At 50.0% G+C, this 184832-nt stretch carries 155 protein-coding genes, 3 tRNA genes and 5 pseudogenes (1 of these 163 only partly in view); 107 read left to right on the top strand and 56 right to left on the bottom strand.

Annotated features, from left to right (window positions below):
- Positions 1-1099, top strand: a pseudogene (locus tag ACJHYW_RS04760) (RNA-guided endonuclease InsQ/TnpB family protein); the annotation flags it as partial.
- Positions 1100-1138: 39 nt separating this feature from the next.
- On the opposite strand, the gene ACJHYW_RS04755 reads toward ACJHYW_RS04760, so the two are convergent.
- Entirely contained in the window at positions 1139-1531 is a 393-nt protein-coding gene (locus ACJHYW_RS04755) for a MerR family transcriptional regulator (RefSeq protein WP_000826502.1), read from the bottom strand.
- A gap of 1 nt (position 1532) precedes the next feature.
- On the bottom strand, positions 1533-1892 hold the full coding sequence (locus ACJHYW_RS04750) for a YfeC-like transcriptional regulator (RefSeq protein ID WP_000472028.1): 360 nt from the start codon (positions 1890-1892) through the stop codon (positions 1533-1535).
- 220 nt (positions 1893-2112) lie between these two features.
- Here ACJHYW_RS04750 and ACJHYW_RS04745 point away from each other — a divergent pair.
- The 3 genes from ACJHYW_RS04745 (at position 2113) to ACJHYW_RS04735 (ending at position 4700) form a co-directional block, all read left to right on the top strand.
- Positions 2113-2188, top strand: a tRNA-Ala gene (locus ACJHYW_RS04745).
- Positions 2189-2227: 39 nt separating this feature from the next.
- Positions 2228-2303: transfer RNA gene (locus tag ACJHYW_RS04740), tRNA-Ala, on the top strand.
- A gap of 207 nt (positions 2304-2510) precedes the next feature.
- Positions 2511-4700 (top strand): sensor domain-containing phosphodiesterase, encoded by a 2190-nt coding sequence (locus ACJHYW_RS04735; RefSeq protein ID WP_001296277.1) that lies wholly within the window; start codon positions 2511-2513, stop codon positions 4698-4700.
- 48 nt (positions 4701-4748) lie between these two features.
- Here the strand turns inward: ACJHYW_RS04735 and nupC are convergent, their stop codons facing one another.
- Positions 4749-5951, bottom strand: a complete 1203-nt coding sequence (nupC, locus tag ACJHYW_RS04730; protein WP_000376337.1) for a nucleoside permease NupC — start codon at positions 5949-5951, stop codon at positions 4749-4751.
- Between the two features lie 335 nt (positions 5952-6286).
- Here nupC and ACJHYW_RS04725 point away from each other — a divergent pair, with 335 nt between their 5' ends.
- Positions 6287-7525: an Nramp family divalent metal transporter gene (locus tag ACJHYW_RS04725; protein WP_000186369.1), complete on the top strand. Its 1239-nt coding sequence runs from the start codon at positions 6287-6289 to the stop codon at positions 7523-7525.
- Positions 7526-7665: 140 nt separating this feature from the next.
- On the opposite strand, the gene ypeC is transcribed toward ACJHYW_RS04725, so the two are convergent.
- The gene (ypeC, locus tag ACJHYW_RS04720) at positions 7666-7992 is read right to left on the bottom strand and encodes a DUF2502 domain-containing protein YpeC (RefSeq protein WP_000490072.1); all 327 of its coding nucleotides are present in this window, start codon (positions 7990-7992) and stop codon (positions 7666-7668) included.
- A gap of 114 nt (positions 7993-8106) precedes the next feature.
- Positions 8107-9363: an ion channel protein gene (locus tag ACJHYW_RS04715; RefSeq protein ID WP_000903115.1), complete on the bottom strand. Its 1257-nt coding sequence runs from the start codon at positions 9361-9363 to the stop codon at positions 8107-8109.
- Between the two features lie 203 nt (positions 9364-9566).
- Between ACJHYW_RS04715 and glk the strand changes: the two genes are divergently transcribed.
- The 6 genes from glk (at position 9567) to ptsP (ending at position 17003) form a co-directional block, all read left to right on the top strand.
- A complete protein-coding gene (glk, locus tag ACJHYW_RS04710) occupies positions 9567-10532 on the top strand; it encodes a glucokinase (protein ID WP_000170355.1) in 966 nt (321 codons plus the stop codon).
- A 218-nt stretch (positions 10533-10750) separates the two neighbouring features.
- Positions 10751-11077, top strand: coding sequence for a PTS fructose transporter subunit IIB (locus ACJHYW_RS04705; RefSeq protein WP_000038456.1), 327 nt, complete (start codon positions 10751-10753; stop codon positions 11075-11077).
- 21 nt (positions 11078-11098) lie between these two features.
- A complete protein-coding gene (locus tag ACJHYW_RS04700) occupies positions 11099-12346 on the top strand; it encodes a PTS fructose transporter subunit IIC (protein WP_000985322.1) in 1248 nt (415 codons plus the stop codon).
- 14 nt (positions 12347-12360) lie between these two features.
- A complete protein-coding gene (gene ypdF, locus ACJHYW_RS04695; protein ID WP_000174031.1) occupies positions 12361-13446 on the top strand; it encodes an aminopeptidase in 1086 nt (361 codons plus the stop codon).
- The gene (ypdE, locus tag ACJHYW_RS04690; protein ID WP_000366062.1) at positions 13446-14483 is read left to right on the top strand and encodes an aminopeptidase; all 1038 of its coding nucleotides are present in this window, start codon (positions 13446-13448) and stop codon (positions 14481-14483) included. The genes ypdF and ypdE overlap by 1 nt, the downstream gene beginning before the upstream one ends.
- A gap of 24 nt (positions 14484-14507) precedes the next feature.
- Positions 14508-17003 (top strand): phosphoenolpyruvate--protein phosphotransferase, encoded by a 2496-nt coding sequence (gene ptsP, locus ACJHYW_RS04685; protein WP_000955948.1) that lies wholly within the window; start codon positions 14508-14510, stop codon positions 17001-17003.
- Positions 17004-17005: 2 nt separating this feature from the next.
- Here the strand turns inward: ptsP and ACJHYW_RS04680 are convergent, their stop codons facing one another.
- Genes ACJHYW_RS04680 through ypdA form a run of 3 tightly spaced genes read right to left on the bottom strand, consistent with a single transcriptional unit; the run spans position 17006 to position 20322 of the window.
- The gene (locus tag ACJHYW_RS04680; protein ID WP_000646838.1) at positions 17006-17863 is read right to left on the bottom strand and encodes an AraC family transcriptional regulator; all 858 of its coding nucleotides are present in this window, start codon (positions 17861-17863) and stop codon (positions 17006-17008) included.
- 12 nt (positions 17864-17875) lie between these two features.
- Positions 17876-18610, bottom strand: a complete 735-nt coding sequence (gene ypdB, locus ACJHYW_RS04675) for a two-component system response regulator YpdB (RefSeq protein ID WP_001295458.1) — start codon at positions 18608-18610, stop codon at positions 17876-17878.
- Positions 18611-18624: 14 nt separating this feature from the next.
- On the bottom strand, positions 18625-20322 hold the full coding sequence (gene ypdA, locus ACJHYW_RS04670) for a two-component system sensor histidine kinase YpdA (RefSeq protein ID WP_000544367.1): 1698 nt from the start codon (positions 20320-20322) through the stop codon (positions 18625-18627).
- Between the two features lie 376 nt (positions 20323-20698).
- Between ypdA and alaC the strand changes: the two genes are divergently transcribed.
- Positions 20699-21937, top strand: a complete 1239-nt coding sequence (gene alaC / locus ACJHYW_RS04665; RefSeq protein ID WP_410233343.1) for an alanine transaminase — start codon at positions 20699-20701, stop codon at positions 21935-21937.
- 64 nt (positions 21938-22001) lie between these two features.
- On the opposite strand, the gene ypdK is transcribed toward alaC, so the two are convergent.
- Together ypdK and lpxP are read right to left on the bottom strand one after the other, a co-directional pair.
- Positions 22002-22073, bottom strand: a complete 72-nt coding sequence (gene ypdK / locus ACJHYW_RS04660) for a membrane protein YpdK (RefSeq protein WP_010723117.1) — start codon at positions 22071-22073, stop codon at positions 22002-22004.
- Between the two features lie 355 nt (positions 22074-22428).
- Complete coding sequence (gene lpxP, locus ACJHYW_RS04655; RefSeq protein ID WP_000484016.1) at positions 22429-23349, bottom strand: kdo(2)-lipid IV(A) palmitoleoyltransferase; 921 nt, start codon at positions 23347-23349, stop codon at positions 22429-22431.
- A gap of 352 nt (positions 23350-23701) precedes the next feature.
- Here lpxP and ACJHYW_RS04650 point away from each other — a divergent pair, with 352 nt between their 5' ends.
- Entirely contained in the window at positions 23702-23944 is a 243-nt protein-coding gene (locus ACJHYW_RS04650) for a YfdY family protein (protein ID WP_000639883.1), read from the top strand.
- Positions 23945-24020: 76 nt separating this feature from the next.
- On the opposite strand, the gene ypdI is transcribed toward ACJHYW_RS04650, so the two are convergent.
- A complete protein-coding gene (gene ypdI / locus ACJHYW_RS04645; RefSeq protein ID WP_000867662.1) occupies positions 24021-24296 on the bottom strand; it encodes a colanic acid biosynthesis lipoprotein YpdI in 276 nt (91 codons plus the stop codon).
- 295 nt (positions 24297-24591) lie between these two features.
- Between ypdI and ACJHYW_RS04640 the strand changes: the two genes are divergently transcribed.
- The 5 genes from ACJHYW_RS04640 (at position 24592) to yfdE (ending at position 30966) form a co-directional block, all read left to right on the top strand.
- Positions 24592-25224 (top strand): YfdX family protein, encoded by a 633-nt coding sequence (locus tag ACJHYW_RS04640; RefSeq protein WP_000825614.1) that lies wholly within the window; start codon positions 24592-24594, stop codon positions 25222-25224.
- Positions 25225-25735: 511 nt separating this feature from the next.
- Positions 25736-26986, top strand: coding sequence for a formyl-CoA transferase (frc, locus tag ACJHYW_RS04635; RefSeq protein ID WP_000106759.1), 1251 nt, complete (start codon positions 25736-25738; stop codon positions 26984-26986).
- A 53-nt stretch (positions 26987-27039) separates the two neighbouring features.
- A complete protein-coding gene (gene oxc / locus ACJHYW_RS04630) occupies positions 27040-28734 on the top strand; it encodes an oxalyl-CoA decarboxylase (protein WP_001283480.1) in 1695 nt (564 codons plus the stop codon).
- Positions 28735-28802: 68 nt separating this feature from the next.
- Positions 28803-29747: a transporter YfdV gene (gene yfdV, locus ACJHYW_RS04625; protein WP_000955028.1), complete on the top strand. Its 945-nt coding sequence runs from the start codon at positions 28803-28805 to the stop codon at positions 29745-29747.
- A gap of 73 nt (positions 29748-29820) precedes the next feature.
- Positions 29821-30966: a CoA:oxalate CoA-transferase gene (yfdE, locus tag ACJHYW_RS04620; RefSeq protein ID WP_000183691.1), complete on the top strand. Its 1146-nt coding sequence runs from the start codon at positions 29821-29823 to the stop codon at positions 30964-30966.
- A 55-nt stretch (positions 30967-31021) separates the two neighbouring features.
- Here yfdE and evgS read toward each other — a convergent pair whose 3' ends face one another.
- Positions 31022-34615, bottom strand: coding sequence for an acid-sensing system histidine kinase EvgS (gene evgS / locus ACJHYW_RS04615; RefSeq protein WP_072275257.1), 3594 nt, complete (start codon positions 34613-34615; stop codon positions 31022-31024).
- 4 nt (positions 34616-34619) lie between these two features.
- Positions 34620-35234 (bottom strand): acid-sensing system DNA-binding response regulator EvgA, encoded by a 615-nt coding sequence (evgA, locus tag ACJHYW_RS04610; RefSeq protein WP_000991370.1) that lies wholly within the window; start codon positions 35232-35234, stop codon positions 34620-34622.
- A gap of 415 nt (positions 35235-35649) precedes the next feature.
- Between evgA and emrK the strand changes: the two genes are divergently transcribed.
- Together emrK and emrY are read left to right on the top strand one after the other, a co-directional pair.
- On the top strand, positions 35650-36813 hold the full coding sequence (emrK, locus tag ACJHYW_RS04605; protein WP_000435155.1) for a multidrug efflux MFS transporter periplasmic adaptor subunit EmrK: 1164 nt from the start codon (positions 35650-35652) through the stop codon (positions 36811-36813).
- Positions 36813-38351, top strand: coding sequence for a multidrug efflux MFS transporter permease subunit EmrY (gene emrY / locus ACJHYW_RS04600; protein WP_061092605.1), 1539 nt, complete (start codon positions 36813-36815; stop codon positions 38349-38351). Before emrK ends, emrY begins: the two co-directional genes overlap by 1 nt.
- Positions 38352-38455: 104 nt before the next feature.
- On the opposite strand, the gene dsdA is transcribed toward emrY, so the two are convergent.
- Together dsdA and dsdX are read right to left on the bottom strand one after the other, a co-directional pair.
- Positions 38456-39787, bottom strand: coding sequence for a D-serine ammonia-lyase (gene dsdA, locus ACJHYW_RS04595; protein WP_000426400.1), 1332 nt, complete (start codon positions 39785-39787; stop codon positions 38456-38458).
- Between the two features lie 17 nt (positions 39788-39804).
- Positions 39805-41142: a D-serine transporter DsdX gene (gene dsdX, locus ACJHYW_RS04590; protein ID WP_000556036.1), complete on the bottom strand. Its 1338-nt coding sequence runs from the start codon at positions 41140-41142 to the stop codon at positions 39805-39807.
- A gap of 217 nt (positions 41143-41359) precedes the next feature.
- Here dsdX and dsdC point away from each other — a divergent pair, with 217 nt between their 5' ends.
- Positions 41360-42307, top strand: coding sequence for a DNA-binding transcriptional regulator DsdC (dsdC, locus tag ACJHYW_RS04585; RefSeq protein ID WP_001361861.1), 948 nt, complete (start codon positions 41360-41362; stop codon positions 42305-42307).
- 394 nt (positions 42308-42701) lie between these two features.
- Here dsdC and ipuB read toward each other — a convergent pair whose 3' ends face one another.
- Positions 42702-43271 carry a tyrosine-type DNA invertase IpuB gene (ipuB, locus tag ACJHYW_RS04580; protein WP_001224627.1) on the bottom strand — a complete coding sequence of 190 codons (570 nt, stop codon included), beginning with the start codon at positions 43269-43271 and terminating at the stop codon, positions 42702-42704.
- Between the two features lie 748 nt (positions 43272-44019).
- Between ipuB and ipuA the strand changes: the two genes are divergently transcribed.
- The 4 genes from ipuA to ACJHYW_RS04560 all read left to right on the top strand — a co-directional run bounded on the left by ipuA (position 44020) and on the right by ACJHYW_RS04560 (position 54109).
- Positions 44020-44649, top strand: a complete 630-nt coding sequence (gene ipuA, locus ACJHYW_RS04575) for a tyrosine-type DNA invertase IpuA (RefSeq protein WP_001181154.1) — start codon at positions 44020-44022, stop codon at positions 44647-44649.
- Positions 44650-44966: 317 nt separating this feature from the next.
- Positions 44967-45587, top strand: a complete 621-nt coding sequence (locus ACJHYW_RS04570; RefSeq protein ID WP_410233342.1) for a helix-turn-helix transcriptional regulator — start codon at positions 44967-44969, stop codon at positions 45585-45587.
- Between the two features lie 24 nt (positions 45588-45611).
- Positions 45612-53531, top strand: a complete 7920-nt coding sequence (locus ACJHYW_RS04565; RefSeq protein ID WP_001361862.1) for a phase-variable autotransporter adhesin UpaE — start codon at positions 45612-45614, stop codon at positions 53529-53531.
- Between the two features lie 47 nt (positions 53532-53578).
- Positions 53579-54109: a hypothetical protein gene (locus ACJHYW_RS04560; protein WP_000100042.1), complete on the top strand. Its 531-nt coding sequence runs from the start codon at positions 53579-53581 to the stop codon at positions 54107-54109.
- A 437-nt stretch (positions 54110-54546) separates the two neighbouring features.
- Here ACJHYW_RS04560 and ACJHYW_RS04555 read toward each other — a convergent pair.
- Together ACJHYW_RS04555 and ACJHYW_RS04550 are read right to left on the bottom strand one after the other, a co-directional pair.
- A tRNA-Arg gene (locus ACJHYW_RS04555) sits at positions 54547-54621 on the bottom strand.
- 75 nt (positions 54622-54696) lie between these two features.
- The gene (locus tag ACJHYW_RS04550) at positions 54697-55629 is read right to left on the bottom strand and encodes a formate/nitrite transporter family protein (protein ID WP_000368135.1); all 933 of its coding nucleotides are present in this window, start codon (positions 55627-55629) and stop codon (positions 54697-54699) included.
- Between the two features lie 293 nt (positions 55630-55922).
- Between ACJHYW_RS04550 and mlaA the strand changes: the two genes are divergently transcribed.
- Positions 55923-56678, top strand: coding sequence for a phospholipid-binding lipoprotein MlaA (gene mlaA / locus ACJHYW_RS04545; RefSeq protein ID WP_000776768.1), 756 nt, complete (start codon positions 55923-55925; stop codon positions 56676-56678).
- A gap of 178 nt (positions 56679-56856) precedes the next feature.
- On the opposite strand, the gene ACJHYW_RS04540 is transcribed toward mlaA, so the two are convergent.
- Entirely contained in the window at positions 56857-58104 is a 1248-nt protein-coding gene (locus ACJHYW_RS04540) for a hypothetical protein (protein WP_000937809.1), read from the bottom strand.
- 366 nt (positions 58105-58470) lie between these two features.
- Positions 58471-59811, bottom strand: coding sequence for a long-chain fatty acid transporter FadL (gene fadL / locus ACJHYW_RS04535; protein WP_001361541.1), 1341 nt, complete (start codon positions 59809-59811; stop codon positions 58471-58473).
- Positions 59812-60182: 371 nt separating this feature from the next.
- Here fadL and ACJHYW_RS04530 point away from each other — a divergent pair, with 371 nt between their 5' ends.
- The 11 genes from ACJHYW_RS04530 (at position 60183) to ACJHYW_RS04480 (ending at position 71789) form a co-directional block, all read left to right on the top strand.
- Complete coding sequence (locus tag ACJHYW_RS04530) at positions 60183-60467, top strand: YfcZ/YiiS family protein (RefSeq protein WP_001296261.1); 285 nt, start codon at positions 60183-60185, stop codon at positions 60465-60467.
- Between the two features lie 180 nt (positions 60468-60647).
- On the top strand, positions 60648-61958 hold the full coding sequence (gene fadI, locus ACJHYW_RS04525) for an acetyl-CoA C-acyltransferase FadI (protein WP_000531925.1): 1311 nt from the start codon (positions 60648-60650) through the stop codon (positions 61956-61958).
- On the top strand, positions 61958-64102 hold the full coding sequence (gene fadJ / locus ACJHYW_RS04520; RefSeq protein ID WP_061092606.1) for a fatty acid oxidation complex subunit alpha FadJ: 2145 nt from the start codon (positions 61958-61960) through the stop codon (positions 64100-64102). Before fadI ends, fadJ begins: the two co-directional genes overlap by 1 nt.
- A 202-nt stretch (positions 64103-64304) precedes the next feature.
- Positions 64305-64790, top strand: coding sequence for a phosphohistidine phosphatase SixA (sixA, locus tag ACJHYW_RS04515; protein ID WP_001195818.1), 486 nt, complete (start codon positions 64305-64307; stop codon positions 64788-64790).
- 567 nt (positions 64791-65357) lie between these two features.
- Positions 65358-65924, top strand: a complete 567-nt coding sequence (locus ACJHYW_RS04510; protein WP_061092607.1) for a fimbrial protein — start codon at positions 65358-65360, stop codon at positions 65922-65924.
- A gap of 80 nt (positions 65925-66004) precedes the next feature.
- Positions 66005-68653, top strand: a complete 2649-nt coding sequence (locus ACJHYW_RS04505; RefSeq protein WP_061092608.1) for a fimbrial biogenesis outer membrane usher protein — start codon at positions 66005-66007, stop codon at positions 68651-68653.
- A 19-nt stretch (positions 68654-68672) separates the two neighbouring features.
- On the top strand, positions 68673-69425 hold the full coding sequence (locus ACJHYW_RS04500) for a fimbria/pilus periplasmic chaperone (protein ID WP_032171682.1): 753 nt from the start codon (positions 68673-68675) through the stop codon (positions 69423-69425).
- 16 nt (positions 69426-69441) lie between these two features.
- A complete protein-coding gene (locus tag ACJHYW_RS04495) occupies positions 69442-69945 on the top strand; it encodes a fimbrial protein (RefSeq protein WP_061092609.1) in 504 nt (167 codons plus the stop codon).
- The gene (locus ACJHYW_RS04490; RefSeq protein WP_061092610.1) at positions 69942-70421 is read left to right on the top strand and encodes a fimbrial protein; all 480 of its coding nucleotides are present in this window, start codon (positions 69942-69944) and stop codon (positions 70419-70421) included. The genes ACJHYW_RS04495 and ACJHYW_RS04490 overlap by 4 nt, the downstream gene beginning before the upstream one ends.
- Positions 70418-70948 carry a fimbrial protein gene (locus ACJHYW_RS04485; RefSeq protein WP_061092611.1) on the top strand — a complete coding sequence of 177 codons (531 nt, stop codon included), beginning with the start codon at positions 70418-70420 and terminating at the stop codon, positions 70946-70948. The genes ACJHYW_RS04490 and ACJHYW_RS04485 overlap by 4 nt, the downstream gene beginning before the upstream one ends.
- Before the next feature lies 1 nt (position 70949).
- Positions 70950-71789 carry a StfH/YfcO family fimbrial adhesin gene (locus ACJHYW_RS04480; RefSeq protein ID WP_061092612.1) on the top strand — a complete coding sequence of 280 codons (840 nt, stop codon included), beginning with the start codon at positions 70950-70952 and terminating at the stop codon, positions 71787-71789.
- Positions 71790-71837: 48 nt separating this feature from the next.
- On the opposite strand, the gene ACJHYW_RS04475 is transcribed toward ACJHYW_RS04480, so the two are convergent.
- From ACJHYW_RS04475 to smrB, 3 genes are all read right to left on the bottom strand, one after another.
- Positions 71838-72461 (bottom strand): hypothetical protein, encoded by a 624-nt coding sequence (locus tag ACJHYW_RS04475; RefSeq protein ID WP_001188163.1) that lies wholly within the window; start codon positions 72459-72461, stop codon positions 71838-71840.
- On the bottom strand, positions 72427-73641 hold the full coding sequence (locus tag ACJHYW_RS04470; RefSeq protein ID WP_061092613.1) for an AAA family ATPase: 1215 nt from the start codon (positions 73639-73641) through the stop codon (positions 72427-72429). The genes ACJHYW_RS04475 and ACJHYW_RS04470 overlap by 35 nt, the downstream gene beginning before the upstream one ends.
- 85 nt (positions 73642-73726) lie before the next feature.
- Positions 73727-74278: an endonuclease SmrB gene (gene smrB, locus ACJHYW_RS04465; RefSeq protein WP_000730805.1), complete on the bottom strand. Its 552-nt coding sequence runs from the start codon at positions 74276-74278 to the stop codon at positions 73727-73729.
- Between the two features lie 165 nt (positions 74279-74443).
- Here smrB and prmB point away from each other — a divergent pair, with 165 nt between their 5' ends.
- The 6 genes from prmB to ACJHYW_RS04435 are packed head-to-tail and all read left to right on the top strand — an operon-like array spanning position 74444 to position 78993.
- Entirely contained in the window at positions 74444-75376 is a 933-nt protein-coding gene (gene prmB / locus ACJHYW_RS04460) for a 50S ribosomal protein L3 N(5)-glutamine methyltransferase (protein WP_001309606.1), read from the top strand.
- A gap of 34 nt (positions 75377-75410) precedes the next feature.
- On the top strand, positions 75411-76496 hold the full coding sequence (aroC, locus tag ACJHYW_RS04455) for a chorismate synthase (RefSeq protein ID WP_001297933.1): 1086 nt from the start codon (positions 75411-75413) through the stop codon (positions 76494-76496).
- Positions 76497-76499: 3 nt separating this feature from the next.
- The gene (mepA, locus tag ACJHYW_RS04450; RefSeq protein ID WP_001043802.1) at positions 76500-77324 is read left to right on the top strand and encodes a penicillin-insensitive murein endopeptidase; all 825 of its coding nucleotides are present in this window, start codon (positions 76500-76502) and stop codon (positions 77322-77324) included.
- Entirely contained in the window at positions 77324-78133 is an 810-nt protein-coding gene (locus ACJHYW_RS04445) for a sulfite exporter TauE/SafE family protein (RefSeq protein ID WP_000447366.1), read from the top strand. The genes mepA and ACJHYW_RS04445 overlap by 1 nt, the downstream gene beginning before the upstream one ends.
- On the top strand, positions 78133-78681 hold the full coding sequence (epmC, locus tag ACJHYW_RS04440) for an elongation factor P hydroxylase (RefSeq protein WP_061092614.1): 549 nt from the start codon (positions 78133-78135) through the stop codon (positions 78679-78681). The genes ACJHYW_RS04445 and epmC overlap by 1 nt, the downstream gene beginning before the upstream one ends.
- 33 nt (positions 78682-78714) lie before the next feature.
- Positions 78715-78993, top strand: coding sequence for a YfcL family protein (locus tag ACJHYW_RS04435; RefSeq protein WP_000559761.1), 279 nt, complete (start codon positions 78715-78717; stop codon positions 78991-78993).
- Between the two features lie 55 nt (positions 78994-79048).
- On the opposite strand, the gene mnmC is transcribed toward ACJHYW_RS04435, so the two are convergent.
- Positions 79049-81055, bottom strand: coding sequence for a bifunctional tRNA (5-methylaminomethyl-2-thiouridine)(34)-methyltransferase MnmD/FAD-dependent 5-carboxymethylaminomethyl-2-thiouridine(34) oxidoreductase MnmC (gene mnmC, locus ACJHYW_RS04430; RefSeq protein ID WP_061092615.1), 2007 nt, complete (start codon positions 81053-81055; stop codon positions 79049-79051).
- Between the two features lie 158 nt (positions 81056-81213).
- Here mnmC and fabB point away from each other — a divergent pair, with 158 nt between their 5' ends.
- Both fabB and ACJHYW_RS04420 read left to right on the top strand, forming a co-directional pair.
- The gene (gene fabB, locus ACJHYW_RS04425) at positions 81214-82434 is read left to right on the top strand and encodes a beta-ketoacyl-ACP synthase I (protein WP_000817178.1); all 1221 of its coding nucleotides are present in this window, start codon (positions 81214-81216) and stop codon (positions 82432-82434) included.
- A gap of 284 nt (positions 82435-82718) precedes the next feature.
- Complete coding sequence (locus ACJHYW_RS04420) at positions 82719-83897, top strand: arabinose transporter (RefSeq protein ID WP_000127789.1); 1179 nt, start codon at positions 82719-82721, stop codon at positions 83895-83897.
- Here ACJHYW_RS04420 and flk read toward each other — a convergent pair.
- Positions 83894-84889 carry a flagella biosynthesis regulator Flk gene (gene flk / locus ACJHYW_RS04415; RefSeq protein ID WP_061092616.1) on the bottom strand — a complete coding sequence of 332 codons (996 nt, stop codon included), beginning with the start codon at positions 84887-84889 and terminating at the stop codon, positions 83894-83896. The genes ACJHYW_RS04420 and flk overlap by 4 nt on opposite strands.
- 98 nt (positions 84890-84987) lie before the next feature.
- Between flk and pdxB the strand changes: the two genes are divergently transcribed.
- From pdxB to nhaC, 18 genes are all read left to right on the top strand, one after another.
- Positions 84988-86124 (top strand): 4-phosphoerythronate dehydrogenase PdxB, encoded by a 1137-nt coding sequence (gene pdxB / locus ACJHYW_RS04410; RefSeq protein ID WP_061092617.1) that lies wholly within the window; start codon positions 84988-84990, stop codon positions 86122-86124.
- Between the two features lie 65 nt (positions 86125-86189).
- On the top strand, positions 86190-87203 hold the full coding sequence (locus tag ACJHYW_RS04405; protein ID WP_001289165.1) for an aspartate-semialdehyde dehydrogenase: 1014 nt from the start codon (positions 86190-86192) through the stop codon (positions 87201-87203).
- Positions 87203-88015, top strand: coding sequence for a tRNA pseudouridine(38-40) synthase TruA (gene truA, locus ACJHYW_RS04400; protein WP_001283590.1), 813 nt, complete (start codon positions 87203-87205; stop codon positions 88013-88015). The genes ACJHYW_RS04405 and truA overlap by 1 nt, the downstream gene beginning before the upstream one ends.
- Before the next feature lie 82 nt (positions 88016-88097).
- Complete coding sequence (locus ACJHYW_RS04395) at positions 88098-88757, top strand: DedA family protein (protein WP_000364327.1); 660 nt, start codon at positions 88098-88100, stop codon at positions 88755-88757.
- A gap of 155 nt (positions 88758-88912) precedes the next feature.
- Entirely contained in the window at positions 88913-89827 is a 915-nt protein-coding gene (accD, locus tag ACJHYW_RS04390; protein ID WP_000118404.1) for an acetyl-CoA carboxylase, carboxyltransferase subunit beta, read from the top strand.
- Between the two features lie 69 nt (positions 89828-89896).
- On the top strand, positions 89897-91165 hold the full coding sequence (folC, locus tag ACJHYW_RS04385; RefSeq protein ID WP_000584582.1) for a bifunctional tetrahydrofolate synthase/dihydrofolate synthase: 1269 nt from the start codon (positions 89897-89899) through the stop codon (positions 91163-91165).
- A complete protein-coding gene (dedD, locus tag ACJHYW_RS04380) occupies positions 91155-91817 on the top strand; it encodes a cell division protein DedD (protein WP_000146992.1) in 663 nt (220 codons plus the stop codon). Before folC ends, dedD begins: the two co-directional genes overlap by 11 nt.
- Before the next feature lie 329 nt (positions 91818-92146).
- Positions 92147-92635 (top strand): colicin V production protein, encoded by a 489-nt coding sequence (gene cvpA, locus ACJHYW_RS04375; RefSeq protein ID WP_000262113.1) that lies wholly within the window; start codon positions 92147-92149, stop codon positions 92633-92635.
- Positions 92636-92671: 36 nt separating this feature from the next.
- Positions 92672-94189, top strand: a complete 1518-nt coding sequence (gene purF, locus ACJHYW_RS04370; RefSeq protein ID WP_000334221.1) for an amidophosphoribosyltransferase — start codon at positions 92672-92674, stop codon at positions 94187-94189.
- Positions 94190-94283: 94 nt separating this feature from the next.
- On the top strand, positions 94284-94853 hold the full coding sequence (ubiX, locus tag ACJHYW_RS04365; RefSeq protein WP_000825691.1) for a flavin prenyltransferase UbiX: 570 nt from the start codon (positions 94284-94286) through the stop codon (positions 94851-94853).
- A 265-nt stretch (positions 94854-95118) separates the two neighbouring features.
- Positions 95119-95901 (top strand): lysine/arginine/ornithine ABC transporter substrate-binding protein ArgT, encoded by a 783-nt coding sequence (gene argT / locus ACJHYW_RS04360; RefSeq protein ID WP_000748259.1) that lies wholly within the window; start codon positions 95119-95121, stop codon positions 95899-95901.
- A gap of 220 nt (positions 95902-96121) precedes the next feature.
- Positions 96122-96904, top strand: coding sequence for a histidine ABC transporter substrate-binding protein HisJ (gene hisJ / locus ACJHYW_RS04355; RefSeq protein WP_000737621.1), 783 nt, complete (start codon positions 96122-96124; stop codon positions 96902-96904).
- An 89-nt stretch (positions 96905-96993) separates the two neighbouring features.
- Complete coding sequence (gene hisQ, locus ACJHYW_RS04350; protein ID WP_000965518.1) at positions 96994-97680, top strand: histidine ABC transporter permease HisQ; 687 nt, start codon at positions 96994-96996, stop codon at positions 97678-97680.
- The gene (locus tag ACJHYW_RS04345) at positions 97677-98393 is read left to right on the top strand and encodes an ABC transporter permease (RefSeq protein ID WP_000569958.1); all 717 of its coding nucleotides are present in this window, start codon (positions 97677-97679) and stop codon (positions 98391-98393) included. The genes hisQ and ACJHYW_RS04345 overlap by 4 nt, the downstream gene beginning before the upstream one ends.
- 7 nt (positions 98394-98400) lie before the next feature.
- Complete coding sequence (hisP, locus tag ACJHYW_RS04340; protein ID WP_001293612.1) at positions 98401-99174, top strand: histidine ABC transporter ATP-binding protein HisP; 774 nt, start codon at positions 98401-98403, stop codon at positions 99172-99174.
- A gap of 196 nt (positions 99175-99370) precedes the next feature.
- The gene (locus ACJHYW_RS04335; RefSeq protein WP_000156125.1) at positions 99371-100273 is read left to right on the top strand and encodes an Rpn family recombination-promoting nuclease/putative transposase; all 903 of its coding nucleotides are present in this window, start codon (positions 99371-99373) and stop codon (positions 100271-100273) included.
- 306 nt (positions 100274-100579) lie between these two features.
- The gene (locus tag ACJHYW_RS04330) at positions 100580-101797 is read left to right on the top strand and encodes a trans-sulfuration enzyme family protein (protein WP_001089884.1); all 1218 of its coding nucleotides are present in this window, start codon (positions 100580-100582) and stop codon (positions 101795-101797) included.
- Entirely contained in the window at positions 101794-103233 is a 1440-nt protein-coding gene (gene nhaC, locus ACJHYW_RS04325) for a Na+/H+ antiporter NhaC (RefSeq protein WP_000154656.1), read from the top strand. Before ACJHYW_RS04330 ends, nhaC begins: the two co-directional genes overlap by 4 nt.
- 60 nt (positions 103234-103293) lie before the next feature.
- On the opposite strand, the gene ACJHYW_RS04320 is transcribed toward nhaC, so the two are convergent.
- Genes ACJHYW_RS04320 through yfcG form a run of 3 tightly spaced genes read right to left on the bottom strand, consistent with a single transcriptional unit; the run spans position 103294 to position 105274 of the window.
- A complete protein-coding gene (locus ACJHYW_RS04320; RefSeq protein ID WP_000706594.1) occupies positions 103294-104187 on the bottom strand; it encodes a TIGR01777 family oxidoreductase in 894 nt (297 codons plus the stop codon).
- Between the two features lie 20 nt (positions 104188-104207).
- Positions 104208-104570 (bottom strand): dihydroneopterin triphosphate 2'-epimerase, encoded by a 363-nt coding sequence (gene folX, locus ACJHYW_RS04315; protein WP_000068457.1) that lies wholly within the window; start codon positions 104568-104570, stop codon positions 104208-104210.
- A gap of 56 nt (positions 104571-104626) precedes the next feature.
- A complete protein-coding gene (gene yfcG, locus ACJHYW_RS04310) occupies positions 104627-105274 on the bottom strand; it encodes a GSH-dependent disulfide bond oxidoreductase (RefSeq protein ID WP_000566498.1) in 648 nt (215 codons plus the stop codon).
- Positions 105275-105409: 135 nt separating this feature from the next.
- Here yfcG and yfcF point away from each other — a divergent pair, with 135 nt between their 5' ends.
- From yfcF to yfcD, 3 genes are read left to right on the top strand one after another with little or no spacing between them, the layout of a single operon-like run.
- Positions 105410-106054, top strand: coding sequence for a glutathione transferase (gene yfcF, locus ACJHYW_RS04305; RefSeq protein WP_000042441.1), 645 nt, complete (start codon positions 105410-105412; stop codon positions 106052-106054).
- Between the two features lie 55 nt (positions 106055-106109).
- Positions 106110-106661 carry a phosphodiesterase gene (yfcE, locus tag ACJHYW_RS04300; protein ID WP_000772452.1) on the top strand — a complete coding sequence of 184 codons (552 nt, stop codon included), beginning with the start codon at positions 106110-106112 and terminating at the stop codon, positions 106659-106661.
- A gap of 57 nt (positions 106662-106718) precedes the next feature.
- Positions 106719-107261, top strand: coding sequence for an NUDIX hydrolase YfcD (yfcD, locus tag ACJHYW_RS04295; protein WP_000437935.1), 543 nt, complete (start codon positions 106719-106721; stop codon positions 107259-107261).
- Between the two features lie 32 nt (positions 107262-107293).
- On the opposite strand, the gene yfcC is transcribed toward yfcD, so the two are convergent.
- The 3 genes from yfcC to ackA form a co-directional block, all read right to left on the bottom strand.
- A complete protein-coding gene (gene yfcC / locus ACJHYW_RS04290) occupies positions 107294-108814 on the bottom strand; it encodes a putative basic amino acid antiporter YfcC (protein WP_001274493.1) in 1521 nt (506 codons plus the stop codon).
- Between the two features lie 189 nt (positions 108815-109003).
- On the bottom strand, positions 109004-111148 hold the full coding sequence (pta, locus tag ACJHYW_RS04285; protein WP_000086732.1) for a phosphate acetyltransferase: 2145 nt from the start codon (positions 111146-111148) through the stop codon (positions 109004-109006).
- Positions 111149-111222: 74 nt separating this feature from the next.
- Entirely contained in the window at positions 111223-112425 is a 1203-nt protein-coding gene (gene ackA / locus ACJHYW_RS04280; protein WP_000095707.1) for an acetate kinase, read from the bottom strand.
- Between the two features lie 337 nt (positions 112426-112762).
- On the opposite strand from ackA, the gene yfbV reads away from it, so the two are divergent.
- The 4 genes from yfbV to ACJHYW_RS04260 all read left to right on the top strand — a co-directional run bounded on the left by yfbV (position 112763) and on the right by ACJHYW_RS04260 (position 116375).
- Positions 112763-113218 (top strand): terminus macrodomain insulation protein YfbV, encoded by a 456-nt coding sequence (yfbV, locus tag ACJHYW_RS04275; protein ID WP_000106627.1) that lies wholly within the window; start codon positions 112763-112765, stop codon positions 113216-113218.
- 82 nt (positions 113219-113300) lie between these two features.
- Complete coding sequence (locus ACJHYW_RS04270) at positions 113301-113795, top strand: YfbU family protein (RefSeq protein ID WP_000426124.1); 495 nt, start codon at positions 113301-113303, stop codon at positions 113793-113795.
- A gap of 10 nt (positions 113796-113805) precedes the next feature.
- Positions 113806-114456 (top strand): hexitol phosphatase HxpA, encoded by a 651-nt coding sequence (hxpA, locus tag ACJHYW_RS04265; RefSeq protein ID WP_001203401.1) that lies wholly within the window; start codon positions 113806-113808, stop codon positions 114454-114456.
- A gap of 86 nt (positions 114457-114542) precedes the next feature.
- Positions 114543-116375, top strand: a complete 1833-nt coding sequence (locus ACJHYW_RS04260; RefSeq protein WP_001012889.1) for an SLC13 family permease — start codon at positions 114543-114545, stop codon at positions 116373-116375.
- A 58-nt stretch (positions 116376-116433) separates the two neighbouring features.
- On the opposite strand, the gene yfbR is transcribed toward ACJHYW_RS04260, so the two are convergent.
- Complete coding sequence (gene yfbR / locus ACJHYW_RS04255; RefSeq protein WP_000813851.1) at positions 116434-117033, bottom strand: 5'-deoxynucleotidase; 600 nt, start codon at positions 117031-117033, stop codon at positions 116434-116436.
- A gap of 83 nt (positions 117034-117116) precedes the next feature.
- The gene (alaA, locus tag ACJHYW_RS04250; protein WP_000074527.1) at positions 117117-118334 is read right to left on the bottom strand and encodes an alanine transaminase AlaA; all 1218 of its coding nucleotides are present in this window, start codon (positions 118332-118334) and stop codon (positions 117117-117119) included.
- Positions 118335-119253: 919 nt separating this feature from the next.
- Between alaA and lrhA the strand changes: the two genes are divergently transcribed.
- From lrhA to nuoN, 14 genes are all read left to right on the top strand, one after another.
- Complete coding sequence (gene lrhA / locus ACJHYW_RS04245; protein WP_000622290.1) at positions 119254-120192, top strand: transcriptional regulator LrhA; 939 nt, start codon at positions 119254-119256, stop codon at positions 120190-120192.
- Positions 120193-120821: 629 nt separating this feature from the next.
- Positions 120822-121265, top strand: a complete 444-nt coding sequence (gene nuoA / locus ACJHYW_RS04240; protein WP_000062997.1) for an NADH-quinone oxidoreductase subunit NuoA — start codon at positions 120822-120824, stop codon at positions 121263-121265.
- Between the two features lie 15 nt (positions 121266-121280).
- The gene (gene nuoB, locus ACJHYW_RS04235; RefSeq protein ID WP_000386733.1) at positions 121281-121943 is read left to right on the top strand and encodes an NADH-quinone oxidoreductase subunit NuoB; all 663 of its coding nucleotides are present in this window, start codon (positions 121281-121283) and stop codon (positions 121941-121943) included.
- Between the two features lie 93 nt (positions 121944-122036).
- On the top strand, positions 122037-123839 hold the full coding sequence (gene nuoC / locus ACJHYW_RS04230) for an NADH-quinone oxidoreductase subunit C/D (protein WP_000247878.1): 1803 nt from the start codon (positions 122037-122039) through the stop codon (positions 123837-123839).
- A 2-nt stretch (positions 123840-123841) separates the two neighbouring features.
- Positions 123842-124342, top strand: a complete 501-nt coding sequence (gene nuoE, locus ACJHYW_RS04225) for an NADH-quinone oxidoreductase subunit NuoE (protein WP_000545042.1) — start codon at positions 123842-123844, stop codon at positions 124340-124342.
- A complete protein-coding gene (gene nuoF, locus ACJHYW_RS04220) occupies positions 124339-125676 on the top strand; it encodes an NADH-quinone oxidoreductase subunit NuoF (protein WP_000789500.1) in 1338 nt (445 codons plus the stop codon). Before nuoE ends, nuoF begins: the two co-directional genes overlap by 4 nt.
- Positions 125677-125728: 52 nt before the next feature.
- Positions 125729-128455, top strand: coding sequence for an NADH-quinone oxidoreductase subunit NuoG (nuoG, locus tag ACJHYW_RS04215; protein ID WP_001296257.1), 2727 nt, complete (start codon positions 125729-125731; stop codon positions 128453-128455).
- Entirely contained in the window at positions 128452-129429 is a 978-nt protein-coding gene (gene nuoH / locus ACJHYW_RS04210; protein ID WP_000118507.1) for an NADH-quinone oxidoreductase subunit NuoH, read from the top strand. The genes nuoG and nuoH overlap by 4 nt, the downstream gene beginning before the upstream one ends.
- Positions 129430-129443: 14 nt before the next feature.
- Positions 129444-129986, top strand: a complete 543-nt coding sequence (gene nuoI, locus ACJHYW_RS04205) for an NADH-quinone oxidoreductase subunit NuoI (RefSeq protein ID WP_000172749.1) — start codon at positions 129444-129446, stop codon at positions 129984-129986.
- Between the two features lie 11 nt (positions 129987-129997).
- Complete coding sequence (nuoJ, locus tag ACJHYW_RS04200) at positions 129998-130552, top strand: NADH-quinone oxidoreductase subunit J (RefSeq protein ID WP_000393511.1); 555 nt, start codon at positions 129998-130000, stop codon at positions 130550-130552.
- Complete coding sequence (gene nuoK, locus ACJHYW_RS04195) at positions 130549-130851, top strand: NADH-quinone oxidoreductase subunit NuoK (protein WP_000612644.1); 303 nt, start codon at positions 130549-130551, stop codon at positions 130849-130851. Before nuoJ ends, nuoK begins: the two co-directional genes overlap by 4 nt.
- On the top strand, positions 130848-132689 hold the full coding sequence (nuoL, locus tag ACJHYW_RS04190) for an NADH-quinone oxidoreductase subunit L (protein ID WP_001056618.1): 1842 nt from the start codon (positions 130848-130850) through the stop codon (positions 132687-132689). Before nuoK ends, nuoL begins: the two co-directional genes overlap by 4 nt.
- A 165-nt stretch (positions 132690-132854) precedes the next feature.
- Complete coding sequence (gene nuoM, locus ACJHYW_RS04185; protein ID WP_000926437.1) at positions 132855-134384, top strand: NADH-quinone oxidoreductase subunit M; 1530 nt, start codon at positions 132855-132857, stop codon at positions 134382-134384.
- 6 nt (positions 134385-134390) lie between these two features.
- Complete coding sequence (gene nuoN, locus ACJHYW_RS04180) at positions 134391-135848, top strand: NADH-quinone oxidoreductase subunit NuoN (protein WP_000156701.1); 1458 nt, start codon at positions 134391-134393, stop codon at positions 135846-135848.
- 66 nt (positions 135849-135914) lie between these two features.
- On the opposite strand, the gene ACJHYW_RS04175 is transcribed toward nuoN, so the two are convergent.
- The 4 genes and pseudogenes from ACJHYW_RS04175 to rbn all read right to left on the bottom strand — a co-directional run bounded on the left by ACJHYW_RS04175 (position 135915) and on the right by rbn (position 139871).
- The gene (locus tag ACJHYW_RS04175) at positions 135915-136418 is read right to left on the bottom strand and encodes a YfbM family protein (protein ID WP_000525376.1); all 504 of its coding nucleotides are present in this window, start codon (positions 136416-136418) and stop codon (positions 135915-135917) included.
- A 101-nt stretch (positions 136419-136519) separates the two neighbouring features.
- Positions 136520-137138 (bottom strand): annotated as a pseudogene (locus tag ACJHYW_RS04170) (hypothetical protein).
- A 415-nt stretch (positions 137139-137553) separates the two neighbouring features.
- Positions 137554-138763: pseudogene (gene elaD / locus ACJHYW_RS04165) on the bottom strand (deubiquitinase ElaD).
- A gap of 190 nt (positions 138764-138953) precedes the next feature.
- The gene (rbn, locus tag ACJHYW_RS04160; RefSeq protein WP_001361549.1) at positions 138954-139871 is read right to left on the bottom strand and encodes a ribonuclease BN; all 918 of its coding nucleotides are present in this window, start codon (positions 139869-139871) and stop codon (positions 138954-138956) included.
- Positions 139872-139935: 64 nt separating this feature from the next.
- Here rbn and ACJHYW_RS04155 point away from each other — a divergent pair, with 64 nt between their 5' ends.
- The 9 genes from ACJHYW_RS04155 (at position 139936) to pmrD (ending at position 148207) form a co-directional block, all read left to right on the top strand.
- Positions 139936-140397: a GNAT family N-acetyltransferase gene (locus ACJHYW_RS04155; protein WP_000574098.1), complete on the top strand. Its 462-nt coding sequence runs from the start codon at positions 139936-139938 to the stop codon at positions 140395-140397.
- 54 nt (positions 140398-140451) lie between these two features.
- Positions 140452-140757 carry a stress response protein ElaB gene (elaB, locus tag ACJHYW_RS04150; RefSeq protein WP_000070621.1) on the top strand — a complete coding sequence of 102 codons (306 nt, stop codon included), beginning with the start codon at positions 140452-140454 and terminating at the stop codon, positions 140755-140757.
- A 78-nt stretch (positions 140758-140835) separates the two neighbouring features.
- A complete protein-coding gene (menF, locus tag ACJHYW_RS04145; RefSeq protein ID WP_001191433.1) occupies positions 140836-142131 on the top strand; it encodes an isochorismate synthase MenF in 1296 nt (431 codons plus the stop codon).
- Positions 142132-142219: 88 nt separating this feature from the next.
- Entirely contained in the window at positions 142220-143890 is a 1671-nt protein-coding gene (menD, locus tag ACJHYW_RS04140) for a 2-succinyl-5-enolpyruvyl-6-hydroxy-3-cyclohexene-1-carboxylic-acid synthase (protein ID WP_001329868.1), read from the top strand.
- On the top strand, positions 143887-144645 hold the full coding sequence (menH, locus tag ACJHYW_RS04135; RefSeq protein WP_000600533.1) for a 2-succinyl-6-hydroxy-2,4-cyclohexadiene-1-carboxylate synthase: 759 nt from the start codon (positions 143887-143889) through the stop codon (positions 144643-144645). Before menD ends, menH begins: the two co-directional genes overlap by 4 nt.
- A 14-nt stretch (positions 144646-144659) precedes the next feature.
- Positions 144660-145517, top strand: coding sequence for a 1,4-dihydroxy-2-naphthoyl-CoA synthase (menB, locus tag ACJHYW_RS04130; protein ID WP_000639996.1), 858 nt, complete (start codon positions 144660-144662; stop codon positions 145515-145517).
- A complete protein-coding gene (gene menC / locus ACJHYW_RS04125; protein ID WP_001255616.1) occupies positions 145517-146479 on the top strand; it encodes an o-succinylbenzoate synthase in 963 nt (320 codons plus the stop codon). The genes menB and menC overlap by 1 nt, the downstream gene beginning before the upstream one ends.
- Positions 146476-147831 (top strand): o-succinylbenzoate--CoA ligase, encoded by a 1356-nt coding sequence (gene menE, locus ACJHYW_RS04120; RefSeq protein WP_000577584.1) that lies wholly within the window; start codon positions 146476-146478, stop codon positions 147829-147831. Before menC ends, menE begins: the two co-directional genes overlap by 4 nt.
- Positions 147832-147940: 109 nt before the next feature.
- The gene (gene pmrD / locus ACJHYW_RS04115; protein ID WP_001295285.1) at positions 147941-148207 is read left to right on the top strand and encodes a signal transduction protein PmrD; all 267 of its coding nucleotides are present in this window, start codon (positions 147941-147943) and stop codon (positions 148205-148207) included.
- Here pmrD and arnF read toward each other — a convergent pair.
- The 7 genes from arnF to arnB are packed head-to-tail and all read right to left on the bottom strand — an operon-like array spanning position 148201 to position 155551.
- Positions 148201-148587, bottom strand: a complete 387-nt coding sequence (gene arnF / locus ACJHYW_RS04110; RefSeq protein ID WP_000523864.1) for a 4-amino-4-deoxy-L-arabinose-phosphoundecaprenol flippase subunit ArnF — start codon at positions 148585-148587, stop codon at positions 148201-148203. The genes pmrD and arnF overlap by 7 nt on opposite strands.
- On the bottom strand, positions 148587-148922 hold the full coding sequence (gene arnE / locus ACJHYW_RS04105; RefSeq protein ID WP_000638031.1) for a 4-amino-4-deoxy-L-arabinose-phosphoundecaprenol flippase subunit ArnE: 336 nt from the start codon (positions 148920-148922) through the stop codon (positions 148587-148589). Before arnE ends, arnF begins: the two co-directional genes overlap by 1 nt.
- Positions 148919-150571: a lipid IV(A) 4-amino-4-deoxy-L-arabinosyltransferase gene (arnT, locus tag ACJHYW_RS04100; RefSeq protein ID WP_000844075.1), complete on the bottom strand. Its 1653-nt coding sequence runs from the start codon at positions 150569-150571 to the stop codon at positions 148919-148921. Before arnT ends, arnE begins: the two co-directional genes overlap by 4 nt.
- A complete protein-coding gene (arnD, locus tag ACJHYW_RS04095) occupies positions 150571-151461 on the bottom strand; it encodes a 4-deoxy-4-formamido-L-arabinose-phosphoundecaprenol deformylase (protein WP_000169740.1) in 891 nt (296 codons plus the stop codon). Before arnD ends, arnT begins: the two co-directional genes overlap by 1 nt.
- Complete coding sequence (gene arnA, locus ACJHYW_RS04090; protein WP_000860297.1) at positions 151458-153440, bottom strand: bifunctional UDP-4-amino-4-deoxy-L-arabinose formyltransferase/UDP-glucuronic acid oxidase ArnA; 1983 nt, start codon at positions 153438-153440, stop codon at positions 151458-151460. Before arnA ends, arnD begins: the two co-directional genes overlap by 4 nt.
- The gene (arnC, locus tag ACJHYW_RS04085; protein ID WP_000461641.1) at positions 153440-154408 is read right to left on the bottom strand and encodes an undecaprenyl-phosphate 4-deoxy-4-formamido-L-arabinose transferase; all 969 of its coding nucleotides are present in this window, start codon (positions 154406-154408) and stop codon (positions 153440-153442) included. The genes arnA and arnC overlap by 1 nt, the downstream gene beginning before the upstream one ends.
- Before the next feature lie 3 nt (positions 154409-154411).
- Positions 154412-155551, bottom strand: coding sequence for a UDP-4-amino-4-deoxy-L-arabinose aminotransferase (arnB, locus tag ACJHYW_RS04080; protein WP_023908921.1), 1140 nt, complete (start codon positions 155549-155551; stop codon positions 154412-154414).
- Between the two features lie 307 nt (positions 155552-155858).
- Here arnB and ais point away from each other — a divergent pair, with 307 nt between their 5' ends.
- Entirely contained in the window at positions 155859-156461 is a 603-nt protein-coding gene (gene ais / locus ACJHYW_RS04075) for a lipopolysaccharide core heptose(II)-phosphate phosphatase Ais (RefSeq protein ID WP_001306469.1), read from the top strand.
- A gap of 38 nt (positions 156462-156499) precedes the next feature.
- Here the strand turns inward: ais and nudI are convergent, their stop codons facing one another.
- Complete coding sequence (gene nudI, locus ACJHYW_RS04070) at positions 156500-156925, bottom strand: nucleoside triphosphatase NudI (protein WP_061092618.1); 426 nt, start codon at positions 156923-156925, stop codon at positions 156500-156502.
- A gap of 277 nt (positions 156926-157202) precedes the next feature.
- Here nudI and ACJHYW_RS04065 point away from each other — a divergent pair, with 277 nt between their 5' ends.
- From ACJHYW_RS04065 to yfaU, 6 genes are all read left to right on the top strand, one after another.
- Positions 157203-157745 carry a YfaZ family outer membrane protein gene (locus ACJHYW_RS04065; protein ID WP_000717009.1) on the top strand — a complete coding sequence of 181 codons (543 nt, stop codon included), beginning with the start codon at positions 157203-157205 and terminating at the stop codon, positions 157743-157745.
- Positions 157746-157844: 99 nt separating this feature from the next.
- Positions 157845-159047, top strand: a complete 1203-nt coding sequence (locus tag ACJHYW_RS04060; protein ID WP_061092619.1) for a nicotinamide mononucleotide deamidase-related protein YfaY — start codon at positions 157845-157847, stop codon at positions 159045-159047.
- A 219-nt stretch (positions 159048-159266) separates the two neighbouring features.
- Entirely contained in the window at positions 159267-160049 is a 783-nt protein-coding gene (locus ACJHYW_RS04055; RefSeq protein ID WP_000894183.1) for an IclR family transcriptional regulator, read from the top strand.
- A gap of 14 nt (positions 160050-160063) precedes the next feature.
- The gene (gene rhmD / locus ACJHYW_RS04050; protein ID WP_001361551.1) at positions 160064-161269 is read left to right on the top strand and encodes an L-rhamnonate dehydratase; all 1206 of its coding nucleotides are present in this window, start codon (positions 160064-160066) and stop codon (positions 161267-161269) included.
- Positions 161270-161325: 56 nt separating this feature from the next.
- Positions 161326-162615, top strand: coding sequence for an MFS transporter (locus ACJHYW_RS04045; protein ID WP_001350322.1), 1290 nt, complete (start codon positions 161326-161328; stop codon positions 162613-162615).
- A 16-nt stretch (positions 162616-162631) separates the two neighbouring features.
- Complete coding sequence (yfaU, locus tag ACJHYW_RS04040; protein WP_061092620.1) at positions 162632-163435, top strand: 2-keto-3-deoxy-L-rhamnonate aldolase; 804 nt, start codon at positions 162632-162634, stop codon at positions 163433-163435.
- Between the two features lie 40 nt (positions 163436-163475).
- On the opposite strand, the pseudogene ACJHYW_RS04035 reads toward yfaU, so the two are convergent.
- The 5 genes and pseudogenes from ACJHYW_RS04035 to glpA all read right to left on the bottom strand — a co-directional run.
- Positions 163476-163673 (bottom strand): annotated as a pseudogene (locus tag ACJHYW_RS04035) (hypothetical protein); the annotation flags it as partial.
- Positions 163674-164633 carry an ISNCY family transposase gene (locus ACJHYW_RS04030; RefSeq protein ID WP_061092621.1) on the bottom strand — a complete coding sequence of 320 codons (960 nt, stop codon included), beginning with the start codon at positions 164631-164633 and terminating at the stop codon, positions 163674-163676.
- Between the two features lie 192 nt (positions 164634-164825).
- Positions 164826-166016, bottom strand: coding sequence for an anaerobic glycerol-3-phosphate dehydrogenase subunit GlpC (glpC, locus tag ACJHYW_RS04025; protein WP_001000381.1), 1191 nt, complete (start codon positions 166014-166016; stop codon positions 164826-164828).
- Positions 166013-167272, bottom strand: a complete 1260-nt coding sequence (glpB, locus tag ACJHYW_RS04020; protein WP_001209943.1) for a glycerol-3-phosphate dehydrogenase subunit GlpB — start codon at positions 167270-167272, stop codon at positions 166013-166015. Before glpB ends, glpC begins: the two co-directional genes overlap by 4 nt.
- Positions 167262-168890: an anaerobic glycerol-3-phosphate dehydrogenase subunit A gene (glpA, locus tag ACJHYW_RS04015; RefSeq protein WP_001559488.1), complete on the bottom strand. Its 1629-nt coding sequence runs from the start codon at positions 168888-168890 to the stop codon at positions 167262-167264. Before glpA ends, glpB begins: the two co-directional genes overlap by 11 nt.
- Before the next feature lie 272 nt (positions 168891-169162).
- Between glpA and glpT the strand changes: the two genes are divergently transcribed.
- Positions 169163-170521: a glycerol-3-phosphate transporter gene (glpT, locus tag ACJHYW_RS04010; protein ID WP_000948724.1), complete on the top strand. Its 1359-nt coding sequence runs from the start codon at positions 169163-169165 to the stop codon at positions 170519-170521.
- A gap of 4 nt (positions 170522-170525) precedes the next feature.
- The gene (glpQ, locus tag ACJHYW_RS04005) at positions 170526-171602 is read left to right on the top strand and encodes a glycerophosphodiester phosphodiesterase (protein WP_000779074.1); all 1077 of its coding nucleotides are present in this window, start codon (positions 170526-170528) and stop codon (positions 171600-171602) included.
- Between the two features lie 19 nt (positions 171603-171621).
- Here the strand turns inward: glpQ and ACJHYW_RS04000 are convergent, their stop codons facing one another.
- Positions 171622-172521 (bottom strand): LysR family transcriptional regulator, encoded by a 900-nt coding sequence (locus tag ACJHYW_RS04000; RefSeq protein WP_000176733.1) that lies wholly within the window; start codon positions 172519-172521, stop codon positions 171622-171624.
- Positions 172522-172672: 151 nt separating this feature from the next.
- Here ACJHYW_RS04000 and ACJHYW_RS03995 point away from each other — a divergent pair, with 151 nt between their 5' ends.
- Positions 172673-173863 carry an MFS transporter gene (locus ACJHYW_RS03995; RefSeq protein WP_000660220.1) on the top strand — a complete coding sequence of 397 codons (1191 nt, stop codon included), beginning with the start codon at positions 172673-172675 and terminating at the stop codon, positions 173861-173863.
- 80 nt (positions 173864-173943) lie between these two features.
- The gene (inaA, locus tag ACJHYW_RS03990; protein WP_000301031.1) at positions 173944-174594 is read left to right on the top strand and encodes a lipopolysaccharide kinase InaA; all 651 of its coding nucleotides are present in this window, start codon (positions 173944-173946) and stop codon (positions 174592-174594) included.
- 53 nt (positions 174595-174647) lie between these two features.
- Here inaA and yfaE read toward each other — a convergent pair whose 3' ends face one another.
- The 3 genes from yfaE to nrdA all read right to left on the bottom strand — a co-directional run bounded on the left by yfaE (position 174648) and on the right by nrdA (position 178463).
- A complete protein-coding gene (yfaE, locus tag ACJHYW_RS03985; RefSeq protein ID WP_000135040.1) occupies positions 174648-174902 on the bottom strand; it encodes a ferredoxin-like diferric-tyrosyl radical cofactor maintenance protein YfaE in 255 nt (84 codons plus the stop codon).
- Positions 174902-176032, bottom strand: coding sequence for a class Ia ribonucleoside-diphosphate reductase subunit beta (gene nrdB / locus ACJHYW_RS03980; RefSeq protein WP_000332036.1), 1131 nt, complete (start codon positions 176030-176032; stop codon positions 174902-174904). Before nrdB ends, yfaE begins: the two co-directional genes overlap by 1 nt.
- Before the next feature lie 145 nt (positions 176033-176177).
- Positions 176178-178463: a class 1a ribonucleoside-diphosphate reductase subunit alpha gene (gene nrdA, locus ACJHYW_RS03975; RefSeq protein WP_001075170.1), complete on the bottom strand. Its 2286-nt coding sequence runs from the start codon at positions 178461-178463 to the stop codon at positions 176178-176180.
- A 127-nt stretch (positions 178464-178590) separates the two neighbouring features.
- Between nrdA and ypaB the strand changes: the two genes are divergently transcribed.
- Both ypaB and yfaL read left to right on the top strand, forming a co-directional pair.
- On the top strand, positions 178591-178734 hold the full coding sequence (ypaB, locus tag ACJHYW_RS03970; protein ID WP_001300064.1) for a protein YpaB: 144 nt from the start codon (positions 178591-178593) through the stop codon (positions 178732-178734).
- A gap of 424 nt (positions 178735-179158) precedes the next feature.
- A complete protein-coding gene (gene yfaL, locus ACJHYW_RS03965; protein ID WP_001220091.1) occupies positions 179159-182923 on the top strand; it encodes an AIDA-I family autotransporter adhesin YfaL/EhaC in 3765 nt (1254 codons plus the stop codon).
- 60 nt (positions 182924-182983) lie between these two features.
- Here yfaL and ubiG read toward each other — a convergent pair whose 3' ends face one another.
- Both ubiG and ACJHYW_RS03955 read right to left on the bottom strand, forming a co-directional pair.
- On the bottom strand, positions 182984-183706 hold the full coding sequence (gene ubiG / locus ACJHYW_RS03960) for a bifunctional 2-polyprenyl-6-hydroxyphenol methylase/3-demethylubiquinol 3-O-methyltransferase UbiG (protein WP_001091059.1): 723 nt from the start codon (positions 183704-183706) through the stop codon (positions 182984-182986).
- Positions 183707-183783: 77 nt separating this feature from the next.
- Positions 183784-184526: pseudogene (locus tag ACJHYW_RS03955) on the bottom strand (GntR family transcriptional regulator).
- A gap of 193 nt (positions 184527-184719) precedes the next feature.
- On the opposite strand from ACJHYW_RS03955, the gene ACJHYW_RS03950 reads away from it, so the two are divergent.
- On the top strand, positions 184720-184832 hold the 5' portion of the coding sequence (locus tag ACJHYW_RS03950) for an MFS transporter (RefSeq protein ID WP_000098090.1). It continues 1216 nt past the right edge of the window; the window shows 113 of its 1329 coding nt (coding positions 1-113); it begins with the start codon at positions 184720-184722; its stop codon lies off the right edge, out of view.

Raw genomic sequence — 184832 nt, 5'->3', positions numbered from 1 at the left:
GCTTCAGAATGAGAATCATGAGGCCGGTAATAAATACATCCCTTACGGGAAAATGGCTTCCTGGCTGGTTGAGTGGAAAAACGCCACTGGAACGCAATGGCTTAAAGATTCTCCCTCACAGCCATTGCAACAGTCACTGAAAGACCTTGAGCGGGCTTACAAAAACTTCTTCCAGAAGCGGGCTGCTTTTCCCCGATTCAAAAAGCGGTGACAGAATGATGCATTCCGCTATCCGCAGGGCGTTAAGCCCGCTCAGGAAAACAGCCGTATTTTTCTGCCAAAACTTGGCTGGATGCGCTACCGGAATAGCCGTCAGGTCACGGGTGTTGTGAAAAATATCACGGTCAGCCAGTCCTGTGGTAAGTGGCACATCAGTATTCAGACAGAAAGTGAAGCATCAACTCCGGTTCACCCTTCAGCATCAATGATCGGGCTGGATGCTGGCGTGGGTAAACTCGCCACGCTGTCAGATGGCACAGTCTTTGAGCCTGTAAACAGTTTTCAGAAAAACCAGAAGACGCTGGCGAGACTTCAGTGACAGTTAAGCCGCAAGGTCAAATTCAGCAATAACTGGCAGAAGCAGAAACGCAAAATACAGCGACTGCATTCCCGTATCGCAAATATCCGCAGGGACTACCTTCACAAAGTCACAACGACCGTCAGCAAAAACCACGCAATGATAGTCATTGAGGATTTGAAGGTCAGCAACATGTCAAAGTCAGCAGCGGGTACGGTCAGCCAGCCGGGGCGCAATGTCCGGGCAAAATCAGGTTTAAACCGTTCGATACTGGATCAGGGCTGGTATGAAATGCGCCGCCAGCTTGAGTACAAGCAGCTCTGGCGTGGCGGTCAGGTGCTTGCTGTTCCGCCAGCGTACACAAGCCAGCGTTGCGCGTGCTGTGGTCATACAGCGAAAGAAAATCGCCTGTCACAAAGTAAATTCAGATTCCAGGTATGTGGATATACAGCGAACGCCGATGTAAACGGCGCTCGTAACATTTTAGCGGCGGGGCACGCCGTTCTTGCCTGTGGAGAGATGGTGCAGTCAGGCCGCCCGTTGAAGCAGGAACCCACCGAAATGATTCAGGCGACAGCCTGAACGTAGCAGGGATCCTCGTCCTTCAGGGCGTGGAGGATGTCAAGCTGATTCATCTATGTCGAGACGAGCAAGGAAATTACGAATTCCTTCGCGTGACAAAAATTGCGCAACTTTTTCCCGCTCACTGTGAGTCATGTTGTCTATTGCGCTGATGATTTGCCGATAAGCAGGAGTGCGAATCCCCGGTGCGTATTCGGCAAGGGGTTCTTCGGCTTCCAGAAGCATCGGCGTGTTATGGAAGGCTGGCGTGTTCTGAATAAACTCGCAAACTTGCGTATCGACCAGAATAAGTCTGGCACGACCGCCTTTCACGCCGGGAAATTTTTCCGTTTTCCAGCCTTTTTCTCTGATCCAACGGTTAACAGTTTGTTTAGCCACACCGAGGCATTCAGCCAGTTCTTCGGTGGTCATTTTATTGCGTAATCTTTTCATATTATTTGCTATCGCGAATCCCTAAGCGTTGTAATAATCCGATAATCCCTTCCCGCAGAAGCAAGGATGTAAACTGTTTTTGTTCAACTGGCGTCATCTCTTTCGCCAGTGTCACCAGCAACACTTCAAGCGGCGCATCACCAGACAGGGCAGGCGTTTCTCCCTGACTTTCCGGACGTTCAGCATTGCGAATATATTCACGAACCTGTTCATTGACGTGAACCAGTCGGGCTTTGCCACCCTGGACGCCTGGTTTTGGTGACGTTGTCCAGCCTTCCTTGCGTACCCATTTATTAATGGTCTGGCGGCTATAGCCGGTCAGTCTGGCAAGTTCATCTGGCGTCATCCTCTCCTTGAACATAACAATTCCCTGAATGTATGTGGGTCTATTAGTAGTTCATTTTATAACACCACTTTACAGGAAACCGTGACATGAATAACTACTGAATGCGAGCGGTTTTCCAAAATTGTTCATTTGCCTGATTTTTCAGCGATTGAAACTACACGTTGCAATTTGCCGTTGACACATTCGGGCGGAATTCATATGATGCCGCCCGTCAACTCGACAAGCTTTACGTGACGGGGCTATAGCTCAGCTGGGAGAGCGCTTGCATGGCATGCAAGAGGTCAGCGGTTCGATCCCGCTTAGCTCCACCAAATTTTGCACCCAGCAAAATTTGTACGTAAACGCATCGTGGGGCTATAGCTCAGCTGGGAGAGCGCTTGCATGGCATGCAAGAGGTCAGCGGTTCGATCCCGCTTAGCTCCACCAAATTTCAAACCCTCGCTGTAAAGCGGGGGTTTTTTGTCTCTGCTTTTTGCCGCTTTTGTAATACAGTCTACGTCCGGGTTAGCGGCGCCTGGTGAAAGCATCATTGGATGAAAAATCGGCAACAGGCTGACCCCTGTTTGCTTCGCGATGCGAATAAACTTATTATTTGTGTGCCTGAAAACCCCGATCAGTGAGAGTAGTTTACTCATGTTTGTGGAGCATAACCTGATAAAAAATATCAAGATATTCACACTAGCGTTTACGCTCACCGTGGTACTTATTCAGCTATCCCGTTTAATTTCGCCACTTGCTGTTATCCATTCCAATTATATCTTTCTGGCGTGGATGCCACTGTGCGTAATGCTGTCAATCTTGTTTATCTTTGGCTGGCGTGGTGTCGTTCCCATTTTATGCGGGATGTTTTGCACCAATCTGTGGAACCTTCATCTCACTTTTTTACAGACCGCCGTCATGATCGGCAGCCAGGCGTTTGCAGTCCTGTGTGCCTGTGCAATATTACGCTGGCAATTGGGGACGCGTTGGCGTTATGGATTGACCAGCCGATACGTCTGGCAACGTCTGTTCTGGCTTGGTTTGGTGGCGCCGATTGGCATCAAATGCAGCATGTATCTTGTGGGAAATTTCTTTGATTTTCCGCTAAAGATATCTACCTTTTTCGGCGATGCGGATGCCATTTTCACGGTCGTTGATTTGCTAAGCCTTTTCACCGCAGTGCTGATTTACAACATGCTTTTTTACTATCTCACCCGCATGATTGTAAGTCCCCACTTTGCACAGATATTGTGGCGTAGGGATATCGCTCCGTCGTTGAGCAAAGAGAAACGCGCATTTACCTTAAGCTGGCTGGCAGCTCTTAGCGTGCTGCTACTTCTGATGTGCACACCGTATGAAAATGACTTTATTGCCGGTTACCTGGTACCTGTTTTCTTTATCATCTTTACCCTCGGTGTCGGTAAGCTTCGCTATCCGTTTTTAAATCTCACCTGGGCTGTTTCAACGCTTTGCCTTCTGAATTATAACCAGAACTTTTTGCAAGGGGTACTAACCGAATATTCGCTGGCATTTATTCTCGCAGTACTGATTTCCTTTAGTGTTTGCCTGCTCTATATGGTGCGTATTTATCATCGTAGTGAATGGCTTAACCGCCGCTGGCATTTGCAGGCGCTGACCGATCCGTTAACGCTCCTACCCAACTTTCGTGCGTTAGAACAAGCGCCGGAGCAAGAGGCGGGCAAGAGTTTTTGCTGCCTGCGCATTGATAATCTTGAGTTTATGAGTCGTCATTACGGCTTAATGATGCGCGTTCACTGTATCCGATCAATTTACCGTACGCTGCTGCCGCTGATGCAGGAAAACGAAAAGTTGTATCAATTGCCGGGGAGTGAACTGCTATTAGTACTGAGCGGGCCGGAAACGGAAGGGCGACTCCAGCATATGGTTAACATCCTGAATAGTCGGCAAATTCACTGGAACAATACCGGGCTGGATATGGGCTATGGTGCTGCCTGGGGGCATTTTGATGGAAATCAGGAAACCCTGCAACCCTTGTTGGGGCAGTTAAGCTGGCTGGCGGAGCAATCCTGCGCACATCATCATGTGCTGGCGCTGGATAGCAGAGAGGAGATGGTTTCCGGGCAAACCACTAAACAGGTGCTATTGCTGAATACCATTCGCACGGCGTTAGATCAGGGTGATTTGCTGCTCTACGCCCAGCCAATTCGCAACAAAGAGGGTGAAGGTTATGATGAGATCCTCGCGCGACTGAAGTATGACGGCGGCATTATGACCCCGGATAAGTTTCTGCCCCTTATTGCTCAGTTTAACCTTAGCGCGCGTTTTGATTTGCAAGTGCTGGAATCCTTGTTGAAATGGCTGGCAACACACCCTTGCGACAAAAAAGGTCCACGATTTTCAGTCAATTTAATGCCGCTCACGCTGCTGCAAAAGAATATTGCCGGGCGGATTATTCGTCTGTTTAAGCGTTATTACATCTCCCCGCAGGCGGTCATTCTTGAGATCACCGAGGAGCAGGCGTTTTCTAACGCAGAAAGCAGCATGTACAACATCGAGCAACTGCATAAGTTTGGTTTCCGGATTGCGATTGATGACTTTGGCACCGGCTATGCCAACTACGAACGGTTAAAACGTTTGCAGGCTGATATCATCAAAATTGATGGCGTCTTTGTGAAAGATATCGTCACGAATACGCTGGATGCGATGATTGTGAGATCAATTACCGATCTGGCGAAAGCGAAGTCATTGAGTGTGGTCGCGGAGTTTGTCGAGACGCAACAGCAGCAGGCGCTATTGCATAAGCTCGGGGTGCAATATCTGCAAGGGTATTTGATTGGTCGCCCGCAGCCATTAGCTGATTAACAGGCGTAAAAAACCGGGGAATTATCCCCGGCTTTTTTATGTATGGTCTTACAGCACCAGTGCTGCGATTGACGCAGACAGCACACTCACCAGGGTAGAGCCGTAAACCAGTTTCAGACCGAAGCGAGAAACCACGTTACCTTGCTCTTCATTCAGGCCTTTAACTGCACCTGCGATAATCCCGATTGATGAGAAGTTAGCGAAGGAAACCAGGAACACAGAGATGATGCCTTCAGCACGCGGAGAGAGCGTGGAAGCAATTTTCTGCAGATCCATCATCGCAACGAACTCGTTGGAAACCAGTTTGGTCGCCATGATACTGCCCACTTGCAGTGCTTCACTGGAAGGAACACCCATCACCCATGCAATCGGATAGAAGATGTAGCCCAGGATGCCCTGGAAGGAGATGCTGTAGCCAAACCAGCCAGTCACGGTAGCAAACAGTGCGTTCAGCGCGGCGATCAGGGCGATAAAGCCGATCAGCATTGCGGCAACGATAATGGCAACTTTGAAACCTGCCAGAATGTATTCACCCAGCATTTCGAAGAAGCTCTGACCTTCGTGCAGGTTGGACATCTGAATATTTTCTTCACTGGCATCAACACGGTAAGGGTTGATCAGCGACAGCACGATAAAGGTGCTGAACATGTTCAGTACCAGCGCCGCAACGACGTATTTCGGCTCCAGCATGGTCATGTATGCACCAACGATGGACATCGACACGGTGGACATCGCCGTAGCTGCCATGGTGTACATACGATTGCGGGAGATTTTGCCGAGGATATCTTTATAGGCAATAAAGTTTTCAGACTGACCCAGAATCAGAGAGCTGACGGCGTTAAAGGATTCCAGTTTGCCCATACCGTTGACTTTGGAGAGCAGGAAACCAATTGCGCGGATAATCACTGGCAACACGCGAATGTGCTGGAGAATACCGATCAGTGCAGAAATAAAGACGATTGGGCACAGCACTTTCAGGAAGAAGAATGCCAGGCCTTGATCATTCATGCTACCAAAGACGAAGTTAGTCCCTTCGTTGGCAAATCCGAGCAGTTTTTCGAACATTTCGGAGAAGCCTTTCACGAAGCCTAAACCAACGTCGGAGTTCAGGAAGAACCACGCCAGTAACACTTCGATAACAAGCAGTTGAATAACATAACGGATACGAATTTTTTTGCGGTCGCTGCTTACCAGCAGTGCGAGAATCGCAACAACGGCAAGTGCCAGTACAAAATGAAGGACGCGGTCCATATTTGCTCCAAATATGAGGCAGGTTAAATTTCCGTGCACATTCTATGTAACATGGTTAAGGAAAACGAGATCTGACACACACTATAATGACGTCCTGTGACAAGCTTCAAAAATAGTGAGCTGTCATACATTTCTGCTATGTTGTGTATGGAAGCTGAAAGTTATGTAAATGTGCTAACATTAAACATAATCACAACATTCAAGTCATCAATCTTTTCGTCATCATAATTCTGGTCTATCAAAGAAATCATCACAATCCACTTAAATGAATTTGATAATCATTCTCGCTTGACATAGCATGAAACATAGCAAAGGCTATGTTTTAGAGGCACAAGATGACTAACTATCGCGTTGAGAGTAGCAGCGGACGGGCGGCGCGCAAGATGAGGCTCGCATTAATGGGACCTGCGTTCATTGCGGCGATTGGTTATATCGATCCTGGTAACTTTGCGACCAATATTCAGGCCGGGGCCAGCTTCGGCTATCAGCTACTGTGGGTTGTCGTTTGGGCCAACCTGATGGCGATGCTGATTCAGATACTGTCTGCCAAACTGGGGATTGCCACCGGTAAAAACCTGGCGGAGCAGATTCGCGATCACTATCCGCGTCCCGTAGTGTGGTTCTATTGGGTTCAGGCAGAAATCATTGCGATGGCAACCGACCTGGCAGAATTTATTGGTGCGGCGATCGGTTTTAAACTCATTCTGGGTGTTTCGCTGTTGCAGGGCGCGGTGCTGACGGGGATCGCGACTTTCCTGATTTTAATGCTGCAACGTCGAGGGCAAAAACCGCTGGAGAAAGTAATTGGCGGGTTACTGCTGTTTGTTGCTGCGGCTTACATTGTCGAGTTGATTTTCTCCCAGCCTAACCTGGCGCAACTGGGTAAAGGAATGGTAATCCCGAGTTTACCCACCTCGGAGGCAGTCTTCCTGGCGGCAGGTGTGTTGGGGGCGACGATTATGCCGCATGTGATTTATTTGCACTCTTCGCTCACTCAGCATTTACATGGCGGTTCGCGTCAACAACGTTATTCCGCCACCAAATGGGATGTGGCTATCGCCATGACGATTGCCGGTTTTGTCAATCTGGCGATGATGGCTACAGCTGCGGCGGCGTTCCACTTTTCCGGTCATACTGGTGTTGCCGATCTTGATGAGGCTTATCTGACGCTGCAACCGCTGTTAAGCCATGCTGCGGCAACGGTCTTTGGATTAAGCCTGGTTGCTGCCGGACTGTCTTCAACGGTGGTGGGGACGCTGGCGGGGCAGGTAGTGATGCAGGGCTTCATTCGCTTTCATATCCCGCTGTGGGTGCGTCGTACAGTCACCATGCTGCCGTCATTTATCGTCATTCTGATGGGATTAGATCCGACACGGATTCTGGTTATGAGTCAGGTGCTGTTAAGTTTTGGTATCGCCCTGGCGCTGGTTCCACTGTTGATTTTCACCAGTGACAGCAAGTTGATGGGCGATCTGGTGAACAGTAAACGCGTAAAACAGACAGGCTGGGTGATTGTGGTGCTGGTCGTGGCGCTGAATATCTGGTTACTGGTAGGAACGGCACTTGGATTGTAGTTGAATGAGCGTCGCATTTGGCACCATTGGCGGATGCGGCGTAAATGCTTTATCCGCCCTACGCGTTAAAGAGCTGGTTTGTAGGCCTGATAAGACGCGCTAGCGTCGCATCAGGCATTGTGCTCCATTGGCAAATGTGTTTAATGGCGATGCCCATGTCCGCGGCCTTTTCCGCGATGATCATCACGATCGCGCCAGCCTTCACGATAGCCACGCTCATAGGCTTTACGCTTATCCCAGCCACGGTGGTAGCCATTATCATGACGCCACCAGCGGTTCTTACGCCATTCATAATTGCGATGCCAGTAGTCACGGTCGCGCCAGTGACCACCGTCCCAGTAATTACCGTAATGATCGCGATCGCCAATTTGTAATTTGATTGATGGCAGTAGGGTGATTTCACCTGCGTTTGCCGCAAGCGGGGTAAATGCCATCAGGGCGGCCGCCAGAAACAGTGACCTGAACATTGTTATTCTCCTTCACGATCGAAGCCGTCAGCGGCCTGTTAACGCAATATTACGGGGAGGTAAAGCCCCGTATCATCGCCATAACTCTTAAATCATAAAGGAGAGCATTTTTTGCTAAACGTTATCGTGGGGTGGCTGTTGCTTCGGACGATTGACCATCATCATCGGCTTACCTGCTAATAACAGCCATGCCGGAAGCATGACGATACAGAGCAGCGGTAGCAATGTGGTATTGGGTACAACGACTGCCGCCATAAAAAGACTTAACCAGCCATCGCGTGTTACCACCAGCACGATGCCGAGAATAGCGCAGGAAACGGTTATTGCCGCTGGAACGGCGGGAACGTGCTCATGCAGCATCAACCCTAATGCCACCCCGACAAACACTGCCGGGAATATTCGCCCACCGCGAAAGCCACTGGCGGCAGCAACGACCAGGGCGGCAAGTTTAATCACCGCCAGCAAAAAGTAATCGCTGGTGCTGAAAGCCTGATTTGCCACCATCTGCTGCATCTCATCCAGCCCTTTAAACAGCGAAACTGGTCCACCCATTACCCCCAGAATACCGAGAATAAATCCGCCAATACCCAGCACGAGCACCGGATTTTTCATTTGATGCATCATCGCGTGCAACCGTGGTAAGCACCATACGGCGACCATCCCTGCTGCGATGGCAATCGCCGCCACAATTGCACCGCTGAGAATATCGGTCATCTCCATCTGCCCATAATGCGCAATGGGCAGTGAAAAATGAGGATGGAAAAACAATCCGGTGGTTAGCGCACCAGCCGCCGCCGCCATTAACGGCGCAAAGAGACGATCCCATAGTGGGACTTCACTACTGCCATTTAAGGTTTGCGAAAATATCAACGCCGCCGCAACAGGTGTGCCAAACAGCGCGCCGATAGTTCCAGCAGAGGCTAAAATAGTCCACTCCATCCGGTTGACGCGCGGTAACAGACGAGCACCTATCGCAACCGCAAGGGCGATATTGACGGTCATGATCGGATGTTCCGGCCCCAGGCTGACGCCGCCAGCAAGACCGAGAATTAATGCTACGATAAGTCCTGGTAGCGCAGAGGGCGGAACCGGTGCGCCGATCAGCGGTTCACAGGCGGGGTCTGGTCCAGCATGCCCCTGGCTGAAACGGATAACCAACCCCACCGCAATACCTGTTAGCGTTAATATGGCGATGATCCAGAAAGGTGAATCCTGGGCTATCCCCAGAGTTCCCGGCAGTCGTAGCCAGAGCAAATTCTGTAATACCGAGGCGATTTTCATCACCACAATCAGAATAAGACTGGACGCAATCCCAATTGCCACGGCGGGGAGCGATAATAACAACATGGTTCTGGCTCGCGGATGGAGCATGTTCTATTCCTTATGCGGGGTCAGATACTTAGTTTGCCCAGCTTGCAAAAAGGCATCGCTGCAATTGGTGCTGAAACGATAAAGTAATTGTGTGACCCAGATCGATATTTACAGGGAGCCTGCCTTTCCGGCGTTGTTGTTATGCCCCCAGGTATTTACAGTGTGAGAAAGAATTATTTTGACTTTAGCGGAGCAGTTGAAGAATGACAAAGTATGCATTAGTCGGTGATGTGGGCGGCACCAACGCACGTCTTGCTCTGTGTGATATTGCCAGTGGTGAAATCTCGCAGGCTAAGACCTATTCAGGGCTTGATTACCCCAGCCTCGAAGCGGTCATTCGCGTTTATCTTGAAGAACATAAGGTCGAGGTGAAAGACGGCTGTATTGCCATCGCTTGCCCAATTACCGGTGACTGGGTGGCAATGACCAACCATACCTGGGCGTTCTCAATTGCCGAAATGAAAAAGAATCTCGGTTTTAGCCATCTGGAAATTATCAACGATTTTACCGCTGTATCGATGGCGATCCCGATGCTGAAAAAAGAGCATCTGATTCAGTTTGGTGGCGCAGAACCGGTAGAAGGTAAACCTATTGCGGTTTACGGTGCCGGAACGGGGCTAGGGGTTGCGCATCTGGTCCATGTCGATAAGCGTTGGGTAAGCTTGCCAGGCGAAGGCGGTCACGTTGATTTTGCGCCGAATAGTGAAGAAGAGGGCATTATCCTCGAAATACTGCGTGCAGAAATTGGTCATGTTTCGGCAGAGCGCGTGCTTTCTGGCCCTGGGCTGGTGAATTTGTATCGCGCAATTGTGAAAGCCGACAACCGCCTGCCAGAAAATCTCAAGCCAAAAGATATTACCGAACGCGCGCTGGCTGACAGTTGCACCGATTGCCGTCGCGCGTTGTCGCTGTTTTGCGTCATTATGGGCCGTTTTGGCGGCAATCTGGCGCTCAATCTCGGGACATTTGGCGGCGTGTTTATTGCGGGTGGTATCGTGCCGCGCTTCCTTGAGTTCTTCAAAGCCTCTGGTTTCCGTGCCGCATTTGAAGATAAAGGGCGCTTTAAAGAATATGTCCATGATATTCCGGTGTATCTCATCGTCCATGACAATCCGGGCCTTCTTGGTTCCGGTGCACATTTACGCCAGACCTTAGGTCACATTCTCTAAATCCTTCCTGTTATATCGGGAGGTAACTCTCCCGATAATCTTTTAAATCATACAGTTAATTCAATTTTCCTTTGTGTCCCCTCACAAGGCCGACCTGCGTCACACTTCCGTACAGCGGGATTAATTCTCCAGTAAATGCATTATTTGTCTGGTAACGGCGATTTGTTTTGCACGTTCATAATTTCACTCGTCAACTATCACTGAACGAGGAATTAACGATGAGTAAGAAACTGATTGCTTTATGTGCCTGCCCGATGGGTCTGGCTCACACCTTTATGGCAGCCCAGGCGCTGGAAGAAGCGGCGGTGGAAGCAGGCTATGAAGTGAAAATTGAAACTCAGGGCGCGGACGGCATCCAGAATCGCCTGACCGCGCAGGATATCGCCGAAGCGACCATCATCATCCACTCCGTGGCGGTTACCCCGGAAGATAACGAACGTTTCGAATCACGCGACGTTTATGAAATCACTTTGCAGGACGCAATTAAAAACGCTGCGGGCATCATCAAAGAAATCGAAGAGATGATTGCCTCTGAACAACAGTAATATTCGACAGGGATAATTGTTATGGCCATTAAAAAACGCAGTGCAACCGTTGTGCCTGGCGCATCCGGTGCGGCAGCGGCAGTTAAGAATCCGCAGGCCTCTAAAAGCAGCTTCTGGGGTGAACTCCCGCAGCATGTGATGTCAGGGATTTCACGCATGGTGCCGACCTTAATTATGGGCGGTGTGATCCTCGCTTTCAGCCAGCTGATTGCTTATAGCTGGCTTAAAATTCCTGCTGATATCGGCATCATGGATGCTCTTAATAGCGGGAAATTCTCCGGTTTCGACCTCTCCTTACTGAAATTTGCCTGGTTATCGCAGTCCTTCGGCGGCGTGTTGTTTGGTTTTGCCATTCCGATGTTTGCTGCATTTGTGGCTAACTCTATCGGTGGCAAACTGGCGTTCCCGGCTGGTTTTATCGGCGGGTTGATGTCTACCCAGCCGACGCAACTGCTGAACTTCGATCCCAGCACGATGCAATGGGCGACCTCTTCGCCGGTGCCGTCCACCTTCATTGGTGCCCTGATTATTTCTATCGTTGCTGGTTACCTTGTGAAGTGGATGAACCAGAAAATCCAGTTACCGGATTTCCTGTTAGCGTTCAAAACCACATTTTTGCTACCGATTCTTTCCGCCATTTTTGTCATGCTGGCGATGTACTACGTCATCACCCCCTTTGGTGGCTGGATCAACGGCGGTATCCGTACCGTGCTGACTGCCGCAGGTGAGAAGGGCGCGCTGATGTACGCGATGGGGATCGCCGCGGCGACAGCAATCGACCTTGGTGGCCCGATCAACAAAGCAGCTGGTTTCGTTGCCTTCAGCTTTACCACTGACCACGTATTACCGGTTACCGCGCGTTCCATCGCTATTGTTATTCCGCCGATTGGTCTGGGTCTGGCGACCATTATCGACCGCCGTTTAACCGGCAAACGTCTGTTCAGTGCTCAGCTTTATCCGCAGGGTAAAACCGCCATGTTCCTGGCGTTTATGGGGATCAGTGAAGGTGCGATTCCGTTTGCACTGGAAAGTCCCATCACCGCCATTCCGTCCTATATGGTTGGCGCGATTGTCGGCTCAACCGCTGCAGTCTGGCTGGGCGCAGTGCAATGGTTCCCGGAATCCGCTATCTGGGCATGGCCACTGGTCACTAACCTGGGCGTCTATATGGCGGGGATCGCGCTGGGAGCAGTCATTACTGCGCTGATGGTGGTGTTCCTGCGTCTGATGATGTTCCGCAAAGGCAAATTGTTAATCGATAGCCTGTAAGAAGGACAATCCTGATGACATTACTCGTTTCGCTGCGCGACTGGCTTAAGGCGCAACAACTGGATGCAGTGCTTCTCTCCTCACGGCAGAACAAACAGCCGCATCTGGGGATCTCCACCGGATCAGGCTATGTGCTGATTAGCCGTGAAAGTGCGCACATTCTGGTGGACTCGCGCTATTACGCGGATGTCGAAGCCCGCACGCAAGGTTACCAGCTGCATTTGCTTGACGCGACGCACAAGCTTACAACCATCGCCAGGCAAATCATTGCCGATGAGCAGTTGCAAACGCTCGGTTTTGAGGGCCAGCAGGTGAGTTGGGAAACCGCGCACCGCTGGCAGTCTGAACTCAATGCGAAACTGGTTAGCGCCACGCCGGATGTGCTGCGGCAAATCAAAACGCCAGAGGAGGTGGAGAAAATCCGCCTCGCCTGTGGGATTGCCGATCGCGGTGCTGAGCATATTCGCCGCTTTATTCAGGCGGGGATGAGCGAGCGCGAGATAGCCGCTGAACTGGAGTGGTTTATGCGCCAGCAGGGCGCAGAAAAAGCCTCTTTCGATACCATTGTCGCCAGCGGCTGGCGTGGGGCGCTGCCGCACGGCAAAGCCAGCGACAAGATTGTTGCAGCGGGCGAGTTTGTCACTCTTGATTTTGGTGCGCTGTATCAGGGGTACTGCTCTGATATGACGCGCACCTTGCTGGTGAATGGCGAAGGGGTAAGTGCCGAATCTCACCCGCTGTTTAACGTCTATCAGATTGTTTTGCAGGCACAGCTCGCGGCAATCTCCGCGATTCGCCCCGGCGTGCGCTGCCAGCAGGTTGACGACGCCGCGCGCCGGGTTATTACCGAGGCAGGTTTTAGCGACTATTTTTGTCATAACACCGGTCATGCTATCGGCATTGAAGTCCATGAAGATCCGCGTTTTTCACCGCGGGACACCACGACGCTACAGCCAGGCATGTTACTGACCGTGGAGCCGGGGATTTATTTGCCAGGGCAAGGGGGCGTGCGCATCGAAGATGTTGTGCTGGTCACCCCGCAAGGCGCAGAAGTGCTCTACGCCATGCCGAAAACAGTGTTGCTCACGGGAGAGGCATAATGGATTTATCGTTATTAAAAGCGTTGAGCGAGGCAGATGCGATCGCCTCCTCGGAACAGGAAGTACGGCAGATCCTGCTGGAAGAAGCGGATCGCCTGCAAAAAGAAGTGCGATTTGACGGCCTGGGATCGGTGCTGATCCGCCTCAATGAATCGACAGGTCCGAAGGTGATGATCTGTGCGCATATGGACGAAGTGGGATTTATGGTGCGCAGCATCTCCCGCGAAGGGGCGATCGATGTGTTGCCGGTTGGCAATGTACGCATGGCTGCCCGCCAGCTTCAGTCGGTGCGTATCACTACCCGTGAAGAGTGCAAAATTCCAGGCCTGCTTGACGGCGACCGGCAGGGGAATGACGTCAGCACCATGCGCGTGGACATTGGCGCGCGCTCGTGTGACGAAGTGATGCAGGCGGGAATTCGTCCAGGCGATCGCGTCACCTTTGATACCACTTTTCAGGTTCTCCCTCACCAGCGGGTAATGGGGAAAGCCTTTGATGACCGCCTCGGTTGCTATCTGCTGGTGACGTTACTGCGTGAGCTGCACGACGCCGAACTGCCTGCGGAAGTGTGGCTGGTGGCAAGTTCCAGCGAAGAGGTGGGATTACGCGGCGGGCAAACTGCCACCCGCGCGGTGTCGCCGGATGTCGCCATTGTGCTTGATACCGCCTGCTGGGCGAAAAACTTTGATTATGGCGCGGCTAACCATCGCCAGATTGGTAACGGGCCGATGCTGGTGTTAAGCGACAAGTCGCTGATTGCGCCGCCAAAACTTACCGCGTGGATTGAAACCGTGGCGGCAGAAATTGGCGTGCCGTTGCAGGCCGATATGTTCAGCAACGGCGGAACGGACGGCGGGGCGGTGCATTTAACCGGCACTGGCGTACCCACAGTGGTGATGGGGCCAGCAACCCGCCACGGACATTGCGCCGCATCGATTGCCGACTGCCGCGACATTTTGCAGATGCAGCAGCTTTTATCTGCCCTTATTCAACGTCTTACCCGTGAGACGGTTGTTCAACTGACGGATTTCAGATGATCTCCTGATTAACCCGGAGCGGTTATGTTAACGATTCAATTTCTCTGTCCTTTGCCAAACGGTCTGCATGCTCGTCCGGCGTGGGAACTTAAAGAGCAGTGCAGCCAGTGGCAAAGTGAAGTCACCTTTATTAATCATCGCCAGAACGCCAGGGCTGATGCCAAAAGCTCGCTGGCGCTGATTGGCACCGGCACCCTATTTAATGACAGTTGCAGCCTGAACATTAGCGGCAGCGATGAAGAGCAGGCGCGACGCGTGCTGGAAGAGTACATCCAGGTGCGCTTTATCGACAGTGACAGCGTCCAGCCGACGCAGGCAGAACTGACGGCGCATCCGCTGCCGCGTTCATTAAGCCGTCTGAATCCTGATTTACTGTACGGCAATGTGCTGGCAAGCGGCGTCGGCGTGGGTACACTGACCCTGTTACAAAGCGACAGCCTCGACAGTTATCGGGCAATCCCCGCCAGTGCGCAAGATTCCACCCGGCTGGAGTACAGCCTGGCAACGCTTGCCGAGCAACTGAACCAGCAGCTGCGTGAGCGTGACGGCGAAAGCAAAACTATCCTCAGCGCCCATTTGTCGCTGATTCAGGATGATGAATTTGCAGGCAATATCCGTCACCTGATGGCAGAACAGCATCAGGGACTGGGGGCGGCGATCATCAGCAATATGGAGCAGGTTTGCGCCAAACTATCTGCTTCTACCAGCGATTATCTGCGCGAGCGGGTCAGCGACATTCGCGATATCAGCGAACAGTTGCTGCATATCACCTGGCCGGAACTGAAGCCGCGCAACAATCTGGTGCTTGAAAAACCGACCATTCTGGTGGCTGAAGATTTAACCCCAAGCCAGTTTTTGAGCCTCGATTTAAAAAATCTTGCGGGCATGATTCTGGAGAAAACCGGGCGCACCTCGCATACTCTGATTCTGGCCCGTGCCTCGGCGATCCCGGTTCTTAGCGGCTTGCCGCTGGATGCGATCGCGCGCTATGCCGGGCAACCGGCAGTGCTTGACGCCCAGTGCGGCGTGCTGGCGATTAACCCGAATGACGCGGTGAGCGGTTATTATCAGGTCGCGCAGACGCTGGCGGATAAACGCCAAAAACAACAGGCGCAGGCCGCCGCGCAGCTGGCCTATTCCCGTGATAACAAGCGTATTGATATTGCGGCGAATATCGGCACCGCTCTGGAAGCGCCAGGCGCGTTTGCCAACGGCGCGGAAGGTGTCGGGCTGTTTCGTACCGAAATGCTCTATATGGATCGCGACAGCGCGCCGGACGAGCAGGAGCAATTTGAAGCCTACCAGCAGGTGCTACTGGCGGCGGGCGACAAGCCGATTATCTTCCGCACGATGGACATCGGCGGCGATAAAAGCATTCCTTATCTGAATATTCCCCAGGAAGAGAACCCGTTCCTCGGCTATCGCGCGGTACGTATTTACCCGGAATTTGCTGGCCTGTTTCGCACTCAACTGCGGGCCATTTTGCGCGCCGCCAGTTTCGGCAACGCCCAGTTGATGATCCCGATGGTTCACAGCCTCGATCAGATCTTATGGGTGAAGGGCGAGATCCAAAAAGCGATCGTTGAGCTTAAGCGCGATGGCCTGCGTCATGCAGAGACGATTACGCTGGGTATCATGGTGGAAGTGCCGTCGGTGTGCTACATCATCGATCACTTCTGCGATGAGGTCGATTTCTTCAGTATCGGCTCCAACGATATGACCCAGTATCTGTATGCGGTCGATCGTAATAACCCGCGCGTATCGCCGCTGTATAACCCGATTACGCCATCGTTCCTGCGCATGTTGCAGCAGATTGTTACCACTGCTCATCAGCGGGGTAAATGGGTAGGTATTTGCGGTGAACTGGGCGGTGAAAGTCGTTATCTGCCGCTACTGCTTGGGCTGGGCCTGGACGAGCTGAGTATGAGTAGCCCGCGCATTCCGGCGGTGAAAAGCCAGCTTCGTCAACTGGATAGCGAGGCGTGTCGGGAACTGGCGCGTCAGGCATGTGAATGCCGCAGCGCGCAGGAGATTGAAGCGTTACTCACCGCCTTTACGCCGGAAGAAGACGTTCGCCCACTGCTGGCGCTGGAGAATATCTTTGTTGATCAGGACCTTAGTAATAAAGAGCAGGCGATCCAGTTCCTGTGCGGCAACCTTGGTGTGAACGGGCGTACTGAACATCCGTTTGAGCTGGAAGAAGATGTCTGGCAGCGGGAAGAGATTGTTACTACTGGCGTTGGTTTTGGCGTGGCGATCCCGCACACCAAATCTCAGTGGATCCGTCATTCCAGTATCAGCATTGCCCGGCTGGTGAAACCGGTTGACTGGCAGTCAGAAATGGGCGAAGTCGAACTGGTGATCATGCTGACACTGGGCGCTAACGAAGGGATGAATCATGTGAAAGTCTTCTCGCAGCTGGCGCGCAAACTGGTGAATAAAAACTTCCGCCAGTCGCTGTTCGCCGCGCAAGATGCACAAAGTATTCTGACGCTGCTGGAAACGGAATTAACCTTCTGACGTTAGCCCTGAAAACGGGCGCTGTACTCTCCCGGCGTCAGGCCAAACTGACGCCGGAAGACGCGACAAAAATAGTCGCTGTCCGGAAAGCCGCAACGCTGCGCCACTTCATGAATCGACAGATGATATTTCTGCAAAATCATCCTCGCCTTCGCCATTCGCACCCAACGCACATATTCGATAAAACGCATTGTTCCATGCTGCGCAAACAGTTTTGACAGATGATTGGGCGTGATATTAAAAAACTGCGCCACGCTCTCACGGGTGAGCGGCTGGGCATAATTATCCTGAACCCAGTTACAAATGCTGTGATAGAGAAAATCGCCGCGCGGCTGCGAATTGCCCGGCGGCATATTCACCACGTTACGGCAAAGATGCAGCAAACTTAACACCAGTGGCTGAATGATATTCTGCTCCAGCGGCGAACGGCTAAGATGGGTGAGGGCGGTAAGTATCGCTTCACCTTCACCGCGTTGCAGGCTGGGAAGCTGGATCTGGCGGGCAGGATGCAACAACGACGTGGTGCGGCTATCGTAAAACGATAACCCAAGCCAGGTCGGTGCGAACACCAGGCTTAACAGCATCACCGGTTTGTTGTTGATCGGTAAATTAGCCGCGCGCGCTGGAATAAACAGCATTTCTCCTTCCACCATTCGCTGCTGCTTTGCTTCCAGCAGGTTGCCGTATTCGCCGCGCAGCACGATATCCAGACGGGGAAAATCAATACATAAACTGCCCACCGGCAACGAGGCAGGCTGGCTGGCAAACCAGACGCGCCCCAGTAGTTGCGGGTTAAGCACCAGGCCGCTGAACAGATCGGCGAAAAATTGTTGATCGGCGGGCAAGCCTGGTGCTTTCATGAAAGTTCCCGATTAAAGATGCATTAACTGTCGGAATTCTTTAACTTTGCTGCGGCTGACCGGCACTTCAAAATCCAGATCTTTCAGCCGCAGAATATAGGTGTTATTAAACCACGGTTCGATCTCGCGGATTTTGTTCAGATTGACACAAAATGAGCGATGGCAGCGGAAAAAATGCGACGGCGGCAACTTGCTGCAAAACTCGGTAATGTTCATCGGCATTACGTAGGATTCACGCCGCGTATAGACAAAGGTCATTTTCTCGTGCGCTTCGGCGTAATAGATATCGTTAATGGGCGTGACGATGATTCGCTCATCTTTCACCAGATTAATGGTGTCATTCTCACGCGTTACCGTCGCGGCAGGCGTACTGCTGGTCTGCTGTTGTTGCCAGGCTGCTTCCAGTTTTTGCAGCATCCCGGTAATGCGTGACTCCTGATACGGTTTGAGAATGTAGTCAAACGCCTCCAGTTCAAACGCTTCTACCGCATGTTCTTTCCACGCGGTGATAAACACAATAAACGGTTTATGGGCGAACTGGCTGATGTTTTGTGCCAGCAACACACCATCCAGCGACGGAATATTGATATCCAGAAAAATGGCGTCGACGCGGTTATGCTGCAAAAACTTCAACACGTCCAGACCGTCGTCAAAGGTGCCGACAATCTCCATCTGGCTGTGCTCTTTAATTAGCCAGCTCAGTTCCTGTTGTGCCAGGAATTCGTCTTCAACAATGATGACTTTCACAATATCACTCCGGCTCAAAGCAATAACGTAGCCTGTGAGGCGACTGGGGTGCGTTGGTTAGGAATGTAAAACGCAATTTCCGTTCCTGGTTCCAGGCGGCGGATATGCAGCCCCTCGCCATACAATAACTTCACGCGATGATGGACATTCAGCAGGCCAATTTTATTGCCCGGCATTTCATTCGCTTCGACCCGCTCAATCACCTTTGGATCGATGCCGTGCCCGGTATCTCGCACCGCAATACGTACCCGATTACCGCACTCTGCAACGCTGATGGTGACAACGCCTTTACCTTTGCAAGGCTGGATACCGTGGACAATGGCGTTTTCCACCAACGGCTGGATCAGCAGGCTGGGAATGTAGCAATTCACCTCTTCATCAATATCATAGATAACCGTCAGCTTGTCGCCAAAGCGGGCCTGCTCAATGGCAATATAGTCTTTAATTTGATATAGCTCTTTTTTGATATCGATTTGCTCATCGTCTTTTAATTCAATGTTATAGCGCAGATAACGCGACAGATTAAAGATCAGCTGGCGAGCAGTATCCGGATTCAGACGGATTGACGATGAAATAGCGTTCAGAGCGTTAAACAGAAAATGGGGATTAATTTTGCTTTGCAGGGCGCGAAGCTCTGCCTTATTTGCCATTTCACGTAACTGCTCGGCACGCGAAACCTCCAGTTGCGTGGAGATGATTTGTGACAGACCGACCGCCATTTCCTGTAATGACGAGGTTATCTGATGCGCGTGGCAGTAGTAAATTTTCAGCGTTCCGGTCACAACGCCTTTCTCCCACAATGGGATCACCAGCATGGAATGAATCTCTGGTGTGCGGTGGGCTTCATCATTGTTTTTAATGATGATTTTTCCATAATTCATCGCCTGACGGGTAGTCGGGCTAATGAAGTCATCGCCATTCTGATAGTTATGTTCACCCACGCCAACGTAGGCCAGCACATGATCGGTATTAGTAATCGCCACCGCATCGGCGTGAATGTCATCGCGGATAATTTCGCAGACTTTGCGTAATGACTCGCTATTGACATGGCGAAACAGCGGCAGCGTTTTGTTGGCGATATCCAGCGCCAGCTTGGCCTGCCGCGCGGCGCTGGCCTCTTTTTCGCCCTCAACGCTTTGCACCAGAAGCACAATAAAGCCGATACAGACGCTACCGAGGATCATTGGAATGCCGATTTTAGAGACGATATCGATCCCCAACGCGGTAGTTGGTGCCCAGACAATCACCAGAATCATGGTCAACGTTTCACACAACATGCCGCCGAGAATACCGACGCGCCAGCGCTGTGCTTTGGGGATTTTCAGGTTGATCCAGCCCGATATACAACCCGCCAGAATGCTGGTGATAAAGCAGGGGATCGCCGTCACGCCGCCGATATCAATTAAATACCGGTGAATACCCGCAATCACGCCGGTAATGATGCCCACCCACGGGCCAAACAGAATCCCGCCTGACATCACCGCGATAATACGTACGTTCACCAGCGAACCTTCTACGGGTACGCCGGACCAGGTGCTGAACAGGGCGAACAGCGAGAAAATGGCGGTAACGGCGAGCAGCTCTTTCGGTGAGTGTGCCGACTTGTGCAACAGTTCGCGAAACAGGCGGATACGGATGAGAAAAAACAGGCAGATAAGCATTAACGCTGCCCGATCGAAGACCGCCAGCAGCATGTTGAATATTTCGTGCACGGGTGACTCTGAATAAGGATTAAACCTCTATGATAGGTAACCTGAAGGCTGATGACCAGCAGGCCGTTTTTGAGGAAAAACCACAATTTTAAAAGGGGATTGAAGGATAAATGGTGTATTAGCAATGCATCTCTTGATAATGCACATCTGCTTGGTAAATTTATTGAAATTATAATGTTAATAAAATGAGTGGTAATTTTCTTGTTAGCGCAGATAAATTTCCTGTTTTTGAAGTGGAGTTCCTCATTTAAAGCCATTGATAAAAATGTTCTAAAACGCTGGACAGACAGAAATTAATCAGGCTATTTTCAAAACAGCCACCATCGTGGCAGCGTCGCTCGGACGGTCCGGGCGCTAACGTTAATCTGAGGACATTATGGCTGACACTCGCCCTGAACGTCGCTTTACGCGTGTTGATCGTCTCCCGCCCTACGTTTTTAACATTACCGCTGAACTGAAAATGGCTGCGCGTCGGCGCGGCGAAGATATTATCGATTTCAGTATGGGTAACCCGGACGGTGCGACTCCGCCGCATATCGTCGAAAAATTATGTACGGTGGCCCAGCGCCCGGACACGCATGGTTACTCCACTTCACGCGGCATTCCGCGGTTACGTCGCGCCATTTCCCGCTGGTATCAGGATCGCTACGACGTTGAAATCGACCCGGAATCAGAAGCCATCGTCACTATTGGTTCGAAAGAGGGCCTGGCGCATCTGATGTTGGCGACGCTGGATCACGGTGACACAGTGCTGGTGCCGAATCCAAGTTACCCCATTCATATTTACGGCGCGGTGATTGCCGGGGCGCAGGTACGCTCAGTGCCGCTGGTGGAAGGTGTCGATTTCTTCAACGAACTGGAACGCGCCATTCGCGAAAGTTATCCGAAACCGAAGATGATGATCCTCGGCTTCCCGTCGAACCCAACCGCGCAATGCGTGGAACTGGAATTCTTTGAGAAGGTTGTGGCGCTGGCGAAACGCTACGATGTGCTGGTGGTCCACGACCTGGCCTATGCCGATATCGTCTACGATGGCTGGAAAGCGCCGTCAATCATGCAGGTGCCAGGTGCACGCGATGTGGCGGTCGAGTTCTTTACGCTGTCGAAAAGCTACAACATGGCGGGCTGGCGTATCGGCTTTATGGTCGGTAACAAAACGCTGGTCAGCGCGTTGGCACGTATTAAAAGCTATCACGATTACGGCACCTTTACGCCGTTGCAGGTGGCAGCGATTGCGGCGCTGGAGGGCGATCAACAGTGCGTGCGCGACATTGCTGAACAGTACAAACGCCGCCGTGATGTACTGGTAAAAGGGTTGCATGAAGCGGGCTGGATGGTCGAAATGCCGAAGGCTTCGATGTATGTCTGGGCGAAAATCCCGGAACCGTATGCTGCCATGGGCTCACTGGAATTTGCCAAGAAACTGCTTAACGAAGCGAAGGTCTGTGTCTCGCCGGGGATCGGCTTTGGCGACTACGGCGACACGCATGTTCGCTTTGCGCTGATTGAAAACCGCGATCGTATTCGCCAGGCGATTCGTGGAATTAAAGCGATGTTCCGTGCCGACGGTTTACTACCCGCCAGCAGCAAACATATTCACGAAAACGCGGAATAAACACCATCGCCAGAAATGCAAACAGGAGCCAGATGGCTCCTGTTTTTCATTGCACAGTTTGCTTTTAGATCATCAGGGCAAAAGTACCGGCCCAAACGATGACCATAAAAGAAATGCCCATAAAGAAATATTTCACTTTACATCTCTCCGCGTAATTACTGTTACGCCTGAATGACTTCATTACACCTGATACAGTGAGTTGACACCGGGCAAAACGACCTTAAAAGTCCTGTATTTTACCGTGGGCATCACCCCAGAATTCTGAGCTAAACTGCTCCAGACGGCGCTAATGTACGCCTAAAACTGAAACGAGACAAGAGGCATTTTCTTATTTACTTTTAGTAACTTACAGGTGTCTCATATCGGCGACAGTTTAATTTCTGACGGTAATAATTAGAGATTCAGCGAAGGAAAAAACCTTAAGAAAAAAGCCATAAAAACCATGAGGTTATTATGGCTGATTTGAGGAGGGAAAGAGTAAGAGCCGTTTGTTAAATGTATAGCGACGATTCTCCCACCGGGCGCGTTTTAAAGCGACGGTGGATCCATAGGTACTGCTCCGGTGCGCGCATGATCTCTTTTTCGATAATCTTGTTCATATAGGCAGCGGCTTGATTTTCATCTGCCGGGTAGCCTTCCATCTCTGGGGTGATGTACAAACGATATCCGCTGTAATCCGCTTTTCTTACCATCGTTACGGTTAACATGGCTGCGCCAGAGAGACGTGAAAGGACATACGTACCATTGGTTGTGGCAACATTTTCCACCGCAAAGAACGGCGCGAAGGAGCTGCCTTTACGACCATAATCCTGATCGGGAGCAAACCATACCGCTTCACCTTTCTTCAGTGCACCGACAATGCCGCGCAGATTATTTCTGCCGATCATCGCTTTGTTAGAGCGCATGCGACCACGGGTCTGCACCCATTCCATCAGCTGATTATTATGTGGACGATAGGTGGCCATCATTGGCTGACAAAGTCCCATCACGCGGCCGCCCAGTTCCAGCGACATAAAATGGACGCCGACAACCATTACGCCGCGATTTTGCATTTGTGCGCGTTTAAGGTTATCCAGCCCTTCCACATCAAACCATTTACGTACGCGACTGTCGGGCCAGAACCATGCCATGCCGGTTTCTACCAGCGCCATGCCGAGTGAACGAAAGTTTTCGGCAATCATCTTCTCGCGTTCTTCCGCAGAATGCTGCGGGAAGCAAAGTTCCAGGTTTTTACGGGCGATAGATTCACGACGTTTCAGGAATGGTCGCGCCATTGTGCCGATACGCGTGCCGAGAAAGCAGAGAACAGGATAAGGAAGCTGTACCCAAAGCCAGAGTACACCAAGCCCAAACCACGTGAGCCAGTAGCGAGGATGCAGAAACTCGCGTGAAAATTTGCATTTTGGAAACATAGTTACCTTCTGTAGATACGAATTGTTGTATCGCAGAAGATTCCATGTCGACAGCGGTACACTCAATTGATTAGGCCATCATGTACGACAATGGTTCCTGTAAAGAGTGTAAAGACTAGTCAGGACATAACCACGAGGAGCATGAATGCGGTGGCTCTACTTTATCACTGGCTGACTGCTTTCAGCTACTGATTATTAATCGTGCAAAGTAAAAAGTTTTCCGCACGCAATAGCGTTGCATTTAACGTGCTGTTTTCATTGATGCTTAGCAAAAATTGCCAGAGGTTAAGGATTGTCTTACTATTAAAGTGACTGAAGTTACAGGTTTTTTAGCGCGGCAGGAGGTTGAGCTATGATTTATTTATGGATGTTTCTCGCCCTGTGTATTGTCTGCGTAAGCGGATACATCGGTCAGGTCCTGAACGTGGTCTCGGCGGTCTCTTCTTTCTTCGGCATGGTGATCCTCGCTGCACTCATTTACTACTTCACCATGTGGTTAACTGGCGGTAATGAACTAGTGACGGGGATATTTATGTTTCTTGCCCCGGCTTGTGGCTTGATGATTCGCTTTATGGTGGGATATGGCAGGCGGTAGTGGGTCAGGATGGTTCATTTGGGCAGGTGTTCACATCAGCATCAGACATGATTGTTCACCTGCCGTGTGACAGACGCTATCGCACAGGATGGATAAGATAATTCGCCTTTGTCGGAAAAGGGGGCAGAATTTCTTCTGTGAGGTTTAATGGTGGCGCATCTTCTCTCATTTTTAACAAAATCGCCTGTGATGGCTGAAATTTTGTAGAATGAGTTGTCGTCATCATTGACGTTTTTTCTGTCTCTTTATAGCTCGCCTCACTACCACCACCAGAAATAGAAAATGCAAAAACATTGCATGCCATAATAGAGACCAATAAAAATAAGCTAAAAAGCATTAAGTTTACTTTCATAGAAAGTTATCCTGAAAATGGTTCACTGAAAACCTACGACGTTATTGCTGTATTTACATATAATTAATCAGTATTTACATCGATATAATAAATGACATCTCTTTTTGGTATATAAGAATAATTCTCTGTGACAGGAAGCATATTCCTACAACTGTAAGACTAAATGCCGCTTTGCGATAATAACTACAGTTGTAAGATAACCCTTTCAAAATGTCCGTTGCTCTCTGATTTCTCATTTCATGCTCACCCAATATGATGGCGGCGTTTTCTAAAACTGTTAAAGAATGAGGTAAGTATGAAACGTTTAATTATGGCTACGATGGTCACAGCAGTTCTGGCATCTTCAACTGTATGGGCTGCTGATAATGCACCGGTAGCGGCACAACAGCAAACTCAGCAAGTTCAGCAACCCCAAAAAACGGCAGCAGCAGAGCGTATCTCTGAACAAGGTTTATATGCGATGCGTGACGTGCAGGTAGCGCGCCTGGCTCTGTTTCATGGCGATCCGGAAAAGGCAAAAGAACTGACCAATGAAGCTTCCGCTTTGCTGTCTGATGATAGTACCGAATGGGCAAAGTTCGCAAAGCCAGGTAAAAAGACCAATGTCAATGATGACCAATATATTGTCATTAATGCATCTGTCGGAATTTCTGAGAGTTATGTAGCGACACCCGAAAAAGAAGCCGCGATAAAAATTGCCAACGAAAAAATGGCGAAAGGGGATAAAAAGGGCGCAATGGAAGAGCTTCGCCTGGCCGGTGTTGGTGTAATGGAAAACCAATATCTGATGCCGCTTAAACAGACTCGTAATGCACTTGCTGATGCGCAGAAACTGCTTGATAAAAAGCAATACTACGAGGCAAACCTGGCGCTTAAAGGTGCGGAAGATGGAATCATCGTCGATAGCGAAGCACTGTTTGTGAACTAAAGCTGACAGGCAATATATTGAGGTAAAGGATTTTACTCCCTCCAGCCGACAATTTTTTATGGCCACAATACGACAGGTTGTGGCCATAAAATTATTTGGCGCTCGCGGTTCTATAAACTCGAATTTTATCTTCCTCAAAGTAAACCGCAATAATCCCGTGTTATCACAAATCATTTATTATGTTATGTTTTATGGTACGCTTTAAAAAGCGTAATCATACCCTTACTTGTAAATCACTGGCGCTTCTTACAGTTGTAAGAATAACATCACAAATGTCGCGGCTCTCTCTGATTACCGCGAGCCAATATTTATCATATTCTTCTTTTCGTCCTCACTACTTACCATGCAGAAAGGAATTGGAAGTAGCGATGAAATGATTTTCAGTACTTGATACAGGAATTTAAAAATATCGAGTGCAGCTACGACGATATTTTGCGGATTATTTATAGAGGCGTTATGTCTTAAATAAACGCTAAATTAACACATATTTAATTAACTAATAGGTATTGCTATGTCAACTCCACTTCAAGGAATTAAAGTTCTCGATTTCACCGGTGTGCAATCTGGCCCATCTTGTACTCAAATGCTGGCCTGGTTTGGCGCTGACGTCATTAAAATTGAACGTCCCGGCGTTGGTGACGTAACGCGTCACCAGCTGCGAGATATTCCTGATATCGATGCGCTTTACTTCACCATGCTTAACAGTAACAAACGTTCTATTGAATTAAATACCAAAACAGCGGAAGGCAAAGAGGTAATGGAAAAGCTGATCCGCGAAGCTGATATCTTAGTCGAGAACTTTCATCCTGGGGCCATTGATCACATGGGCTTCACCTGGGAGCATATTCAAGAAATCAATCCACGTCTGATTTTTGGTTCGATCAAAGGGTTTGATGAGTGTTCGCCTTATGTGAATGTAAAAGCCTATGAAAACGTTGCTCAGGCAGCGGGTGGCGCGGCATCCACTACGGGTTTTTGGGACGGTCCGCCGCTGGTAAGCGCTGCAGCGTTGGGTGACAGCAACACCGGAATGCATTTACTGATCGGTTTACTTGCTGCTTTGCTGCATCGCGAAAAAACGGGGCGTGGGCAACGAGTCACCATGTCAATGCAGGATGCCGTATTGAACCTTTGCCGCGTGAAATTACGCGACCAGCAGCGTCTCGATAAATTGGGTTATCTGGAAGAATATCCGCAGTATCCGAATGGCACATTTGGTGATGCAGTTCCCCGCGGAGGTAATGCGGGGGGGGGCGGTCAGCCTGGCTGGATCCTGAAATGTAAAGGCTGGGAAACCGATCCTAACGCCTATATTTATTTCACTATTCAGGAGCAAAACTGGGAAAACACCTGTAAAGCTATCGGCAAACCAGAATGGATTACCGATCCGGCATACAGTACAGCTCATGCCCGACAGCCACATATTTTCGATATTTTTGCTGAAATCGAAAAATACACTGTCACTATTGATAAACATGAAGCTGTGGCCTATTTGACTCAGTTTGATATTCCTTGTGCACCGGTTTTAAGTATGAAAGAAATTTCACTTGATCCCTCTTTGCGCCAAAGTGGCAGTGTTGTCGAAGTGGAACAACCGTTGCGTGGAAAATATCTGACAGTTGGTTGTCCAATGAAATTCTCTGCCTTTACGCCGGATATTAAAGCTGCGCCGCTATTAGGTGAACATACCGCTGCTGTATTGCAGGAGCTGGGTTATAGCGACGATGAAATTGCTGCAATGAAGCAAAACCACGCCATCTGATATTAACGGGGGCTTCTGGCTCCCAATTTATAAAAATTTCGAGGTTATTAATCATGTCAGATCAACTTCAAATGACAGATGGTATGCATATCATCGTTGAAGCATTAAAACAGAATAATATTGACACTATTTATGGTGTTGTAGGTATTCCTGTTACGGATATGGCGCGCCATGCCCAGGCGGAAGGCATTCGTTATATTGGTTTTCGTCATGAGCAGTCGGCAGGCTATGCCGCTGCAGCAAGCGGTTTTCTTACCCAAAAACCAGGGATCTGCCTGACAGTGTCTGCGCCAGGATTCCTCAATGGTTTGACCGCATTGGCCAACGCAACGGTAAATGGTTTTCCGATGATCATGATTAGCGGCTCCAGCGACCGCGCGATCGTCGACCTACAGCAAGGTGATTATGAAGAGCTGGACCAAATGAATGCGGCAAAACCGTATGCCAAAGCAGCATTCCGCGTTAATCAGCCGCAGGATCTTGGCATTGCATTGGCACGCGCTATCCGGGTCTCAGTATCGGGTCGCCCTGGCGGAGTTTATCTTGATTTGCCAGCAAATGTCCTGGCCGCGACGATGGAAAAAGACGAAGCGTTAACCACGATTGTAAAAGTTGAAAATCCGTCGCCAGCATTATTGCCATGCCCGAAGTCAGTCGCTAGCGCAATTTCGCTTTTAGCAAAAGCTGAACGACCATTAGTTATCCTTGGCAAAGGCGCGGCGTATTCACAAGCTGATGAACAGCTTCGTGAATTTATTGAAAGTGCCCAGATTCCATTCCTGCCAATGTCTATGGCGAAAGGGATCCTGGAAGATACACATCCACTTTCTGCGGCAACTGCGCGTTCGTTTGCCCTGGCAAATGCTGACGTTGTCATGCTTGTTGGTGCACGACTGAATTGGTTACTGGCACACGGTAAAAAAGGATGGGCGGCAGATACACAGTTTATTCAACTGGATATTGAACCGCAGGAAATTGACAGCAACCGCCCCATTGCTGTGCCAGTCGTTGGCGATATTGCATCCAGTATGCAAGGTATGCTGGCAGAACTGAAACAAAACACATTTACGACTCCACTGGTATGGCGCGATATTTTAAATATCCACAAGCAGCAAAATGCACAAAAAATGCATGAAAAATTAAGTACAGATACTCAACCATTAAATTACTTTAATGCATTAAGTGCTGTGCGCGATGTATTGCGCGAGAACCAGGATATTTATTTAGTTAATGAAGGTGCAAATACCCTGGATAATGCACGAAATATTATTGATATGTATAAACCACGTCGTCGTCTGGATTGTGGCACCTGGGGTGTCATGGGCATCGGTATGGGCTATGCCATCGGTGCTAGCGTGACCTCTGGTTCTCCGGTTGTCGCCATTGAAGGTGATAGTGCTTTTGGTTTCAGTGGGATGGAGATTGAAACGATTTGTCGATATAACCTGCCGGTGACGATCGTTATTTTTAATAATGGCGGCATCTACAGAGGAGACGGTGTTGATCTCAGTGGCGCTGGTGCACCATCACCAACAGATCTGTTGCACCATGCAAGGTATGACAAATTAATGGATGCGTTTCGTGGCGTTGGCTATAACGTCACCACGACAGATGAACTTCGTCATGCTTTAACCACCGGTATTCAGTCGCGCAAACCGACCATTATTAATGTGGTCATCGACCCTGCAGCAGGAACTGAAAGTGGCCATATTACCAAACTTAACCCAAAACAAGTCGCTGGTAATTAAATACTGACATCGTCTCCTCTTGCCAACTCATTATCGATGGTGAGGGGACCCTTATCGGAAATACTATTATGCTAACATTTTTTATTGGCGATTTATTGCCTATTATCGTAATCATGCTGTTGGGTTATTTTAGCGGCAGACGAGAAACTTTTTCAGAAGATCAAGCCCGGGCATTTAATAAACTGGTATTAAACTACGCTCTTCCTGCGGCCCTATTTGTTTCTATTACCCGGGCAAACAGGGAAATGATTTTTGCGGACACTCGCCTGACCCTTGTATCACTTGTGGTTATTGTCGGATGTTTCTTTTTCTCCTGGTTTGGTTGCTACAAATTTTTTAAACGTACCCATGCAGAAGCAGCAGTATGTGCATTAATTGCAGGCTCACCTACCATCGGATTCCTGGGGTTTGCAGTTCTCGATCCTATTTATGGTGATTCCGTATCAACAGGTTTAGTGGTAGCAATTATTTCTATTATTGTTAACGCAATTACTATTCCTATTGGTCTGTATTTGCTGAATCCTTCCTCAGGAGCGGATGGTAAGAAGAATAGTAATCTGAGCGCATTAATTTCTGCGGCAAAGGAGCCAGTAGTATGGGCACCTGTTCTGGCAACGATCCTGGTGTTGGTTGGGGTAAAAATTCCGGCAGCATGGGACCCAACCTTTAATCTGATTGCGAAGGCTAACTCAGGGGTAGCGGTGTTCGCTGCGGGGTTGACTCTGGCTGCACATAAATTCGAGTTCAGTGCCGAAATTGCTTATAACACCTTCCTGAAGCTGATTCTGATGCCACTGGCGCTGCTTCTCGTGGGTATGGCATGTCATTTGAACAGCGAACATTTGCAGATGATGGTACTGGCAGGCGCATTACCGCCGGCATTCTCCGGAATCATTATTGCCAGTCGGTTTAATGTCTACACCCGCACTGGTACAGCGTCATTGGCTGTGAGCGTACTGGGTTTTGTCGTCACGGCTCCCTTGTGGATTTATGTCAGTCGACTGGTTTCATAATTAATCATGTTATTGATTTTACATAAATGCCGAAGTGCCTTTTCACCTTCGGCTTTTTTCAAGGCATAAGCAAATGACAAATAATGAAAGCAAAGGGCCGTTTGAAGGCTTATTAGTTATCGATATGACACATGTCCTTAATGGACCTTTCGGAACTCAACTTCTTTGTAATATGGGCGCAAGGGTAATTAAAGTTGAGCCGCCGGGCCATGGTGATGATACCCGCACATTTGGTCCCTATGTGGATGGACAGTCACTCTATTACAGTTTTATTAATCATGGCAAAGAGAGTGTGGTTCTTGATTTAAAGAATGATCACGATAAAAGTATATTTATAAATATGCTTAAACAAGCTGATGTATTAGCTGAGAATTTTCGCCCAGGTACAATGGAAAAACTGGGGTTTTCATGGGAAAGGTTACAAGAAATCAACCCGCGCCTTATATATGCTTCATCGTCAGGTTTCGGACATACCGGTCCGCTAAAAGATGCTCCTGCCTACGATACCATCATTCAGGCAATGAGCGGGATAATGATGGAAACAGGATACCCTGATGCTCCGCCAGTGCGCGTTGGTACCTCTCTTGCGGATCTATGTGGTGGTGTTTATTTATTCAGCGGAATAGTGAGTGCACTTTATGGCCGCGAAAAGAGCCAGAGAGGTGCGCATGTCGATATAGCGATGTTTGATGCCACGCTGAGTTTTCTGGAGCATGGACTGATGGCATATATCGCGACTGGGAAGTCACCACAACGCCTGGGAAATCGCCATCCCTACATGGCACCTTTTGATGTTTTTGATACTCAGGATAAGCCGATTACAATTTGTTGTGGTAATGACAAGCTTTTTTCTGCGTTATGCCAGGCACTGGAGCTTACAGAACTGGTTAATGATCCCCGATTTAGCAGCAATATTTTACGCGTACAAAACCAGGCTATTCTTAAACAATATATTGAGCGAACGTTAAAAACGCAGGCAGCTGAAGTTTGGTTAGCCAGAATACATGAAGTTGGTGTACCCGTCGCGCCGTTATTAAGTGTGGCTGAGGCCATTAATTTGCCACAAACTCAGGCGAGAAATATGTTGATTGAAGCCGGAGGAATAATGATGCCAGGTAATCCGATAAAAATCAGCGGCTGCGCGGACCCGCATGTTATGCCGGGAGCGGCAACGCTCGACCAGCATGGGGAACAAATTCGCCAGGAGTTCTCATCATAAATGTAAGATGTGCTGGTAAATAGCTCCCACATTAGAACATTGTGGGAGCCGCAATTTAGTCATTTTTCTGACAGAAAACAGCAATCTCCTGGTCCAGCTCTGCAATGTGTTCTTTTACAGAGTTCAGCAACTGAAGAATTTCAGGCTTACTGTCATCTGAAACAGGTGTTATTTCTAACTGATGGCTAATATTAATCAACTTTTGCAAATTCAGGATGTTAGCCGCACCGTGGATGCGATGAATACACTGATAGAAAGTTCTGTTATCGCCAGCTTCTAGTGCATGAAACGCAGCGGGTAGATCTTTATGCGTTTCATGCTGGAAAGTCATGAGAATCTCCTGCATCAGTTGTAGATCGTTCGCCGTATTATTTTTCAGGGCCTCGATATCAAGGTGGCGATACTGAGGTGCAATATGCGCAACCTGGTGTAACTGACTTAAATGTGTTTTCAGTACATCCAGAGTCAACGGTTTGAACAAACATAAGTTCATGCCGCAATTTAACCCTTTTTCACGTTCGTTAGCCTGTGCGTTGGCTGTAAGCCCCCAGATGGGTAAGGAAGAATTTTGCTCACGGAGTTTGCGAGTCAACTCAAAACCATCCATATTCGGCATATTTACGTCAGTAATAAGCAGATCATAATGTTGCATACTGATTTTGTGTAGCGCTTGCACACCATCAGTGGCTTCATCAACATCATATCCTAATAGATTTAGCTGGCGTTTGAGTAATAGCCTGTTGGTCGGATGATCATCCGCGATTAATATGCTCAACTTTTCAGGTAGTGTGATAGGTTGTTCTGCTTTTGTCTCTATAGCCGCCACTTGTTGGGTAATTTCTACCGGGATTGTGATCGTAAATATCGTTCCTATGCCTGGATGACTTTCTAATGACAAATCGCCCTGCATGTTTTTTATTAATTCTTTGCAGATCATTAAGCCTAAACCAGAACCTGTTTGCTGACGACCTGCACTTGTTTGGCTATAGCGTTTAAACAGTTGTTGTTGTTCTTCCTGCGATAATCCACTTCCAGAATCCATAATCGTCATTTTGATAACAGCGTGGTTGTCATCAATGTGACCCAGGGAGGTCGTAATTTTTACTGCTCCCTCGGTAGTAAATTTGAGAGCATTACTCAGTAAATTAGATAAGACCTGCTTAAACGCCTGAGGGTCGATCTTAACCAGGTAGCGTTCAGGAAACGTACTGCTGCAACTTAATGCGATGGATTTGCTTGCAGCAATCGCACCGAAAGAGTGACAAGTGTTCTGGACTAAAGTAGGGATATCGACCCATTGTGGTTGAAGTTGATAGTTACCCGACTCAATTTTGTCGACATCAAGGATTTCACCAATTAAGCCGAGGAGTGATTGTCCGGTGGCGTAGGCAAGTGAAATCGCCTCCACCCGTTGCTCCTTGCTAAGACCAGAACCCGACAGAAGTTCCAGGAAGCCCATAATGGAGCTTATTGGTGTTCTTATTTCGTGACTCATTGTTGCCAGAAACTGACTTTTTGCGACAGTTGCATTGATCGCTTTATTTCTCTCTACTTCGAGTGCATGAATTAAATCACGCGTCTCGGTAATATCTTGCCAACCACAAATATAAACAGCATGTTCGCTTGCTGGCAGATTGCATAATGTATGCCAGTGATTAATGCATCTTTTCTCGATGCCATTATCAATTTCAAATACCTGTGTGTATATTGTTCGATTTTCTTTCGTTTCTGCTGTGACTTCATGCGCATTAGAAAAAACATCTTTAAAGGGTGAGTCACTGTTTTCTAATGGTAACATTGCATTTTTGTAGTAATCCGCAGTGAAATAATGTTCAAAAGCACTATTATGACTAATGACATTACCTTGCCAGTTTACAACATAAGTTGGATTCGGTAAGGAATCCGAGAGTGCTTTTCGGAATGATATTTGGTTTTCTAAATCACCCTGAATGACTTTACGACGACGAACTGAGCGTAACAGGTAGAATCCCCATAAAAGGCTACTGCCAACTAATAAAACGGATAATGTCGTGACAATATAAAATTGCTCGCTATAGAGGTCCCATGTGTCAATGGTCACATTGGGCATTTTAATCCATTTTTCCGTCAGGCGCAGAACTTCGCTTGGGGGAATTGCATTCAGTGCTTTATTAATAATATCCTTAAGTTCCGGTTCTCCGCGAGGAAAAGCGAACGAAAGTGATGCATTCTGAACGCCGGGAATAAGAAAATGATAAAGTTCATTAGGATAGTAATGGTCGATCATGTAACGCGAATTTAACTGTGTCGCGACCAGAGCATCAAGTTCACCTTCCTTGACCTTGTGAAATGCAGCGCTGGCGTTATCGACTTTTATCCACTCTACCTCCGGATACATCTCTTTTAATTGCGAATGAAGCTCATAATAATATGGAATGGCAACTTTCATTCCTTTTTTTAATGTTTGTTCACTGTCAGGCGCTTTTTGCATGACAAAAACGTAAGGCGTTGTTATGAAGGCTTCAGCAAATGAAACATTATTTTCTCGATCTTCACTATAAATAGCGGCGGGCAATATATCCCATCCACCGGGGTTAAGCTGTGTCCCAGCATGAATATTGTGTGAAACGGTGATCGGAGAAAAATTTAAACCTGTTTGCAAGGTAATAATATTAAGAATATCACCCATCACGCCCCGAACTGAGCCAGTTTCATCTGTCATAGAATAGGGTGGCGAGTAAGGATTTTCCAGCACCTTTAAATCGGGATGCTGCTTAATCCACTGTTTTTCATGTTCAGTGAGTTCTAATGGTTTGTTCAGAAAGGCCAGGTTTCCTGTATCAAGCCAATTTTGTGATACTTCATAGCGAACTTCATTTGTTAAAGCATCAACAAATCGATTGAGTACTTCATTAAGAACGATTGAATCTTTTCTGGTTAATAAAAAGTTATATTGACGCGGTGAGTTATAATACTTCACTACATTTAAGGAGTGAGTAAAATAACGGGAAATCATACTGCTGGTAATGATGTTACTACCAATAAAGTAATCATTCTGTCCGGCTGAGACGGATGCTAATGCCTGATATAAATTTGTAAAAGAGATAATTGTTGCTTTTGGAAATGATTGATGAATTACCTCGTCTGGGGGATAATTTGCTACTCGAGCAATATTTACTGGTTTTGATGAGGTAAGCGGTCGCATTGAATCGTGAAGGGTAGTGACCAACGCAGGAAAGGTAATTATCAGAGGATTAGTTGCAGCAATGTCATCATTAAGAGGCGGCGAAGCAACTAAATGTGATAACACTATATCAACTTCACCGTCTTCCAGCGCGTCCATTGCTTTTTGATGATCTGCGTATTCCCGGAGTGTTAATTTGATATTTAACGCTCTTTTTAAAAGATTTAAATAATCAGCATTAATACCACGAATCCGTTGCTGCGAATCGGTATGCAACAACGTAGCTGTTTGGGACTTGTGTACTGCAATCACAAGATTTTTTTTGCTCGCGAGCCAACGTAATTCCTTGTTGCTCAGACGTAGTGGATCAAGTGTGACACGGTTGTTACTACTGATGCCACGATATTCGATGTAATCTCCGTCTGCGAAACTTATGGTCGACCAAAGACCACAACAGAGAAGAAAAATATAGGGTAAAAACTTCATGTGGTTAGCCGATTTTGTTACGTTGTGCGAATGTGTAAAGATCCATCAGTGATTTGCATTCTAATTTTTCCATCAAGCGACTTTTATACGTGCTGACAGTTTTGTTGCTGATGAACATTTTTTCAGCAATGTCATTATTATCCTTGCCATCAAGAATATACCGCATGACACTAATTTCTTGTTTCGATAAGGAGTCGAGTTTTTGCTGGTCGGACGTTAAACTTCCAACAAACCGGTTGAGAGAGAAGGGGAAATAGCAGTAGCCATTTTTTGCAGCTTCAATAGCCGCAATGATATTGTTCATGCCTTCTTTTTTACTCACGAAACCATTAGCGCCAGCATCAGCACAATGTTTCCCGTAAAAATGGTCATTTTTAGCGGAGACGATAATAATAATTCCGCTATATTGACGCTTCCTCAGCGTTTCTAACACCTGGATACCGTTAACTCCGGGGATATCGACATCAATGATGACGATATCAGGCTTAAGTGTTTCCACCCGCTGAACGGCGCTTCCGCCTTCAGTCAACTCTGCTAAGATTTCAATATCGTTTTTGATCAATAAATTACGAATTGCTGCGATAGCAAGAGGATGGTCATCAATAATTATTGCGTTCATAGATTATTCCCTTTGCAATGAAGCATTTCCCTTCTCCCTGTAGTAATACAGACATAAGGCATCATCTCATTTTCTCAATAAAAATAAGAAAATTTGAGCTTCCTTTAAGATAATTCGACAAGTATACCATATAAATAGTCGGCATAAATAAAATGTCAACAATAAAATCAGGGATGATACCGATGATTTATAGTTTCACATTAGCACTATAAGTCTTCTCACTAATCCTACAGGCGTAAGAATTGTATTGCAAAAGCTACGGTTTAGTCCTCTGTTGTTTCTTTTGCACCTCATTTAAATTAGGCCTCCAACGTTCCTGGGATAATGTGCAACACATGCACTGTGTTTGATATGAAGAATGAATACTCTTTTCATTCAATTCATAAATTTCATCTATGCGAAATGAGAGATAATAGTGGAACAGATTAATTCAAATAAAAAACATTCTGACAGAAGAAAATATTTTGCTTTGTTAGCGGTGGTTTTATTTATTGCGTTTTCAGGTGCCTATGCCTATTGGTCAATGGAATTAGAAGACATGATTAGTACAGATGACGCCTATGTCACGGGGAATGCAGATCCAATTTCTGCACAAGTTTCAGGCAGCGTCACTGTCGTTAATCATAAAGATACGAACTACGTTCGACAGGGTGACATTTTAGTCTCACTGGATAAGACTGATGCCACTATCGCACTCAATAAAGCTAAAAATAATCTGGCCAATATTGTTCGGCAAACGAATAAACTGTACTTACAGGATAAACAATACAGTGCCGAAGTCGCTTCAGCACGTATTCAGTATCAACAATCTTTAGAAGATTATAACCGTCGTGTACCTTTGGCGAAGCAGGGGGTTATTTCAAAAGAAACGCTGGAGCATACCAAAGATACGTTAATAAGTAGCAAAGCGGCATTGAATGCCGCTATCCAGGCTTATAAAGCGAATAAAGCTTTGGTAATGAACACACCATTAAACCGTCAGCCACAAGTCGTTGAAGCGGCGGATGCAACCAAAGAAGCCTGGTTAGCGCTTAAACGTACGGATATTAAGAGTCCTGTTACCGGCTATATTGCCCAGAGAAGCGTTCAGGTCGGCGAAACAGTGAGCCCCGGACAATCGTTAATGGCTGTCGTACCGGCACATCAAATGTGGGTTAATGCCAACTTTAAAGAAACACAACTCACGGATGTACGGATTGGTCAACCGGTCAATATTATCAGCGATCTTTATGGTGAAAATGTTGTGTTTCATGGTCGGGTGACAGGGATCAATATGGGAACCGGCAATGCGTTCTCCTTATTACCTGCACAAAATGCGACAGGGAACTGGATCAAAATCGTTCAGCGTGTCCCGGTTGAAGTTTCTCTTGATCCAAAAGAACTCATGGAACATCCCTTGCGCATTGGTTTATCGATGACTGCAACTATTGATACCAGGAACGAAGACATTGCCGAGATGCCCGATCTGGCTTCAACCGTGACGTCCATGCCTGCTTATACCAGTAAGGCTTTAGTTATCGATACCAGTCCGATAGAAAAAGAAATTAGCAACATTATTTCGCATAATGGACAACTTTAATGGCAATCACTAAATCAACTCCGGCACCATTAACCGGTGGGACGTTATGGTGCGTCACTATTGCATTGTCATTAGCGACGTTTATGCAAATGTTGGATTCCACTATTTCTAACGTCGCAATACCGACAATATCTGGCTTTCTGGGAGCATCAACAGACGAAGGCACCTGGGTTATCACTTCGTTTGGCGTAGCAAATGCCATTGCGATCCCTGTTACCGGCAGGCTGGCACAAAGAATAGGCGAATTAAGGTTATTTTTACTTTCAGTCACTTTTTTTTCGCTGTCTTCCTTAATGTGTAGTTTATCGACCAATCTTGATGTGCTGATATTTTTTAGAGTCGTTCAGGGATTAATGGCGGGGCCGTTAATTCCACTGTCACAGAGTTTATTATTAAGGAATTATCCACCAGAAAAAAGAACATTTGCTCTGGCATTATGGTCTATGACCGTGATTATCGCGCCGATATGTGGGCCGATATTGGGCGGTTATATTTGTGATAACTTTAGCTGGGGTTGGATATTTTTAATCAATGTCCCTATGGGGATTATCGTCCTGACATTATGCTTAACCTTACTTAAAGGAAGAGAAACCGAGACTTCACCGGTCAAAATGAATCTACCAGGACTGACCCTGTTAGTGCTCGGTGTTGGTGGCTTGCAAATTATGCTTGATAAAGGGCGCGATCTGGATTGGTTCAACTCGAGTACAATAATAATACTAACAGTAGTATCAGTTATTTCTCTGATCTCTTTAGTCATTTGGGAGTCGACCTCAGAGAACCCGATTCTTGATCTCAGTTTGTTTAAGTCCCGTAATTTCACCATTGGTATTGTGAGTATCACATGCGCGTATTTATTTTACTCTGGAGCGATCGTCCTTATGCCGCAGTTAATCCAGGAAACGATGGGGTATAATGCGATATGGGCCGGGCTTGCTTATGCGCCCATCGGTATCATGCCGCTATTAATATCACCTTTGATAGGACGTTATGGCAACAAAATAGATATGCGGTTGTTGGTGACATTTAGTTTTTTGATGTATGCGGTTTGCTATTACTGGCGTTCTGTGACATTTATGCCAACGATTGATTTTACAGGCATCATTTTGCCACAGTTTTTTCAGGGATTCGCCGTTGCCTGTTTCTTTTTACCCTTAACAACGATTTCGTTTTCAGGCTTGCCAGATAATAAATTTGCCAATGCCTCGAGTATGAGTAATTTTTTTCGCACCTTGTCAGGATCAGTTGGTACGTCGTTGACAATGACGCTGTGGGGACGCCGAGAATCATTACACCATAGTCAGTTGACAGCAACCATCGATCAATTTAACCCCGTGTTTAATTCATCGTCACAAATTATGGATAAATACTATGGTTCGCTTTCAGGAGTTCTTAATGAAATTAATAATGAAATAACCCAGCAGTCACTTTCTATTTCTGCAAATGAGATTTTCCGTATGGCGGCTATTGCTTTTATCTTACTTACGGTTTTGGTTTGGTTTGCGAAACCGCCGTTTACAGCGAAAGGCGTTGGGTGATGGTAAAAGCAAGGGGTTATAGCGGGTAAGACCGGGGATCTTAAGTCTGCGCCATCGGCAGCATCGCTCACCCAGGGAAAGGATGGCGATGCTGCGTTGAAACGTTATGAACGGCCTTTTGCCAGATATTGCTCCATCTCTTCTTCCGGCACCATTCCACCTCCCGTCGCCCACACCAGATGAGTGGCATTATGCAGTTGTTCTGCGCTGAAACCGTGCATCTGTTGGTAACTTACTGATGCGCACACGCGCTGAGGCCCGGCCATACCCGCCAGTGCCGAAGGTTCAAGACGAATACCTTCTTCCTGCGCCAGCCAGCCAAGCATGTCATACATGGTTTGATCGCTAAGGGTATAGAAGCCATCCAGCAGACGCTCCATCGCCCGCCCGACAAAGCCTGATGCGCGACCAACGGCAAGGCCATCCGCTGCGGTAAGGTTGTCGATACCAATATCCTGAACAGAAATCTGATCGTGTAATCCTGTATGGACGCCTAACAACATACAAGGGGAGTGCGTTGGTTCGGCAAAAAAGCAGTGAACATGATCGCCAAACGCCAGTTTAAGTCCGAATGCGACGCCACCAGGACCACCGCCAACACCACACGGCAGATAGACAAACAGAGGGTTATCAGCATCGACAATACGACCTTGCTCGGCAAATTGCGCTTTAAGACGCTGGCCAGCGACGGAATACCCAAGGAACAACGTGCGGGAATTCTCGTCATCAATAAAGAAACAGTTCGGGTCAGACTGCGCTGCTTTACGTCCTTCCTCGACGGCAACACCATAATCTTGCTCATATTCCACGACCGTAACGCCATGGCTGCGCAGTTTCGCTTTTTTCCATGCCCGGGCATCAGCAGACATATGCACTGTCACCTTAAAGCCAATGCGGGCGCTCATTATGCCGATTGATAACCCCAGATTTCCGGTTGAGCCCACAGCAATGCTGTATTGACTAAAGAACTGTTTAAACTCCGGGGAAAGCAGTTTGCTGTAGTCATCTTCAAGCGTCAGCAACCCCGCTTCCAGAGCCAGTTTTTCTGCATGTGCCAGGACTTCATAAATCCCGCCGCGTGCTTTTATGGAGCCGGAAATGGGCAAATGGCTATCTTTTTTCAGTAGCAGTTGCCCGCTGAACGGTTGTTGATATTCCTTTTCCAGCCGTTTTTGCATAGCCGGAATGGCAACCAGTTCTGATTCAATAATCCCCCCAGTAGCAGCAGTTTCAGGAAATGCTTTTGCCAGATAGGGTGCAAAACGGGATAAGCGCGCATGGGCGTCCTGAACATCCTGTTCGGTCAGGCCAACATAAGGTAAACCTTCAGCCAATGAGGTCGTGCCAGGATTAAACCAGGTGGTTTCTTGAAGAGCAACCAGATCCTCTACCAACGGATACTGGGCGATGAGCGAATTCATTTTAGCGTTTTCCATAGTACGTCTCTTTGCGCTTAGATGATAAATGACAGCAGGAATGTGCCCGCCAGAGCGACGACCGAAGCGATAAATGTCGCGGTCGTATAGTATTTAAATGTTTCATTGAGCGTAGCGCCGCAATATTGCTTCACCAGCCAGAAAAGCGAGTCCGTAACGATCGTGCAGCCAATCGCACCTGAACCGATAGCAATCGCAATAATTTCCGGGCTGATGTCGGGATACAGCGGCAGCATGGGTGCAACAATTGCCGTTGCCCCCATCATTGCCACCGTAGCGGAGCCCACTGCAGCATGCAGAATAAGTGCCACCAACCAGGCCAGAAGAATCGGGTGCATATGCATATTGGAGAGAATAACTGCCAGCGTATCAGCGAGACTGCTGCTTTTTAAAATGGCGTTGAATGCGCCTCCGGCCCCGATAATCAGCAAAATATTAGCAATAGAACCGAAGCCATTTTCCGTATGTGTGAGCATTGTCCCCATGCTCATATGCTGGCGTATACCCAACACATAATAGGCGACAAACACGGCGATAAACATGGCAGTAATAGGGTTGCCAATAAACTCAAGCAAGGTATACAAACCACTCTCACGCGCCATATTCAATTCGGCAATCGTTTTAACCAACATCAGCGCAATGGGTAGCAGTATGGTGAATAACGTTGCGCCTAATGACGGTAGTGTTTTTTCATCGCGAACTTTGAGATCGGCAAACTCTGTGGGTACAGGTTTAAAGGGCAGTCGTTGACCCAGAAATTTAAGGAAAAGTGGGCCACCGATCAGTGATGCCATCAGCCCAACCAGCAAACCGTAGACGATCACCGAACCGATATCTGCGCCCAGCTTATTGGCAACATATAAAGCAGCCGGATGTGGGGGAACCACGCAATGCACTGCCATCAATGCGGTACACAGCGGAATGGCCAGCTTTAACAATGAGGTATTGGTTTTTTTGGCAATTGAAAAAGCCAGAGGAATCAATAGCACGACGCCCACTTCAACAAACAGCGTGATGCCGCAAATCAGGCCAACCAGCACCATAATGACATCAGCTGAAAGCCAGCGACAGCGTTGAAGTGTCAGACCAATTCTTTCTGCGGCCCCGGATACTTCCATCATTTTTCCCAGTATCGTGCCCAGGCCGATAACCGCAGCAAGGAACCCCAGCGTTCCGCCAATTCCACTTTCAATAGCATTTACCATATCCAGTGGTCCCATACCCATCATCGTTCCCACGAAGAAGCTGGCCAGCAACAGCGCCAGAAACGGGTGGAATTTGAACTTCACGATGGTCAGTACAATTAACACGATGCTGATAAGCAGCGTGCTCACAACCCAGATTTGAGAGTGCATATCTCACCTTCCCCTGTGATTAACCTGATGATATTGGACAAAAAAACAACGCAGGCTGACAAACGATAAAATTTGCCTTTCACATGAGCTAAATTGCATCAAGGGAGTGATTTACATCTAAAAATGAAGGTGAATTGAGATATGGTTCACTTTAGCTCACCTTACAGCTGAAATTTTGCCGCTATTTTTTTACACTTAAGAGAAAAATGAGGTGATTATGGAACCCCTTCGTGAAATAAGAAATCGACTGCTTAACGGCTGGCAACTATCAAAACTGCATACTTTTGAAGTGGCAGCCAGGCATCAGTCCTTCGCCCTTGCGGCAGAGGAATTGTCGCTGAGCCCCAGTGCGGTAAGTCACCGTATCAATCAGCTGGAAGAAGAATTAGGTATTCAGTTGTTTGTTCGTTCCCATCGCAAAGTGGAATTAACGCACGAGGGGAAACGCGTTTATTGGGCGCTAAAATCGTCGCTGGATACCCTGAACCAGGAAATTCTTGATATCAAAAATCAGGAATTATCGGGAACGTTAACGCTGTATTCCCGGCCCTCTATCGCCCAATGCTGGTTGGTGCCCGCATTAGGTGACTTTACACGCCGATATCCGTCTATTTCGCTCACCGTGCTCACTGGTAATGACAATGTCAATTTGCAACGTGCCGGAATCGATTTGGCGATCTACTTTGATGATGCGCCGTCAGCGCAATTGGCTCATCACTTTCTGATGGATGAAGAAATCTTGCCTGTATGTAGCCCGGAATACGCTCAAAGACATGCTTTAACCAACCAGGTAATTAACCTGCGCCACTGTACGTTGCTCCATGACAGACAGGCATGGAGCAACGACTCCGGTACGGATGAATGGCATAGTTGGGCGCAACATTATGCGGTTAATTTGCCGACATCTTCTGGGATTGGCTTTGATCGTTCTGATTTAGCTGTTATCGCTGCGATGAATCATATTGGGGTAGCGATGGGAAGAAAACGCCTGGTACAAAAAAGGCTTGCCAGTGGTGAGCTCGTCGCGCCGTTTGGCGATATGACGGTGAAATGCCATCAGCATTATTACATCACCACATTACCAGGCAGGCAGTGGCCAAAAATTGAGGCATTTATTACTTGGTTAAGAGAACAGGTAAGTCAATATGAATGTTATACCTTATAATACATTAAATCATCTGGTTCCTAAATAACCTTATTATGCACTGTAAGTGTATGTTGGCTTTATAAATTGCAATTTTTATATGGGAATTGTTTTGTCAATAGTTACGAAAAGGATAAATAAAATAACCACATCTTCTTGGCGTCGAATATTGGAGAGCGATAATTTATAGTAAACTAGATTACCAGAGAAAAGATAAGTGGCAATATATTTGCTGGTGGCATTTTTATTAAATATTATATGTGTTGGTTTGTGACTTTAAAAAAATTAATTTTTAATAAAAAGGTGATTTATTTCTCATTTTGATTAATATTGAGGATCCATTATGATTATCAGTTGTATGTCATAAAAATGAGGGGCTAAAAGCCTCAATGAATTGAGGCCTTTAGAACAGGGGTTATATCTTCTTTATATCTAACACATCACTCTCCCATACTCGTTTAAATCTTGCTGCATTACTGGCTGTATATAATACCGTATGATGTATATTTCTGTGCCCTAAATAATCTTGTATTAGTCTGGTGTCTAACCCTTGATTAGCTAAAGCATACCCACAACCATGCCTAAGCATGTGAGGATGAATATTAATATTCATATTGTGACTATATTTCTTACACATCTTATACACATATTGTCTCGAGATTTTATTTCCTTGACAAGAAAGAAATAAAGAGTCTTCAAAAGGTTTTTTTACTATGTTATCACGTAGTGCTAGCCATTTTTTTAATAACAGAACAGTTTCTTTTTGCAGGGGATGTACTGTGGATAATCCATTTTTTAAACGCTTGATATATATTGCTGACTCTGAAAAGTCAATGTCGCTAATCTTTAGTGCAATAAGCTCGCTTACCCTAAGACCATGTACATATGCCATTTGTAACATGGCTTTATCTCTAATTTCATTTTTTGAACCGTTGATGGCTTCAAAAAATAACAACCATTCACTATGAGTAATAAATTTGCGCATAATATTATCGGTTATACTAATTAAGTTAAAAAATAAACTATAAATACCAGAGCCTGGTATTATTGCTTGTTTTTTATAAGCAAATAATGAGCTGGGGTTTAAATTATGCCACTAAATGGATATTCATCAATACCCCGCCAGAGAGATAGTTGCCCAGCGGGCATAGATCATTGTTAGTCAACCAATGAGCATAAATAAGCACAAGGAGGTGTGTATTGCGAATAGTAATTCAATGACATGCTGGTGGTTTTTTTGTGGTGAAAATATTTGTACCTTTTTGTTTACGGATGAAAAATAAACAGTCATATTATTTTGGTCAATTGTTGTGTTAGTTTTAACACTCGGTGATGTTTTTTGTTATAGTGCATTAAATTTTAAATAAAAAAATTCATACATTCATGGATGTAATATATACAAGATACAATGTTAATTTTAGATAAAATATTAATTGCATTGGATACTTTTTAAATATGCCGATGTTGAGCTTAATTTTATGAGGGAATGCTATTTCGGGTTGTAGGACTTTTTTATAATCATCTTATAGGGCTCTTTATATTTACAGGAGGGTTTTGAACGATAGTTACATAACGAAGGTTGTTTATATGCGTTTACAAGCGATTAATTAGATTAGGTGAATTTTAATAAATTAATCTATAATCATACAGCAACTATATGAATTATATTATTGACTAAATGTAATTCTTTCATCATAGTTGACATGGTTATTTTATATAAATAGAGGTGATTTATGCAAAACAGAAAATTTTTAACGCATCATGAAATTAATTTACTACTTCAATCTGTAAGACAAAAGAGTTGCTCTTCACGCGATGTTTGCATGATTTTATTGGCTTATTTTCATGGTCTGCGTGTTAGTGAGCTCTTATCTCTGCAGTTGTCAGATTTAGAACTAACTACAGAAAAAATATATATTCAACGGATAAAAAATGGATTCAGTACAGTCCATCCACTTCAAAAGGAAGAGGTGATTGCAATAACAAACTGGCTGAATGAAAGGAATTCATTAAATGTTAAACATTTCAATGATAACCCGTGGTTATTTGTTTCCCGAACAGGAAAACCATTATCGAGACAACGATTTTATAACATAGTTTCTGCTGCGGGTAAAAATGCAGGTTTAAATATTAAAGTTCATCCACATATGTTACGCCATGCATGTGGTTATTCACTAGCAGATAATGGTGTGGATACCCGTCTTATTCAGGACTATCTCGGGCATCGTAATATCAGGCATACGGTAATTTATACTGCTTCTAATTCAATGAGATTTGAAAAAATGTGGGGGAGAGGTGACGCAAAAAAGCAACATTTTGACCCAAAATGTAAACCCAATCTTTGTTTAGAAATTCTCGTATAGAAAAACATTTTTTTCTATAAAAAACATTAAATTTACTGATTTAGATCAATGTGTGACGTCAATCTACACATAAAGAGGTAGGTTTGTCTTCTTTTTAATCTTTGGCGTATAAAGCCAAAATGTAAATAATAATCAAAATTATATTCTGAATTAAAATAAATACGCAGGTTTTTTACCTGCGTTTTGTGCTATTTATAGTTAATTAAATTGATGTTGTCAAAATGGGTCATTTTGTAAACCTGTGCCTCAAGGTTTGTCTCCCCCCGGTGTGCAAAGCAAAAGGAAATTGGGAAAGGGGATAACAGGAAATTGATTGCATGGTTTTGATTACGACGACAAAAAATATTTTTATAATTCAAGCAATTAATAGTATGCGTTGGCGGGGTTTTTCGTACGTGAAAGTCATCGCTGTGGACGACTATTCTTCTCTGATTCGTGATTTTGGCACATCTTGCTTTCGGGATGAGCAATCGTTGTTGTTACCTGTATTCCCTGATAATGATTCTACTACCTGTATACGCTCACTGTATTTCATTCACCAATGGCTAAAAAGCCAGCCTGTCAATATTCCGTGCCTGGCATGGGGGGATAATGGTGTAGTTAGTAATAAAGGCATACCTTCCATACCGTGGAAATTAACAGCAGAGCAATTTTGTTTCTATATAGATAAATTTATCAATGGCTGGAGGTGCAAAAAAAATATTCGCGCGAGTCATAAAGTTTCTTTTTTAGAACGACAATTATCCCCGAGGGAGAAAAGTATCTTTATATATACCAAGGAAGGAAAAGATATTGCATGGATCTCTAACACCTTGGGTATATCCAGTAAGACTGTGTGGACGCATCGTCGTAGAGCTATGGATAAACTCGGGGTAAAACGTTTACATCAATTTATAAATATTCCGCGTTCCCTTATTAGTGAAAATATTCAATTATAATGTACGTTCAAGAGTATTAGTGTTATGAATAAGATATATAAAGTCATTTGGAACCATACAACCCAAAAATGGGATGTTGTTTCAGAATTGACGAGTTGTAGAAAAAAATGTAAATCAACTCGCTTAGGAATTGCTTTATCAGCAATGGTTCTGGGGGGCGCTATTGCAATTAATTGCAATAACGCAATGGCAGATGTCATATTGTCACCAGACTGGCGTCCGGGTACGAATAACTCGGGTGTTGGGGCTGCAACAGTAAGTGGTAAAACCGAATACATCACTGGTCCAAATGTCGTCCAGTCTGGTGGGTCAGGTCTTATCTGGATGACTGTAGAACAGGCAATTTTAAATGGTTACACCACTGGAGATAATTTATCCGGATTGATTTACGTCAATACCGGAGAAAAAACAAAAACCATTACAGTGAAGGATGAGGCTACTGGCGCTTCTCAAACACTTCAAGTGTTTGATACTGACTCTTTCTCACAACGCGATGCGGGGACTGGGGGAAATGAAACCATTCCTGGTTTTAGTGGCACTGCAGATTTTTTCAATGCGACACGTTTTGTAACAGCCAATAATGGCGGTACGGCTATTTTGGATGTGGGTTCACCAGCAATCGGTAATTTTTTTAAAAATACACAGCTTGCTGTAGCTGATGGAGAAGGTTCCTCTGTTGTATGGAACTCGGTCAATGATTTTTATTTTCAGCCTGGTGCAACCATGCAGGGGGGCGGCGTTACTCAAAAAATCATTGACTCAATGAAATATGCTGGAACAATTACTGATTGGGCGGGAAAAACACACCATATTAACTCTCTTGATGATTTAAAGCAATATAATCAATATTTGATAAAGTCACTAGAGGACAAAACGCTTTCTTATAAGCAGTATGATGCTGAATTTAATAAGGCCCTTATTGTCACCAAGCATAATTACAATGTGGATATGACCGCTGGGGGACGTATAGACTCAACTCCTTACAAAGAAAATGTAGGGCTGCTTGCTGTTCTCCATGCAACCAATAACGCACGAGCAATATTAGGTAAAACGGGTAAATTAACTGGAGTTCTTCCTGCCTATGGGAATGGAGGAGGGATCGTTGCAACTAATGGTGGGACCGGTGTTAATGAAGGGGTCATTGATGCCATTGGTACTGAAATGATTGCCTATCAAGACAGTACCATTGTTAACGATGGTACACTTTTTGTTTGGGATAATAATGATAAATATGCTCTCCAGGCAGAGGGGATGGTTGCCGGTAGTAATGGTTCTTCAGCCATTAATAATGGTGTTATTAATATTCGCCCATTTAAAAATGCTTTCGCTCCAGAGGGGATTAACACCGCAATTGTTGTTAGTAATGGGGGCATGGCAACAAATAAAGGCACAATAAATATTACTGCCGATGCATCAACTAATGATAATAATGGCAAAACACGAGGTGTAAATGTTGGAGCTGGAGGCTCTTTTATTAACTCGGCCTTCGGGAGCATCAATGTAGGTATTGCGGAGGATAAAACTGCGACTCATTCGGCTGTGGGTTCTGTTGCGATTGAAGTACAAAATGGTGCAAACAAAGTCGTTAATGAAGGTACTATTTTTTTGGGCAGGGGGGCTCAGGGGAACTACGGAGTCCTGGCAAAGGATGCCGGGAGTGTTGATGTGGTAAATAAAGGGACTATCACTATTGACGGTTATGACAGTGATGCACCTGCACTGAATGTTGGCATGCTGGCAAATAATAGCTCCGGGATGAAAAACTCCGGGATTATCAATGTTAATGGTCTGAACAGTACCGGGCTACAGGTAATAAATGCAGGGCAATTAAATTCTGACGGTACGATAAATGTTGGCGGCGAGGGTATCAGTAGTGGTTTCCGTAACTATGGTGCCTGGGTGGAAGGTGCCGGAAGCAATGTTAATGTATCCGGAAAAATCAGTCTTGCCGGTACGGGGGCTGTGGGGGTTTTTGCCAAAGATGGCGGCAGTCTGACCCTGTCAGGCAATGGCGCAGTGCTATTTGGCAGCAGCGATCAGATAGGCTTTTATGTCTATGGAAAGGACTCTGCCATTCATAATACCGGAAGCGGTGTTATGGATGTGTCCACTGAAAACTCAACATTATTCCGTATTGCCAGCGGTGCGACATTCCAGGGAACTGCAGATGCTTCTTCTGCACTTACGGCGTCTGGTAAGAACTCTTATGCACTTATTGCCACGGGGAAATCGGATGGCGGTGTGGCCTCGACAGTAACGTCTGGAGGAATGACCATCAACCTGACGGGTGAGGGGGCTACAGCGACTTTAATTGAAGGGGGAGCGCAGGGCACAATTGAAAGTAATGCCATTATCAATATGGATAATGCCAGTGCGATAGCCGGTATTGCGGATGGCAATGGCTATGATATTTCCGGCAACCTCATTAATCCGAAGGACAAGACCACACTATTAACGGCGGGGGCTCAGTTAAGTTCCACCCAGGATAAAGTGACCGGGTATATCGCCCGTAATGGGGCCACTCTAAATAATACCGGTAATATCATCTTTACCGGAAAGAATACAGTGGGCGTCCGGGTTGAGGAAGGCGCTGTTGGAACCAACAGCGGAAATATTACCGTACAGGATGGCGGTGTGGGATTAATTGCCAGTGCGGTGCAGGAAACCACGACAATTAATAACTCGGGAAATCTCGTTCTCAAGGGGGGAGATAATGCTAACCGTACAACGGGTATAAAAGCATCTGGTACAACAACAACGGTTAATATGACCGCGGGTACTATATCTTTGCAGGGACAGGGGGCGATTGGCGTTGAGGCCAGCAATAAAGGGACTGTTAACCTTGATGGCTCGGCAGTACCGAACTTTGCTGCTGACGGCTCTGGTATTACCGATCAGATTGCTTTTCGTATTATCGGAGATGGTGCAACCATTAAGACGAATATTGCACCGGGAACTCTGCTGGATGCCAGTGGGGAACGTTCTGTACTTTTCCGTATTGAAGATGGGGCAAAACAGGCCGGCTCTCTGCTGATGAAAACCTCCGGGACAGGCAGCCGTGGTATCTGGGCCACAGGGAAAGGGAGCAATGTCCTGGCTGAGGCTGGCAGTGATTTCCAGATCCTGGGCGCTCAGGCTCAGGGATTATATGTAACTGGTGGTGCGACAGCGACGCTGAAACAGGGGGCATCAGTTAACCTTGTAGGGGATGGCGCTGTTGTCGCGGAAGTTGACGGAAATGAATACGCTCTGGATGGCAGTATTACACAAACGAATACTGGCTCGGTTATTACCAATGAGGCAGATATCTCTTCGCCGCTGAATAATGCCAAGGGCTTTATTACGCGTAATCAGGGACTGTTGATTAACAGCGGCAACATTGATTTCACTGCCGGTACCGATAATATCGGCGTCTGGGTTGATAACGGCCGCTTTGAAAATACAGGAAGCCGTATTGCGGTCAATGGTGTTGCTTTATTTGTTGAAGGCGCACAGTCTCAGATTACCAGCACGGGAGGGGATATCGTCGCTGTGGACGGTGAGGCTGCCATTAAGCTGGGGGCGGGCGCGTCACTGAACCTGGCAGGGAGTGGCCTGGGAACGATCGAAGGTCAGAAAAATGCGCATGGCATCCTGCTGGATACAGGGGCTGTGGGGCTGGTTATTGATGGTGCGAAAATCAATGTTAATGCTGCAGGTGCGGTCGGTCACGGGATTGAGAACCGTGCAGAAATTGAAGGTATCCAGTTAACCAATACGACTGAAATTAATGTGGCTGATGGCATTGGTGTGCGAACTTCTGCTTCTCTGGCGAAGACCAACAGCGGCACTATTAATGTAGACGGCAGTGGAATTGCACTGGCGTTCCAGAAAGCTGACGGAAGTGAAACCGATAATAACCTGGATATGTCTGACTCCGGCGGATTAGTCATTAATCTGAAAGGCACGGGCGGCACGGGTATTTTCGCCAACACTAAAGATGGTGCTGTCGTGAAGAGTGGTGCAAGTGTCAATGTTACACAGGCCGATGGCGGTTCCGCTCTGGTGGTTAACAATGCGGCCAGTGAAGTGGTTCAGAGCGGTAATCTCATTTCTGCTTCTCTGAATCATGCCGTGGTGGATGCTTCAAAAGCACAGTCCTTTACCAATAAAGGTCAGATTAAAGCTGCGTCCGCCACCGGGACTGCAATGGCGTTTGATGACGCAGTGAATACCACCGTACTGAATGACAGCGGCGCTAAAATTCAGGGCATTGTGGCCCTGAATGGGGGGGATAATTCATTTACCAATAAAGGCAGTATTACCGGAACCGTCAGTGCAAAAGAGGGTAACAATACATTTTTATTTGATGATGGCAGCATACTGACAGGAGAAGTGACTGCAGGAAATGGCAATAACAATGTAACGCTCAATGGTAAGGCTCATGTTGATAAGGTTACTGCCGGTACCGGGAAGAACACCTTCACCATTAAAGGCGAAGGGGCAACCTGGAACCTGCTGGATGGCGGGCAGGGAGATTCTGATTCCCTGATTTTTGATAACGCCATTCATACGCTGGATTCTGCTGTAAAACTACGGAATTTTGAACATGTCGGGCTGAAGAACAGTTCGCTTGTCACTCTGAAGGAAGCTCTTGTGCTGACCGATGGTGGGACCGGCCCGGGTTCCGTCGATATTGAAACGGGCAGCGAACTGACCATTATTCCTGCAGTTGCAGGCAACTTTACCTTTGATCCACTGTTAACAGGCACAGGAACACTGTCTGCCCGTCTTGATGCCGACACATCTGCTTTTGAATTCAGCCATAACGTCGGGGATCAATTTGCCGGAACTCTGAAGCTGGGTACCAGTAGCTTTGCTCTGGAAGGGCTGAATACGAGCGGGTTAACCCATGCAATGCTGATGTCTGAAACCGGGAATATCACAACGGTTGGCTCCGGTGTTCAGCAGATTGGCGGTCTTGGGTTCAATGGCGGAACGCTGATTTTTGGTTCCGTTATGCCGGGCGATACCATTGCCAGCAACAGTATTGAAACCTCTGCTGCAGGTACGCTGGATATCCGGGGGAAAGGCACAATTCAGGTCACCATGCCAGATGAAGTGATTAATGATATTCCGGCTGTTGATACCCGTAAGAATTTGCTGGAGCAGGATGATGCGCAGACCCTGGTCACACTGGTGAATGCAGCGGGTACCGTCACCGGTACTGGCGGGCAACTGCAACTGGTGGATGAAAACGGGCAGGCTATTTCCCACAGTCAGACGTTTGATGTCACTCAGGGCGGTGAAGTTGTAGCTCAGGGAAATTATGACTATAAGCTGCTGGGAAGCTCCGACGGTGTTAAAGGTGACGGACTGTACATAGGCTATGGGCTGAAGTCGCTGGATTTACAGGGAACCGGTGATAAAGCGCTGGTGCTGACACCGAGAGCGAATGCCCAGGGACTGCAGACAGATCTTGGCGCACAGTTAACGGGGGCAGGGGATCTGGCCATCGAAGCTGCGGGGCAGGTTGTCACACTGTCTAACGGCGGTAATAACTACACCGGGGATACGCTGGTGCGCAGCGGCACATTACAGATGGCAAATGATAATGTACTTGGCGCAACAGGTAATCTGAACGTCGCCAGCAATGCCGTCTTCAGAACAAACGGATACAGCCAGACTGTCGGTGCACTGCAGACAGAAACGGGAGCGCACATTCAGCTTGATAGCGGTAGTGTACTAACGGTCAGCGGCACGCAGCGTCAGCCGGGGGATGATAATGGTGGCATCATTGAAAACAATGTGCTGACCGGAGACGGTACGCTGGCTGTCACGGGCAGCAATCTGACGGTACATGGCACCAATATCGGGTTTACCGGTAATGCCAGCCTTACCCAGGGGGCGCTGGTTGAAATGAACGGCGCACAGGGGCTGGGAAGCCAGGGCTCCATCAGCTTTGAAAGCCTTAATGATCGCCTGGCGATTGATATCGCCGACGGTAGCGGAGTCAGCAGTAACCTGAGTAAATCGCTTTCCGGAAAAGGTTCAGTGGGCATACTGAACACCACTGATCTGACACTTTCCGGAGATAACCGTAATTTCAGCGGTGAATTCCGTGTGCAGAAAGATGCTGCTCTGCGGGCTTCAGATGAAAAACACCTGGGCACCGGGCTGATTGACAGTGATGGTGTCACCTGGCTTACCGCCAGTGGAAACTGGTTACTGAAGAATGATATTACTGGCTCCGGCGCTCTGGTGAAACAGGGGGCGGGTAATCTGATCATTAATCATGAGCTGACTTATACCGGTGATACCACGGTTGAGAATGGCGTTCTGATTGTCGGTGATGATTCAGTCACCCGTGCCGCTGGTGCGACGTTGTCAGGCTCCAAAAACATTCATGTTCTTAATGGCGGCACACTGAGTGGGCTGGGGACCGTTTCGGGTCAGGTTAATAACCAGGGAACACTGGCATCACTAAATGCTCTCTCAGGTTATGAAACGGCAGAGGCGGGCAATTTTACCGTTGGCTCACTGACCAATACTGGCGTCATTCGTCTGGCCGGTGGTAAGACAGGAAATACCCTGACCGTAAATGGCGATTACACTGGTGGCGGTACGTTAATTATCAATACCGTGCTGGGGGATGATACTTCTGCCACTGACAAACTGATTGTCACGGGTAACACCTCCGGTGATACCGGCGTGGTGGTGAATAATGTCCGGGGCCAGGGGGCTCAGACCGCTGACGGCATTGAGATTGTGCATGTCGGTGGGCAATCTGACGGTAACTTCAGACTGCAGAACCGTGCGGTGGCAGGGGCATGGGAATATTTCCTGCATAAAGGTAATGCGGGTGGTACTGACGGTAACTGGTATCTGCGTTCTGAATTGCCGCCAGAACCACAACCGCAGCCGCAGCCACAACCGCAGCCACAGCCACACCCACACCCCACGCCGGATAAACCTGTACAGAAGGTCTATCGTCCGGAAGCGGGCTCTTATATTGCGAACATAGCGGCAGCCAACACGCTGTTCAACATCAGAATGCACGATCGTGAGGGGGAAACTTACTATACCGATGTGTTTACTGGTGAGAAGAAAGCAACAAGTATGTGGATGCGTCATATCGGCGGTCATAATCGCTGGAAGGACAGCAGTTCACAGCTGAATACGCAAAGTAACCGTTATGTTGTGCAACTGGGTGGCAGCATTGCGCAATGGACTGACGGTCAGGACCGTCTGCAACTGGGGATTATGGCCGGTTATGGAAATGAGAAGAGTTCCACGACATCCTCGCTTTCGGGATATAAATCTAAAGGTGCGATCAATGGATACAGCACCGGTTTATACGGAACGTGGCAGCAGAATGACGGTAATGACAACGGGGCTTATGTCGATACCTGGATCCAGTACGGATGGTTTAATAATACCGTTAATGGTGAAAAACTGGCTGCGGAGTCCTGGAAATCCCGTGGATTTACCGGTTCAGTGGAAGCGGGTTATACCTTTAAAGCCGGCGAATTTACCGGTAGCCAGGGTAGTCACTATGACTGGTATATTCAGCCGCAGTCCCAGATCACGTGGATGAATGTAAGAGCCAGTGAGCATACGGAGAAGAATGGCACGAAAGTTCAGCTCAGCGGAGACGGTAATATCCAGAGTCGTCTGGGCGTCAGAACTTACCTGAAAGGTAAGAGTGCGTCTGATGATAATAAGGCGCATCAGTTCGAGCCATTTGTGGAAGTTAACTGGATCCATAATACACGGAGCTGGGGTGTCAAAATGGATAATACGGCACTCAGTCAGGACGGAGCTACAAATATTGCTGAAGTCAAAACGGGTGTTCAGGGTAAATTGTCAGATAACCTGAATGTCTGGGGCAATGTTGGTGTTCAGGCTGGCGATAAAGGGTACAGTGATGCCCAGGCAATGCTGGGTATTAAATATATATTCTAATCACACAGTGGCAGGAGGGGACCTCCTGCCACCTCAGGGTTGTCATAATGAGTTCTGTAATGAAATTTTCTGTTGTTAATGCAGTAGTGCTGCTGTTGCTGATTGTACTTACTGGTGTTTTTTATATGAAAAAGTCAAAAGAAATTGCAGTTGTTAATATCGATGCTATTTATAATCAGTCTGCCGCCGGAGACATGGCCAGAAAACATCTGAATGAGGTTAAGAGTATTCTTGAAAAAGGATATGAGGATGCGCAAAAAGTATTCGCAGATAACGCGAATAAAGAGGCGCTGCTTCTTGATGCCAGACAAAAACTGGAACGACAATATGTTATTGAGGAAAATAGCGCAAAAATGGTGTTATCCCGTGCGATAGATAATGCTATAGGCACATGGAGAAAAGACAATCCTAAAAATATTGCCGTATTGTCTTCAGGTGTTGTGCTTGCGCATAACGAGTCAGCTGATATCACCAAAGAAGTCATGACTCTGGTTGAAAAAGAAAATCTGGTTTTTAATAAATTACCCAAAGTGGAAGTGCACAATAAGAATGAAGAGAAACCAGAACAAAGTAAGTAATCACTAGATTCTGACGATTTCCAGAAGGGAGATTCAGCAGGCCAGCATCTGTAATCATTCAGATTTGCTGGCTTGCTGCTAAATATGGTTGCTGAGAAAAATAGCAGGCCAGTAATTTATTCAGATTACTGAATATAATAATTTTTCAGGAACGGTTATGCTGAAGGTAGTATGTTTAATCGACACAATTATTTGCTGTGTCTAATATGAGGTGACATTTTTATGATCACTGACCAGCAAGACTGACCCGTATTGATTAGCCTGATTATTGGCAACTTATTGGGGTAGTCATTTTGACATCGAATGGGGGAGGTTTCCAGTTAAGTTCACGAATGCATGATGATTTGCGTTCACATATCGAAGTACTGGTTGACTATACTAAGGATTTTAAGATAACTCACTGATTGTAAGTGGGTTATTGCGAGGGGGATGATAAATGGTGTCCCCTGCAGGAATCGAACCTGCAATTAGCCCTTAGGAGGGGCTCGTTATATCCATTTAACTAAGAGGACAATGCCGCATGAGTATACCCGCTAATGGACTGCGGGGTAAGTACACTGCCGCGCGATTGCTTAAACCCTCGCCATTTATGCCGGGTTTTTATCATTTTTCTTAATGTTTTCCGCACGTTCTGCTTTTTGGCGTGCTTCTGCTTTGCGCTTGTTGCTCATGTCGTTACGAATCTGTGCATGACTCATTAACGCGAAGATAAAGGTGCCGCCGCAGATGTTCCCCGCTAAAGTAGGTAGTGCGAAGGGCCAGATGAAATCGCTCCAGTGCAGCGTACCGTTAAACACCAGATAGAGGATTTCAACAGAACCGACAACGATGTGAGTGGTGTCACCCAGGGCAATAAGCCAGGTCATCAATATAATCACCACAATCTTTGCCGCACCCGCTGAAGGAAACATCCATACCATAGTGGCGATCAGCCAGCCGGAAATGATCGCGTTGGCAAACATCTCGCTGGGGGTGTTCTTCATCACATCCATGCCGATTTTGACAAATGCATCGCGAGTTTCTTCATTAAAGATAGGCATATATTCAAATGCCCACGCCGCAATACCTGTCCCGAGAATATTACCCAGCAGCACGACGCCCCATAACCGCATAAGTAAGCCAACGTTGCTCATTGTCGGTTTTTGCATGACGGGTAGTACCGCAGTCACGGTGTTTTCGGTAAATAATTGCTGGCGGGCCATAATGACGATAATAAAACCAAAGGTATAACCGAGATTCTCCAGCAAGAAGCTGCCCGGCACACCTTCCAGTTCGACATGAAATATCCCTTTTGCCAGTAATGAAGCGCCCATCGACAGACCCGCCGCAATGGCTGACCACAGTAGTGCCATTGCGTCGCGTTCCAGCTCTTTTTCACCATCCTGGCGGATATGCTCATGAATTGCCATCGCCCGGGAGGGGAGTCGATCTTCATCTATTTCTATTTTTTTGCCGCGCTCTTTTTCTTCGCTCTCAACTTCAATTTCGTCGCTGTGTTGATCAATTTTGTCGTTGTCCATGGTCTCTTCTCTTGAATTAGCACGTATAGCTAAAGCGTAGCGGCTTTTTTGCTCGCAACTGGCGGGAGTTACTCTGAAAATGTAGAAAAGGCCGCGTTTGCCTTTTTCTGTTTCTATAGAATCAAGTAGCCTACAGGGCGGCGATTACCAGGCTATGATCAAATCAGCAAATCAGGGCGTCTGGACATCAGTTGACGTGCTGTTACAATCGCCCACACCTAAACAGGCGGATACGGTATCGTTCCGTCATGGATGGCAAACTGCATAAGCCATAAAAAAACAGGGAGACATTTATGAAGCTTCGCCTGTCGGCGCTTGCTCTGGGAACTACGCTTCTGGTGGGGTGTGCGAGTTCCGGTACAGATCAGCAAGGGCGTTCTGACCCGTTAGAAGGGTTCAACCGCACCATGTACAACTTCAACTTCAATGTATTAGACCCGTATATTGTTCGACCGGTCGCTGTCGCCTGGCGTGATTATGTTCCGCAACCGGCGCGTAACGGTTTGAGCAACTTTACTGGCAACCTTGAAGAACCTGCGGTGATGGTTAACTACTTCTTGCAGGGCGACCCTTATCAGGGGATGGTCCACTTTACCCGCTTTTTCCTGAACACCATTTTGGGGATGGGCGGCTTTATTGATGTTGCAGGGATGGCGAACCCGAAACTGCAACGGACTGAACCTCACCGCTTCGGTAGTACGCTTGGTCATTATGGTGTGGGTTATGGGCCATACGTTCAGTTACCGTTCTACGGTAGCTTCACGCTGCGTGATGACGGTGGTGATATGGCGGATGGTCTTTACCCGGTTCTTTCCTGGCTGACCTGGCCGATGTCTGTGGGTAAATGGACGCTTGAAGGGATAGAAACTCGTGCGCAGTTGTTGGATTCCGATGGTCTGCTGCGTCAGTCGTCCGACCCATACATTATGGTGCGCGAAGCGTACTTCCAGCGTCATGATTTCATCGCTAATGGCGGCGAACTCAAACCGCAGGAAAATCCGAACGCGCAAGCGATTCAGGATGATTTAAAAGATATCGATTCTGAATAAGAAACAAATAAAAAAGGTGAGTCACAAAACTCACCTTTTTTGTTGTTATCCCTCAATTACCCCAAGTAAAAGAAGATAAACCGACAATGACCTGGACATAATTATGTAAAAATACTGATGTTCGTCATTGTCTGTTTCCGATATTCAGACGTTGAAAAATCAAAAAAACTGGACAATTTTAATTATCATCAAAATTAACACCCAATGCAGATAGTTGATTAATTTCATTTTGATATTTAGCCTGGCGATTTTGAAGCCTTTTTTCAACTTTATCTTCGATTTCCTTAAAGTGGTCATATTTATTTTGAGAACGGTCAACTTCGTTATCGACTAAAGTAGAAATTATTTCTTTTACATTATCGCGTCTAAATTTTGCATCGTCCACTTGAAAATTATATCTTATTGCTCGACCTAAACGTTTAAAAACTTCGTTTGGCTCTCCCAGTCTTTCCCCGTTGAGCTCGTTTACAACCTGATGATCGGAACCTGTTGCAAATGATTCTGCCATGATAGCTTTACTGCTTTCAAACCACGCTGAAGCATTCCTGGCTTTTTCACTACAATATTGGGTGAGACTATCACCATTAATACGAATTCCTCTTTGAATGTGGTAGTCGTCCTGATCATAGTAACCGAGAGATAAGTAATCATTTCCGTTTTTATTTTTAATTACAATAGCGAGAGAATCGCCTTTTTTATCTTTACCGTACCAGGTAAATAAGTCCGTTGGTTCGCTTTTCCCATTCTCATCAAATTCCGTTATCGTATGTCTGAGTTTTTGTGATATCTTATCGAAGATAAAACCAGGATCTCCATCATATATTTCTTTTAATGCGCTGAAGATCATTTCCTTGTTATTGATATCATGAGTATTCTCTACTACATTTTCATGGATGATGGTTTGGCCGACTTTTTTGTTTTCATCGTTCGTAGGTGATTTTATTGGTTCTTGATTATAGATACCACTAGTAATATCGGCTGTATCATTGGAGTCAATAGCACCCTCATTACCACTAACAACGATACTACCATCAGTAAAGTCAGCATTATTTATATCATCATGAGTCTTCTCAACTATGTTGTCATTAATGATAGCACGGACGAGTTCTTTGTCTTTATAGCTCGCAAGTAATTTTATTGTTTCTTGGTTATCGATACCAATAGTAATATAGTCTGTATCATTGGAGCCAATATCAATATAAGTAACTGAGGAATTATTAATATTAAATCTATCAGGATTGTCGTTTCCTCGTATGGCGTTTTTTATAAGCGCAAGTAGATGTTTAACACAGGTGCTTATTCCTTGCTTACCATTAAAAAGGTTTTTGAGCTCTTGTACTAATATATTAACTTCATCATTGTTATTTTCATTGATGGATTCTGTGTAAGCTGCGCTGGTATTGTTGATTGAAATAGATGGTAGCATGATTTTATTCCATGTTGATTGATTTGTTACAAATATATATTACCTAATAAAATAGACTATCAAAAAACGCTCATTTATTTAGACCCTATCTTTAATTTGAGTGTATGAGCGCACAATAGCCAGGGTGGTTTGAGTATCCTGGAAATTCAGAAAAGTAAACTCTTTGAGAAAGACGAGCAGAACGCCTGAAAATAAGCCTTTCCCTTCAGGTTTGTCTGTGGATACCACTTAATGATTTGAAAGGGCAAGCTACCATCAGGCTGTTTGCAAAACTCAGGAGGCAAGCAATGAGGAAACAACTTTCGTTGAAGTGTGGGAGTTAAAGTCACCTGCATAGCAGGTGACTTTATCCAGGCGAACGCGTTATCAGAACGCGTAGTTAAAGTTAGTACCGAACAGCCAGGCTTTACCTTCAGACTCGAACTGGTATGGGCCTTCGTTAATTTTCACGCTCTGACCGTGCATATAAGAAACACCAACATCGACTGAAGCATCTTTATTAAATGCGTAAGTCGTACCTGCACTCAGCCAGAAACGGTCCTGGTCCGGAATGGAGATAGAACGATTCTGTGCCGGAACTGGGCTGTCATCAAAGGCGATACCGGTACGGAAGGTCCAGTTATCATCGTAGTAATAAGTGGTTCCCAACGCGATGCGGTAAGCATCTTTAAAGCCTTCATGTTTCTGGAACAGCGTGTCGCCACTCGTTGAGGTCGCTTTCAGTTGCTGGAACTGACTCCAGCTGGTGTAAGCCAGGCTATAGTGAATTGCCCACTGCGGATCAACACGGTTATAACCCGACACTTCCCACATTTCAGGCAGGTTCAGCGTCAGATAACCCGACTGCGTTGCGCCACCTGTCGCGGTAGGAATTGGCAAACCGTAGTTATTAAAAGCCGGGTTAAGATCGCTGCTGTAGTTACCCTTGAAGTCAATTTTCACTTCAGAGCGGTAGGTCAATGCGTAGCGGTTGTTTTTATCCAGTTCGTACAGGATCCCGGCGTTCCAGCCAAAGCCCCACTGGTTACCGTTCAGGTGAGCGATTTTGGTATTACTGTCGATGCCGTTGGCGGTAGCTGCTAATGCTTGCCCCTGAGGAGTCTGCCTGGCAGGAGATTGCATAATCTGACCAGCAACCAGCTGCCCCAGATCGCCTGCGAAACGTTCAATTTTCGCGCGAGCGTAGACGGCGTTGAAACCAAGACCAAAGCTCCATGCATTATTTAAGCGATACGCACCGCTTAAGTTCAGGTTCATGGTTTCAAGGTCGGTTGTACCCCCGACAGAGCCGCCTGCATAAGTATCGTTAAACTCTGTTGCCAGGCCATAGTTAGAGGTAATAGAAGCGCCCCAACCAAATTGGTCGTTAATCGGTGCAACAAAGTGCATGTTCGGAACCCATGCCGTAGGCGCGATGTTATCGGCTTTCAGGCTACGGCCAGATGGAGACGTTCCGCTGATATTTACATCCGGATCAATATAAACCGCACCCGCAGAAAATGTCGGGCGGTCAAACATGGTAATCAATGCTGGGTTACGGCTAACGTTACCTGCATCATCGGCAATTGCGCCTTCCCCTGAATAAGCCCGGCCCAGGCCAGAGGAAGAAAATTCGTTTAACTGAAAGCCTGCCGACCAGGCCTGGGTGGAGATAAGTGCCACTGCGACTGCGAGAGCAGACTTTGTAAACAGGGTTTTCTGGCTCATGACCATAACCTCAATGATTTATTTTTATACAAACTATGTTACGTGCTGTAACAGGAGCGCGAAGTGTAGGGTCTGAGGTACATCTTAGAAATCAGACCAGTGGCGAGAGTATAGGTCGGACCAGCTGGAATGTTGCAAGTATGTTTCTATCTTTTTTCAAATATGATCTAAGAAACGCGATCCAGCTGGCAAAATTTGGAGGTGGCGCACTCATGGATTCGGGTGAATTTTGTTTTAGATCATTTTTAAGTGTGATTTCGGTCACTTATCCGATTTTGCAGAATTAACAACTGGAGCAGCACTTTCCGGAAGCGTAAAATATCCACAACGTTTATCTGGCACCTTGGGTGCACATACAGAGGAAATCAACGATGAGTAAATGTAGTGCTGATGAAACCCCGGTTTGCTGCTGTATGGATGTTGGCACCATTATGGACAACTCCGACTGCACCGCGTCTTATAGCCGCGTGTTTGCAAACCGCGCAGAAGCAGAACAAACGCTGGCGGCGCTGACTGAAAAAGCCCGTAGCGTGGAATCCGAACCGTGCAAAATCACCCCGACTTTCACTGAAGAGTCTGACGGTGTACGCCTGGATATCGATTTCACTTTTGCCTGCGAAGCTGAAATGTTGATCTTCCAGCTGGGTCTGCGTTAATTCCTCTCGGGTATATACGCCCCTGTCAGTTCCTGGCGGGGGCGTTTTATTTTCTCTTCTACTTTTCTCTCTGTGTCATAGCTCCCACTTTCCCTTTTCTCCACTTGGCTAAATGTAAAAAAATGGTTAAGACTATGATCAGGTCAGACCACTTTATTTATTATTTTACAGGGGAGTGTTATGGGTCAGGTTTTACCGCTGGTTACCCGCCAGGGCGATCGTATCGCCATTGTTAGCGGCTTACGTACGCCTTTTGCCCGTCAGGCGACGGCTTTTCATGGCATTCCCGCTGTTGATTTGGGGAAGATGGTCGTAGGCGAATTGCTGGCACGCAGCGAGATCCCCGCCGAAGTGATTGAACAACTGGTTTTTGGTCAGGTCGTTCAGATGCCGGAAGCCCCCAACATTGCGCGTGAAATTGTTCTTGGCACCGGAATGAATGTCCATACCGATGCTTACAGCGTCAGCCGCGCTTGCGCTACCAGTTTCCAGGCGATTGCAAACGTCGCAGAAAGTCTGATGGCGGGAACTATTCGAGCGGGGATTGCCGGTGGGGCCGATTCTTCTTCCGTATTGCCCATTGGCGTCAGTAAAAAACTGGCGCGCGTGCTGGTTGATGTCAACAAGGCTCGAACCATGAGCCAGCGCCTGAAACTCTTCTCTCGCCTGCGTTTACGCGACTTAATGCCCGTACCGCCTGCGGTAGCAGAGTATTCTACCGGCTTGCGGATGGGGGACACCGCCGAACAAATGGCGAAAACCTACGGTATTACTCGCGAACAGCAAGATGCACTGGCGCACCGTTCGCATCAGCGTGCCGCTCAGGCGTGGTCAGACGGTAAACTCAAAGAAGAGGTGATGACTGCCTTTATCCCTCCTTATAAACAACCGCTTGTCGAAGACAACAATATTCGCGGTAATTCCTCTCTTGCTGATTACGCAAAGCTGCGTCCGGCGTTTGATCGTAAACACGGGACGGTAACGGCGGCGAACAGTACACCACTGACCGATGGCGCAGCGGCGGTGATCCTGATGACTGAATCCCGGGCGAAAGAATTAGGGCTGGTACCGCTGGGGTATCTGCGCAGCTACGCATTTACTGCGATAGATGTCTGGCAGGACATGTTGCTCGGCCCGGCCTGGTCAACGCCGCTGGCGCTGGAACGTGCCGGTTTGACAATGAGCGATCTGACATTGATCGATATGCACGAAGCCTTTGCAGCTCAGACACTGGCGAATATTCAGTTGCTGGGTAGCGAACGTTTTGCTCGCGACGTACTGGGGCGTGCACATGCCACTGGCGAAGTGGACGAGAGCAAATTTAACGTGCTTGGCGGTTCGATTGCTTATGGGCATCCCTTCGCAGCGACCGGCGCGCGGATGATTACCCAGACATTGCATGAACTTCGCCGTCGCGGCGGTGGATTTGGTTTAGTGACCGCCTGTGCTGCGGGTGGACTTGGCGCAGCAATGGTTGTGGAGGCGGAATAATGGAAATGGCATCAGCGTTTACTCTTAATGTTCGTCTGGACAACATTGCTATCATCACCATCGACGTACCGGGTGAGAAAATGAATACCCTGAAGGCGGAGTTTGCCTCGCAGGTGCGCGCCATTATTAAGCAACTCCGTGAAAACAAAGAGTTGCGTGGCGTGGTGTTTGTCTCCGCGAAACCAGACAACTTCATTGCTGGCGCAGACATCAACATGATCGGCAACTGCAAAACGGCGCAAGAAGCGGAAGTACTGGCGCGGCAGGGGCAACAGTTAATGGCGGAGATTCATGCTTTGCCCATTCCGGTTATCGCGGCTATTCATGGCGCTTGCCTGGGCGGCGGGCTGGAGTTGGCGCTGGCGTGCCACGGTCGCGTGTGTACTGACGATCCTAAAACGGTGCTCGGTTTGCCTGAAGTACAACTTGGATTGTTACCCGGTTCAGGCGGCACCCAGCGTTTACCGCGCCTGATAGGTGTCAGCACAGCATTAGAGATGATCCTCACCGGAAAACAACTTCGGGCGAAACAGGCGGTAAAGCTGGGGTTGGTGGATGATGTCGTTCCGCACTCCATATTGCTGGAAGCCGCTGTTGAGCTGGCAAAGCAGGATCGCCCATCTTCACGCCCTCTACCTGTACGCGAGCGTATTCTGGCGGGGCCGTTAGGTCGTGCGCTGCTGTTCAAAATGGTCGGTAAGAAAACAGAACACAAAACTCAAGGTAACTATCCGGCGACAGAACGCATCCTGGAGGTTGTCGAAACGGGATTAGCGCAGGGCACCAGTAGCGGCTATGACGCTGAAGCACGGGCGTTTGGCGAACTGGCGATGACGCCGCAATCGCAGGCTTTGCGTAGTATCTTTTTTGCCAGTACGGACGTGAAGAAAGATCCTGGCAGTGATGCGCCGCCTGCGCCGTTAAATAGCGTAGGGATTTTAGGTGGTGGCTTGATGGGCGGCGGTATTGCTTATGTCACTGCTTGTAAAGCGGGGCTTTCGGTCAGAATTAAAGATATCAACCCGCAGGGCATAAATCATGCGCTGAAGTACAGTTGGGATCAGCTGGAGGGCAAAGTTCGCCGTCGTCATCTCAAAGCCAGCGAACGTGACAAACAGCTGGCTTTAATCTCCGGAACGACGGACTATTGCGGCTTTGCCCATCGCGATCTGATTATTGAAGCGGTGTTTGAAAATCTCGAATTAAAACAACAGATGGTGGCGGAAGTGGAGCAAAATTGCGCTACTCATACCATCTTTGCTTCGAACACGTCATCTTTACCGATTGGCGATATCGCCGCTCACGCCGCGCGACCTGAGCAAGTTATTGGCCTGCATTTCTTCAGTCCGGTGGAAAAAATGCCGCTGGTGGAGATTATTCCTCATGCGAGTACATCGGCGCAAACCATCGCCACCACGGTAAAACTGGCGAAAAAACAGGGCAAAACGCCAATTGTCGTGCGTGACAAAGCCGGGTTTTACGTCAATCGCATCTTAGCGCCTTACATCAATGAAGCTATCCGCATGTTGACCGAAGGCGAGCGTATTGAGCATATCGATGCCGCGCTGGTGAAATTTGGTTTTCCGGTAGGCCCAATCCAACTTTTGGATGAGGTAGGAATCGACACCGGGACTAAAATTATTCCTGTACTGGAAGCCGCTTATGGAGAACGTTTTAGCGCGCCTGCAAATGTTGTTTCTTCAATTTTGAACGACGATCGCAAAGGCAGAAAAAATGGTCGGGGTTTCTATCTTTATGGTCAGAAAGGGCGTAAAAGCAAAAAACAGGTCGATCCCGCCATTTACCCGCTCATTGGCGCACAAGGGCAGGGGCGACTCTCCGCACCGCAGGTTGCTGAACGGTGTGTGATGTTGATGCTGAATGAAGCAGTACGTTGTCTGGACGAGCAGGTTATCCGTAGCGTACGTGACGGGGATATTGGCGCGGTATTTGGCATTGGTTTTCCGCCATTTCTCGGTGGACCGTTCCGCTATATCGATTCTCTCGGCGCAGGCGAAGTGGTTGCAATAATGCAACGACTGGCCACGCAGTATGGTTCCCGTTTTACCCCTTGCGAGCGTTTAGTCGAGATGAGCAAGCGTGGGGAAAGTTTTTGGAAAACAACTGCAACTGACCTGCAATAAGAAGGTCAAAGCTATATGAATCCGCGCTGAATGGCGGAGTGTTGCTCAAAATGTAAACGCATATTGACTATACTTACGCCATTGAGGTAAAAAACAGCGTTTCATTCGGTGAATGGATAAGGCACAATGCCGGCCACCGTTTTCTTTCTCTGGTTTCAGATGAAAGAAAACGGGCGAATCTGGTTAACAAAAGCGGTGCAATATGCAAGTTTTTATCATGCGTCACGGCGACGCAGCCCTCGATGCCGCCAGTGATTCGGTTCGTCCTCTGACTACTAACGGTTGTGACGAATCTCGCCTGATGGCGAACTGGCTGAAAGGTCAAAAAGTGGAAATCGAACGCGTTCTGGTGAGCCCGTTCCTGCGAGCCGAGCAAACACTTGAAGAAGTAGGGGATTGTCTGAACCTGCCTTCCAGTGCAGAAGTTCTGCCGGAGTTAACACCCTGCGGCGATGTTGGTCTGGTCAGTGCCTATTTGCAGGCGTTGACCAATGAAGGTGTTGCTTCGGTACTGGTAATCTCCCACTTACCCTTAGTCGGGTATCTGGTTGCCGAGTTATGTCCGGGCGAAACGCCGCCTATGTTTACCACGTCAGCGATTGCCAGCGTAACGCTTGATGAAAGCGGAAAAGGCCAATTCAACTGGCAAATGAGCCCTTGTAATTTGAAGATGGCAAAAGCAATTTAAGCAATCAATGCCCGGTTACGTGCGCGTACACCGGGCAGTTTCTCCGTCATACAATCATCCTTTTTCTTGTCTAAATGTTGTTAATATTTAACAACTCTCGATAGTTATTATATTTTCCCATTATTGAATCCCGTAATAAAATAAAGAAGATAATGGTTTTGTGTCTTGAATATATATTTATTGATTTAATTAATATTAAATTTTAGCAATAAATGATGGTAAGGTCATTATAATTTTTTTTAGTGTGCTTTATAAGCAATTCATTTTTGTTGATTATAATAGTTTGTTTTTTTGTTGATAATTCGCATGTTTTTTTGTTGGAAAGTGGTGAAAGTATTTTGTAGATGTATTAATTAATAAAATCTACATAAAGTGTTTAAGTATTACTAAATTGAGTTTTTTTATAGATAAGACCAACATACAGACACACCAGAGAATACTTGTTTACATTCTATGATTATATTGGAGTGTATATGTTCAATGGCTAACTATAAATATCGGGCATAATATATATTAATTTTATGTCAGGTGTTTATATTATAACTCTTAATGATTTAAGGACAAATAATGAGTAAGTTTGCCAAAACAGCCATTGCTGCGGCGATGGTCATGGGCGCAGTTGTTTCCAGTTCTGCATTTGCAGCAGGCAACAACGGTACCGCGCGCTTCTACGGCACCATTGAAGACTCCCCGTGCTCTATCGTTCCAGACGATCACAAACTGGAAGTCGATATGGGTGACATCGGTGCGGCTAAACTGACCGGCGGTGGCACCACCACACCGAAAGATTTCCAGATCCGTTTACAGGACTGCGTGTTTACCACTGAAACAAGCATGAAGACCACGTTCACCGGTACTAACTACGCGGGGCCAGCCAACACGGATAACTATGCGTTATTCAACATTGACACCGGTGTTGCCATGAACCACGTGAGCCTGGTAATCGGCGATACCCATGGCAAAGGTTATAAAGTGGGCCAAGAAATTGTTCAGCCAATCGTGATGGATGCTTCAACCAGCAAAGGTAAAGACAAGCAAACGCTGAACTTTAAAGCCTGGCTGGTGGGTGAAACCGAAGCGCCGGATCTCGGCCAGTTCGAAACCCTGACCACATTCCAGATTACCTATCTCTGATGTGACAACCCCACAGCGTTCTGCTGTGGGGTTTTTCAACGCGCAACGGATTTACGACTGTTTCACAAACGGATATGTGTATGCCTAATCACTCAAATTTTCGGCTGCGGGGAATCGCCTGCTATATTGCGCTGGCAATCTCTGGTGGATCAGTCAATGCATGGGCTGATGATTCCATTCAATTTGACTCCCGTTTCCTTGAGTTAAAGGGTGACACGAAAATTGATCTCGGTAAGTTTTCAAAAAAAGGGTATGTCGACGCGGGTAAATATAATTTACGTGTATTTATAAATAAACAACCCCTTTCTGATGAATACGACATTAACTGGTACGTCTCTGAAAATGATCCAACAAAAACGTATGCCTGCCTGACACCTGAGTTAGTGGCGGCGCTGGGGCTGAAAGAAGGGATAGCAAAAAGCCTGCAGTGGACGCACAACGATGAATGCCTTAAACCGGGGCAATTAGATGGGATGGAAGTCGAGAATGATTTAAGCCAGTCGGCGTTGCTGCTGACAGTGCCACAGGCTTATCTCGAATATACCAGCAGCGACTGGGACCCACCCTCACGCTGGGACGACGGTATTCCTGGCCTGATTGCCGACTACAGCCTCAATGCGCAAACCCGTCATCAGGAGCAGGGTGGCGAGGACTCACATGATATCAGCGGCAACGGTACCGTTGGGGCGAATCTGGGGGCATGGCGTTTCCGCGCAGACTGGCAAAGTGATTATCAGCACACCCGCAGCAACGATGACGACGATGACAGCAGTAACAGTACAACGAGCAAAAACTGGGACTGGAGCCGTTATTACGCCTGGCGGGCCTTACCCTCTTTAAAAGCGAAGCTGTCGCTGGGTGAAGATTATCTCAACTCCGATATTTTCGACGGCTTTAACTATATTGGCAGCAGCGTCAGCACCGATGACCAGATGCTGCCGCCCAACCTGCGCGGCTATGCGCCGGATGTCTCCGGCGTGGCGCACAGCAGTGCAAAAGTCACCATTAGCCAGATGGGCCGGGTACTTTACGAAACCCAGGTTCCCGCCGGGCCATTCCGCATTCAGGATATCGGCGACTCCGTCTCCGGCACACTGCACGTCCGCGTTGAAGAACAGAATGGTCAGGTGCAGGAATATGACGTTACCACCGCATCTATGCCATTCCTCACGCGCCAGGGGCAGGTGCGTTACAAAGTGATGATGGGGCGTCCGGAAGACTGGAACCACAGGACCGAAGGCGGCTTTTTCTCCGGTGGAGAAGCGTCATGGGGGGTAGCAGATGGCTGGTCGCTCTACGGTGGCGCGCTGGCAGATGAACACTACCAGTCGGCGGCGATGGGGGTGGGGCGCGACCTCGCACAGTTTGGCGCGCTGGCGTTCGATGTGACTCACTCGCACGTCAACCTGGAGCATGACAGCGCATACGGCAAAGGAAAACTGGACGGCAACTCCTTTCGCGTGAGCTATGCCAAAGACTTTGACGAACTCAACAGCCGCGTCACCTTTGCAGGCTACCGTTTTTCTGAAAAGAACTTCATGACCATGAGCGAGTATCTGGACGCGAACCAGTCGGACATGGCGCGGACCGGTAACGACAAAGAGATGTATACGATCACCTATAACCAGAACTTTGCCGCTGCGGGTGTCTCGATCTATCTCAACTACTCCCATCGTACTTACTGGGATCGCCCGGAACAGACAAACTATAACCTGATGTTTTCCCACTATTTTAATATGGGGAGCATTCGCAACATGAGCATCTCGGTGACCGGCTATCGCTACGAATATGACGATAATGCGGATAAGGGGATGTACCTCAGCATGAGCATTCCGTGGAGCGACAGCAGCACCGTGACCTACAACGGCTCCTACGGCAGTGGGTCGGACAGCAGCCAGGTCGGTTACTTTAAGCGCGTTGATGACGCAACGCACTACCAGGTTAACGTCGGTACCAGCGAACAGCACGGCAGCGTGGATGGTTATCTGAGCCATGACGGTTCGCTGGCGAAGGTTGATCTCAGCGCCAACTACCATGAAGGGGAATACCGTTCGGCGGGGATCGCCTTACAGGGCGGGGCAACGCTGACCGCGCATGGCGGCGCGCTGCATCGCACTCAAAGCATGGGCGGCACGCGCCTGCTGATTGACGCCGACGGGATTGCTGACGTGCCGGTCGAAAGCAACGGCGCGCCGGTGTACACCAATATGTTTGGCAAGGCGGTGGTCGCCGATATTAACAACTACTACCGCAATCAGGCGTATATCGATTTAAACAACTTGCCGGAAGATGCGGAAGCCACCCAGTCGGTGGTGCAGGCAACCCTGACGGAAGGCGCAATCGGCTATCGTAAATTCAAAGTGATCAGCGGGCAAAAAGCGATGGCGGTACTGCGGTTGCGTGACGGTAGCTACCCGCCGTTTGGCGCGGAAGTGAAAAACGACGAGCAGCAGCAGGTTGGCATTGTGGATGATGAAGGCAATGTCTATCTGGCGGGAGTCAATGCGGGTGAGCATATGACGGTGTTCTGGGAAGGCAGCGCACAATGCGAGATCGTATTGCCGAAGCCGCTACCTGCCGATCTGTTCAGCGGCCTGTTGTTGCCGTGTGAACAAAAGGGAACGGCAGCCCCTGATTCTTCAGCGCCAGAAATTAAGCCTGTTATTCAGGACCAGACGCGGCAAGTCACACCAACGGAAGCGCCGACGTCAATTTCAGCTACTCAATAATCTGATTAAGGAACGATCAATGTCTTATAAATTATCCAGTTCAATGGTCGTCAGCACGGCGCTGGCGGCACTGCTTACCACCGCCAGCCTGACGGCGCATGCATCGGTCACCCCGGATCGCACCCGTCTGGTGTTTAACGAAAGCGATAAATCGATCAGCGTGACCCTGCGCAACAACAACGAAAAGCTGCCTTACCTGGCGCAAAGCTGGCTGGAAGATGAGAAGGGCAACAAAATCACCTCGCCGCTGGCGGTACTGCCGCCGGTGCAGCGTATTGACGCCATGATGAACGGCCAGGTGAAGATTCAGGCGCTGCCGGACATTCACACGCTGCCGTCCGATCGCGAAAGCCTGTTCTATTACAACGTGCGTGAGATCCCGCCAAAGACCGGGAAAGCCAACACTCTGCAAATTGCCCTGCAAACGCGCATCAAGCTGTTCTGGCGACCAAAGGCGCTGGAGAAGATCGACATGAGAAAACCGTGGCAGTTTAAGGTGACGCTCACGCGCAGCGGCCAGGACTATACCGTCAATAACCCGACGCCATACCACGTCATCATCAGCGATGCCAGCACACAGAAGAAAGGGCCGACCGCCGCCGGGTTTAAACCGCTGGTGATGTCGCCGAAAACGTCACAGCCGTTAAAGGCAAAAATGGACAGCGCCCCGGTGCTGACCTACATCAACGACTACGGCGCGCGCCTGCCGCTGATCTTCCGCTGTGAAGGGGACACCTGCAAGGTGGATGAAGATCAAAGCAGCAAAGGCTGATAACGGGAGAAGCAACATGAAAGCGTTCTTTCTGGCCGGGTCTGCCGCGCTACTGCTGGCCTGTGGCGCGACCGTTTCCCCGGCAATGGCGGGCGGCAAAATCGTCAACCTGACGCTGCGCGTACTGGTGGATGGGCCACCGCCCTGCTCGATACAGGGAAGCGCGGTGGAGTTCGGCAGTGTGGTCATTAAAGGCATTGATGGCGTCAACTACCGTCAGCCGGTGGGCTACACCATGAACTGCTCAAACAGCGTCAGCGACGACCTGCGAATGCAGCTTCAGTCCACCACCACCACAATTAATGGTGAAACGGTACTGAGTACCGGGATCGATGGCTTCGGCATTCGCATTCAGAATGCCGCCGACCATTCGCTGGTGGCCGTGGGCAACGCTAGCTGGCTGCCGTTCAACATCAACACCCGGCCAGAATTCGAAGCCGTCCCGGTGAAGCAGAGCGGGGTGGAACTGATGGCATCGGAGTTTAACGCGACCATGACCATGGTGGTGGACTACCAATGAAACGACTCGCGTGGTGCTTACTTTACGGTTTTGCTGGCCTGTCGCAGGCCGCGGTTAACGACGTTACTTTTCACGGCACGCTGGTCTCGCCACCCGCCTGTACCATCAGCGACGGTAAGAGCATTGAAGTGGCGTTCAGCAATGTGATCATCGACAACATCAACGGCGACAACTTTCGTCAGGACGTGCCTTACACCATCAGTTGCGATCCTGATGTGCGCGACGACGCCTGGGAGATGAGCCTGACCTGGACGGGCCACCAGACCAGCTACGATGACGCCGCCATTGAAACCGACGTCGCTGGCCTGGGGATTGAGCTTCAGCAAAACGGCCAGCCGTTTAAAGTGGGCGAACAGTTGAAAATAGACCCGGCGAGCCCGCCGACGCTGACCGCGGTGCCGGTAAAAGCCAGCGACGCGGCGCTCAGTGAAGGGAACTTCTCTGCCTGGGCAACCTTAACGGTGGATTACCAATGAATCTGACTCGCACACATTACCGCTACGCGGCGCTGGCGGCGCTGCTGGCGTACGGCGGCATGGCGCAGGCGGCTGACAACCTGCATTTCTACGGCAATTTACTCAGTAAATCCTGCACGCTGGTGATTCAGGGCGAGTCGCTGGCGGAGGTGCATTTTCCCACCATCAGCCGTAAAGACCTGATGGCGACCGGGCAGTCGGCGCGGGTGCCGGTGGTGTTTCAACTGAAAGATTGCAAAGGGCCAGCCGAGTATCAAGTCCGGGTGACGCTGACCGGTACGGAAGACAGCGAGCAGCCCGGTTTTCTGGCGCTGGATGCCTCCTCCGGGGCGCAGGGCGTGGGGATTGGGATGGAAAAAACCGACGGAACGGCGGTGCCGATCAACAACACCAGCGGCGCGACCTTTGTGCTGAGCACCGGTGATAACAATCTGAATTTTAATGCCTGGCTCCAGGCGAAAAGCGGCCGGGAAGTGACGATGGGTGAATTTACCGCTTCTTTAACCGCAACGTTTGAGTACCTTTGATATGAAAATATTCCGTTTGATAACCTGTTTGTTACTACTGATGTTTGCGGGGACGGGCGCGCAGGCAGCGAAAAAGATTGCCACGTTGCATACGTTTTCGGGCTTTTCCACTTACAGTACGCATGTCATGTACTACCTTGATATTCTTACCCCCGAAGGCGTTAAGCATGGTGTGTATAAGAACTCCACTACTCTGTTGAAAGTGGGTTATCTGGAAAATGTTAGCTGGACAGGGAGTGATACCCCGCCCGATTTATATTTGAATGCTTTTAGTTCAGCACCGAAGTCAAGCTGTCCAGGACTTGACGAATACGATGCCCGGTCTAAGACCGACTGGGTCTGCTACGAGATGCCTATCGATGTTTATTATGATGCCGACGTGCATGGCTGCCCATGGCTAGTCACAACGCGTAATGAGAGTTCTGTGCCGTCAGACACGGTTGGCCCCTATATTGGCCCGCAGGCGCGTAACTCGACCTGTCCGGTCTCAGTGGCCACCTATGATATTTCGTGGAGTGAAGACTACATCTTGTATACGAAGGTGCTGTCGTTGCAGTCGACGGGCGGCATGATTGAAAAAACGCTCCCGACCTTCCTGATGGAAAACGGCAGGCTTTGCGACGGCAGCCAGATGGATGACCGCGGTGCGTACTGCCGCTTTGTAGCTGAGATGATCACGTTCTCCACCTCCGGCTGCGACAATTCAAGCGTTACGGTTACGCCCAACCGACACCCCATTACGGACAAACAACTGCACGACATGGTGGTGCAGGTGGATACCAGCAGCAGGCAGCCGATTGATTCCACCTGCCGCTTCCAGTACACGCTCAACGAACTGTAGCGCATACACCACACGACGCGGGGCCATCTGGCCCCGTTGTCCGTTATGTCATGCGGTCATCCAGTTTTTTAGAATATTCGCCACCACGGGAGCGAAAGGTGCCAGATAACCGTCGACGGGGGTGAGTAATTCGTCGATAACCGCTTGCAGCAGGTCGTCATCTTCAAGCCCCTCTGAAGGGTCAATGCCATTAGCCCACAGAAGGCTGTCGGAAAGCTGCTTACGTTTTTCAATCAATGCCCGATTATTACGTTCACTATCGCCAAGGTTGAGTACCTTAATCGCATCGATAGCTCTCGGCGTCGTCCCTTCAATTCGACCACTGATCTTGAAGATAAACTCGGTTTCACATTCCGGCATAAGCGGCGTTAACAGCAATGGCTGGTTCTTATGCGAGTCGTCACACTGGCCTTTTGTTTTGCAGCTTGCAACGATATTCGTGAATTCCAGACTGCGAGCAGGAGCTAAATCCCTGGCTTCGACATGTTCATTAACGGTATCGCGGTTTGTACCTGTCACGCGATCGCAGCAATAAGCACAGAGATAAAATTGCTCCTGAGCGCACTGCTGGCTGAGATCGCCAACGATATCCCATTTTTTTTGCGCATAAAGTTCCTGAAACCACTGATTGGCATTTTTATCCCGTGGTTTTGCTCTCACCCACTGTTGCATTGCGAATATCCGTATCCATCACATTCAAAAGCACAGTATTCGCATCTTGCCCATACAGAGACGGGAGCTGCGTTAATTCGCCATCATCCAGAGAATAAACCAGCACATCTTTGCAATCACTGATCACTAAAGGAGAGTGGGTTGTTAAGACAAACTGGCAATGTGGGAATGTTGTCGTCAGACGCTGGATGATTGTACGCTGCCATGTTGGATGCAGGTGCATGTCCACTTCATCAATTAATACAATTCCCTCGCCGTTTAGCGGGTTTTCTAACATCGGGTTCATCATTGCCAGGCGGCGAGCAATATCGCCGACTAACGCCATCAGTGATTTTTCACCCTGCGATAATTGCAGCACATTCAGTGTCTGGCCATTTTTATCTATCGACATATGCAGGCGAGGTTTACGCCTGACGCGTAAGTTGCTGAACCCTGGCATAAAGCGACTAATGGCCGTTCTGACGGCGGTCAACTGGCGATCCCGGGACGAGGCCATGATTGCCGTTAATGCATTTAAGACGGCGTTATCGAGATCTATCCTGGTACTGAGCTTATCCAGAACGTCTTGCGGTAAGCCCGATTCATTTTCTGCATCTTCGCGATTGCGAAACCACTCAAAGAAACGGCGGAAATCAATACCCTGATTCAGGGCGTTATCGTAGCCATCCAGTTGCAAAAAATTATGACGTTCTTTTATTTTCAACGGCACATCCAGCACGACACGTTCTACGGGATAGAAGGCGATAAGCGGGAAGGATGCCCCGCTATTCTGGGTGTATTGATCTCGATAAAACGCAGCCAATTGGCTGGCCTCTTGCAGGCTGGAGGCGGTGGTCGATTTTTTCCCACTGGCCGTTTTGGCAAGCAACCAACGGTAGGGCGTAGCGGCCTCCGTCGCTGGATGCGTATTCAGTACCTGAAGTTCAATTGTCGCCGAACTCCTACCGTTCAGAATAGCGTCTTCAGGAATAGGGCTACCGTTACCTTTTTCAGTACGAACTCGGGCAACGAACCAACTCAGGCTGGTTGCCAACGATTTTAATATTGATGTTTTACCTGCACCATTATTACCAATAAAAACGGTCACATTGCTCTTGAACTCCTCCACTGGAGCCAGATGAACGTCAAGTTCTTCAAACCGCCCCAGATTAGTGAGCTTAAGCGTGCGGATATTCATCATTGAGTGCCCTGCGTTGAGTTCTGTTTGGATAATCTTACACTTAACCGTCGACGTCTGTCAGTGAAAGCGTATGCCCGTCATGATGTCAGGGCAATTCCGGCGGCAGCCACTCATCCACTTCTATCAACACCAGCAATGCCGCATCACCACCGTACTCTTTCGGTGCCTGATGAAATGCCATCACATGCGGATGTTGCGCCAGCCACAGCGGCGTTTGCTGCTTCAAAATATGCTTACCATGACCATGCATCACGCAGGCACAAAACACATGTTCGCGGCGACAGGCGGCAATCAATGCGCCTAACTCCTGCTTGGCTTGCAGCTGCGTCAAACCGTGCAAATCCAAAAACAGCTCCGGTGAATAATCGCCACGGCGTAACTTCTTCGCCTCAAAATGGCTGACATCCGGGCGAACATATTTCACCGGACCTTCGGTATTTAATAATGGCTGAAACTCATCGGAGAAATAATGGCTGGCATCGGCCTGCTCCTGAATCAACCGCTTGACCGGCACTTCGCTGATTTTTTTACGCTGCGGTCGGTGGACAATCGTGTCCTGCTTAATCTTGCGAGTCCCCGCCATCAACTGGCGAAACAGCGCCTGGTCCTCCTCGCTAAGTGTTGTTTTCTTTTTCATTTAACTGTCTCTATTTCTAATTTTCCTACAGTTTACCCGACTCGTAGCGCAATCGATCGTTTTAAACGTATTTTTCCTCACTCACCGCGCGTGAATGCTGATTTATCGTCATCTTCATGGCAAACTAGCCGCCGAAATTATTGCGATCATGCCCTGGAGGAATACGTGGATAAAATTTTCGTTGATGAAGCAGTAAATGAGCTGCAAACCATTCAGGACATGTTGCGCTGGTCGGTGAGCCGCTTCAGCGCGGCAAATATCTGGTATGGTCACGGCACCGATAACCCGTGGGATGAAGCCGTGCAACTGGTGTTGCCTTCGCTCTACCTGCCGCTGGATATTCCAGAAGATATGCGCACCGCGCGTCTGACCTCCAGCGAAAAACACCGTATTGTTGAACGCGTGATCCGCCGCGTCAACGAACGCATTCCGGTGGCTTACCTGACCAACAAAGCCTGGTTCTGCGGCCATGAATTTTACGTCGATGAACGCGTGCTGGTGCCGCGCTCGCCGATTGGTGAACTGATCAACAATAAATTTGCCGGACTCATCAGCAAGCAACCGCAGCACATTTTAGATATGTGTACCGGTAGCGGCTGCATTGCGATTGCCTGTGCTTATGCCTTCCCGGATGCAGAAGTCGACGCGGTAGATATCTCTCCCGACGCGCTGGCGGTTGCCGAACAGAATATCGAAGAACACGGTCTGATCCACAACGTCATTCCTATTCGGTCCGATCTGTTCCGCGACTTGCCGAAAGTGCAGTACGACCTGATTGTCACTAACCCGCCGTATGTCGATGCGGAAGATATGTCCGACCTGCCAAACGAATACCGCCACGAGCCGGAACTGGGCCTGGCATCTGGCACCGACGGCCTGAAACTGACGCGTCGCATTCTCGGAAACGCGGCGGATTACCTTGCTGATGATGGTGTGCTGATTTGTGAAGTCGGCAACAGCATGGTACATCTTATGGAACAATATCCGGATGTTCCGTTCACCTGGCTGGAGTTTGATAACGGCGGCGATGGTGTGTTTATGCTCACCAAAGAGCAGCTGCTGGCGGCCCGTGAACATTTCGCGATTTATAAAGATTAAGTAAACACGCAAACACAACAATAACGGAGCCGTGATGGCTGGAAACACAATTGGACAACTCTTTCGCGTAACCACCTTCGGCGAATCGCACGGGCTGGCGCTCGGCTGCATCGTCGATGGTGTTCCGCCAGGCATTCCGCTGACGGAAGCGGACCTGCAACATGACCTCGACCGTCGTCGCCCTGGGACATCGCGCTATACCACCCAGCGTCGTGAGCCGGATCAGGTCAAAATTCTCTCCGGTGTTTTTGAAGGTGTTACTACCGGCACCAGCATCGGTTTGTTGATCGAAAATACCGACCAGCGTTCTCAGGATTATAGTGCGATTAAGGACGTTTTCCGTCCAGGCCATGCCGATTACACCTACGAACAAAAATACGGTCTGCGCGATTATCGCGGCGGCGGGCGCTCTTCCGCCCGCGAAACCGCCATGCGCGTGGCGGCAGGGGCGATTGCAAAAAAATATCTCGCCGAGAAATTTGGTATCGAAATCCGCGGCTGCCTGACCCAGATGGGTGACATTCCGCTGGAAATCAAAGACTGGTCGCAGGTCGAGCAAAATCCGTTTTTCTGCCCGGACCCGGACAAAATCGACGCCTTAGATGAACTGATGCGCGCGCTGAAAAAAGAGGGCGACTCCATCGGCGCGAAAGTCACCGTTGTTGCCAGTGGCGTCCCCGCCGGACTTGGCGAGCCGGTCTTTGACCGCCTGGATGCCGACATCGCCCATGCGCTGATGAGCATCAACGCGGTGAAAGGCGTAGAAATTGGTGATGGTTTTGACGTGGTAGCGCTGCGTGGCAGCCAGAACCGTGACGAAATCACCAAAGACGGTTTCCAGAGCAACCATGCAGGCGGCATTCTTGGTGGTATCAGCAGCGGGCAGCAAATCATTGCCCATATGGCGCTGAAGCCAACCTCCAGCATTACCGTGCCAGGGCGTACCATTAACCGCTTTGGCGAAGAAGTTGAGATGATCACCAAAGGTCGTCACGATCCTTGTGTTGGGATCCGCGCGGTGCCGATCGCGGAAGCGATGCTAGCGATCGTTTTAATGGATCACCTGTTACGGCAACGGGCGCAAAATGCCGATGTGAAGACTGATATTCCACGCTGGTAAAAAATGAACAAAACCGCGATTGCGCTGCTGGCTCTGCTTGCCAGTAGCGCCAGCCTGGCAGCGACGCCGTGGCAAAAAATAACCCAACCTGTGCCGGGTAGCGCACAATCGATAGGCAGTTTTTCTAATGGCTGTATCGTCGGCGCTGACACGTTGCCGATACAGTCCGAACATTATCAGGTCATGCGTACCGATCAGCGTCGCTATTTCGGACATCCGGATCTGGTGATGTTTATCCAGCGTCTGAGTCGCCAGGTGAGCAATCTGGGCATGGGTACGGTGCTGATTGGCGATATGGGGATGCCCGCTGGTGGTCGTTTCAACGGCGGTCACGCCAGCCACCAGACCGGACTGGATGTCGATATCTTCCTGCAACTGCCGAAAACACGCTGGACCTCCGCGCAGCTCTTGCGCCCGCAAGCTCTGGACTTAGTTTCCCGCGACGGTAAACACGTTGTCCCCGCGCTGTGGAAGCCAGAAATTTTCAGCTTGATCAAACTCGCCGCCCAGGACAAAGACGTCACGCGCATTTTTGTTAATCCGGCGATTAAACAACAACTTTGCCTTGATGCGGGCACCGATCGCGACTGGTTACGTAAAGTGCGACCCTGGTTCCAGCATCGCGCGCATATGCATGTACGATTACGTTGTCCTGCCGATAGTCTGGAGTGTGAAGATCAACCTTTACCGCCACCAGGCGATGGTTGCGGGGCAGAACTGCAAAGCTGGTTTGAACCACCAAAACCGGGAACAACAAAGCCTGAGAAGAAGACACCGCCTCCGTTGCCGCCTTCCTGCCAGGCGCTACTGGATGAGCACGTGATCTAATGGAAACGTTTAATAGCCTGTTTATGGTTTCCCCGCTGTTGCTGGGAGTTCTCTTTTTTGTCGCCATGCTGGCGGGATTTATCGACTCGATTGCCGGTGGCGGTGGGTTACTCACCATTCCGGCATTGATGGCGGCGGGGATGTCTCCGGCTAACGCGCTGGCAACTAATAAACTGCAAGCCTGCGGCGGCTCTATTTCCGCCACTATCTACTTTATTCGGCGCAAAGTGGTTAGCTTAAGCGATCAGAAACTCAATATCGCCATGACCTTTGTCGGCTCAATGAGCGGCGCGCTGTTGGTGCAGTATGTTCAGGCCGATGTCTTACGGCAGATTTTACCGATCCTGGTGATTTGTATCGGCCTCTATTTTTTGCTGATGCCAAAACTGGGAGAAGAAGATCGCCAGCGCCGGATGTATGGACTGCCATTTGCGCTGGTGGCGGGGGGCTGCGTCGGTTTTTACGATGGATTCTTTGGCCCGGCTGCTGGGTCGTTTTACGCGCTGGCCTTTGTTACGCTGTGCGGATTCAACCTCGCCAAAGCCACGGCCCACGCCAAATTACTCAACGCAACGTCAAACATCGGTGGTTTGCTGCTGTTTATTCTCGGCGGCAAAGTGATTTGGGCGACGGGCTTTGTGATGCTGGTGGGGCAGTTCCTCGGCGCGCGCATGGGTTCAAGACTGGTGTTGAGCAAAGGACAAAAGCTGATCCGCCCGATGATCGTTATCGTCTCGGCGGTGATGAGTGCCAAATTACTTTACGATAGCCACGGACAGGAGATCCTCCACTGGTTGGGGATGAACTAATGAACAGTACACACCACTATGAGCAGTTGATTGAGATTTTTAATAGCTGCTTTGCCGATGAATTTAATACCCGTCTGATTAAAGGCAACGACGAACCGATCTATCTTCCTGCTGATGCGGAAGCACCGTATAACCGAATCGTCTTCGCTCATGGCTTTTATGCCAGCGCCATCCACGAGATTTCGCACTGGTGTATTGCCGGGAAAGCGCGCCGTGAGCTGGTTGATTTCGGTTACTGGTATTGCCCGGACGGACGCGATGCCCAGACGCAAAGTCAGTTTGAAGATGTTGAAGTGAAGCCGCAGGCGCTGGACTGGTTGTTCTGCGTGGCGGCGGGATATCCGTTTAATGTTAGCTGCGACAATCTGGAAGGGGATTTCGAACCGGACCGCGTGGTGTTTCAACGGCGGGTACATGCGCAGGTGATGGATTATCTGGCAAACGGCATTCCCGAACGTCCGGCACGCTTCATTAAAGCACTACAAAATTATTATCACACGCCGGAACTTACGGCGGAACAGTTCCCGTGGCCGGAAGCGCTCAACTGAAGCCAGCGCCACGTTTTACAATGAGGAAAGAAGATGATCGCGGAGTTTGAATCACGCATTCTGGCATTAATCGACGGTATGGTTGACCATGCCAGTGATGATGAGTTGTTTGCCAGTGGGTATTTGCGTGGCCACCTGACATTAGCCATCGCAGAACTGGAAAGTGGTGACGACCACTCCGCTCAGGCGGTACATACAACCGTTAGCCAGAGTCTGGAAAAAGCCATTGGTGCCGGTGAATTGTCGCCGCGTGACCAGGCGCTGGTGACCGATATGTGGGAACACCTGTTTCAGCAGGCGTCACAGCAGTAAGTAATGTGCCGGATGCGGCGTTCACGCCATATCCGGCAAGCAATGCCAGAGCAGATTACCCCGCCTTAACCGCTTTACCCTTCAACAACTTCCGCACCCATAACCGATTCGGGTTTAACGCCGCCAGCGTACTGGCATCCATCGGAATCGGTTCTTCACTCATCTGTGCCGCCAGAATCTCGGCACACAGCGGAGCAGAACACAAACCGCGCGAACCTAAAGCAGCAAACATAAAGAGATCGTCATAAACCGGCGCGCTTACCGCTTCATCTTTCTTCTCCGCCAGCGACGCATATTCCACGAGTGTAGCGTCATAATCAGGCACGTTGCCTACCATTGGCAGATGATCGCGGGTGGCACAACGTACACCGCAACGCGCCTCTTTATCACTGACATCAACCGCTTTCGCCCATTGTGCCTGCGGGAAACAATCAATCAACCGCTGGCGATTCTGCTGCTGATCGTCCTCACTGTACGCCGTATCTTCGCTGCCGCGATGATAACTGGCACCAATACAATGATGTTGATTCGCCGGATTTTGTGGCGTGAGATAACCGTCATAGCACAGCACCTGTTTCAGTTTTGCCAGTTCCGGCGTTGTCGGAATATGGCTGACCTGACCGGCAACCGAATACACTGGCAGAGACGACGTTTGGCTGAAACGGCTGATTTGATGCCCGTTCGCCAGTACCACCACACTATGCGTCGCTTGCTGATCACCTGCAAAATTCAACAACCAACAATCATCCTTACGGGATAAATCCTGTAACTGATATTGATAATGAATCTGCAAACCCTGCTGTTGCGCCAGTTCCAGCACATTACGGGTTAGTTCTGCCGGACACAGCCAGCCACCTTGCGGATAAGTAATACCGCTGCAATTTGTCGCAACGCCCGTAATTTGTTCAACCGCATTTGCCTCAACGGCTACAGCCAGTTCTGCGGGTAAATTCATCGACAACATCTGTGCGATTTTATGCTGGCTTTTCTCATCCCAGCCTAACTGCGTGACGCCGCACCAGTCATGATCAAATTTAACGGGCAATAAATCGTAAAACCGACGAGCAAAAGTAAACGCATTAGAGAAAAAACGGTTTAGCGCTTCATCGTGTTTACTTAAAAGCGGATACAGCGCCCCCTGGCGATTGCCGGAAGCACCCAGTGCGGGAGCCTCATCCGCGCAATAAAGCGTTACTTGCCAGCCGCGACGCAATAGCGCCAGTGACAACAACGCGCTGGCAATACCGCCTCCAATAATTGCCGCTTCCTGTTTGTTGCTGCCCGTACGGTTAAACCACGGCGTGGAGCAGGGGAGGGGTAATGTCTGTTCCATCACCCCACAAAGCATTTCCCGTTTGCGCCCAAACCCTTTGCGCTTTTGCATGCTAAATCCGGCTTCCTGCAAACCGCGGCGGACAAAACCGGCAGACGTAAAGGTCGCCAGCGTGCCGCCCGGACGCGCTAACCTTGCCATGGCCTTAAACAGATTTTGCGTCCACATATCCGGGTTTTTCGCTGGCGCAAAGCCGTCCAGAAACCAGGCATCTACTTTTTGATTCAGCGAATCGTCCAGTTGGCTGGTCAGTTCGTTTATATCGCCAAACCATAAATCCAGCGTCACGTGGCCTTCATCGAGCAATAAACGATGGCAACCGGGCAAGGGCATTGGCCACTGCGCCTGAAGTTGTTCCGCCCACGGAGCCAGTTCCGGCCAGTGATGATGCGCTAAGGCTAAATCCGCACGGGCGAGGGGAAATTTTTCAAAACTAATGAAATGTAAGCGTTGTAATTGCGCCTGTGGATGCGCTTCGCGAAACTGATCAAATGCCTGCCATAGCGTCAGGAAGTTTAATCCGGTGCCGAAGCCGCTCTCTGCTACCACAAACAGAGGATGTGGATGCTCAGGAAAACGTGCCTCTAATTGGTTACCCCCAAGAAAAACATAACGCGTCTCTTCCAGTCCGTTATCGTTGGAAAAATAGACATCGTCAAAATCTCGGGAAACAGGTGTACCCTCAGCATTAAATTCAAGGTTGGCAGGTTGTATGGCGTAGTGTTTCACGTAAGTTACTCGTCTTACAGGCGGTGGCTCGATCTTAGCGATGTGTGCCAGGCTGCGCAAATTTCTCTATTAATTGGCTGATCGGACTTGTTCGGCGTACAAGTGTACGCTATTGTGCATGCGAAACTTACTCTATGTGCGACTTACAGAGGTATTGAATGAAACGTGCAGTGATTACTGGCCTGGGCATTGTTTCCAGCATCGGTAATAACCAGCAGGAAGTCCTGGCATCTCTGCGTGAAGGACGTTCAGGGATCACTTTCTCTCAGGAGCTGAAGGATTCCGGCATGCGTAGCCACGTCTGGGGCAACGTAAAACTGGATACCACTGGCCTCATTGACCGCAAAGTTGTGCGCTTTATGAGCGACGCATCCATTTATGCATTCCTTTCTATGGAGCAGGCAATTGCAGATGCTGGCCTCTCCCCGGAAGCTTACCAGAATAACCCGCGCGTTGGCCTGATTGCAGGTTCCGGCGGCGGCTCCCCGCGTTTCCAGGTTTTCGGCGCTGACGCAATGCGCGGCCCGCGCGGCCTGAAAGCGGTTGGCCCGTATGTGGTCACCAAAGCGATGGCATCCGGCGTTTCTGCCTGCCTCGCCACGCCGTTTAAAATTCACGGCGTTAACTACTCCATCAGCTCCGCGTGTGCGACTTCCGCACACTGTATCGGTAACGCAGTAGAGCAGATCCAACTGGGCAAACAGGACATCGTGTTTGCTGGTGGCGGCGAAGAATTGTGCTGGGAAATGGCTTGTGAATTCGACGCGATGGGTGCGCTGTCTACTAAATACAACGACACCCCGGAAAAAGCCTCCCGTACTTACGACGCTCACCGTGACGGTTTCGTTATCGCTGGCGGTGGCGGTATGGTAGTGGTTGAAGAGCTGGAACACGCGCTGGCGCGTGGTGCTCACATCTATGCTGAAATCGTTGGCTACGGCGCAACCTCTGATGGCGCAGACATGGTTGCTCCGTCTGGCGAAGGTGCAGTGCGCTGCATGAAGATGGCGATGCACGGTGTTGATACCCCAATCGACTACCTGAACTCTCATGGTACTTCGACTCCGGTTGGCGACGTGAAAGAACTGGCAGCTATCCGTGAAGTGTTCGGCGATAAGAGCCCGGCGATTTCTGCAACCAAAGCAATGACCGGTCACTCACTGGGCGCTGCTGGCGTACAGGAAGCTATCTACTCTCTGCTGATGCTGGAACACGGTTTTATCGCCCCGAGCATCAACATTGAAGAGCTGGACGAGCAGGCTGCGGGTCTGAACATCGTGACCGAAACGACCGATCGCGAACTGACCACCGTTATGTCTAACAGCTTCGGCTTCGGCGGCACTAACGCCACGCTGGTAATGCGCAAGCTGAAAGATTAATTCGCAGTAGGTCGGAGTAGCTCGGAGTAGGTCGGATAAGACGCGCCAGCGTCGCATCCGACGATATGCACCAATACCGCCTCCGGCACTAACGCAAAAGGGAACCCGATGGTTCCCTTTTTCACATCATTGACAATCGCCGCCAGTTCCAGGCAAACTTCCCGCTTTGTCGATATCCTGCTAAAAAGACGTACGCGTTAAATCCTGCCAACGCACCGTAACCCTGAAACCAGAGAGATGAGACGGGGATACTCCTCGCCTTGCGCTGCATTCTGGAGTAATGCATGACTGCTGTAAGCCAAACCGAAACACGATCTTCTGCCAATTTTTCGCTCTTCCGCATCGCTTTTGCGGTTTTTCTCACCTACATGACCGTAGGTTTACCGTTGCCGGTTATCCCGCTGTTTGTTCATCATGAACTGGGCTATGGCAACACTATGGTCGGCATTGCCGTCGGGATTCAGTTTCTGGCTACGGTGCTGACGCGTGGTTACGCCGGGCGACTGGCCGATCAATATGGCGCAAAACGTTCGGCGCTTCAGGGGATGTTAGCTTGTGGTCTGGCGGGCGGCGCGCTGCTGCTGGCGGCGATTTTGCCCGTCTCCGCACCGTTCAAATTTGCTCTGTTGGTCGTTGGACGTTTGATTCTTGGCTTTGGTGAAAGCCAGTTACTGACGGGGGCTCTGACCTGGGGATTGGGCATCGTTGGGCCAAAACATTCCGGCAAAGTGATGTCATGGAACGGAATGGCGATTTACGGTGCCCTCGCTGTTGGTGCGCCGCTTGGCCTGTTGATTCATAGCCATTACGGTTTTGCCGCACTGGCGCTCACCACAATGGCATTACCCTTACTGGCGTGGGCCTGTAACGGCACAGTGCGCAAAGTACCGGCCCTGGCGGGAGAACGTCCATCGCTGTGGAGCGTTGTCGGGCTTATCTGGAAACCAGGGTTAGGTCTGGCACTACAAGGCGTTGGTTTTGCGGTTATCGGGACTTTCGTTTCGCTCTACTTTGCCAGCAAAGGATGGGCGATGGCGGGCTTTACTCTTACCGCGTTTGGCGGCGCATTTGTCGTGATGCGCGTCATGTTTGGCTGGATGCCGGACCGTTTTGGCGGCGTGAAAGTGGCGATCGTCTCTCTGCTTGTAGAAACCGTGGGCTTGTTGCTGCTCTGGCAAGCACCAGGGGCGTGGGTCGCATTAGCGGGCGCGGCGTTAACTGGAGCCGGATGTTCGCTTATCTTTCCTGCGCTGGGCGTGGAGGTGGTTAAACGCGTCCCCTCACAAGTTCGCGGCACCGCACTGGGCGGTTACGCCGCGTTTCAGGATATCGCCCTCGGCGTCTCCGGGCCGCTTGCGGGAATGCTGGCGACCACGTTTGGTTACTCTTCGGTATTTCTTGCCGGGGCGATCTCTGCGGTGCTGGGAATTATTGTCACGATACTGTCGTTTCGTCGGGGTTAACGAACCAGCCAGACCAGCATCAGGATAATCGCGACTAACAGTATCCACAGCGCGGGACGCGTTGCCATATTTTGCAACGTGTCCATCATCGGTGGAAAAGGATTAAGCAGCGGTTGCATATCACGCGGTTCAATCCCTTTAACCCGCCGTTGATAAAGCTGGTTAAGAATATCCTCGGCCTGGGAAGAAGAAAGCGATGATTGCGCAGAAAGGCCATATTTTTGCTGGATATATGCCGATAACGCCGCCAGTTCACTGGCATCTAAAGGTTGTTTTAGCGCCATCTGTAGTGATTCCAGTGTCGGCGTATTTTGCTGGCTTAGCGTCTGACGCGCCTGTAGCCAGGTCACCAGATGGTTAAACAGTTTCGCTGGAATTAACTCGCCATCTTTCACCCCGGAAAGTTCCAGCATCGATTGCCAGATCTGTTTGCTGGGTTCCCCCGTTGCTGCCGCAAGTTTGGTCACCAGCTGTTTGAGTGCATTGTGCTCCGCCGGTAATAAAGGACGGTCGGTTGCCTCGCGCTGCTGTGGTTGCGGAATAACCATTTTCCCTTCCTGCAACAGGGTGAGAATGGTTTTTAATTGCTCCGGTGAGAGCTGATTCAGCGGCGTCTGACCAAAGTTATGACGGATATAATCCGTGACCGCCTGACGATTATTCCCCAGACGTAAATACTCCCCTAATTGCGCTAAAAGCTGGCGGGCAGAATGGCTTTTTTGCGCGGCCAGCAGACGTTGCGCCAGATTATGCTCAGCGGCAGGAAAGTGACGCGAAAGCAGCGGTGAATCTCCCGACAGACCAATATCGTGCCTGATACCCGCCCACAGTTCTGCTCTTTGCTGTTGCGTCAGTGAGGTCACTTTCGTCATTAAGCTTTCCAGCGAAGTACGTTGCTGACTGGATAAAGGCTGATTGCCCGCGCCAGACGGCAGGTTATCTCCCTGACCTGGTGGTTGCCCAGGAGGAGGGCCGGAAATAGGTTGTATCATTACGTATCCTTATACCTGAAATCTTCGCAAGTATGCCTGGCCGCGAGATTATGGCACACTTGTCCGGTTAACTCTCGTCTCATACAGGTAACACAAACGTGAAAATCCTTGTTGATGAAAATATGCCTTATGCCCGCGACTTATTTAGCCGTTTGGGTGAGGTGACCGCGGTTCCCGGGCGTCCCATCCCCGTGGCTCAACTGGCAGACGCGGATGCGCTGATGGTGCGTTCGGTCACGAAAGTGAATGAATCTTTGCTGGCAGGAAAACCCATTAAATTTGTTGGCACTGCCACCGCGGGGACCGACCATGTTGATGAAGCATGGTTAAAGCAGGCGGGAATTGGTTTTTCCGCGGCACCTGGCTGTAATGCGATTGCGGTAGTGGAATATGTTTTCTCCTCCCTGCTGATGCTTGCCGAACGCGATGGATTTTCACTGCACGAGCGTACCGTGGGGATCGTTGGCGTTGGTAACGTTGGTCGTCGTTTACAGGCGCGACTGGAAGCGTTAGGGGTCAAAACCTTACTTTGCGATCCGCCCCGCGCCGACCGTGGGGATGAGGGGGATTTCCGCTCGCTGGATGAGTTAGTCCAGCATGCGGATATTCTGACTTTCCATACGCCACTCTTTAAAGATGGTCCGTACAAAACGCTGCATCTGGCGGATGAAAAACTGATCCGCAGCCTGAAACCAGGAGCGATTCTGATTAACGCCTGCCGTGGCGCAGTCGTCGATAATACCGCCCTGCTGACCTGCCTGAACGAAGGCCAGAAGTTAAGCGTAGTGCTGGATGTCTGGGAAGGCGAACCGGAACTTAACGTGGAATTGCTGAAAAAAGTGGATATCGGCACGCCGCATATCGCAGGCTATACCCTGGAAGGTAAAGCACGCGGTACTACGCAAGTGTTTGAAGCTTATAGCAAGTTTATTGGGCATGAACAGCACGTTGCGCTGGATACATTACTGCCCGCGCCAGAGTTTGGTCGCATTACGCTGCATGGCCCGCTCGATCAACCGACGCTGAAAAGGCTGGTGCATTTGGTGTATGATGTGCGCCGCGATGACGCACCGCTGCGTAAAGTCGCCGGAATACCGGGTGAGTTCGATAAACTGCGCAAAAACTATCTTGAGCGCCGTGAATGGTCATCTCTGTATGTGATTTGTGATGACGCCAGCGCGGCATCATTGCTGTATAAACTGGGTTTTAACGCCGTTCATCATCCGGCACGTTAATCTCTTCTTCATGCTCTCTGCTGTAACATTGGCAGGGAGCTTTGCTATTTCTGGAGTAAACCACCATGTCTGAAGGCTGGAACATTGCCGTCCTGGGCGCAACTGGCGCTGTGGGCGAAGCCCTGCTTGAAACGCTGGCTGAACGTCAGTTCCCGGTTGGGGAAATTTATGCACTGGCACGTAACGAAAGCGCAGGCGAACAACTGCGCTTTGGTGGTAAGACAATCACCGTGCAGGATGCTGCTGAATTCGACTGGACGCAGGCGCAGCTGGCGTTTTTTGTCGCAGGCAAAGAAGCTACCGCTGCCTGGGTTGAAGAAGCGACCAACTCAGGTTGTCTGGTGATCGACAGCAGCGGATTGTTTGCTCTCGAACCCGACGTACCGCTGGTGGTGCCGGAAGTAAACCCGTTTGTACTGACCGATTACCGCAACCGGAATGTCATCGCCGTACCAGACAGTCTGACCAGCCAGCTGCTGGCGGCACTGAAACCGCTAATTGATCAGGGCGGTTTATCACGTATCAGCGTTACCAGCCTGATTTCAGCCTCCGCCCAGGGTAAAAAAGCGGTCGATGCGTTAGCGGGGCAGAGTGCTAAATTACTCAATGGCATTCCGATTGACGAAGAAGATTTCTTCGGGCGTCAACTGGCATTCAATATGCTGCCGTTACTGCCGGATAGCGAAGGTAGCGTGCGTGAAGAACGTCGTATCGTTGACGAAGTACGCAAAATCCTGCAGGACGAAGGGCTGATGATTTCGGCAAGCGTCGTCCAGGCACCGGTATTCTATGGTCATGCCCAGATGGTCAACTTTGAAGCACTGCGTCCGCTGGCGGCAGAAGAAGCGCGTGATGCGTTTGCTCAGGGCGAAGATATTGTGCTCTCTGAAGAGAACGAATTCCCGACTCAGGTGGGGGATGCTTCTGGTACGCCGCATCTTTCCGTTGGCTGCGTACGTAATGATTACGGTATGCCGGAGCAAGTTCAGTTCTGGTCGGTGGCCGATAACGTTCGCTTTGGCGGCGCGCTGATGGCAGTAAAAATCGCCGAGAAACTGGTGCAGGAGTATCTGTACTAATGTCCGACCAGCAACAACCGCCAGTTTATAAAATTGCGCTGGGCATTGAGTACGACGGCAGTAAGTATTACGGCTGGCAACGGCAGAACGAAGTCCGCAGTGTGCAGGAGAAGCTGGAAAAGGCGCTCTCCCAGGTGGCGAACGAACCGATCACCGTCTTCTGCGCCGGGCGTACTGACGCAGGTGTACACGGCACCGGGCAGGTTGTGCATTTCGAAACGACCGCGCAGCGCAAAGACGCTGCGTGGACGTTGGGCGTAAATGCGAATTTACCTGGTGACATCGCCGTGCGTTGGGTTAAAGCTGTACCTGATGATTTTCATGCCCGATTTAGCGCCACGGCTCGCCGTTATCGCTACATCATCTACAATCATCGGCTGCGCCCGGCGGTATTGAGTAAAGGAGTAACCCATTTTTACGAACCGCTGGACGCTGAACGGATGCATCGGGCTGCGCAATGTTTGCTGGGCGAGAATGATTTCACCTCGTTCCGTGCGGTGCAGTGTCAGTCCCGGACCCCGTGGCGCAACGTTATGCATATTAATGTCACGCGTCACGGTCCTTATGTGGTGGTAGATATCAAAGCGAATGCCTTTGTACATCATATGGTCAGGAATATTGTCGGCAGCCTGATGGAAGTCGGTGCCCACAACCAGCCGGAGAGCTGGATAGCAGAGTTGCTGGCGGCAAAGGACAGAACGCTGGCGGCAGCAACGGCAAAAGCGGAAGGGCTATATCTGGTCGCGGTGGATTACCCTGACCGATATGATCTTCCAAAACCGCCAATGGGCCCGCTATTTCTGGCGGACTAACGAGAATAACGCTCGGAACATTTCAGGCTGTAGCCAACGTAGTTACAGCCTGAAAGATGACGAGTACAAGGCATAGGCAAATATGGACCTGATTTATTTCCTCATCGATTTTATCCTGCACATTGACGTGCATCTGGCAGAACTGGTCGCGGAGTATGGCGTCTGGGTTTATGCCATTTTGTTCTTAATTTTGTTCTGTGAAACCGGTCTGGTGGTAACGCCGTTTTTACCGGGTGATTCATTGCTGTTTGTTGCCGGTGCGTTGGCATCACTGGAAACCAACGATCTCAACGTCCATATGATGGTGGTGCTGATGCTGATCGCCGCGATTGTGGGTGACGCGGTGAACTACACCATTGGACGGTTATTTGGTGACAAACTGTTCAGTAATCCGGATTCGAAAATCTTTCGTCGCAGTTATCTCGACAAAACCCATCAGTTTTATGAGAAACATGGCGGCAAAACGATTATTCTCGCCCGTTTTGTGCCGATCGTCAGAACGTTCGCGCCGTTTGTTGCGGGAATGGGCCACATGTCGTACCGTCATTTCGCCGCTTTTAACGTCATCGGCGCGTTGCTATGGGTACTGATTTTTACCTACGCGGGTTATTTCTTCGGAACGCTCCCCTTCATTCAGAGCAACCTTAAACTGATGATTGTTGGCATTATTTTTGTTTCAATATTGCCAGGTGTTTTCGAATTTATTCGCCACAAACGCGCTGCGGCACGCGCCGCAAAATAAAAAGTAACTCCGCGGTTCGACCACTTTTTTATCCAAAGTTTCGGGCTGTTATGTTTTAATGTGCAACATTCATGGTCTGTTGGGGGCAAAAATGGCATTATGCGTCCCCAAAGATAAAACTGGCATCGAACCAGGTTCAGACAGAAAGGTCCCTAATGAGCTGGATTGAACGAATTAAAAGCAACATTACTCCCACCCGCAAGGCGAGCATTCCTGAAGGGGTGTGGACTAAGTGTGATAGCTGCGGTCAGGTTTTATACCGCGCTGAGCTGGAACGTAATCTTGAGGTCTGTCCGAAGTGTGACCATCACATGCGTATGACAGCGCGTAATCGCCTGCATAGCCTGTTAGATGAAGGAAGCCTTGTGGAGCTGGGTAGCGAGCTTGAGCCGAAAGATGTGCTGAAGTTTCGTGACTCCAAGAAGTATAAAGACCGTCTGGCATCTGCGCAGAAAGAAACCGGCGAAAAAGATGCGCTGGTGGTGATGAAAGGCACCCTGTATGGAATGCCGGTTGTCGCTGCGGCATTCGAGTTCGCCTTTATGGGCGGTTCCATGGGGTCTGTGGTAGGTGCACGTTTCGTGCGTGCCGTTGAGCAGGCGCTGGAAGATAACTGCCCACTGATCTGCTTCTCCGCCTCTGGTGGCGCACGTATGCAGGAAGCACTGATGTCGCTGATGCAGATGGCGAAAACCTCTGCGGCACTGGCAAAAATGCAGGAGCGCGGCTTGCCGTACATCTCCGTGCTGACCGACCCGACCATGGGTGGTGTTTCTGCAAGTTTCGCCATGCTGGGCGATCTCAACATCGCTGAACCGAAAGCGTTAATCGGCTTTGCCGGTCCGCGTGTTATCGAACAGACCGTTCGCGAAAAACTGCCGCCAGGATTCCAGCGCAGTGAATTCCTGATCGAGAAAGGCGCGATCGACATGATCGTCCGTCGTCCGGAAATGCGCCTGAAACTGGCGAGTATTCTGGCGAAGTTGATGAATCTGCCAGCGCCGAATCCTGAAGCGCCGCGTGAAGGCGTAGTGGTGCCACCGGTACCAGATCAGGAACCTGAGGCCTGATAACTGATAAGGGCAGGGCCACTGGCTCTGCCCTTTTGCTATTCTCACCGTAACGAATCAGCGGATACCATGATTATCAAACGCACTCCTCAAGCCGCGTCGCCTCTGGCTTCGTGGCTTTCTTATCTGGAAAACCTGCACAGTAAAACTATCGATCTCGGCCTTGAGCGCGTGAGCCAGGTCGCGGCGCGTCTTGGCGTTCTGAAACCAGCGCCATTTGTGTTTACCGTTGCGGGTACGAATGGCAAAGGCACCACTTGCCGTACGCTGGAGTCGATTCTGATGGCGGCAGGGTACAAAGTGGGCGTCTACAGTTCGCCGCATCTGGTGCGTTATACCGAGCGCGTACGCGTGCAGGGCCAGGAATTGCCGGAATCGGCCCACACCGCCTCTTTTGCGGAGATTGAATCGGCACGCGGTGATATTTCCTTGACCTATTTCGAGTACGGTACGCTGTCGGCGTTGTGGCTGTTCAAACAGGCACAACTTGACGTGGTGATTCTGGAAGTAGGGCTGGGCGGTCGTCTGGACGCAACCAATATTGTCGATGCCGATGTCGCGGTAGTAACCAGCATTGCGCTGGATCATACCGACTGGCTGGGGCCAGATCGCGAAAGTATTGGTCGCGAGAAAGCAGGCATCTTCCGCAGCGAAAAACCGGCAATTGTCGGTGAGCCGGAAATGCCTTCTACCATTGCTGATGTGGCGCAGGAAAAAGGTGCACTGCTACAACGTCGGGGCGTTGAGTGGAACTATTCCGTCACCGATCATGACTGGACGTTTAGCGATGCTCACGGCACGCTGGAAAATCTGCCGTTGCCGCTTGTCCCGCAACCGAATGCCGCAACGGCGCTGGCGGCACTGCGTGCCAGCGGGCTGGAGGTCAGTGAAAATGCCATTCGCGACGGGATTGCCAGCGCAATTTTGCCGGGACGTTTCCAGATTGTGAGCGAGTCGCCACGCGTTATTTTTGATGTCGCGCATAATCCACATGCGGCGGAATATCTCACCGGGCGTATGAAAGCGCTACCGAAAAACGGGCGCGTGCTGGCGGTTATCGGTATGCTACATGATAAAGATATTGCCGGAACTCTGGCCTGGTTGAAAAGCGTGGTTGATGACTGGTATTGTGCGCCCCTGGAAGGGCCGCGCGGTGCCACGGCAGAACAACTGCTTGAGCATTTGGGTAACGGCAAATCATTTGATAGCGTGGCGCAGGCATGGGATGCCGCAATGGCGGACGCTAAAGCGGAAGATACCGTGCTGGTGTGTGGTTCGTTCCACACGGTCGCACATGTCATGGAAGTGATTGACGCGAGGAGAAGCGGTGGCAAGTAAGTTTCAGAATCGGTTAGTGGGCACGATCGTGCTGGTGGCGCTGGGGGTGATAGTACTTCCAGGGCTGCTGGACGGGCAGAAAAAACATTATCAGGATGAGTTCGCGGCTATCCCGCTGGTGCCGAAAGCGGGCGATCGCGATGAGCCTGATATGATGCCAGCCGCCACTCAGGCGTTGCCGACGCAGCCGCCGGAAGGCGCAGCGGAAGAGGTGCGGGCAGGTGATGCCGCAGCACCGTCGCTCGATCCGGCCACTATTGCAGCCAATAACACCGAGTTTGAACCGGAACCTGCACCGGTCGCCCCACCGAAGCCGAAACCGGTGGAGCCGCCGAAACCGAAGGTTGAAGCACCACCTGCGCCGAAGCCAGAACCGAAGCCGGTCGTGGAAGAAAAAGCAGCGCCAACGGGTAAAGCTTATGTTGTGCAACTGGGCGCGCTGAAAAATGCCGATAAAGTGAATGAGATTGTCGGTAAGCTGCGCGGTGCCGGTTATCGGGTTTATACGTCGCCATCCACGCCAGTGCAGGGTAAAATTACCCGTATTCTGGTTGGGCCGGATGCCTCGAAAGATAAGCTGAAAGGTTCGCTGGGTGAGTTGAAGCAACTTTCTGGCTTAAGCGGCGTGGTAATGGGTTATACACCGAATTAATATGGTCTTGCCTGATGCGACGCTGGCGCATCTTATCAGGCCTGGGCTGGAGTAGCCCCGTAGGTCGGATAAGGCGTTTACGTCGCATCCGACAGTCGTTGCCTGATGCGACACTGGCGTGTCTTATCAGGCCTACGCTGGAGCAGCCCCGCGCCGCATCCGACACGCATTGCACGATGCCGCAAAGGCATAAAAAGTCGATGGCGTTGAATATTTTTTCAGCGCCATTTTTATTGATGCGTGGGAAGGAAATCCCTACGCAAACGTTTTCTTTTTCTGTTAGAATGCGCCCCGAACAGGATGACAGGGCGTAAAATCGTGGGACACATATGGTCTGGATTGATTACGCCATAATCGCGGTGATTGCTTTTTCCTCTCTGGTTAGCCTGATCCGCGGCTTTGTTCGTGAAGCGTTATCGCTGGTGACATGGGGTTGTGCTTTCTTTGTTGCCAGTCATTACTACACTTACCTGTCAGTCTGGTTTACGGGCTTTGAAGACGAACTGGTTCGAAATGGGATTGCCATCGCGGTACTGTTTATCGCTACCCTGATCGTTGGTGCTATCGTGAACTTCGTGATAGGCCAGTTGGTGGAGAAAACGGGGTTGTCAGGCACCGATCGGGTGCTGGGCGTCTGTTTCGGTGCGTTGCGCGGTGTGTTGATTGTTGCCGCCATTCTCTTCTTTCTCGACTCCTTTACCGGGGTGTCGAAAAGCGAAGACTGGAGCAAATCACAGCTGATCCCGCAGTTCAGTTTTATCATCAGATGGTTTTTTGATTATCTGCAAAGCTCGTCAAGTTTCTTGCCCAGAGCGTAAGTGCTCTGAGATGTGGCTTAACGAGGAAAAAGACGTATGTGCGGTATTGTCGGTATCGCCGGTGTTATGCCGGTTAACCAGTCGATTTATGATGCCTTAACGGTGCTTCAGCATCGCGGTCAGGATGCCGCCGGCATCATCACCATAGATGCCAATAACTGCTTCCGTTTGCGTAAAGCGAACGGGCTGGTGAGCGATGTATTTGAAGCTCGCCATATGCAGCGTTTGCAGGGCAATATGGGCATTGGCCATGTGCGTTACCCTACGGCTGGCAGCTCCAGCGCCTCTGAAGCGCAGCCGTTTTACGTTAACTCCCCGTATGGCATTACGCTTGCCCACAACGGCAATCTGACCAACGCTCACGAGTTGCGTAAAAAACTGTTTGAAGAAAAACGCCGCCACATCAACACCACTTCCGACTCGGAAATTCTGCTTAATATCTTTGCCAGCGAACTGGACAACTTCCGCCACTACCCGCTGGAAGCCGACAATATTTTCGCTGCCATCGCTGCTACAAACCGCTTAATCCGCGGCGCGTATGCCTGTGTGGCGATGATCATCGGCCACGGTATGGTTGCTTTCCGCGATCCTAACGGGATTCGTCCGCTGGTACTGGGAAAACGTGATATTGACGAGAACCGTACAGAATATATGGTCGCTTCCGAAAGCGTAGCGCTCGATACGCTGGGCTTTGATTTCCTGCGTGACGTCGCGCCGGGCGAAGCGATTTACATCACTGAAGAAGGGCAGTTGTTTACCCGTCAATGTGCTGACAATCCGGTCAGCAATCCGTGCCTGTTTGAGTATGTATACTTTGCTCGCCCGGACTCGTTCATCGACAAAATTTCCGTTTACAGCGCGCGTGTGAATATGGGTACGAAACTGGGCGAGAAAATTGCCCGCGAATGGGAAGATCTGGATATCGACGTGGTGATCCCGATCCCGGAAACCTCGTGTGATATCGCGCTGGAAATTGCGCGTATTCTGGGCAAACCGTACCGCCAGGGCTTCGTTAAAAACCGCTATGTTGGCCGCACCTTCATCATGCCGGGCCAGCAGCTGCGTCGTAAGTCCGTGCGCCGTAAACTGAACGCCAACCGCGCCGAGTTCCGCGATAAAAACGTCCTGCTGGTCGACGACTCCATCGTCCGTGGCACCACTTCTGAGCAGATTATCGAGATGGCACGCGAAGCCGGAGCGAAGAAAGTGTACCTCGCTTCTGCGGCACCGGAAATTCGCTTCCCGAACGTTTACGGTATCGATATGCCGAGCGCCACGGAACTGATCGCTCACGGTCGCGAAGTAGATGAAATTCGCCAGATCATCGGTGCTGACGGGTTGATTTTCCAGGATCTGAACGATCTGATCGAAGCCGTTCGCGCTGAAAACCCGGATATCCAGCAGTTTGAATGCTCGGTATTCAACGGCGTCTACGTCACCAAAGATGTTGATCAGGGCTACCTCGATTTCCTCGATACGTTACGTAATGACGACGCCAAAGCAGTGCAACGTCAGAACGAAGTGGAAAATCTCGAAATGCATAACGAAGGATGATGCCTTCGCTCAGGGTGCCGTTCTGGCACCCTGACTTGCAACTCCCGCCGAAATCCTGCAAAGTCTGCCTGCAAGTCTGACAGGGCAACTATTTATGAAACGACTCATTGTAGGCATCAGCGGTGCCAGCGGCGCGATTTATGGCGTGCGCTTATTACAGGTTCTGCGCGATGTCGCAGATGTTGAAACGCATTTGGTGATGAGCCAGGCCGCGCGCCAGACCTTATCTCTTGAAACGGATTTTTCCCTGCGTGAAGTGCAGGCGTTAGCCGATGTGACGCACGATGCGCGCGATATTGCCGCCAGCATCTCTTCCGGTTCTTTCCAGACGCTGGGGATGGTGATTTTACCCTGTTCAATCAAAACCCTGTCCGGCATTGTCCATAGCTATACTGATGGCTTACTGACCCGTGCGGCAGATGTGGTGCTGAAAGAGCGTCGCCCGTTGGTGCTCTGCGTACGTGAAACACCATTGCACTTAGGCCATCTGCGTTTAATGACTCAGGCAGCAGAAATCGGTGCGGTGATTATGCCTCCCGTTCCGGCGTTTTATCATCGCCCGCAATCCCTTGATGATGTGATAAATCAGACGGTTAACCGTGTACTCGATCAATTCGCCATAACCCTTCCTGAAGATCTCTTTGCCCGCTGGCAGGGCGCATAACTCCGCTGTTGCCCTGTTTCAGGGCAATTTTGCAACCGCGATCAAATCCTCGACATTTTGTTCCTTTCGATGAATCGAAACGCTGCGATTCAACCGCCATACCTGCTATCTTCAACTTCAGGACAATAATGCAACGTCTTATTAACATATTTAACGTTGAATGTTACTGCTGTCGTCAAGATGGCATAAGACCTGCATGAAAGAGCCTGCAAACACACAACACAATACACAACATAAAAAAGCCATTTTCACTTGAGGGTTATGTATGAAGAAGTCGATTCTCGCTCTGTCTTTGTTAGTCGGTCTCTCCGCAGCGGCTTCCAGCTATGCGGCGCTACCGGAGACGGTACGTATCGGAACCGATACCACCTATGCGCCGTTCTCGTCGAAAGATGCTAAAGGTGATTTTGTTGGCTTTGATATCGATCTCGGTAACGAGATGTGCAAACGGATGCAGGTGAAATGTACCTGGGTTGCCAGCGACTTTGACGCGCTGATCCCCTCACTGAAAGCGAAAAAAATCGACGCCATTATTTCGTCGCTCTCCATTACCGATAAACGTCAGCAGGAGATTGCTTTCTCCGACAAGCTGTACGCCGCAGATTCTCGTTTGATTGCCGCCAAAGGTTCACCGATTCAGCCAACGCTGGATTCACTGAAAGGTAAACATGTTGGTGTGCTGCAGGGATCAACCCAGGAAGCATACGCTAACGAGACCTGGCGTAGCAAAGGCGTGGATGTGGTGGCCTATGCCAACCAGGATTTAGTCTATTCCGATCTGGCTGCAGGACGTCTGGATGCTGCGTTACAAGATGAAGTTGCTGCCAGCGAAGGTTTCCTTAAGCAACCCGCCGGTAAAGATTTCGCCTTTGCAGGCCCATCAGTGAAAGACAAAAAATACTTCGGTGACGGCACCGGTGTAGGGCTGCGTAAAGATGATGCTGAACTGACGGCGGCCTTCAATAAGGCGCTTAACGAGCTGCGTCAGGACGGCACCTACGACAAGATGGCGAAAAAGTATTTCGACTTTAATGTCTACGGTGACTGATACGTCGCAGGGAAGCTGTACCTGATGAAATGATCATCATGGTGCACGCCAGGTTTGTTGCACTATCGTGGTGCATTGAAATGCATACTTAAGCATTTTTAATGAAAAATAATACGTCTAACGGGGCGGGATATTTTGCCTTGATGGTCAATTTTATGGCACGATAAGTGTAACAAACCTGTAAATATTCCCTATAAAAAGACTGTCAGTTGAGGACATTATGAAAAAACTGGTGCTATCGCTCTCTCTGGTTCTGGCCTTCTCCAGCGCAACTGCGGCGTTTGCTGCGATTCCGCAAAACATCCGCATCGGTACCGATCCGACCTATGCGCCATTTGAATCAAAAAATTCACAAGGTGAACTGGTTGGCTTCGATATCGATCTGGCGAAGGAGTTGTGCAAACGCATCAATACGCAATGTACGTTTGTCGAAAACCCACTGGATGCGTTAATCCCGTCCTTAAAAGCGAAGAAGATTGACGCCATCATGTCATCGCTTTCCATTACGGAAAAACGTCAGCAAGAAATAGCCTTCACCGACAAACTGTACGCTGCCGATTCTCGTCTGGTGGTGGCGAAAAATTCCGACATTCAGCCGACAGTCGAATCGCTGAAAGGCAAACGGGTAGGCGTATTGCAGGGCACCACCCAGGAGACGTTCGGTAACGAACACTGGGCACCAAAAGGCATTGAAATCGTCTCTTATCAGGGGCAGGACAACATTTATTCTGACCTGACTGCCGGACGTATTGATGCCGCGTTCCAGGATGAGGTCGCTGCCAGCGAAGGTTTCCTCAAACAACCCGTCGGTAAAGATTACAAATTCGGTGGCCCGTCTGTTAAAGATGAAAAACTGTTTGGCGTAGGGACAGGCATGGGCCTGCGTAAAGAAGATAACGAACTGCGCGAGGCACTGAACAAAGCCTTTGCCGAAATGCGCGCTGACGGTACTTACGAGAAATTAGCGAAAAAGTACTTCGATTTTGATGTTTATGGTGGTTAATCGCCATCGGTGAAAGAAAGCCCGCTCCCTTCGGGTAACCGGAGGGAGACAAGAGGCGGTAATTCACCACACACGACAGGACAGGCAGCATGTTGTATGGGTTTTCAGGTGTTATTTTACAGGGTGCGCTCGTCACGCTGGAGCTGGCGATCAGCTCTGTAGTGCTCGCTGTAATCATCGGTTTAATTGGCGCTGGCGGTAAGCTCTCGCAAAATCGGCTTTCGGGGCTGATTTTCGAAGGGTACACCACGCTGATTCGAGGCGTGCCGGACTTGGTGTTGATGCTGCTAATTTTCTACGGTTTGCAGATTGCACTAAACACGGTGACGGAGGCGATGGGCGTCGGGCAGATTGATATTGATCCGATGGTCGCAGGTATTATCACTCTCGGTTTTATCTACGGTGCTTATTTTACCGAAACGTTTCGTGGCGCGTTTATGGCAGTGCCGAAAGGACATATAGAGGCGGCGACGGCGTTCGGTTTTACTCGTGGGCAAGTGTTTCGGCGGATCATGTTTCCGGCGATGATGCGTTACGCCCTGCCAGGCATTGGCAACAACTGGCAGGTGATCCTCAAATCTACCGCACTGGTTTCGTTACTCGGCCTGGAAGATGTGGTCAAAGCCACGCAGCTGGCAGGCAAAAGTACCTGGGAACCGTTCTATTTCGCCATCGTCTGTGGCGTGATTTACCTGGTTTTCACCACCGTTTCCAATGGTGTGCTGCTGTTCCTTGAGCGCCGCTACTCCGTGGGTGTGAAGAGGGCTGACCTGTGATCGAAATCTTACATGAATACTGGAAACCGCTGCTGTGGACCGACGGTTATCGCTTTACTGGTGTGGCGATCACTCTGTGGCTGCTTATTTTGTCGGTAGTGATAGGCGGAGTCCTGGCGCTGTTTCTGGCGATTGGTCGTGTCTCCAGTAATAAATACATCCAGTTTCCAATCTGGTTATTTACCTATATTTTTCGCGGTACGCCGCTGTATGTTCAGTTGCTGGTGTTCTATTCCGGCATGTATACGCTGGAGATTGTTAAGGGGACCGAGTTTCTTAACGCCTTTTTCCGCAGTGGCCTGAACTGTACTGTGCTGGCGCTGACGCTTAACACCTGCGCTTACACTACCGAGATTTTTGCTGGGGCAATCCGTTCGGTTCCGCATGGGGAAATTGAAGCAGCCAGAGCCTATGGCTTCTCGACTTTTAAAATGTATCGCTGCATTATTTTGCCTTCTGCGCTGCGTATTGCGTTACCGGCATACAGCAACGAAGTGATCCTGATGCTGCACTCTACTGCGTTGGCATTTACTGCCACGGTGCCGGATCTGCTGAAAATAGCCCGCGATATTAACGCCGCCACGTATCAACCTTTTACCGCCTTCGGCATTGCCGCGGTGCTCTATTTAATCATCTCTTATGTCCTGATCAGCCTCTTTCGCAGAGCGGAAAAACGCTGGTTGCAGCATGTGAAACCTTCTTCAACGCACTGAGAATACGATGTCCGAGAATAAATTAAACGTTATCGATTTGCACAAACGCTACGGCGAACACGAAGTGCTGAAAGGGGTTTCACTGCAAGCGAATGCCGGAGATGTAATTAGCATCATCGGATCGTCGGGATCGGGGAAAAGTACCTTTCTGCGCTGCATTAACTTCCTCGAAAAACCGAGCGAAGGATCGATCGTGGTCAATGGCCAGACGATCAATCTGGTGCGCGATAAAGATGGTCAACTCAAAGTCGCCGATAAAAATCAGCTGCGCTTACTGCGCACACGCCTGACGATGGTATTCCAGCACTTCAATCTCTGGAGCCATATGACGGTGCTGGAAAACGTCATGGAAGCGCCGATTCAGGTGTTGGGCCTGAGCAAGCAGGAAGCGCGCGAGCGGGCGGTGAAGTATCTGGCGAAAGTCGGGATAGACGAACGTGCGCAGGGGAAATATCCGGTGCATCTTTCCGGCGGTCAGCAACAGCGTGTTTCCATCGCCAGGGCGCTGGCGATGGAACCGGAAGTTTTACTGTTTGATGAACCTACCTCGGCGCTCGATCCTGAACTGGTAGGCGAAGTGTTGCGTATTATGCAGCAACTGGCAGAAGAGGGGAAAACCATGGTGGTGGTGACCCACGAAATGGGCTTTGCTCGCCATGTTTCTACTCACGTCATTTTCCTCCATCAGGGGAAAATAGAAGAAGAGGGCGCGCCAGAACAGTTATTCGGTAACCCGCAAAGTCCTCGTCTGCAACAGTTCCTTAAAGGTTCGCTGAAATAATTTCCTCTCCGGTGGCTAACGCTGCCGGAGTATTTTCAAGGGGAATTTGCGAGTCCGCTTCCGCTGAAATGTAAAAGTTGCAGTCCGTTAAAAATAGTTCTGAATTCGCTGTCCAAAGATAAAAACTGCCTGCTGCATTGGGTGTTAATCGTGGTTATTGTCGCGTCATCTTAAATTTGAGGGGTGACGGAACGCCATGACAATATCGACAACTTCCACGCCGCATGATGCGGTATTTAAATCTTTTTTACGCCATCCAGACACCGCCCGGGATTTTATTGATATTCATCTCCCCGCGCCGCTGCGCAAACTGTGTGATTTAACGACGCTTAAACTGGAACCAAACAGTTTTATTGATGAAGACCTGCGGCAATATTATTCCGACCTCTTGTGGTCTGTGAAAACGCAGGAGGGAGCGGGTTATATTTATGTGGTGATAGAGCACCAAAGTAAGCCGGAAGAATTAATGGCTTTTCGCATGATGCGCTATTCCATTGCGGCGATGCAAAACCATCTTGATGCAGGCTATAAAGAGCTTCCATTGGTGATCCCGATGCTGTTTTATCATGGTTGCAGAAGTCCTTATCCTTATTCACTCTGCTGGCTTGATGAATTTGCCGAGCCTGCTATAGCCCGCAAAATATATTCATCGGCTTTTCCGCTGGTGGATATTACCGTGGTGCCGGATGACGAGATTATGCAACATCGCAAAATGGCGCTGTTGGAGTTAATTCAGAAACATATTCGTCAGCGCGATCTGTTGGGATTAGTCGACCAAATTGTTTCGCTGCTAGTTACAGGAAACACTAATGACAGGCAGCTAAAAGCCCTGTTTAATTACGTATTACAAACGGGAGATGCCCAGCGTTTCCGTGCATTTATTGGTGAGATAGCGGAACGCGCACCACAAGAAAAGGAGAAACTGATGACTATTGCTGACAGATTACGTGAAGAAGGGCGGAATGATGGATTAATTCTGGGCAAACGCGAAGAAGCCCTGCGTATTGCTCAGGAGATGCTGGAGAGAGGTTTAGACCGAGAGTTAGTTCTGACGCTGACCCGACTTTCACCAGAGGAGCTTCTGAACCAGAAGCAGTGACGTCTGTGGAACTTTATTCTAATTAAATCTGTCTCTTGCAGTCATGACCGCAAGAGACAGTCATGTAGTAAACGTAACTATATTCCTCACATTTATTTATCCCTTTCTTCAATGTATTTTAACTTGTCGCTTATATATGTTTTTCTTTATAAATAAAATATTCATAATCCATATGATTTAAATGTGAGTTCCTACAATCTGTTCTTTAATTGTCTGCCACGGCAAGTCCGTTACTGGCAAAAGTGCAAAGGTTTTTCCAGATGATAATATTACTATTTCTCTGTACAAAAACATAAGGGAAATAAAATGAACAGTTATCAGAACATGTTACTCAATGATGGAAATATTGCCGAATCCGATTACCTTGCCTGTTCCGGTATAAATGAAAATCATGATGAGTATTTCGGTGCCGTTGCGCCGCCGATTATTCAAACCAGTCTTTTTGTGCAGAAGAATTACCAGCAGTATTGTGATGATATGCGTCACGAAGCCCAGCGTTACATATACAGTCGCGGCTTAAATCCAACCGTAAGTATGGTTGAAACCAAACTTGCTTTGCTGGAGGGGGGTGAAGAGGCGCGGTGCTTTGCATCAGGCATGGGGGCAATCAGCGCAGTGATGGTCGGTTTGTTAAACAGCGGTGACCATATTTTATTAGTTAATCAAATCTATGGTCCGGCTATCGAATTAGTTAAAAACCTGGCAAAAAAATACCATATTGAATATGACATTATCTCCAACGGCGATATCAATATTATTGAACAAAAAATCAAACTGAATACCCGAATGATATACGCTGAGTCACCCGGCACCATGACAATGCAGATTGTTGATTTACAGGCGATAGCTCAACTGGCGACCCGTTATGGGATTATCACCGCAATTGATAACACCTGGCCGACACCGCTATTTCAAAAACCGTTAAGTCTGGGATTTGATATTGTCATTCATTCCTGCACAAAATATCTCGCCGGGCACAGTGATGTGTTAGCTGGTGTGGTAATCACCCGCCGTGAATTGATGAGCATCATTCGTGATTTCTCGCATCAGCTATTAGGTGCCGTGCTTTCGCCGTTTAGCGCCTGGTTACTGTTACGTGGTATACGAACACTCCCGATCAGAATGGCAACGCATCAGCATAACGCGATTAACGTTATTGAATGGTTAGCTACTCGTGATGAGGTGGAAAATATACGTCATCCTCTCTGCGCTACAGATAAGGAAAAAGAGATAATTCGTCGCCAGATGTGTGGCTTTTCAGGACTGTTTAGTTTCGAATTAAAAGGAGCCGGCTTTGAGGAAGTGAAATGCTTTATCGATGCCTGCCGTATTTTCAAACCGGGCTGTAGCTGGGGCGGCTATGAAAGCCTGATTATCTCACCTAACCGTGGTTATAATCAGTCTGCACTGGATGATGCGGAGATCCCGCGCGGATTAATTCGTCTCTCGCTTGGGCAGGAAAATGCCGCTCTTTTAATTGCCGATCTGGAGCGTGCTTTTGACTCGCTAAGGACGAAACCATGACAATAAATCAGCCATCCTTTAGCTCGGCGATGATCATTCTGGCTATTATTTTTATATTGTTCCTGGCTGGCGTCGGGATACTTAATGCCCCCGTGGAGTTTGTGTTGATTGTAGTGACGTTGGTTACTGCTTTTTATGCCAGGTATTATGGTGCGCGCTGGAGAGATATTGTTAATATATTTATGAGTAAAATTAAAGAAGCAGTTCCGGCAATGCTTATTTTACTCTCTATCGGGATGTTGATTGGCTGCTGGATAGTTTCCGGAACAATTCCTTTAATGGTTTTATATGGTCTGGAAATGGTAAGCCCTCATTATCTCTATTTGACAGCCTTCCTGGTGACAGTTTGTATCTCTCTTTTTACCGGAACATCATGGGGTACGGCGGGTACTATCGGCGTAGCATTGATGGCCGTGGCTGCGGCGATGGACGTTTCATTACCGATTACCGCCGGGGCGGTGATTTCGGGTTCCTATTTTGGTGATAAATTATCGCCTCTTTCCGATACCACCAATATGGCAGCGATGGCTGCGGGCGTCGAGTTATGGCAAAGTATTCGCAATATGATGTATACCTCTATTCCTGCTTTTTTCGTCTCATGTTTTGGCTTCTGGTGGGCCGGAAGCGGCCTGAATGAAATGAATCAGCAAATTGAGAATATTGCCATTATGAGAGATGTATTACAGCGACTTTTTTGGTTAAATCCGCTGTGTTTGCTTCCCGCACTACTGGTGTTCTTCGGTGCGCTAAAAAAATGGGATACTACAGTAGTATTAATTGCCTCTTCGTTCCTCGCTTTATTTATTGGTGCAATATTTCAGCCGATTGCATGGATGGATATGGTTCAATCCGCTGTAAATGGTTTTAAAGATACCATGTTACTACAATTTGATGGTATTGCCAGCGATCCGCTGGTGGCTAAAAATCTTATGGTGCTTCTCAATCGCGGCGGAATCTATTCTATGGTCAGTCCGATTGTGGTGATGCTTTGTGCATTTTTATTTGCATCAGCACTTGAGGCATCTGGCGGATTAAATATTGTCCTGCAACGTCTGGTTAAGAAATTACGCTCTGTAACCAGCGTCGTTCTGGCTACGATGTTTTCCAGTACATTATTAGTGGCCTGTACTGGAAATGCCGTCATTAGCTTTTTTCTGGTCAAAAGCATGTATGATCCGTGCTATGACGAACATCAATTGCATAAAGTGAATATGTCGCGGGCCATGGAGTCTGGAGCCACTTTGCTGGAAGGACTTTTTCCCTGGACTATTTCCGGGATGTTTATGGCGAAAACGCTTGGTGTTGCAACACTTGATTACCTGCCGTGGACGTTTTTTAATTTGAGTTGCTTTGCGATCGCTCTTTTATTTGCTTTTCTGGCAAAATGGAGCCGTTTTGGCACTCGCTATGCCGCGCCCGAAGTAGCTCGTAGATAAAGGTAAATAACTCGCTTTCATGCCTGGCAATAATTGCCAGGCATGAAAGAACGTAAAAAATTACTGGACTACGTTTTCCAGCGCCTCTTCTAAATCGTACCAGCGAAACGCAAATCCCGCTTCTTCCAGCCGTTTAGGCAGCGCGCGTTGTCCACCTAATACCAGTACTGAAGATTCGCCCATTAACAGCCGAATGGCGGTTGCGGGGACGCGCAAAATAGCCGGGCGATGCAGCGCATGACCGAGCGCATGGGCAAATTGTTCATTGCGTACCGGGTAGGGCGAAACCATATTAAATGGCCCGCGCAGCTCGTTATCCAGCAGCCAGAGAATGCCATTGACCATATCATCAATATGAATCCAGGCCAGATACTGCCGACCGGAACCAATCGGCCCGCCCAGGCCAAGACGAAACGGCGGCAGCATTTTATCGAGAATACCGCCATCCGGTGCCAGCACTACGCCGGTACGCAGCAGGCACACTCGCGTTTTGTCACTTTGTGCCCGACAGGCAATTTCTTCCCAGCGGGCGCAGAGTTTATGGGTAAATTCGTTATGCGGCGGTTCCTCTTCGGTAACCACCACTTCACCTAAGTCGCCATAATAGCCCGTTGCCGAGCCGGAAATGAGTACCGACGGTGGCGTGTCGCTGGCATTAATCAAATCGACCAGTTTTTGCGTGATATTCCAGCGGCTTTGGCAGAGACGCTCTTTTTGCTCGTGAGTCCAGCGTTTATCAGCAATCGGTTCTCCGGCCAGGTTGATTACCGCATCAACGCCGTTGAGGTTACTTTGATCGGCAAGCCCTTGCCATAGTGTCACCCGAGGGCCGAGAACGGAACTGGCTTTCTGCGGGTTACGCGTCACTACCGTGATTTGATGGCCCAGATCCAGCAAACGCGGAATCAAATGGCGACCAATTAATCCCGTCCCTCCGGTGATCACTATCTTCATGCAGCCTCCCGATATGGCGGTTAACGCTGCCAGCTTAAGGTCATGGATACCGAATCGGCGTAGCGCAGCGCGTGCAGTTTATCGATCTCCACTTCAGCATACGTCACCCAGTGATGTTCACGTGCGATATCGAGCACATCCTGAGTTAATTTTTCCAGCAAAGAGAAACGGTTATTCTCTACATGCTGAATAATGTTTTTCGTTACGGTGCGATAATTCAGCGCATCGTTGATATCTTCGCTAGTGCGCGCTTTATCGGCGGGGTAGTGGATCGTCACATTGATAACAATATCCTGACGGTTGTTAATTTCTTCTTCCTTAATTCCGATAAACGTACGTAAACGAAGGTTCTTTATACGAATAATAGCGGCAGGTTGTGCCATTGCAGGTTCTCCGTTGTTTTACTTAGGATGAAATAATACACGAGAACCTGTTTCTGTTAACTATCCGAACGATCGTCACCGTGTTGTGCTTTTAGCAGTGCCTGCCCGGTGGCAGGGCGCGAACGGATCCGCTCATGCCAGTTCTTGACTGCCGGATACATTGCGAGGTCAATTCGCTGGCGAGTCCAGGCATTAACCCACGGCCAGCAGGCAATATCCGCAATGCTGTAGTTCTCGCCTCCCAGCCAGGGCGAGTTTTCCAGCCGCTTGTTCAGTACATGGTACAGACGCTGAGTTTCAACCTGATAACGTTCAATAGCGTAAGGAATGGTTTGGGGGGCTGCGTGATTAAAATGATGATTTTGCCCAAGCATCGGCCCCAGTCCGCCTACCTGCCAGAATAACCACTGTAATGTGGCGGCGCGTTCACGCGTTTCATGACTCAAAAAGAGCCCCGTTTTCTCAGCCAGATACAACAAAATGGCACCAGATTCAAAGAGGCTTAGCGGTTCGCCGCCATCGGCTGGAGAATGATCAACAATTGCCGGAATTTTGTTGTTAGGCGAAATGCGCAAAAATTCCGGGCGAAACTGACCGCCTTTCCCCAGGTCTACCTTTATCAAGCGATAATCCAGCCCTGCTTCTTCGAGAAACAGCGTAATTTTGTGGCCATTGGGTGTCGGGGCGAAATAGAGATCGATCATTGCAGCTCCGGTTGTCTAATCATCTGAACACCACAAGTATAGAAAGCGCGGCGACTTGCGTGAGTATTCGTCACGTGACAGTGACAAAAAGGCTCTATAGTTTGATAGCCAGCCCCCTTTATTGCCGAGGACATAATGAGTAAACCCGCTATCACGCTTTGGTCAGATGCCCATTTTTTCTCCCCTTATGTGTTATCCGCCTGGGTGGCGTTGCAGGAGAAAGGCCTGTCGTTTCATATCAAGACCATCGACCTCGACAGCGGTGAACATTTGCAACCGACGTGGCAAGGTTACGGTCAGACACGCCGTGTGCCGTTATTACAAATCGATGATTTTGAGTTGAGTGAATCTTCTGCCATTGCGGAGTATCTGGAAGATCGATTTGCGCCACCGACCTGGGAACGTATTTATCCGCTTGATTTAGAAAATCGTGCGCGTGCACGACAGATTCAGGCCTGGTTGCGCAGCGATCTGATGCCCATCCGCGAAGAGCGTCCGACGGATGTTGTCTTTGCGGGGGCGAAAAAAGCGCCACTAACGGCCGAGGGAAAAGCCAGTGCAGAGAAACTGTTCGCGATGGCAGAACATTTGTTAGCACTGGGGCGGCCGAATTTATTTGGTGAATGGTGCATTGCTGATACTGATCTGGCGCTAATGATTAACCGCCTGGTACTACATGGCGATGAGGTGCCGGAACGCCTGGTGGATTATGCGACATTCCAGTGGCAGCGAGCGTCTGTCCAGCGTTTTATTGCTCTTTCGGCGAAGCAATCTGGCTGATAGCAACGAAAGAATCCAGTATCATAGCTTACGTTTTTTCGACGAGGAGTGAGTGATGAAACTGATGTTTGCATCGGACATTCATGGGTCGTTACCGGCGACGGAACGTGTTCTGGAGTTGTTTGCCCAAAGCGGTGCCCAGTGGCTGGTGATCCTTGGCGACGTGTTGAATCACGGCCCGCGTAATGCTTTACCGGAGGGTTACGCGCCAGCCAAAGTCGCTGAACGGCTTAATGAAGTGGCACATAAGGTTATCGCTGTGCGCGGCAACTGCGACAGCGAAGTGGATCAAATGCTGCTGCATTTCCCGATAACCGCGCCGTGGCAACAGGTATTACTGGAAAAACAACGTCTGTTTTTGACGCATGGTCATCTTTTTGGCCCGGAAAACCTACCTGCTTTAAACCAGAACGATGTGCTGGTGTACGGTCATACCCATCTGCCAGTGGCAGAACAGCGGGGGGAGATTTTCCACTTCAACCCCGGCTCGGTGAGTATTCCTAAAGGCGGTAATCCGGCGAGTTATGGCATGCTGGATAATGACGTACTTAGTGTAATCGCACTCAATGATCAAAGTATCATTGCGCAGGTCGCGATTAATCCGTAATTTACCCACAACTCAAAATGCGCCGTAAGAGCGCCAGAAAAAGAAGGTTTCCTGATAATGGAACAGCGTCGTTTGGCAAGTACTGAATGGGTGGATATTGTCAATGAAGAGAACGAAGTCATTGCACAAGCCAGCCGGGAACAAATGCGGGCACAGTGTCTGCGTCATCGTGCAACTTACATCGTCGTGCATGATGGCATGGGCAAAATTCTGGTCCAGCGTCGTACCGAGACAAAAGACTTTTTACCCGGCATGTTAGATGCGACCGCAGGCGGTGTGGTCCAGGCCGATGAGCAACTGCTGGAATCCGCGCGTCGCGAAGCGGAAGAAGAGTTGGGCATTGCCGGTGTCCCCTTTGCCGAGCACGGGCAGTTCTATTTCGAAGATAAAAATTGCCGTGTCTGGGGCGCGTTGTTCAGTTGCGTCTCTCACGGTCCCTTCGCCCTACAGGAAGATGAAGTCAGTGAAGTTTGCTGGCTGACGCCGGAAGAAATCACCGCACGCTGCGATGAGTTCACTCCAGACTCGCTGAAAGCGCTGGCGTTGTGGATGAAGCGCAATGCCAAAAATGAAGCCGTAGAAACTGAAACGGCAGAATGAAAAAAGAGCCGCAATTGCGGCTCTTAACATTTTTAGTGGTAACCCATCAACTGAGCGCCGATCACCACGACGCTGGACATAATAAACAGCAGTCCAAGCAGTGTCGCGCCCACCTTCAGCCAGTTACGGAAGTCCACCCGGCAAACACCGAGCGTTGCCATTAACGAAGCTGAGGTCGGGTAAATGATGTGGCTGAAGCCATCACCAAACTGGAACGCCAGCACGGTAACCTGACGGTTAACACCGACCAGATCGCCAAGCGGTGCCAGTAACGGCATGGTTAACGCCGCCTGACCAGAACCGGACGTCACGAAGAAATTAAATACTGCCTGGAAGAGCAACATAAACCAGGCCGCGACCGCGTTATCCAGACCGCTAATGGCATTGGCAATGCTGTTGAGGATGGTATTTAACACGCTGGCATCACCCGCTTCACCATTACCGACCAGCAGCAAAATCCCTTTGGCGAAACCCACCAGCAGGGCAGGGGCGATCATCATTCGCGCCCCTTCGGTAAAGGATGAAGCCATGGTATTAACCGTCATGCCGTTAAGGCGGAAAACGACGCCGATGATGCCAATCACCAGACCCATGGTGAAGAACTGGCTGGCAATTTCTGGAATAAACCAGGCATTAACGATCACGCCCCAAATCACCCAGACCATTACGGCGGTCAGGACAATCAATACCAGCCAGTCACCAAAGGTAAACGGACGTTGTTCAACATCCGCCTGCTTTTCACGAAAGAAGCGGTCGGACTCATGCACGCGTGACAGAAGAGGATTCTTTTTCACTCGTGAGGCGTACACCATGGTAAAGATCAGGCCAATCAGAGTGGCGATAACCCATACCACGATGCGCAACCCGGAGCCAGAAAGCACCGGAACGCCGGCAATCCCCTGAGCAACGACCACACAAAACGGGTTCATCCACGAACTGGCAAAACCGATTTGCGTGGCAATATAAGTCACCAGGACGGTGGTAATACTGTCATAGCCCAGCCGGACCATTAGCGGTGCGATGATAATGGCAAAGGCGACGGCCTCTTCCCCCATACCAAATACCGCACCGCCAAGTGAAAACAGAATAAACAGCGCAGGAATAAAGAGAATTTCATTCCCGCGAGTATGGCGAATAAGCGCCAGGATACCGTTATCAATGGTTCCTGTACGCATCACAATGCCAAACGCGCCGCCAATCACCAGCATAAACATGATGATGCCAACGGCTGTCCCGTATTTCGATCCTGAGGTTAACCCTTCAAACGGGAAGTTCATCAGACCCGGGCGTTCATCGCCCGTCGTGAACAGTTGTACGCGGTGATACTCAGGTTCGCCTGCTTCGTTAGTCAGAATGCGGAATGAGTGTGGATCTACGACTTTGCGTGTTTTTGTTTGACCATCAACCTGATACTGCACTTCCTGACTGTCAAACATGCCCACCGGAACTACCCAGGTGGCAAGGCTGGTTAAAATGGCAACAAAAAAGATAATCACCAACGTATCGGGCATTGCCCATCTTCTTGTTGGTTTAGATTCAGTGATTGCGGACATAGCGCAAATATTCCCTTGCACAAAACAAAGTGGTAAGTATGCAAAGTGAGATGGCGCAATTCATTGATGCAGCGCAGTTAAGCAAGATAATCAGAAAGGATTAATGCAAATTAAGAGAATAAAAAACCGGAAATAGTGACTATTTCCGGTTCAGATATCCGCAGCGCAAAGCTGCGGATGATGACGAGATTACTGCTGCTGTGCAGACTGAATCGCAGTCAGCGCGATGGTGTAGACGATATCGTCAACCAGTGCGCCACGGGACAGGTCGTTAACCGGTTTGCGCATACCTTGCAGCATCGGCCCGATGGAGATCAGATCGGCAGAACGCTGTACCGCTTTGTAGGTGGTGTTACCGGTGTTCAGATCCGGGAAGATGAACACGGTAGCGCGACCTGCAACCGGAGAGTTCGGTGCTTTGGATTTCGCAACGTCAGCCATTACCGCAGCGTCGTACTGCAGCGGACCGTCGATCATCAGATCAGGACGTTTTTCCTGCGCCAGACGAGTTGCTTCGCGAACTTTTTCTACGTCGCTACCAGCACCAGAAGTACCGGTGGAGTAGGAGAGCATAGCAACGCGCGGTTCGATACCGAAGGCCGCAGCGGAATCAGCGGACTGAATCGCGATTTCTGCCAGCTGTTCTGCAGTCGGATCCGGGTTGATCGCACAGTCACCGTAAACGTAAACCTGTTCCGGCAACAGCATGAAGAACACGGAAGATACCAGGGAGCTGCCCGGTGCAGTTTTGATCAGCTGCAGCGGCGGACGGATGGTGTTTGCGGTGGTGTGAACAGCACCGGAAACCAGACCATCAACTTCATCTTGTTCCAGCATCAGCGTACCGAGAACCACGTTGTCTTCCAGCTGTTCGCGGGCAACGGTTTCGGTCATGCCTTTGTTCTTACGCAGTTCGACCAGACGACCAACATAGTTTTCGCGAACCACTTCTGGATCAACGATTTCAATGCCTGCACCCAGTTCTACACCCTGAGAGGCTGCAACACGGTTGATCTCTGCCGGATTACCCAGCAGTACGCAAGTTGCGATACCACGTTCAGCACAGATAGCGGCTGCTTTAACGGTACGCGGTTCGTCACCTTCCGGCAGAACGATACGTTTGCCCGCTTTGCGCGCAAGTTCAGTCAGCTGATAACGGAACGCTGGCGGAGACAGACGACGGCTGCGCTCAGAAGTGGCAGTCAGAGAATCGATCCAGTCAGCGTTGATGTAGTTAGCCACGTATTCCTGAACTTTCTCGATACGCTCATGATCGTCAACCGGAACTTCCAGGTTGAAGCTCTGCAGGCTCAGAGAGGTCTGCCAGGTGTTGGTGTTCACCATAAATACCGGCAGGCCAGTAGCGAAAGCACGTTCGCACAGTTTAGAAATGCGCGCGTCCATTTCGTAGCCGCCAGTCAGCAGCAGGGCACCGATTTCTACGCCGTTCATGGCAGCCAGGCAAGCGGCAACCAGCACGTCAGGGCGGTCTGCGGAAGTCACCAGCAGAGAACCGGCACGGAAGTGCTCCAGCATGTGCGGAATGCTGCGTGCGCAGAAAGTGACGGATTTAACGCGGCGAGTATTGATGTCGCCTTCGTTGATGATGGTCGCATTCAGGTGGCGAGCCATATCGATCGCACGAGTCGCGATCAGGTCAAAGCTCCACGGCACAGCGCCGAGAACCGGCAGCGGGCTGGATTCTTGCAGCTTCGCCGGATCAACGTTGTTCACTTTTGCTTTGGTGGAGTCGTCAAAAATCTCGGACAGATCCGGACGGGTACGACCCTGCTCATCAACCGGAGCGTTCAGTTTGTTAACGATAACGCCGGTAATATTGGTGTTTTTTGCACCGCCGAAGCTGTTGCGAGTCAGTTCGATACGCTCTTTCAACTGTTCCGGAGTATCAGTGCCCTGAGACATAACGAAGACGATTTCCGCATTCAGCGTTTTAGCGATTTCGTAGTTCAGAGACTGGGCAAACTGGTGTTTACGTGTCGGGACCAGACCTTCAACCAGAACGACTTCAGCGTCTTTGGTGTTAGCGTGGTAGTTCGCGACGATCTCTTCCATCAGCACATCTTTCTGATTGCTGGAAAGCAGACCTTCAACGTAGCTCATTTTCAGCGGTTCAGCGGCCGTCGTGGTGGAAGAGTTCGCACGCACGATAGTCGTAGTCTGATCGGGCGCATCGCCACCGGTACGCGGCTGAGCGATAGGTTTGAAAACGCTCAGACGAACGCCTTTGCGTTCCATTGCACGGATCACGCCAAGGCTGACGCTGGTCAGACCGACGCTGGTTCCGGTAGGGATCAGCATAATAATACGGGACACGGTTTATCCTCTTTCGTTACCGCCGATTTGGCGGGTTACAAAACAGCACCGCCAGCTGAGCTGGCGGTGTGAAATCAGGCAGTCAGGCGGCTCGCGTCTTGCGCGATAACCAGTTCTTCGTTGGTTGGGATAACCACCGCAGGACGGGTACCTTCTTTGTTGATGAAACCAGATTTGCCGAAACGTGCAGCCAGGTTGCGTTCATGATCAACTTCAAAGCCCAGCACGCCCAGTTTGCCCAGAGACAGTTCACGAACCATCGCGGCATTTTCACCGATACCACCGGTGAATACAACAGCGTCCAGACGACCATCCATCAGCGCAGTGTAGGCACCGATGTATTTCGCCAGGCGGTGGCAGTAAACGTCCATTGCGCGCTTCGCGTCTTCTTTCGTCGCGTAGTTGTCTTCAACATAGCGGCAGTCGCTGGTCACTTCGGTCAGACCCAGCAGGCCAGACTCTTTGGTCAGCAGTTTGTTGATTGCGTCAACGCTCATGCCCAGGGTGTCGTGCAGGTGGAAGATGATCGCCGGATCGATATCACCAGAACGGGTACCCATGACCAGACCTTCCAGCGGGGTCAGGCCCATAGAGGTGTCAACGCATTTACCGTTGCGGATAGCAGAAACGGAACCACCGTTGCCCAGGTGGCAGGTGATGATGTTCAGTTCTTCTACCGGTTTGTTCAGCATTTTTGCCGCTTCCTGGGTTACATAGAAGTGGCTGGTGCCGTGCGCGCCGTAACGACGGATGCCGTGCTCTTTGTACAGGTTGTACGGCAGGGCGTAGAGGTAAGACTCTTCCGGCATAGTCTGGTGGAACGCGGTGTCAAATACAGCAACGTTTTTGTCTTTCAGCTGTGGGAAAGATTTCAGAGCTTCTTCGATACCGATCAGGTGAGCCGGGTTGTGCAGCGGTGCAAAAGAAGCTGCATCTTTGATACCCTGAATAACAGACTCATCGATCACTACGGAGCTGGTATACTTTTCGCCGCCGTGTACGATACGGTGACCGATAGCAGTCAGCTGCGCAGACAGTTCTGGTTTTTGTGCCAGAATAGTATTAACGATAAAGTTGAGCGCTTCGCTGTGAGCGGCGCCTGCACCTAAAGCCGCTTCCTGTTTATTGCCGTCCATTTTCCATTTGATACGTGCTTCGGGCAGGTGGAAACATTCGGCTAAACCAGAAAGGTACTCTTCACCATTTACTGCATCGATGATTGCAAATTTCAGTGAAGAACTACCGCAGTTCAGAACCAGTACTAACTTACTCGACATGGAAGTACCTATAATTGATACGTGGCTAAAAAAACGTCAGGGAGCCATAGAGCGTAGCGCATGATGACACCGACATTTATGATTAACATCATGCACTGCAAATTTTTTTTGCATGATGGAAGAAATATCTTGAGTCTATGCCATTTTGCGTAATTTTCAGCCAATGGCATAATGTATATGAATTTGACGACTCAATGAATATGTACTACTTAGGCCTTCAGGCTGCTAAAGGATACCTGATAGTGGGTATGGAAGACAAAATGTTTTGAACGTTGTCCCGCTGAGTTGTGAATTTGCACAAATTTTTGAATCTTTATATGTGAAGTTGAGGTGAAGCATGTCAACGCCGGATAATCGTTCTGTTAATTTTTTTAGCTTGTTTCGCCGGGGACAGCATTACTCAAAGACGTGGCCGCTGGAAAAACGCCTTGCCCCAGTCTTTGTCGAAAATCGCGTTATCAAGATGACGCGTTATGCGATCCGTTTTATGCCGCCGATCGCCGTATTTACTCTCTGCTGGCAGATTGCCCTGGGCGGTCAGCTTGGGCCGGCAGTTGCCACTGCGCTGTTCGCCTTAAGTTTACCCATGCAGGGATTGTGGTGGCTGGGCAAGCGTTCTGTAACGCCATTACCCCCTGCTATCCTCAACTGGTTTTATGAAGTTCGCGGTAAATTACAGGAGTCTGGACAGGTGTTGGCACCCGTTGAAGGCAAGCCTGATTACCAGGCATTAGCTGACACGCTTAAGCGCGCCTTCAAACAACTGGATAAAACTTTCCTTGATGATTTGTAATTGACCCCTGATTACGCATATAAAAGAAGGCATACTCAGCCTTCTTTTTTTTCACCGTAGTAGAGTGATACAGGAGTCAACAATGGAAATGACCAACGCGCAACGTCTTATTTTGTCTAACCAGTACAAGATGATGACTATGCTCGATCCGGCAAATGCTGAACGTTACCGTCGCCTGCAAACAATCATTGAACGTGGTTATGGATTACAGATGCGTGAACTGGATCGCGAGTTTGGCGAGCTGAAAGAAGAAACCTGCCGCACTATCATCGACATTATGGAGATGTATCATGCGTTGCATGTTTCCTGGTCTAATTTGCAGGACCAGCAATCCATCGATGAACGTCGTGTCACCTTCCTCGGCTTTGACGCCGCCACTGAAGCACGTTACCTCGGTTATGTCCGCTTTATGGTTAATGTGGAAGGGCGCTATACCCATTTTGACGCCGGAACTCACGGTTTTAACGCCCAGACGCCAATGTGGGAAAAATATCAGCGCATGCTTAATGTGTGGCATGCCTGCCCGCGTCAGTACCATTTGAGCGCCAACGAAATTAATCAAATTATCAACGCCTGAGGAGGCCCGCGTGCGGTGCAAAGGTTTTCTGTTTGATCTTGATGGAACGCTGGTGGATTCCCTGCCTGCGGTAGAGCGGGCGTGGAGCAACTGGGCCAGACGTCATGGGTTAGCGCCGGAAGAGGTGCTGGCTTTCATTCACGGTAAACAGGCGATCACCTCTCTGCGCCATTTTATGGCGGGCAAATCCGAGGCTGATATTGCCGCCGAGTTTACGCGTCTGGAGCAAATCGAGGCCACGGAAACCGAGGGTATTACCGCGCTTCCGGGGGCAATCGCCTTACTCAATCATTTGAATAAAGCAGGTATTCCGTGGGCCATTGTGACTTCTGGCTCCATGCCGGTAGCGCGAGCGCGCCATAAATTAGCTGGGCTTCCCGCGCCAGAGGTGTTTGTGACCGCTGAGCGAGTGAAGCGCGGAAAACCAGAACCTGATGCGTATCTGCTAGGCGCGCAACTGCTGGGGCTTGCGCCGCAGGAGTGTGTAGTGGTGGAAGATGCTCCCGCTGGCGTGCTTTCTGGCCTGGCGGCGGGGTGTCATGTCATTGCGGTTAACGCTCCGGCAGATACCCCGCGCCTGAATGAGGTCGATTTGGTCCTCCACAGTCTGGAGCAAATTACTGTGACCAAACAGCCAAATGGCGATGTTATTATTCAGTGAAACACCTGATCATGATTTAGCCCCGTCTCGTCGGGGCTTTTTTATGGCAGAATCAAGTCATCCCCCTCAATTAACAAGGATAAGTTGTGAACGGTGAATTGATTTGGGTTCTTTCATTACTGGCCGTTGCCATCGTCTTGTTTGCGACGGGCAGAGTGCGTATGGATGCGGTCGCTTTGTTTGTTATTGTCGCGTTTGCATTAAGCGGAACGCTGACGGTCCCCGAAGTATTTTCCGGCTTTTCCGATCCTAACGTTGTCCTGATTGCCGCCTTGTTCATTATTGGCGATGGTTTGGTCCGTACCGGTGTTGCCACTGTAATGGGGACATGGCTGGTCAAAGTGGCGGGCAACAGTGAAATCAAAATGTTGGTTTTGTTGATGCTGACCGTCGCGGGGCTTGGCGCGTTTATGAGTTCAACCGGCGTTGTCGCTATCTTTATTCCCGTGGTGTTAAGCGTTGCCATGCGTATGCAAACTTCGCCGTCGCGCCTGATGATGCCGTTGAGTTTTGCCGGGCTGATTAGCGGCATGATGACGCTGGTGGCGACACCGCCGAACCTGGTAGTCAACAGTGAATTGCTGCGTGAAGGCTATCACGGCTTCAGTTTCTTTAGCGTAACACCTATTGGCCTGGTCGTGCTGGTGCTGGGTATTTTGTATATGTTAGTGATGCGTTTCATGCTGAAAGGGGATACCCAGACCCCGCAGCGCGAAGGCTGGACGCGTCGAACCTTTCGCGATCTTATCCGTGAATATCGACTGACCGGGCGTGCGCGTCGTCTGGCTATTCGCCCCGGTTCGCCAATGATTGGTCAACGGCTGGACGATCTCAAATTACGTGAGCGTTATGGCGCTAACGTCATCGGTGTTGAACGCTGGCGGCGTTTTCGTCGCGTTATCGTGAACGTTAATGGGGTTTCTGAATTTCGCGCGCGTGACGTTTTGCTTATTGATATGTCTGCGGCTGATGTCGATCTCCGACAATTTTGTAGTGAGCAGTTGCTGGAGCCGATGGTACTGCGCGGCGAGTATTTTTCTGACCAGGCACTTGATGTGGGCATGGCAGAGATTTCATTAATTCCTGAGTCTGAACTTATTGGTAAATCGGTGCGCGAAATTGGTTTTCGTACCCGCTACGGACTGAATGTGGTGGGGCTAAAGCGCAATGGCGAGGCGATGGAAGGTTCGCTGGCGGATGAGCCTCTGCTGCTGGGCGATATCATCCTGGTTGTGGGTAACTGGAAACTGATCGGTATGCTGGCAAAACAGGGGCGTGACTTTGTGGCGCTGAACTTACCAGAAGAAGTGAGTGAAGCATCGCCAGCACACAGCCAGGCACCTCATGCCATTTTTTGCCTGGTGCTAATGGTGGCGTTAATGCTAACCGATGAAATCCCTAATCCTGTTGCCGCTATCATCGCCTGCCTGCTGATGGGGAAATTCCGCTGTATCGATGCTGAAAGCGCCTATAAATCCATTCACTGGCCGAGCATTATTTTGATCGTTGGGATGATGCCATTTGCTGTGGCATTACAGAAAACGGGAGGTGTCGCGCTGGCGGTGAAAGGGCTGATGGACATTGGCGGCGGTTATGGGCCACATATGATGCTGGGGTGTTTGTTTGTCTTGTCGGCGGTTATTGGGCTATTTATTTCTAATACCGCGACGGCGGTGTTGATGGCTCCGATTGCGCTGGCTGCTGCCAAAACGATGGGTGTGTCGCCTTACCCATTCGCGATGGTCGTGGCGATGGCAGCATCCGCCGCTTTTATGACACCGGTTTCTTCACCGGTTAACACACTGGTTTTAGGTCCGGGAAATTACAGCTTCAGTGACTTTGTGAAGTTGGGGGTACCGTTCACCATTATCGTGATGGCGGTTTGTGTGGTGATGATCCCGATGCTGTTTCCGTTTTGACAAGAGGCTGATGTCGCATCCGGCGCTTATTGCCTGATGCGACGCAGACTCCGGCTGCTTACAGCGGTGAATCCTGGCTAATCTCATCGAGCGAAAGATGGAAGCTGGGAACAAAGACTTCCATGAAGTAGTCCATCTCCTGGCTGCGACGCGCTTCAAGCGTCGCTTCCAGTCGCGTTTTTGCCAGCAAGAATTCATTATTTCCCGCCGCGAGTTCCTCCAGACATTTCAGATATGCACACAGTGCATCCGCCTGTTTCACCAGCGATTTTTCTTCATCGCTATATGCATGCTCGTCAATTAACGGCGCAAAGATATCCCGCAGCTCTTCCGGAACCATATCGACCAGTTTTTGCTGAGCGATTTTTTCAATAGCCTTGTATTCCTGAGCGATTTGCGCATTGAAGTATTTCACCGGGGTAGGGAGATCGCCGGTGAGCACTTCTGAGGCATCGTGGTACATCGCCAGTAAAGCGATACGTTCGGCGTTGACATTACCGCCAAATTTCCGATTTTTGATAGCTGCCAGCGCATGGGCGACCATCGCTACCTGCAAACTGTGTTCGGACACATTTTCCGTCCGCACGTTGCGCATTAGCGGCCAGCGGTTAATGAGTTTCAGGCGGGAGAGATGGGCAAAAAAATGGCTCTGTTTCATAGTGACCTTACGTATGATGACATCATCAGGTCATTGTGGCGGGATAACACTGCCGGATGCAATCTCCGGCAGTGAAATTAAGATTACAGCTGATGATAACCAGAAAGGAAACGCGCGAACTTACTCAAAGACAGCTCGATATCATCGACACGCGGTAGCGTGACAATGCGGAAGTGATCCGGCCACGGCCAGTTGAATGCCGTCCCTTGCACCAACAGAACTTTTTCCTGCAACAGGAAATCCAGCACCATTTTCTGATCGTCGTGAATATTAAAGCGTTTGGCGTCGATTTTCGGGAACATGTACAGCGCACCACGAGGTTTCACGCAGGAAACGCCCGGAATATCATTGATCAATTCCCATGCGCGGTTACGCTGCTCATAAAGACGACCGCCAGGGGTAATAAATTCACTGATGCTCTGATAACCGCCCAGCGCGGTCTGAATGGCGTGTTGCGCAGGAACGTTAGCACACAGGCGCATTGAAGCCAGCATTTCCAGACCTTCGATGTAGCCTTTGGCGTGTTTTTTCGGCCCGTTCAACACCATCCACCCCTGACGGAAGCCTGCAACGCGGTATGTTTTCGACAGGCCGTTAAAGGTAATGGTCAGCAGGTCAGGTGCCAACGGCGCAATTGAGTGATGCTCAGCGTCGTCGTAGAGAATTTTGTCATAAATTTCATCGGCGAAGATAATGAGATTATGCTGACGTGCAATCTCCACTATCTCCATTAAAAGCTCTTTGGAATATACCGCGCCGGTTGGATTATTTGGGTTGATAATAACGATCCCACGCGTACGAGGCGTAATTTTAGCGCGAATATCATCAAGGTCCGGGAACCAGTCAGAGGATTCATCGCAAAGATAATGCACCGCTTTACCGCTGGAGAGCGAAACCGCCGCGGTCCATAGTGGGTAATCAGGTGCAGGAACCAACATTTCGTCCCCGCTGTTCAGCAATGCCTGCATTGCCTGAACGATAAGCTCCGATACACCATTGCCGATGTAAATATCTTCCACGGTAACATCACGCATGCCACGAGCCTGGTAGTGCTGCATGATGGCTTTACGCGCGGAGTAAAGCCCTTTGGAATCGCAATACCCTTGAGCGGTAGGCAGGTTGCGAATCACGTCAACGAGGATTTCATCTGGCGCGTCAAAACCGAACGGGGCAGGGTTGCCGATGTTCAGTTTCAGTACCTTGTTACCTTCTTCTTCCAGGCGTTTTGCTTCTTTCAGCACCGGACCACGGATGTCGTAACAGACATTCTCTAATTTGCTGGATTTTTCAATGGGGGACATGAATCTTGACCTTTTTTGCTGTTATCGCCACTCCCTGCCGTGGAAGTCAGCTTAGAACAATGTACTCCCCCAGGACGGCGTTTTGAAGGTCTGCAGAATAAGATTTTGCCAGAGTGGAAGGCTTGATTGTGCTGTTAATAACTTAATAATGGCAAAATAATGAGGTGTATATGCTTAATAATTAATGTTATGTAGTGAATTGTTCTGATTCTTAATTGTGAGTGTGGTTTTTTTATCTGTAAGATAATTGTTTGAAAATGCCTCGTTTAAGAATTCACTAATGAATCGTGATGATGATATTTCCGCATTACGGAGAGTTTAACAGCGTGATGATTTCCGATGTGTCGTAATGGGTGCAAGGTGTGAAACTATTGTTAAGCGGGATTAATGTATGAGGATGATGCTAATTAATTATTATTTAATATTCAAAAAGGTTTTGTTGTGCTTATTAATAATAGAAGATTACTTTGCCTAACATAACATAACTTTGCATCAGATAATTCGCAATGACCCTTATAAATAAAAGGGTTTTGGGGTAAAATGCTCGCATAAATGACGGATCCCTGCTCTTGATGCCGCCTCACCATTGCTGTTTGTACGTGTTCGCGTATGACCAGCGATGCTGCACGAGAGTGGAACAAGGACTCACATTTACATTTATACAAACACGCGCATGTCATAAATACAAAAGAGTGAGTAACTTAATAGATATGCGATTCCTGAAGATATATTCTGTGATCTACTTCAGGCATTATAACGGAACAATGTGAGTCGCTTTTTTAGTGCAACTCATATGCATTTTTACTTTCGTCCGGGTTCCGGATGAAACTGCCAGGGAGGCACATTACAAATGGAATTGCTTGTTTGTGTGTGCACAGCATTAACCAGCTCAGTATGAGCCGCCAGTAAGTGATAATATATGATAAGTGCAAATCGTCCGATAATTAACCTCGACCTCGATCTGCTGAGAACATTTGTTGCTGTTGCCGATCTGAACACTTTTGCTGCCGCAGCTGCCGCTGTGTGTCGTACTCAGTCCGCCGTAAGTCAGCAAATGCAGCGTCTGGAACAACTCGTTGGGAAAGAACTGTTCGCTCGTCACGGTCGCAACAAACTGTTAACTGAACATGGCATTCAACTTCTTGGTTACGCCAGAAAAATTCTGCGTTTTAATGATGAGGCCTGCTCATCATTAATGTTCAGTAATCTTCAGGGCGTGTTAACTATCGGTGCTTCAGATGAATCTGCCGATACGATCTTACCTTTCCTGTTAAATCGCGTGAGTTCGGTTTATCCGAAACTAGCGCTGGATGTCCGCGTTAAACGTAATGCCTATATGGCAGAAATGCTGGAATCCCAGGAAGTGGATTTGATGGTAACCACCCATCGTCCTTCAACGTTTAAGGCATTGAACCTGCGTACCTCGCCAACACACTGGTACTGCGCAGCGGAATACGTATTGCAAAAAGGCGAGCCGATCCCTCTTGTATTGCTGGATGATCCTAGCCCGTTTCGCGATATGGTGCTGGCGACGCTTAATAAAGCAGATATTCCCTGGCGACTGGCTTATGTCGCCTCGACGCTTCCGGCCGTTCGTGCGGCAGTGAAAGCCGGTCTTGGCGTGACGGCAAGGCCGGTCGAGATGATGAGTCCGGACCTGCGTGTCCTAAGTGGTGTAGATGGCTTACCGCCGCTACCCGATACCGAATATTTGCTGTGCTATGACCCGTCCAGTAATAATGAGCTGGCCCAGGTGATCTATCAGGCGATGGAGAGCTACCATAATCCGTGGCAATACAGCCCAATGTCTGCTCCGGAAGGAGATGACTCATTGTTAATTGAAAGGGATATCGAGTAATCGACGGACGATAGATAATTCCTGGAACAATAGTGTAAAAACGAGCCGCTGGAGGGATTTTAAACCCCAGCGGCTTTTTTTTAGTAAAAAGCCTTCCTCGTATCGTGCAGAACGCACAAAACTGTTCATTTTTCAATCACCAGAGATTCACGTCCTGAACGCACAAATAATCGCCTGAAAAAAATCACCTGCTACAATGATGTTAAAAAATACGTAAATTTGTTGCTGCGTTTTTGTTATGGAATGACAAAAGCGTGTCACAGATCAAGAAAATACTCTCTTTTGGGGGGAGGAATCGACACAAATTCCTGTCAAAATAGACCCGTATTTTTTCCATTGCTTCACAACGGACACGATTCAACAACATCTAATTATCCTGGAGTCGTCAAGGATCTGGGGTGAAAGGGCATTAAATGCTAATGGTGTTGATATTATGTAAACTAATGTGAAGAAACTTTTGTTAAAGTTGACAAAAGGTTATAAAAAGGAGTAAAAGACCACATCAATTAGCTGTATAAAAGAATTTCTACAGTGATTGTAAGGTTTTTTTTATTCCTCCCCATGAATCGATGTGGCGTCCATCTGCCGTGAAGAGCAGTGAATCTGGCGCTACTTTTGATGAGTAAGCAATGAGTATGTCAACATCCACTGAAGTCATCGCTCATCACTGGGCATTCGCTATCTTTCTTATCGTTGCCATTGGCCTGTGTTGCCTGATGCTGGTAGGCGGTTGGTTTTTAGGCGGTCGCGCACGCGCAAGGTCGAAAAACGTTCCGTTTGAATCCGGTATCGACTCGGTCGGCTCCGCCCGCTTACGCCTGTCCGCCAAGTTTTATCTGGTGGCCATGTTCTTCGTTATCTTCGACGTTGAAGCGCTGTATCTGTTCGCATGGTCAACCTCTATCCGCGAAAGCGGCTGGGTAGGCTTTGTGGAAGCTGCAATTTTTATTTTTGTGTTACTGGCAGGTCTGGTTTATCTGGTGCGTATTGGCGCGCTGGACTGGACGCCCGCGCGTTCACGCCGCGAGCGTATGAACCCGGAAACGAACAGTATCGCTAATCGTCAACGCTAACCGCGAGGCATTAAGATGGATTATACGCTCACCCGCATAGATCCCAACGGTGAGAACGACCGTTACCCCCTGCAAAAGCAGGAGATCGTAACCGACCCTCTGGAGCAAGAAGTTAACAAAAACGTGTTTATGGGCAAGCTCAATGACATGGTTAACTGGGGTCGTAAAAACTCAATTTGGCCGTATAACTTCGGTCTTTCCTGCTGTTACGTTGAGATGGTGACTTCGTTTACCGCGGTGCATGACGTGGCGCGTTTTGGCGCAGAAGTATTGCGTGCTTCGCCGCGTCAGGCTGACCTGATGGTGGTGGCAGGAACCTGCTTTACCAAAATGGCACCGGTTATTCAGCGTCTGTATGACCAGATGCTGGAACCAAAATGGGTTATCTCAATGGGTGCCTGTGCCAACTCTGGCGGTATGTACGATATTTATTCCGTTGTGCAGGGCGTTGATAAATTCATCCCGGTTGATGTGTATATCCCGGGCTGCCCGCCGCGTCCTGAAGCGTACATGCAGGCACTGATGCTGTTGCAGGAATCTATCGGTAAAGAACGTCGTCCGCTCTCCTGGGTGGTTGGCGATCAGGGCGTTTATCGCGCCAATATGCAATCAGAGCGCGAACGCAAGCGCGGTGAACGCATTGCCGTAACCAACCTGCGTACACCTGACGAGATTTAATTTGCGCCTGTCGGCAAAGGGATTTTTCTTCGCTTATTCCTAAATCTATTTCGCGAAGCTTACTGCGCCGACAGTCACCACGGACCATTTGCAATGGTGAACAATATGACCGACTTAACCGCGCAAGAACCCGCCTGGCAGACCCGCGATCATCTTGATGATCCGGTGATTGGCGAACTGCGCAACCGTTTTGGGCCGGATGCCTTTACTGTTCAGGCGACTCGCACCGGGGTTCCCGTTGTGTGGATCAAGCGTGAACAATTACTGGAAGTGGGTGATTTCTTAAAGAAATTGCCGAAACCTTACGTCATGCTGTTTGACTTACACGGCATGGACGAACGTCTGCGCACACACCGCGAAGGGTTACCTGCCGCGGATTTTTCCGTTTTCTACCATCTGATTTCTATCGATCGTAACCGCGACATCATGCTGAAGGTGGCGCTGGCAGAAAACGACCTGCACGTACCGACCTTCACCAAACTGTTCCCGAACGCTAACTGGTATGAGCGTGAAACCTGGGATCTGTTTGGCATTACTTTCGACGGTCATCCTAATTTGCGCCGCATCATGATGCCGCAAACCTGGAAAGGTCATCCGCTGCGTAAAGATTACCCGGCACGCGCTACCGAATTCTCGCCGTTTGAGCTGACCAAAGCCAAACAGGATCTGGAAATGGAAGCCCTGACCTTCAAACCGGAAGAGTGGGGGATGAAGCGCGGCACCGAAAACGAGGACTTCATGTTCCTCAACCTCGGTCCGAACCACCCGTCTGCGCACGGTGCTTTCCGTATCGTTTTGCAGCTCGATGGCGAAGAGATTGTCGACTGCGTACCAGACATCGGCTACCACCACCGTGGTGCGGAGAAAATGGGCGAACGCCAGTCCTGGCATAGCTACATTCCGTATACCGACCGTATCGAATACCTCGGCGGCTGCGTTAACGAAATGCCTTACGTGCTGGCGGTAGAGAAACTGGCCGGGATCACCGTGCCGGATCGCGTTAACGTCATTCGCGTAATGCTTTCTGAGCTGTTCCGCATCAACAGCCATCTGCTGTATATCTCCACCTTTATTCAGGACGTCGGCGCGATGACGCCAGTGTTCTTCGCCTTTACCGATCGTCAGAAAATTTACGATCTGGTGGAAGCAATCACGGGTTTTCGTATGCACCCGGCGTGGTTCCGTATTGGCGGCGTAGCGCACGACCTGCCGCGCGGCTGGGATCGCCTGCTGCGTGAGTTCCTCGACTGGATGCCGAAACGTCTGGCGTCTTACGAGAAAGCGGCGCTGCAAAATACCATTCTGAAAGGTCGTTCCCAGGGCGTTGCCGCCTATGGCGCGAAAGAGGCACTGGAGTGGGGCACCACTGGCGCGGGCCTGCGTGCTACCGGGATCGACTTCGACGTGCGTAAGGCGCGTCCGTATTCTGGCTATGAAAACTTCGACTTTGAAATCCCGGTGGGTGGTGGTGTTTCTGACTGCTACACCCGCGTAATGCTGAAAGTGGAAGAGCTGCGCCAGAGTCTGCGCATTCTTGAGCAGTGCCTCAACAACATGCCGGAAGGCCCGTTCAAAGCGGATCACCCGCTGACCACGCCGCCGCCGAAAGAGCGCACGTTGCAACATATCGAAACCCTGATCACCCACTTCCTGCAAGTGTCGTGGGGTCCGGTGATGCCAGCCAATGAATCTTTCCAGATGATTGAGGCGACCAAGGGGATCAACAGTTACTACCTGACCAGCGACGGTAGCACCATGAGTTATCGCACCCGTATCCGTACGCCGAGTTATGCGCATTTGCAGCAAATTCCGGCGGCGATCCGCGGCAGCTTGGTGTCTGACCTGATTGTTTATCTGGGCAGTATCGATTTTGTTATGTCAGATGTGGACCGCTAATTATGCACGAGAATCAACAACCACAAACCGAGGCTTTTGAGCTGAGTGCGGCAGAGCGTGAAGCGATTGAGCACGAGATGCACCACTACGAAGACCCGCGTGCGGCGTCCATTGAAGCGCTGAAAATCGTTCAGAAGCAGCGTGGCTGGGTGCCGGATGGCGCGATCCACGCGATCGCCGATGTGCTGGGTATTCCGGCGAGCGACGTCGAAGGTGTGGCAACGTTTTATAGCCAGATCTTCCGCCAGCCGGTTGGCCGCCATGTGATCCGTTATTGCGACAGCGTGGTCTGTCATATCAACGGTTACCAGGGCATCCAGGCGGCGCTCGAGAAAAAGCTGAACATCAAACCAGGACAAACGACATTTGACGGTCGCTTTACGCTGCTGCCAACTTGCTGCCTGGGGAACTGTGATAAAGGGCCAAACATGATGATCGATGAGGATACTCACGCACATCTGACCCCGGAAGCGATCCCTGAACTGCTGGAGCGGTATAAATGAAAAACATTATCCGTACTCCCGAAACGCATCCGCTGACCTGGCGTCTGCGCGATGACAAACAGCCAGTGTGGCTGGACGAATACCGCAGCAAAAACGGTTACGAAGGGGCACGTAAAGCGCTGACCGGGCTGTCGCCTGACGAGATCGTCAACCAGGTGAAAGATGCTGGCCTGAAAGGGCGCGGCGGCGCAGGCTTCTCGACGGGCCTGAAGTGGAGCCTGATGCCGAAAGACGAATCCATGAACATCCGTTACCTGCTGTGTAACGCTGATGAAATGGAGCCGGGCACCTATAAAGACCGCCTGCTGATGGAGCAACTGCCGCACCTGCTGGTGGAAGGTATGCTTATCTCCGCGTTTGCGCTGAAAGCTTACCGTGGCTACATCTTCCTGCGCGGCGAATATATTGAAGCGGCAGTGAATCTGCGCCGTGCCATTGCCGAAGCCACCGAAGCGGGTCTGCTTGGCAAAAACATTATGGGAACAGGTTTCGACTTCGAATTGTTCGTCCATACCGGGGCAGGGCGCTACATCTGCGGTGAAGAAACAGCGTTAATCAACTCCCTGGAAGGGCGTCGCGCTAACCCACGCTCGAAGCCTCCATTCCCGGCAACCTCCGGTGCATGGGGCAAACCGACCTGTGTCAATAACGTCGAAACCCTGTGTAACGTTCCGGCGATCCTTGCTAACGGCGTGGAGTGGTATCAGAACATCTCGAAAAGTAAAGATGCTGGCACCAAGCTGATGGGCTTCTCCGGTCGGGTGAAAAATCCGGGTCTGTGGGAACTGCCGTTTGGCACCACCGCACGCGAGATCCTCGAAGATTACGCCGGTGGTATGCGTGACGGTCTGAAATTCAAAGCCTGGCAGCCAGGCGGCGCGGGCACCGACTTCCTGACCGAAGCGCACCTTGACCTGCCGATGGAATTCGAAAGTATCGGTAAAGCGGGAAGCCGTCTGGGTACGGCGCTGGCGATGGCTGTTGACCACGAGATCAACATGGTGTCGCTGGTGCGTAACCTGGAAGAGTTTTTCGCCCGTGAGTCCTGCGGCTGGTGTACGCCGTGCCGCGACGGTCTGCCGTGGAGCGTGAAAATTCTGCGCGCGCTGGAGCGTGGCGAAGGTCAGCCGGGCGATATCGAAACACTTGAGCAACTGTGTCGATTCTTAGGTCCGGGTAAAACTTTCTGTGCCCACGCACCTGGTGCAGTGGAGCCGTTACAGAGCGCCATCAAATATTTCCGCGAAGAATTTGAGGCGGGAATTAAACAGCCGTTCAGCAATACCCATTTGATTAATGGGATTCAGCCGAACCTGCTGAAAGAGCGCTGGTAACCGAATTTCGATTAACGCTCAGTCTCTGACTGAGAAAACTGGAAGCATGCTAATGGCTACAATTCATGTAGACGGCAAAGAATACGAGGTCAACGGAGCGGACAACTTGCTGGAAGCTTGTCTGTCTCTGGGCCTTGATATTCCTTACTTTTGCTGGCATCCGGCGCTGGGAAGCGTCGGTGCTTGCCGCCAGTGTGCGGTGAAGCAATACCAAAACGCGGAAGACACGCGTGGTCGCCTGGTGATGTCCTGTATGACACCGGCTTCCGATGGCACCTTTATTTCCATTGACGACGAAGAAGCGAAACAGTTCCGTGAAAGTGTGGTCGAGTGGTTAATGACCAACCACCCGCACGATTGTCCGGTATGTGAAGAAGGCGGTAACTGTCATCTTCAGGATATGACCGTGATGACCGGACACAGCTTCCGTCGCTACCGTTTCACCAAACGTACCCACCGTAATCAGGATTTGGGGCCGTTCATCTCTCACGAAATGAACCGCTGCATCGCCTGCTACCGCTGCGTGCGTTACTACAAAGATTACGCTGACGGCACGGACCTGGGCGTTTACGGTGCGCACGACAACGTCTACTTCGGTCGCCCGGAAGACGGCACGCTGGAAAGCGAATTTTCCGGTAACCTGGTCGAAATTTGCCCGACCGGCGTATTCACCGACAAAACGCACTCCGAGCGTTACAACCGTAAATGGGATATGCAGTTTGCGCCGAGCATCTGCCAGCAATGTTCCATCGGCTGTAACATCAGCCCCGGCGAGCGTTATGGCGAACTGCGTCGAATCGAAAACCGTTACAACGGTACAGTAAACCACTACTTCCTCTGCGACCGTGGTCGTTTCGGTTACGGTTACGTCAACCTGAAAGATCGTCCGCGTCAGCCAGTACAGCGTCGTGGCGATGATTTCATTACCCTCAACGCCGAACAGGCAATGCAGGGCGCAGCAGATATTCTGCGTCAGTCGAAGAAAGTCATCGGTATTGGTTCTCCGCGTGCCAGCGTGGAAAGCAACTTTGCGCTGCGTGAGCTGGTGGGCGAAGAAAACTTCTATACCGGTATCGCTCACGGTGAGCAGGAACGTCTGCAACTGGCGCTGAAAGTACTGCGTGAAGGCGGCATTTATACGCCGGCACTGCGCGAAATCGAATCTTACGATGCGGTACTGGTGCTGGGCGAAGACGTTACCCAGACCGGCGCGCGCGTCGCGCTGGCAGTTCGTCAGGCGGTGAAAGGTAAAGCACGCGAAATGGCGGCAGCACAGAAAGTGGCTGACTGGCAGATTGCGGCAATCCTCAACATCGGTCAACGTGCTAAGCATCCGCTGTTTGTTACCAACGTTGATGACACCCGTCTGGATGATATCGCGGCGTGGACTTACCGCGCACCGGTTGAAGATCAGGCGCGTTTAGGTTTTGCCATCGCCCATGCGCTGGATAACTCCGCGCCAGCGGTTGACGGTATCGAACCTGAGCTGCAAAGCAAAATCGACGTCATCGTGCAGGCACTGGCTGGTGCGAAGAAACCGTTGATTATCTCCGGGACGAACGCTGGTAGCGCTGAAGTGATTCAGGCGGCGGCTAACGTCGCGAAAGCCCTGAAAGGTCGCGGCGCTGACGTTGGTATCACCATGATTGCCCGTTCCGTCAACAGCATGGGGCTGGGCATTATGGGTGGCGGTTCGCTTGAAGAAGCGTTAACCGAACTGGAAACCGGACGCGCCGACGCGGTGGTGGTGTTGGAAAACGATCTGCATCGTCACGCTTCTGCTACCCGCGTGAATGCTGCGCTGGCTAAAGCGCCGCTGGTGATGGTGGTTGACCATCAACGCACAGCGATTATGGAAAACGCCCATCTGGTACTTTCTGCTGCCAGCTTTGCTGAAAGCGACGGTACGGTGATTAACAACGAAGGCCGTGCCCAACGTTTCTTCCAGGTTTACGATCCGGCTTATTACGACAGCAAAACTGTCATGCTGGAAAGCTGGCGCTGGTTACACTCGCTGCACAGCACCTTGCTGAGCCGTGAAGTGGACTGGACGCAGCTCGACCATGTGATTGACGCTGTTGTGGCGAAAATCCCGGAACTGGCGGGTATCAAAGATGCTGCGCCGGATGCGACATTCCGTATTCGTGGGCAGAAACTGGCCCGTGAGCCGCACCGTTACAGCGGTCGTACCGCCATGCGCGCCAATATCAGCGTTCATGAGCCGCGTCAGCCGCAGGATATTGACACCATGTTTACCTTCTCGATGGAAGGTAACAACCAGCCGACCGCGCACCGTTCGCAAGTGCCGTTTGCCTGGGCACCGGGCTGGAACTCCCCGCAGGCGTGGAACAAATTCCAGGACGAAGTGGGCGGCAAACTGCGCTTTGGCGATCCGGGCGTGCGTCTGTTTGAAACCAGCGAAAATGGTCTGGATTACTTCACCAGCGTACCGGCACGCTTCCAGCCGCAGGACGGGAAATGGCGTATCGCGCCGTACTACCACCTGTTTGGCAGCGATGAATTGTCACAGCGAGCTCCGGTTTTCCAGAGCCGTATGCCACAGCCATACATCAAACTCAACCCAGCGGATGCCGCGAAGTTGGGTGTGAACGCGGGTACACGCGTCTCCTTTAGTTACGATGGCAACACGGTCACGCTGCCGGTTGAAATCGCCGAAGGGCTGACGGCAGGGCAGGTGGGCTTGCCGATGGGTATGTCCGGCATTGCTCCGGTGCTGGCGGGCGCGCATCTTGAGGATCTCAAGGAGGCACAACAATGAGTTGGATATCACCGGAACTGATTGAGATCCTGCTGACCATCCTCAAAGCGGTGGTGATCCTGCTGGTGGTAGTCACCTGTGGGGCATTCATGAGCTTTGGCGAACGTCGCCTGCTGGGGCTGTTCCAGAACCGTTACGGACCTAACCGTGTTGGCTGGGGCGGTTCGCTCCAGCTGGTTGCGGACATGATCAAAATGTTCTTTAAAGAAGACTGGATCCCGAAATTCTCGGATCGCGTCATCTTTACCCTGGCACCGATGATTGCCTTTACCTCGCTGCTGCTGGCCTTTGCGATTGTGCCAGTCAGTCCGGGTTGGGTGGTTGCCGACCTGAACATTGGGATTTTGTTCTTCCTGATGATGGCCGGTCTGGCGGTTTACGCGGTGCTGTTTGCGGGCTGGTCAAGTAACAACAAATACTCGCTGCTGGGTGCGATGCGTGCTTCTGCGCAGACCCTGAGCTACGAAGTGTTCCTCGGGCTTTCCCTGATGGGCGTGGTGGCGCAAGCCGGTTCATTCAACATGACCGACATCGTCAACAGCCAGGCGCATGTGTGGAACGTCATCCCGCAATTCTTTGGTTTTATTACCTTTGCCATCGCGGGCGTGGCGGTGTGTCACCGTCACCCGTTTGACCAGCCGGAAGCCGAGCAGGAACTGGCGGATGGTTACCACATTGAATATTCCGGCATGAAGTTCGGTCTGTTCTTCGTGGGCGAATACATCGGGATTGTGACCATCTCTGCACTGATGGTGACGCTGTTCTTCGGTGGCTGGCAAGGCCCGTTGTTACCGCCATTCATCTGGTTCGCGCTGAAAACCGCGTTCTTTATGATGATGTTCATTTTGATTCGTGCGTCGTTACCGCGTCCGCGTTATGACCAGGTAATGTCCTTCGGCTGGAAAATCTGCCTGCCGCTGACGCTGATCAACTTGCTGGTAACGGCGGCTGTCATTCTCTGGCAGGCGCAATAAGGGGCAATAAGACCATGACCTTAAAAGAATTGTTAGTAGGTTTCGGCACCCAGGTTCGTAGTATCTGGATGATCGGCCTGCACGCGTTCGCCAAACGCGAAACGCGAATGTACCCGGAAGAGCCGGTCTATCTGCCGCCCCGTTATCGTGGTCGTATCGTTCTGACCCGCGATCCGGACGGCGAAGAGCGTTGCGTAGCCTGTAACCTCTGCGCGGTAGCCTGCCCGGTCGGCTGTATCTCGCTGCAAAAAGCAGAAACCAAAGACGGTCGCTGGTATCCGGAATTTTTCCGCATCAACTTCTCACGCTGCATTTTCTGTGGTCTGTGCGAAGAAGCCTGTCCGACCACGGCGATTCAGTTAACCCCGGATTTCGAAATGGGGGAATACAAGCGCCAGGATCTGGTTTACGAGAAAGAGGATCTGCTGATCTCCGGTCCGGGCAAATACCCGGAATATAACTTCTACCGGATGGCAGGTATGGCAATCGACGGCAAAGATAAGGGCGAAGCAGAGAACGAAGCCAAGCCTATCGACGTCAAGAGCCTGTTACCGTAAGGAGAGGGGCAATGGAGTTCGCTTTTTATATCTGTGGCCTGATAGCCATACTTGCGACCTTGCGAGTGATCACCCATACCAATCCGGTACACGCACTGCTGTACCTGATTATTTCGCTGCTGGCGATTTCTGGGGTGTTCTTCTCACTGGGCGCTTACTTCGCCGGTGCGCTGGAAATTATCGTCTACGCGGGTGCCATTATGGTGCTGTTCGTGTTCGTGGTGATGATGCTCAACCTGGGCGGTTCAGAAATCGAACAGGAACGCCAGTGGCTGAAACCGCAGGTGTGGATTGGTCCGGCGATTTTGTCGGCCATCATGCTGGTGGTGATTGTTTACGCCATTCTCGGTGTTAACGATCAAGGTATCGACGGTACGCCAATCAGTGCTAAAGCAGTGGGTATTACGCTGTTCGGGCCTTACGTACTGGCGGTGGAACTGGCTTCTATGCTGCTGCTCGCGGGTCTGGTTGTGGCCTTCCACGTTGGTCGTGAAGAGCGTGCGGGTGAAGTGCTGAGCAATCGTAAAGACGACAGCGCGAAAAGAAAAACGGAGGAGCACGCATGATCCCCTTACAACATGGACTGATCCTCGCGGCAATCTTATTCGTTCTTGGCTTAACCGGTCTGGTTATCCGTCGCAATCTGCTGTTTATGCTGATTGGTCTGGAAATCATGATTAACGCCTCCGCGCTGGCCTTTGTGGTCGCCGGAAGCTACTGGGGCCAGACCGACGGTCAGGTGATGTACATTCTCGCCATCAGCCTCGCGGCGGCAGAAGCAAGTATCGGCCTTGCGCTGCTGCTGCAACTTCACCGTCGTCGCCAGAACCTGAACATCGATTCAGTAAGTGAGATGCGCGGATGAACATGCTTGCCTTAACCATTATTTTGCCATTGATTGGCTTCGTCCTGCTGGCGTTCTCCCGTGGGCGCTGGTCTGAAAACGTCTCGGCGATCGTGGGCGTTGGCTCTGTGGGCCTGGCGGCGCTGGTAACTGCCTTTATCGGCGTTGACTTCTTCGCTAACGGTGAGCAGGCATACAGCCAGCCGCTGTGGACGTGGATGTCGGTAGGCGACTTTAACATCGGTTTTAACCTGGTGCTGGACGGCCTGTCGCTGACCATGCTCTCGGTGGTCACTGGTGTGGGTTTCCTTATTCACATGTACGCCTCCTGGTATATGCGCGGTGAAGAGGGCTACTCTCGCTTCTTCGCTTACACCAACCTGTTCATCGCCAGCATGGTAGTTCTGGTTCTTGCCGACAACCTGCTGCTAATGTACCTCGGCTGGGAAGGCGTGGGCCTGTGCTCCTATCTGCTGATCGGGTTCTATTACACCGATCCGAAGAATGGCGCAGCGGCAATGAAAGCGTTCGTCGTGACCCGTGTGGGTGACGTGTTCCTCGCTTTCGCGCTGTTCATTCTCTACAACGAACTGGGCACCCTGAACTTCCGCGAAATGGTGGAACTGGCACCAGCGCACTTTGCTGATGGCAATAACATGCTGATGTGGGCGACGCTGATGCTGCTGGGCGGTGCGGTCGGTAAATCTGCGCAGTTGCCGTTGCAGACATGGCTTGCCGACGCGATGGCGGGCCCGACGCCTGTCTCCGCGCTGATCCACGCCGCAACGATGGTAACCGCGGGTGTCTACCTGATCGCCCGTACCCACGGCCTGTTCCTGATGACGCCGGAAGTTCTGCATCTGGTGGGCATTGTTGGGGCGGTTACGCTGCTGCTGGCCGGTTTTGCCGCGCTGGTACAGACCGATATCAAACGTGTTCTCGCTTACTCTACCATGAGCCAGATTGGCTACATGTTCCTCGCGCTTGGCGTGCAGGCATGGGATGCGGCGATTTTCCACTTGATGACTCACGCGTTCTTTAAAGCGCTGCTGTTCCTGGCATCCGGTTCCGTCATTCTGGCCTGCCATCACGAACAGAACATCTTCAAGATGGGCGGTCTGCGTAAATCTATTCCGCTGGTTTATCTCTGCTTCCTGGTGGGCGGCGCAGCACTGTCGGCACTGCCGCTGGTCACTGCGGGCTTCTTCAGTAAGGATGAGATCCTCGCGGGTGCGATGGCGAATGGTCATATCAATCTGATGGTGGCTGGTCTGGTCGGTGCGTTTATGACCTCGCTCTACACCTTCCGTATGATTTTCATCGTCTTCCACGGAAAAGAACAAATTCACGCTCACGCCGTGAAAGGGGTAACTCACAGCCTGCCGCTGATTGTGCTGCTGATCCTTTCCACCTTCGTTGGCGCACTGATTGTACCGCCGCTGCAGGGCGTGCTTCCGCAAACGACAGAGCTGGCGCACGGCAGCATGTTGACCCTGGAAATTACCTCTGGCGTGGTCGCGGTGGTCGGCATTCTGCTGGCTGCCTGGCTGTGGCTGGGTAAACGTACTCTGGTGACCTCCATCGCCAACAGTGCGCCGGGCCGTCTGCTGGGCACCTGGTGGTACAACGCCTGGGGCTTTGACTGGCTGTACGACAAAGTGTTCGTCAAGCCGTTCCTGGGTATTGCCTGGTTGCTGAAACGCGATCCGCTGAACTCAATGATGAACATCCCGGCTGTCCTTTCCCGCTTTGCAGGTAAAGGTCTGCTGTTAAGCGAGAACGGTTATCTGCGCTGGTATGTGGCATCCATGAGCATCGGTGCGGTCGTGGTGCTGGCACTGTTGATGGTACTGCGTTGAGTTAAGGATTGTGGGCTTGCCCCTGGGCATATAAGAACGTAGGTCGGATAAGCCGCCTTCGCGGCGCATCCGACACTACAACCACAATCCGAAGAGAATTTTCTGTCGTGAGAATTCGTTGAAAATCCGGTCCTGACGGGACTTTTACAAGGAATAAAGATCGCCATGTTACTACCCTGGCTAATATTAATTCCCTTCATTGGCGGCTTCCTGTGCTGGCAGACCGAACGCTTTGGCGTCAAGGTGCCGCGCTGGATCGCGCTGATCACCATGGGATTGACGCTGGCGCTGTCGCTGCAACTGTGGTTGCAGGGCGGTTATTCACTGACGCAATCCGCCGGAATTCCGCAGTGGCAGTCTGAATTCGACATGCCGTGGATCCCGCGTTTTGGTATCTCTATCCATCTCGCCATTGACGGGCTATCGCTGCTGATGGTCGTGCTGACTGGTCTGCTCGGTGTGCTGGCGGTACTCTGTTCGTGGAAAGAGATCGAAAAATACCAGGGCTTCTTCCACCTCAACCTGATGTGGATCCTGGGCGGCGTTATCGGCGTGTTCCTTGCCATCGACATGTTCCTGTTCTTCTTCTTCTGGGAAATGATGCTGGTGCCGATGTACTTCCTGATCGCACTGTGGGGGCATAAAGCCTCTGACGGTAAAACGCGTATCACGGCGGCAACCAAGTTCTTCATTTACACCCAGGCGAGTGGTCTGGTGATGTTGATCGCCATCCTGGCGCTGGTTTTTGTTCACTACAATGCGACTGGCGTCTGGACCTTCAACTATGAAGAGCTGCTGAATACGCCAATGTCAAACGGCGTGGAATATTTGCTGATGCTGGGCTTCTTCATCGCGTTTGCGGTGAAAATGCCGGTGGTACCGCTGCATGGCTGGCTGCCAGATGCGCACTCACAGGCTCCAACCGCCGGTTCCGTTGACCTCGCGGGGATCTTGCTGAAAACCGCCGCTTACGGTCTGCTGCGTTTCTCCCTACCGCTGTTCCCGAACGCGTCGGCAGAGTTCGCGCCAATCGCTATGTGGCTGGGTGTTATCGGCATCTTCTACGGTGCGTGGATGGCCTTCGCCCAGACCGATATCAAACGTCTGATCGCCTACACCTCGGTTTCCCACATGGGCTTCGTGCTGATTGCTATCTACACTGGCAGCCAGTTGGCCTACCAGGGCGCGGTAATCCAGATGATTGCGCACGGCTTGTCGGCGGCGGGTCTGTTTATTCTCTGCGGTCAGCTTTATGAACGTATCCATACCCGCGACATGCGCATGATGGGCGGTCTGTGGAGCAAGATGAAATGGCTGCCAGCACTGTCGCTGTTCTTTGCGGTGGCAACGCTTGGGATGCCTGGCACCGGTAACTTCGTCGGCGAATTTATGATTCTGTTCGGCAGCTTCCAGGTTGTCCCGGTGATTACCGTTATCTCTACCTTTGGGCTGGTCTTTGCCTCTGTTTATTCGCTGGCGATGTTACATCGCGCTTACTTCGGTAAAGCGAAAAGCCAGATTGCCAGCCAGGAACTGCCAGGGATGTCGCTGCGTGAGCTGTTTATGATCCTGTTGCTGGTGGTGCTGCTGGTACTGCTGGGCTTCTATCCGCAGCCGATTCTGGATACCTCGCACTCCGCGATTGGCAATATCCAGCAGTGGTTTGTTAATTCCGTTACTACTACAAGGCCGTAAATCGCCATGACAATAACTCCACAAAACCTGATCGCACTGCTACCGTTGCTGATCGTCGGCTTGACGGTGGTGGTGGTGATGCTCTCCATTGCGTGGCGACGCAATCATTTCCTCAACGCTACGCTCTCGGTTATTGGGCTTAACGCGGCGCTGGTTTCGCTCTGGTTTGTCGGCCAGGCGGGCGCTATGGACGTTACGCCACTGATGCGCGTTGATGGTTTCGCCATGCTTTACACCGGGCTGGTATTGTTGGCGAGCCTCGCCACCTGTACTTTCGCCTACCCGTGGCTTGAAGGCTATAACGACAACAAGGACGAGTTCTACCTGTTGGTGTTAATTGCCGCCCTGGGCGGGATCCTGCTGGCGAATGCCAACCATCTGGCGTCTCTGTTCCTCGGTATCGAACTGATCTCTTTGCCGTTGTTTGGCCTGGTCGGTTACGCTTTCCGCCAGAAACGTTCGCTGGAAGCCAGTATCAAATACACCATTCTCTCTGCCGCAGCGTCTTCTTTCCTGCTGTTCGGTATGGCGCTGGTGTATGCGCAGTCTGGCGACCTGTCGTTTGTCGCGCTGGGTAAAAACCTCGGCGACGGTATGCTCAACGAGCCGCTGTTGCTGGCAGGTTTCGGCCTGATGATTGTTGGCCTCGGCTTCAAACTCTCTCTGGTGCCGTTCCACCTGTGGACGCCAGACGTATACCAGGGCGCGCCTGCGCCGGTTTCCACTTTCCTGGCGACGGCGAGCAAAATCGCTATCTTCGGTGTGGTGATGCGTCTGTTCCTCTACGCACCGGTGGGTGACAGCGAAGCGATTCGGGTGGTGCTGGCGATTATCGCCTTTGCCTCCATCATCTTCGGTAACCTGATGGCGCTGAGCCAGACCAATATCAAACGTCTGCTCGGTTACTCATCTATCTCTCACCTCGGCTATCTGCTGGTGGCGCTGATTGCGCTGCAAACGGGCGAGATGTCGATGGAAGCGGTAGGGGTTTACCTGGCCGGTTATCTGTTCAGCAGCCTAGGCGCGTTCGGCGTGGTCAGCCTGATGTCCAGCCCGTATCGTGGCCCGGATGCTGATTCCCTGTTCTCTTACCGCGGTCTGTTCTGGCATCGTCCGATCCTCGCGGCGGTGATGACGGTGATGATGCTGTCTCTGGCCGGTATCCCGATGACGCTGGGCTTTATTGGTAAGTTCTACGTGCTGGCGGTCGGTGTCCAGGCACACTTGTGGTGGCTGGTGGGTGCCGTGGTTGTCGGTTCGGCAATCGGCCTCTACTACTACCTGCGCGTGGCGGTGAGCTTATACCTGCACGCCCCGGAACAACCGGGTCGCGATGCACCATCAAACTGGCAGTACAGCGCGGGCGGTATCGTGGTGCTGATCTCTGCACTGTTGGTACTGGTGCTGGGTGTATGGCCGCAACCGCTGATTAGCATTGTGCGGTTAGCAATGCCGCTGATGTAAGCTGTCAGTTCGTAAGTCAGAAAGCCGCCGACATGTTCGGCGGTTTTTTTTGGTGCCCTGACCCCATCACCCAACAATAACCGTCAGCGCATGATTCCCCTGTCGCAGTATACGCCGATAAGCGCTAATTAATTTTTCCATATCAAGCATGATCGAGGCAAAGAGTTGCCCCTCTAACTCTTCTGAAAAGGTCACTCCCGGATAAATCTCCATTTCATTGAGTCGCTTAATGGAAAACTGTTTACGCAGTTCACTTCGATCCAGTGATTCCAGTCGATCGATTGTCGCGGCTAACTCCTGATTCCAGGTCAACCCCAGGAAGCCGTCTATGCCATCTTCGAGGCTGTGTTCACCAAGCACTGCGCGACTTAGCGGGTCATTCTTCGCGGGGTCAAATGCAGATGTACCCGTCAGGCCAAAGTGTAAAAAATCCCAGCGTTTATCAATATCCAGTCGGCGTAATCCTGAAAGCGTGTCATGTATATTATCCATCAAAGGTTTTTGAGTAGACTCAAGAAGTTGGTTAATCTTTTCTGAGTCAATTTCTGCAAAATAGCCAATCATTCCCATTTTATTTTCCTCCGTTGAATTTCATGTTTCGCATCTTAAAACAGACGAGAGAAAATAAAATTTACATGTCGCTTTTTCTGGACCCGCCTCGAGAAATTTTATTATTTACTGTTGTATAACAAAGTTATAACCCCATCCACTACCTGAGCCATTTTCTGATAATTCAATCTGTCTGCGGTATCACCGGGCAAGTGGCATTGTTTATTACGATAAAAAGCGGTGTCGGTAATCATTACGGCGGGAATATCGTGTTGCCAATAATTAAGGTGATCAGAGAAATCAATGCCGGGAATAAACCCTGGGGCATTCATAGAATAAACAGATAAATCCTGAGATGACAACAATGCCGCTTTTAGCTGACGAACGGCGTTGATATCCTGCATTCTGCCGACCACGGCAATAAAGTCTCCCCGATCGGGATAAAGCCAGGACATTGCCGGGTAAGGGTAATCCTGGCTACCAGGCGCAGAGTCGTAATAGCCAATCGGGGACGCCCTGCGCGGTAACTCTGGCACCGCTACTGACAAAGAACTCTTTTATATACTCTGCGGACCTATTCAGATTATCAATATTGCCGGCATTACGTGGATGCACAGTTTGTGTAAGATAACGAACTGTTTTTTCTAATTGCTCAGGACTTACGTGTCGGGGCGTTGGCGATAAGGCAGTGACCCAGGGTTGGTAAAAAATAATCAGAGGGAGTGAAAACAGAAATAATATAACAAAAGGAAAATTTTTTTCATATGTAAATTATCAATAAAAGGCGTTATTTCATTATTATTTATAATGAATTATGAGCGTTTATTTTATTACGCTTGGTAGAGATATACAAAAAGTGTTTTTTACAGTGGGTTCGCTATTTTTAAAAAGGAATTTCTGTGAGGAATAAAAATATAATTATGTTATTTATTGGCAGATTGAATTGACAGGGGGCAGAAATCTGAGGGTAAGAAAAGTCAGCAACTACAATCCACTACATCAACAGACCAGCAATCGCGTGCCGCGATACGCTGGAAATACCCGCAGATTGAACTGGCGGGTGGTGTGACTGGCATCAGTCAGTGATGACTTTTTAGCAAACTATGTTCGACCAGTCAGCATATTTACTGACTGGTCGAATTAATTAACAATGATGTTAACTTACTCTTTTTCCTGATGCTTTATTTTGGGGGGGTGAATATTTTATTTCTAAGTTTCTATAATAATGATTGATATTTGCATCGCCATATTTATCTAAATAACAATTTCTGTTTGTCAGTCGATGTTGAAAATCAATTTCGTACTGCTCTTCTGCTGAATGTTTTTTAAATCTGTCAGCATAGTTTTTTAATAACGTATAGGGAGCGCTGTCAGAATTGCTTTCCCTTTGTTCAATTACTTCTTTGGCTGCCATGCACACAAATGCACCGCAACTTTGGCTTAAATATTGCTGAAGATCGGCATGTAAAAATATTATCTCGGGTTCAGTTAAATGAACTTTTATATTATTATTCGACATTTCTCCCATGAGTTCAGAATTAAAACTATTAATGATACGCTTAAGTGAATTTTCTTTTTTATGGCCTAGTGCACGTAATGAATTGAATATGATGCATTTTATTTGTTGTGTGTTATTTTTTTTCATTAACTATTTTTTGTAGCGAAACTAATATCCAGTGTCCGCCAGTATTTATGGGGAATAACTGGACTGCTTTCGGCCATAATGGATCGCTCTTAATATTATCATTGAGAGCGATTTCCAGGTAAGTGCTGTTGGAATCGGGGAGGTAGAAATCAGTAGGATAATTGACTTGAGTATTTTTTGCATTAGCGGCGATCTTCTGAAGATAGCAATCTATTTCATCCGTGGTTAATTGACGATTTTTATCCCAGAAGTTTGTCCCATCGCTCAGTTCATTATTCTTATCATTTAAAAGTACCTTTGAAAGCGACTGTTTTTCTGATATAAGAGGAATGTCCTCACCGATAATTGTCATTAATTTTGACGGGGAGAATAGTTTTTTGAACAGGAGATCATCTGAATCATGTGATTTGAGGGGGTGTTTGGTTGCGGTATGTGCCAAATTATATAATTTTAAACAGGCATTTTTAATAAGTCGGATAATCGATAGGGTCTCATTTGTTGGGTTTCTAACAATATGGTAAAGAATATCTTCAGCTTTTTTCCCAAATTCATCATAACCTAACGCAATGTTATGCAGTAACTCAATACTTTCTTCATCTCCGGATAACGCTGTTTTTTTTAAAGACTGCAGTAATTCATCGGTCACAGTAAATTTTTCTGCAAATGTCTGACTGAGTTGGGTTTGAGATAATTGACAATAATTGCTGACAACTGTAACCATTATAGGCTCCTTTTAGTTGCAAAGGTTGTGCTGAATGAAGATAAAAAGAGGCAACTTATTGCTCTGAATATAGTGCGTAAGGAGATGAATAAATATCAAAAATCGCTCAATATGCCCGTGTGGGTGGATATATGTGGCGTGGGTTGCGATAACAGGGCAAGTTTAGCCCTGTTTTTAATAATAAGCAGAGTTAAACGTTAAACACGGTGAAATCATTCGCCAGTTCAGTCGCCGGGAAAATTGACCGACATTCACGTAACAGGTGCTGACAACCTTTGTCATCATAGCGCGAGCTGACGTGGGTAATGATTAGCTTACCGACTCCAGCCTCACGGGCCAGTGTCGCAGCCTGGCGTGTAGAGCTGTGGCCGCGACTATTGGCTTTGGCTTCCATGGTTATATCCAGCGTCGCTTCGTGCACCATGACATTGACACCTTTAGCCAGGTCAAGTGCGGCATCGCAGGGGCCGGTATCGCCGAAAATAGCGAGCGCTTTACCTGGTACTGGAGCGGCTAAGTAATCTGCGCCGTTAATCTGCCTTCCATCTTCCAGCATGATTGTTTTGCCCGCTTTTAATTCCTGAAACAGTGGGCCAGGCTGTACGCCAGCAGCTTTTAATGCCTGGGCATTTAATGCACCCGGTTTATCATGTTCTTCAATACGATAGCCATAGCATTCCAGTGGGTGTTCCAGCGGATAAGCGGTCACTTTGCGCAGGCCATCATCGAAAATTTCGCCAGCGCCAATTTCGACAATTTCCAGCGGATAATCGGTCCATGAGCCGCTAATCCGCAGCGCGGTCTCCACAAATTCACGGATACCTTGCGGACCATAAATCGTTAAGGGTTGGATAATGCCTGACATAGAACGACTGCACAGCAAGCCGGGTAAACCAAAGAGATGATCGCCATGAAGGTGACTGATAAAAATCTTGTCCAGTTTTCCAGGGTTAAAGGCGGTATGCAGTAGCTGATGCTGGGTGCCTTCACCGCAGTCAAACAACCAAAGACCGCTCTGGGTCGGATGTTGCAGGTTAAGCAATATTGCCGTGACATTGCGCGTACGGGTTGGCACACCGGCTGAAGTACCTAAAAAAATTAATTCCATGAGTTCATCACGTTTCAAAAAATATTCCGGCTAGTATAAGGCATACATCTAAAAGGAGAGCATTATGATTGAATGGCAAGATCTGCATCACTCTGAATTATCGGTTTCCCAGCTTTATGCCTTATTACAACTGCGTTGCGCGGTGTTTGTTGTTGAGCAGAATTGCCCTTATCAGGATATCGATGGTGATGATTTGACGAGGGATAATCGCCATATTCTCGGTTGGAAAAATGATGAACTGGTGGCGTATGCGAGGATTCTGAAAAGTGATGATGATCTTGAGCCGGTCGTTATTGGTCGGGTGATTGTCAGTGAAGCGTTGCGTGGCGAAAAAGTGGGGCAGCAGCTGATGAGTAAAACACTCGAAACATGTACGCGTCACTGGCCTGATAAACCTGTTTACCTCGGGGCGCAGGCGCATCTGCAAAACTTCTACCAGAGTTTTGGCTTTATCCCTGTGACGGAGGTCTATGAAGAAGATGGTATCCCACACATTGGGATGGCACGCGAGGTAATTCAGGCGTAATCAATAACCCTTGTCTATAGTTAGTGACAGGTTTTACGCAAATGGAGAACGAGAATGTCTAATCAGTTTGGTGATACACGTATCGATGACGACCTGACGCTACTTAGTGAAACACTGGAAGAGGTGCTCCGCTCCTCTGGCGATCCCGCCGATCAGAAATATGTTGAGCTGAAAGCGCGTGCAGAAAAAGCGCTGGATGATGTGAAAAAACGGGTTAGCCAGGCTTCAGACAGTTATTACTATCGGGCGAAGCAGGCAGTTTATCGTGCTGATGACTACGTCCACGAAAAACCCTGGCAAGGAATTGGTGTGGGTGCGGCCGTTGGGCTGGTACTAGGACTGTTGCTGGCACGCCGTTAAAACCTCCCTACACCGGGGTACTGCATTTTTTTTGTCGTACCCCGTATAATGTGAGGCTTTTAACAGGGAGAGGTCCGCGTGCAATCACTTACTACGGCGCTGGAAAATCTACTGCGCCATTTGTCGCAAGAGATTCCGGCGACACCCGGCATTCGGGTTATCGATATTCCTTTCCCTCTCAAAGACGCTTTTGATGCCTTGAGCTGGCTGGCCAGTCAGCAGGTGTATCCGCAATTCTACTGGCAACAACGTAATGGTGATGAAGAAGCTGCCGTCCTGGGTGCGATAACCCGTTTTACGTCGTTGGACCAGGCACAACGTTTTCTTCGCCAGCACCCGGAACACGCCGACTTACGCATCTGGGGGTTGAATGCGTTTGACCCGTCGCAGGGCAATTTACTTTTACCACGCCTCGAATGGCGACGCTGTAGCGGTAAAGCCACGCTGCGGCTGACGCTATTCAGCGAAAGCTCCCTTCAGCACGATGCAATCAAGGCAAAAGAATTTATCGCCACACTGGTGAGTATCAAGCCCTTGCCTGGATTACATTTTACCACCACGCGAGAACAACACTGGCCGGACAAAACGGGCTGGACGCAATTAATCGAACTGGCAACGAAAACCATCGCCGAAGGCGAGCTCGACAAAGTGGTGCTTGCTCGGGCAACTGACCTGCATTTCGCAAGTCCGGTCAATGCGGCAGCGATGATGGCTGCCAGTCGTCGGCTCAATCTGAATTGCTACCATTTTTACATGGCCTTTGATGGCGAAAATGCTTTTCTTGGTTCTTCACCGGAACGGTTATGGCGGCGGCGTGACAAAGCGCTGCGTACCGAAGCGCTGGCGGGAACGGTAGCAAATCATCCTGATGATAAGCAGGCGCAGCGGTTGGGTGAGTGGCTGATGGCGGATGATAAAAACCAGCGCGAGAACATGTTGGTGGTGGAAGATATCTGCCAACGATTGCAGGCCGATACCCAGACGCTGGATGTTTTACCGCCGCAGGTACTGCGTCTGCGTAAAGTGCAGCATCTTCGCCGCTGTATCTGGACTGCACTCAACAAAGCGGATGATGTGATCTGTTTACATCAGTTGCAGCCAACGGCAGCAGTTGCTGGCTTACCGCGCGATCTGGCGCGACAGTTTATCGCCCGTCACGAACCGTTCACCCGAGAATGGTACGCCGGTTCTGCGGGCTATCTCTCTTTACAACAAAGCGAATTCTGCGTTTCCCTGCGCTCAGCAAAAATCAGTGGCAATGTCGTGCGATTATATGCTGGCGCGGGCATTGTCCGTGGTTCCGACCCCGAGCAAGAGTGGCAGGAAATCGACAACAAAGCGGCAGGGCTGCGTACTTTATTACAAATGGAATAGTAATGAGTCGCATCATTACCGATTCATATCAATAATCTATTTTTGTAGCTCCTTATACTTAGCCGCAATATTGATACCGGACAAACTCATGTCAGTAAGCGCATTTAACCGACGCTGGGCGGCGGTCATTCTGGAAGCATTAACGCGTCACGGCGTCAGACACATCTGTATCGCCCCTGGCTCGCGTTCTACACCGTTAACGTTAGCGGCGGCGGAGAATTCCGCATTCATTCACCACACCCATTTCGATGAGCGTGGACTGGGGCATCTGGCGCTGGGGCTGGCGAAAGTCAGCAAGCAGCCGGTGGCGGTGATTGTGACCTCCGGCACGGCGGTAGCAAATCTCTATCCGGCACTGATTGAAGCCGGGTTAACCGGAGAAAAACTGATCCTGTTAACCGCCGATCGCCCGCCGGAGCTAATTGACTGCGGCGCGAATCAGGCAATTCGTCAGCCGGGAATGTTCGCCTCTCACCCCACGCACAGTATTTCACTGCCGCGCCCGACCCAGGATATCCCCGCACGTTGGCTGGTTTCTACCATCGACCATGCTCTCGGTACGCTTCATGCGGGTGGAGTCCATATCAACTGCCCGTTTGCTGAACCGCTGTATGGCGAAATGGACGACACCGGGCTTAGCTGGCAACAGCGGCTGGGCGACTGGTGGCAGGACGACAAACCGTGGCTGCGTGAAGCGCCTCGTCTGGAAAGTGAAAAACAGCGCGACTGGTTCTTCTGGCGGCAAAAGCGCGGCGTGGTGGTTGCCGGGCGCATGAGTGCGGAAGAGGGCAAAAAAGTTGCCCTGTGGGCGCAAACTCTTGGCTGGCCGCTGATTGGCGACGTGCTGTCGCAAACCGGACAGCCGCTGCCGTGTGCCGATCTCTGGTTAGGCAATGCCAAAGCGACCAGCGAACTGCAACAGGCGCAAATTGTGGTGCAACTGGGAAGCAGCCTGACGGGCAAACGGCTCCTGCAATGGCAGGCAAGCTGTGAACCCGAAGAGTACTGGATTGTTGATGACATTGAAGGGCGACTTGATCCGGCACACCATCGTGGACGTCGCTTAATTGCCAATATTGCCGACTGGCTGGAGCAACATCCGGCAGAAAAACGCCAGCCCTGGTGCGTTGAAATCCCGCGCCTGGCGGAACAGGCAATGCAGGCGGTTATTGCCCGTCGCGATGCGTTTGGCGAAGCCCAACTGGCGCATCGCATCAGCGACTATCTGCCTGAACAGGGGCAATTGTTTGTCGGTAACAGCCTGGTGGTACGTCTGATTGATGCGCTTTCGCAACTTCCGGCAGGTTACCCGGTGTACAGCAACCGTGGTGCCAGCGGTATCGACGGGCTGCTCTCGACCGCCGCAGGCGTTCAGCGGGCAAGCGGCAAACCGACGCTGGCGATTGTGGGCGATCTCTCAGCTCTTTACGATCTCAACGCGCTGGCGTTATTACGTCAGGTTTCCGCGCCGCTGGTATTAATTGTGGTGAACAACAACGGCGGGCAAATTTTCTCGCTGTTGCCAACGCCGAAAAACGAGCGCGAGCGTTTCTATCTGATGCCGCAAAACGTCCATTTTGAGCACGCCGCCGCGATGTTCGAGCTGAAATATCATCGTCCGCAAAACTGGCAGGAACTTGAAACGGCACTTGCCGACGCCTGGCGCACGCCGACCACCACGGTAATTGAAATGGTGGTTAACGACACCGATGGTGCGCAAACCCTCCAGCAACTGCTGGCGCAGGTAAGCCATTTATGATCCTGCACGCGCAGGCAAAACACGGTAAACCAGGTTTACCCTGGCTGGTGTTTTTGCACGGTTTTTCCGGCGATTGCCATGAATGGCAAGAAGTGGGCGAGGTGTTTGCCGACTACTCACGGTTGTATGTTGATCTCCCAGGTCACGGTGGTTCGGCGGCAATTAGCGTCGATGGATTTGATGATGTCACCGACTTACTGCGTAAAACCTTAGTTAGTTACAACATCCTTAACTTCTGGCTGGTGGGGTACTCGCTCGGCGGACGGGTGGCGATGATGGCGGCTTGTCAGGAGATGGCGGGGCTTTGTGGGATTGTTGTGGAAGGCGGTCATCCGGGGCTGCAAAATGCTGAACAACGAGCAGAACGTCAGCTTTCCGATCATCGTTGGGCGCAGCGTTTTCGCACAGAACCATTAACGGCAGTATTTGCCGACTGGTATCAACAGCCTGTTTTTACCTCGCTCAATGACGATCAACGCCGGGAGCTGGTGGCGCTGCGCAGCAACAATAATGGCACAACCCTTGCCGCGATGCTGGAGGCGACTTCTCTCGCCGTCCAGCCCGATTTACGTGCTAACCTTAGCGCCCGCACATTTGCGTTTTATTATTTATGTGGTGAACGTGACAGCAAATTCCGCGCTCTGGCGGCGGAACTGGCTGCCGACTGCCATGTCATTCCTCGCGCCGGACATAACGCGCACCGGGAAAATCCCGCTGGCGTAATCGCAAGTCTGGCGCAGATCTTGCGTTTCTGACTAAAGGACACAATATGATTTATCCTGATGAAGCAATGCTTTACGCACCGGTTGAATGGCACGACTGCTCCGAAGGTTTTGAGGACATTCGTTATGAAAAATCCACCGACGGTATCGCAAAAATCACCATTAATCGTCCGCAGGTGCGCAATGCCTTCCGTCCTCTGACGGTAAAAGAGATGATCCAGGCGCTGGCGGATGCGCGTTATGACGACAACATCGGCGTGATCATTCTGACTGGTGCAGGCGATAAAGCGTTCTGCTCCGGTGGTGACCAGAAAGTGCGTGGCGATTACGGCGGCTATAAAGATGATTCCGGCGTACATCACCTGAACGTGCTGGACTTCCAGCGTCAGATCCGTACCTGTCCGAAACCGGTTGTCGCGATGGTGGCTGGCTACTCCATCGGCGGCGGTCACGTTCTGCACATGATGTGCGACCTGACTATCGCGGCTGATAATGCCATCTTCGGTCAGACTGGCCCGAAAGTCGGTTCCTTCGACGGCGGCTGGGGCGCTTCCTATATGGCGCGTATTGTTGGGCAGAAAAAAGCGCGTGAAATCTGGTTCCTGTGCCGTCAGTACGACGCGAAACAGGCGCTGGATATGGGCCTTGTAAACACCGTGGTACCGCTGGCGGATCTGGAAAAAGAAACCGTGCGTTGGTGCCGTGAAATGCTGCAAAACAGCCCGATGGCGCTGCGCTGCCTGAAAGCTGCACTGAACGCCGACTGTGACGGTCAGGCAGGTCTGCAGGAGCTGGCGGGCAACGCCACCATGCTGTTCTACATGACGGAAGAAGGTCAGGAAGGTCGCAACGCCTTCAACCAGAAACGTCAGCCTGACTTCAGCAAATTTAAACGGAATCCGTAATGCGTAGCGCGCAGGTATACCGCTGGCAGATCCCCATGGACGCGGGGGTGGTTCTGCGCGACAGGCGGTTAAAAACCCGCGACGGGCTGTACGTTTGCCTGCGTGAGGGCGAGCGCGAAGGGTGGGGGGAGATCTCCCCACTGCCGGGCTTCAGCCAGGAAACCTGGGAAGAGGCGCAAAGCGTGCTGCTTGCCTGGGTAAATAACTGGCTGGCAGGCGATTGCGAATTACCGCAGATGCCTTCCGTGGCCTTTGGCGTAAGCTGTGCATTGGCGGAACTGGCAGATACGCTCCCGCAGGCGGCCAATTACCGTGCGGCACCACTGTGTAATGGCGATCCTGACGATCTGATCCTCAAACTTGCCGATATGCCTGGTGAGAAAGTGGCGAAGGTCAAAGTGGGATTGTACGAAGCCGTGCGCGACGGCATGGTGGTCAATCTGTTGCTGGAGGCGGTTCCTGATCTGCATTTGCGTCTTGACGCGAATCGCGCCTGGACACCGCTGAAAGGCCAGCAGTTTGCCAAATACGTTAACCCGGATTATCGCCACCGCATTGCTTTTCTCGAAGAGCCGTGCAAAACCCGCGATGATTCGCGTGCGTTTGCCCGTGAAACCGGCATTGCCATTGCCTGGGATGAAAGCCTGCGTGAGCCGGATTTTGCCTTTGTGGCGGAAAAAGGTGTGCGCGCGGTAGTTATCAAACCCACGCTCACGGGCAGCCTGGATAAAGTACGCGAGCAGGTGCAGGCGGCGCACGCGTTGGGGCTGACGGCGGTGATCAGTTCTTCTATTGAGTCGAGCTTAGGCTTAACGCAACTGGCGCGGATTGCCGCCTGGTTAACGCCAGACACCATTCCGGGGCTGGACACGCTGGATCTGATGCAGGCGCAGCAGGTTCGTCGCTGGCCGGGTAGCCCGCTACCGTTAGTGGAAGTTGATGCACTGGAGCGGCTGTTATGATCTTCTCTGACTGGCCGTGGCGTCACTGGCGGCAAGTGCGGGGAGAAGCCATCGCCTTACGTCTTAATGACGAGCAACTTAACTGGCGCGAGCTTTGTGCTCGCGTCGATGAATTAGCCTCCGGCTTTGTGGCGCAGGGCGTTGTTGAGGGCAGCGGCGTGATGTTGCGGGCGTGGAATACGCCGCAAACGCTGCTCGCCTGGCTGGCGTTACTGCAATGCGGGGCGCGGGTGTTGCCCGTGAACCCTCAGCTGCCGCAACCGCTGCTTGAGGAATTGCTGCCCAATCTGACGCTGCAATTTGCGCTGGTGCCGGAAGGGGAAAACACGTTTCCGGCGTTAGCGTCGCTGCACATTCAGCTGGTTGAAGGCGCACATGCCGCTGCGTGGCAGCCGACGCGTCTGTGCTCAATGACGTTAACCTCTGGTTCCACTGGCTTGCCGAAAGCCGCTGTTCATACTTATCAGGCTCATCTTGCCAGCGCCGAAGGGGTGTTATCGCTGATTCCGTTTGGCGATCACGATGACTGGTTGCTCTCTTTACCGCTGTTTCACGTCTCCGGTCAGGGAATTATGTGGCGCTGGTTATACGCTGGTGCGCGGATGACGGTGCGTGATAAACAGCCATTGGAGCAAATGCTGGCAGGCTGTACTCACGCTTCACTGGTGCCAACACAACTCTGGCGTTTGCTGGTTAACCGTAGTTCCGTTTCCCTGAAAGCGGTTTTACTTGGCGGCGCGGCTATCCCGGTCGAGTTGACGGAACAGGCGCGCGAGCAGGGGATTCGTTGCTTTTGCGGCTATGGTCTGACCGAGTTTGCCTCCACGGTGTGTGCGAAAGAAGCCGACGGTCTGGCAGACGTTGGTTCGCCGCTGCCGGGTCGGGAAGTGAAAATCGTTAATGATGAAGTGTGGCTGCGGGCTGCCAGTATGGCAGAAGGTTACTGGCGTAACGGGCAACGGGTTCCACTGGTTAATGACGAAGGCTGGTACGCCACGCGCGATCGCGGTGAGATGCATAATGGCAAGCTGACCATTGTCGGACGTTTAGACAATCTATTCTTCAGTGGCGGTGAGGGTATTCAGCCGGAAGAAGTCGAGCGCGTTATTGCTGCACATCCTGCGGTTTTGCAGGTGTTTATCGTCCCCGTTGCCGACAAGGAGTTTGGTCATCGGCCGGTAGCGGTGGTGGAGTATGACCAGCAAACCGTTGATCTTGACGAATGGGTGAAAGACAAGTTGGCTCGTTTTCAACAACCGGTGCGCTGGCTGACTTTGCCGCCGGAGCTGAAAAACGGCGGTATTAAAATTTCACGTCAGGCGTTAAAAGAGTGGGTGCAACGCCAGGATTAAGAAATCATTAGTTTCACTTCGCAATTTTGCCATTCCATTGCCGTTGATAATAGGTTTATCTGTTAATCTGTAAATTGATGTGAAAACTCTTATCAAACAGGATAATGCAATGGAATGGCTGGTCAAAAAATCGTGCTGCAATAAACAAGATAACAGACATGTACTTATGCTCTGCGATGCTGGCGGCGCGATAAAAATGATCGCCGAAGTGAAGAGTGACTTCGCCGTGAAAGTGGGGGATTTACTCTCGCCTTTGCAGAATGCGCTTTATTGTATTAATCGTGAAAAGCTGCATACGGTGAAAGTCCTCTCGGCAAGCAGTTATAGCCCCGATGAGTGGGAACGGCAGTGTAAAGTGGCAGGGAAAACTCAGTAACGTTGTTTTGTCGTGGGCAGGAAAATCAGCATCAACCCGCTCATAATACAGGCTACTCCCAGTAGTGCTTTCAGCGAAAAAGTTCCTTCCCAGCCGGGAAGTACCATTGAAGCAATCCATACCAGCACATAACTCATACTGAGCAAGGCATAGGCTTTGCTTAGTGCAAGTTTATGTAGTGTTTTATACCAACAAAAAACGGAAAGCAGATAACCCAGCAGCCCGAGTAACAGTATCCGGGCATCCAGGCCAAAAGCTAACAGCGCCGCGATAAAATCCCATAAGTGCGTCATCGGCGGCAGATGACTCGCCGCAAAACCCAGGCTTAATTGCGCAGCGGAGGCGATAATGACGCTGAATAATCCCCACATCAGGCCCATTACACGGTACTCCCGAGGATCACAATGCCACCAATAATGAACGCCACCCCACACCAGTGACGCGGCGATACCGGTTCGTGCCACAGTTTTACTGCAGCCAGCGTCACCCAGACAAAATTCAGACTTAACATCGGGTAGGCAATGCCTACCGGTACGTTCTGCAAGACCAGCAGCCAGAGCACCATGGCAAGACCAAGACAAGCCAGCGCCAGTCCCAGCCACAGCACGATATGTTTGCGCCGTTTGTTTATCGCCACAAAGCAGGTTGCTTGTTTCTGACACAACTGCCCGGCAACGCTAAGCAAGCTGGCAAAGACTAATGTTAGCCAGATCATTTGGGACGATACTGAATCAGCACCAGACGCTCCTGACGATCGATGGCATCTGCGGGCGGAATGGCGAGACTGTTGATATCTTCATCGCGGTCAACCGAAAGCACGAGTGTAATAATCCCCTCCTGACGATGTTGATTAAGCCAGTTTGCGAACTCATCACCGCTGACAAACCTCCCTTTCGCATCCGGATAATTAAGGCCGTATTTCAACTCACCCGTCTGGCGATACATGATGATGTCATCGCGTTGCAGGCTCCATGCCAGACCTGCGGCAACGCCGACGCTGTCAGTAAGAATATAGCGGCTTGGCTGCAGTGATTCTTGTGTCATCTCGACAAAAAATTGCGGATGTTTTCCTTCCATGACTCTGTCAGGAATTGAAAATCCTACCAGCAACGCCAGCCCCAGCGGGCAAAGCGCGGCAAAAGACCAGGTCTTTTCGACGTTTGTTAAGGTGTACCAGCCGAAAAATGCCCATAGCGAAAAAATCGACCAGGCACAAAAGACTTTATAGCTCTCGAAGGTTTGCCACACTGGCGTGTTCATTGGTCCCCATGGGGAGACCACAAATGTGGCAATAATGCCAGTGACACCAAAAGCGATGTTAATCCAGCCATTAATCCGCAGCGCCAGAGGATTATTTTTTGCTGCCAGCAAAGCGTAATGCGCCATCAGCATTGCCAGAGGTGCAAAGCAGGAAAGAATATAGGTGGGCAATTTGCCTTTAGCGACGGAGAAAAACAGCAGCGGCATTATCGTCCAGCTCAACAAATAGACGGTTGCGGAATGCTTGCGGTTTTTCCAGCCTGCGTACAGTGCTCCGGGGAGTAATCCCAGCCACGGCAGGCTACCGGCAATGATGACCGGCAAGTAGTACCAGAACGGAGCTCTATGCTGAGCATCATCCATTGCAAAGCGTTGAATATGCTCAACCCAGAAAAAATAGTGCCAGAAGTCAGGCTCCCGTTGCGCTATTGCTAACCCCCAGGGGAGAACCGTCAGTACACAACTGATGATTGCCAGCCAGCCGTAAATAAAGAAATCTTTCCAGCGTTTTTGCGTTGCAACCCATGGAAGCACGCTTAATACCGGCACGGCAAGGGCGAGAAAACCTTTGGTCATCACCCCCATGCCGCAAGTGATTCCCAGCAGTAAAAATCCCGCGCTTTTACCTTTCCACGTTTGCGCATCCATTGCCAACCAGAAGCTACACATTCCCGACACCAGCCAGAATGCAATAAACGGATCGAGCACGGCGTAAGTGCCGATGGCGTAGACAATAAGCAGCGAGAGATAAATGACAGCGGCGAGTAGTGCCAGACGTTTATCGCGCCATAAGCGCAGAGTAAACCAGGTCACCAGCGCGGCGGTTAACAGGGTCGCAAAGATAACGCCTGCCCGAACACTAAAGTTATTCGCACCAAATAGCCATTGCCCAATGCTGTTAATCCAGTATCCGGCAATGGGTTTTTCGAAATAACGTAGCCCTAACAGATGAGGCACAATCCAGTCGCCGGAAGCCAGCATTTCCCGACTGATTTCCGCATAACGCGTTTCATCAGGTTGCCAGAGCAGACGCGTGCTGATCGGTAACAGGTAATAGCAGGCAATAAATGCGAAGAGGCCGATAAGGTAACGTACCGATTTCATCAGTGACTACCCGCCATTTGTTGGCAACCCAGCCAGCCTTCACGTCCGGCAATATTTCCGCGAACAACTTGTCCGAGCGGCAACGTCCCTGATAACAGTTCGCTTAAAGGGCAAAATGTCACGCCTTCCTGAGCTGCGCGTTTCAGGAGATCCACAAAATTATGCTGATAAGCGCAGCCTTCAACTTCGGCATGAATGGTGTAAACCGGCGTGCCTTTATCTCGCTGGATGCGGTTGAGTAACCAACCGTTAAAATCTTCTGCTTTCACATCCCGACCAATCACTTCATCCCAGGTGGGTAAGGTCACCGGGATTTGCGCAGTGCCGGGTTTTCCTGAGTCGAGCAAGGGACGAAACGGCATCACCCCACGACAATCGCTGTTGTAGCGCAAATGGAACCCTTCTTTTGCTTCGATCACCTGTTGGTCGGCACGCCAGCCAGCGGCAGCGGAGCAGGTTATTGGTTGGCCGATAATCTCTTCCAGGGTACGAAGGCCTCGTGCAATATCGTCGACCATCGTTTGCCGATCCCAGTTGCCGCTATGGGCTTGCCAGGCGTGGTGATCCCAGGCGTGCAGGCCGACTTCGTGGTATTTAGCAGCTTCACGAATGATATCGGCATTGGCATGACCAATCTCTTTACCTGGCCAGGCCGTACCTGCCAGTAAAATATCCCAGCCATAAAGCGATGCCGCGTTTGAGCGCAGCATCTTCCACAAAAACTGTGGCTTCACCAGTCGCCAGAGATGGCGGCCCATATTGTCCGGGCCGACGCTGAAAAAAATGCTGGCCTGAATATTATGCTTACTCAAGATTTCCAGCAGACGCGGCACGCCTTCACGGGTGCCACGAAAGGTATCGACATCAATGCGTAAGCCGACTTTGGTCATGATGGTTTATCCGTAAGATCAACGGTGCGCAGGAAGAAATCCAGCGTTTCGTCGATGGTTTCCTGCATATCAATTTTCGGTTCCCAGTCCAGGCAGCGGCGGGCATTGCGGATGCTCGGTTTACGATGCTCTACGTCCTGATATCCTTTGCCGTAGTAGCTGCTACTTTCGACAACACGAAAGCCCGCAAACGGTGGGAAGTAATGGCGCAGCGGATGTTTTTCGAAGCTCGCCAGCAGCATCTCCCCCAGTTCTTCAATGCTCGCTTCGTTCTCAGGATTGCCAATGTTGATAATTTCGCCATCGCAGCGATTTCCCGCATTTTCGATAATGCGGTATAACGCCTCGATACCATCCCGAATATCAGTAAAGCAGCGTTTTTGTTTTCCGCCATCAATCAGCTTAATCGGTGAACCTTCTACCAGATTGAGAATGAGTTGCGTAATCGCGCGGGAGCTGCCGATTCGCGCTGCATTAAGGTTATCCAGTCGCGGTCCCATCCAGTTAAACGGGCGGAAGAGGGTGAACTGTAACCCCTCTTTTTCGCCATAGGCCCAGATCACTCGATCAAGTAATTGTTTAGACACCGAATAAATCCAGCGTGGTTTATTCACCGGGCCGACGATTAAATTAGAATGGTCCTCATCGAAGTATTTATCGCTACACATCCCATAAACTTCTGAAGTCGACGGGAAGATGATTCGCTTACGGTACTTCACGCAGTAGCGGATAATGCGCAGATTCTCTTCGAAATCGAGTTCAAATACGCGCAGCGGGTTGCGGGTATATTCAATCGGCGTGGCTATCGCCACCAAAGGCAAGACGACATCACATTTTTTGACGTGATACTCAATCCATTCGGAATGAATACTGATATCGCCTTCGACAAAGTGAAAATGCGGATGATTCAGAAAACGGCTTATCGCATCGCTGCCAATATCCAGACCGTAAACTTCATAATGATCTTCGCGCAGCAGGCGTTCTGTCAGATGGTTGCCAATAAAGCCATTCACCCCGAGGATGAGTACCCGGGTACGGCGTCGGGCGGCGCAGACCGGCTGGCTATTCAAGCGTGAACCTTGCACCAGCCCCAGCGTCTGGGCTAATTGCGAGCCCTGCATAGTAATGCCGTCGCCCGCCTGTCCAGTGACGATTTCCAGCGCGCCATCGCCACAGGCAATCAGCAGTGGCGCAACAGAAATCACGCTCCCCGGTTGTGCTGCGGGCGCATGAGAATGCACGCGTGACGACCAGACGGTAAATTTTTGATTACCAACATAGCTGAAGGCACCCGGCCACGGATCGGCGACTGCACGCACCATGTTATGCAATACTGCTGCCGATTTGTGCCACTCGAGGAAGCTGTCTTCTGGCGTTCTGCGACCAAAACAGGTGGCTTCGTTTTCGCACTGGGCGATTTCCAGAATATTACCGTCTTTAATGGCGGGTAATGTCTGCTCCAGTAGCTGGCGCGCGGCATGGCATAACTTATGATGCAGCGTAATGGCGATATCGTCTGGCGCAATGGCAATGCGCAGTTGCGCTACAATGGCCCCAGCATCGGCACGTTTCACCATTCGGTGCAATGTCACGCCAGTTTCCGTTTCACCGTTCACCAGCACCCAGTTCAGCGGCGCGCGACCACGATATTTTGGTAACAGTGAACCATGCAGATTAAATGCGCCTGCAGGAGCGAGCTGCAAAATCTTGTCGTGAATAAGATGGCGATAATAAAACGAGAAAATCACCTCTGGTGACAGTTGGGCAATGCGCTCCACCCATAGTGGATGATTAACGTTATCCGGCGCGTAAACCGGAATGCCTCTTTCCGCTGCCAGTCGGGCAACCGAACCATAAAAGGCTTTTTCACCGGGATTATCAGTATGGGTAAAAATGGCGCTAATTTCGTAACCGGCAGCCAGCAGGGCTTCAATACCGAGGCATCCCATATCGTGGTAGGCAAAAACGACGGTTTTCATTATTCATTTTCCTTGCTGGATGGACGGATAACTTGCTGAACAAAATAGCGGGGGCGGGCGCGGACATCGGTGTAGATCCTGCCGATATATTCACCGAGTAATCCCATGCCGATAAACTGAGCGCCAATAAAAGTAAACAGCACGGCAAATAGCATAAAGACGCCTTCTGCCGCCCATTGTGGTCCGAAGGTCAGGCGTAAAATCACCAGCAGCACCGCAATGCTAAAACCTCCAATCGCAATAATGCTGCCGAGCAGACTCAGCATACGTAGCGGCGTTGTGGTAAGGCAGGTCACCAGGTCGTACATCAAATTAATCAGGCGCATAAAGCTGTATTTGGATTCACCAAACTCACGCTCGGCATGATGCACTGGAATTTCAATGGCACGGCGGGCGAAGATATTCGCCAGAATCGGGATAAAGGTACTGCGTTCATGGCAGTGCAACATCGCATCGACAATATGACGGCGATAGGCGCGCAGCATACAACCGTAGTCACCCATCGCTTTGCCGGTGGTGCGCTGAATAAGCCGGTTAATCATCTTCGATGCCGTTTTACGAAACCAGCTGTCCTGGCGGTTCTGGCGTACAGTCCCTACCACGTCGTAACCTTCATCGGCTTTTGCCACCAGACGGGGGATTTCCTCTGGCGGATTCTGGAGATCGGCATCAAGGGTAATAATTAAGTCGCCGGTGACGTGACTGAATCCCGCCATAATCGCTGAATGTTGCCCGTAATTGCGGTTAAGCAAGATAGACACAATATGGCTGCCCTCCGCTTGTGAGGCTTCGACCAGCATATGCGCGGAATTATCGCTACTGCCGTCATCAATCAGCAGGATTTCATACTCTTTCCCCAGTGATTCACAGGCTTTTGTGGTGCGCCTGATTAATTCCGGTAAGCTTTCCTGCTCGTTATAAACGGGAATAACCACCGAGACTTTCTTAACAGGGTGGATTTCAAACATGGCTTATTGTCCTGCGAGTTGCTGAAGGGCTGTGATGACGCGGTCGGCATCGGCGGTGGTCATATCCGGGAACAGCGGCAACGAACAGATGCGTTCGCTATTCCATTCGGTATTCGGTAACGACAGCGTGGGAAAACGCTCGCGATAATATTTTTGTGTGTGAGCGGCGCGGAAATGTAACCCGGTACCAATACCTCTTTCTTTTAACGCTTCCATCAACGCATCGCGACTGATACCACAACGTTGTTCATCGACACGAATAATAAACAGATGCCAGGCGTGAACGTGCGGCCAGGCGGGAAGGCTTAATGGCTGAAAGGGGAGAGCTGCCAGTGCTTGCTGATATTGCTGGACAATTTCGCGCCGACGGGTGTTGAGGTGCTCTAATTTTGCTAACTGTGTCAGGGCAATCGCGGCGTTAATATCGGTCAGATTGTACTTATAGCCCGGTGTTAAGACTTCAGCTTGCGGTGCACGGCCCCAGGTTTGTCTGTCATAGGCATCGACACCCAGACCGTGAAATTTCAGCATCCGTAGCTGGCGGGCAAGGTTTTCATTATCAGTTACAATCAGGCCACCTTCAGCACAGGTAATATTTTTAATGGCATGAAATGAAAAAATAGCGGTACCTTTTGCGCCAATATGTCGCCCTTTGTAATACGTACCGACGGCATGGGCAGCATCTTCGATAACTGCGATGCCGTAACGTTCGCCAATGGCGCGAATGGCGTCAATATCTGCTGGCGCACCGGCATAATGCACCGGAATGATGGCTTTAGTGCGTGGCGTAATGGCTGACTCGATCGCTTCAGGCGTGACCATCAGCGTATCGCGGTCGACATCCACCATTACCGGCGTTGCACCCAACAAGGAGATCATATTGAGGGTTGAAACCCAGGTCAGGGAAGGCGTAATCACTTCATCGCCCTTGCCAATTTCCAACGCCATTAGCGTGATATGCATTCCGGCGGTGGCTGAACTGACCGCGATGGCATGCTGATTTCCCGTCAACTGGCAAAAGGCTTGTTCAAGCGCCTGATTCTTCGGACCGGTTGTGATCCAACCGGATTCGAGAACCTCTTTAACTGCAGCGAGTTCCTCCACGCCCATTGCTGGTCGCGAAAAAGGCAAAAATTCTGACATTGCTTTTCCTTCCGCCATTGAATACCTGTCCACTTATATTTGCTATAAAGAGTGTTGTGTATATTTTGCCATTTGGAGCAAAATTTTAAGGATAGAATATTAACTTAACCTTAAGAAACTAATATTAGACGTAAATATTGAAATTTTTATATTTTTTCTTATTTAGGCTTTGCATTTGGCAAAATTTTGAGGCATTTTGCCGGCATCGCAGGATTTTTAATATTACACCAACTGCTAATTATCGCCAGAAATGTCGCTCAATTTCACGGTAATTGTCTGGTTGCGCTTGTCTATAGGTGGAGTTTACGTGTTAGCTTTTTGCCGATCTTCGTTGAAGTCAAAAAAATATTTCATCATTTTACTGGCGCTCGCTGCAATTGCCGGACTGGGTACTCATGCCGCCTGGAGTAGCAATGGTTTGCCACGTATCGACAATAAAACGCTGGCCAGACTGGCACAGCAGCATCCGGTTGTCGTTTTGTTTCGCCATGCTGAACGTTGCGATCGTTCAACCAATCAATGCTTGTCAGATAAAACAGGTATTACGGTCAAAGGTACCCAGGATGCCCGTGAACTGGGCAACGCTTTTAGTGCTGATATCCCTGATTTCGATCTTTATTCCAGTAATACCGTCCGGACCATTCAGTCGGCGACCTGGTTTTCAGCGGGTAAAAAGCTGACGGTAGATAAACGACTTCTTCAATGCGGTAATGAGATTTATAGTGCAATTAAGGACTTACAAAGCAAAGCGCCTGATAAAAATATCGTTATTTTCACCCATAATCATTGCCTGACATATATTGCTAAAGATAAGCGTGATGCGACATTTAAACCCGATTATCTGGATGGTTTAGTCATGCATGTGGAAAAAGGCAAAGTTTATCTGGATGGGGAATTCGTTAACCACTAAATTTTCAATCTGACAGCCAGTAATGGCTGTCATCATTGTTACAGAAGACCTTTCAAACGTAACGTTTTTCGGGTGGCGACATTCAAATCATAATGCACCAGATCTTCAGGTTTTACCCACGCGTAGTCCTGAAACTCTTCGTTTATTTTCACTTCTCGGTTGGCAGAAAAGCAGTCAAAAATCAGGTAAATCATATAAATCTCTTCCTTGCGACCATCTGCATACGTCTTGGTGCGAATATCATCGCTGAAGGTCCACGGCGTGATTTCTGTCAAAAGCAGCTGTTCTCCCAGTTCTTCGCGAATTTCGCGGCGTAGTGCCTCTTCAATTCGTTCGCCAGGCTCCACGCCGCCACCCGAAAGCGCCCATTGACCGGGGAAAACGCCGCGATCGTCGGCCATTTTACACAGCAAATAAGCACCATCATTTTGAATCAAAGGGCATACAATAGTCCGTTGTCGCACAGGGGTATTCCTTATAAATAAAAAGAAACCATGAGAATACGGTAACTCAGAAATATGTGAAAGTGACAGTAATCTCTTTTGCGATGATAACTGTACTTATTATTATTTTTGTGTGTATCGATAAAGTGTGTTTATTTTTTCGGCGTTTAATTATTTAAGAAGTATTTAGTTACAATAAGTGACTAGATCCCTTTTTTCGCTCATTGAATCCTCTGTGCCAGGCAGTACAATCCCGCAGCTTTGGGAATTTTGATTAATTGCTTGTGGGAAAGGGGATATGAAAAAAATTGCGCTAGCAGGTCTGGCCGGAATGCTGTTGGTTTCTGCATCGGTCAATGCAATGAGCATCAGCGGTCAGGCGGGTAAAGAATACACCAATATTGGTGTCGGTTTTGGGACTGAATCGACGGGCCTGGCGTTAAGCGGTAACTGGACACATAACGACGACGACGGTGACGTCGCGGGCGTGGGGCTGGGGTTGAATCTGCCTCTCGGGCCGTTAATGGCGACCGTTGGCGGAAAAGGCGTTTACACCAACCCGAATTACGGCGATGAAGGTTATGCCGCAGCGGTAGGAGGTGGTTTGCAGTGGAAAATTGGCAACAGTTTCCGTCTGTTTGGCGAGTATTATTACTCCCCGGATTCGCTCTCCAGCGGTATTCAAAGTTATGAGGAAGCGAATGCTGGCGCGCGTTACACCATTATGCGTCCAGTCAGTATTGAGGCGGGTTATCGCTACCTGAATCTGTCGGGTAAAGACGGTAACCGCGACAACGCCGTGGCTGACGGCCCGTATGTGGGGGTTAACGCCAGTTTCTGATCCCTTCCGGCGCGGCATTCTGCCGCGCCATTCAGTTTCTTACTACGCCTTATCTCCCTTTGCGTTATAGTGATTCGATAACAAAAGCAGGAGATAACCATGTTAAAAGTGGAAATGTTATCCACCGGGGATGAAGTGTTACACGGGCAAATCGTTGACACTAACGCTGCCTGGCTGGCCGATTTTTTCTTTCACCAGGGGTTGCCATTATCTCGCCGCAATACGGTGGGGGATAACCTTGATGACTTAGTCACCATTCTTCGCGAACGGAGTCAGCACGCCGATGTGCTGATCGTTAACGGCGGGCTGGGGCCGACCAGTGATGATTTAAGCGCACTCGCCGCTGCGACAGCAAAAGGTGAAGGCCTGGTGTTGCATGAAGCCTGGCTCAAAGAGATGGAACGCTATTTCCACGAACGTGGACGAGTAATGGCACCGAGCAACCGTAAACAAGCGGAGCTACCTGCCAGTGCTGAATTTATCAATAACCCGGTAGGCACCGCCTGTGGTTTTGCCGTGCAGCTCAATCGTTGCCTGATGTTCTTTACCCCCGGCGTACCGTCAGAATTTAAGGTGATGGTCGAGCACGAAATCCTGCCGCGCTTGCGCGAGCGTTTTTCTTTACCGCAGCCGCCGGTTTGTCTGCGTTTGACTACCTTTGGTCGTTCGGAAAGCGATCTGGCACAAAGCCTGGACACTCTACAACTGCCGCCGGGCGTAACAATGGGCTATCGCTCCTCAATGCCTATCATCGAACTGAAACTCACCGGACCGGCAAGCGAGCAACAGGCGATGGAAAAACTGTGGCTGGACGTTAAACGTGTTGCCGGACAGAGCGTGATTTTCGAAGGCACCGAAGGACTGCCCGCGCAGATCAGTCGCGAATTGCAAAACCGCCAGTTCAGCCTGACGTTGAGCGAGCAATTCACCGGCGGTTTATTGGCTTTGCAACTTTCTCGCGCAGGTGCTCCATTGCTGGCGTGTGAAGTGGTTCCTTCACAGGAAGAAACCCTGGCGCAAACTGCGCACTGGATGACAGAACGGCGGGCCAACCATTTTGCCGGGCTGGCACTGGCTGTTTCGGGTTTCGAGAACGAGCATCTCAACTTTGCGCTAGCCACGCCAGACGGCACTTTCGCTCTGCGTGTGCGTTTCAGCACTACGCGCTACAGCCAGGCTATCCGTCAGGAAGTGTGCGCAATGATGGCACTGAATATGCTGCGCCGTTGGTTAAACGACCAGGACATCGCCAGTGAGCATGGCTGGATTGAGGTTGTTGAGTCCATGACCTTATCTGTCTGATTCCGCCACTCTGTGCCGGTTTACTGCACCGGCACATTCCCCCTCCGGCAAAATTTGTCCAACCTGTTGTACTCAATAAGAAAAAATCCGTGCGCTAATTCACAAATTTGTGCGTAATTTCTCCAGTCCGCTGGACGAGGAGCGGGATTTGATGCGCTTCACAATTTTACTCCCCCTGAGCAACGAGACTGATTCCAGTATCTAAGACTGGAGTCCAGTATGTTGGAATCAAGCAAAGTTCCCGCCCTGACACGGGCTATTGATATTCTCAATTTGATTGCCCGCATTGGCCCCTGTAGTGCTGCGACGATCATTGACACATTGGGGATCCCTAAAAGCACGGCCTATTTGCTGCTTAATGAACTCAGGCGTCAGCGTTTTCTTAGTCTTGATCACCAGGAAAATTTTTGTTTGTGGACCAGGCTGGTGGAGCTTTCCGGTCATGCGTTAAGCAAGATGGATCTCCGGGAACTGGCTCGACCGCGTTTGACGCAACTGATGGATACCACCGGGCTGTTATGTCACCTGGGGATTATTGATAACGGCAGCGCTTATTACATTTTGAAAGTGGAGTCATCAGCCACTATCAGCGTGCGTTCCCATGAAGGAAAAAGCCTTTCGCTTTATCGCTCCGGAATAGGTAAATGCCTGCTTGCCTGGCAACCTGCAGCTGTACAGCAAAGTATTATCGAAGGGCTGATCTGGGAGCAGGCGACACCCACAACGATTACTCATCCACAGCAACTTCACGAAGAACTGGCGCGTATTCGCCGTCAGGGCTGGAGCTATGACAACGGCGAAGATTACGCCGATGTCCGTTGTGTCGCTGCGCCGGTGTTTAACGCCAATAACGAGCTTACCGCTGCGATCTCGGTGGTCGGTACCCGCTTACAAATCAATGAAGAATACCGTGATTATCTGGCGGGCAAGGCCATTGCCTGCGCCAGGGATATTTCACGTCTGTTGGGATGGAAAAGTCCCTTTGACTTACAGGCCTCATAACAATGGAGAACAGCATGACCCTACCAAAAATCAAACAGGTTCGCGCCTGGTTTACTGGCGGTGCGACAGCAGAAAAAGGCGCTGGCGGTGGTGATTATCACGACCAGGGGGCGAATCACTGGATTGACGATCATATTGCCACCCCGATGAGTAAATACCGCGATTATGAGCAGTCACGCCAGTCATTTGGCATTAACGTTCTTGGCACGTTGATTGTTGAAGTCGAAGCAGAAAACGGCCAGACCGGATTCGCCGTTTCGACAGCCGGTGAAATGGGCTGTTTTATTGTCGAAAAACACCTTAACCGTTTCATTGAGGGTAAATGTGTCAGTGATATCAAACTGATCCACGATCAAATGCTCAATGCCACCCTGTATTACTCCGGCTCTGGTGGCCTGGTGATGAATACGATTTCCTGTGTCGATCTGGCTCTGTGGGATCTGTTCGGCAAAGTGGTCGGGCTTCCGGTTTATAAACTTTTAGGCGGCGCAGTTCGTGATGAGATTCAGTTCTACGCCACAGGTGCGCGTCCGGATCTGGCAAAAGAGATGGGCTTTATCGGTGGCAAAATGCCGACGCACTGGGGGCCACATGATGGCGATGCGGGGATCCGCAAAGATGCCGCTATGGTCGCGGATATGCGTGAAAAATGCGGTGAGGATTTCTGGTTAATGCTCGACTGCTGGATGAGTCAGGACGTGAACTATGCCACCAAACTGGCCCACGCTTGCGCGCCCTATAACCTGAAATGGATCGAAGAGTGCCTGCCGCCACAGCAGTATGAAGGTTATCGCGAACTGAAACGCAACGCACCAGCGGGGATGATGGTCACCAGCGGTGAGCACCACGGCACACTGCAATCTTTCCGTACGCTTTCAGAAACCGGTATCGACATTATGCAGCCGGATGTTGGCTGGTGCGGTGGCTTAACCACGCTGGTGGAAATTGCCGCAATCGCCAAATCCAGAGGGCAACTGGTGGTGCCACACGGTTCGTCTGTTTACTCTCACCATGCGGTGATCACCTTCACCAATACGCCATTCAGCGAATTCCTGATGACCAGCCCGGATTGTTCAACGATGCGTCCGCAATTTGATCCGATTCTGCTTAATGAGCCAGTGCCGGTGAATGGTCGTATTCATAAATCAGTGCTTGATAAACCCGGTTTCGGCGTCGAACTCAATCGTGACTGTAATTTGAAACGCCCCTACAGCCACTAAACAATCCGGGCGTTGCTGTGACAACGGTAACGCCCACATACTCTAAGGAGCTTTTTATGAGCACCGCTTTGCTTGACGCCGTGGTGAAGAAAAATCGTGCGCGTTTAATTCCGTTTATGTTGGCGCTGTATGTGCTGGCGTTTCTCGACCGTTCGAATATCGGTTTTGCCAAACAGACCTACCAGATTGATACCGGGCTGAGTAATGAAGCTTATGCGCTGGGAGCAGGCATTTTCTTTGTGGTATACGCGTTTCTGGGTGTTCCGGCGAATCTTTTGATGCGCAAACTGGGGGCAAGAACCTGGATTGGTACGACAACACTGCTGTGGGGATTTCTTTCGGCAGCCATGGCATGGGCCGATACTGAAGCGAAATTTCTGATCGTTCGCACTCTGCTTGGTGCTGCGGAGGCCGGGTTCTTCCCTGGTATGATTTATCTCACCTCGCAATGGTTTCCGCAGCGTAATCGCGCCAGCATTATGGGGCTGTTCTATATGGGCGCACCGTTGGCGTTAACACTGGGATCACCGCTTTCCGGCGCGCTGCTGGAGATGCATGGATTTATGGGGCATCCCGGCTGGTTCTGGATGTTTGTGATTGAAGGATTGCTGGCAGTCGGCGCTGGTGTATTCACATTCTTTTGGCTTGATGACTCGCCGGAGCAGGCTCGTTTTCTGAGTAAACAAGAAAAAACGTTGCTTATCAACCAACTGGCAAGTGAAGAACAACAGAAAGTGACTTCCCGACTGAGCGATGCGCTGCGTAATGGGCGAGTCTGGCAACTGGCGATTATCTACCTGACCATTCAGGTGGCGGTTTACGGATTAATTTTCTTCCTGCCGACGCAGGTTGCTGCATTGCTGGGGACAAAAGTGGGCTTTACGGCGTCGGTGGTCACCGCCATTCCGTGGGTTGCGGCCTTGTTTGGAACCTGGCTTATTCCGCGCTATTCCGATAAAACCGGCGAACGGCGTAATGTCGCAGCGCTGACATTACTGGCGGCGGGCATTGGTATTGGTCTGTCCGGGCTGCTTTCTCCAGTACTGGCGATCGTAGCGCTGTGTGTTGCAGCCATCGGGTTTATTGCCGTGCAGCCGGTGTTCTGGACGATGCCGACACAACTGCTTTCCGGTACGGCGCTGGCTGCGGGGATTGGTTTTGTAAACCTGTTTGGTGCAGTGGGCGGGTTTATTGCCCCGATCCTGCGCGTGAAAGCAGAAACGTTATTTTCCAGCGATGCGGCGGGATTACTGACGCTGGCAGCGGTGGCGGTCATCGGTTCGCTGATTATTTTCACTCTGCGTGTAAATCGCACTGTTGCGCAGACCGACGTGGCACATCATTAATAGGTTAAGGAACACCATGAACGCATTATTAACCAATCCCTTTAAAGAACGTTTACGCAAGGGCGAAGTGCAAATTGGTCTGTGGTTAAGCTCAACGACTGCCTATATGGCAGAAATTGCCGCCACCTCCGGTTATGACTGGTTGCTGATTGACGGGGAGCACGCGCCAAACACCATTCAGGATCTTTATCACCAGCTTCAGGCGGTAGCGCCCTATGCCAGCCAACCCGTGATCCGTCCGGTGGAAGCCAGTAAGTCGCTGATTAAACAAGTCCTGGATATTGGCGCGCAAACTCTACTGATCCCGATGGTCGATACTGCCGATCAGGCACGTCAGGTGGTGTCTGCCACGCGCTATCCTCCCTACGGTGAGCGTGGTGTCGGGGCCAGTGTGGCACGGGCTGCGCGCTGGGGACGCATTGAGAATTACATGGCGCAAGTCAACGATTCGCTTTGTCTGTTGGTGCAGGTGGAAAGTAAAACAGCACTGGATAACCTGGACGAAATCCTCGACGTCGAAGGGATTGACGGCGTGTTTATTGGACCTGCAGATCTTTCTGCCTCGTTGGGCTACCCGGATAACGCCGGGCACCCGGAAGTGCAGCGAATTATTGAAACCTGTATTCGGCGGATCCGTGCTGCGGGTAAAGCGGCTGGTTTTCTGGCTGTGGCTCCTGATATGGCGCAGCAATGCCTGGCATGGGGAGCGAACTTTGTCGCTGTTGGCGTTGACACGATGCTCTACAGTGATGCCCTGGATCAACGACTGGCGATGTTTAAATCAGGCAAAAATGAGCCACGCATAAAAGGTAGTTATTGATATCAAAGGCCCACGGGGATCGGCTGTGGGCCTGTGTTAATTAGTGGTTATTCGCTGCCAGATCGGCTTCGCTTAGCTGGGTGGCAGCGAGCACCAGGTCACGATCAATGCCCTGTTCCAGCATGCGCAAGGCAATTTTAATGGCTTGTTCATGCATGCCTTCTAATTTACCCTCCTGCCAGCCAATTTGATGCCCTTCTTGCCGCAGCCGTTCAGCAATAGTCATTAATCTCTCCTTTTAATGACCGTTCGGAATATCAGCATCAGTGAGTTGGGTTGTCGCCAGCACAATCTCACGTTCAAAGCCCTGTTCCAGCATGCGCAAGGCAATTTTAATGGCTTGTTCATGCATACCTTCTACTTTGCCTTTCTGCAAACCCTCCAATTTCCCCTCCTGCCAACCTTCAATTTTACCCTCCTGCCAGCCAATTTGATGCCCTTCCTGCCTCAGCCGTTCAGCAATAGTCATTAATCTCTCCTTTTGTAGTGGTGAACGTTCGGCAATCTCCTCAATAAAACGGGTGAAACGGGAGGTATCGCCGCATTGCAGCAGATAATTAAACAGCGTTTGTAGCTGGCTGTCATTAGTGAAGCCTCTAACCAAAAGCGTGGTGATCCTGTCGACCATACCGATTAAATCGCGGTCGCGAATATGCTTTTGAATCAGTTCCAGCAGAGCTATACGCCGATGTTGCATGATCTCATCGTCAGGTACGATGGTGATATCCACCAACGGAAAAGCTTCGGTGTACAACTGCCGGGCAAGTTGCGGATCGTCAAACTCATCCAGCCAGTTGAGTGAGTACGGGTAGGGCGAGGTTTCGCCATGATAAAACAGCAATGGTACCACTAGCGGGACTCTGTCATAGCCTTTGTCCAGGTGACGCTGCATGGCGGCAGTGGCATAGCGCATTAGCCGAAAAGCCATATTCTTTTCTGCAGAGCTTTGATGTTCAATCACGCAGTAGATATAACCGTCACCCTCGCTGGTTTCCACAGACCACAAAACATCCGAGTAGTAAGCGCGTAAACTTTTTTCAATAAAGCTGGTGGGTTCCAGGCGTAAGGTTTGCAGGTTGCAAAGCTTGCGCAGCGGCTCTGGTAGATGTATTTCCAGAAAATCTCGCGCCGTATCGGGCGAGAACATAAAGGTTTTAAATACCGCATCATGCGGGGAGGAGGTTGTTGATTCGGTCATGGTTGTCCGTCACCTGATATTTATGATGACGCGACATTACGGTTATCCCAGGCCTTTGACATCTGCCAGTTTCAGCCTTTGCGAGACGTTTTCAGAGGAATTTTCACTGCGTTGCAACGTATACATTGGGCACGGAATCGTGTACGCAAAAATGCCCGGTAACCACATGCTTACCGGGCATCAGAAAGGAGTTTAAGCCAGCGCCTGGGCCAGTAGCGTAATCGGATGTTCGCAGCGAAGACTTGTGGACATCTCAATCTGCCATTTACAGGTTTCGCAGTCAGTGACCACCAGATCTGCGCCGCTCTCTTCTATCTGACGGAACAGTGGTGCGCCGATGGCTTGTGAGGTGGGGTAGTTCTCTTTTTTGAAACCGTAAGTACCCGCAATACCGCAGCACTGGGAATCCAGCACCGTTAACTCAAGTCCCGGGATTTTACGCAACAGCTCCAGGGTGTAGAGCGTCCAGCCCATTTTTTCCATATGGCACGGAGTGTGATAAACCACTTTCAGCGGCAGCGTTTTCAGCGGTAACGTTTTGCCTTCGTCCAGCTTGCGCCACAGCCAGCGGGTCGCCAGTTCGATATGATCGCGCAAGCCTTTGTTGTCTACATTCAGCACTTCCGGGTATTCGTCGCGCAGGGCAAATGTACAAGTTGAGGAGGTGGCAATCACCGGAATGCCTTTTACTCCCACAGCTTCGCGGATCGACTCTACATTCGTAATTGCCTGTTTACGTGCTTTATCGGTAAAGCCGTTGGCGATCAGCGGTACGCCGCAGCATTTTTCTTTGCTGAGCAGTTGTACACCGGTACCCATTGCGTTGAGCACTTTAATTAAATCTTTGCCTAACTGCGGATGGTTGTAGTTAACGAAGCAGCCGTGAAAGAAAGCCACCTGGTCTTTATATTGTGCCTGCTGGGCCGCCACGCTGCGATACCAGCGACGGAACGTACCGAAGGAGTATTTCGGTAGCGTGCGGCGATGATCGATTTTTAACGCCGCATCAAGCAGCTGCCGCACTGGTTTCAGCGAGGTAGCGGTATTGACGATTGGTGCGAATGGCGTGGAAACGCTACCCATCAGGTCGGTATGACTCAACACAAAATTGCGCAGCGACGGGCGTGTGGTGTCATATTTCGCCCGCGCGCGCTGGATGATATCGCCAATCTTCACATCGGACGGGCAGGCGACTTCGCAACGTTTGCAGTTGATGCAATATTTCAGCGCCTCGTCATACAGTGCGCCATCTTTCAAACGCAGACGCTCGCCATCCGGCCCGGCTTGTTTTGGCCCCGGATATCCCGGATTCACCCGGCTCACCGGGCAGGCGGTGGTGCAGACGGTGCACTTAATGCAGTTTTCGAAGCTGGTGTCGTTCATTGTTGGCCTCCTGCGCGTTGGGCAATCTGTTGAGCGGCATGTAAAGCACTGACGGCACAAACACCGCCGCCGCATCCCTGGGCGATGGGATCAAATCCGCCCAGCACCGAACCGATGGCAAACAGGTTCTCAATGGTTTGCCCTGCCTGCGACGGGCGTAGTGCCTCATCAGTGGTTACACCGAACTGCTGCCACGGTTGCGGCGCAAAAAAATCGCCCTTATACCATTCACCCCGCGTGGCGGTTTGTAGCACATCAAGGCCGAGAATCGGCTCTCGAATGCCGTTACGTTCCGCCACCAGTCCGCCGCTAAAGAAACTGCCGCTGGCGAGCACGGCAAAGCGTGGACGCAGCGGGATATCGGCGTGATTGCGCGTCCAGATTTCATTTACTACGCCATTTTTACAGGTCACTTTTTTCACTTCATCGCCTGGCATCCACACGCCACCCTGGCGCACAAACTGGCGCTGTAACTGGTTTTGCAGACGAATACCCAGCACGGAAGGCGGCAGCGTTGGCAAAAGCATCAGTGAACAAGGTAGTTTTTCATTCAACCAATGCCACAGTTTGTCATCGGCCAGGCCGAAGCAGGCGGGCATCAGGATCATTTCGCAGGTATTGGCGACAGGAATAAGCGCATCAAGTAACAGCGGCCAGTTCTCTTCGTTATCAAGGAAACGGGCGATATTCACCGCGCGAAACTCGGTGGCGTTGTTGCGCAGCACATCCAGTTCCGGCAGTTCAATTTCTGCGGTTTCAACGGCAAGGTCGAGTTCGCGCAACGAAGCCGCCGCAAGATGCGCCTGAAAATCCATCAGACCGCTAATTCCTACTACACATATTTTCTTCGCGGGCAGCGGCCAGACGGGGACTTCTGGCGCACTTAGCCAGGTTGAGCGCAGAGTGCCGAGTGGCGTAACCCGCTGGTGAGCCAGTTCTACGCTGCCCTGCAATTGTGCACCGCTTTCAGCGATTAATGCCTGCGCCTGGCAAGCGAGATCGAGTACGCGTTGTGGCCCGAGAAGAGTGTAAGGATGGGCTGGAGCCTGCTGACGCAAAGATTCCAGTCCACTGTGAATGTCTGTCACCGGTTGACCATCCGGCAGATGGCTCAGCAAATCCAGCGATCCGGATGAAAAATGCAGCGCGCTTTGACCACGCGTAACAATGGCACAGCGCAGTCCGTGTTTTTGCAGTTGCAGGCCGCAGAGTAATCCGGCGAGCCCGCCGCCCATAATGACAGTATCAAAGCGCATCTTTCTGCTCCTTCTCCAGACCACAAAGTCCCTGATAAACCCAACGGGTAAACTCGCTTTCGCGCAATGCGTCTCCCCAGGCGATGGGTTGCACGCCTTTCCAGCGTTCGTTAAGGAAGGTGGAAAGTTGCTCGATAGATTGCGCGGACGTCGTGACGTTAAAACGCTGTAGCAGTCCGGCAGCGCGGCAGGCGCAGAGCTCGCCCTGGCAGGTTCCCATCCCCACACGGGTGCGACGACGTAAATCCAACAGGCTGTTAACGTTTAAATTTTCTACTGCGTACTGCACTTCACCCGCAGTTACCGCTTCGCACTCACATACCAGGCTGCGGTGCAGACGGCCTTCGCTAAGCCAGGCAGGCGTGCGATCGCCATGACGATAAACCGCAGAACCGCGCAGCGGGGCAGGCAGGGAGATGACTTTACGCAAGGTAACTTCAGCGGGTTCCTGTGAACCTGGAAGTGCCAGATCGGCGGTCGTACAGGGGCGCGTATTGCCCAGCTTGCGACACACCGCGTCAGTAGCCCATTCCGCCATCAGGCGGTAGGTCATCAGTTTGCCACCGGTGATGGTGATAAACCCGTCCAGACCATCGCGTTCAGCATGATCGAGCAGCACGATGCCACGGCTGACGTTACGTCCGCTCGGATCGTCATCGCTGGCAACCAGCGGGCGTACGCCAGAGTAGGCTCGCAAAATGCGCGTTTTCGCCATCACGGGGGCCAGTTTTTCCCCTTCACGCAGCAGAATATCAACTTCTTCTGCCGTCACTCGATTATCGTCAATCTCGTTGTAATCAATACGTAAAGAGGTGGTGCCAATTAGCGAAATGGTATCGCCAGGCACCAGAATATCGGCGTCAGAAGGTTTACGGCAGCGGTTGATCACATGCTGATTAATGCGGTGATCCATAATCAGCAGCGACCCTTTCGCCGGGAACATGCGAATGCGCAGATCGGCATATTCCGCAATATGTTGCCCCCAGATCCCGGCTGCATTAACCACGACAGGCGCATGAAGTGCCTGGGTTTCGCCGGTGAGGTGGTTACGTACATGAACGCCGCACACCGTCGCGCCTTCACGAATCAGTCCCGTGACTTCATGAGCAGTAAGGATAACCGCACCGTGTTCTTTGGCATCAAGCATATTTGCTGCGGTCAGACGAAATGGATCAACGGTGCCATCCGGAACTTTCACCGCGCCAATCAGTGCCGGGTTAACGGCAGGTTCGATAATGCGCGCTTGCTGCGGGTCTATAGCTTCTGCGCTGATCCCTGCTTCTTCGCAGGCGCGGATAAAAGTGGCCTGGAAGGAGAGGTCATCTTCCGGCAGGGTGATAAACAGGCCGTTGGTCGGTTCAACGCAGTGACGCGCAATGCGTTTCAGGATCTGGTTTTCACTAATACATTCGCGGGCCGATTCCGCATCGGTTACCGCATAGCGCGCACCGCTGTGCAGCAGGCCGTGGTTACGCCCGGTGGCACCGGTTGCGATGTCGTGGCGCTCTACCAAAATCACGCGCAGCCCGCGCAGGGCACAGTCGCGGGCAATCCCGGCTCCCGTTGCGCCGCCGCCAATGATAATCACGTCACTTGATTGCGAGTCGCGAGTTTTCATTGTTATCCCTCTGAAGTTCGTTTTTTACCATTTAGCCATAGTAAAAACATGAATTGTTTGATTTCGCGCATATTCGCTCATAATTCGAAAGTGAAACGTGATTTCATGCGTCATTCTGAACATTTAAACCATCGTATTTAATAATGTGTGCGGTAATTCACATTTAATTTATGAATGTTTTCTTAACATCGCGGCAACTCAAGAAACGGCAGGTTCTCCCACTGAATCAGTCTGTTAATCATAAATAAGACCACGGGCCACGGAGGCTTTCAATGTTGAGTATTTTTAAACCAGCGCCACACAAAGCGCGCTTACCTGCTGCGGAGATCGATCCGACTTATCGTCGATTGCGCTGGCAAATTTTCCTGGGGATATTCTTTGGCTATGCTGCTTACTATTTGGTTCGTAAGAACTTTGCGCTCGCTATGCCTTATCTGGTTGAGCAGGGATTCTCACGCGGTGATTTAGGTTTTGCCCTTTCGGGGATCTCGATTGCTTATGGATTTTCGAAATTCATCATGGGTTCGGTATCGGATCGCTCGAATCCGCGCGTTTTCCTGCCCGCAGGTTTGATTCTGGCGGCGGCAGTGATGTTGTTTATGGGCTTTGTGCCGTGGGCGACGTCGAGCATCGCGGTGATGTTTGTACTGTTGTTCCTCTGCGGTTGGTTCCAGGGGATGGGGTGGCCGCCGTGTGGTCGTACTATGGTGCACTGGTGGTCGCAGAAAGAACGTGGCGGCATTGTGTCAGTGTGGAACTGTGCACACAACGTCGGTGGTGGTATTCCGCCGCTGCTGTTCCTGCTGGGGATGGCCTGGTTCAATGACTGGCACGCGGCGCTCTATATGCCCGCTTTCTGCGCCATTCTGGTGGCACTGTTCGCCTTTGCGATGATGCGCGATACCCCGCAATCCTGTGGCCTGCCGCCGATCGAAGAGTACAAAAATGATTATCCGGACGACTATAACGAAAAAGCGGAACAGGAGCTGACTGCGAAGCAAATCTTCATGCAGTACGTGCTGCCGAACAAATTGCTGTGGTACATCGCTATCGCCAACGTGTTCGTTTATCTGCTGCGTTACGGCATCCTCGACTGGTCACCGACTTATCTGAAAGAGGTGAAACACTTCGCGCTGGATAAATCCTCCTGGGCCTACTTCTTCTATGAGTATGCGGGCATTCCGGGCACCCTGCTGTGCGGCTGGATGTCGGATAAAGTCTTCCGTGGCAACCGTGGGGCCACCGGCGTCTTCTTTATGACACTGGTAACCATCGCGACTATCGTTTACTGGATGAACCCGGCAGGTAACCCAACCGTAGATATGATTTGTATGATTGTTATCGGCTTCCTGATCTACGGCCCTGTGATGCTGATCGGTCTGCATGCGCTGGAACTGGCACCGAAAAAAGCGGCAGGTACGGCAGCGGGCTTTACCGGGCTGTTTGGTTACCTGGGCGGTTCGGTGGCGGCGAGCGCGATTGTTGGCTACACCGTGGACTTCTTCGGCTGGGATGGCGGCTTTATGGTAATGATTGGCGGCAGCATTCTGGCGGTTATCTTGTTGATTGTTGTGATGATTGGCGAAAAACGTCGCCATCAGGAATTACTGCAAAAACGCAACGGAGGCTAATGGCATGAAATTGACGCTGAAAAACCTTAGCATGGCGATCATGATGAGTGGAATGATCATGGGAAGCAGTGCAATGGCGGCGGACAGCAACGAAAAAATAGTCATCGCCCATCGCGGTGCCAGTGGATATTTGCCGGAGCATACGCTGCCAGCAAAAGCGATGGCGTATGCGCAGGGAGCGGATTATCTGGAACAGGATTTGGTGATGACCAAAGACGACCATCTGGTTGTTCTGCATGACCATTATCTCGATCGTGTTACTGATGTTGCCGATCGTTTCCCGGATCGGGCGCGCAAAGACGGTCGTTACTACGCGATAGATTTCACGCTCGATGAAATTAAGTCACTGAAATTTACCGAAGGTTTCGATATTGAAAACGGTAAGAAAGTACAGACTTATCCGGGGCGTTTCCCAATGGGTAAATCTGACTTCCGGGTGCACACTTTTGAAGAAGAGATTGAATTTGTTCAGGGGTTAAACCACTCTACCGGGAAAAATATTGGTATCTACCCGGAGATTAAAGCGCCGTGGTTCCATCATCAGGAAGGGAAGGATATTGCGGCAAAAACGCTGGAAGTGCTGAAGAAATATGGTTACACCGGTAAGGACGACAAAGTTTATTTGCAATGTTTTGATGCTGATGAGCTGAAGCGTATTAAGAATGAGCTGGAACCTAAAATGGGCATGGACCTCAATCTGGTACAGCTGATTGCCTATACCGACTGGAACGAAACTCAGCAGAAACAGCCGGACGGAAGCTGGGTTAATTACAACTACGACTGGATGTTTAAGCCGGGGGCCATGAAACAGGTGGCGGAATATGCTGATGGTATTGGTCCGGATTACCATATGTTGATTGAGGAGACATCGCAGCCAGGTAATATCAAACTCACTGGCATGGTGCAAGATGCTCAGCAGAATAAACTGGTAGTGCATCCTTACACCGTGCGGTCAGATAAGCTGCCTGAATACACTACTGATGTGAATCAGTTATATGATGCTCTGTATAACAAAGCGGGTGTAAATGGGCTGTTTACTGATTTCCCTGATAAGGCAGTAAAATTCCTTAATAAAGAGTAATGCTACTGCAGGATGGCGTTCATGCGCCATCCTGTCTCATATCAAATTTTCCACTCTCCACTAATTGTTCTGTGCACATTTGTAGTAAAAACAGTGGACTGCCTTCTACCGGCTTTTCTTTAGCCAGCAACGAAATCTGTCGATAGAAGGTTGGTTCGAGAGGAACGGAACACAATTCATCTGCAATGGTTTTCAGCGTTAACTCTGGTAATAAGGCGATGCCTAATCCCTGTCGAATAAAACTGATCGCTGTATCCGGGTGATTAAATTCATATTTTATCTGTGGGGTAATATTCTTTTCTTTAAATAGTGCCATAATGCTTAATTCATAGCGTCCTTTACTAATAATTAATGGTTCACCCATTAACTCTTCCACTGTAATAGTGCTGTTTTTTGCCAGAGCATGGTTGGGCGGTAACACTACGGTGAATTTATCCTGATAAATGGGCACGGAGTACATTCCGCTCACCGGAAAATGAACAAAACCGGCATCAATGGATTCATTCTGAAGGGAATCAATAATCGCTGTGCTATTTTCCTCAAAAGGAATAATTTTTATATTCGGATGATGAATTTCAAAGTAGCGAATCACAGCCGGTAAGATACAGGCGCAGACGCTGGGGAAACAACCAAGTCTCAGCGTTCTTTGGGGGTTCTGCTTTTCCTGCTCGGCTATCTCTTTTACTGCGTTCACTTCCCGATTAATGGCGCGCAGATGATGCATAATGCGGTGACCTGCAGAGGTCAGTTGTATAGCTTTACGGCGATCGCGTAACAGTATATTCACGCCAAGTTCTTGTTCGAGGGCAGCAATTGCCTGACTTACCGCCGACTGCGTCATGAACAATCGCTTGCTGGCTTCAGTAAAGCCACCGTAATCCAGCACGGCGAGTAAAGAATTTATTTGGGTAAGAGTCATTAGAGTTTGCTAATCAATAATATTAAAACGATTAATTTCTCTAATAGCATGCCGCCATTTATACTTCTGTTCTGCAAAGTACATCACAATTTGACGTAACCGCAGTAACGGGAGTGTTGTCTGCGTGCGTCATCCTGACAGGCGGTAGGGTATGAAAGAGAAGTTATGGACGAAGGATTTTTGGGCAATAACCATCATCAGTTTTATTATTTTCTTCGTCTTTTATGTTTTACTAACATTGTTGCCAATTTATATCTCAGACCGCTTGCATGCCTCTCCTGATAAAGCAGGTTTGTTGGTGACTTTATTTTTAATTGCCGCCATTGTTATTCGCCCCTTTGCCGGGCAATGGGTGGGCAAATATTCGAATAAAACTATTCTGGGGCTCTCTTCTCTGGCCTTCTTGGTGGTCACTGCGCTGTATCCTTTTTGCCACTCAATTGAATCACTGCTTTTTATTCGGGTGCTTCATGGTATTACCTTCGGGGTTATCACTACGGTAAAAGGAACGATTTCCGCGCGGCTGATCCCGGCCTCCCGACGTGGGGAGGGCATCAGTTTTTTCTCTCTGGCAATGGGGCTGGCAATGGTGGTCGGGCCGTGGATTGGCCTGAATATGGCGCGCTGGGAGGCCTTTAATATGGCTTTCTGGTTATGCACCGGCGTGGCAGCGGTGGGGATTATTCTGTCGCTGATTATGACAGTGCCGCCGGTTATCAGCCATACTGATGGTTCAACGCCGAAAATGGGCTTCGCCGCCATGTTCGATCGCGCGGCGTTGCCATTTGCGATGGTCACCTTTTTTATGACCTTTTCGTATGCCGGGGTTTCTGCTTTTCTGGCGCTTTATGCACGCGAACTTAACCTGATGTCGGCAGCCAGTAATTTCCTGCTTTGCTACGCTATCTTCCTGATGATCTGCCGTACCTTTACCGGCAATGTCTGCGACAAAAAAGGACCGAAATATGTGGTTTACCCTTGCCTTGTGTTCTTTACGGTAGGACTGGTGGTTCTCGGCTACACCCAGGGAAGCATAATGATGGTTGTTTCTGGCGCATTGATTGGTATCGGGTATGGTTCCGTGACGCCAGTTTTTCAGACGCAGATTATCAGTTCAGTGGAACCGCATAAAATCGGTGTCGCAAACTCCCTCTTCTTCAATGCGATGGATGCAGGCCTGGCGCTGGGAGCCTGTGTGATGGGGATGATGGTTGCACATACTGGCTACCGAATGATTTATCTGCTGGGTGCACTATTAGTGGTAGTGGCTGGTGGAGTCTATGCGCTGCAAATGAAGGGCAAAAGCGGTGTCATGCTAGTAGCGGCAAAAGAAATTCATTAATACGACACGTTTCATTAAGATTTTTCGCAGGTAACCACCTATAGTCATTGTCGTAAATAAAAAATGACAGGCGATAGGGTATGGCAGTTTCAGCAAAGCACGACGAATTTAATCACTGGTGGGCAACAGAGGGCGACTGGGTTGAAGAGCCTAACTATCGCCGTAATGGTATGAGCGGGGTGCAATGCGTCGAGCGCAACGGCAAAAAGCTATATGTAAAGCGCATGACGCATCATCTGTTTCATTCCGTACGTTATCCGTTCGGTCGACCAACGATTGTCCGTGAGGTTGCGGTAATTAAAGAACTGGAACGGGCTGGTGTCATCGTGCCGAAGATCGTTTTTGGTGAAGCGGTGAAAATTGAGGGGGAATGGCGCGCGTTGCTGGTGACTGAAGATATGGCGGGGTTCATCAGCATTGCTGACTGGTATGCCCGGCATGCAGTATCGCCTTATTCTGACGAAGTACGGCAAGCCATGTTGAAAGCAGTGGCGCTGGCGTTTAAGAAAATGCATAGCGTTAATCGTCAGCATGGCTGTTGTTATGTTCGCCATATCTATGTGAAAACAGAAGGTAAGGCAGAAGCTGGATTTCTTGACCTGGAGAAAAGTCGTCGCCGCTTGCGTCGTGATAAAGCGATTAATCATGACTTCCGCCAGCTGGAAAAATATCTGGAGCCGATCCCCAAAGCGGACTGGGAGCAGGTGAAAGCATATTACTACGCTATGTAATCGTTGTAGGCCAGATAAGACGTATAAGCGTCGTATCTGGCGTTAAAACCAATTCACATCTCGATTTCAATATCGCCTTTTGCCCGGCAACAACAGGGCAAAATTTCCCCCGGCTGAATAAAAGCTAACGGTTCGGCAATCCAGTCCACCTGGCCTGCGACCAGTCGGGTGCGACAGGAGCCGCAGTAACCTTCGCGGCACTGGTACTCAACCGCCACATTGTGGGATTCCAGCGCCGCCAGAAGGGAAGGGTGTTCATCCTGGCACAGCAGTTGTGTGCCAGTAATGCGCAGGGTAACGCGGGCCATCAGAGCTGGAAGTTACTCAAATCGTCGGTGTCCACTTCCGCGTCAATCTGACCGACCAGATAAGAACTGACTTCCACTTCCTGCGGAGCAACCTGCACGTTATCAGACACCAGCCAGGTGTTGATCCACGGGATCGGGTTGGAGCGCGTCTGGAACGGCAGATCCAAACCGACTGCCTGCATACGGATATTGGTGATGTATTCAACGTACTGGCAGAGGATGTCTTTATTCAGACCAATCATCGAACCATCACGGAACAGATAATCCGCCCAGTCTTTCTCTTGCTGTGCCGCCTGGACAAACAGGTCATAGCACTCCTGCTTACATTCTTCGGCAATTTCCGCCATCTCCGGATCATCCGCGCCGCTGCGCAGCAGATTCAGCATATGCTGGGTGCCGGTCAGGTGTAGGGCTTCGTCACGGGCAATCAAGCGAATAATCTTGGCGTTGCCTTCCATCAGTTCGCGTTCCGCAAATGCGAAAGAACAAGCAAAGCTGACATAGAAACGAATCGCTTCCAGCGCGTTAACGCTCATCAGGCAGAGATACAGTTTTTTCTTCAGCTCACGTAGGCTAACGGTCACGGTTTTACCGTTGACGGTGTGGGTGCCTTCGCCCAGCAGATGCCAGTAGCTGGTCATTTCGATCAGTTCATCGTAATAGCTGGAGATCCCTTCCGCACGTTTCTGGATCTGCTCGTTAGTGACGATATCGTCAAACACAACCGACGGATCGTTAACGATATTACGGATGATATGGGTATAGGAGCGGGAATGAATCGTTTCTGAGAACGCCCAGGTTTCTACCCAGGTTTCCAGTTCCGGGATCGAGATCAGCGGCAGCAGTGCCACGTTCGGGCTGCGACCCTGAATGGAGTCCAGCAGCGTCTGATATTTCAGGTTGCTGATAAAGATGTGTTTTTCGTGTTCAGGTAGTGCCTGGTAATCGATACGGTCACGAGAAACGTCAACTTCTTCCGGACGCCAGAAGAAAGAGAGCTGCTTTTCGATCAGCTTTTCGAAGATGTCATATTTTTGCTGATCGTAGCGAGCCACGTTGACCGGCTGACCAAAGAACATCGGTTCTTTCAGCTGATCATTTTTCGTCTGTGAAAAGGTGGTATATGCCATGAATGTGTCCTGTTGGGAGTTTAATGCCGGATAAGGCATTTTACGCCGCATCCTGTGCCTGATGCGACGCTGGCGCGTCTTATCAGGCCTACAAACCGAGCCGTAGGCCAGATAAGGCGTTCACGCCGCATCCGGCATCTCAAAATCAGATCTTACATGCGCCGCTTTCGCAGCCATCGTCCTGGATTGACGGCACCAGATCGTCTTGTGCGTCTTCAGCACCGTCACGGGTGTTCTGATAATACAGCGTTTTGACCCCGAATTTGTAGGCGGTGAGCAGGTCTTTCAGCAACTGCTGCATCGGCACTTTTCCTGACGGGAAACGTGATGGATCGTAGTTGGTGTTAGCAGAGATCGACTGATCGATAAATTTCTGCATGATACCCACCAGTTGCAGATAGCCATCGTTACCCGGCATTTCCCACAGCAGTTCATAGGCGTCGTGCAGATGCTCGTAGTCCGGCACCACCTGGCGCAGAATACCGTCTTTCGACGCTTTGATGCTGACGTAACCACGCGGCGGTTCAATACCGTTAGTGGCGTTAGAGATCTGCGAAGAGGTCTCTGACGGCATCAGAGCAGAAAGCGTGGAGTTACGCAGGCCGTGCGTTTTGATTGACTCACGCAGTGCTTCCCAGTCGTAATGCAGCGGCTCATTAGCGATGGCATCCAGATCTTTCTTATAGGTATCGATCGGCAGGATCCCTTTCGCGTAAGTGGTTTCGTTAAACCACGGGCACGCGCCTTGCTCTTTCGCCAGCTCATTAGACGCTTTCAGCAGGTAATACTGAATGGCTTCGAAGGTTTTATGCGTCAGGTTGTTGGCGCTGCCGTCGGAGTAGCGTTTACCGTGCTTCGCCAGGTAGTAAGCGAAGTTGATCACACCAATACCCAGCGTACGACGCCCCATCGCTCCACGTTTAGCGGCCGGGATCGGGTAATCCTGATAATCCAGCAGTGCGTCGAGTGCGCGAACCGCCAGAATTGCCAGCTCTTCCAGTTCATCCAGGCTGTTAATTGCGCCCAGGTTGAAAGCAGACAGCGTACACAGCGCGATTTCACCGTTCTCGTCGTTGACGTCGTTCAGTGGTTTGGTCGGTAGGGCGATTTCCAGGCACAGGTTAGACTGGCGCACTGGTGCAATAGCCGGATCAAACGGGCTGTGGGTGTTGCAGTGGTCTACGTTCTGAATATAGATACGACCGGTAGACGCACGTTCCTGCATCATCAGCGAGAACAGCTCAACGGCTTTCACACGCTGCTTGCGGATGCTGTCATCTTTCTCATATTTGGTGTACAGGCGTTCAAACTCTTCCTGATCGGCGAAGAACGCGTCGTACAACCCCGGTACGTCGGACGGGCTGAACAGGGTGATATCTTCACCTTTCAGCAGACGGGTATACATCAGTTTGTTGATTTGTACCCCGTAGTCCATATGACGCACGCGGTTGCCTTCAACCCCACGGTTGTTTTTCAACACCAGCAGGCTTTCCACTTCCAGATGCCACATCGGGTAGAACAGTGTTGCCGCACCGCCGCGCACACCGCCCTGAGAGCAGGATTTCACCGCTGTCTGGAAATGCTTATAGAACGGAATACAACCGGTATGGAACGCTTCGCCACCGCGAATCGGGCTACCCAGCGCACGAATACGCCCGGCGTTGATGCCGATCCCGGCACGCTGGGAAACGTATTTAACAATCGCGCTGGAGGTGGCGTTGATGGAATCCAGGCTGTCGCCGCACTCGATCAGTACGCAGGAGCTGAACTGACGAGTCGGGGTACGCACGCCGGACATGATTGGCGTCGGCAGCGAAATTTTAAATGTGGAAACCGCGTCGTAAAAACGCTTCACGTATTGCAGGCGCGTTTCACGCGGGTAGTTCGAGAACAGGCACGCGGCAACCAGAATATAAAGGAACTGGGCGCTTTCGTAGATTTCGCCGGTCACACGGTTCTGCACCAGATATTTGCCTTCCAGCTGCTTAACGGCAGCATAAGAGAAGGTCATATCACGGTCGTGATCGATAAACGTGTCCATCTGCTTGAACTCTTCTTCCGTGTAGTCTTCCAGCAGATGATTATCGTATTTGCCCATCTCGACCATTTTCACCACGTGGTCGTACAGCGCAGGCGGCTCAAACTGGCCGTAGGCTTTTTTACGCAGGTGGAAGATCGCCAGGCGCGCGGCGAGATACTGATAATCCGGCGCATCACGGGAGATCAGGTCTGCGGCAGCCTTGATAATGGTTTCGTGGATGTCAGAGGTCTTGATACCGTCATAAAACTGAATGTGGGAGCGCAGTTCGACCTGGGAAATCGAAACGTTATGCAGTCCTTCTGCCGCCCAATCCAGAACGCGATGGATTTTGTCGAGATTGATGCGCTCTGTGCTACCGTCGCGCTTTGTCACCAGCAGATTCTGATTCATGTATGTCGTACCTGTTTTTGGAATTCTTTCCGCAATAGTTTCATGCAGACTACCTGTAGTGAGGGAAGCTGCTTAGAACACTATATATAGGGGGTATGTTTGGGATTCACTGCAAGATAGTGTGAAAATGGCCCTCTTGCAAGTGCATAACTTTGTGGATAACTCAGGAAGGAAAAAGTGGCTTTCGCGCACCTTAGGTCAGACAAGGTGTCCGGGAAAGTCAATGGGAAGAGAAAAATTTGTTAAAAATAACTGTTCGGCGATTTCTTGAACGGAAGAATAGGTTAGATAAATTGATATAGATGGTTTATTAATCTTTTGGCTAATGATTGCAAAAATTGATCTAAGCACGAGTCATCACATAATCTGATGTATCAGTTATGGTCAATATATAAGCGAATGTAAGCGATTGTTGATGTCGAAATGGTTGTTTTCTCTTCGGTTGTTGTTAAATGCGAAGCCATTTTGTTAATTTACCTTATATTATAAGAAAATTATTCATTACTTTAATTCAGTTTAAATATAACCGATTTACCTTAAGGTGATTAACTTGAATTATGACGCACTGATATTATTCATGAAATAATAACAAAATAGCCATTGCACCGGGTTGAACAATTTACAAAAGAAAAATAACCCATATCGTATAATGCGATTAAATATGCCGTCTTATAGAAAATGATGGTCAGATTAATATGCGGATTATTTTTCTACGCAAGGAGTATTTATCTTTACTCCCGTCAATGATTGCATCTCTTTTCTCTGTTAACAGTGTCGCGGAGGTTTTGGATTCATGCCAGGGATATGATATCAAAGCGAGTTGTCAGGCCAGCAGGCAAAGCCTTTCAGGCATTACGCAGGACTGGAGCATCGCCGATGGGCAATGGGTGATTTTTTCGGGTATGGCCAATAATGCCAGCGGTGGCGCCGTATTTTTGCAGCAAAGTGCTGAATTTACGATATCACCACAAAATGAAACAGGGATGACCCTGTTTGCTAATAACTCGATTAGTGGCGAATATAATAATGGCGGAGCTATCTTTGCTAAAGAAAACTCAACGATAAATCTTGCGAATGTTATTTTCGACAGTAACGTTGCAGGAGGCTATGGCGGAGCAATCTATTCTGCGGGAACAAACGATGCCGGTGATATGGATTTAAATATCACTAATGCAATATTTGCGAATAATATCGCCAATGATGGTAAAGGTGGCGCTATTTATTCTATCAATAATGATATTTATTTAAGTGATGTCATTTTTGATAATAATCAGGCATATACATCAACCAGCTATAGTGATGGGGACGGCGGTGCCATTGATGTTACGGATAATAGTACGGATAACACACATCTTTCAGGAAAAACGATAATTAATAATACCTCCTTTACCAATAACTATGCAGAAGGTTATGGCGGAGCAATTTATACCAGCAGCACCACATCCCCGTATCTTATTGATATTTCTGTTGATGATAATTATGACCAAAACAATGGTGTGATGATTGATGAAAATAACAGCGCCTCGGGATATGACCATTCGGCGACGGCAGCGGCGGGGGGCTTTATGTATATCGGTCATAGTGTGGCTGAATTTAACATTGCCGCCGATAAAACGCTGGTAATAGGCAATACCAGCAACGATGGCGCGATTGATTCTCTTGCCGGAACGGGAGTCATCGTGAAAGAGGGAGCGGGAGAGTTAGTCCTCAATGCCGACAATAATGCGTTTACCGGCGAGATGAGTATCCAGAATGGCGAGGTGACGCTGGGGCGCAGCGATGAGTTAATGAATGTCGGCGACACGCACTGTCAGAGCGATCCGCAGGATTGCTTTGGTCTGATGGTCGGCAGCACTGTTCATTCTGAGTATCAGGCAGAACTGAATGTTGGCAATACACAACAAACGTTTGTGCACTCATTAACCGGTTTTGCTAATGGCATTTTGAATATCGACGCAGGCGGCAATGTTACCGTAAACCAGGGCGGTTTTTCCGGCTCGATTCAGGGTGAAGGACAGTTGACGGTAGCGCAAGATGGCAGCTATCTCCTGACAGGGGCGCAGTCGATGGCATTAACCGGCGATATTGTGGTGGAAGATAACGCCGTATTGTCGCTGGCGGGGAATCAGGCCGATTTACGGGCAATGCAGAGCGATCCGCAATCGATCGTGCTAAATGGCGGAGTATTGGATCTCTCTGATTTCACCACCTGGGATGGCGATAGCTCATACAATGACGGTCTGCAAATCAGCGGCAGTGGGGGGACAGTGATTGGCAGTAATGATGTCGTTGATATCAGCAGTGGCGATGATTTACATATTGGCGGCAGTGATGCCAGCCAGAATGGCGTTTATGTCGTCATTAATGCGGGGGATCAGCGCGTAACGCTGGCGAATAACAACGGTTATCTCGGTAATACGCAAATCGCCTCCGGTACGCTTGAAGTCAGCGATAATTCGCAATTGGGGGACACAAGTTACAACCGTTCAGTGATCTTCACAGATCCCCAACAACACAGTGAAATGGATGTGACGACTGATGTTGACACTCGCTCGGCTACAACAGGTCAGGGCAGGAATATTGAAATGCGCGCTGATGGCGAAATACACGTTGAGGATGGCGTAGATACGCAATGGGGCGGGTTGATGGCGGATAGTACCGGGCAACAACTGGATAGCGTAAGCACGTTGACTAAAAGTGGCGGCGGGACGCTTGAGTTGACCGCCAGCGGCACTGCGACGTCTGCGGTACGTGTGGAGGACGGAACGCTAAAAGGTGAAGCGGAGAATATTATTCCTTATGTTTCTTCACTGTGGGTGGGGGAATACGGTGTTTTTGAAACCGGGCAAAATCAGGATATTCGTTCAATCGATGCCACCTCTGGCGGCGATATCGACATAACCGATGGTACTGTGTTGCGATTGACGCAGCAGGATACGAACCAGGCGCTGGATGCCTCGCTGTTTAGCGGCGACGGTACGTTGGTGAATGCCACCGATGGTGTGACGCTGACAGGCGAGCTTAATACCAACCTTGAAACTGACAGCCTGACTTATCTTTCAGACGTGACGGTCAATGGTGATCTAACTAATACTTCCGGTGCTGTCAGTCTGCAAAATGGCGTCGCTGGCGACACGCTCACGGTAAACGGTGATTACACCGGTGGCGGTACGTTGTTTCTCGACAGCGAATTAAACGGCGATGACTCGGCAAGCGACCAACTGGTGTTGAACGGCAATACCTCGGGTAACACGACCGTGGTGGTTAACCCCATTACTGGCATTGGTGAACCGACATCGACAGGTATTAAAGTAGTTGATTTCGCAGCTGATCCCACGCAGTTTCAAAACAATGCGCAGTTCAGTCTGGCGGGCAGCGGCTACGTCAATATGGGAGCGTATGACTACACGCTGGTGGAAGATAACAACGACTGGTATCTGCGATCGCAAGAAGTCAATCCGACGCCGCCGCCCGATCCGGACCCGACTCCAGATCCTGATCCCACGCCGGATCCTGATCCAACACCCGACCCGGCCCCGGACCCTACGCCTGCTTACCAACCGGTGTTGAATGCCAAAGTTGGTGGATATTTTAATAACCTGCGGGCGGCAAATCAGGCGTTTGTGATGGAGCGACACGATCACGCTGGTGGCAATGGTCAGACGCTGAATTTACGTGTTATCGGCGGAGATTATCATTACACAGCAGCGGGGCAACTGGCTCAGCATGAAGACACTTCTACGGTGCAGCTTAGCGGCGACTTGTTTAGCGGGCGCTGGGGCACGGATGGCGAGTGGATGCTTGGGGCGGTTGGTGGCTACAGTGATAACCAGGGCGACAGCCGCTCGAATATGACCGGAACTCGCGCCGATAACCAGAACCACGGTTATGCCGTTGGGCTGACCTCAAGCTGGTATCAGCACGGTAATCAGAAGCAGGGGGCCTGGTTGGATAGCTGGCTGCAATATGTGTGGTTTAACAATGATGTTTCCGAACAAGACGATGGCGTGGATCATTACCACTCGTCGGGGATTATCGCCTCGCTGGAAGCCGGTTATCAGTGGTTACCGGGGCATGGTGTGGTGATTGAACCGCAGACGCAGGTGATTTATCAGGGCGTGCAGCAGGATGATTTTACCGCCGCTAACCATGCGCGCGTGTCACAATCGCAGGGTGATGATATTCAAACGCGGCTGGGTTTACACAGCGAATGGCGTACCACGGTTGGTGTCATACCAACATTAGATCTGAATTATTATCACGATCCCCATGCGACGGAAATTGAAGAAGATGGCAGCACTATCAGTGACGATGCGGTGAAGCAACGGGGTGAAATAAAAGTGGGAATAACGGGCAATATCAGTCAGCGAGTGTCCCTGCGCGGCAGCGTGGCATGGCAGAAAGGGAGTGATGATTTTGGCCAGACGGCAGGGTTTTTGTCGATGACGGTGAAATGGTAGCTGCTTTGCGCCCGGCATTGTAGCCGGATGTGGTGCGAGCACCTTATCCGGCTAACAATTTTATTTATTCTGCGTGTGCAGCATATAGTTCACATCCACGCCGGGGCCGAGCTTAAAGGAATTAGTGATCGGGTTGTAATGCAGCCCAGTCATATGCCGCTCTTTAAGGCTTGTCTGATCCACCCAGCCCAGCAATTCTGCCGGTTTAATAAACTTCTTCACATCATGTGTACCTTTAGGCACCATGCGCAAAATATATTCTGCGCCGACTACCGCCATCAGCCATGACTTGCCGTTGCGGTTAAGCGTCGAGAAAAAGACATCGCCGCCCGGTTTCACCAGTTGCGCACAGGCTCTGACCACTGACTGCGGATCGGGGACGTGCTCCAGCATCTCCATGCAGGTCACCACGTCATACTGCCCGGCATGTTTTGCCGCGTGCTCTTCCACGGTTTCCTGCACGTACTCTACCTGAATGCCACTTTCCAGCGCGTGCAACTTTGCCACCTGCAATGGCTCAAAGCCCATATCCAGACCGGTCACCGTCGCGCCTTCGCGCGCCATACTCTCGGCCAGAATGCCGCCGCCACAACCGACATCGAGCACCTTTTTGCCAAATAAACCGCCAGCACGCTCGGCAATATAGCCCAGACGCAGCGGGTTAATGCGGTGCAGCGGTTTGAACTCACCTTCAAGATCCCACCAGCGGGAGGCGACAGCTTCAAATTTAGCGATCTCTTCGTGGTCTACGTTATTGTTTTTAAGGAGATTTTCAGTGTTCATTGTTACATAAGAGTCTATAAAGGTTGTCGGGCAGTATAGCAGGTGAAAAGTGCCAGTGTTATAAACTCATTCACATTTTACTGTGTAGATAACGAGAGAATTTTACGTGCACGCTCGGTAAATCCACTACTTACGTGATGAGTAATAAAATTACAAACACCTTCAACGTTATTATTTTTTAGCATATCTAAAATAGTAGCATGGCCACGATTTGAATTGGTGATATATTCCGTAGTGAAATCCAGTCGATAACGAATAGCAAGTAAACGTGCGGATATCAATTGGTGTGCCTGAGAGATGTATTTATTATCAGCGTATTTAACAAACACATAATGAAAATCATGATCCAGTTTAAGATAAGCCTGAGTATCGCGCTCGGCATTAATTTTTGCTGATTTTGATAGTATACTATTTAGTTCAATGATGACATTGTTTGCATTCTTTTCCATTGCTTCACTAATTGCTCCCTGCTCCAGAATTACTCTCATTTTTATGAGGTCATTAATATCTTTATCTGTTACGGAAAAAACGAATGTTCCGCTGCGTGGAATGATATTGATCAGATTTTCATTGTGACTAAGTAAAATAAAAGCTTCACGAATAGGTGTTTTACTTACCGCCAGAATATTCGAAAGTTCATTTTCACTTATCGGTTGCCCAAGACTGAGATCGCCATGAATTATCATATCCCTGATTTTTTCTTTGATGACCTGTGTTACGGATTTTGGTATCTCAATTGATATGTGACTTAAGTCACGTTTCGCTTTATCTCTCATTCCTTTGCCCCTTATTAAGCTGCTGGTCCATTATATGTAATCATTTTATCAATGAAGGTATCTAATATATCAGATATGACAAAAATGATATATCTTATTGTTGTAGCTTAGTGTTTCAATCAATGATCAAGCTGATATATCAGATATAACACATCACCTTTTGAACTGGATTATTTTTTACGTAATATCCACTTCGGGCAGTACTCTTATTCATTGAACCACAAAAGGTGAAACAAAATGAGCAGTCCTCAGAAAGATTTGTATGACGCCATTTCTATTGTGAAAAGGAAGATTATTCCGTTAGCATTTATTCTGTATTTTTTTAACTATATGGATCGTGTTAACATCGG

Source organism: Escherichia sp. WS3063, assembly GCF_046486595.1.
Classification (GTDB): domain Bacteria; phylum Pseudomonadota; class Gammaproteobacteria; order Enterobacterales; family Enterobacteriaceae; genus Escherichia; species Escherichia coli.
Note: the sequence above shows the minus strand (reverse complement) of the source record. Positions and strands in the feature narration are given on the sequence as shown.

Bases quoted from the DNA above. Each gene is read 5' to 3' on its own strand.
- lrhA (WP_000622290.1), top strand. From the start codon at position 119,254: ATGATAAGTGCAAATCGTCCGATAATTAACCTCGACCTCGATCTGCTG.
- fadJ (WP_061092606.1), top strand. From the start codon at position 61,958: ATGGAAATGGCATCAGCGTTTACTCTTAATGTTCGTCTGGACAACATT.
- ACJHYW_RS04065 (WP_000717009.1), top strand. From the start codon at position 157,203: ATGAAAAAAATTGCGCTAGCAGGTCTGGCCGGAATGCTGTTGGTTTCT.
- nuoB (WP_000386733.1), top strand. From the start codon at position 121,281: ATGGATTATACGCTCACCCGCATAGATCCCAACGGTGAGAACGACCGT.
- yfaE (WP_000135040.1), bottom strand. From the start codon at position 174,902: ATGGCCCGCGTTACCCTGCGCATTACTGGCACACAACTGCTGTGCCAG.
- ubiG (WP_001091059.1), bottom strand. From the start codon at position 183,706: ATGAACACTGAAAATCTCCTTAAAAACAATAACGTAGACCACGAAGAG.
- arnE (WP_000638031.1), bottom strand. From the start codon at position 148,922: ATGATCTGGCTAACATTAGTCTTTGCCAGCTTGCTTAGCGTTGCCGGG.
- ACJHYW_RS04480 (WP_061092612.1), top strand. From the start codon at position 70,950: ATGAAAATATTCCGTTTGATAACCTGTTTGTTACTACTGATGTTTGCG.
- fabB (WP_000817178.1), top strand. From the start codon at position 81,214: ATGAAACGTGCAGTGATTACTGGCCTGGGCATTGTTTCCAGCATCGGT.
- mepA (WP_001043802.1), top strand. From the start codon at position 76,500: ATGAACAAAACCGCGATTGCGCTGCTGGCTCTGCTTGCCAGTAGCGCC.
- yfcD (WP_000437935.1), top strand. From the start codon at position 106,719: ATGGAACAGCGTCGTTTGGCAAGTACTGAATGGGTGGATATTGTCAAT.
- nuoH (WP_000118507.1), top strand. From the start codon at position 128,452: ATGAGTTGGATATCACCGGAACTGATTGAGATCCTGCTGACCATCCTC.
- folC (WP_000584582.1), top strand. From the start codon at position 89,897: ATGATTATCAAACGCACTCCTCAAGCCGCGTCGCCTCTGGCTTCGTGG.
- nuoF (WP_000789500.1), top strand. From the start codon at position 124,339: ATGAAAAACATTATCCGTACTCCCGAAACGCATCCGCTGACCTGGCGT.
- arnD (WP_000169740.1), bottom strand. From the start codon at position 151,461: ATGACCAAAGTCGGCTTACGCATTGATGTCGATACCTTTCGTGGCACC.
- ACJHYW_RS04565 (WP_001361862.1), top strand. From the start codon at position 45,612: ATGAATAAGATATATAAAGTCATTTGGAACCATACAACCCAAAAATGG.
- hisJ (WP_000737621.1), top strand. From the start codon at position 96,122: ATGAAAAAACTGGTGCTATCGCTCTCTCTGGTTCTGGCCTTCTCCAGC.
- ACJHYW_RS04500 (WP_032171682.1), top strand. From the start codon at position 68,673: ATGTCTTATAAATTATCCAGTTCAATGGTCGTCAGCACGGCGCTGGCG.
- ACJHYW_RS04725 (WP_000186369.1), top strand. From the start codon at position 6,287: ATGACTAACTATCGCGTTGAGAGTAGCAGCGGACGGGCGGCGCGCAAG.
- ACJHYW_RS04420 (WP_000127789.1), top strand. From the start codon at position 82,719: ATGACTGCTGTAAGCCAAACCGAAACACGATCTTCTGCCAATTTTTCG.
- nuoI (WP_000172749.1), top strand. From the start codon at position 129,444: ATGACCTTAAAAGAATTGTTAGTAGGTTTCGGCACCCAGGTTCGTAGT.
- arnT (WP_000844075.1), bottom strand. From the start codon at position 150,571: ATGAAATCGGTACGTTACCTTATCGGCCTCTTCGCATTTATTGCCTGC.
- ACJHYW_RS04435 (WP_000559761.1), top strand. From the start codon at position 78,715: ATGATCGCGGAGTTTGAATCACGCATTCTGGCATTAATCGACGGTATG.
- rhmD (WP_001361551.1), top strand. From the start codon at position 160,064: ATGACCCTACCAAAAATCAAACAGGTTCGCGCCTGGTTTACTGGCGGT.
- ACJHYW_RS04550 (WP_000368135.1), bottom strand. From the start codon at position 55,629: ATGGACAACGACAAAATTGATCAACACAGCGACGAAATTGAAGTTGAG.
- nuoM (WP_000926437.1), top strand. From the start codon at position 132,855: ATGTTACTACCCTGGCTAATATTAATTCCCTTCATTGGCGGCTTCCTG.
- ACJHYW_RS04060 (WP_061092619.1), top strand. From the start codon at position 157,845: ATGTTAAAAGTGGAAATGTTATCCACCGGGGATGAAGTGTTACACGGG.
- ypeC (WP_000490072.1), bottom strand. From the start codon at position 7,992: ATGTTCAGGTCACTGTTTCTGGCGGCCGCCCTGATGGCATTTACCCCG.
- ACJHYW_RS04445 (WP_000447366.1), top strand. From the start codon at position 77,324: ATGGAAACGTTTAATAGCCTGTTTATGGTTTCCCCGCTGTTGCTGGGA.
- fadL (WP_001361541.1), bottom strand. From the start codon at position 59,811: ATGAGCCAGAAAACCCTGTTTACAAAGTCTGCTCTCGCAGTCGCAGTG.
- ACJHYW_RS04530 (WP_001296261.1), top strand. From the start codon at position 60,183: ATGAGTAAATGTAGTGCTGATGAAACCCCGGTTTGCTGCTGTATGGAT.
- ACJHYW_RS04330 (WP_001089884.1), top strand. From the start codon at position 100,580: ATGAACAGTTATCAGAACATGTTACTCAATGATGGAAATATTGCCGAA.
- hisQ (WP_000965518.1), top strand. From the start codon at position 96,994: ATGTTGTATGGGTTTTCAGGTGTTATTTTACAGGGTGCGCTCGTCACG.
- ACJHYW_RS04490 (WP_061092610.1), top strand. From the start codon at position 69,942: ATGAAACGACTCGCGTGGTGCTTACTTTACGGTTTTGCTGGCCTGTCG.
- ACJHYW_RS04750 (WP_000472028.1), bottom strand. From the start codon at position 1,892: ATGTTCAAGGAGAGGATGACGCCAGATGAACTTGCCAGACTGACCGGC.
- ypdE (WP_000366062.1), top strand. From the start codon at position 13,446: ATGGATTTATCGTTATTAAAAGCGTTGAGCGAGGCAGATGCGATCGCC.
- ACJHYW_RS04320 (WP_000706594.1), bottom strand. From the start codon at position 104,187: ATGAAGATAGTGATCACCGGAGGGACGGGATTAATTGGTCGCCATTTG.
- epmC (WP_061092614.1), top strand. From the start codon at position 78,133: ATGAACAGTACACACCACTATGAGCAGTTGATTGAGATTTTTAATAGC.
- ACJHYW_RS04680 (WP_000646838.1), bottom strand. From the start codon at position 17,863: ATGAAAGCACCAGGCTTGCCCGCCGATCAACAATTTTTCGCCGATCTG.
- ACJHYW_RS04640 (WP_000825614.1), top strand. From the start codon at position 24,592: ATGAAACGTTTAATTATGGCTACGATGGTCACAGCAGTTCTGGCATCT.
- frc (WP_000106759.1), top strand. From the start codon at position 25,736: ATGTCAACTCCACTTCAAGGAATTAAAGTTCTCGATTTCACCGGTGTG.
- ACJHYW_RS04570 (WP_410233342.1), top strand. From the start codon at position 44,967: ATGGTTTTGATTACGACGACAAAAAATATTTTTATAATTCAAGCAATT.
- ipuA (WP_001181154.1), top strand. From the start codon at position 44,020: ATGCAAAACAGAAAATTTTTAACGCATCATGAAATTAATTTACTACTT.
- ypdI (WP_000867662.1), bottom strand. From the start codon at position 24,296: ATGAAAGTAAACTTAATGCTTTTTAGCTTATTTTTATTGGTCTCTATT.
- glk (WP_000170355.1), top strand. From the start codon at position 9,567: ATGACAAAGTATGCATTAGTCGGTGATGTGGGCGGCACCAACGCACGT.
- nuoK (WP_000612644.1), top strand. From the start codon at position 130,549: ATGATCCCCTTACAACATGGACTGATCCTCGCGGCAATCTTATTCGTT.
- ACJHYW_RS04000 (WP_000176733.1), bottom strand. From the start codon at position 172,521: ATGACTCTTACCCAAATAAATTCTTTACTCGCCGTGCTGGATTACGGT.
- dsdA (WP_000426400.1), bottom strand. From the start codon at position 39,787: ATGGAAAACGCTAAAATGAATTCGCTCATCGCCCAGTATCCGTTGGTA.
- ACJHYW_RS04395 (WP_000364327.1), top strand. From the start codon at position 88,098: ATGGACCTGATTTATTTCCTCATCGATTTTATCCTGCACATTGACGTG.
- nuoA (WP_000062997.1), top strand. From the start codon at position 120,822: ATGAGTATGTCAACATCCACTGAAGTCATCGCTCATCACTGGGCATTC.
- ACJHYW_RS04270 (WP_000426124.1), top strand. From the start codon at position 113,301: ATGGAAATGACCAACGCGCAACGTCTTATTTTGTCTAACCAGTACAAG.
- mlaA (WP_000776768.1), top strand. From the start codon at position 55,923: ATGAAGCTTCGCCTGTCGGCGCTTGCTCTGGGAACTACGCTTCTGGTG.
- dsdC (WP_001361861.1), top strand. From the start codon at position 41,360: ATGGAACCCCTTCGTGAAATAAGAAATCGACTGCTTAACGGCTGGCAA.
- fadI (WP_000531925.1), top strand. From the start codon at position 60,648: ATGGGTCAGGTTTTACCGCTGGTTACCCGCCAGGGCGATCGTATCGCC.
- ACJHYW_RS03995 (WP_000660220.1), top strand. From the start codon at position 172,673: ATGAAAGAGAAGTTATGGACGAAGGATTTTTGGGCAATAACCATCATC.
- yfcC (WP_001274493.1), bottom strand. From the start codon at position 108,814: ATGTCCGCAATCACTGAATCTAAACCAACAAGAAGATGGGCAATGCCC.
- flk (WP_061092616.1), bottom strand. From the start codon at position 84,889: ATGATACAACCTATTTCCGGCCCTCCTCCTGGGCAACCACCAGGTCAG.
- nuoC (WP_000247878.1), top strand. From the start codon at position 122,037: ATGGTGAACAATATGACCGACTTAACCGCGCAAGAACCCGCCTGGCAG.
- sixA (WP_001195818.1), top strand. From the start codon at position 64,305: ATGCAAGTTTTTATCATGCGTCACGGCGACGCAGCCCTCGATGCCGCC.
- argT (WP_000748259.1), top strand. From the start codon at position 95,119: ATGAAGAAGTCGATTCTCGCTCTGTCTTTGTTAGTCGGTCTCTCCGCA.
- evgS (WP_072275257.1), bottom strand. From the start codon at position 34,615: ATGAAGTTTTTACCCTATATTTTTCTTCTCTGTTGTGGTCTTTGGTCG.
- elaB (WP_000070621.1), top strand. From the start codon at position 140,452: ATGTCTAATCAGTTTGGTGATACACGTATCGATGACGACCTGACGCTA.
- nhaC (WP_000154656.1), top strand. From the start codon at position 101,794: ATGACAATAAATCAGCCATCCTTTAGCTCGGCGATGATCATTCTGGCT.
- menH (WP_000600533.1), top strand. From the start codon at position 143,887: ATGATCCTGCACGCGCAGGCAAAACACGGTAAACCAGGTTTACCCTGG.
- nuoL (WP_001056618.1), top strand. From the start codon at position 130,848: ATGAACATGCTTGCCTTAACCATTATTTTGCCATTGATTGGCTTCGTC.
- yfaU (WP_061092620.1), top strand. From the start codon at position 162,632: ATGAACGCATTATTAACCAATCCCTTTAAAGAACGTTTACGCAAGGGC.
- nuoE (WP_000545042.1), top strand. From the start codon at position 123,842: ATGCACGAGAATCAACAACCACAAACCGAGGCTTTTGAGCTGAGTGCG.
- ACJHYW_RS04560 (WP_000100042.1), top strand. From the start codon at position 53,579: ATGAGTTCTGTAATGAAATTTTCTGTTGTTAATGCAGTAGTGCTGCTG.
- ACJHYW_RS04755 (WP_000826502.1), bottom strand. From the start codon at position 1,531: ATGAAAAGATTACGCAATAAAATGACCACCGAAGAACTGGCTGAATGC.
- nuoG (WP_001296257.1), top strand. From the start codon at position 125,729: ATGGCTACAATTCATGTAGACGGCAAAGAATACGAGGTCAACGGAGCG.
- yfdE (WP_000183691.1), top strand. From the start codon at position 29,821: ATGACAAATAATGAAAGCAAAGGGCCGTTTGAAGGCTTATTAGTTATC.
- glpC (WP_001000381.1), bottom strand. From the start codon at position 166,016: ATGAACGACACCAGCTTCGAAAACTGCATTAAGTGCACCGTCTGCACC.
- pmrD (WP_001295285.1), top strand. From the start codon at position 147,941: ATGGAATGGCTGGTCAAAAAATCGTGCTGCAATAAACAAGATAACAGA.
- accD (WP_000118404.1), top strand. From the start codon at position 88,913: ATGAGCTGGATTGAACGAATTAAAAGCAACATTACTCCCACCCGCAAG.
- menC (WP_001255616.1), top strand. From the start codon at position 145,517: ATGCGTAGCGCGCAGGTATACCGCTGGCAGATCCCCATGGACGCGGGG.
- yfcE (WP_000772452.1), top strand. From the start codon at position 106,110: ATGAAACTGATGTTTGCATCGGACATTCATGGGTCGTTACCGGCGACG.
- glpT (WP_000948724.1), top strand. From the start codon at position 169,163: ATGTTGAGTATTTTTAAACCAGCGCCACACAAAGCGCGCTTACCTGCT.
- alaC (WP_410233343.1), top strand. From the start codon at position 20,699: ATGGCTGACACTCGCCCTGAACGTCGCTTTACGCGTGTTGATCGTCTC.
- ypaB (WP_001300064.1), top strand. From the start codon at position 178,591: ATGGCCCTCTTGCAAGTGCATAACTTTGTGGATAACTCAGGAAGGAAA.
- evgA (WP_000991370.1), bottom strand. From the start codon at position 35,234: ATGAACGCAATAATTATTGATGACCATCCTCTTGCTATCGCAGCAATT.
- aroC (WP_001297933.1), top strand. From the start codon at position 75,411: ATGGCTGGAAACACAATTGGACAACTCTTTCGCGTAACCACCTTCGGC.
- ACJHYW_RS04335 (WP_000156125.1), top strand. From the start codon at position 99,371: ATGACAATATCGACAACTTCCACGCCGCATGATGCGGTATTTAAATCT.
- ACJHYW_RS04155 (WP_000574098.1), top strand. From the start codon at position 139,936: ATGATTGAATGGCAAGATCTGCATCACTCTGAATTATCGGTTTCCCAG.
- oxc (WP_001283480.1), top strand. From the start codon at position 27,040: ATGTCAGATCAACTTCAAATGACAGATGGTATGCATATCATCGTTGAA.
- nupC (WP_000376337.1), bottom strand. From the start codon at position 5,951: ATGGACCGCGTCCTTCATTTTGTACTGGCACTTGCCGTTGTTGCGATT.
- nrdB (WP_000332036.1), bottom strand. From the start codon at position 176,032: ATGGCATATACCACCTTTTCACAGACGAAAAATGATCAGCTGAAAGAA.
- ACJHYW_RS04175 (WP_000525376.1), bottom strand. From the start codon at position 136,418: ATGGGAATGATTGGCTATTTTGCAGAAATTGACTCAGAAAAGATTAAC.
- ubiX (WP_000825691.1), top strand. From the start codon at position 94,284: ATGAAACGACTCATTGTAGGCATCAGCGGTGCCAGCGGCGCGATTTAT.
- hisP (WP_001293612.1), top strand. From the start codon at position 98,401: ATGTCCGAGAATAAATTAAACGTTATCGATTTGCACAAACGCTACGGC.
- ACJHYW_RS04715 (WP_000903115.1), bottom strand. From the start codon at position 9,363: ATGCTCCATCCGCGAGCCAGAACCATGTTGTTATTATCGCTCCCCGCC.
- ACJHYW_RS04510 (WP_061092607.1), top strand. From the start codon at position 65,358: ATGAGTAAGTTTGCCAAAACAGCCATTGCTGCGGCGATGGTCATGGGC.
- ACJHYW_RS04650 (WP_000639883.1), top strand. From the start codon at position 23,702: ATGATTTATTTATGGATGTTTCTCGCCCTGTGTATTGTCTGCGTAAGC.
- menE (WP_000577584.1), top strand. From the start codon at position 146,476: ATGATCTTCTCTGACTGGCCGTGGCGTCACTGGCGGCAAGTGCGGGGA.
- ACJHYW_RS04055 (WP_000894183.1), top strand. From the start codon at position 159,267: ATGTTGGAATCAAGCAAAGTTCCCGCCCTGACACGGGCTATTGATATT.
- yfcG (WP_000566498.1), bottom strand. From the start codon at position 105,274: ATGATCGATCTCTATTTCGCCCCGACACCCAATGGCCACAAAATTACG.
- menD (WP_001329868.1), top strand. From the start codon at position 142,220: ATGTCAGTAAGCGCATTTAACCGACGCTGGGCGGCGGTCATTCTGGAA.
- ACJHYW_RS04700 (WP_000985322.1), top strand. From the start codon at position 11,099: ATGGCCATTAAAAAACGCAGTGCAACCGTTGTGCCTGGCGCATCCGGT.
- nuoJ (WP_000393511.1), top strand. From the start codon at position 129,998: ATGGAGTTCGCTTTTTATATCTGTGGCCTGATAGCCATACTTGCGACC.
- ptsP (WP_000955948.1), top strand. From the start codon at position 14,508: ATGTTAACGATTCAATTTCTCTGTCCTTTGCCAAACGGTCTGCATGCT.
- menB (WP_000639996.1), top strand. From the start codon at position 144,660: ATGATTTATCCTGATGAAGCAATGCTTTACGCACCGGTTGAATGGCAC.
- glpB (WP_001209943.1), bottom strand. From the start codon at position 167,272: ATGCGCTTTGATACTGTCATTATGGGCGGCGGGCTCGCCGGATTACTC.
- ACJHYW_RS04470 (WP_061092613.1), bottom strand. From the start codon at position 73,641: ATGATGAATATCCGCACGCTTAAGCTCACTAATCTGGGGCGGTTTGAA.
- smrB (WP_000730805.1), bottom strand. From the start codon at position 74,278: ATGAAAAAGAAAACAACACTTAGCGAGGAGGACCAGGCGCTGTTTCGC.
- arnB (WP_023908921.1), bottom strand. From the start codon at position 155,551: ATGTCAGAATTTTTGCCTTTTTCGCGACCAGCAATGGGCGTGGAGGAA.
- lpxP (WP_000484016.1), bottom strand. From the start codon at position 23,349: ATGTTTCCAAAATGCAAATTTTCACGCGAGTTTCTGCATCCTCGCTAC.
- emrY (WP_061092605.1), top strand. From the start codon at position 36,813: ATGGCAATCACTAAATCAACTCCGGCACCATTAACCGGTGGGACGTTA.
- ACJHYW_RS04705 (WP_000038456.1), top strand. From the start codon at position 10,751: ATGAGTAAGAAACTGATTGCTTTATGTGCCTGCCCGATGGGTCTGGCT.
- ACJHYW_RS04405 (WP_001289165.1), top strand. From the start codon at position 86,190: ATGTCTGAAGGCTGGAACATTGCCGTCCTGGGCGCAACTGGCGCTGTG.
- yfdV (WP_000955028.1), top strand. From the start codon at position 28,803: ATGCTAACATTTTTTATTGGCGATTTATTGCCTATTATCGTAATCATG.
- arnA (WP_000860297.1), bottom strand. From the start codon at position 153,440: ATGAAAACCGTCGTTTTTGCCTACCACGATATGGGATGCCTCGGTATT.
- folX (WP_000068457.1), bottom strand. From the start codon at position 104,570: ATGGCACAACCTGCCGCTATTATTCGTATAAAGAACCTTCGTTTACGT.
- arnF (WP_000523864.1), bottom strand. From the start codon at position 148,587: ATGGGCCTGATGTGGGGATTATTCAGCGTCATTATCGCCTCCGCTGCG.
- rbn (WP_001361549.1), bottom strand. From the start codon at position 139,871: ATGGAATTAATTTTTTTAGGTACTTCAGCCGGTGTGCCAACCCGTACG.
- ACJHYW_RS04485 (WP_061092611.1), top strand. From the start codon at position 70,418: ATGAATCTGACTCGCACACATTACCGCTACGCGGCGCTGGCGGCGCTG.
- nrdA (WP_001075170.1), bottom strand. From the start codon at position 178,463: ATGAATCAGAATCTGCTGGTGACAAAGCGCGACGGTAGCACAGAGCGC.
- ypdF (WP_000174031.1), top strand. From the start codon at position 12,361: ATGACATTACTCGTTTCGCTGCGCGACTGGCTTAAGGCGCAACAACTG.
- yfbR (WP_000813851.1), bottom strand. From the start codon at position 117,033: ATGAAACAGAGCCATTTTTTTGCCCATCTCTCCCGCCTGAAACTCATT.
- yfaL (WP_001220091.1), top strand. From the start codon at position 179,159: ATGCGGATTATTTTTCTACGCAAGGAGTATTTATCTTTACTCCCGTCA.
- nuoN (WP_000156701.1), top strand. From the start codon at position 134,391: ATGACAATAACTCCACAAAACCTGATCGCACTGCTACCGTTGCTGATC.
- ACJHYW_RS04475 (WP_001188163.1), bottom strand. From the start codon at position 72,461: ATGCAACAGTGGGTGAGAGCAAAACCACGGGATAAAAATGCCAATCAG.
- ACJHYW_RS04540 (WP_000937809.1), bottom strand. From the start codon at position 58,104: ATGCTACCATCTATTTCAATCAACAATACCAGCGCAGCTTACACAGAA.
- yfcF (WP_000042441.1), top strand. From the start codon at position 105,410: ATGAGTAAACCCGCTATCACGCTTTGGTCAGATGCCCATTTTTTCTCC.
- inaA (WP_000301031.1), top strand. From the start codon at position 173,944: ATGGCAGTTTCAGCAAAGCACGACGAATTTAATCACTGGTGGGCAACA.
- dsdX (WP_000556036.1), bottom strand. From the start codon at position 41,142: ATGCACTCTCAAATCTGGGTTGTGAGCACGCTGCTTATCAGCATCGTG.
- ACJHYW_RS04505 (WP_061092608.1), top strand. From the start codon at position 66,005: ATGCCTAATCACTCAAATTTTCGGCTGCGGGGAATCGCCTGCTATATT.
- alaA (WP_000074527.1), bottom strand. From the start codon at position 118,334: ATGTCCCCCATTGAAAAATCCAGCAAATTAGAGAATGTCTGTTACGAC.
- ACJHYW_RS04495 (WP_061092609.1), top strand. From the start codon at position 69,442: ATGAAAGCGTTCTTTCTGGCCGGGTCTGCCGCGCTACTGCTGGCCTGT.
- glpQ (WP_000779074.1), top strand. From the start codon at position 170,526: ATGAAATTGACGCTGAAAAACCTTAGCATGGCGATCATGATGAGTGGA.
- glpA (WP_001559488.1), bottom strand. From the start codon at position 168,890: ATGAAAACTCGCGACTCGCAATCAAGTGACGTGATTATCATTGGCGGC.
- ACJHYW_RS04735 (WP_001296277.1), top strand. From the start codon at position 2,511: ATGTTTGTGGAGCATAACCTGATAAAAAATATCAAGATATTCACACTA.
- ACJHYW_RS04030 (WP_061092621.1), bottom strand. From the start codon at position 164,633: ATGACCGAATCAACAACCTCCTCCCCGCATGATGCGGTATTTAAAACC.
- yfbV (WP_000106627.1), top strand. From the start codon at position 112,763: ATGTCAACGCCGGATAATCGTTCTGTTAATTTTTTTAGCTTGTTTCGC.
- truA (WP_001283590.1), top strand. From the start codon at position 87,203: ATGTCCGACCAGCAACAACCGCCAGTTTATAAAATTGCGCTGGGCATT.
- ipuB (WP_001224627.1), bottom strand. From the start codon at position 43,271: ATGCGCAAATTTATTACTCATAGTGAATGGTTGTTATTTTTTGAAGCC.
- cvpA (WP_000262113.1), top strand. From the start codon at position 92,147: ATGGTCTGGATTGATTACGCCATAATCGCGGTGATTGCTTTTTCCTCT.
- purF (WP_000334221.1), top strand. From the start codon at position 92,672: ATGTGCGGTATTGTCGGTATCGCCGGTGTTATGCCGGTTAACCAGTCG.
- arnC (WP_000461641.1), bottom strand. From the start codon at position 154,408: ATGTTTGAAATCCACCCTGTTAAGAAAGTCTCGGTGGTTATTCCCGTT.
- ackA (WP_000095707.1), bottom strand. From the start codon at position 112,425: ATGTCGAGTAAGTTAGTACTGGTTCTGAACTGCGGTAGTTCTTCACTG.
- ACJHYW_RS04045 (WP_001350322.1), top strand. From the start codon at position 161,326: ATGAGCACCGCTTTGCTTGACGCCGTGGTGAAGAAAAATCGTGCGCGT.